Source organism: Enterococcus sp. AZ079, assembly GCF_050547255.1.
GTDB classification, from domain to species: Bacteria; Bacillota; Bacilli; order Lactobacillales; family Enterococcaceae; genus Enterococcus_D; species Enterococcus_D casseliflavus.
The window spans coordinates 643,871-874,556 of record NZ_CP172955.1; the positions used below are offsets into that span (position 1 = coordinate 643,871).

Consider the following 230,686-nt stretch of genomic DNA (forward strand, 5'->3'; position numbering starts at 1 on the left):
TGGGAATTTTGGCGGCTATCACATGGTCATCTCCTTTGGGGCGCCGCAAGTTTGGTTAGAACTTGCTCAAGTGCTGGAAGACCCCGAGTGGACAGAGATGTTAGGGGAGTTTGGCTGGTTTTATAGCTTGAGTCCTGAGAGAAAAGCAGAAGAATCAAACGGGGGACTGACGGAACCTCATTTTGCCTGGCCAATGTTTGCGTCGACGATGATGGCCTTTGCTGGGCGAGTGCGTAACGATCAAGCAATCAGTCAAAGGGCTTGGCAGTTATTGCTTGATAATGACAAATCGGGTGTTCCATTGCCGATCGAAGCGACCATTGAAGCAGCGACAACGTGGAAAAAAATAAAAGAAATGCCGTGGGTATCGACCAATGTGTTGTCACAGTGGGGTCTAAATACGATTTGTTGTTTAGCACTGATCGGAGCGGAGTTAGAGGAGGAGAATGAATGGAAACAACAATAAAAAAAGTGCCGAAAACGAAAGAGCAATGGGGGAGTTTTCTCAACCATTTTAAACAAAATAAATGGCTCTATATTTTGACGATTCCCGGGATCATCTATTTTGCAGTATTTCGTTATGCACCGATGTATGGGTTGATCATTGCTTTCAAAGATTATGTGCCTTTTTTAGGAATCGCAGATAGTCCATGGGTCGGAACACAAAATTTTATGGATTTCTTCAATAATCCTGATTTCTTTCGGATCTTGTGGAACACGTTGATGATTGCCTTTTTAAACATCTTCTTTTCGTTTCCAGCACCCATCTTTTTGGCACTGTTACTGAATGAATTGCGCAACAAGCTGTTTCAGCGGACCATTCAAACCTTCGTCTATGTACCACATTTTCTTTCATGGACGATCGTCGTTAGCCTTTGGCATATCTTATTCAACATCGATCATGGAGCGATCACTCAATTTATCGCTTCGTTGACAGGCGTTGAAATCGACTTTCTCTCAGACCCGCAATGGTTCCGCCCCATGATCGTAATGCAATCGATTTGGAAAGAGATCGGTTGGGGGACCATTATTTATTTAGCTGCCTTATCAGGTGTGGATCAGGAACAATACGAAGCCGCGATCATGGATGGTGCAGGACGTTTTCGTCGTGTGTGGCACATCACTTTGCCTGCGATTCGTTCGACGATCATCATTATGCTGATCATGCGGATCGGGTCGATTTTGTCTACTGGGTTTGATCAGATTTTCTTGATGACCAATCAGTTGAACCGAACAGTAGCAGATGTTTTTGATACGTATGTGTATATGATGGGGATCACCAATGGCGCTTACAGTTACTCAACAGCCGTCGGATTATTTAAATCGATCGTTGGGATCATCCTCGTACTTTGTACCAATAAATTAGCGAAACGCTTTGGCGAAAGCGGCTTATACTAAGGAGGAAAAAGATGGATACTTTACACAATACGAAGGCAGGGAAAATATTTGACATTTTTAATGCGCTATTTTTGGCATTGATTGGGTTATTCATGGTGATTCCTTTTATTTATGTGATCGCCGGTTCATTTGCTACGGAGTTAGAATTGACCACACGTTCGTTTTTCTTATGGCCAAATGAGATCAGTCTCGACTCCTATCGCTTTATTTTTTCAACCAACACCTTTATCCGTAGTTTGCTTGTAACGGTCGGCGTTACCATCGTTGGCACGCTGGTGCAGCTTTTCTGTACCTTCACCTTTGCCTATCCTTTATCACGCAAGCACCTAAAAGGACGGAACACCTTGTTGAATCTCGTGATTTTTGCAATGCTCTTTTCAGGTGGGATGATCCCAACGTTTATCGTGGTGAAAAATTTAGGACTGATCAATTCTTATTGGGCATTGATTTTGCCAATCGCGATCAATCCGTTCAACTTAATGATCATCAAAAACTTTTTCCAAGAAATGCCGATCGAGTTGGAAGAATCCGCCAAGATGGACGGCTGTACGGAACTAGGGATCTTATGGAAAATCATTTTGCCTTTATCAAAACCAGTGATCGCGACCTTCACCCTTTTTTACGCCGTTGGTATCTGGAACGACTTCATGAGTGGATTGCTCTATATCAACGATTCAGCAAAATGGCCGATTCAGTTATTGTTAAGACAGATCACGATGGCCTCCAGTGGTGCCAATGCGTTAGCAAGTATGGACCCAAACTATGTGCCGCCTGAACAAGGAATCAAATTTGCAGTCATCATTGTGGCGACTTTGCCAATTTTGATCTTCTATCCGTTTTTGCAAAAACATTTTGCCAAAGGAATGCTGATTGGATCCGTCAAAGGATGATACACTTCAATAGTTGTGGATAGGTTGTCATGCGTTTTTTCGCATGACAATTTGTTACATAAAATCTATTACAAGGGTGTTTGGGAATGAAGTACTTTAAAACAGGCGGTTTTCATCGAAAACTGCAGCTAGCCAGTCTATGGATCGTCGTGCCGCTATTAGCCGTTGCAATCTTTTTGCATGCCTATTTGATCGGACCATTACAACGATCGTATCAAGAACTAAATAATCGCCAAGTCGAAGGAATCGTTAGTAACATCAACCAACAGTTCTCGCAGCTGGAAGTGACTTTAAGCGTTTGGGGGCAATCGTTTCAAAGGCGCTACCAAGAAGATTTATTGGAAACGACAAATTATCAGACGCTGATCCAGCTGTCGGAAGAATTGTTTTATTTAACAAATAGCTCCAATTATGTCAATCGAATCGGTATTTATTCACTAGGCGAGACGCCTTTTGGGATTGAAAGTGGCGGCACGTATGAATTAACGCTCGAGCAAACCAAAACAGCATTTGAACGCTATCGGATCGATAATGGTAGGCAGTACCAGTGGAAGATCATTGAAGAAGAGGATGAATTGATTTTTGTACAAAACATTGATAGCCAAGGCGAAGATCAGCCTAAAATTTTTTTAGTTGCAACGATCGACGAGCAATCATTATTAAAGTATTTTTATGATACCCAAATTGAAAATGGACTCGCAGCGATTTCCTTTAATCATGAGAGTTTTCGTTTTATTGGCGATCAGAACTTAGCAAATGTTATCCAACCACTGAGTGAAGAGCATCAAGGAACCTGGGTCGAATCGATCAATGGCAATGATTATAGCATGATCGCCGTAAACAGTACGCGGCTCAACCAAATATGGACCTTTTATACCGTTGTTCCCTTAGCATTGATTACCGAGCCAGTCACTCATTTGGCTAGAGTGCTGATCGTCGTAAGTATTCTTTTTATTGCTTGTGTGGCAGTCATGAGTCTCTTTTTAGCCAAAAAACAATACCAACCTTTTGAAAAAACAATGGATCAGCTCTTTGGTAATACCCAATGGAAAAAAGAAAACGATCTGGAGTTTTTGGTGGACCGTTGGCAACAATTAAGTCGTGAAAAAGGATTGTTACAAAATCAGGCGGAACGCTTTCAAGATTCGCTGAAGCGACAAGTGATCCAACATTTGATGGAAGGGTATTATGGCTATTTGTCAGAGGAAGAATCGCAACAATTACTGCAGCAAAAAAACTGGCGCTTAAGTTACCAAGGGTATCGCTTGTTTTATTTCCAACTCAATGATCTATTAAGCAATCAAGCAAATTCCCAAGATGAAACCCACATTTTGTTTGCGTTAGAAAACATTATAGCGGATGTCACAGCTATGTTTTTCCCAGAATCAACCATCGTTTCGTCAAATGAAGGACGGATTTTGGTTTTTGTGGTCAATCAAGAGCAGCAACTGACAGATTACTTCACGATGGTCACCAAGCAAATCAATTTGATCGTCTGCCGTTATGTCACCATCGTTAGTTCGCAACAAGAAACTGAGATTCGCAAGTTGCCTGAAGTTGCCCAACGTCTCAAAAAGCAAATCCATCTGCAACGGTTGATTCCCGAAAATCAAGTGCTTCAAGGAGAGAACATGCGCCCGCTGCCGAAGTATTCTCTTTCGCAAGAAAATTTGATTTTAACAGCGCTGAAAAGTGGCTATCATGAAGAATTGCAACGAAGTGTCCAGCGATTTTTGGAACAGGTCGTGGCAGAAAACAATCAACAGGCTGCGGTGATCTATGTGGTCAATCGACTGTATGATCAAGTCGATTACCTTTTAAATGAAAATGGGGTCTCACGAACGGATTATGTATCGAAAACGGTTGTGTTAGAGCGAATCGAACGACTTTTAGCCATCAATCAGATCCAAGCCTTTTTGTACCATCATTTCTTAAAGCCCGTCTCCATCCTCTGGCAAGAAAATGTCGCTAATTCTTATAGTGAAATGATCCAAAAAGTAGCGGAGTACATCCAATCTGATTTTCGCAATGAACAAATTTCCTTAGAATATGTTGCGGATCGTTTCGAAGTAGACCCAATCTTTTTGAGTAAGGAGTTCAAGCGTGCCAAGCAGGTCAACTTTATTGATTATTTAACCAATGTTCGCATCGTAGAAGCAAAACGGCAGTTGCTAGAAACCGATCATCAAATCAATGAAATCGCAGAAAACCTTGGGTATAATCCCAGTTACTTCAATCGTTTATTTAAAAAGTGCACGGGAATGACCCCAGGACAATATCGAAAAGGTCAGAGCTGATCACTGTTGGTTGCTGCGGAAAAGCTCGTATTTTCGCAGCTTTTGCTCTGATTTTTCCATGTTTTCGTCAGCCAATGTTTTGTATAATAGAAAAGAAAGCGATTTCTGATGCAGCTTAAGTTCAGCAAGAAAACCAGCGGACTTGTCAAAGCTGTTGGAAATCTGATAGTAAATAGATGGAGGAAGAAAAGAAATGAAAATCGTTCTAGGCGGAGATTCAACCGTGGCGGATTATCCCCTTGATCAACAGCCAATGATGGGCTGGGGACAAGCTTTACCAAGCTATCTGTCCCCAGAAGTAGACGTACACAATTTTGCGAAAAACGGCAGTACGACTCGTTCGTTTATCGAAGAAGGGTTGTTTAAGCAGCTCCTGCAAGAAGTCGAACCGAATACAGTCGTCCTACTGCAATTTGGACATAATGACCAAAAAGAGAAAAATCATGTCACGATGGAGGCGTACATTGCTCATTTGACAGACATGATCCGTCAAATCAAAGAAAAAGCAGGAATCCCGATCCTGTGTACACCTGTTGAACGACGTGTAGGGGAAGAGGGACGACTGGCGCATACGTTGTCAGCGTTTTTATCGGTCTTAAGAGAACTTAGTCGAACGGAAGAAGTGGATTTGTTTGATTTAAATCGCTATACCTATCATTATTATGACACATTAGGACTAGAAGCTTCCAAAGCGCTCTTTGTTTGGTTAGCACCGGATGAGCACCCCAATTATCCTGCAGGTCTCGCAGATGATACTCACTTTTCAAAGGTCGGGGCGCATATGATCGCTCGCTATGTAGCGATTCGTTTACAGGCGTTTTTCCATGAGCAACCACTGTTTCCTGATATTTATTACGGCGCCTGCATGTATCCAGAAGTCTGGTCGGAAGAAATCATGCAAAGTGATAGTCAAACGATGAAAACGTTGGGCATGAATTTTGCTAGAATTGGGGAATTCATGTGGCGTGACTTGGAGCCTCAACCTGGAGAATATGATTTTGCGTTGTTGGAACGTGCGCTAGAACAGTACCAAGCAAATGGCATCGATGTTTGCTTATGTATTCCAACGCCAACTCCGCCCCGCTGGTTTACAAAACAGTACCCAGAAGCTTTAATCACTAATCAAGATGGGACGAAGATGCATCATGGCTCAAGACAGCATGTCTGTACCAACAACGAGGACTTTCGCCGCTATGCCTATCGTTTGACGAGAAAAATCGCTGAGATTGCCGAAAAACATGAAAATGTCGTTATGTTGCAATTGGACAATGAGTTTAAATGTCATGTCGATCTATGTTACTGTACGACGTGCCAAACGCGTTGGCATACGTATTTAAAAGACAACTATCAATCCGTGACCAACCTCAACGAGTGTTGGGGCACGAAGGTGTGGAGTGAGTGGTATGACGCATTTGAGGATGTCGTCTTGCCACTAACGACCCCGTTTTTGCATAATTCTTCCCTGATGAATGCCTTTCGCCGCTTTACCACCGATACGTTGAATGAGTTTGCGCATGATCTTTGTCATTTTATCCGAATGGAGACCGCGTTACCCATTACCCATAACTCCGCTTTTGGTTTTAACTTGCAAAATGATGAGCTATTTGCTGATTTAGATATTGCCGGTTTTGATACGTATGCACCGGCAGACAACTACCCAGCGTATACGATGAACTTGGATCGTTGGCGGAATGTCAAACCGCGCAACAAAGAAATGTTATTGTTAGAAACTTGTACTGCCAATGCTGGTCATATTGAAAATTATGCGACTCCTCGTCCTCATGGGTTTGTCACAAGTGAAGCGTTCATTGGCTATGCTGGTCATTTGAAATCCTTCTGCTTTTGGCATTTTCGTGGACATCGCTATGGTGTGGAGCAACCCCATAGTGCCGTGTTAACTGCTTGGGGAGAGCCAGATTGTGGGTATGAAGAGGTAGTTCGGATTGGCGAACTAAGACAACAGATCGCACCACTTTTAGCGGAAACGAAGTATGTATCGGCAAAAATAGCCATTATCTACTCGGATTACTCGAAACGTTTTTACACGATCGATCATGGGGGTGTTTATGATTATCGCAGCCTGTTTACCGAATTTTACGGCAGTCTGATTCGCCAAGGGATTCGTGTAGAAATCATTCAAGAAAATAGTCCGTTAGAAGAGTATGATGTTGTTCTTGCCCCATTTGTTCGTTGGATCAGTCCTACCTTGTTGAAAAAATTTGCCGCCTTTACTGAAGCAGGAGGTAAGCTGATTTTAGGCCCGATGACGGGGGATCGGACCAAAGAGCTGGCGTGGCCAGCGACAAATGGCTTAGATCGTTTAGGAGAATGGCTCGGGTTTGACGAAATCCAGCAATTTACGGTGAAAGGACTGACTTATCAGCTAACCTATGACGGCCTAAAAGAACCTTTGGATCATTTGGTCACAGTTTTTCATTGCCCAGAAGATTGGGAAACGATCGAACGAGGGAATGACCAAACGCTACTAGCTAAGAAACAACTGGCTCAAGGAGAGATCATCTATTTAGGTGCGCTACCTAGCAATTTAACAGACAGTTTGATATGGCAGTCGTTTTGTCACAAAGAACTTTTCCCTTATGAATCAGAGCGCCTGTTGATCAAATGTTCGGAAGGTGTGATGAAGTATCGCCGAGAGTCAGCGACCCATGTCCAACTCTGGATCAGTAACTTAGGGATGACGACAGCTGACTTTACCTTACATCTCCCCGGTTTCGAACGCTTATCAGGTGAAGCGCTGGCGCGGGGTAACCATAGGTTAGAACCTTATGAAAATTTGATTATTGAATGGGAAAAAACAGTAGAAAGCGAGGAGTCAGATGATTCATTTAGCCATCCGAGGGCATGACCTCTCAGGAGAATATACACCCAAGCAGCTAGCACAAGCGGTAGGAGCAAAGAAAATAAGAAACGTTCAGTTTGCCTTGAATGCGTCTTTTCCAGACCTAAGTGCTCCTGAAAAAATGAGTCCAGGTATGGGGACCTTCTTCAAGAATGAATTCCAAGAACAAGGCGTTCAAATCGCTTTGTTAAGTTGTTATAGTAACTTGATTCATCCCGAACCAGAGGAACGAGAGAAAATCTTACAGAAATTTGAGCGCTACTTATTCCATGCCCGTTATTTTGGTGCCAGCATGGTGGCTTCAGAAACAGGCTCAGTCATTGCCGCGCTGGGATATAGCGAAGAGAATTTTTCGGATGAGGTTTTTGAAGACTTGATCCATGTGATCCAGCGACTCGTTCGAGTAGGAGAAAAACATAAAACCATGGTAGGGATCGAAGCAGGAATGAATCATCCGTTGTATTCGAATCAGCGCATCGCCGAGCTGATTGAACGTGTTCCTTCTGATTATCTAGGGATCATTTACGATCCAACGAATTTGATCACCGCAAAAACGGCTGCTGATCAAGTTGCATTGGTAGAAGAAGCGTTTACTCTTTTTGGCGAGAAAATCGTCTGCTTGCACCTAAAGGATTTTCAACTCTCGAGAGAAGAAGTGATCCCTGTCCCGTTAGGTGAAGGACAAATACGGTATCCAGAAATTTTACAGCTTCTGATCAAACACAAGCCATACTGTTACGTGGTGTTAGAAGAAACAAAAGACGCTGGGATCGATCGTGCGGTGGCGTTGATTGAAGGCTTAGATTTAAAAAATTAGCTGGGTGCTTTTGTAAATGATTGTTTAAGAGAACACGGGAGTGATTTTCTTGTTTTCTTCAAAGACGCTGACATTAATGCAAACTTTTATCGAGCATAGAAAAGTTGTTTATGGTGAGATTTCATCTAAACAGCTTTTTTATTTTCATAAAAACAGAAAATATGATGCAAGGTTTGTTATTATAGAATAAAAAGAAAGCATTTTAGAGTGTTGCATTCGGATAATAGATCAAATGGAAAAGGATTTAACAATTACGAGACATGAAAAAGAGAGAAAGGAGGGACCAATGGCAAACATGCAAGATGTGGCAAAACTTGCCAATGTATCCGTGACTACCGTCTCACGAGTGATCAACAATAAAAAATACGTGAATGAAGAAACAAAGCGGGTTGTGCTAGAAGCAATTCAAGCACTTGATTATGTACCAAATGAATTAGCACGATCCTTTTATTACAATTCTTCAAAGATGATCGGCTTGCTGATCTATGATTTGAAAAATGATTTTTATAATCAATTTATTACCCGAATCGAGTCGCAACTGATTGAGAAAGGCTATAGTTTGATGATTGGTACCACACAAGGAAATCCTGAAAGAGAAGCCTATTTTTTGAACTTGTTTCTCGCAAATAATATTGATGGGGTAATTTTATGTACCAACCTTTGTACGCAAGGTCCGTTGTTGCAAAAGGTTCTCAAATTACCTCTAGTGAGTGTGGGTAGAGTCCTTAGCGATGAAGTATCCTCCGTTTCTGCGGATAATACCTCAGGTGGACAGTTGGCAGCACAGATCTTAATCCAAAATCGTTGTCGCGAGATCCTCTTCGTTAATGGACCAAAGACATTACATTCCGTTCAAGAAAAATCAGCTGGTTTTTATCAAGTGATGGACCAATACCCAGAGATCCATGTTCACGAGGTCATACTCGATTTTGTAAATGTCACGCAAACATCCTTTGATCAACTTTTTCGTCAATGGCCTTCTATCGATGGCATTTTTGAGGCAAGCGATTTTTTGGCAGCCTGCGCTTTAAGTTCCCTTCATTCAGTGGATAAAAAGGTTGGTGAAGCGATTCAAGTGATTGGTTATGAAAACACCAATGTTTGTCTTTGTACTAGCCCTTTGCTTTCGTCCATCGCACGACCTTTAGAGGAGATGGTGGATTGGACGACCCAGCTACTTTTTCAAGAGGTACAAGGAGACAAAACCGCACCAAGACACGTCCTCTTGAAAAATTCATTTGTCCCAAGAGAAACGACTCAATGGAAGTGATGGGAAAAGAAGCAACCGTTTGCAGCTTTCTTTTGATTGTCTTGGGATAGCCGCAATTCTATAATGAAATGGACTGGAATAAATCCAGATTGATGAAGTTGCTAAGTGATAGGTGTTGATAGCTAGGAATATTTTTAAAAAAATGGTTCCGCTTACAAAATGTTCTGTAAAATAGCGAACGGCTTGAAGGATAACGCCTCAAGAAGAGCGTACCTAAAATGCGATCACAAGAACAAATTAACCTAAATGTAATATGAAGGAGTGATTAACCATGTGGAAAGCAAACTATCATACCCACACAACTCGATGCAAACATGCACGGGATTCTGATGAAGACTATGTAATCAAAGCCATCCAAGCTGGCTTTAAGGAAATTGGCTTCGCTGATCATTGTCCCTGGCCCTTTGAGGCTGGGTATGTCTCCCTCATGCGGATGGATGTTGCGCAATTGGAAGATTACGTTTCATCGGTGAGAAGCTTACAGGAAAAGTACCAAGGACAAATCGATGTGAAATTAGGATTAGAGTGTGAATATTTTGAAACAATGATCCCTTGGCTAGTTGCAGAGAAAGAAAGGCTGTCGATCGACTATTTGATTTTTGGCAATCACTTTCCTGAAATCGAAAGCAATCACTATTACGACCATACACCCGGGGATTCGGTAAAAGCGATCAAAGATTATCTCCGTGTTTCTTTACAGGGAATTGAATCAGAAATTTTTGCTTATATGGCACACCCAGATGTGTTCATGCGGGGCTATAAAACCTTCGATTCTCATTGTGAAGAAGTTGCCTACCGCCTATGTGAAAAAGCCAAAGAGTATCAGCTGCCGTTGGAGTATAATTTGGCAGGCTATACGAACGGTGGCTATCCGCATCCTGAATTTTGGAAGATCGCCAAGGAAGTCGGCTGCTCTTGTATTATTGGGATCGATGCCCACGAGAGTGCTGCTTTAACGAATACAGAAATTTACGAAAGAGCTCTTTTAGAAATCGATGCCTTGGGGTTAACACGGATCGATCGGCTCTTCTTTGCGTGAAGGAAAGAAAGTTGATCGTTTTGGAAATAAAACATGGACGCCAGTGGGGATCACTAGCGTCCATGTTTATTAGAATTGCCATTCTTGAATTTTTTTCAAGAGTACCGCTTTGTCGGAAGCTTCCGCAAAGGAATGCTGAACGGCAGTTTCGTTTAAGAAGCGCATCTCTGATTCGGACATGTCGCAATGATGAGCCATTTGCAGGTATTCATTGGTCAATGTCGTGTTTGAGACCGTTCGGTTATCGGTGTTCAAACAAAAAGGGACCTTGGCTTTCAGCCATTCTCTTAATGGGTATGCCGAGTATGTGGGAATCGCACGCGTATGAACATTGCTGGTAGGGCAGCCTTCGATACAGCGATTTTGTTCTCGAACAAACGCTTGAGCAGTAGGATCTCCTTTTAAGGCGATGCCGTGGCCAATCCGCTGCGCACCGCTTTCGATGGCTTGATAAATGTTTTGCACACAGCCGCATTCGCCTGCGTGTAAGGTCAGCTGGACACTTTGGTCCTTGAGGAACACTTGATAGCTGGCAGCTAAATCAGGGACGTACCCGTCTTCTTCTGGACCTGCCAGATCAATGCCGACGACTTTTTCATCGGTAAGAGCGATCGCTTCATCAAAAATCGCCGTAATAGCTGGTAGGTCTTCTTGACGCATCCCAATGACCAAAACATTGCCTTTGATTGGGTAGCGTTCTTCTGCTCGTGCGATGCCTTCGATCACGGCTTGGATGGTCTGGCTGCAAGTGAGTCCTTTGTCCATCGATAAGCTGGGAGCAAAGCGGATCTCAATATAAGCGACCCCATCTTGAGCGGCTTGTTCCATCACGTCATAGGCGGCAGCTGCTAACGCTTCTTGTGTTTGCAAATACGGCCGAACGAAATCAAAGCAGCGAAGATAATCCCTCAGGTCATGACAATCTTTGGGGGCTTGCATCTGTGCTTTCACAGCTTCTATGTCTTGCTCGATCGGTAGTTCTTGCTGATTGGCGATGGCGATCAATGTTTCTGGACGAATGGAACCGTCGAGGTGGCAGTGAAGTTCTACTTTGGGAAATGCTTGGATTTGTTGTTGAGTAAGCACAGTGTTCCTCCTGTCTAGGTCGAATTTTTTTAAGTATGAATATAGCATACTTCCAAAGCCCATGCTACCCAAAAAAGGAAATTCTCATAGAAAGCAAAACAGCAGCCGCGAATTACTTGTGCGGCTGCTGGTTTTATTGTGGGAGAGTGGCTCAAATCAATTCCGATAGATCGGTAAAAGGCAATGACAGATCGTGAGCGGCTTCTTTTGAAGTAAATGCGCCCTCATAGGCGATGACCCCTTTGGCAAGTGCCTGATTTTCTCGCAACGCTGCTAAAGGATCGTTCGCTAGCTGCTGGGCATACGGCAAGGTGGCAATGCTCAATGCGATGGTTGCCGTTTGCGGCACAGCACCTGGCATATTCGCGACTGCATAGTGAATAACTTCTTCCCGGATATAGGTTGGCTCGTCGTGGGTAGTGACTTTGTCTTCGGTCTCAAAAATTCCGCCTTGGTCAATGGCAATATCGACGATCACGGATTTTTCAGGCATCTGTTTCACCATGTCGCGGGTCACTAAGCACGGGGCTTTTTGTCCTGGCAATAAGACGGCTCCTACCACCAAGTCTGCGGATTGGATCGTTCGTTCGATATTCAAGCGATTGGAATACAAGGTTTGAACTTGACCAGAAAACTGTCGATCCAGCTCTTGTAAGCGTGGGATCGAAACGTCTAAAATCGTCACTTGTGCGCCTAAACCTACAGCGACTCTCGCGGCATTCTCACCGGCAACGCCACCACCAATGATCGTTACCCGACCTTGACGGACGCCGGGAACACCTGAAAGCAGGATCCCTTTTCCGCCATATATTTTTTCGAGAAATTGTGCGCCGATTTGAACAGACATTCTTCCAGCGATCTCACTCATAGGCGATAGCAGAGGCAGGGTGCCGTTCGCCAGCTGGACGTTTTCATAAGCAACAGCGATCACTTTGCTGTCGATCAATGCTTGAGCAAGCTGTTGATTGGCGGCTACGTGGAAATAGGTGAATAAAACCAGTCCCTCATGCAAAAAGGGGTATTCTTCTGGTAAAGGTTCTTTGACTTTCATAACCAATTCAGAGGCCCAAACCTCTTCAACGGTAGCAATCGTAGCACCGACTTCCTGATACGCTTGATCAGAAAAGGTTGATCCTGCACCAGCGCCTTGTTCAACGAAGACTTCGTGTCCGTCTTGGACTAACTCATAGACTCCCGAGGGCGGCAATGCCACACGATTTTCATTGTTCTTGATTTCTTTTGGGATACCGATTTTCATAGACTTCACACCTTTCTTTCTTCCATTATAATAGAAAGCGGATTCCTAAGGGGAGAAAGAATGGTTTTTTTATTAAAAAAGTAAGATCCAGTTGCTGCCTACGCCACGACAAAGAAAAAAGCCCCGAAAGGGGACTTTTTTCGATCAATCAGCTGAAGGTCCAAAAGCGTAAGCTTTGATCAGCGATTTCATCTAGTGTGTAATAGATAGCGTAATGGGATTTTTCTGGATCATCATTTGGATCTAAGACAAACACTTGATCGTCCATCATTCCACCTAAGACCATAATATGGCCGCCATCTGTAAATTCCCCTGGAGTCACAGAAACGATGACCGGATGATTTTGTTGCAAGTAAGCTTCAACACTGGCTAGATCTGTGCCAAGATCATAGTAGTTGTAGCCGTTTGCATCGGCAAAATCAGAAAAAATCCGCCAGTCCGTTCCTTGGCCGTCAACGTAATAATGATCTCCTGCCCAATTGAGGACTTCCAGTGGCGAAATGGGATAGCCTTCAAGATAGGATTGAACCATCGCAAGAGAAGCAATCGCACAGCCGTTTTCTGCTAAGGTTTGGCTGCCGTCATTGCCATAGGATCTATCGGCCCAATCTTCGTTCGTCTGCAAGAAAATCGGTGTCGTGATGTCCATTTCCCATAAATAAGCATTGATGTCATCACTAAAGATAGCCTGAGAATAAATATATTCGTCGTCATAACTCTCATCATAGGCAACGACGGTATGCACGTGTTCAGACAACTCTCCGTACAACACGTGATGAGAGATTCGATTGAACCCTATCCAAATCAACACCAATCCTGCCAAAACAACCATTGGCCGACGCTTTCGATAAACATCTGTCTGTTTTTGCATTTTTCCCTCCTTGTTTTACGAATCGTACGTATTCATCCTGTTCTTTTAAGTAAAACAAAGGAGGGGGCGCTTGTCATCGGCCTACAGACCGATTCCTCGATCAACTGTCAAATGCTTCTAGTTCTAAGCTAGTATTTTCCCATGCTTCTAGTAGAGCTTCTTGTTCAGTGCGGGCTTGTTCTAACGCTTGATTCAACGCGGTCAATTTGACATGATCATTCAACGCATCTGGTGCGGTCATGTCTTGTTCCAGTTGTTGGATCGTTTCTTCTATTGCGGCAAGTTCTTCTTCGATTTGGGTGACTTTTCGCTGTAAGGTTCTAACGGCTTTTTGCTGTTCCTTGCTTTGGACAAAGTTTTGCTTGCCCGCTGAGAGGGTGGTTTCGGTTGTTTTTGCTTCCAACATCGCTGCGATCTCAGCTTCTTCTTGTTTCTTTTCTAAATAATAATCGTAATCGCCGAGATAGAGCTTGCTGCCGTTTTCAGACAGTTCCACGACCTTGGTGGCGATTCGATTGATAAAGTAGCGGTCATGAGATACGAAGAACAAAGTGCCTTCATAATCGATCAGGGCATTTTCTAAGACTTCTTTGCTGTCGATGTCTAAATGGTTGGTTGGCTCATCCAAAATCAAGAAATTGTCATGGTCCATGGCTAATTTTGCCAAAGCGACACGGGCTTTTTCGCCGCCGCTTAACAGCGTGATCGGCTTTTCAACATCTTCTCCCGAAAATAAGAAGCTGCCTAATATATTGCGAATCTCGACTTCAGGTGTGGTACTGTGGTCATCCCAAAGCTCATGGAGGATCGTTTTGGTTGAGTGCAGATCGGATTGGGTTTGGTCATAGTACCCGATTGAGACATTGGCGCCAAAATGCACCTTTCCTTGAATAAAGGGGATTTTATGAATCAGCGATTTCAATAAGGTTGATTTGCCGATCCCATTCGGTCCCACTAAAGCGATCGCATCTTTGCGCCGAACATCTAAGTCGATGGGCGCCGATAAAACTTCTTCTTCAGAATAACCGATAGCGGCATTTTCTACTTGCATCACAACATTTCCTGAAGGCTTTTCAATAGAAAAAAGGAAGTGGGCGGATTTTTCATCTCCTTGCGGGCGATCCAGCCGGTCCATTTTCTCTAATTGCTTACGGCGGCTTTGCGCGCGTTTGGTGGTAGACGCACGGACAAGGTTGCGGGCAACAAAGTCTTCCAGTTTATTGATTTCTTCTTGCTGTTTTTCAAAGGCTTTCCATTCACTTTGCAACTGCTCCGCTTTCAGGGTCAAATAGCGGCTGTAATTGCCTTTGTAATGGCGCATTTTTTGACGACTCAGTTCGTAGACTTCGTTGACGACTTTGTCTAGGAAGTAACGGTCATGGGAAACGATCAGCAACGCACCGGCATATCCTTGCAGATAGTTTTCCAACCAAGATAACGTTTCGATGTCTAAATGGTTGGTCGGTTCATCGAGGATCAAGATATCAGGTTTTTGCAGCAGCATTTTTGCTAATGCCAAGCGGGTTTTTTGACCACCAGAAAGGGTGTTGATAGCTTGCGTGTAAAAAGAAGGATCAAACTGAAAACCGTGCAAGACGGAGCGAATCTCATTTTCATAGCCATAACCGTTTTTTTCTGCAAATTCATGTTGCAACTGGTCGTATTCTTTCAGGAGATTGCCAGAGTCAGCAGCAGGATCTGCTTCGGAGATGGCGATCTCTAAGGTACGCATGCGCTGCTCCATCTGCCGAACCGTTGCAAAAGCTCCTAGCATTTCTTCCCAAACGGTGGCCTCACTAGCAAGTCCGGTATCTTGAGCTAAGTAGCCCATCGTAGCGGTCTTGTTTTTAGCGATCGTTCCTTTATCAGGACTTTCGAGTCCAGCAATAATTTTCAGTAGCGTTGATTTACCAGCACCGTTGCGCCCAACAAGCGCGATTCGGGAATTGCTGGCAATCTCTAATTGGATATTTTCAAATAAAACCTCGGCTCCGAAAAGACGGGCGATTTGGTTGGCTTGTAATAAAATCATGTATATGTCATTCCTATCTTTAAGAAACTTGTCTGTATCAAGGTTGCAATACTACAAGTCTATCATATTTTAAGGGAAACGGCGATTGGGAAAAAGTTTGATTTTACCATTATAAAATTTATATTTCAAATTATGAGCATTCAAATTGATTTTTGAACAATGTATTTGTTATGATAGCTTCATCACAAGTGAATTTTTCACAATGGGGGAGTATTCTTTGAAAGATCATCAAATTCCAAAGGCAACAGCGAAGCGATTGCCTTTATATTATCGTTACTTGCGTATTTTGCACCAAGCTGGCAAATTAAAAGTTTCTTCGACCGAACTAAGTGAAGCTGTTCAAGTTGATAGTGCGACGATCCGCCGCGACTTTTCCTACTTTGGTGAATTAGGAAAACGCGGCTATGGCTATGATGTTGAAAGCTTGATGCAGTTCTTTGCGAAGACATTGAACGAAGACCACATGACGAATGTAGCTTTAGTCGGTGTCGGAAACTTGGGGAGCGCCTTGTTGAAATACAAATTTCACCAAAGCAACAGCATTCGGATCAGTGCCGCATTTGATGTCAACGAAGATCTAGTTGGTCGAATCGTAGATGGTGTGCCGGTCTATCCAATGGATGACATGAAGGAACAAGTGAAGATCCAGCAGATCGATGTGGCTATTTTGACGGTTCCCGCACAACATTCACAAGATTTAGTGAACGAGCTTGTGAAAGCTGGCATTAAAGGAATCTTGAACTTTACACCTGCACGGATCACTGCACCAAAAGGCGTGCTGATTCAAAACGTTGACTTAACCAATGAATTGCAAACGTTGATTTATTTCTTGCATTCAGGCAACGTCTTGTCCCATGAAGAACCAGTAGAAGAACCATCACTAAGCGAATAATCGCATCACATAAATAGGAACCAACAAAACAGCTGCCAGATCGTAGTATATACAACGATCTGACAGCTGTTTTTTGCTTTTTCACCACTGATCTTACTCGTCTAACTGGTCAAAAAGTGATTCGTAGGAATCTTGCTCTTCAACGCTTGTGAGCGCTTCTTGATATCGCAAGATTTGTTGAGTCAAACGTGTGAAATCGATGATGCGGGCTTCACGATGCACTTCTTTCCCATTCGCGAACAAGAGGACGACAGGAACCGTCAAGACCGAAAATAAAGTGGCTGCTTCTGGCTCTGCCAGCGTGTTGATGGTAAATAGGGGGAGTTGCTGGGATTGTGCCAGTTTTTGGATGCGTGGTTTGTCTGCAACACAAATACTGCAATTCGGTTGAGAGAGATAGAGTAGTGCCAACGGTTGTTGGGCGAGCTGCTCTTGGATCGGTTGATTTTTTTGCATAAGTCATTCCTCCATGGAAAATGTACGCTGTTCTTGAGGAAAAGTCAAAATATCTGCTAGCAGCTGATCGCTTAGGTGAGTAAGAAGGATTCAAAGATAAGGGAAATCTAAAGCAACGATTAAAAAAATAGGCTGCTTTAAAAAAAACGTTGTATAAAAAAAGGAAAAAACGTATAGTAATTCCAGCGTTTCGAATTTATTGATAAAGAAGGTTAAAGTTATGTTTCAGGCATTACCGAATTCTGTCCTGCAAATGAGTGTTATTTTTTTATCTATCGTCATTGAAGCCTTGCCGTTTGTCCTATTGGGCTGCTTGATCTCAGGTGCCTTACAAGTCTTCTTGACACCAGAAAGAGTCACGAGACTCTTACCAAAAAACAAATTGGCATCGATCACAGTTGGTTGTGGTCTGGGGGTCTTTTTTCCTTCCTGCGAATGTGGGATCGTACCGATCGTTAATCAGTTCGTAAAAAAAGAGGTGCCAGTGTATACGGCGTTTGCCTTTATGCTGACTGCACCGATCATCAATCCAATCGTGATTTTTTCTACATTCATTGCCTTTGGAAATTCCGCGAAGTTCGCCTTTTTGCGTGTACTGGGCAGCTTATTGGTCGCAATGGTCGTGGGGATCTGGCTGGCGTATTTTAACAAACAAGAGGTCTTAAAAACACGGCTTGCCAATCAATTAAGTGGCGGGAATGAGCAGGCAGCTCACCCACACCATCAGGGGCATGATCACGCCCACCATCAAACGGAAAAGAGCAGTCATCCGCTCCTTCGGCAGATTCGTCATTTGCTGCAGCATAGTTTGGATGAGTTTTTCGATACTGGGCGTTATTTGATCATTGGTGCGTTGATCGCCTCAGCGATGCAGACCTATCTGCCAACTGGTTTGATGCTGACATTAGGCTCCACGAAGCTGTTAGCGGTCTTCGTCATGCTGCTGTTAGCATTAACGTTATCCCTATGTTCCGAAGCAGATGCCTTTATCGGCTCTTCGTTGTTGAGTTTATTCGGCACTGGACCAGTCGTCGGTTTCCTGGTTTTTGGTCCAATGGTAGATATTAAAAACCTGTTGATGATGAAGCGGTACTTTTCGGGGCGTTTTATCGCTTCTTTAGTTGGATTAGTCGCAATCGTCGTTTCAATTTATGCATGGGTGGTGTAAAGAATGGTTCGTTTTTTGATCTTATCAGGCTATTTTGAATTGATGATGTACTTGCAAGTGACGGGCAAACTCAATCAGTTTATCAACATTCATTATCGCTATCTCGCTATTTTATCCATGATCATTTCTTTATTATTGGCTTTGGTCCAGCTGTATTTTTGGGTCAAACAAGAGCCTGAGCATCATCATGACGATGAGCATCAGCATGGATTGGAGAAAAAACACCAACGAGTGATTGCGTATTTTCTATTAGCCTTACCGATCATCGTGGGTCTCTTTTTCCCCACCGTTAGCTTGGATACGACGATCGTTGAAGCAAAAGGGTTTAATTTCCCCCTAAGTGAAGAATCTGTGGGGGATCCAGAAATGACGACCCAATATCTGAAACCCGATACAAGTCTTTATTTTAACAAAGAAGATTATGACACTCAGATGGATGCAGCGTTGGCACGTTACGCCAAAGATGAGACGATTGCGGTAACGGAAGAAAATTACTTGGAAGTCATGGAGTTGATCTATACGTACCCGAGCGAATTTATTGGCAAGAAAATCACCTATGATGGATTTGTGTACCATGCAGATCAAGATGATGCCAATGAAATCTTTTTGTTTCGTTTTGGCATTATCCATTGTGTGGCTGATTCAGGCGTTTTTGGCTTGCGAGTGGAATTACCGCAACAAAAAACGGCAGAAAATAACCAGTGGCTCCATGTAGAAGGGACGATCCAATCGAAGTACTATCAACCCTTTAAACGAGACTTACCGATGGTGGTAGCAGACCAAGAGAAGACGATTGAAGCACCAGAAAACCAGTATGTCTACCGCGCTTTCTAGCTTTTTTTAAGAAAGTTCATAAAAACATCATAAACCTTTGTTATAATGGAGAAAATCTAAGCATATGTTTGTAGTTTTATCAAACGTTTAGTACAATATAGTAGGAACATATGCTAAAATCTATACAAAAGAGAGGTGTCGTGAAATGGGTTTTACAGATGAAACAGTTCGCTTTGATTTTGATGATAGCCGTAAAAAAGAAGTCAGCGAAACATTAGCTATCGTCTACCGAGCATTAGAGGAAAAAGGATACAATCCGATCAATCAAATCGTCGGTTATCTCCTTTCTGGCGACCCGGCTTACATTCCTCGTTATCGGGATGCCCGGAATTTGATTCGTCGTCACGAACGGGATGAGATCATGGAAGTTCTGATCCGTTATTATTTAGGCAATCACGGGATCAACCTATAATGAGAATCATGGGATTGGATGTTGGTTCGCGGACAGTCGGCGTGGCGGTCAGTGACCCAATGGGCTGGACAGCACAAGGGATCGAGATCATTCGCATCAATGAAGATGAAGGCAATTTCGGTTATGATCGACTTGCTGAATTGGTGAAAGAATATGAAGTCTCACGTTTTGTGGTAGGACTACCTAAAAATATGAATAATACGATCGGACCTAGAGCGGAAGCTTCTATGGCTTACGGCGCAGCGATCGAACAGCAATTCGGTTTGCCGGTCGTTTACCAAGACGAACGTCTGACGACCGTTCAAGCAGAACGAATGCTGGTAGAACAGGCGAATACATCGCGTGCCAAACGAAAAAAAGTGATTGATAAATTAGCAGCAGTCATGATTTTGCAGAATTATTTAGATGGTGCTGGGAAACAGCTGTTTTAATTTACAGAAAAGAGGAAAATAAATGTCAGAACATACACACGATCATAACCACGATCACGATCATGAAGGACATGAACACATTACTTTAATCGATGATCAAGGAAATGAAACCTTATACGAAATTCTATTAACGGTTGACGGTACGGAAGAATTCGGCCGCAACTACGTCTTGCTTTATCCAGCAGGCGTACCAGAAGAAGAAGACGTTGAATTACAAGCGTACGCTTATATTGAAAACGAAGACGGTTCTGAAGGTGAATTAGAACAGATCGAAACAGAAGCAGAATGGGATATGATTGAAGAAGTCTTCAACACATTCATGGCGGAAGAAGAAGAGTAATAAGTTGCAAGTGCTGACCCTTTCCATAAGGGATCAGCACTTTTTTTGATTTAACGACTGTTTATTTTAGAAGCATGTCTGCTTTTTTGAAAGGAATGAGAAAAATGAGTAACGTAACGATATTCGAGCTTGAAAAGATCGCAGAAGAGCAGCTAGTTTTTGCCGTGATCATCAGCAAGTACCAAGAAAAGTTCGTCTATGTCAAACACAAAGAACGAGACACCTTGGAGATTCCTGGAGGCAAGCGAGAACTAGGAGAAAGCATCACAGAGTGTGCTGCCCGTGAATTAAAAGAAGAAACAGGCGCCAAGCACTTTACCCTAGAACCGTTATTTATCTATGGTTTAGAAAAAAACGGGGAGGCCGATTACGGCTTGGTGTTTGAAGCCCAGATCACGGACTTGCAGGATGAATTGACCTCAGAGATCGAAGCAATCTATGTAATGGCAGAGCCGCCTGCCAACTGGACATATCCAACGATTCAGCCGTTGTTATTGGCAGAATATTTCGTACGAACAAAAAAATAATTCAGCCCACTCAAATGGAGGGCTGTCTTGAGTGGGAAAGTAAAAGAAGCCTATTTGACAGGAGTGAGCGAATGAGTTGCGTGATCCTGCAATCAGGGGTAGGATGAAAATGTAAACGTTATCTTATTGGAGAGTAGGGAAAGGCATGGAAAAAATTTATCAAGCAAGTACCGCAGAAGGAGCAATCGATTTTATCAATATGCGCGATTTGGAGATCGCGGCAGAGGAAGTGATTCCTAAAGGTGGGTATGGCTATATCAGCAGTGGTGCGGGGGATATTTTTACCTATCAAGAAAATGAACGCGCCTTCAATCACAAATTGATCATTCCTCATGTCTTAAAGGACATTGAATTACCGGACACAACGTTGTCCTTTGGCGGCGATACGTTGTCAGCGCCAATCATTATGGCGCCTGTTGCCGCCCACGGCTTAGCAAATGTTGCGGCAGAACAAGCGTCAGCCAAAGGTGTTTCACGTTTTGGCACGATCTATACGGCGAGTTCGTATGCCTCTTGTACGTTGGAAGAAATCCGAGCAGCTGGTGGTCAAGAAGCGCCGCAGTGGTTCCAATTTTATATGAGTAAAGACGATGGCATCAATAAAGACATCTTGGCGATGGCAAAACGCAATGGCGCCAAAGCGATCGTTTTGACCGCAGATGCAACTGTTGGGGGCAATCGAGAAACGGATCGCCGCAATGGCTTCACCTTTCCGTTGGCAATGCCGATCGTTCAGGCCTATCAATCAGGGATCGGACAAACGATGGATGCCGTTTACGGCTCCTCAAAACAAAAATTAAGTCCCCAGGATGTCGCTTTTATCGCCAAAGAATCTGACTTGCCAGTTTATGTCAAAGGGGTGCAATCAGAAGAAGATGTGGAACGAGCTTTAGGGGCAGGTGCACAAGGGATTTGGGTCTCAAATCACGGGGGACGCCAATTGGATGGTGGTCCAGCTTCCTTTGATTCCTTACAGATCGTGGCTGAAGCAGTGGCAGGTCGGGCGCCGATCGTCTTTGATAGCGGGGTACGGCGAGGACAGCATGTCTTTAAAGCGATTGCTTGCGGAGCAGATCTAGTGGCGATCGGCCGCCCAGTGATCTATGGGTTGGCTCTAGGTGGTGCTACCGGTGTTCAACAAGTCTTTGATTTCTTCAAAAAAGAATTGGAGATGGTCATGCAGCTTGCGGGGACGCAAACGGTGGCAGATATTAAAAAAGCCGTTTTACGGGACAATCGCTATTTATAAGTAATCCCTCAAAAAGGCGCTAGAATCGCTGATTCTGGTGCTTTTTTTAATGGATTTTTCTGATCATGCCCAGGAGCAGGAGCAACTGCTTTCGCTGAAAAAAGTGTATATGATTTTGAAACAATTGCAAAATCAGCTACACTTAAAAGAGACCAATAAACTAAAGGAGAGAGATTGATGATTCCAAAAATTATTCATTATTGCTGGTTTGGCGGCAATCCATTAGGTGAACAAGAAAAGAAATACATGGATACCTGGAAAAAATATTGTCCGGATTATGAGATCAAACGTTGGGATGAATCAACGATCGACCTTTCAAAATTCGGTCCTTATCTAAAAGAGGCCTATGACCAAGAAGAATGGGCCTTTGTGTCAGATGTGGTTCGTTTGTATGCGTTAGTGACAGAAGGCGGTATTTATATGGATACCGATATCGAGGTGGTCAAACCTTTAGATGAGCTCTTGACACTGGAGGCATTTATGGGCTTTGAGATCGAAACCAAGATTTCTACTGGGATCATTGGAGCGGTGCCGCATCATCCCTTTATGGAAGAATGGTACCACGATTACGATGACCGAAAATTTGTCCGGGCAGAAAAAACGGAAGATGTCGTCACCAATGTGATCCGAGTGACGGAACTGTTGCAAAACCACGGATTAGAATTGAATAATCAACGACAAACCGTTAAGGGTGTAGAAATCTTCCCGCAAATGACGTTTTCACCAAAAAGCTATATCACTGGTGAGGTCGAGGAAGATCCGAGTACGATGGTGATCCATCAGTTTTCTGGCTCTTGGTTATAAAAGAGTAAGTCTATGAAAGGACGGACAGTGGGGAAAGCTGTCTGTCCTTTTTGCTTTTGCAAGGGATGATGGAGATGTGATAGAATAGCTTGAAAAAATGAGGAGGCGTTTTGATGGCTATCAAACGATGTACTTTGGCAGATTTAGAAGAATTGGGAGAAATCAGCGTATCCACCTATTACGATACATTTGCTCCTTTCAATACGGAGGAAAATACTCGTATCTATCTAGAAGAAGCCTACAATCTGCCGAAACTGACCCGAGAGTTAGAAAATCCGCAGTCGGCGTTTTATTTTTTACAAGATAATGATCAAACCGTAGGATATATCAAACTTAACTGGGGTGAGGCGCAAACGGAAGCAATCGCCCCAGAGGGGTTGGAAATTGAACGAATCTATATTAAAAAAGAACATAAGCGCAGAGGCTATGGCAAAACACTGCTGCTGTTTGCCCAAGAGACCGCTAAAGAGCTGCAGAAAAAGTCGATCTGGTTAGGCGTTTGGGAATTTAACGACAATGCGTTGGCTTTTTATCATACGATGGGCTTTGAAAGAGTTGGCAGTCACTCCTTTTTTATGGGGGATGATGAGCAGACGGATTTCTTGATGCTGAAAGAACTTTGAATTCTGCCTTTGTATGAGGAATTAGAAATTACTTTCCATTTTTTTGGCAATCAAGTATAGTTAAAGGGATTGATGAAAAAAGAACGATTGGTGAAAACCATCGCTAAGGAGAGCAATTGTAAATGGAAAAACAGAGAAACGAAAGTATTTTGTCACGTTTTCTTAAAGGCGTGGTGATTGCCTTGGGCTTTATCTTGCCTGGTGTTTCAGGTGGCGTATTGGCAGCCATCTTAGGCATTTATGAGCGGATGCTGCGCTTTATGGCACATCTGACGAAGAATTTTAAAGAGAATCTCCTCTTTTTCCTGCCAGTAGGGATCGGGGGAATCGTAGGGATCGGGCTTTTATCAAAGCCATTAGAGTGGCTGCTGCAAAACTATCAAATCATCGTTTTGTGGGGCTTTGCGGGGGCAATTATTGGGACGTTACCAGCACTTGCTAAAGAATCGACCTTGAAAAGCAAACGGACAACCGGCGACCTGCTTTGGTTCTTCGGCAGTATGGTCATCGGCTTCTTGTTCCTCTATTTTATGGGTGATATCTTAGGAACGATCCCTGCCAATTTCATAGGTTTTGTGATCGCCGGCGGTCTGATCGCGTTAGGTGTTTTGGTTCCTGGCTTGAGTCCTTCAAACCTTTTGCTCGTTTTGGGACTTTATGATCCGATGTTGAAAGGCTTTAAGAGCTTTGACATCATGGGGGTCTTTCTACCGATCGCCATTGGCGGCTTGGCAGTGATGCTGCTGTTTTCGAAATTGATGGAGTGGCTATTGACCCATTATCATTCAAAAGTCTATCACTTCATTTTAGGGATCGTTATTGCCTCAACGATATTGATCGTGATTCCTCCGGTGGCAAACTATAGCGGCTTTACTTGGGTAACGGCTGTCATCGGAATTATTTTGTTTGTCTTGGGGGCTTGGTTAGGTCTTTGGATGAGCAAGCTGGAAGAAAAATATAAGTAAATCAAAACGGCACATCGTTTGGCGATGTGCCGTTTTTGTTAGGTAATGATGGGGACAGCTAAGAAGAAGCGTTGGTCGACAACTGGTAGTAAAAAGATGGGAACGTTTGATAACGATATGATACAGGTTTAAAAACTGTTCTATTTTTGTTGAAAGATTTCCTAGTGTTTGGTATATTGTAGTCTATATAAAGAAGAATTTTTCATGTGTTACAGTTTAGATAATTGTTTGAGGGTTTGAGGAAAAGGAGGGGCAAGCATGCAAGATGCGACCTATTGGGCGGAACAATTGCGGCAAGGAAAAATCAGTTTTGCAGAGCGGGTGGCGATGATCGAAGAAAAAGTCAATCAACAAAATCCGCTTTTGAATGCGCTTGTAACATTTGATCCGCAAGCAGCGATCCAGCATTACGAGCAGCATCTTCAAAAAACGGTTTTTGGGGGACAACCCATGCCGTTAAAAATACTCGGCCAAACCAAAGCAGGGTGGCCAGCAACGTCAGGAGCCAAACTGTTTGCTAAAGCACGAGCCAGCCGCACGGCACATTTTGTCTCTCGTTTAGAAGAGGCAGGCTTTGTGCCGTTAGGGCAAACCAATGCACCAGAATTTGGATTCAAAAATATCACTGATCCAACATTGTATGGGCCTACACGTAATCCGTGGAATCCTGCCTATTCAGCTGGTGGTTCCAGTGGTGGTGCGGCAGCGGCAGTGGCTTCGGGGATGTTTCCGATTGCGGGTGCCAGTGATGGCGGCGGATCGATCCGCATTCCAGCATCCTTTAGCGGATTGATCGGTTTGAAGCCAACCCGTGGCACGATGCCAGTGGGTCCTAGTGAATGGCGCAGCTGGCAAGGCGCTTCTATCAACTTTGCGTTGACGCTTTCCATGCGTGATACGGAACAGTTGTTTTATGCGTTGCGGACGTCACAGCCGACTGCCCCTTATCAGGCACCGCAAGTAGAATGGCATCATCAGCAAGCGAGTCAAAAAACGCGGTTGAAGGTTGCTTTTACTACCGCATCGCCGACCGGTGGCCAAGTGTCTGAAACCGCCATCCAAGCAGTCCGAAGTGCAGCCGCATTTTTAGAAAAGCAGGGGCATGAAGTCGTTGAAGTGGGCTATCCAGTGGCTGGTCAGCAAATGATGACCACCTATTACGCCATGAATGGCGGCGAAACAGCTGCGATGTTTGCTGAGATCAATGCTGCTCGTCAAGTACCGGTCAGACGGGAAGAGATGGAATTGATGACCTGGGCACTTTACCAATATGGCAAAAAACTGCCTGCCGCCGATTACGTTCTTGCCTTGCAGTGGTGGGATCAATTGGCAGAAAAAATGGAAGAAGTCTTTTCAACCTATGATCTCTTTTTGACCCCGACGACGGCTTATCCAGCCCCTTTGATTGAGGAAGCCTTACAAAGCGATAGCATTCGCCAAAGACTGCATGAGATCGAATCGCTTGGAAAAAGTGCTGCGGGTGAGTTGATCGAAGAAATGTTTGCCAAGAGCTATGCTCTGACACCTTACACTCAATTAGCCAATTTAACGGGGCAGCCAGCCATCAGCTTGCCAACTGCTCTTAGCGAGGAAGGGTTGCCGCTAGGGATCCAATTTATGGCGTCTAAAGGCAGAGAAGATCTACTTTTCCAAGTCGGCTATTTATTTGAAACACAGCAACGATTTCTGTTGCCAAAACAAGGAGACTAAGAGGAGGATATTATGAAACAAGTTAGAAAAGGGAAAATCGTTGCAATGGTTGGCTTTTTAGGTTTATTTGCGGGAGTCTTGTTAAGTGCCTGCAGCAAACCAACGGAAGAAGACACCAGTCTAAGCAAGGTGGAAGAAGCCAAAACATTGGTTGTTGCTACTTCGGGAACCTTGTATCCATCGTCTTACTATAACGATGAAAATGAATTAGTGGGCTATGATGTCGATGTGGCAAAAGAAGTCGCCAAGCGATTAGGCGTAGAGATCACATTTAAAGAGTACAATGTCGATGGACAAGTTTCTTCTTTAACACGTGGAGAAACTGATTTTGCTGCCAACGATTTTGGTTTGACGGATGAACGGGCGGAAAAATTCAGTCTCTCAACGCCTATCAAATACTCGTTCGATAGTATGATCGTGCGAAAAAGTGATGACTCTGGGATTGCTTCTTTAGAAGATTTGGATGGCAAAAAAGCTGCTGGTGAACCGAATACCAGCTACATGCGCTTAGCGGAATCCTATGGGGCAGAATTAGTGACTTACGACAACGCAACGAATGATCAGTATTTGACAGATGTTGCGAATGGTCGAACGGATGTGATCTTGAATAATTACTATTTGCAAAAAATGGCAGTCGCTGCTTTGCCAGATATCCCTGTAAAAATTTTGGAAGATGTCTACTTTAATCCGAATGAAACGGGCTTCTTATTCGTGAAAGATCATCAAGCATTACAGGAAAAAGTGGATGCTGTTTTAGCAGAAATGAAAGAAGACGGCCGTTTAAAAGAACTTGCGGAAACGTATTTTCAAACCGATATTTCAGTAAAATCTGATCAAGCGATCCAAACGGTTGAAACAGACTAATGTATATTCCAACCCTTGATTTGCCGTTGATGTGGGAGTCATTGCCCTATTTGCTGTCGGGCTTGTCCTATACGGTCGGCATTGCTGTCGTTTCGTTTCTAGGAGGCAACGTATTAGGGATCACACTCACCTTCTTAGGGATGTTGGAAAATCCATTCATTAGAGGGTTCGTGCGGGGCTACCTCTCATTTCTAAGAGGCGTCCCAGCGTTGGTCTTGTTGTTCCTACTGTATTTTGGCTTGCCTTATCAATTGTCGGCGCTCAGTGCTGCGATCATCTGTTTTACATTGACCAGCAGCGCATTTATCGGGGAAATCTACCGAGGATCAATTGCTGGTGTGGATCGTGGGCAATTTGATGCTGCCTATGCGTTAGGGTTATCCTTTACGAAAACGATGCGTCTGATTATTTTGCCACAAGCCTTTCGTATTTCTGTACCGGCATTGAGTAATGTGGCAATGGATTTGCTGAAAGGAACCTCCTTGGCAGCAATGATCACGATTCCTGATATTTTTCAAAAAGCTAAGATCGTTGGCGGACGAACCTTTGATTACATGTCCATGTATGTGCTAGTTGCCATCATCTATTGGCTGTTGTGCATTTTGATTGAAGCCGGGCAAAAGCGATTAGAACAACATTTTTCAAAACGCTTTGCCGCTAATGAGGCTGTAAGACAATAAAAAAAGAGCCGAGGCTCGATCACTGCAGAAATCACTTTCTTCTTGAATTGATTTCTGCAGTTTTTGTTTTTGAGAAGATAGAAGAAAGGAGATTTTCATAGTAAAACAATGAGCGAAGGCAAGGAAGATAGAGGAATTTCTGTAATGTCAAACTAGTTGTTAGTATGAAAATGGTGCTGCCCAAATTATTTTCCTTCACTTAAACAGCCTATATTTCATTCGTTTGGTTCAAGTGATTCATGGTAAAATAAAGAAAAGCAAATCGAGGAGGGTCCTTATGAAGTATGAATGGCGCAAACTAGAAAAAGAGCTCTATCTTCCCAAAAAACCAACAGTGATCGAGGTGCCAACGTATCAATTTATCAGTTTGAGCGGCAGCGGCAATCCGAATCGTCCTGAATTCAGCGAAGAGATCGCCTCTTTATATACGATTTCTTATTCACTCAGGATGGGATTGAAAAAAGGGGCTTTTGGCAATGAACCCTTTGAATACACGGTCTTTCCTTTAGAAGGCGTATGGACCTCTCTGACAAAGCCAGACGGTGCCGTCAACAAAGAAGAATTGATCTACAAAATCATGATTCGCCAACCAGAACCAGTCACGGAAACACTGTTTCAAGAACAGCTCTTGGCAGTCAAAGAGAAGAAAGACAATCCAAATCTAGAAAAGCTTATCTTTGAGCGCTATGAAGAAGGATTGTGTCTGCAAGCGATGCATACAGGTTCTTTTGACACTGAAGCGGAAACATTTGCGAAAATGAAGGAGCTGTTAAAACAAGAACAGTTAGTGATCCGTCCAACGATGGACACGTTCCAGCATCGAGAAATCTATTTGTCTGATCCGCGAAAAGTCTCACCAGATAAAGCCAAAACCGTCCTGCGATGGGCAGTAGAAGCAGAGGGTGGGATTCAGTGAATAAAAACTATTTAAGCATCGACATCGGCGGCACGAAAATCAAATCGGCTGTCATTGATCGCTCGGGGAATATTCTGACGCGAGGACGGATGGATACGCCGAAAAATCTTACGGAATTTCTGACAGGGATTGAAACGATCGTTGAGGACGTTCATGGAAGCATTCGGGGCATTGCTGTTAGTACCCCAGGAAAAGTCAACCCAGAGACAGGGACGATCTCGTTTGGCGGGGCATTGCCTTTTTTAGATGGAGTCTCCTTAAAACAACTGCTGGCAAAGTACCAAGTGCCGCTGGCTGTGACCAACGATGGCAAGGCAGCCGCATTAGCTGAATGGTGGCTAGGAAACCTTAAAGGGATTCAAAATGGGGCTGCCATAACATTAGGTACTGGTTTGGGTGGTGGTGTGATCGTTGAAGGAAGACTGATCCAAGGTGCACATTTTCAAGCAGGGGAATTAAGTTTTCTACTAAATGCCACTAAGAGAAGCGATGCTCAAGAAAACGCTGAGCAACCAAATAATCAGGGATTGACCCTGCAGCAATTGGCAGGTTTTAGCGGTTCAGCGGTCGCCATGATTCGCCGCAGCGCCCAACTGCTAGGCTTAGCTGATCTTGCGGATGGTGAAGCAGTTTTTGACGCTATCAATCAAAAAGAGCCCCAGGTCTGGGCGCTGTTTACAGCGTATTGCCGAGAAATCGCGTGTGTCATACTCAATGTTCAAGCCGTGATCGACTTAGAGCGCTTCGTGATTGGCGGTGGCATCAGTGCCCAAGCGATCGTGGTGGAAGAAATCGACCGTCAGTATCAACAACTGCTGGCTAGTTTACCGATTTTGCAGCAGACCTTGACGAAGCCGGAAATCCAAGCCTGCAAATTTCAAAATGACGCCAATTTATTAGGGGCGCTCTATCATTTCTTTTTGGAACATGAGATGAAATAAAATAGACAAAAACTGCCGCGAACCAACGATTCGCGGCAGTTTTTTAGGCTTTTTTCTTGGTGTCTTTGTCTTCGTCACCTAGGTAATCTTTGCTAGTGAAGGCACTGTGGAAGTATTTGCCCTCTTGACCGTAATAGCGGTTGTAGCGCTGCTTGAATTTGCGGAACACGTAAACGACAAGAACTTTTAGCAGACAATAAATCGGGATTCCGAAAATCACCCCAACGATCCCCATCAAATCACCCATTACTAATAAAACAACCAGAATCGTAATAGGATGGATTTTCAATCGGTCACCCATCACACGGGGCACGACTAAATCGCCATGAAGCAGCTGTACAGCAAACCAAGCAATCAAAAACTTAACCAACATCCCGGTGGAATCTTGTGCGGCAATGAAAAGCCCCGGGAAAAAGACGATAAAAGGTCCAATATAGGGGATGATACAAAGCAGACCAGCGGCGATCGCCAGAATACTGGCATACTCTAAGCCAATCAATAGGAAAACGACCCAATAGATCGCCCCTAAAATCAAGGATGAAATGATTTGTCCTTTCAAAAAGGCACCGACTTGTAAGTCAGAGATCTTGACGATTTCATTAAAGTCTTTGCGAAAACGAGGTGGTACTAATGAGAGGACCGAAAAATAAAACTTGTTGGGGTTGCGCAATAAAAAAAAGGCAATGATCGGTCCAGTAAACAAAGCAATGAACAAGGTCGAAATGGTTGAAAACAAACTGCTGAGCCCAGCGGCACCAGTTTGCCAATAGTCTCCAATAAAACTCATGATATTACTGGTGATATTTTGTAGTGTGTCTGTAATTTGTACCATCTCATCTTGAAATGGGGTATTTTCTAAAAAGGCGGTCGCGTTTTTCTCAAAGTCACTGACCAAACTTGGTAAGCTATTGATCAGATCGGTGGTTTGCTGCTCCAAAATCGGATAAAGCTGGAAACCAGCAAAGACGATCAACAAAAGAATCAACAGATAGATCCCAGCAATCGAAACACTGCGGGGAATTTTTTTCGATTCCAATTTATCGACCACCGGGTTAAACAGATAGTAAAGGATCAGCCCAAATAAAAAGGGTGGGATAATAGCTGTAAGTATGGCTGAAAAGGGTGTAAATAAAAAAGAAATCTGATTTAGCAAAAAGACAGCAACTGCCGACAAGATAATCAGTCCTAAGACATAATAGCTTGTTTTGCTGCCTAAAAAGTGGATCAATCGGTTATTTTTCATAATAAGCCTCGCTTTCTTAGCTACATTATAACGAAAGACCCCCATTCTGTAAAAAAACAACGTACCTTTCGAAAAAACCACGCTCACATTCTCAATAGCTTTATAATGAAAGAATATCTTTAATAAGGCGTTGACTGGTGACCTCTTTCTTCAAAACAGACCAAAAAACGCTCCCGTGAGCACAATGCAGGAGCGTAAAGGATTATTTGCGTACAGTCGTTAAGGTGCAACGCCCAACGGCAGTTTTTAACCCGCTAGCTAACCAAATAGTGGCTTGCCAAGTTTGGATACGAGCGCCGATGCGATCAGGACTAGCTTCTACGATCAGAGTTCCTTCTTGGGCGGCGGCTAGATGGTTGACTTGCAGGTCAACGCCGGCGGCAAAGGCCTCTTCTTGAGCCAAGGCTTGATTGGCACCGATGCTGCAGGCGGTCTCGATCAAAACACCGTTAATACCACCGTGAACGAGACCAAAAGGCTGTTTGTGCTGCGCTTTGATCGGCATCCGTAAACGAACAAAATCGGCTGTTGCTGCTTCTACTTCGATTTCTAAGGCTTCCAGTAAATTCATTTTTTACTCCTTTTTCTAAGAAAGTTACCATGATTATAGCACGAGTTTTGGTAGAAATAGCCGAAGATCTCAGAAAGTCGGCAACAGGGGGAGAAGTCTTAAGAAATTCCCTTAACCAAAGCAATTTCTAACGAAAAGCGACTAGATATGTGTATAATAGAGCTATGTGAATTGAGGAGGAACAAGTAATGAGAGAATGGAAAACCTTAAAAGAGTACGATGAAATTTTGTTTGAACAACATGGAAAAGTGGCGAAGATCACGATCAACCGCCCAGAAGTCCACAATGCGTTTACACCAAAAACGGTGTTTGAAATGATTGATGCATTTTCGATCAGTCGCGATGAACCAGGCATCGGCGTGATTATTTTGACAGGCGCTGGCGATAAAGCCTTTTGTTCAGGCGGAGACCAAAAAGTCCGTGGTCACGGTGGCTATGTTGGGGAAGATCAGGTTCCTCGCTTAAACGTATTGGATCTGCAACGCTTGATTCGCACGTTACCAAAACCGGTGATCGCCATGGTCAAAGGCTGGTCGATCGGCGGCGGAAATGTTTTACAATTGGTTTGTGATTTAACGATCGCCGCTGATAACGCTAAATTTGGTCAAACAGGACCAAATGTCGGTAGTTTTGATGGTGGCTATGGTTCGGGCTATCTTGCACGGACAATCGGACATAAAAAAGCCAAGGAAGTTTGGTTCATGACAAAACAATATACTGCCGAAGAAGCATTGGCGATGAACTGGATCAATACAGTCGTTCCTCTTGATCGAGTAGAAGATGAAACGATGGAATGGGCCGAAACGATGCTGCAAAAGAGCCCGTTGGCGTTACGCATGATCAAAGCATCAATGAACGCCGATACGGACGGATTAGCTGGCATTCAGCAATTGGCCGGCGATGCGACCTTATTGTATTACACGATGGATGAAGCCAAAGAAGGTCGTGACGCGTTTAAAGAAAAACGTCAACCAGACTTCGACCAATTCCCTAAATTCCCATAATGACTGGGAGTTGGCTGCAAAGGCAAGCACAACTTCATCCAGAACGACCAGCTTTTTATTGGCATGAAAAAAGCTGGTCGTTTGCTGCCTTGCAAAAAGAGGTTTATGCTTACGCTGCTTATTATCAAGCCCAATTCGTTGATCAGCCAAACCGGGTAGCTCTTTTTAGCAATAACTCCCCTGAAATGGTCTTTACGATCCTTGCGTTATGGGAGTTGGGGATCGAAGTCCAGCTGCTGAATACGCGATTGACAGCCGCTGAAATCTCCTTCCAATTGCAAGATGCCCACTGCGACTGGGTGATCACGGCGGATCAGGCTGCGGTTTCGGGTGTTCGCAACTTGACCTTTGGACAAGCGATCAAACAGGCGGAGGCTTTTATCGGTTCTGTTGTTCCTTCGTTTGTTCCTAATGAAGCAATCTATCAAGCAGAGCAAGTGGCTTCAATTATGTATACATCTGGTACGACTGGCAATCCCAAGGGTGTGCCTCAAACCTTTGGGAATCATCTAGCAAGTGCCGAAGCGACGCAAAAAAACTTAGCCATCACTAGCGAGGATTGTTGGCTTTGTGCAGTTCCGCTGTATCATATCAGTGGGTTATCAATTCTCTTACGGTCCTTGCGACTTGGGATGAGTGTTCGTTTATATGAGCGCTTTGATGCTGGAGAAATGGCAAAAGACCTTGAAGCAGGGAAAGGGACGATCGTTTCTTTGGTGGCAAAAATGTTGACAGATTTGCTGCCCTTGGTGCCCAAACAAGGCTTTGATTCGTTGCGTTATGTACTGTTAGGCGGCGGTCCGATTGCTAAAAGTGTATTGGAAAAATGCCAGCAAAAACAGCTTTCTGTGATCCAATCCTATGGGATGACAGAAACCTGTTCACAAGTGGTGGCATTGCCGCCAGAAAAAGCTTCAGAAAAAATCGGCTCCTCAGGGGTTCCCCTGCAAGGTGTCCATTTACGAATTGCGGTTGATGCGAAAATGGCAGATCATCAGACTGCTGAAAGTACCCAGTCGATCGGAGAGATCCAACTGCAAGGACCGGCGATCACGACCCGTTACTTAAACGATCGCAGTCCACAGCAGTGGGACCAAGAGGGCTGGTTTGCCACAGGAGATCTAGGGTATCTTGATCAAGAGGGCTTTTTGTATGTAGTCAGTCGTGCAAGCGAACTGATCATATCTGGTGGAGAAAACATCTATCCCGCAGAAGTGGAGCAAGCCTTGTTGCAGCATCCAGCGGTCAAAGAGGCAGCTGTGGTGGGGGAACCAGACGAGGAGTGGGGACAATCTGTCGCGGCTTATTTAACGTTAAATCAACCGATCCACTTCCAAGCTTTATTGGATACGTTAGAAGGGCAGATCGCCCATTATAAATTTCCGCGCCGCTTTTATCACGTGCGAGAAATGCCGCGCACAGCAAGCGGTAAAGTTTTAAAAAGGCTATTGCTGAGTGAAGAAAGAGTGAACTACATTGAACAGCAAATCAACAAGTAATTATGAGGCAGCGATCGCTGCCGGGAAAACCTATTTGAGTGAGTATCAACCTATAGAAAGGTGTGACTTACTGGCTCTTTATGCAGCGGCACAAGAATATCGAGGGGAACGCTACTTCTGGCGTACCCCTGATGAAACGACCAGTATAGTAGGGTTGGGTTGGTTAGCCACTTTTTCGCAACCCAAACTTGCAGACTTTTCAGAAGTCCGCTCTCTCTTAAAGCAAGCCCACTATCAACCAGAGGCACCTTTTCAGGCGCAGTTAGTTGGCGGCTTTGCTTTTGATGAACAGGCAGAAGTCAGTCAGGATTGGGCTGAGCTAGGTGCTGGTCTCTTTGCGTTGCCAGAAATACTGGTTCGCAAAATTGGCGATCAGTGTGGCGTCGTTTATACAGTAGCCGCTTCTTCCGAGGAACAACGACAACAAAAAGTCGCTGCCTTACAGGAAAAAGTCGCAAGCTGGTTGCATGCCAACCCGGACAAGAGTCTTGTAGCAGAAACGCCTGCTTTTCAGGCACAAGAGGAACTAGATGTGCCCCAATGGCTGCAAGCGGTCGAAGAGACAGTGGCAGCCATTCGCTCAACTGAAACACCGTTGAAAAAAGTGGTTCTGGCAAGACGAATGAAGGTAGAAACGAAGCAGTCGATCATTAGTACTGCGGTGTTGCAACGGTTGGCGCAACAGCAGCCGAATACCTATCTTTTTGCCATCGAACATGGGGGCCATGTTTTTGCTGGTGCGACGCCAGAACGCTTGCTAAAAGCGACTGTCGATCAATTTGAAACGGTAAGTATCGCAGGTTCCGCACCAAGAGGCAAAACCAAAGAAGAAGATGAGGCACTGGCACAAGCCCTCTTAGCGGACGCAAAAAATACCCATGAACATCAAGTAGTTGTCGATCGCTTAGAAACGGCATTGGCCACTTTGTTAGCTGACGGCTTTCAATCAGAAGCCCGTTCCGTGATCAAAAATCGTGACATTCAGCATTTGTTTGTTCCTTTAGCAGGGCAAAGAAAGGCAGGGGTCAACTTTCTGACCGCCGTGCAAAAACTACACCCGACCCCAGCATTGGGGGGAGAACCGAAAGAAGCAGCCGTCTCATGGATTCGTACCCATGAACCAGCCAGCAGAGGGATGTACGGTGGACCGATCGGTTGGTTGGGTATTCAAGAAGATATTGGCGAGTTTGCTGTGGCGATCCGCTCAGGATTCTTTAGCGGCAATCAAGCAACGCTGTATGCGGGCTGTGGGATCGTTGCCGATTCAGATGCGGAATCCGAACGTCAAGAAACACGGTTAAAATTTCAACCGATGAGGAGAGGGATCTTAGGAGATGAATAATCAGACAGTCATGACAGACTATTTATTAGCGGCGATCCAAGGACTAAAAGCAGCGGGTGCGAAGCGAGCAGTCATTAGTCCCGGTTCACGCTCCACGCCATTGGCGCTACTATTGCATCGTGATCCTGAGATCACCTGTACGGTGGCTGTCGATGAACGTTCGGCTGCTTTTTTTGCTTTAGGGATGTCCAAAGTTGATCTCCAGCCAACGATCTTACTGTGTACTTCTGGAACTGCAGCAGCCAATTATTATCCAGCTGTTTGTGAAGCAGAAGCTACCAACTTGCCACTGATCGTCTTAACGGCTGATCGCCCACCAGAACTGCGGGGCGTTGGGGCGCCACAGGCAATGGATCAACAGAATTTGTATGCCTCTCATGTCAAAAAGATGGTAGAGATGACGGTGCCAGAAAACGATCCTGCTTTGTTGCGTTATAGTTTTTGGCAAGCTGCAACTTGCACGATCGAAGCGCAAAAACAGCCGAAAGGCCCTGTCCAAATCAACTTTCCATTACGGGAGCCGCTGTTGCCTGACTTTAGTCGCCAATGCAGTATGCAGCAAGACGTGAGCTATCTGGCACCACAACAAGAGCTGTCAGCAGAGATGATCACCCAGCTAGCCCCTTACTTTGATAAGAAAGGTATCCTGATTGCTGGAGAAAGCCTTACGATCGAAGAAGCGCAGCAGTTGCTGGCTTTTTCGGAGAAATTAGGCTGGCCGATCGTCGGTGATCCATTGACCAATCTGGCGACAGCCGGTACCAAAGTAGGAACATTTATCAGTCAAGCCGATCTTGTTTTCCCGCAATTGACTTCTGCCTTCCAACCAGAAGTGGTCGTGCGTTTTGGTCGCTTACCAGTCACTAAAAATGTCCTATTATGGTTGAACAAAGCAGCGGATACGACGACGTGGCTCTTTGTTGATCCATCAGGGCAGTGGCAAGATCAGCTGCATCGGGCAAACTATTTGATCGAAGCAGCGATCAGCGCCTTCGTGGCGGCCATCACCCAGTTGCCGATCGTCAAACATACGGCGTGGCAACAACAATGGCAAGCACTTCAAGCGCGGGCAGATCAGGTGATTGCTGCAAGTCCCCAGTTGCAACAATGGGATGAGAGCAGCGCTGTGCGCATGCTCCAACAATGTTTGCCTGAAGAAGCGCAAATTCTTTTGGCAAACAGCAATGCGATCCGTTTTTTTGATCGCTACGGCAGCAAAACTACCTCCACTTATCGAGTGTATGGAAACCGAGGCGTCAATGGGATCGACGGCCTTGTCTCGACCGTGGCTGGGATTGCTTCCGCCAGTCAAAAGCCTACCTACTTGTTGATTGGTGATTTAGCGTTGTACCATGATATGAACGGCCTACAACTACTGCGCCAGTATCAATTGCCAGTAACGATCATTTTACTGAATAATAACGGTGGTGGGATCTTTTCCTTTCTGTCACAAAACACCTTAGAACCAAACGACTTTGTCCCGCTCTTTGGTACTCCGTTAGATCTTGAGTTTCAAAAAGTGGCGGCCTTATATGAGGCAGATTGGCACACACCGACCTCTTTGCTAGAGTTTCAAACGATTTTAGCGGAAACAAGTCAACAGCCGCGCTTTCAAATAATCGAAGTGAAGGGTGAGCAAAAAGATCCGGTCAATACTTGGCAAGCACTCCAACAGCAGTTTAGCGAGGCGGGAGCGCAGCAATGAAGGACACGATAAATGGCGTCAGTTATTTTTATCAGTGGCTGCAGCCGTATCGACCATCCTTACCAACCCTTGTGGCATTGCATGGCTTCACGGGTTCTTCGGAAAGCTTTCGACCGGTTTTTGCAGAGGTAGGTTCTTACAATGTATTGGCAATCGATTTGATTGGACATGGACGCTCATCGATTTATGTCCATCCCATGCGTTATGAACTTCCTTTACTGGTGGAGGATCTCGCACACCTTTTAGCGAAGTTAGGGATTGAACGTTATGGCCTGTATGGCTACTCGATGGGGGCGCGAATCGCACTTGTCTGGGCGGTCATGAAACCAACGGCAGTGACCCATCTTTTGCTTGAGAGTGGTTCACCTGGGTTAGCTGATCCAGCGGAACGACTCGCTCGTCAGCGGCACGATCGTCGCTTAGCGTTGCGCTTACTAAGGGAGCCTTTGGTCGATTTTGTCGATTACTGGCAAGAACTGCCGTTGTTTGCTAGTCAAAAGGAGCTACCTTTAGCGCAGCAGGTTGCTGTACGGCAAGGACGCTTGCAGCAAAACAAATTTGGCTTGGCAGTAAGCTTGATTTACGGTGGTACTGGCAAACAGCCAAGCTGTTGGTCGGCACTTCCGCAGCTAGCTTGTGAAATTCTTTATTTAGCGGGGGAAAAAGATGTAAAGTTTCGTAAAATCGCCCACCAAATGAAGCAGCTGCAACCAGAGATGACCATCAAAGTCGTTGCTAATGCTGGACATTGTATCCATTTAGAACAGCCGACACAGGTTCGTCATGAAATCGATCAATGGTTTGTAAAAGGATCGGGGCCACAGTCAGCTGATTGACAAGGAGAGAACGCAATGAAGATTGAAAAAATTGAACGCATCGCCTGTCGCTTGCCCCTCAAACAACCCTTTGTGACAAGTTATGGACAATTAACAGAAAAAGCTTTTGATCTTTATTTGGTGACAACAGAGGATAAAACGATGGGCATCGGTGAATTGGTCGCTTTTGAGCAGCCAGATTACATTGAAGAAACCCTCTTTTCTGCTCGACAAGTGATTGAAACAGCACTGATCCCATTATTGATTGACCAAGAGATCGAGCATCCGCAAGAAGTTTGTCAGCTGTTTCAAACGGTCCAAGGAAACTACATGGCAAAATCGGCTTTGGAAACAGCGATTTGGGATCTATATGGCAAGCAAACGCATCAAAGTGTGAAAGAGCTTTATACCGCAACCCGACCGAGTGTCGCTGTTGGCGTTAGTCTTGGCATACAAGACTCTGTCGAAAAACTAGTGGCTCTTGTTGCCGATTATGTCGCCCAAGGGTATCAACGAATCAAATTAAAAATCAAGCCTGGGCAAGATCTGGTACCCTTGCGAGCGATTCGACAAGCCTTTCCAGAATTGCTTTTGATGGCAGATGCAAACGGAGCCTATCAGAGTGAGCCAGAACGCATTTTGGCACTTGATGACTTTGGCTTGGTGATGATCGAGCAACCCCTTAAGGTACGAGATCTGGTGGGGCACAGTCAGCTGCAGCGTCAGATGAAGACGCCTCTATGTTTGGATGAAGATATTCGAACGGCAGAAGACGTCGATACCGTCGCAGCCCTGGACAGCTGCCGTGCGATCAACCTGAAAATCCCCCGTGTCGGTGGGATCACCGAAGCCTTGCGAATCCTTGATCGATGTCAAACCCATGGACTACTCGTTTGGTTAGGCGGCATGTTTGAGTCTGGTGTGGGGCGAGCCATGAATTTGCAATTTGCGAGTCAAGATATTTTCCATTTTCCTGGGGATCTTTCCGCTTCTGATCGTTACTTTTATGATGATGTCATTACACAGCCTGCAACTTTGCATGAAGGCAAGCTGCTGGTACCTGATGGAAAGGGCTTTGGCATCACGTTAGCAGAAACAAAGCTAAGTCAGTATGGGCAACCTAAAGAATGCATCTACTCAAGAAAACGATCAGCGAAAGAATAACATCATCAAAGAAAAAACAGTAAAAATAAAAGAAATGGCCAGCAGGGAAATCTGCTGGCCATTTCTTTTGCTTTATTCTGCGTTTTTGAATTCTTTTTCAATTTGTAGTCGTTGGACTTTCATGGTTGCTGTTCGTGGGATATCTTCGTAGTCGCGTAAAATTGGCTGATTGAGGTGAGGGAGATCTTCCACCATTTTCCACCAAGCATCCCAATCCATTTGACGATTTGGTGCTAAAGCAATGATTGGTTGCGGTGAGTTTTCTTTGTCGCGAACGATCACGACTTCGGCAAGGAAGTCTAAATGATCCAGCAAAAGGTCTTCCAAGGCAAGATTGCTTTCAATATTTTTGATCAAGTCCACTTGACGGTCTTTTAAGTAAAGATGTCCCTGATCATCCATCTTGCCGTAATCACCACTGTCCCACCAAGCGCCATAGACATTGTCAGCAAAACGCTGATCTTCTTTATAATAGGTCAACGCGCGTCCTTTTGAAAGGAAATGGATGTGCCCATCGGTATTGGCTGGCAGCTCGTTGCCCTCGGCATCGGTGATCCGCGCTCTCGTTAAGTCCTCCAGACCGACACCCATATCACGGGCATCGTTGGTAGTGATGCTTTCTAAGGTATGTGCTTTTAGAATCATTGGCCCGCACTCACTTTGGCCATAGACTTGTAAAAAGAGTGCTTCTTTTGTTGCTGAAGTATTTAAAAAAGTCGCCATTGTTTGATTGTTGATAGCATCAAAGGTTGAGTGATAGTAACGAATATTAGCAAAAGCATCTGGTTGTTCTTTTGCCACAAAGCTCCATTGGACAAAATTGTTTGGATGAGTTTCCAAAGCGATCGGTGGGTATTCTTTTAACATGCCTACGACATGAGCACCGTTGGCATTGGCTAATGGCATCATCGGGAAGCCCATCGCCATCAAGGAGGAGATACCGATATTGAAGCGGGAGTGCACCGGTGAAATATGGAACGCAATTAAATCAGAGTCAGCTTTGGTGCGATCGATCTTGGTGAAGATCGTTTTTTGCCATTTTGTCCGCCAGCCCATGGAGTTTGCTGAATGACAAATCAATTTTGGAATACCCGTCGTTCCAGAAGTATGGGTCATATAGGAAATTTGATCCACCGGTAATTCAGTTTGTTCCACTGGTTCCTCTGTTTGTTGTAGCAAATGGCGAACAGCGATCTGTTTGTCAGTACTGCTATTTTTCACTTGTGCGACGCGGCCTTCGGTTTCTTCATCAAATAAGATGTAAGGATCTTCTAAGCGATCCACAAACACTTCGATGGTTTCAGCAGGAAAATGATAGGAGATCATAGCAGGAACGGCACCAAGGTAAGAAGCAGCCGTTGCTAACAAATACGTATCGAATTTTGAAGATTTATACAGAATGATTTTATCTCCTGCTTGCACGCCAAGTGAGGCAAGTTGATAAGCACGCTTTAAAATCATTTCATGGCTCGAACGGTAGGTACTACGATAGCCAAGCTCAGGAAATGCTGGCAACACTTCATCATGGATGATGGGGGTGTCAGGAAACGTCTCAGCAGCTTCGCGATAATTGGTGTATAGATTCAATGGACGATAGTCTAAAATGGACAAATAGAACACTCCTTTAAAAGTTCGTGAAAAACTTCATTTGATTTCTCCATTTTAGCACAGGAATTCCTCGATACAATAGATATTTTGTGTTTTTTATTTATTTCTAAAAAATCATCCGGGTAAAGACTTTCGAAGAATGAATGACTGTGATGTGTTATCATTCATTCCTCGTAGTAAGCGGAAAAAGTGCATAATCAACGGGTGTATTTTGCTACAAAATCTTCGATTGGGAGGCGAAAGTCTAAATAGCGTGCTTCTAATTCTGCACGATTCCAATTCCACCAAGCGATTTCTTGCAAAGCAGTGATCGTTTCTGGATCAAAGCGGTATTTGATCACTTTTGCTGGAACCCCGCCGACGATCGCATAAGGCGGCACATCTTTGGTTACGACTGCGTTTGAGGCGATCACGGCACCATCACCGACGGTCAAACCAGATTGGATCACGGCACCGTGGCCGATCCAGACATCATTGCCAATGACGGTCGTTTTTGCTTTGCGTTTTTCTAAGAAGGACTCGTCCTTTGGCGCAAATCCATAGCCTTCGCCATTATAGGCAAAAAGATGCTGACTAGGGCGTTCATAGGGATGATTGGTGGGGCCGATGCGGACCATCGCTGCGATACTGATAAAACGTCCTAATTGACTGTTCTGAATGAAGCAATATTGCCCCGTATAGGTATAATTGCCGATGGAAGAATGATCAATGTGATTGGCTTCGCCAATTTCGACATAGTCTCCTAAAGTTGTGTCTTGAAGCTGCGAGTCTTTACCAACGATCGGCTGTTCATCTGGAAAATTTGTGATCGATAGGTGCATAGAAATCATCCTCTCTTGCGTATTGCTATCATTTTACCGCACTTTTTTGTACTATTTGACTAATACGCACTAAAGACAAAAGGAGGTCTGCTTTATGGAGTCGATTTATCAGTTAGATAAGATGACCGAAACGATAGCTAAGCGAGCAATCAAAAAAGGATACTCGTTAAAAAATCAAGCGGCCCCAGAGGCGCTGTTTGTGCGCAGTTCAACGGTTCCTAACGAATTGATCACTCCAGAATTAGCTGTGATCGCTCGCTCAGGAACAGGCACCAATACGATCGATTTGGCACGGTGTACTCAAAATGGCACAGTAGTTTTCAATAGTCCTGGTGTCAATGCCAATGCAGTCAAAGAGTTGGTGCTATCCAATTTATTTCTCAGCGTTCGCCCCTTATTCAAAGCGATCCAGACGGTAGCCGATTTACAAGAAGAACTAGCGTCCGGTCAAATTGAAGCAGAAGAGGTGTTGAAGGTAGCTGAAGAACGGCGAAAAGAAGTGATTGGCGAAGAATTAGCTGGAAAAACCATCGGTATTCTAGGGTTAGGAGAGATCGGTGAACGGGTGGCAAAAGCCTGTCATCAGCTAGGGATGGAGGTTTTGGGCTATGCCCGAACGAAGAAAGCAGCACACGATTACGAGCAAGTCAGTGACCTGCAAATGCTGTTGACCGAATCAGATTTTGTGGTGGTCTTGCTCCCTTTAAGTCAAGAGACCAAAGGCATGCTGAATCGACAAACGATTCAGCAGATGAAAAAAAATGCAGTGTTGATGAATTTTGGTCGCGGGGAAATCGTGGAAGAAGCAGCCGTCTTAGAAGCATTAGCCAAAAATCAGCTCAAACAATACATCACTGATTTTCCTAGTGCGGGCTTGATCGGACAACCGAAAGTGTTGTGTTATCCGCATATCGGCGGCAGTACTACCAATGCCTTGGAAAAGGGGGATCACGTAGTTTTTGATCGCATGCATGCCTATTTACGCGCTGGGACGATTCAAGAATCGGTCAATTTCCCCCATGCAGAGTTGCCTTTTTTGGCACCGTATCGCTTAGCGCTGTTTTATCACGACAAGCCTGGTGCTTTTGCCCCATTATTGCGGATCATTTCTGAAGCAGGCGTGGATATCGATAATTTGACAAGTGAAAGAAAAGCCGGAGTCGCCTATACCTTGATCGATCTTGATGAGACAAATGAAACGCTGCTTCAAGATCTGCAAAAACAGATGCAGCAGGCAGGGGCAATCATTCGTGTGCGCTTGATCAAAAATCCGCGAACCAGTGAATAGTTGCCACCAACAATGTTTCTTGTTATGATGAAAAAAAAGTAAAGGAAGTTCATCATGATGAATAAGTTTCAAGATAAAAAGAAGGTCGCTTTGCCTCGTTATCAGCAGATTGCCGTAGCGATCGCGGAACGAATCGTTGAAAATCGCTACCAAGTTGGGCAAAAGATCCATGCACGCTCAACGTTAGCCAGCAATTTCAATGTCTCTCCTGAAACAGCCCGCAAAGCGATCAATGTATTAGTTGATTTAGAAATCATGGACGTCCGTCATGGCAGCGGCGCCTATATTGCTTCAAAGGAAAAAGCACAGGCCTTTGTGGAACAATACCAAGATGTGCAGTCGATCCAAGAAATTAGACAAGATATTTTAGACAGTGTGGAGCGGCAGCAGCAAGAGCTGGATAATTTTTCTGACTTGTTGAACACGCTAGTGCAGCAAACCAAAAAGGTACACCACATGAGTCCGTTTGTGCCCTTTGAGCTTCAGCTGACGGAACAGGCGCAGCATTTGGAAAAAAGTATCAATGAATTGAATGTTTGGCAGGCCACAGGGGCGACGGTCATCGCGATCCAAACAACCGAAGAATTGTTGTTGTCACCAGGACCTTATGCGAAATTCAGTGCAGGCAATACGATTTATTTTGTCGGGAATGAATTGGCGTTGCAGCGCATGACCAATTTCTTCTATCCAACGGACCATTCAGCGTAATTCTTTTTCCTGATTCCCATGCTTTTTTTGCAAAAGAAAAAGCATGGGGAAATTTTTTTTGACAAAGTGACCACATATTGTTAAGATAGTATGGTCACTTTCGTGAAATTTTTCAGAAAAAGGAGTATTAATCATTTGAGTAAAGTTAAAGTGGAACACTTAACCAAAATCTTCGGTAAGAAAAAGCAGCAAGCTCTTGCCATGGTCAAAGAACAACGCAGCAAAAACGAGATTTTAGAAAAAACGGGTGCCACCGTTGGGGTCTATGATGTGAACTTTGAAGTCAACGAAGGCGAGATTTTCGTCATCATGGGCCTTTCTGGAAGCGGGAAGTCAACATTGATTCGACTATTGAATCGATTGATCGAGCCGTCTGGCGGAGATATTTACATAGATGGCGTGGATGTTGCCAAAATGAGTAAAGAGGAACTACGAGAAGTTCGCCGTCACAAAATCAACATGGTTTTCCAAAGCTTTGGCCTTTTCCCTCATCGGACAATTTTAGAGAACACAGAATACGGACTAGAAGTCCGTGGGGTCTCGAAAGAAGAACGAACAGCGAAAGCGGAAAAAGCGTTAGAAAACTCAGGATTGCTTTCTTTTAAAGACCAATACCCTGACCAGCTGTCTGGAGGGATGCAACAGCGTGTAGGACTTGCCCGTGCGTTAGCCAATGATCCAGAGATCCTCTTGATGGATGAGGCCTTTTCAGCATTAGATCCGCTGATTCGCCGTGAAATGCAAGATGAACTTTTAGAATTGCAAGCCAATGTTCAAAAAACGATTATCTTTATCACCCATGATTTGAACGAGGCCTTGCGGATCGGTGACCGGATCGCTTTAATGAAAGATGGTCAGATCATGCAGATCGGTACAGGAGAAGATATTTTGACGAATCCTGCCAACCAATACGTGCGTGATTTCGTGGAAGATGTCGATCGTTCCAAAGTCTTGACTGCGCAAAACATCATGGTCCCAGCATTGACGACGAACATCGAGATCGATGGACCAAGCGTAGCATTGAACCGGATGCGGAAAGAAGAAGTCAGCATGCTGTTAGCCGTCGACAAACGTCGTCACCTAAAAGGAAGCCTGACAGCCGAGTCTGCTCGTGAGGCACGGAAAAACAATCTGACCTTGAAGGAAGTTATTGATAAAAATGTTAAAAAGATCGATAAAGATATGCTGGTAACGGATATCTTCAATTTGATCTATGATTCGCCTACACCTTTAGCTGTGGTAGAAAACGATCGTTTGATCGGAGTCGTGATCCGCGGAAGTGTGATTGAAGCATTGGCTGAGACTGATTCAGCCGCTCAAGCAGAGGAAGGGGTAGTGACAAATGGATAATTTCTTACAACATACGATTCCGGTGGCTGATTGGGTCGAAAACTTTACTGATTGGCTAACAGGAACTTTCAGTGGATTGTTTTCAGCCTTACAGTCTTTCGGACAATTTATCATGGACGCTATTACAAATGTATTACTGTTTGTACCACCGTTATTAATGATCGTCTTATTGACGGCTGCTGCCTTTTTCGTTTCACGCAAAAAATTCGGCTTGCCAGCCTTTACTTTTGTCGGGTTGCTGTTCATCTATAACCAAGGGTTATGGACAGACTTGATGAACACCGTGACGTTGGTCTTATTGTCGAGTTTGGTTTCGATCATCATTGGGATTCCACTAGGGATCTTAATGGCGAAAAGCGAAAAAGCGCAAAGTATCGTGACGCCGATCTTAGACTTTATGCAAACGATGCCTGGTTTCGTTTATTTGATTCCTGCGGTTGCTTTCTTTGGGATCGGGATGGTTCCAGGGGTCTTCGCCTCAGTGATCTTTGCTCTACCACCAACCGTTCGGATGACGAACTTAGGGATTCGCCAAATTTCTCGTGAATTGGTGGAAGCCTCTGATTCCTTCGGTGGGACTGGCTGGCAAAAACTGATCAAATTAGAATTGCCACTAGCCAAAAGCACTATTTTGGCTGGGGTCAACCAAACCACGATGCTGGCATTATCAATGGTCGTGATCGCGTCAATGATCGGTGCTCCTGGGTTAGGGCGCGGCGTCTTGTCCGCCTTGCAACGAGCACAAGTCGGTAACGGATTTGTCAGTGGGGTATCCTTAGTTATTTTGGCGATTATCATGGATCGCTTTACCCAGAATTTGAATCGTTCGGCACATCAAAAAGCAGCCAGCAAGACAAGTCGCAAACAAAAACGTCTTTTTGGCGGGATTGCTGCAGCGGCAGTCGTTGCTTTGATTGGAGCATCGTTTGCCTTTGGAAATGTTTCTGACAGCAAAGGCACGGTGAACTTGGCGTATGTCGAATGGGATACGGAAGTTGCATCTACCCATGTGGTGGCAGAAGTCTTGTCGCAAATGGGCTACGAAGTCAACACGACGCCTTTGGATAATGCCATCATGTGGGAATCGGTGGCAAAAGGGGAAGTTGACGGGATGGTTGCTGCTTGGCTGCCATCTACGCATCAATCCCAGTATGAACAGTACCAAGACCAAGTTGAAAACTTAGGTCCTAACTTAGAGGGGGCAAAACTGGGGATCGTTGTACCAAGTTATATGGATGTAGATTCCATCGCAGACCTTTCTGACGAAGCTGGAAAAACCATCACTGGTATCGAACCAGGCGCTGGTGTCGTAAATGCAGCGGAAAATACGGTTGCAACGTATGACAACCTTTCCGATTGGAATGTCGCTACCTCTTCTTCAGGAGCGATGACAGTGGCATTAGGCCAAGCCATCAAGAACCAAGATGAGATCGTTATTACTGGCTGGTCTCCACATTGGATGTTTGCGAAATATGATCTGAAATATCTGGATGATCCAGAAGGAACAATGGGTGAAGCAGAAAGCATCAACACTGTTGTACGCCAAGGATTAGCAGATGACATGCCAGAAGTCTACGAAGTACTTGATCGTTTCAACTGGACACAAGAAGACATGGAAGAAGTCATGTTAGCAATCAATGACGGAACGTCAGCCGAAGATGCAGCCAAAGATTGGGTAGCCAATCACCCAGAAGAAGTTGCTGCTTGGACGAACTGATTTCTAAAAAAGAACGACCGCAGATTGAAGCGGTCGTTCTTTTTATTGTTTAAAATACTTAGGTTCATAACGAAAGACGAGGGGATGATTTTTGCAAAAGATCGAGCTTTTGTGCAGGTTAAGCAAAACGATGAAAAATCGGCTGCATCTGTTCAAACGTACAGAGCTTAGTAAATCCTAATGACCGTAAAAGATCTTGTCCCTCTTTGATTTGAAACCCGAGGTGTTCTGGTTTATGACTGTCGCTGCCGATGGTTATCACGCTTCCCCCCAAGTCACGATAAAGCTTGAGGATCTCGATCGATGGCGTATACCCGTTGATTCCGTAACGGTGGGAAGAGGTATTCAGTTCAATGCCTTTGCCATTTTTGATCACGACTTTCAAGATCTCTGCGATTTGTTCTTTCGTTTGTTCAAAAGCGTCCTTCTCTTTATCTAAATAACGACGAATCAAATCCATATGGGCTAAGACGGAATACTCTTTATATGTCGTGACTAGCTGATACATTTCATCATAATAGCGCTCGTAGCATTCCTGTTGGCTGCGTCCTTTTTGAAATTCTCCAGTCCAAAATTCTTGATCGTCTACCTGATGAACGGAAAGTAAAATGAAGTCAAAGGGATGCGAATGATAAAGACGGGTAAATTGTGGGATCGTGTGCATTTGTATCCCAAATTCCAGCCCAGTTTTTAGCTTGATTTGGTCACTGTATGTTTCCTTTAAGCGTGACAGTTCGTTAAAATACAAGTCGTAGTAGACATTTTTTACAACTTTATTGGCCCCGACGAGGTACGTATCCGTCGCTTGCCAGTCTTCTTTGACTCCATAATCCACATGATCGGTAAAGCAGATTTCTGCTAAGCCTAGTTTAATGGCGTCTTTGACTACATCTTCCATCAAATACCAAGAATCATCGCTGTAATCACTATGGACGTGATAGTCTGTAAAAATCATGGCGTCTCCTTTTGTTTCGTTATTTTTGCTGCTTCTGCCAGTCTGCTCGTTTTTGATGATAGAGCTGGGCGGCAGTTTCCCAATGTTCTTTGTCAGCCGGCTGAATCTCACGGATCACACGGGCTGGATTGCCGCCGACGATCGTATTCGGCGACACATCTTTTGTGACGAGGGAACCAGCAGCGACGATGGCATGTTTGCCGATCGTTACACCTGGTAAAATCGTACTATTGCCCCCGATCCAAACGTAATCTTCGACGGTGATCGGGAGACCAAATTCCAAATCTTGACTGCGGACCACAGAATCGATCGGATGACCGGCGGTATAGAAGCTGACCCGTGGTCCCACCATCACATGATCACCAATCAGAATCTTATTGACATCTAAAAAAATGCAATCCATATTGGCATAAAAGTGATCACCAATCTCAACATGGCGACCATAATCAACAAAAAGGGGTGGTTGGACAAAGCAATGCTGCCCAAATTTGCCAAAGAGTGCTTTTTCTTTGGCGATGATTCCTTCTCGGTCATCGACTGGTAAATGGTTGATTTCCTGGGCACGTTTTTTTCCCTCTGCTGAGCCATTCTCAGGGAGAATGCCAGCAGCTTGATACAATTGACCAGCCAACATCGCTTGATAATCAAAGTCTTCTTTCATTGCAAAATCCTTTCTAAGACGGTAAATCGTCGGTGGTTAATTCAATCAAATTGCCTTCGGGGTCTTGGACAACTGCTTCATAATAGCCATCGCCTGTTGTACGAGGACCATTTAAAAGAGGGTAGCCATCTTCAACAAACCGTTGAGCATATCGATCGACGTCAGCTTGATCACCAACTGCAATCGCAAGGTGAGTGTAGCCTAAGCTCTCGCTGACACGAGGGCTTAAAAATTTCTTGGTCGTTAATTCTAACCGACTTCCAGAATCAAAAGTCAAAAAATAGGATTGAAAGCCTGTTTTCGGATTATGGTATTTTGGGTTGCTGACCGCCTGAAAGTAGGTTTCATAAAATGTCCTCATTTTTTCCAAATCATTGACATATAGTGCGATGTGTTCAATTTTCATTATCGACAACTCCTTTAATAAGCAACATAAATCGTTTTTTTTTGAACTTAGTAAACTTTGTTTAATAAGTTGCTTCTATTATACCTTTGTTAACAAAATTAATAAAGGTATATTCCCAGCTTTTTATCTGTTAAAATAGGAGCGTTGAGGGGGAGAAAAATGAAAGCTTATCAGCCAACGACCATTAAATTACATAATCAGGCAGTATTGCTGGATTTGCTAAAACAGCAGCAAGCGCCTATGACCAAGCGCCAACTGGCAGATGCCTCTCAATTAAGCGTGGTAACGATCAACAAGCTGCTTCCTGAATTGATTGAAAAGCAGTTGCTTTTGACGACGGATCAACCGCAACGAACGGGAGGACGTCAAGCTGCGGCTTACCAGTACAATGCGCAACGGACACTGTTGTTGATCATTCAGTTTATCGAAGAAGACCAGCAGATCGTGATTCGTTTTTCAGTCGTCGATCTCATCGGGAACATTTTGCATCATGAGCAGTCAGCAGAGGGCCGATTGCCGCAGTTCTTGCAAGTGATTCGTCAGATAAAACAGGAATACCCGAAAATCAGCTTGGCAGTCGTGGGAATTCCTGGTGTGGAAATTGCTGGAAGACTGAAGATCATGGATGCTCCAGCATTTAAGGACATGGCGCTAGGGGAATTGATTGAAAAGGAGATCGCGGTAAAAACGCTTATTGAGAATGACGTGAATGCAGCGGTATTCCATTTCAAAGAAGAGAAAAAAATCGTGGCTGGCATTTATTTTCCGAAAAATTATCCGCCAGGTGCGGGACTGGTCATCGACCAACAGCTCTTTAAAGGAGCCAACCATTTAAGTGGCGAAATCAAGCATTTGCCGCATCTCTACACGGCTTCTTACCCTTTGGCAACAGAGGCGATCCCAGAACAAGTGACTGCCACTCTTCAAGCGATCGTGGCAGTGACGGACCCGCATCAAGTCATTTTGTTTTTGCCCTCTGAATGGCAGGCGCTCGTGTCGCGCTCCTTTTTGGAAAAGCAGCTGGCAGCAGTGTTTCAATATGGCGTCTTGCCAAAATTACACTTTTCCGATCGGTTTTCAGAAAATTATTTGGCTGGGTTGATCACGATGGGAATCGAAGCAGCGGGCTTAGGGCTTTGATTCCCAGCATTCAACTGGTACTGAGGACAAAAACTGCCGCTGCTTCCTTTATTCAGAAGTAGCGGCAGTTTTTTTGAAAATACGATAACTCACAGCTTGGCGAGTTTCTGTGCTTTTTCGGTATTCGCAAAATGCAGTTTGGCATATTGGCCTAATAGTGCTATGCCACCTTGCTGCAGTAATTTTGCTGCAACTTGGTCAGCAGCTGCGTGGGCGCCAGAAGGCAAACGCATACCGACTTCTTTGGAGGCTGCATCTAATTCATCCAAAAAGACTGTACGGCATAAAATAGAGGCTGCCGCTACTGCTAGATGATATTGTTCCCCTTTCGTCGCAAAATAGAGCTTTTCAGTGACCGCTGCTTGTTCCGACTTTAAATAGGTGCGATAATTTTTTTCGCTCGTGAACTGATCGATCAAAATGGCATCTGGTGTCTCAGGAGCAATTTTTTGCAAAAGCAAACGAATGGCTTGATTATGCAAAGCAACTTTCATTCGGACCGTGTTGTATTTTGGTTGGATCTCGTTGTATTTTCTGGGCGTGACAGTGAGCAATTGGTAAGGAACCAATTCTTTGATTTTCGGCGCCATCTTACGGATCTCTGGATCTGTCAGCATTTTTGAGTCCTTGACACCTAAGACTTTCAGCTGTGGCAATTGCTCTTTTTTGGCATAGACGGCACAGACCACCAAAGGACCGAAATAACTGCCGTTGCCGACCTCGTCACTGCCGACGACGCTTTTTTCGCTAAATCCTGCTGGCAACGCAGTGGTTGAAACAGTCGCTTTTTTCTTATCCGGTACAGCACTAGCCGTATCGCCCCATAAGGAAGCTTCTTTTTCAGCAGTCGCTCCTTGAAACATGACTTTTCCAGACGTATAAGCAGTGATCGTCGTTGGCCCTTTTTTGGCGACAAACACTGTATAAGGAACTTTCTTCGCCAGCAATTCTCGTTGATAAAATTGCTGCATTTTTTGGATAGTTGAAGTTGGTACTTTGATAACGATCGTACTCATTTGATTCCTCCTGATTTTTTGTCTTTTTTTAGGTAGACAAAAGGATACTTTAAGATTTTACCATACTTCTTATTCTTTTTTACTAAGACGATCAGCAAACAAACGATTGGCATGGAAATTCATAAGAAAATCACGTATAATAGTTAAGAGTTTGCGACACATGTTCAATAAGTGATAGAATAGAGCAGAATGTAAGCAATGGGAGGAAATATTCCTATGACGGAGCAAAAGAAACGCTATAAAGCAGTTATCGCGAATCAAAGTTACACGATTATTGGACGCGAAAGCAAAGAACACATGGATATGGTGACAAGATTGGTCAATGACCAACTGCTTGAGATCATGCAATTATCGCCACAAACCGATCAAGAACAAGCGTCGATCTTATTAGCGATCAACGCTGTTTCCGACCAGCTGAAAAAACAAGAACAGCTGTTGGTCCTACAAAAAAAAGTGGACGAGTTGCGGGGACAAGCCATTAAAGCAACGGAGCTTGAGAATCGCATCAAGCGGATCGAAGCGATCGAATCCGAAGCACGGAAAGTTCTCGATGAGACAGGTCGCAGTGATGTGGAGATCCATAATCATGTGGAAGCACAACAGATCTTAAATGAACAAAGGAAACGAAAAATTCAAGAAAAGACAGCCCATGGGTAGTGCGGCGTAGAAAGGATTCCTAAATGATTGGATTATTTGTCTTGGTTTTGTTGTTGGCAGCCTTTTATGGCGGCGCGCGGCGCGGAACCAGTTTACAATTGGTCTCAGTTTTGGGCTATTTGATCTCTTTTTTCTTTGCAGTTGCGAATTACCAAGAAATTGCGAAAAAAATTGAGCTCTATGTTCCTTATATGTCAGTAACGGCGGATTCAAAGTTAAAATACTACGATATGGAACTGGCTTTAGATTTAGACAAAGCCTATTATGCAGCCATCGCTTTTGTGATGGTGCTCTTTGCTGGATGGCTGATCACAAAACTAGTGGTGATTTTTGCAGACAGTTTGCGTTACAAACGCCTACGTTTTTTAGGTGGTTATGACTGGGCAGTTGCGGGTGTTTTGAATGTTATCTTGATGTATATCAATTTGTACATGTTTTTCATGATTCTCTCAATGATCCCGTTTGCCACGATTCAAAATCTGTTTGAAACGAGCGGAACTGCGAATTTCATCGTTGATCGGTCGCCGATTCTCTCAGATTACTTCTATCGATTGTGGATCACAGATGTGATTGGGTAAAAAGCAGGCAGATGGTTGCAGAGCCATTCTGCCTTTTTCTTAGGAACAAAAAGTTAAAACAAAGCAGGTGAGAAAAGAATGAATACTAAGATCCTTGATGTTTTAGGATTTGAACAAGTAAAGAGTCAAATCGGTCAGTATATTGTAACAGCCCAAGGAAAAGAAGCCTTAGCAAAGCTTGCGCCATCAAGTGATATGCAAGTCATTTCCTCTTGGCTAGCAGAAACAGAAGACGCGATCAAGATCCAACGTTTAAGAGGCGGAATCCCTGTACCAAAGATTGAGAATATTCGTCCCCAAATGAAACGGATCGAAATTGGCGCCGATTTAAATGGCATTGAGTTGGCACAAGTTGCCCGTGTCTTATCAACTACGCAGGAATTGAAACGCTTTTTTGCTGATTTGTCTGAAAGCGAGATTGAATTTTCCCGCTTGTATCACTGGGAAGAACAGTTGGTGTCTTTGCCAACCTTGAATCGACGCTTGAAAGAAGCTATCGATGAGGATGGCCGAGTCACAGATGATGCCTCTCCAGCACTACGTGGAATTCGCCAATCGATCCGACGAGCAGAACGGACGATTCGCGAGACATTGGATGGCATCGTCCGAGGTGGCAATGCAAAGTATCTAAGTGATACGATCGTAACCATGCGAAATGAGCGTTATGTGATTCCAGTCAAACAAGAGTACCGAGGTGTTTTCGGCGGGGTAGTCCACGACCAAAGTTCCTCTGGTCAAACCTTGTTTATCGAACCGAAACAAGTAGTGGAACAAAATAACCGTTTGCGCCAGCATCAAATTGCGGAACGGGATGAAATTACACGTATTCTAGCAGAATTGTCAGCAGAGTTAGCCCCATATCAAAGAGAGATTCTCCATAATGCGTATGTGATCGGGATCATGGATTTCATGAATGCCAAGGCTCGTTTTGGAAAAGAGATGAAGGCAATCGTACCAGCGATCAATCAAGACAACCATGTCTTTTTTAAGCAAGCACGTCATCCATTGATCGATCAAGAAAAAGTCGTTCCTAACGATATTACGATTGGAAAAGACTATCAAGCCGTTGTCATTACTGGGCCGAATACCGGTGGGAAAACCATCACCTTAAAAACATTAGGGCTATTGCAGATCATGGGCCAAGCTGGTTTACCAATTCTGGCAGAAGAAGAAAGCCAAATGGGTGTCTTCAATGAGATTTTTGCGGACATTGGGGATGAACAATCCATTGAGCAAAGTCTATCGACCTTTTCTTCTCATATGACAACGATCGTTGAAGTGTTGAAAAAAGTCGACGAGACAAGCTTAGTTCTCTTTGATGAATTAGGCGCAGGAACCGATCCTCAAGAAGGGGCGGCACTAGCGATTGCGATTTTGGACGAACTTGGGGCTAAGTCGGCTTATGTCATGGCGACGACCCATTATCCTGAATTGAAGGTTTATGGCTATAACCGATCCAATACGATCAATGCCTCTATGGAATTTGATGTTGATACCTTAAGTCCGACCTATCGCTTGTTGATCGGGGTTCCAGGACGAAGCAATGCGTTTGAGATTTCGAAAAGACTTGGCTTGCCAGATACGATCATTGATCAAGCCAAAGAGATCATGGATGGAGAAAGCCAAGACCTGAATGAAATGATCGCTGATTTAGAAAATCGAAGAAAAATGACGGAAACCGAGTATCTTGAAGTCCGTCATCATGTAAAAGAAGCGGCCCGCTTGCACCAAGAGCTAGAAGCAGCCTATAGTTATTTCTTTGAAGAACGTGAAAAAGAATTGGCGAAAGCTCGGCAAAAATCCAATCAGATCGTTGAAGAAGCCAAAGAAGAATCTGAAAAAATCATTGCCGATATTCGTAAAATGCAGTTAGCCGGCGGTCAAACGAAGGTCAAAGAACACGAGCTGATCGACGCGCGCACCAAGTTATCAGGACTGCAACAAGAAGAACATCTGCAAAAAAACAAGGTTCTGCAAAAAGCCAAAGCAGCCAAGACGCTGAAAGAAGGAGACGAAGTGCTTGTAACATCTTATGGTCAGCGCGGGGTCTTATTGAAAAAAGCAGGCAAAAATCAATGGCAAGTCCAAATCGGTATTTTGAAAATGAATTTGCCAGAAACAGATCTCCAACCAGCAGCGCCAGTGAAGGAGCCTACACAGCGTATCGTCAATACGATTCGTTCTGCTGACAGCAGTCCAGTGGTCAATCAGTTGGATTTACGCGGTAAGCGGTACGAAGAAGCCCTCAATGAAGTGGATCAGTATTTAGATGCAGCGATTTTGGCAGGCTATCCGCAAGTGACGATCGTCCACGGAAAAGGAACCGGTGCGCTGCGTCAAGGGATTACCGATTATTTGAAAAATCATCGCTCGGTGAAAAGTTTTGAATTTGCGCCAGCAAATCAAGGGGGCAATGGGGCGACCATTGTGAAGTTTAACTAACCTTTAAGAACCCTTACCTTTTGTAAGCAGACGATTTTAAAAAACTTCCGATACGTGGTATACTTTTTTTAGTTTTAAAAATGGAGGGGAAGTACGATGGCAAAAGAAATTACTGATAAAACTTTTTCAGAAGAAACCGATAAAGGCTTAGTCCTTATTGATTTTTGGGCAACTTGGTGTGGTCCATGTCGGATGCAAGCGCCGATCTTGGAACAATTAGCGAACGAATATGAAGAAGACGAATTGAAGATCGTGAAAATGGATGTGGATGAAAATCCTGAAACACCAGCTTCATTCGGGATCATGTCTATTCCAACTTTGTTGTTGAAAAAAGACGGCCAAGTCGTTGATAAAGCAATTGGGGTGCATACAAAAGATCAATTGAAAGCTTTAGTTGCGGAACATATGTAATAGAAGAAACGTTTTTGAAGCAATAGCCGAAAGTGGCTATTGCTTTTTTTATTTTGGGGACAAAGTCTTTGAAGAATGCCTTTGACGTTTCTAACTTCTACTCTTTGTTCCATGCACTGTTGCTGGGGTTCACTCAATTGCTAACGAGAAAAGTGAGAATGAACATTAAGAAAGCAGTCATTCTCCAGCAATGTTAGCAGATCAGAAAAAAAAGATTGACGCTGGTTATATCATTCGATAATATATCATTAAGTGATATAGCTAGTGGGACGGAGGAATCAAATGGATGAGGCATTGACAGATTCAACCTATTTGATTTTATTAGCGCTTTTAAAGCCGAAACATGGGTATCTCATCATGAAACAGATCCATGAGCTAAGCCAAGGGACGTTTGAGATTGGTCCCGCAACGATGTATACGATTTTAAAGAAGCTGACGAAAAAGGGGTGGATCGATTTAGAGGAGAGCGTTGACCGAAAAAAAATCTATCAGATTACACCAGAAGGAAGACAAGTTCTGGAGAGAGATATTCAACGGCGCAAATTATTTTATCAAATCGGAGAACAGGTTTTCGAAGCGTTAGGGGGAGAGCAAGATGGGCATCAATAAGAAATACCTTCTTTCACTTGGTGTAGCCTATTACCCAGAAAAGGAAATGGTTCGTCTGCAAAAACAAGCGTCGTTAGGGTGGCACTTTGTGAAGATGAATCGGTTAGGGTTTTTGAAGTTTATCAAAGGAGACCCAGAAACGACCAAATATGCAGTAGACTTTTTCGAAGGAGAGCCCTCTGAGATCGTTGATTACTTAGCGATGTATCAAGCAGGAGGCTGGACTTATATCAGCAATTATAAAGATCGCTATTTTTATTTTAAAGCGTCTCCTGACACACCAGCGATTTTCAGTGACCAAGAAAGCTATCAAGAACGGATCGATAATGAAACACGGTATTTAATGAAAAAATCGATTCTACTTTCGGTGATCAGTTTAGTGATATTAGCAGCAATTTATTTTCTGATCCGTTATTTCAATATTCGCACAAATCCATTTTGGTCCTTTGGACTAGGATTGATTACGGGGCTGGTGTTTATCCCGATTGGGGTAGGATTGACCACGATCCTGATGAAATTCTTATATAAAAATCGAGCAAGTTATTACAATGAACCAGAGAAACTGGCGAAGCGTCAACGAGTGATCCGCGATACCGTCATCTTGATGTTTGTCGGAGCGCTCATTGGCGCCGTTATCGGCTTTTTCTTTAGTGATATATTTTATTAGATAGGGAAGGTGAGCATGTGTTAGAAGCAAAACAATTAGTAAAAACATTTGGCGATTATACAGCAGTCGATCAATTGTCCTTTACCATCAATGATGGACAGATCATGGGCTTGATTGGTCAAAATGGTGCTGGTAAAACGACGACATTCCGATTGATCTTGGATTTCTTGAAAGCCGATCAAGGGGAAGTATTGTGGGATGGCCATAAAATTAGTGAAAAAGAATACAATATTATCGGCTATCTGCCAGAAGAACGCGGCTTGTTTCCAAAAGTAACGATTGAAGATCAATTGATCTATTTCGCGCGGTTACGAGGCAAGAAGAAAGAAGACATCGTACCAAAAATCGACTATTGGATGGACAAATTTAAAGTCAAGGGCAAGAAAACCGATAAAGTCAAATCGCTATCAAAAGGAAATCAGCAAAAAGTTCAGCTGATCTCAACGTTGATCCATGAACCAAAATTGGTGATTTTAGATGAACCATTTAGTGGGTTAGACCCCGTCAATGCAGAACTGTTGAAAAATGGGATCATTGAACTGAAAAAAAATGGCTCATGTGTCATTTTCTCCAGTCATAATATGGATAATGTGGAAAAAATCTGCGATCACTTGATTATGCTGCGGGATGGTCAAACTGTCTTAAACGGAAAAGTTCATGAAATTCGTGAATCCTTTGGGCGGACGAAAGTCTATTTAGAATCCAACTTGACGAAAGAACAGCTCTTGGCAGTGGCAGGTGTCGAGGAAGTTCTTGCCAGAGAAGATGGCAGCTATGATATTACGATCGCTGATCCTGCAGTAGGAAAAACCTTATTTGATTTAGCAACGGCGGATGGTTATATCCCTATGTTCAATCAACAACCGCCAACGTTAGAAGAAATCTTTAAGCGGAAGGCGGGAAAAATAAATGAGTAAGTTTTGGGTAATCGCATTAGATGTTTATAAAAAAAATATCAAATCAATTTCGTTTTTGATTATGATTCTCGTGCCATTTATTGCAACGGGGGCATTTTATCTCATTGGTTATTTTGCTGATGGTATGAACAGTGTCGACAAAATTGCCGTTTATGCGAATGAACCAGCCATTGCGCAGACCTTTGTGGACCAAAGCGGCGATGATTTTGAATTTGAAATTGTTGACAGCGAAGAACAAGGGCAGCAACAGATGGCAGACAAAGATGCTGATGCTTTGTTACTTATTACTGCTTCTGGGGATACGCTGCAAGGGGAATTATTAAGCGAGTCCTCGATGGGGCAAGCTTTAGAGCTGACGATCCAACAGTTATTGACGGGTTTGCAGTCTTCCTATAGAGCTAGTGAGCTTGGCTTGACTGCTGAGCAAGTGGCAGTCCTTAGTGAAGTCGCACCGCTTGATCGTCAAAAAGTTTCCTTCGGTGAAGATGGCGAAATGACTTATGGGGAAGACAATACCGCGATGCAATCACTAGTAAGTATGATCGCAACAATCATCCTCTTTTTCTTTATCATTACTTACGCACAGATCATTGCACAAGAGATCGCTTCTGAAAAAGGAACACGCATCATGGAAGTCATTTTGTCTAGTACACGGGCGCAAATCCATTACTATGCCAAATTGACTGGTGTAATCATGGTTGCAGCGACCCAGCTAGTTGCTTATGTTGCGATTTTTGGCGGGAGCTATTTCTGGATCAAGGATAACCCAATGGTAAAAGACTTGTTGGCAAACTTTTCGACAGATGGCATTTTTGGTCCCTTCCTGGTGTTTGCGATCGTTTTCGTCTTCTTAGGAATTTTGATCTACTCGGTCTTGTCAGCCCTTTGCGGGTCGTTAGTGAACAAAGCAGAAGATACGGCGAAAGCCATCATTCCAGTAACGTATCTTTCATTAGGCGGGTATATGCTTGGAATCGTGCTAGGCGGTATGGATCCTCATAACGTGGTCTTGCGAGTAACTTCCTATGTACCATTTTTATCTTCCTTCATTATGCCAGTACGGCTTGCTAATGATACAGTGGGTATCGGCGGTGCATTGATTTCAGTAGGGATTCTTGCTGTTACCACAATTGTCCTGATGCTGGTTTCTGCAAAAATGTACAAATCAAATGTCTTGATCTATAACGACAATGGCATTTTAGCAACGTTGAAACAATCACTAGTGTTAATGAAAAACGAGAAATAAGCAAAACGCCCGATCCTTTTCGTGATCGGGCGTTTTTTATTCGCTAAAATCTAGAAAACAAGGGGCAAGACTTTAGAATTCCTGCACAAAAAAGTTGAAGATCGATTGCTCAGAAGGCAGCTTGTGAGCGGCTAGCTCAGGATGCCACTGAATGCCTAAGATCGGTGCGCCATAGGCAGTGGATTCAATGGCTTCAACGACACCATCAGGAGCGGTGGCAATCACGTTGAAATCATCCGCAACTGTTTTGACCGCTTGGTGATGAAAAGAATTGACGTGATAGGTTGTGCCTAAAAGAGCAGCCAAACGACTGTCTGCCTTGATTTTTACCCGATGTGTAGGGAATTGAAAGAACGTCGGCAATTGCACGTGTTTGATCGTTGGGTGATCGATCAAAGAGAGATCTTGGTACAAACTCCCACCAAATGCGACATTGAGTAACTGCATGCCGCGGCAGATTCCAAAGATCGGTTTGTTTTGAGCCACTGCTTCTTTGATCAATGCCAATTCAAAGACATCACGATCAGGATGAATGCCTTGAATCAAGGGATGAGGATCTTCGCCATAGTGAACAGGGGAGACATCGTGACCACCGGCTAATAATAGTTTATCGATTTTGCTGATGTAAGTTGCAGCATCTTCCACGACACCCATTGGTAATAATAGGGGAATGCCTTGGGCTTGTTGGATATGGGTCACAAAATTTTTGGGTGTATATGACAACCAATGTTCTGCTTCTTCAATCATTGGTCGTTCATTAGCAGCGATGCCGATAATGGGTTTCATTTGATCAAACCTTTCTACTAGTAAATGAATCGAAATGAATCGAAAAAGAAAAAAGGACACGGGGTCCTTTTTTCGATCACCTTCGCTTTATTTTTCGCGAATAACTTCGATTTTGTAGCCATCAGGATCTTTCACAAAATAGTAAGAAGGAGAAGTTCCTGGGAGTCCTTTCAGGTCAGTGACATCAAATCCAGCCGCTTGGTGCTTCTCATGAAGCGCTTCTAGATCATCGGTACTGATGGCGATATGGCCATAGCCGTCGCCTAACTCATAGCCAGGATGGTCATAGTTATACGTCAACTCTAGCTCGTAATCATCACCAGGCAAAGTTAAGTAAACCAAAGTAAATTTATGTTCAGGAAAATCACGACGGCGAGATTCTTCAAAACCAAAGGCAGTTTGATAAAAATATAGAGAAGCCGTTAAGTCTTTGACGCGGACACATGTGTGAGCCATTTTCATGGGTAAATCATCCTTTCGATCTTGATAGTTGTATGATAACATATTTTCTCTTTTTGTAACGAATAAAAGACAACCGAGCGTTATTTCCAGCTTGTCCAGACTATTGGCATAGGGTAAAATGGAAAGAAAGTGTTGGTGGAGGGAATCATGCCAGAAAAGGAAATTGTGTTCGGGGAAAAAGAAGCGGGGAAACCATACAAATCAAGATATGGGGCGTATGTCGTTCTTCCAAACGAAAAAAATGAAGTGATCTTGGTGCAAGCACCCAACGGCGCATACTTTTTGCCCGGTGGTGAAATTGAGCCAAATGAGAGCAAAGAAGAAGCGATCCAACGAGAATTGATTGAAGAACTTGGATTTGAAGGGGAGATTGCTGAGTATCTAGGGGAGGCAGTTGAATACTTCTATTCGCGCCATCGCGATACATTTTACCATCACCCGGGCTATTTCTATTTAATGACACAGTGGAAAAAAGTTTGCGAACCGACAGAAGAAACCAATCAATTGTCTTGGCACACGCCAGAAGAAGCGATCCAACGATTGAAACGCGGCAGCCATAAATGGGCAGTTGAACAGTGGTTGGCAAAATAAAAAAGTCAGGTTTCCGATAAAAAGGAAACCTGACTTTTTTGCACTTAGTTATTTGTTAAAACATACTTGTTGATTACTTCTGCTACACCGTCTTCTTCATTTGAAGCGGTTAGGACATCTGCGGCATTTTTCACGTTTTCAGTAGCATTGGCCATCGCCACACCGATACCAGCATATTCCACCATGGTTAAATCATTTTCATTATCGCCGATCGCCATGACTTCTTCTTGTTTGATGCCTAAGTGCTCCGCCAATTTTTTGACAGCAGCTCCTTTATGGGCTTGTTTATTTAGGACTTCCAAGAAGTATGGAGCACTTTTAACCACATTGTAGTTGTCGGTCAAACTGCTCGGCAATTGTGGGATGATCTGATCCAGTATTGCGGGATCATCGATCATCATCATTTTGATGATATTCAAGTCAGCAGTCATTTCTTCTGGTGTCCGATATTTCAATGGCATGTTGACTAAGAAGGCTTCATAAATCGTGTAAGGACTGATATCGCGGTTAGCGGTATACATGGTATCCTCAGTTTCTACATGAAGGTGAACCCCTAATTTTCTCGCAGTCATCTCAACAAAGAGATAGTCATCTTGGGACAAGCCGAATTCAGAGATGATCTCTTGATTTTTGGTTTTTTGAACCAAAGAGCCATTGTAGGTAATCACGAAATCATTGTCCGTAAATAAGTCTAGTTCCTTCAATAAATCTTGGACACCAGTTAAGGGGCGTCCCGTACACAAAACGATGCGCACGCCTTGTGCTTCTGCGTCTTTTAATGCTTTGTAAACTGCTGGAGTGATCTTGCGGTCGTTGTTCAGCAGGGTACCATCGATATCGATGGCGATCAGTTTGATACTCATAAGTTCCTCCTAGTGGCTTGGTTTGATCAAAGCACCATTGCGAATGTGCTTGGCAAACTCTTGATACGTCTCTCCAAATAAATCATAGTGATTTTGGATGTTGGGGTCAATCATTTCTTTTGGAAAATAAAAGCGTTGGTCACCTTGGGTTTGTCCCGCTAAGGCTGCAACAAGTTGACTGGCTTGGGATAATTCTACAAGGGAACCATCTTTTTCCTGTAATTCGATCTGTGTCCGATGCTTACCAGAAGTTGGTCGATAAAAATCATAAGGCAGATCGAAGCTTGAATTGATGGCAGTATAGTAGCGGGGATTGAAGCCGACTTTTTCCACCAGTCCCTGCATTTCTTCAATCATCGGCAACTGTGTCTCATCGTCAAAGCGAGCGGATTTTAGCGGTTTACGATTTAAGAACCGCTTGGCTAAATCGCTGAGGATCGGATCATTCTCTTCCGTCCATTGGGTAAAGTAGGTATTCAACACGCCATCGTCGAGTTTCAAGTATTCATCTAAAGTGAATTCTTGTTTTAAAAATGGGAGAAGCAGTTGCGAATGGCTTTGAAACATTTCCTGATCCACTTGATAAAGTTCTGCAGCACGATCCAGCAAGTGGGCTAAGATCACTTCCATCCCTCGAGAACTCGCATGGAAATAAACTTGCACATACATTTGGTAACGACTGACGATGTAGTCCTCCACAGCGTGCATGCCATTCATAGAAAAAGCAATACCGCCTTCGTACGGACGAATCACTCGTAAAATTCTGGTCAGATCAAACGTGCCGTATTCAGTGCCGGTAAAATAAGCATCGCGCAGCAAGTAGTCCATCCGATCAGCATCGATTTGACTGGAAATCATTTGAACGACTTGGGGATTTGGATAGGTTTTAGTGATGACACTTGCCACTTTCTCAGGAAATCCAGCCTCCACTCGGTTCAATATCTGATGAACTTCCGTTTCAGGAGAAGTGATGATCGCCACTGTGATGGCTTCATGGTCTGTATGGAAAATATGCTCAAAGGTGTGGGAGTATGGACCATGGCCCACATCATGAAGCAATGCTGCACACAAGGTCACTAAACGCTCCTTATCATCCCAGCCGTTCGGTCCAACTTTTTCAATCGAATAATTGCGTTGGAAAATATCGCAAATGCGGCGGCTGATTTCATAAACCCCCAAGGAGTGAGAAAAGCGGCTGTGTTCTGCTCCGTGAAAGGTGAAAGAAGCAGTCCCTAGTTGTTTGATTCGTCGCAAACGCTGCACTTCTTTGGAATTGATCAAGTCTAAAATCACTTGGTGCTGCACATGGACATAGTTATGAACAGGGTCACGAAACACTTTTTCTATCGCTAAGGTTTGATATTTATATGGTAGGCTCATCGCTAAACTCCTTTATTGGGTGATTTCGCTTTTCCATGCCAGCTAAGCGTTGCTGCATTTGTTCGCTAAGGTCATTTTCTGAAAGCCATTGATCCAGTGACTCAAGCGGATATAGGGATTGGTCTGTGATCAAGAAAAGCAGGGCTTTTTGCAAGCGGTCAATCACCTCTTGTGTGGTAAACTTACGGCCGAGAGCCGCTTCTAAAGTGGTCATGCTCGCAGGATTGACGGCTGGATAGCCATCCGTACCAAAGCGCTCTTTTAAACCTGCTTGGTAAAAACGACGAACGAGAGAGCCGCGGGCTGGTTGGTCGCCATTGATACTCAGATACATCATGACAGCCACGCCGTCTTTGATCCGTCGTTGTGCTGTACCAGCAATTTTTTTCCCATCAATACTCAGGTCATAGGTGCCTGGGCAATACGAGTCAGCAATTTCATAAGCCAAAATTGTCCGCTCAGGAAAGGCTGTTTGCAACAATGTCGCCATCATTTCATAGGCTGCATCCGTAGTGGCAGCCAAATGTTTAGGGAAAATGAGGGAGACATTCAAAATACCGGCATCATTGATGACCCCAAGCCCGCCTGAGTTGCGGATGATCGAGGCATAGCCAGCTTCTTTCAAAACCTGCAGACCAGCTGTCAAAAAAGGCAACCTGGTATCTTTCATTCCTAAAATCATCGTATCGGACAACTGCCAAAAATGACAATAAACTTGTTCCTGTTTGCCAGCAGCTTCGGTGGCAACATCGGTGAAGGCAAATGGCTCATAAGGATTGTGGATACGTGGTAAGGTTTGATCCATTATATAGATAGTCAAATCGGTTAAACTCCTTTAAAAGTAACTGTTATCCTTATTATATACGATTCTTGGAAAATTACTTGGAGAAAAGAATGAAAACTTGCTTTTGTTTTCGCTTTTTTATTTTCAATGAAGAAATAGACCAAGGAGAATCAACTGAAATGATTGACAAACGAATGAAAAAAAGCAAGAATGAAACTGAAATCTTCAAAGGAGGCACACGTACATGCAAGAATTATCAAAAGGAATCCCAATCTCGATTCATTTAACAACCAATGTACGACAAGCAGGGGAAACAGAGAACTTTCTGTTTGATCTGCAAGGACAAGCAGTCAAGATCGGTGATACCTTATATATCCGTTACAAAGAGATCCAGCCAGACGGTACCGACGTTCCCGTCACGATGAAAATCATGCCAGACGGATTGATTCAATTGATTCGCTCAGGGGAAATGCGCATGCGCTTGAAATTTTCTTATAAGGAACGTTTAGAGACGAGCTACCAAACCCCGTATGGCTTGATGATGTTCCACACCTTCACCAATCATTTGCACGTTAGCTTGAAAGACCGTCCATATTCGGGAAAGATCGATATCGATTATGACTTGTTCATGGCTGCTGACAAAGTCGGCGAATACAAACTATCTTTAGAATTTACCGCTTGATCAAAGGGAAATTGAAAGAAAAAATTGCAATTTGAGACGTAATTTTGTATGATTAGGAGTAGACTGTGAAAGGACGTGTCCCGTTTGGAAATTAATGTATTTGAAGGTGTAAATAAAAACGAATTGTCGATGATTGAAGTTGCCCATGCGATTTTAGAGCAGCGCGGTGACGTGATGGATTTTTCTGATTTGGTCAACCAAATTCAAAACTATCTTGAAACTTCAGACAGCGAGATTCGTGATTCATTGGCGCAGTTTTATACAGACTTGAATATCGACGGTAGTTTTATTTCTTTAGGCGACAATCGTTGGGGCTTACGTTCATGGTACGCCATTGATTCGATCGATGAAGAAGTCAACCATGGCATCGAAGACGAGGATGAAGATACACCACGTCGTCGCAAACGTAAAAAAGTCAATGCCTTTATCAACGATGATGAAGACGCAATCGATTATAACGATGATGATCCTGAGGATACTGATTTGTCAGATGACGAAGAAGATGATCTCTTTGATGATGATGATGACGAGGATGAAGAAATCTCGGCATACAATTCAGACTTGCAAGAAATCGGCGCCGACAATAGCACCGATGATGAAGAAGAATTACCTGACAGCATTGAGGAAGATCTAACCATTATCGATGACGATGATGAAGATGATTTTGCGGATGAAGAGGAAGAAGAGGAGTAATCCTCTTCTTTTTTTCGCCTTTGGGCTGCAAGCAGCTTTTAATCGCTGAAGGACGATTTCGTCTTCTTACATAGATACAAATAAAAAAAGGAACCGCATCAGCGGTCCCTAAGTGCTTTTGAATTATTGATTTGAATCGAGTATACTTGTAACGAAAAGAAAAAACGCGCCTTGAGGGAATCGAACCCCCGTCTCAAGAACCGGAATCTTACGTGATATCCACTACACTAAAGGCGCGAAGCACAAATATTAGTTTAACCAATTTCAGTGAAAAAAACAAGAGGTAGAATGATGAAATTTCAACAGCAATTTTCACAACAACAAAAACAGACGCAAAAGCTTGCTATGACGCAGAAATTACAGCAATCAATCCAAGTGCTGCAATTTTCTGCAGACGAATTATTGTCCTTCATAGATAACCAAGCATTAGAAAATCCATTGATTGATCTGGGGGAATATGATTCGCCCATCACACCAAGCAAAAGCAATGGCTCATCAGAACAATTGATGGATTATTTAAGCCAGATCCCTGACCAGCATACGTCTTTATTCGAATACCTCATCGATCAAGTGCATTTAAACTACCGAGATACCTTCTTGCGGACGATCGTTTTATTTTTAGTCGAGTACATTGATTTAAACGGCTTTTTGACGATTGATCTGGAAGAAGCTGGAAAACTTGTTGGTGGGACCCCAATCCAAATGCTTGATGCCTTGACCTTGATCCAGCAGCTAGATCCAGCAGGCGTCGGTGCTCGTGATCTAAGAGAGTGTTTGATGCTACAAACGGAAAGAGATGATTATGCGCCGCCAATGGCCTATCTCATTTTAGAAGAATTCTTCACGGAAATGGCAGAGCGCAAGTGGGATAAAATCAGCAAAGCACTGCAGATTCCCTTAACTGAGATCCAAAAGGTCTTTGATTATGTTCAAACATTGACTCCCACACCAGGGGCGGCGTTCGGTTCAACGGATGGGCTTTACATCGTCCCTGACCTGCGAGTGACGGTTGAAAAAGGACAACCAATCGTGAAATCAAACAAGCGCGCCTTACCAGAAGTTCGCTTTCAGCAGCAGTACTTTGACCAATTGAAGCAAAGCGGTGATCCAGAGGTTTTAAGTTATTTAGACAATAAAGCCCAAGAGTTCGAGTGGCTAAAGAAGACCTTGCAACAACGAGGAGATACCATCTATCGTGTCGGCGTGCAGATCGTTGCGCGGCAAAAGGAGTTTTTCACTCAACCAGATCGCCCATTAAAGCCATTGGTTTTAAGAGAAGTTGCCGAAGAGTTAGGCATTCATGAATCAACGGTCAGCCGGGCAGTCAAGGGGAAATACTTGGAAACCTCCTTTGGGGTGTTTGAATTAAAACTATTTTTTGGACAGAAAGTTTCGACACAAGAAAGCGGTGATGACCTGACGACGGCATCGATCAAACAGCTGCTAAAAGCACTGATCGATGAAGAAAACAAAAACAAACCATTGTCAGACCAAAAGTTGACAGATGCTCTCAAAGCCCAGGGTATCGATATTTCCAGACGAACGGTGGCAAAGTATCGTGAAGCCATGAATATCCCTGGTTCTTCCAAGCGGAAACGATTCGAGTAAAGCAAAACGTACTATTAACGAGTAGGAAAGGCAGCAAAGCCTTTCCTTTTTTATCGATCCTTTCCTCTTTTTCAAATTATGACGATTTTATGAAAAGCAAGATTTTGTGACTGAAATAGTTGCGTATCAAGGCGATAAGTGCTACTATTATTGGTGTAGGAAACAGATTTAAATTTTTTTTGCAATCGATGGGTCATTTTAAGTCATTGTAGGACGAAAATTGTCCAACGGGAGGATATAAAATGCTCGATGAATTAAAATTGATTGAGGCAATCACCCCGGATATTCTCGCTGTACTCCAGGAACGTTACCGTATCTTAAGAAATATTTATTGGATGCAGCCCGTTGGCCGCCGGACACTTTCGGAAAGTTTATCAATGACGGAACGCGTGTTGAGGACGGAAACAGATATCCTTAAAAAGCTAAAACTGATCGACTCTTCAAAAAGCGGCATGCAATTGACCGCCTATGGAGAAGAAGTGTACACGAAGATCGGTGCACTGATGGATCAGCTGTTCGGAATGCACCAAATCGAAAAACGATTATCAGAGACCTTTGGCATCGAACGTTGTTTGATTGCGAGCGGCGATGGTGATCGACAACCGAAAGTGATTGCTGAATTTGGCCAGTTGCTGAATGAATCGTTGGATCTCTTATTGCCAGAAGGCAAAAACACCATCGCAGTGATGGGAGGGACGACAATGGCGAAAGTTGCCGAGGAATTGGGCAATTTGGAAACCGCCAAACGTCATAACTTGTTTGTTCCAGCCCGTGGCGGTATCGGAGAATCAGTCAACGTGCAAGCAAACTCAGTCAGCTCAGTAATGGCGATGCAGACAAACGGCGATTATCGCTCCTTGTTTGTACCAGAACAATTAAGCATGAACACCTACGAGTTTCTCTTGAAAGAACCCGCCATCGTTGATGTCTTAAACTTGATAAGTCAAGCGAATTGTGTTATTCATAGTATTGGACGGGCGTTGCATATGGCGGCTCGACGAAAAATGTCAGAACAAGAAATTCTGATGTTAAAACAAAAAAATGCAGTTGCAGAATCCTTTGGGTATTTCTTTAACGAAGCTGGCGAGGTCGTCTACAAAGTTCCTCGCATCGGACTTCAATTAAAAGATTTGCAAAAAGTCCCAATCATTTTTGCGGTCGCTGGCGGACAATCAAAAGCCAAAGCGGTCAATGCATACATGAAAAATGCACCAAAACAAACCTGGCTCATCACCGATGAAGCTTGCGCAAATGAGATTTTAAAAGGGGCAACCCTTTAAAATAAATATTTTTATGATTTTCATAAGGAGGAAATCTTAAATGACAGTTAAAGTAGGTATTAATGGATTTGGACGTATCGGACGCTTAGCATTTCGTCGTATCCAAGAAGTAGAAGGAATCGAAGTTGTGGCTATCAATGACTTAACAGATGCTAAAATGTTAGCTCACTTGTTAAAATATGATACAACACAAGGACGTTTCAACGGTACAGTTGAAGTTCACGAAGGTTCATTCAATGTGAACGGAAACGAAATCAAAGTTTTAGCTAACCGCAACCCTGAAGAATTGCCTTGGGGCGAACTAGGTGTTGAAATCGTGTTAGAATGTACTGGATTCTTCACTTCTAAAGCAGCTGCTGAAAAACATTTAACAGCTGGTGCAAAACGTGTAGTTATCTCAGCTCCTGGTGGAAACGATGTTCCAACAATCGTTTACAACACAAACCATGAAACTTTAACAGGTGAAGAAACAGTTATCTCTGGTGCTTCATGTACAACAAACTGTTTAGCTCCTATGGCGAAAACATTGAACGACAAATTTGGTGTGATTGAAGGATTAATGACTACAATCCACGCTTACACAGGTGACCAAATGACTCTAGACGGACCACACCCTAAAGGTGACTTCCGCCGTGCCCGTGCTGCTGCTGCAAACATCGTGCCTAACTCAACTGGTGCTGCTAAAGCGATCGGCTTAGTAATCCCAGAATTGAACGGCAAATTAGATGGTGCTGCTCAACGTGTTCCTGTTGCAACTGGTTCATTAACTGAATTAGTTACTGTTCTTGACAAAGAAGTAACTGTTGATGAAATCAATGCAGCAATGAAAGAAGCTTCAAACGAATCTTACGGTTACAACACAGACGAAATCGTTTCTTCTGATATCGTTGGTATGACTTACGGTTCATTATTTGATGCAACTCAAACAAAAGTTATGACTGTTGGCGACAAACAATTAGTTAAAACTGTTGCTTGGTACGACAATGAAATGTCATACACTGCACAATTAGTACGTACTTTAGAATACTTCGCTAACCTATAAGAGTTGCGAACGACTTTAATTTAAACCATCGCAAGAGAAAGCGGGGAAGCATCGCGCTTCTCCGCTTTTTTTAACAATTATGCTAGGAGGAATCTGTTCATGGCGAAAATGACAGTTCAAGATATCGATTTAAAAGATAAAAAAGTTCTTGTACGTGTGGACTTCAACGTTCCATTGAAAGATGGAGTGATCGGAGATGATACACGGATCAAAGCAGCATTACCAACAATCAATTACGTGATCGAAAACGGCGGAAAAGCAATTCTTTTCTCACACTTAGGTCGTGTGAAAGAAGAAGCAGATAAAGCTGGAAAATCTTTAGCGCCAGTTGCGAAACGTCTAGGCGAATTGTTAGGCAAAGAAGTAACTTTCGTGGATGAAACCCGTGGCGAAAAATTAGAAGCAGCGATCAACAACATGCAAGATGGCGATGTCGTTGTTTTTGAAAACACTCGTTTCGAAGACATCGATGGCAAAAAAGAAAGCAAAAACGATCCTGAACTAGGTAAATACTGGGCTTCTTTAGGCGATGTTTTTGTAAATGATGCCTTTGGTACCGCACACCGCGCACACGCTTCAAACGTAGGGATCGCTTCAACAGGTATCCCAACAGTTGCTGGTTTCTTAATGGAAAAAGAAATCAAATTCATCGGTGAAGCAGTCGAAGAACCAAAACGTCCAATGATCGCGATTCTTGGTGGAGCAAAAGTATCTGACAAAATCGGCGTAATCGAAAACTTGATTCCTAAAGCAGACAAAATCTTGATCGGCGGCGGAATGACGTATACGTTCTACAAAGCAAAAGGTATGGAAATCGGTAATTCTCTTGTGGAAGCAGACAAAGTAGAATTAGCAAAAGAATTGATCGAAAAAGCTGGCGATAAATTAGTATTACCAGTTGATTCAATCACTGCTGCTGAATTTTCAAATGATGTTCCAACAGAAGAACATACTGGTGATGTTCCTGAAGGACAAATGGGCTTAGATATTGGACCTGAAACCATCGCTTTGTTTGCTGAAACATTAAAAGGCGCAAAAACAGTCGTTTGGAACGGACCTATGGGTGTGTTTGAAATGTCTAACTTCGCAAACGGTACGATCGGTGTTTGTGAAGCAATTGCCAACCTTGAAGATGCAACAACGATCATCGGTGGCGGTGACTCTGCAGCTGCAGCAGAACAATTAGGTTTTGCTGACAAATTTACCCACATCTCAACGGGTGGCGGTGCCAGCCTTGAATTGCTAGAAGGAAAAACACTTCCTGGCCTAGCTGCGATCAACGATAAATAATCAATGACAAGCCGTGCAAAGGATCTCCTTTGCACGCTTGATAACGAAAAGGAGTGCCAGAACATGCGCAAACCAATTATTGCCGGAAACTGGAAAATGAACAAAACTGCGAAAGAAGCAAAAGAATTTGCTGAAGCAGTCAAAACAAAAATTCCTAGCAACGATACAGTTGACTCTGTGATCGGTTCGCCAGCTCTATTCTTAGAAACATTAGTGAATGCTGCTGAAGGAACAGAATTAAAAATTGCTGCTCAAAACAGCTACTGGGAAAATGAAGGTGCCTTTACTGGTGAAACTTCACCAGCAGCTTTAGCAGATCTAGGTGTTGACTATGTCATCATTGGTCATTCAGAACGTCGTGAATACTTCCATGAGACAGATGAAGACATCAACAAAAAAGCCAAAGCAATCTTTTCAAACGGCATGATTCCAATCCTATGCTGTGGTGAATCTTTAGAAACCTATGAAGCTGGCAAAACAGCGGAGTGGATCGAAGGACAAATTACTGCTGGCTTAGACGGTTTAACAGACGGTCAAGTAAGTAATCTTGTGATTGCGTACGAACCAATCTGGGCGATCGGTACTGGTAAATCAGCGGATGCAAACATCGCAGACGAAATTTGTGGCGTTGTCCGCAAAACCGTTGAAAAATTATACGGCAAAGAAGTTTCAGATAGCGTGCGTATCCAATACGGCGGTTCTGTAAAACCTGAAAACATTGCTGAATACATGGCAAAAGAAAATGTTGACGGAGCATTAGTTGGCGGCGCAAGCTTGCAAGCTGATTCATTCCTAGCATTATTAGATGCTGTAAAATAATTTCATTTTCATGAAAATAACATTTGCAGAATCGTGATTTTTTCACTACAATTAAGTTGTTCGCAAGGGGCTTTCCCCTTAAGATAAAACAAACTCAAAGGAGAGACAAAACATGTCAATTATTACTGATGTTTACGCACGCGAAGTCTTAGACTCACGTGGTAACCCAACTATCGAAGTAGAAGTCTACACAGAATCAGGTGCTTTCGGCCGCGGAATGGTTCCTTCAGGAGCTTCAACAGGTGAACACGAAGCAGTTGAATTACGTGATGGCGACAAAGCTCGTTATGGCGGTAAAGGTGTAACGAAAGCAGTTGACAATGTAAATAACATCATTGCAGAAGCTATCATCGGCTACGATGTACGTGACCAAATGGCTATCGATAAAGCAATGATCGCTTTAGACGGAACTCCTAACAAAGGCAAATTAGGCGCAAACGCGATTCTTGGTGTTTCTATCGCTGTTGCTCGTGCAGCTGCTGATTACCTAGAAGTACCTTTATACCACTACTTAGGCGGATTCAATACAAAAGTATTGCCAACTCCTATGATGAACATCGTCAACGGTGGTTCTCACTCTGACGCACCAATCGCTTTCCAAGAATTCATGATCTTGCCTGTAGGCGCACCTACATTCAAAGAAGGCTTACGTTGGGGTACTGAAGTATTCCACGCTTTGAAATCAATCTTGTCTAAACGTGGTTTAGAAACTTCAGTAGGTGACGAAGGTGGTTTCGCTCCTCGTTTTGAAGGAACTGAAGACGGTGTTGAAACAATCTTAGAAGCAATCAAAGCTGCTGGTTTAGAACCAGGTAAAGATGTATACCTAGGATTTGACTGTGCATCATCAGAATTCTACGAAAACGGTGTTTACGACTACTCTAAATTTGAAGGCGAAAACGGCGTAAAACGTACTGCTGCTGAACAAGTTGACTACTTAGAAGAATTAGTTAACAAATACCCAATCATCACTATCGAAGACGGTATGGATGAAAACGACTGGGATGGTTGGAAACTATTAACTGAACGCTTAGGCGACAAAGTTCAATTAGTAGGGGATGACTTGTTCGTTACAAATACTGAAATCCTTGAAAAAGGAATCAAAAACGGTATCGGTAACTCAATCCTGATCAAAGTTAACCAAATCGGTACATTGACGGAAACATTCAATGCTATCGAAATGGCGAAAGAAGCTGGTTACACTGCAGTCGTTTCTCACCGTTCAGGTGAAACAGAAGATTCAACAATCTCTGATATCGCAGTTGCAACAAACGCTGGCCAAATCAAAACTGGTTCTCTTTCACGTACTGACCGTATTGCAAAATACAACCAATTACTACGTATCGAAGACCAACTTGGTGAAGTTGCTGAATACAAAGGCTTGCAAGCTTTCTACAACTTAAAAAATAAATAATTTTAGTTTGATCAAACATTTTCGTTTGACTGTACTGAAATTATGGTAGAGTCCCCCCATGTGTAATTGACATGGGGGGACTTTTTTACGAGTTTTATCGGTATGCTAATTGTATGATAGACTATAGGAAAACTTAGTATTTTAGGAGAGAACGCTGATGAAAAAATTGTACATAAATAATGTAGTATCAAAGGAAGTAGAACATATTGTTTCGGCTGCAGGAATTATTGACCTATTTCCAAAAGAAGTGATCCTCCAGTATAATTGGCTGATTACCGATTATTCAGGTGACATAAGTATTTTGCATTCGATTGAAAAGAAGAAAAATGGAAAGTCGCTTATTTGGCTGAGCGGCCATAATTTATTGGATGCAATCAAAGATACTTATCTTTATGAAGGGGTGCTAACTGGTTTTTTACCCAGCATTTCTTTGGATGATCTTTTGATCTTTGATTCTTATCCTGAGTGGGAAGGCTGGAATCGTGATGTAGATCTTCCGTACATTCAGCATACATTAGGCAGCTTAGAATTAATCATTGATGATGGTAGCTCATATTCTGTCGTTACAGACGATACAGATCTATTGGTATATATAGAAAAGCATTGTAAGGATATAGCTGTGTCTGATTCATGTGATGAAAGACCAGACAGATCGTTTGGCGATCTTTATAGTCAACAGTTGCTACCCACAACTGTTGGCAACTGGTGGTTAACCTTTAACGGGGAGCCGATTTCTTTTAAAGTAATCGATGGTCATAGCAATTTTTCGAGTGACTACGGTGAAAGTCATCCAGATTGGGTCAACGAAATAATCGGTCGCTTTATCTTATTGCCTAATTTAAAAATGATCAAAAGGAAGGGAAAACTTGAGATAAAAACGAATCTTCCTCGACACTCTTTCCGTGATTTTGAAATCGTTAGTGGGCAAAGATACTATGGCGCGCAATATTTGTTAAAAAAATCTGCCAATAACCTTAATTTTGCTGTAACTCAATATTATGACGATGAGTGTTTCCTGAAAAAATCCGGGGGTGTATATCAACTTGACAGATCTGACTCGGGATTCCCAGCTTATTATATTGAGGGGAATCAAAGTCCAGCTGATTTAAGATTTTGTTTGTCATGGGGTGCATTGGCTACTGCAGATTCTTTGTCCTTGGATGTGGCTTGTGACTTTGATCAAGAGGAGATTGTTCAAACTTTTAGTAATTAAAAGTGAATGAAAGCTATATAGAAAAAATCTGTTTCTAGTAGATGAACAAGGAACAGTTTTTTTCTATAGAATGTAAGTTGAAAAGTTAAGAGAACTTATTAATAGAGGGGAAATAACAATAAGATTTTAAAGAATCTGCTAAAATTTTTGTAACCAAAAATGAAAATAATATGATTATTTATGAAAATTTTCATTTTCAGTTTACAATTATTTTTTTTTGACAAGTGAAATTTTAGCGAGTAGCCAATCACTCTTGGTGTTTAAGAGTTTTCAATGAAAGAACTTTTATCACAAACAAAAGATTCTTTCTGGATTTTGAGTATTTATCATGAAAAAAATATTCTATTGTTTTTCAAACAAAAGAAATCCTATTTCATTTTCACAAATTTCCTTGAGAGCAGGACCCATTTTTCGGTTTTTGCTCTCATTTTTCTCACAGAATCAAAATTTGGGTCATTTTGCATTTTCTCTTTTTTCCGATTAGGATAATCACCTGAGTAAAATTTGTTGTTTGGAGGAAGAGAAATGTGTACTTATGTGAAAAAAATAGCTTACCCAATGTTCATGCTGTCCTTACTTATGTTATCCTATTTGGCGCCTTTATTATCAGTCATCACAGCCAATGCAGACACCGAGGAGAATCCTAAAACAATCCTATTTCAAAATGAAAAAGGAACAGCGCAAGTGACCTCATCACCAAATCCTACGACAGGAGAAATCACTTGGACGATCGAGGTAGAAAAGAATCAGCAATCTGCTGCTAATCAACTGGCATTCAGCTTGAGTGAAGGAGAACGAACGGTTCTGCCAGAATCAATCCAAAGCAACGGCACGCCATTTACATATGATCCGCAAAGACAGCAGCTGATGGAAGAAAGTACTAGCAGCTCCTTTAGCCAAATGACGCTAACGTTTCAAACAAAAGCTCTTGAAACATTGACAATCAAATCCGCATTTCTTCAAGCAGAGGAAGAAAATGGACAAGTGAAAGAAGACATTATCAACACAACAGATGTAGCAGTTGTTCTACCTGACAATCAATCCACAGAAGCAACGAGTGCCGAAGCAGTGCTTGCTGACAGTCAGGAACAAACAGAAGCTTCCGAAAAACAGCCTGCAACAAAAAGCAGCGAACCACAACCACAAGCAGAGTCAACTACCGCATCAACAGCAATAGAATCAACGACTGATACACAAGTAAGTGCGCCATCAGCTGTACAACTATCAAGTGGCGGCAGCTTTAAAAATGATGTGCCAGAAGTTGATGACGCACTTCTAGGAGAAGCCCAATATTTTCATATTTTTGCTAACCATGCGACGCTAAATACCCACACGAACGGAAACTTAGCAGTGGGAGAACTAAATGGAAATGTCAATTTTGGAACCAGTATTCAGGATGGTTCGTTGGCAACAGAAATCAATTATATTCAAAAGGTCAATACGATCGCAAATTCTTCTTTTGTGTCAGGAACTGATAGCAGAAAAAACAAAGTTGTCTTTGGCCCATCAGTCACAGTAGATTTAGCAGATCAAAATCAACAACCTGCCGTTTTTGTAAATGGACAGAGAATGGATCACTTGAAAACTTCCGAAGTTTTCCAAGATCAATCTGCAAGTGAACCGTATATAGATTTTAAAAAGGTATTTTCAACGTTACAGGCGACGTCAGAAAGGCTAGGAGCCTATCCGCAAACACCCGGTGTAACCAAAGATTTTACTGATAATAATCAGCGGGTCATTAATACCGCCCGTGCTGAAAATGATACGCAAGAGGTGGTGTTGACCTTAACGGATGAACAAGGAAACCCGCTTGATGACGGTGTCTACGAACTTCAAAATAAAAAGACACATAAAGAGGTTGATGAAGAGGTCACAAATGATGATGGACAAGTAATCGAAACGGATCTTCCAGAAGGGGACTATTCCTTTGTTGAAACAGAAGCGCCAGACGGTTATCTAATCGACAAGAAACCAATTTCCTTTTCGGCAGACACTATTGATGAGGAAGATCAAAAGGTAGTCGTTACTCTTTCAAAAACAGAGTTAGAAAAAGATACACCCATTACCATCAAAGGGCTAACAAAAGGCACGTCTCCTGTACTCATCAATGTGGATACTGAAGGAGCAAGTACCGTTAATATCAAGTCGCAAATCAAACTAGAATATACAGATGGTACGACGCGCAATAGTCATGAAACAGAAGATTTTGATGATGCCGTTATCCTATGGAATTTTATTAATCAGCCAGAAAATCAAATGCTTTCGATTAATAGTCCCTTCCAAGGAACGATTTTGGCTGTTGGTGATACAGTTGATGTCCATCAAAATGTTGACGGTAGTATCATTGCTGATACGGTATTGGTCAATGCGGAAACCCACCGCTGGGATCTTCAAGCCAATGAAACGGTTGTACCGATAATCAAACTAGCTGCAATGAATCACCTGCTGTCTCTTGATACAACGACAATCAGCGGAACCAAAACGTGGGACGATTATGACAACAAATTTAATACCCGTCCGACAAGCATTACGGTTCAATTACTGCAAAACGGTGAAGTGTTCCAAACAAAAATGGTTACCCCAAATAAAGAGGGGGAATGGCATTATGAATTTACCGATCTACCAACAACCGACGAATCTGGTCAGACCTATGACTACGCAATTCAAGAAACACCCGTTGAAGGATACACCACCAAAGTAAATGGCTATGACCTAATCAACACCTACCGTAATACCGAAACGACAGAAGTATCAGGAACAAAGACATGGAATGACTACGACAACAAGTACAATACCCGTCCTGAAAGCATCACTGTCAAACTGATTCAAAATGATAAGGAAATCGACAAGCAAGTCGTAAAAGCAGATAAAGATGGGAACTGGACCTATCGCTTTGACAATCTGCCTAAATACGATGCCGTAGGAGAAGCCTACACTTACACGATCCAAGAAGAAAATGTTCCAGAATACACCACCAAAGTAAATGGCTATGACCTAGTCAACACCTACCGCAATACTGAAACGACAGAAGTATCGGGAAAAAAGACATGGAATGACTATGACAATAAGTTCAATACCCGTCCTGAAAGCATCACTGTCAAACTGATTCAAAATGATAAGGAAATCGACAAGCAAGTCGTAAAATCAGATAACCACGGCAACTGGACCTATCGCTTTGACAATCTGCCTAAGTATGATGCCGAAGGAAAAGCCTACACTTACAAGATCCAAGAAGAAAATGTTCTAGGATACACCACCAAAGTAAACGGCTATGACCTAGTCAACACCTACCGCAATACTGAAACGACAGAAGTATCAGGAACAAAGACATGGAATGACTACGACAACAAGTACAATACCCGTCCTGAAAGCATCACTGTCAAACTGATACAAAATGATAAGGAAATCGACAAGCAAGTCGTAAAAGCAGATAAAGATGGGAACTGGACCTATCGCTTTGACAATCTGCCTAAATACGATGCCGTAGGAGAAGCCTACACTTACACGATCCAAAAAGAAAATGTTCCAGAATACACCACCAAAGTAAATGGCTATGACCTAGTCAACACCTACCGCAATACTGAAACGACAGAAGTATCGGGAAAAAAGACATGGAATGACTATGACAATAAGTTCAATACCCGTCCTGAAAGCATCACTGTCAAACTGATACAAAATGATAAGGAAATCGACAAGCAAGTCGTAAAATCAGATAACCACGGCAACTGGACTTATCGCTTTGATAAGCTGCCAAAATACGACGCCGAAGGAAAAGCATATACTTACAAGATCCAAGAAGAAAATGTTCCAGGATACACCAGTGAAATCAACGGTTATGATCTAGTCAATACGTACCGCAATACGGAAACAACAACAGTTTCAGGTACGAAAACATGGAATGATAACAACAATCAGCTCAATATCCGACCAGAAAGTATTACTGTCGAATTAATGCAAAACGGTAAAGAGATCGACAATCAAATCGTAAAAGCAGATAAAGAAGGCAACTGGACCTATCGCTTTGATAAGCTGCCAAAATACGATGCCGAAGGAAAAGCCTATACCTACACGATCCAAGAAGTAAAAGTTCCAGATTACACCACCAAAATAAATGGCTATAACTTAGTCAACACTTATACAGGGCCAGAGACACCGAAAACCCCGAGTGATCCTAAAAAGCCGCAGGTCCCGTTATCACCTAAAAAGCCAGATACATCTAAACAACCGGAAGATGACAACAAGAATGACGCAAACCATGCGACTACTGAAAAACGATTGCCTAAGACAAACGAGCGCTCTTCTTATGTGTGGAGTATCCTTGGAAGTATTTTACTCGTTACAAGCGTTGGGATACTTTATCGACGAAAACATAGTTAACCAATCAAAACTTTGTCCTGCTTCTCTGCTAGAAGTCAGGGCAAAGTTTTTTTAAAAGTATAGGACTTAATTAAGACATGCGACAAAACTTTGGCTGAAATCCATTGTAAATGGTAAACTAAAATTAAGGGGGGATCCTATGGTTTGGCTATTGCTACTACTGCTTATTTTTGGTTTTTTGGTGTACTATGTATATCGCACGTCTGTTTTGAAAAAGGGCGTACGCTATTTTGTTTCGGCGATCATTATGCGAAACAATGAATGGTATGAAAAAGAAGGCAGAAAGAAACTGGGGATTCCATACAAAGAGCGGATCGCAACAAAGAGTTCGGCTTTTTGGGCACAAGGTTCGGAATGTACGGTAACGACCGCCGATGATCTGATCCTAACAGCGAAAGTCTTTGATCAGTGTGCAAAAACGTGGGTGATCTGCTTGCATGGGTATCGCAGTGATGGGCAAGCAGATTGTCAAGAGGCGGCCGAGAAATTCTGGTCTGCTGGTTACAATGTTTTAGTTCCTGATTTGCGTGGACATGGCCGCAGTGAAGGCAAAGAGATCGGTTTAGGGTGGCTAGATCGGATGGATCTGCTTTTGTGGATCGATAAGATTTTGGAAAAAGACCCACAAACACAAATCTTCCTCTATGGTTTAGGAATGGGGGCTGCGACCTTGCTGCTGGCTAGCGGAGAAGTCATGCCGGTACAAGTGGCTGGGTTGATCTCAGACAGCAGCTATACGTCTGTTTACAGTGCGATCCGATCAAGCTTGCCGCAATTTTCTCGGTTACCGATCAAACGCTTTTTGCGCTTAGCGAATCGCTATAGCAAACAATTAGTCGGTTATCCCTTCTTGCAGATCTCGGTGACCCGACAAGTCGGCAGCAACCATTTACCTGTGCTGTTTTTACAAGGAGAAAAAGATTCGTTTCTTTCGGAAAAAGAGATCAATACCTTAATGGAAGCAACGGCTGGACCGAAACAAAAAGTCCTCTTTGCGAATATGGGACATTTACAGGCAATTAAAGATGCACCAGAATATTGGCCAACCGTTTTGCAATTCATTGAGAATATCAAACAAAATACAGACATCGTCTGATAGAAAGGAAGAAAGCAATGGAAATCAAAGAAGAAAATAAACGTTTTGCTTTGTATGATGGAGAAAAAGAGGTGGGAGAAATCACATGGCAAGAAACGCCAGATGATGTTCTAGAAGTAGACCACACCTTCGTTAATCCTGATTATCGCGGCCAGCAATTGGCGCAAAAATTACTCAAAGCGGTTGTTGAAAAAGCAAGACGGGAAGAGAAAAAAATTATGCCTGTCTGCTCCTTTGCGGTCAAAGAGTTCAAAGAAAAACCAGAATACGATGACGTACTCGTTCGCTGATTTGAACGAAAGTGATTTATGAGAAAAAGGCTGTCAGAAAGGACAGTCTTTTTTTAAACCGTCCTGCAACGGTCAATGACAAAAAGAGAGTAGTAATTTCCAGCGGAAAATGCTAAAATGGAAAGGACGACTTTAGCAAGCAAGGAGGAGCTAACGTGTATAACATCTTATTAACTGCTGTGATCGTTATTTCGATTTTAATGGTCATTACGATCATGATGCAGCCTAGCAAGCAAAATAGTGCAGCTAGTGCCTTTACTGGCGGTGCAGATCAATTGTTTGGTAAGCAAAAAGCCCGTGGATTTGAAGCGGTGATGCAGCGTTCAACGGCCATTTTAGGTTTTGTTTGGATGGTCTTGCTCTTTATTTTGGCTTTTCTTTCATCAAACTAATCACTTTGTTAGCGAACCTCTCGTAAAGAGAGGTTTTTTTCTTTTTAACGGGAAGATTTTGATCGCATTTGTCGAAGTATTCTTGCTAACTATGGTAGAATTGGACGTGAGGTGAAAGGAAACATGAAAACATTTAATCAACCAAAACCGGTTTTTGCTGAACACGGCAAACGAGCGGTCATTTTGTTCCATGCCTATTCAGGCAGTCCTAACGATGTGCGCATGCTTTGTCGTTCGTTAGAACAAAAAGACTACACGGTTTATACACCGATGTTTACTGGACATGGTACACCGAATCCAGATGATATCTTAAATCAAGGAATGACTGTTTGGCAGCAGGATGCTGCGGATGCAGTTGCTTATGTGAAAGAAAAAGGCTATGAGGAAGTTGCCGTTCTTGGACTTTCGATGGGTGGGATTTTAGCGATGGATCGTTTGACGCAAGACCCAACATTGATGGGCGGCGGTCTTTTTTGCTCACCGTTATTTGAAACCAAGAACGAAGTACCAGTCAATTTTGAAAAGTATGCTGAAATGGTCATACCCTACGCTGATTTAGATGAGGCGACCCAAAAAGAAATATTGGCAGAAGTCCCTCGCAAGGTCAGAGAACAACTGCAAGAAATCGAAACAGTCGGACAAACCACAGCCGAGCATTTAGGAAAAATCGAGCGCCCAATCTTCCTGGCGCAAGCAGGAAGGGACCAAATGATCGATCCACAGACGGTTTTCAAAACCGCAGCGGCATTGTCCCATGTTCCCTATACGCTTCAATGGTATCCTCAAAGTGGTCATGTGGTGACAGTTGGACCAGAACGGAAAAAATTAGAGCAGGATGTGTTTGCTTTCTTAGAAACACTTGCTTGGAAAGAGTGAGTTATGACAGAAACGATTAAAACAAAAATTATTCAGTTTCTCGAAGAAAGCCGTAAAAAAAGTTTTTCAATGGAAGAAATTGCTGAAGGTCTAGGACTTCAAAAAAGTACAGACTTTAAGAATCTTGTCCAGACAGTAGCGGCGATGGAACGAGAAGGCAGTGTGATTTTTAACAAAAAAGGCAAAGTGAAATTACCAATGAAACGAGTGTTTGTGGAAGGAACCTTCCGTGCCAACGAGCGGGGCTTCGGCTTTGTCACGTTGGATGAAGAAGAAGACGATATTTATATCCCTAAAGAAGCAACAGGCTATGCCATGGACGGCGATACCGTTGCTGTAGACATCGTGCATGTTGCCGATCCTTTTTCAGATCGCGGCGCAGAGGGAAAGGTCGTAGAAATCAAGCAACGCGCCATCAGTCAGTTGGTCGGCGAGTTTACATTATTTGACGAAAAAGAGATCGAAGAATCGGATCTATATGGCGTTGTTCAACCTAAAGATAAAAAACTAAGCGATTTAAAGGTGTTTATCGGCGCCCAAGGAATTCGTCCAGTAGACGGCAGCATCGTGATCGTTGAGATCAGCCATTATCCAGAAAAAGGCTATTCGAAAAGCTTAGAGGGGTTGATCACAAAAGTTGTGGGGCATAAAAACGATCCTGGAATGGATATTTTATCGATCGTCGTGGCGAATGGGATTCCCACAAAATTTGAGGAAGAAACCTTGGCAGCGGCAGATGCAGTACCCGATACGATCGATCCTGCTGACTTTCCAGAACGACGGGATTTGCGAGATCAACAGATCGTAACGATCGATGGAGCGGATGCCAAAGATTTGGATGATGCGGTGACGGTAAAAGCATTGCCTGACGGCAGCTTCTATATGGGCGTGCATATCGCAGATGTTTCTTATTATGTGACAGAAAACAGTGCGTTGGACAAAGAAGCTTTTGAGCGGGGAACGAGTGTCTATCTAACGGATCGAGTGATCCCGATGATCCCACAACGTTTATCAAACGGGATCTGTTCGTTGAATCCGAATGTCCCAAGGTTGGCCATGAGCTGTGAAATGTGGATCAACCAAGAGGGGATCGTCACGGATTACAATATTTTCCAAAGTATTATTCAAACAAGTGCCCGCATGACTTATCAGGCAGTCAATCAAATTATTGAAGACAATGATCCAGAAACCAGCAAAGAATATGCGAAACTAGTACCGATGTTCCATGATATGGCCGCCTTGCACCACGTGTTAGAAACGATGCGGATCAGACGTGGGGCGGTTTCTTTTGAAGACCGCGAAGCGAAAGTCTTGGTCGATGGAGAAGGACACCCGCAAGAAATCGTTCTGCGAGAACGTGGCGTCGGCGAACGATTGATCGAGTCCTTCATGTTGGCAGCCAATGAAACCGTGGCGCGCCATTTCAATCGGAAGCATTTACCATTTATTTATCGGATCCATGAGGAACCAAAAGAAGAGAAAATGCGTCGCTTCTTTGATTTTGCTTCTGCTTTAGGGATTGTAGTCAAACAAACCAACGGCTCGATCTCACCAAAACAACTGCAAAAAGTGGTTGAAGATGTCGCAGATAAGCCAGAGGCAATGGTTGTCAATACGATGCTGCTCAGAAGTATGCAGCAAGCGAAGTATTCAGAAGAAAACGTCGGCCACTATGGTTTGGCAGCGGAAGATTATACCCACTTCACGTCACCGATCCGTCGGTACCCCGACTTGATCGTGCATCGCTTGATTCGTTCTTACAGTGAAGATGTCTCTGAAGCCAACCAAAACAAATGGGCTGAAATCTTGCCTGACATCGCAATGCACAGCTCCCAAATGGAACGACGAGCAGTCGATGCAGAAAGAGAAGTCGATGCGCTTAAAAAAGCTGAGTATATGGCCGATAAAGTAGGAGAAGAGTTTGACGGTATCATCAGTTCCGTCGTTAAGTTTGGCTTGTTTATTGAATTGCCTAACACGATTGAAGGGCTGATCCATATCAATAATCTGAAGCAAGATTACTTCCATTATTTGGAAAACCATCTGGCACTTGTAGGTGAACGGACAGGCTTGACCTTTAAAATTGGTCAAAAAGTTCGTATCAAAGTCGTGAAAGCTGATCCTGAAACAAGAGAGATCGATTTCGAATTGGTAGCAGCAGAAGAAGTCGAAAAACTGCAAGCACCAAAAGCCAACAAACGAAACAACCATCAAAAAAATGAAGCGAACCGTCGCGGGAAAAAACAACACAACCCTGAGAAAAAACAAGGGAAACGCTTTGAACAAACCGGTAAAGGCAAGTCAAAGAAAGCTGGCAAAGTGAAAAAGAAAAAACCTTTTTACAAAGGAATCAAGAAAAAATAATTGGAGGGATGGCCCGTGCCTAAAGGAGAAGGGAAATTAATCGCCCAAAACAAAAAGGCCCGCCATGATTACACGATCCTCGATACGATCGAAGCGGGGATCGTCTTACAGGGAACAGAGATCAAAGCGATCCGTAACAGTCGGATCAATTTGAAAGACGGCTTTGTACGCATTCGCAATGGTGAGGCATTCTTAGTCAATGTGCATATCAGCCCATACGAGCAAGGAAACATTTTTAATCATGATCCACTACGGACAAGAAAACTGTTACTGCATAAAAAGCAGATTGCTCGTCTGATTGGCGAAACAAAAAATACAGGCATGACGATCGTTCCGTTAAAGGTGTATATCAAGGATGGTTATGCCAAAGTTTTGATTGGTTTAGCGAAAGGAAAACGCGAATATGACAAGCGGGAATCCTTGAAACGCAAAGATCAAGAAAGACAAATTGACCGAGTTCTTAGAAATTTCTAATTTTCTAAGAACTTCTTTTAGAATCCGATAGAGGTTATTGCTTTGAAAATCGCGCTAAATTTGGTAGCATTTAAGGGAAAGCTGTTGATATAACAGGCTTTTTCTTCCACATAGCGACACGGGAATTTTTCATTTAATTTAGGATTTTTGGCATTGTGAGTTTTTTGTCTAATTTTCTTGAAAATGCTTTGAAATTTTCCATTCGTGGTGGTATGATACCGATTGTTATGAGAGGAAACGCATTGTAACACCAGATTTTTTTCTGGAGATGACAGGAAAAGAGGTGAGAAAGATTGGAAGATAAATCGCTTATGTTTCATATCGGTCCTATATGGTTTGATGGAACTGTAGCTATGATGACAATCATTTCTTGTATTATTGTTTTTTTGGTGGTCTTTATTTGTACACGTAATCTGCAAATGAAACCGAAAGGGAAGCAGAACTTCATTGAATGGGTCATTGACTTTGTTCGCGGTATCGTAGCGGACAATCTACCAGGATCTCAAGTGAACAACTTTCATTTGCTCGGTGTAACAATGTTTCTTTTTGTGTTTGTGGCAAATGAGATCGGGTTAGTCACAAAAATCGTGACGACAGATGACATTACCTTATGGAAAAGTCCGACAGCAGACCCGTTTGTTACACTGACACTCGCACTTATGGTTATTTCCTTGACACATTTCTTTGGGATCAAGTCGTTGGGCTTCAAAAATTACTTGATCAATTCGTACTTGAAACCGGTGGGGTTCTTATTACCGCTAAAAATCATCGAAGAATTTACGAATGTCATCACGTTAGGCTTGCGTTTATATGGAAATATATTCGCGGGGGAAGTGTTATTAGGATTGATTGCCAACATGTTTATTAGTCTTGGTTGGTGGTCATTACCGATCGTGATGCCGCTAGAAATGATCTGGATTGGCTTCTCACTCTTTATTGGAGCGATCCAAGCTTATGTATTTGTTACATTGACCATGGTATTTATGAGCCACAAAATCGTGGCAGAACATTAATCGAATCGACATACAATTAGGAGGAAAAAAGAATGAACTTTATTGGAGCAGGATTAGCAATTATCGGAGCAGCAATTGGTGCAGGGTATGGTAACGGACAAGTAATCGCAAAAACGATCGAATCAATGGCACGCCAACCTGAAATGTCAGGTCAACTACGTTCAACAATGTTTATCGGGGTCGCGTTAGTCGAAGCTGTACCGATTCTAGGGGTAGTTATCGCGCTGCTATTAGTCTTCCGATAAGACAAGCACGAAAAGGCAGAAACGAACAATTGCACTCGTTTTTGCTTTTTTCTAATGAAACAATGACTTTCAGAAAGGAAGAATCGTTATGCTAAATCAGTTGGTTATAGCGGAAGTTCAAAATCCAATGCTTGGCAATATTATCGTTGTCAGCGGATCAATTCTTCTTTTGCTATTCTTATTGAAACATTTTGCATGGGATGCCATCAGCAGCATGATGCAAAAACGGGAAGATAAAATCGCCAATGATTTGGATTCAGCGGAACAATCACGCTTGAATGCAGCAAAATTAGAAAAAGAACGCCAAGAAAAATTGGCACGTTCTCATTCTGAAGCTGCGGAGATCATCAAGAGCGCCAAAGATAGCGGGGAATTGAGTCGACAAAATATTTTGAGCGAGACCAAAGAAGAAGTGGCTCGTTTGAAAGAAAAAGCAAACTCAGATATCACCCTTGAAAAAGAAACTGCGTTAAAAGAAGTGAAAGATGATGTTGCAGAACTTTCGCTTCAAATCGCAGAAAAAATCTTAGGACGCGAATTGACTCCCGAAAATCATGAATCCCTAATCAATCAATATATCGAAGGATTGGGTTCAGTTAATGAAACTCGATAAATTCACAGTGGGAAAACGCTATGGAAAAGCCTTGTTCGAATTGGCGATGGAAGAACAGCGCTTGACAGAAGTTTACCAAGAATTAATGACCTTGCGTCAGATTTATCAGGAGATTCCAACATTCGGTCAGATCGTGACGGATAACCGCTTGGATCTCCATGAAAAAAGACAATTAGTCGATCAATTGCTGAAGGGCTTTGAAGGCTTGGTCAGAAATTTCTTAGAGATCGTTTATGAATATGATCGCATGGATGATCTATTGCTGATCATTGATGAATACGAACGTCGTTACGATGAATATCAAGGTCTTGTTCTCGGAACGATCACAACGGCTGTTGCTTTGTCAGCAGAACAAAAAAGCAAAATCGAAAAGCAAATCGCCGATAAGCTTGGGTACAAGCAGGCACAATTGAAAGAAACGGTCGATCCAACGATTTTAGGCGGAGTCATCGTTGAAGCAAATCATCAAGTGATCGACGGTAGTATTAAGAGCCAACTGGATTATCTGCGACAAAAAATCGGCAGATAAACAAGAGATAAGAGGTGAATCGGATGGCCATCAAAGCAGAAGAAATTAGTGCCTTGATCAAAGAGCAAATTAAAAATTATCAGAACGAACTTTCTGTAGAAGAAATCGGTACTGTCACATATGTTGGGGACGGGATCGCCCGCGCCCACGGTTTAGAAAATGCCATGAGTGGAGAATTGCTTGAGTTTTCAAACGGTTCTTATGGGATGGCACAAAACTTAGAATCAAACGACGTCGGGATCATCATCCTAGGTGATTTTGAAACCATTCGTGAAGGAGACAAAGTAAAACGAACCGGTAAAATCATGGAAGTTCCTGTCGGCGATGCATTAATTGGCCGGGTAGTGAATCCATTAGGGCAACCGATCGATGGCTTAGGTCCGATCGAAACAGACAAATCACGCCCAGTTGAAGCAGCCGCACCAGGTGTAATGCAACGGAAATCCGTATCGGAACCAATGCAAACAGGGTTGAAAGCTATTGATGCTTTAGTGCCAATCGGACGTGGCCAACGGGAATTAGTCATCGGTGACCGGAAAACCGGGAAAACAACGATTGCGATCGATGCGATCATCAACCAAAAAGGGCAAGACATGATCTGTATCTATGTCGCTATTGGCCAAAAAGACTCAACGGTTCGTGCACAAGTAGAAACATTACGCCGTTACGGTGCACTTGATTACACGATCGTTGTTTCAGCAGGTGCTTCACAACCAGCACCATTGCTTTACATCGCGCCTTATGCCGGGGCAGCAATGGGGGAAGAATTCATGTATAACGGCAAACATGTTTTGATCGTCTTTGATGACTTATCAAAACAAGCAGTCGCTTACCGTGAACTTTCTCTACTTCTACGCCGTCCGCCAGGTCGTGAAGCATACCCAGGGGATGTCTTCTACTTGCACTCTCGTTTATTGGAACGTGCAGCGAAATTAAGTGATGAACTAGGTGGCGGATCAATGACGGCACTGCCGTTCGTTGAAACGCAAGCGGGGGATATCTCAGCCTATATCCCAACCAACGTGATTTCTATCACAGATGGACAAATTTTCTTAGAAAATGACCTGTTCTATTCAGGTGTGCGTCCTGCCGTAGCGGCTGGATTGTCCGTTTCACGGGTTGGTGGTTCTGCACAGATCAAAGCGATGAAGAAAGTTGCTGGAACCTTGCGTTTGGACTTGGCAAGTTACCGCGAACTAGAAGCCTTCACACAATTTGGGTCTGATCTAGATGCTGCGACACAAGCCAAATTAAACCGCGGTCGTCGCACCGTTGAAATCTTAAAGCAAAAACTACATGAACCATTGGCAGTCGAAAAACAAGTCGTGATTCTTTATGCGTTGACGCATGGATTCATTGATAGTGTACCTGTCAATAAACTATTGGACTTTGAAGCAGAATTATTTGAGTATATCGAAGCAAACGCAGCAACGATTTTTGAAACCATTCGGACAACGAAAGACTTGCCAGAAGAAAGCTTGTTAGATGACACCATTAAAGCATTCAAAGATATTTTCATGGCATCCAACAGTTCTCGGGTGACACCGCAAGATAAAATATCGACAATGCAAAACGCATAAAAGAGGTGAGAGAAAATGGCTGCTTCATTAAATGAAATCAAGCAACGAATTGCCTCAACAAAGAAAACCAGCCAAATCACAAAGGCCATGCAAATGGTTTCAGCTGCAAAATTAACAAAATCTGAAGCTCATTCGAAACAGTTTCAAGTGTATGCCAACAAAGTACGTGAAATCGTTACGCATTTGACTGCGCAGCAGCTTTCCGATCTTGCAGGTTCTGGTCCTAAAGATGGTGTGAACTATAACAGTATGTTGGTTAGTCGCCCGGTCAAACGCACAGGCTATATCGTCATCACTTCTGATGGCGGTCTAGTGGGCGGCTATAATAGTTCCATCTTAAAACAAATGATGGCCATGCTGGATGAAGACCATGCAAAAGAAGAAGAGTATGTCATGATTGCCATTGGTGCAACTGGCGCTGACTTTTTCAAAGCACGGGGCATCAATTTGGCGTACGAGTTAAGAAACCTTTCGGATCAACCAAGCTTTGATGAGGTACGTAAAATCGTAACATTGGCAACCACGATGTACCAAAACGAAGTCTTCGATGAATTATATGTGTGTTATAACCATCACATCAATTCATTGACTAGCCAATTTCGTGTGGAGAAAATGTTGCCGATATCCGATTTAGATCCTGAAGAAGCCGAAAGTTATGAACAAGAATACTTGTTTGAACCTTCCAGAGAAGCGATTTTGAATCAATTACTGCCTCAATACGCTGAAAGCTTGATTTATGGTGCGATTGTTGACGCAAAAACAGCCGAGCATGCTGCCGGAATGACAGCGATGAAAACAGCAACAGATAATGCCAAAAATATTATTGGGGACTTGACGATCTCATACAACCGAGCGCGCCAAGGAGCGATCACCCAAGAAATTACTGAAATTGTGGCGGGGGCATCCGCGTTAGAATAGTTTCAAGAACGAATGGAGGAATACGAATGAGTTCAGGCAAGATTGTTCAAGTCATTGGTCCCGTTGTTGACGTGGAATTCTCTCTAGACCAATCATTACCAGATATCAACAATGCGTTGATTGTTTACAAAAAAGATGAGCAGAAAACAAAAGTTGTGTTAGAAGCTGCCCTAGAACTTGGCGACGGCGTTATCCGTACGATTGCCATGGAATCAACAGATGGCTTACAACGAGGAATGGAAGTAATCGATACAGGCGCCTCCATCTCTGTTCCAGTTGGGACAGAAACATTAGGACGGGTATTTAATGTCCTAGGCGATACCATCGATTTAGAAGCACCATTTCCTGAAGAGGCAGCCCGCAGTGGGATTCACAAAAAAGCACCTGACTTTGATGAATTGTCAACAAGTACGGAGATCCTTGAAACTGGGATCAAAGTCATTGATTTGTTAGCTCCTTATTTAAAAGGGGGGAAAGTTGGACTTTTCGGTGGTGCCGGTGTTGGTAAAACCGTCTTGATCCAAGAATTGATCCACAACATCGCCCAAGAGCATGGTGGGATCTCTGTCTTCACAGGTGTTGGTGAACGGACACGTGAAGGAAATGACCTTTATAATGAAATGAAAGAATCTGGCGTTATCGAAAAAACAGCCATGGTGTTTGGACAAATGAATGAACCACCAGGTGCCCGGATGCGGGTAGCCTTGACTGGTTTGACATTAGCCGAGTACTTCCGTGATGTGGAAGGACAAGACGTGCTTTTGTTTATCGATAATATCTTCCGCTTCACTCAAGCAGGTTCTGAAGTATCTGCCTTACTAGGTCGGATGCCGTCGGCCGTTGGGTATCAGCCAACATTAGCAACTGAGATGGGGCAATTACAAGAACGGATCACATCGACGAAAAAAGGTTCCGTTACGTCTATTCAAGCCATCTATGTCCCTGCCGATGACTATACAGACCCAGCACCTGCGACTGCTTTTGCCCATTTGGATGCAACAACCAACTTGGAACGTAAATTGACCGAACAAGGGATCTATCCTGCCGTTGATCCACTGGCGTCTTCTTCTAGTGCGTTAGCACCTGAAATCGTTGGTGAAAAACATTATGAAGTAGCGACTGAAGTACAGCATGCGTTGCAACGTTATCGGGAATTACAAGACATCATCGCCATCTTAGGGATGGATGAACTGTCTGATGATGAAAAAACCTTAGTTGCCCGCGCACGCCGCATTCAATTCTTCTTGTCACAAAACTTCCACGTAGCGGAACAGTTTACGGGACAACCTGGTTCTTATGTGCCAGTTGAAGAAACCATCAAAGGATTTGCAGAGATTCTTGAAGGAAAATATGATGATCTTCCAGAAGAAGCCTTCCGCAGTGTTGGACGAATTGAAGATGTCATTGAAAAAGCGAAAAAAATTGGCTATTAATTAACCAGCCTTGAAGAAAGAGGGGAACCTCATGGATCAATTTTTAACAGTCAATGTGGTGACACCTGCTGGTTTGGTTTACGATCATCACGCGAAAATCGTGGTTGCACGTACGACAGATGGTGAGATCGGTATTTTGCCACACCATGCCCCAATCATCGTTCCATTGACGATTGATGAAGTCCGGGTCAAACGGATCGATTCAGATACCCATGTCGACTGGGTCGCTGTCAACGGCGGTATATTAGAAGTGCGAGACAATGTTGTCTCGATCGTAGCCGATAGTGCGGAACGTGATCGTGACATCGACGTTTCACGTGCAGAAAGAGCAAAACAGCGTGCAGAACGCCAAATCGAAGAAGCCAAACAAGTCGAGGATATCGATCAGCTTCGGCGCGCAACGGTTGCTTTGCACCGCGCCATCAATCGAATCAACGTGTCAAAACATTCCTAAAAAACAAGGGCATCTTGCCTTTGTTTTTTTGTTTCTCCAAGAAAACGTTTTAAAAACTTTTTAAAGTCTTTTCATGAAGGTTTCAAGAAAGATTATTTTTTATCTTGACATCTTTGTGGTATGATAGGAATGTTCAATTATGAAAAAAGGAGCAGAAAGTATGCAAGTGTATGGAATTGATGCAATCATTCGAATCGTGAGTCATTTAGCGTTCATCTATTTAGCATTTTGGGCATTGCAATCTGTGCGGATCGATGCTTTTTTTAAAGCCTTACGAACGACTCAGATACGAATGGTCATGGTGTTTCTTGCGATTGCATTAGGCTACACCGCCAGTACTTTTTTCCTTGAGTTGATTGCGCTATGTCGTAATTTATTTTTAACAGGTTTTTAAGAATTTCATTAATATATGCAAAAACACCGAATATTATGCTATAATTGGCAAGATTTGTGTGAGTCACTGCATTATTTGGAGGGAACATAAATGGAAGAGATGATCGTTCAAGGTGGTAATCGATTAACTGGAACAGTGAAGATCGAAGGGGCAAAAAATGCTGTTCTACCTATCTTAGCGGCAAGCTTATTAGCGGAAGAAGGAACAACGACATTAACAAATGTACCGATCCTTTCCGATGTATTAACAATGAAAGAAGTGATTCGGCATTTAAATGTCGCAATCGATTTTGAAGAAGAAAACAACACAATGACGATCGATGCGTCACAAGAATTAGCAATCGAAGCACCGTATGAATATGTGAGCCAAATGCGCGCTTCAATCGTAGTCATGGGGCCTTTGTTAGCCCGTAATGGACATGCCAAAGTGGCAATGCCTGGTGGCTGTGCAATCGGCAAACGACCAATTGATTTACATTTGAAGGGATTTCAAGCACTAGGCGCGCAAATCATCCAAAAAGATGGATACATAGAAGCGATCGCCGATGAGTTAAAAGGCAATAGCATTTACTTGGATTTCCCAAGTGTCGGCGCAACGCAAAATATCATGATGGCTGCCGTAAAAGCTAAAGGCATCACCATCATCGAAAACGTCGCTCGTGAGCCAGAAATCGTTGATTTAGCAAACATTTTGAATAAAATGGGTGCCAAGGTCTTTGGTGCAGGAACCGAAACGATGCGTATTGAAGGTGTCGAACACCTGCATGCAGTAGATCATTCGATCGTGCAAGACCGTATCGAAGCAGGAACCTTTATGGTTGCAGCAGCGATGACTCAAGGAGACGTTATTATTAAAGATGCGATCTCAGAGCACAATCGTCCATTGATTTCAAAATTGATCGAAATGGGCGCAGAAGTGACTGAAGTCGCTGAAGGGATTCGTGTCGTTGGACCTGAACAATTGAAGGCAACAGATGTAAAAACAATGCCTCATCCAGGTTTTCCTACGGACATGCAAGCGCAAATGTCTGCTATTCAATTATTAGCGCAAGGAACGAGTGTTGTGAATGAAACGGTATTTGAGAATCGTTTCCAACATTTAGAAGAAATGCGTCGCATGAATGCCCATGTGAAAATTGACGGCAACGTTGCAGTGATCGAAGGCGGTCATGAATTACAAGGCGCGCTGGTCTATGCGACAGATTTACGTGCCGCAGCAGCGTTGATTTTATTAGGTCTGCGTTCAACGGGACGGACGCGTGTCCGCAATCTAAAATATTTGGATCGCGGCTACTACAAATTCCACGAAAAATTGCAACAATTAGGGGCATCTGTTGAACGAGTTTCTGACGCAGTAGAAGAAGTCGTACCAGTTAACGCCTAATAGGAGTAGGAGAGAAAAAAAGTGAAGTTGAACCGTTATATTTTAACTAGCTTGATAAAAATTCTAATCGTCATTTTATTAGCTATTTTATTGTTCCTAGCAGGAACGATGATCGGCTATGGAGTGATCGGTGACGGCAGTCCATTTAAAGTATTCTCTCCAAGTCTTTGGAATCATATCTTTGAGTTTATGAAATAAACGATAACTAGGACTTACGCCACGTGCTGAGTCCTAGTTTTTTCTATCTATCTTTACTGAATCGTACGCTAAAAAGAAAGGCTGGCAAGGAATGAGTAAACTTTTGATCGGCTTTGTTCGTTTCTATCAACGTTTTATTTCCCCATTATTTCCTCCTAGCTGTCGTTATTATCCGACTTGCTCAGGATACATGATCCAAGCCATCCAAGTCCATGGAGCAGCCAAAGGAGGTTTGATGGGGGTAGCTCGTATCTTACGCTGCCATCCCTTTGTAAAAGGCGGAATAGATTACGTACCCCAGACGTTTACTTTAAAACGAAATACGCAAGACAAAGTCAAACCAACGTACCGTTATCGGAAAAGTTAAAAGGAATCAACAGAAATATAAAAAAGGAGCCAAAAAGCCATGATTCGTCCAATCACCCCTAATGAAGCGTATCCTTGGGCGTTGCTGCTGGATGCAGATCCTGAAAAAGCAGTCGTAGAAAGCTATCTATATAATAGCCAAACACTTGTTTATGAAGAAGCTGGAGAAATGATTGGTGTGTTAGTTTATCAAAATCAAGGCAAGAACTGGGAGATTATGAATGTGGCTGTTTCTCCAGAAAAGCAAGGAATGGGCATCGGTCGTCAATTGCTACAAGCTGCCGAAGAAGCGATCCTCAGTCAGCACCTCGGGGCAAAACGGCCGATCGTAGTGATCAAAACTGGTAGTCTGCCCTCTGCAGCCTTGACTTTGTACCAAAAGCAAGGCTATGTTGAAAAAGAGCGGGTGAAGAATTATTTCACCACCCACTATGTCGAACCGATTTTTGAGAATGGGCAGCAGCTGTTCGATCAAGTGATTTTGGAAAAACAACTCTAATGGATGAAGAGACAGTCTAAGTGAATGAGACTGTTTTTTCTTGTCCTCGGAAATCGCTTTCTTCAAGCGCCGACTTGCGGTAAAATAGACAGTATCAGAATAATAAAGGATTGAGGGAAAAAAATGGTGATTTTAGTCTTTGATATGGGTGGTTCAGCAGTAAAATATGGCGTCTGGGCACAAGATTCTTTGGTGAGTAAAGGGAAGTTCACTACTCCAAATACTTGGGAGGAAATGAAAGCACAGCTGCAGCAAGTGAGGGCAAGTGTAGATGAAGAGATTGAAGGCGTTGGAATCAGTGCGCCAGGTGCGGTCAATGCCCAAGAACGGCGGATCGACGGCATTAGTGCGATCCCTTATATCCATGGGTTTGATATTTACTCAGAACTCGAAGCAGCGTTTGGGGTACCCGTAACCATCGAAAATGATGCCAATTGCGCTGGGATGGCTGAATTTTATCAAGGAGCGGGCAAAGAGTATCAGCAAGCAGCCTTCGTTGTGATCGGAACAGGCGTTGGCGGTACCCTGTTTCAAAATGGTGAGCTAGTCCGTGGGGCACATTTATACGGTGGCGAATTTGGGTTGATGATCCTAGATCAAGGCAAAACATTTTCGCAACTAGGGACAGCGGTTCAGATGGCCTGGCGGTATTGTGATCGGATCGGAGTGGATCGAACGACGATTACCGGTGAAGAGGTCTTTCAACGTGCAGAAGATGGCGATGCCATTGCGATCGAGGAAGTCAATAAATTTTACAACTATTTAGCACAAGGACTGTTCAGTATTCAGTTTGCTTTTGATCCTGAAGTGATCATTATCGGCGGTGGTGTCAGTGCCAAAAAAGGCTTGTTAGAAGAAGTTGACCAGCGCTTGAAAAAAATGTTGGCGGATCAAGCATTAAATGATTTCGTCCCACTGATCAAGCTATGTGACTATCGCAATGATGCCAATTTAGTTGGGGCGGCGGCAAATTTTCAAGCATTGTATCCACGAAACAGCTGCTAACATGAGGATGTAATGTTTTCAAACGTCCGTTTGATGAAAAAAGGGCTCTTTGTCAATAAGGACTGATGAGTTGTGCAAAATCAAATCTGGGTCAGAATGAACCAGATTCTGGCTCAGATTTTTTGTTATCTTACATTGATTAATTGATTGATCAAAAAGATTCTAATTCTCATGTTCTCGAATGATTTAAATCCGTAGGATACTCGTTTCATTGTCTTTATGTGGGTATTCTTCGCTTCTATTTTTCCATTGGAATAAGGATAGATCATTGCGTTGGTGATGCCTTCTTCATAGGTCAGAAGGTTTTGAAGCTTTTCCCGAAAGCCGTCATCTAACGTTTCGGGAAGTTCTGCCAATAAGGAGAAAAATAAGTCAGGGTCTTTGTCTCGAAAGGCTTCAACTAATTCATGAAAAAAGCGATACGCCTCCTTTAGGGGCGGAGAAAACTCAAGCAATCGATCAATCATCATTGCTTCAGTAAGAAATGGGTATTTTGGTGCTCGGAAACTTTTCCATGTTTTGTATTCATAATGGTTGATGTTTGCACGATTTTTTAGCAAAAAGCGCCAGTTCTTTTTCAGTTTTTCTGCCTGGCTTTTCTGTCCGGCTTTACGAAGTTCATTCATTTCACGGATACGCAACTCATTGAACGCTTGATTCATGTGTTTGACAATATGAAACCGATCAATCACGACTTTCGCATTTGGCAGAACACGTTTGGTGAGCTGGAAGTAGGCGGCGTTCATGTCTGTCACCAAGAATTCTACTTCTTCTGGATTGGTACAACCTAAGAAATAGCTTGTTAATCGAGGTAATTTACGCGTAGGCAAAACATCTATTAATTTTCCTGTTTCGCCATCTGCACAAATAAAGCTCATTTTATCTTCTATGGAAGCATGCGAACGAAATTCATCAACCATCAATACTCTTGGGAGAATCTTCTTAGATTGCTTTGGTAAATAGCTTTTAAACTCTTTCAATGTACGAATAACGGTGGTCAAAGATACCTGACAGCTTTTCGCAATAAAAGATAAAGATACTTTTTCAGTCAGTAAAGAAGCAATTTTATATCTAACATGATTTGCGATTGAATGTCTGGGTTGGACAAAATAACTTTGAGCAGTCCAATGGGTGCGACAGTTTTTACAGGTATAGCGCTGCTTTTTTAGGCGCATAACCAAAGGCATATGATTGTATTGTTCAAAACGGACAATTGTTTCCTTCTTCCCATTTTTCACTATAATTGCTTTCCCGTTTCCATCTACCACAGTAGAACCACAACTTCTACAAGCACGAGGAGTAGGCGAGAGAACAGCATCGACGACCAACGTCTTTTTCTTCTGAAGGGTCTCGTAAGAGACCTCTGTAATCATCAAATCTTTCTCTATTATTCTCAGCATTTTTTTGATAGAATCATTCATATAGCATATCGTCCTCTCAGTTGTTTATTTTGTGGTGATTTAATCATACTAGAGAACGATATGTTTTTTAATACCTAAAATGAAAATGGGGCTGAAGAATCAATTCTGATTCATCAGTCCCATAAATTATAGAGCCGAAAAAAGTAGCGAATCAAAGCATACCAGCAGCAAGCAAAGGGGAAAAAACTTTGCTTGCTTTTCTTTTTATTCGAAAATTAGAAAAGCGATTCCATTGTTGCTGGATCAATGTTTTAAAAACACCATTTTTTATCGGCGAAAAAAATAAATTCTGAATAGGTGAAATATTCTGATAATTCGTTGACATTTCCTAGATTTTTCAGTATATTGGATAACATATTCAGGGGAAGTAAAGGAGAGGAAAATTATGAAAAAGAAATTTGCATTTTTGTTTGCGAGTTTGTTTTTATTGACAGCTTGTAGTGCAGGACCAACAGGTGGACCAACGGATAGCAGTGGTGCTGCTGAAGGTGGCAATAAACAAGAGGGAGATACCATTAAGATTGGTGCCAACTTAGAGTTGTCTGGAGCAGTTGCTGCTTATGGGACGGCTGAAAAAGAGGGGATCGACTTGGCAGTCGAAGAAATCAATGCTGCCGGCGGCGTTCTTGGAAAACAAATTGAAATCATTTCGAAAGATAACAAATCAGATAACAATGAAGCTGCGACAGTAGCAGCCAACTTAGCAACCAACGATAAAGTCGTTGCCATTATTGGACCAGCAACTTCAGGTGCCACAAAAGCGGCTTTACCGAATGTGACGAGAGCCCAAGTACCGATGGTCACTCCTTCAGGTACCGATGATGCGATTACTTACACCAGTGGAAAAGTCCAAGAATTTGCATTCCGTTCTTGTTTCCAAGATAGCTTCCAAGGAACAATCTTGGCAAAATATGCAGCAGAAAATTTGGATGCTTCAAAAGCCGTAATCTTGGGTGATAACTCAAGTGACTACGCAATTGGTTTGACGGAAGCATTTAAAGAAAGCTACCCAGGCGAAATCGTCTTAGAGGATAACTTTACCGAAGGCGACAAAGATTTCCAAGCAGTTCTTACAAGAATCAAAGATGTCGACTTCGATGTCTTGTTCATTCCAGGCTACTACACAGAAGCTGGTTTGATCATCAAGCAAGCGCGAGAATTAGGAATTGATCAAGCAATCATTGGTGCGGATGGATTCGGTGATGAAAAAATGGTTCAAACAGCTGGTGCAGAAAATGTCAGCAATGTTTACTATACAGGTCACTTCTCTACCAAAGCACCAGCAAACGACAAAGTTGAGCCGTTTGTGGCAGCTTTCAATGAAAAATATGGCAAAGAACCTTCTGCTTTTAATGCATTAGCCTATGATGCTGTTTATATGATCAAACAAGCGATCGAAGATCAAAACTCAGCAGATTCATTGGCGATCGCAGCTGGTTTGTCTGAACTGAAAGACTTTGTCGGTGTGACCGGTGAAATCACGATGGATGAAAATCATAACCCTGAAAAATCAGCAGTTGTTTTAGGATTGACTGACGGGAAAGAAACCTCAGCAGACACTGTGGAACCTTAAAAAACCCGCAGTTGTTTGGCAGTGAAAACTGGGACAGACCTGATGTGTTTGTCTCAGTTTCTTTTCTCTAAAAGAATGACCATAATAAATGATATTGGAAGTGAGTATATGGAAATGATGATCCAACAATTGATCAACGGCTTGTTTCTAGGCAGTATCTATGCCTTGTTAGCGTTGGGTTATACGATGGTGTATGGCATCATCAAGTTGATCAACTTCGCCCACGGAGAAGTTTACATGATCGGTAGTTTTATCGGTTACTTTTTGATCAATCAATGGCAATTAGGGTTTTTCCCCGCGTTGTTCATTTCAATGATCGCCAGTGCAGCTCTTGGGGTAACGATCGAATTTTTAGCGTATCGTCCCTTACGCAATTCCACGCGAATTTCGGCACTGATCACGGCAATCGGGGTTTCTTATTTTTTGCAAAATGTCATGATCTTTTTCTTTTCAGCCAATGTGCGCCCCTTTCCGCAAGCGATTGAACGACAAACTTATTCCATCGGGTTTGTTCAAGTAAGTAATGTCCAGTTATTGATCTTGGCTGTTTCGGTTACCTTAATGATTCTCTTGCAATTGATCGTGAAAAAGACCCGTATGGGAAAAGCGATGCGGGCAGTAAGTGTTGATGCAGATGCAGCGCGTTTGATGGGGATCAATGTCAATCGAACGATTTCCTTTACCTTTGCCTTAGGCTCGGCTTTGGCTGCAGCTGGCGGGATGCTGATCGGTTTGTATTATAATTCCATTGATCCATCAATGGGCGTCGTTCCTGGTCTGAAATCTTTTGTTGCAGCGGTTCTCGGCGGGATCGGGATCATTCCTGGAGCAGCCTTAGGTGGCTTTGTGATCGGTTTGGTGGAAACAGCAGCGACAGCGCTTGGTTTTTCTGATTATAAGGATGCTTTAGTGTATGTCATTTTAATAATTATATTGTTGGTTCGTCCAGCTGGGATCCTCGGCAAAAATATCAAAGAGAAAGTGTAGGTGGCAGAAATGAAAAAGAATTTACGTTACAACTTAATCTGGCTCGCTCTGGCAGCTATTCTTTATTTTGGATTATTTGCAGCCTACAATGGCGGAATGATCAATTTGTTCTCTGATGCCATCATCGTCAATATCGGAATCAATATCATCTTGGCAGTCAGTTTGAATCTGATCATCGGCTTTTCAGGGCAATTCTCCTTAGGACATGCTGGATTTATGGCAATCGGTGCTTATGCTGGCGCGATCCTGTCGGCAAGCAATCCAACCTTTGGTGGCTTTTTAACTGGTTTACTGGTGGGGATGCTGGTTTCTGGTGCAGTCGCATTAGTGGTTGGGATTCCGACCCTCCGTTTAAAAGGCGACTATCTAGCGATCGCTACCCTAGGTGTGGCAGAGATCATTCGGATCTTGTTGGTGAACCTACGAGGCTTGACCAATGGTCCTGCAGGAATTTTCGGATTGCCCCAATTCAGTAATTGGCAGATCGTCTTTCTCTTTGCCGTTTTATCGATTCTTGTCGTGTCAAACTTTATCCATAGCGGATCAGGTCGGGCGACTTTAGCGATTCGGGAAGATGAGATCGCTGCAGAATCAATGGGGGTCAACACAACGAAATACAAGGTAATTGCGTTTGTAATGGGGGCAGTGATGGCAAGCATTGCTGGTACCCTTTATGCCAGCTATCAGCAGTCGGTTTTCCCACGAGATTACGGTTTTATGAAATCGATCGATGTATTGATCATCGTCGTTTTTGGAGGGCTTGGGAGTACCACAGGAGCAGTTGTCTCGGCAGTAGTGCTAGGAATCTTAAATATGTACTTGCAAGGCTTCTCTGATTTGCGCATGATCATTTATGCATTGGCTTTGATCATCATCATGATCTTTAAACCAAGCGGACTTTTAGGGACATGGGAATTCTCCGTAAAAGGACTGCTGGATAAATTTAGAAAAAAGGGGGATGACAACGATGCCTCTATTAGAAGTTAAAAGCTTAACGAAAAACTTTGGCGGTTTAGCTGCTGTTTCTCATGTAGACCTCCATTTAGATACCAATGAGCTGGTCGGATTGATTGGACCAAACGGTGCTGGCAAGACAACGCTCTTTAATCTCCTGACAGGTGTGTATGAACCTAGTGAAGGGGAAGTGCTTTTTGAGACCCAAGGTAAGCCAAAACGTTTAAATGGCGTGAAGCCCTATAAAATTGCGGATTTAGGTCTTTCAAGAACCTTCCAAAACATTCGCTTGTTTAAAAATTTGACTGTGATGGACAACGTCTTGATCGCTATGAACAGTAAGCATAAAGAAGGACTGCTGACTAGCATCCTGCGTTTGCCAAAGTACTACAAAAACGAAGCGTCCATGAAGAAAAAAGCCTTAGAGCTATTACGGATCTTTGATATGGATGGCAAAAGTCAAACGTTAGCGAAAAATTTGCCTTATGGCGAGCAGCGTCGGTTAGAGATCGTACGCGCATTGGCTACAGAACCAAAAATTCTGTTTCTTGACGAGCCGGCTGCGGGGATGAATCCTCAAGAAACAACAGAACTGACAAAGTTGATCTATAAGATCCAAAAAGATTTTCAATTGACGATCCTCTTGATTGAGCATGATATGAGTTTGGTCATGGAAGTGTGCGAACGGATCTATGTGCTGGAATACGGCCAAGTCATCGCCCACGGTGAACCAGAAGAGATCAAAAACAATCCGCGGGTGATCGAAGCTTATCTAGGAGGGGAAATCTGATGCTGGAAATTCAAAATTTAAGTGTACACTACGGCATGATCCAAGCGGTCCATGATGTTTCCTTCCACGTCAATCAAGGGGAGATCGTTTCACTGATTGGTGCCAATGGTGCAGGGAAAACCACGATTTTACGGACGATTTCTGGATTGATCCGCCCCTCAAATGGCTCAGTCACTTTTGAAGGAAAACGAATTGAGAAAGAAGCACCGCAAAAAATCGTCGCAAACGGCTTGTCGCAAGTGCCAGAAGGGCGGCACGTCTTTTCAGGATTGACGGTTCAAGAAAACTTAGAGATGGGCGCCTTCTTGCGTAAAGACAGTGGTGTCAAAGAAGACTATGAACAAGTTTACCGCAAGTTTCCTGTATTGAAAGAACGTCTCTCGCAAGATGCGTCGACATTATCTGGCGGTGAGCAGCAGATGTTGGCAATGGGGCGGGCATTGATGTCAAAACCGCGCTTGCTTTTGCTGGATGAGCCCTCGATGGGCTTGGCACCGATTTTTATCAAAGAAATTTTTTCAATCATTCAAGAAATCAAGCAGCAAGGAACGACTGTGCTGCTGATTGAACAAAATGCAAAAATGGCTTTATCGATTGCCGATCGCGGCTATGTATTAGAAACGGGGAAAATCGTTTTAGAAGGTACTGGAGAAGAATTACTAGCAAGTGATGAAGTAAGAAAAGCGTATCTAGGAGGCTAAACAATGAGTGTAAGTGATTTTATGACGAAGACGGTCGTCACCGTCGATTCGCAGACACCGATCTTTGATGCAGTAGATTTAATGAAGCAGCACGATATCCACCGTCTGCCCGTCGTTGACGATGGTAAATTAGTAGGGTTGATCACAGAAGGAACGATCGCTGAAGCAACTCCCTCAAAAGCGACAAGCTTAAGTGTTTATGAAATGAACTATCTCTTAAATAAAACGACTGTCGCTGATATCATGTTGAAAAAAGTGACCACGATTGAACCAGATGCACTATTAGAGGACGCCATTTCCGTCATGCGTAGTGAAAACGTGGGGGTTTTACCAGTCATGGATGATGATACCCTAGTGGGAATCATTACCAACAATGATATTTTCTATGCCTTTTTGAAAATCACTGGCTACCATGATGGTGGAACCCGAGTGTCCATCGAGATCACGGATGACCATGTAGGCGTGTTAGCAGACGTGACCAAGCTGCTTGCCGATCATCAGATGAGTATTTTGACCATCGTAGTCAATCGGATGGCGCTAAAAACGATTGTTGAGATCCAAGTAGAGTCGCGCCAAGTCGCAGCGATTGAGAAAATCTTAAGCGATGCGGGGTATACCGTAACCAGTGCTGTCTTGACGAACCAGAAATGAGACAAAGCAGCAAAAGTAGTCGATCACAACGATTGACTACTTTTTTTCGTTCCAGATGAGATTTTCTTTTTCTTTTGCTGGTTTTCTGTTAAAATAGGAAGGTGCTGTAAAGAAAGAGGTGCAATCATGTCTAAGAAAAATAAAGATATCGAAGTCCGTATTGAAGAAACAACGAAAGCCATTCATGGCAAAGACTATACCGTCAATGAATTATTTATTGGTAAAAAACGTATCGGTGAGATTTTAACGACTGGACCGAAAGAATTTCAAAGCTTTTTAGGGGATGAAGATCTAGGTTCAAGCAGAAGTTTAGAAGCTGCGATCGAGATGATTATTCGCCAATGGAATTTACATGAATAATTTCTAGAAAAATTTACTTTTTGCTCTTGCAATTTGTTATCTTTTTCGGTATTATAACTATTGTCAGGTTTGAGAAAAACCTTTTGGAGGAGTAGCGAAGTGGCTAAACGCGACGGACTGTAAATCCGTTCCTTAGGGTTCAGTGGTTCGAATCCACTCTCCTCCACCATTATTGGGGTATAGCCAAGCGGTAAGGCAACGGACTTTGACTCCGTCATGCGTTGGTTCGAATCCAGCTACCCCAGTCAGATGAATACGCAGAAAAAACAGCAAGTAGTCTTGCTGTTTTTTTTCGTTATTTAACCATTATTTTTTTTGGTTTGAGGAAGGGCTATAAGTTGAAGATTTTTTTTATTTGCGATACGCTAGTAGTAAAGCATTCGGGAGATGAAAACACATGAAATTTAAACTGAATCTAAAAGAAAAAGTAACGGAAGTTGCCGAGCATGTCTATGACGTTGTCAAAAAGGAAGACTATGCGATTCGTGTGGCTCCAAAAGGAATCAAAGTAACAAAACAGCGTAAGACAAAAGACACGATCAAATGGCGCGCAAAAAATCATTGATTGAAGGGCAATTAGCATGAGAGAAACTGCATATAGGCAGTTTCTTTTTTTATTCCTCAATTTCAATCCCCAAGACAGTTAGGTGACCGTTTGCCACTAGTTTGATGACGAGTTTTGCTAAATGGTCGGCGTGCATCGTTGTTTCTGCCGTTAGCCACCAATGCAGCGTGCCAACAAATATTGAGGTCATATAATCAATAATGAAGTCTAAGGGCACTTCAAGATCGCCTTCTGTAATCTTCAAGGTTGAAAAGATCTCTTGATACCGTTCCGTTAAAATCAGCCCTAGTTTTTTACGAATGATCTCAATGGCAGAGGCATCCATGATCGTCAAATAAAAAGAGCGATTCTTTTGAATGTGTATAAAAAGTTCGGTCATGGCCGCTTCGATTTTACGGATCTTGATTCGATTGCCTTGAACGAAATCTTCAAAGTCAAGGATCGAGGTAAAAGATTCGACGGCCAAGTCAAATATTTTTTCATACAAGTCTTGCTTGTCTTTGTAATGGGCATAGAAGGTCGCGCGGTTGATCATGGCTTCGTCTGCGATATTTTGGACAGTCACTTGCTCGAAGCCTTTTTCTTCAACTAAGCGAATAAAGGCTTCAATAATGTACTTATTGGTTCGTTTAACACGTAAATCCAATTTTTTCATATTGTGAATTTCCTTTCAAAATAAACGACAAAAAACGTCTAATTGTTGTTTATCCCACACCTTCGTTGGAATTGTTTGTTGAATTATCAATTAAAAGAATTAAAATGAACATAAGTATTATAACAAACGGCTTGTTAGATAATCAACAAAGTGTTGTTTAGATGGAGGCAACAAATGAAAAAATATAAGGCGGGCATCGATGTCGGTTCAACAACGGTCAAGATGGTTCTGTTAGATGAACGCAATCAAACGTGTTTTTCAAGGTATGAACGACACTATGCAGACATCCAAAAGGCAGCGGAAAAAATTATTAAAGAAGCGCAAGCAGTAATCCAAGATCAGCCAGTTGCGCTGGCGATTACCGGATCAGGCGGAATGGGGCTGGCGGAAGTTTTGCGGATCCCTTTTGTCCAAGAGGTCATCGCTTGTACCAAAACAGTCGAGACAGTGATCCCAGAAACGGATGTGGCGATCGAATTAGGTGGTGAAGATGCGAAGATCACCTTTTTTGAAGGTGCGTTGGAGCAGCGGATGAATGGCAGTTGTGCCGGTGGGACCGGTGCGTTTATTGATCAGATGGCGGTTTTATTGAAAACGGATGCCAATGGGGTCAATGAGCTAGCCAAGGGATACCAAACCCTTTATCCGATTGCCTCACGCTGCGGGGTCTTTGCCAAAACTGATGTGCAGCCGCTGATCAATGAAGGAGCGGCAAAAGCGGACATTGCTGCGAGTATTTTTCAAGCGGTGGTCAATCAAACGATTGCTGGCTTAGCAGCTGGTCGTAAAATCAAAGGCAAGGTAGCCTTCTTAGGCGGTCCACTGACGTTTATGTCGGAATTGCGTCAACGATTTATCGATACGTTGAACCTGCAAGAAGCAGATATCATTTTTCCCGAGAATCCAGAACTATTTGTGGCGATGGGGGCTGCACTGTATGCAGAAGAAGCGCAGCAGCTTTCTGTACTATGCGACCGCTTAGCCAATGAAGAAGACGGCACACTTGCGCCAACAGATACGCTAGATCCTTTATTCAAAGACGAAGCAGAACTGGCTGTTTTTCGTGCCCGCCATGCCCAAGCGGTTGCTACAGAAAAACCTTTGTCGGAGCATAAAGGTGCTGCTTATTTGGGTATCGATGCTGGATCAACGACAACGAAAGTTGTCTTGATCAATGATGCAGGGGATTTGTTGTTTTCTTTTTATGGCAACAATGAAGGCGAGCCGTTAGCGACAACGATGGCGGTTTTACAAGAGCTTTATCGTCAGATGCCTTCTGACGTTTACATCGCAAAGTCAACGATCACAGGGTACGGTGAGCATCTGATCAAACATGCACTGAAGGTCGATATCGGTGAAGTCGAAACAATGGCCCATTACAAAGCTGCTGAACATTTCCAGCCAGGGGTTGATTTTATCCTGGACATTGGTGGGCAAGACATGAAGGCGATGACAGTCAAAGACGGTGCACTTTCTTCGATTCAGCTAAATGAAGCCTGTTCGTCAGGATGCGGCTCGTTCATTGAGACCTTTGCCAAATCTATGAATCAGGATGTTAAAGAATTTGCGCTGGCAGCGACAAAAGCCCAAGCGCCGGTTGACCTGGGTTCGCGTTGTACCGTCTTTATGAACTCAAAAGTCAAACAGGTCCAAAAAGAAGGAGCCTCTGTTGGCGACATTTCGGCTGGCTTGTCTTACTCGGTCATAAAGAATGCTATCTATAAAGTGATCAAGGTTCGGCGCCCCGAAGATCTTGGCGAGAAAATCGTCTGCCAAGGAGGGACTTTCTATAATGAAGCGGTTCTGCGCGCCTTTGAATTGATCAGCGGCCGTGAAGTCGTACGACCATCGATCGCTGGCTTGATGGGCGCTTATGGGGCGGCGTTGATCGCGTTAGAAGAAGCGGCGATCGACGATGTCAGTACGTTGTTGTCTCCTGCAGAAATGGCCGATTTTCAAGCAGAAAAAGAATTTACAAATTGCGGTCTTTGCGAAAACAATTGTTTATTAACCGTGACCCTCTTTTCGGATGGTCGAAAATTCATTACGGGGAATCGCTGCGAACGTGGTGCGCGGATCAAAATCAAAAAAGAAGACCGCAAAGTCAATCTCGTGGATGAAAAATACCGCCGCTTGTTCAAGTACCGTTCTTTGCGTAAAAAAGATGCCCTCCATGGGGAAATCGGCTTACCAAGAGTGTTGAATCTTTATGAAAATTATCCGCTATGGCATACCTTTTTCACCCAGTTAGGATTTCGAGTAACCTTGTCGCCGCGTTCTAATAAAGAACTATATGAGCAAGGGATCGAAACGATTCCTAGCGATACCGTTTGTTACCCAGCCAAACTAGCCCATGGACACATCCAAGCACTGATCGATCAAAACATACCGTTGATCTTTTATCCAGGAGTCATTTTTGAGCGAGTAGAGAACACTGCCGCTGAAAATCATTTTAACTGTCCAATCGTACAAAGCTATCCAGAAGTGATTCGTAACAACGTCGATGCGATTCGTGAAGGGGCGGTTGACTACCGCTGTCCATTTTTAAATCTGGCAGATGAAGCCTCAATGGTCAAAACCTTAATGGAGACGTTTCAAGATTTTGGTTTTTCTGAAGACGAAATTGCCCAAGCGCTGCGCAGCGGCTTCGAGGAACTAGATCAGTTCAAAGCAGATATTGCGCAACGGGGAGAAGAAACGCTGCGAATGCTGATGACGACCAACCAAAAAGGGATCGTTTTATCTGGAAGACCGTATCATTTGGACCCTGAAATCAACCATGGGATAGCGGAAGTCATTACCCAAGAAGGCTTTCATGTACTGACCGAGGACAGTATTGCTCATTTAGCAAATGTCGGCGATCTGCGGGTCGTGGATCAATGGGTCTATCATTCACGGTTGTATGCGGCTGCACGAGTGGTGGCGAAAAACAAGCAGTTGGAATTGGTTCAATTAAACTCCTTCGGCTGCGGGATCGATGCAGTGACCACCGATCAAGTCGAAGAGATCATGGCGCAATATGGCAAGCTGTATACGGTGTTGAAAATCGATGAGGGTGCAAACCTTGGGGCGATTCGGATTCGGTTGCGTTCCTTGAAAGCAGCAGTCAACGAACGGGATAAACAGCACTTTGTTCCTAAAAAGCAATACGAGGAACCAGCAAAGATTATTTTTACCAAAGAAATGCGAAAGCAGCACACGCTCTTATTGCCGATGTTGAGTCCCATCCACCAAAGCGGATTAGTAGATGTCGCTTTGCAGGCTTCCGGGTATCAAGTGGTCTGTCTGTCCAGTGAAGATCGAGAAGCAGTCAATGTCGGTTTGCGCTTTGTCAATAACGATGCCTGCTACCCGGCCATCATTTCCATTGGACAGCTGGTAGAAGCGTTACAAAGCGGGGAATATGACGTCGAAAACACCAGCGTATTGATGACCCAGACGGGCGGTGGGTGTCGCGCAACGAACTATATTCCCTTGTTACGTAAAGCATTGAACGATGCAGGATTTCCGCAAGTACCGGTGGTATCTATTTCGATGGGCAATACTGGTGTTGAATCAAATCCTGGCTTTCGCTTTACCTTGCCGATGATGAAACGCTTGGCGGTGGCATTTTTATACGGAGATCTCTTTGAACGGGTCGTTTATCGCACCCGTCCATATGAGCAAGAAGCAGGGGCTGTCGATCGGCTCCACCAAGAATGGCTGGAAAAAATTGCCAAAAATGTCCGCAATGGCTCCTTCAGCCTCTTTAATCGCAATATGAAGAAAATCATTCAAGACTTTGATCAAGTGCCGTTAAATGCTATCAAGAAGCCACGTGTCGGTGTCGTGGGAGAGATTTTAGTGAAGTATTCACCGACTGCCAATAATGATGTCGTTCGCCTGTTAGAAGCAGAAGGAGCGGAAGCGGTCGTACCAGATATTGTCGGCTTCATGAATTATTCCCTCTACAATCAGATTTGGCGCTACGAGCATTTGGGGATGGCGAAGAAAAGCAAAATGATCGCTGATTTTGCGATCATGGCGATTGAACGGCTCCAAAAACCAATGGATAAAGCGTTGCGGGCGTCAACGCGCTTTGAGGGCATTCATTCGATCCATCAGCTTGCCGAGCAAGCGAGCGAGATTGTTTCCATCGGCAATCATACGGGAGAAGGCTGGTTCTTGACCGGTGAGATGATTGATCTGTTGGAAAATGATGTCAACAATATCATTTGTCTGCAACCATTTGGCTGCCTGCCTAACCATGTAGTAGGAAAAGGTGTTATGAAAGAATTACGTCATCAATACCCGCAGGCGAACATTGCAGCGATTGATTACGATCCAGGTGTCTCGATCGTCAATCAATTGAATCGTATCCGCTTGCTGATGGCAACTGCCAATAAAGCGCTGGCTGAATAAATTCTCAAGCCAGCGACCGAACCAATTTAAAAGCAAAGAGACTGCTCTTGTTTGGACAATTTGTGATAACTTCTTTTTCTGCCTATAAAATGGGGAAAGAGTTCGCACAAATTGAGAAAAACTGAGCAGTTTTTGCTTTTTTTATTAGCTATTTAGGTATATACCAGTTATAATAGGAGGGGAACGGAGGAATGTGTAGTGGTGGAAAAATTACCTGTTTATATCCAGATTCATGATCAAATCAAAGCCAATATCGAAAACAATACATACAAAATCGGGGATCGTCTGCCTTCAGAACGGGAGTTGTCAAAACAATTCGGCGTGAGTCGCATGACGTTGCGGCAAGCGATCCAAACCTTAGCGGATGAGGGGATTCTTGAGCGCAAAATCGGTTCTGGCACTTATGTGGCTCGCCAAAAAGTACAGGAGAAAATGACGGGCACGACGAGTTTTACCGAAATTATGAATTCTCTTGGTCGTAAGCCTTCCAGCAAAGCGGTCGCTTATTTCTTGACGGCACCTAGCTCCAGTGAGATGGAAAAGCTGCAATTAGAAGGACACGAAACGATTTTACGGATGGAGCGGATTCGGTATGCGGATGATGTGCCGATCTGTTTTGAAGTAGCGAGTATCCCTGAAAAGTTTATTCATGACTTTAGCAAGGAGGAGATCATCTCTTCCCTCTATAAAGTGTTGGAAGAAAAAGGACAGCGGAAAATCGGCGGCGCTTCGCAAACGATCTCAGCTATGGTCGCTTCCGAGCAAATTGCTGATTATTTACAAATCAAACGCGGCGATGCGATTTTACGTATGCGGCAAATCACTTCATTTGAAGATGGGCAACCATTTGAATATGTGCGCACCCAATATGTCGGCAATCGTTTCGAATTTTATATGGAAAAATAAGCTGCCTGAGACGGCTGGAAACAAAAAAGACGCGAAAAAGCCGAAAGGACACTGCGAGCATACGTGCTGTTGCTCCGCATCGGTCAATTCGGTTTTTCAACGATTGGGCGTTCCTGCATTCGCTGCAGCAAGCGGCATAAGGGTCCCCGCTTTGAGGAAAAAAGCAAACCTGACCGGTGCTTGCCCTGCATAGTTACTCGGTTGGCTCCTCGATGAGGCGCTCTACATATTCGGTCTTGCCTTTGTTTAGCTGCACTTGCCCTTGCAGCAAATCAATCAAAGCGGCTTCTTGGTCGGCAAGCGTTGCTTCGGGAATCATTAAGGTAACAACGATTTTCTCGGTATAAGCAATGTCTTTTACGTAGATGTTCTGCAGTTCTAAATAGTTTTGCAGCTTACCTAAAAGGGGATAATCAATGGTCAATGCAAGCTCTTGATGCAAAACGCCTTCGACAATTCCCACCGCCTTGATGCCAGCGGAAGCTGAACTGGAATAAGCGCGGATCAATCCGCCAGCGCCAAGTTTCGTTCCACCGAAGTAGCGGGTAACGACAGCGACCATATTGATCAAGTCATTTTTCTTCAATACTTCTAAAATCGGTACTCCAGCGGTGCCGCTAGGTTCACCATCATCACTGCTGCGTTGGATCTCATGGTTTTCACCCAATACATAGGCGCTGCAATGATGATTCGCCTTCCAATGTTCTTTTTTGAGGGCTTGTATAAACGCTTTGGCTTCATCTTCTGATTGGATTCGTTTTAACGAACAGATGAAACGCGATTTTTTGATTTCTATTTCCGTTTCTCCATCTTGTCGGATCGTTCGATAAGTCACGCGTACGATCGCCTCCTTTATGTTTCTAGTATAGGCAATCGGAAGGAAAGTTACAAATAGAAGAAAGAAAAAGGCACCAACACAGACCTGAAAAAGAGGAGGCAGTTGCTTTGGGTAGACGCAAAAAGTACGATACGATCACGCACTATTTAAAAAACAACGGCGGTTCACAAATTACGTTAACCTTTACACAGTTTGATGAATTTCTTTTCCCAGCATCTGGCTTGCCCAAAAGTGCCCGCAAGAGTACGGATTGGTGGGCAAATGATTACCGACATCCTGAAAACGGGGCCTATGCGTGGCTGAATGCCGGCTATGAGGTAGTCCTCGTCAATTTAAAAAAAGAGTATGTCGTTTTTAACCGTTTAGTAAAATCAAACTGGCTGCTGGATAGAAAGCGTTGACAAATTTCAAACTTGTTCTATACTAGAGATAGGAAATGTTATCTTATTCTTAAAATTCAAGGAGTGTTCGATATGGCGAAAAAAACAATTATGTTAGTTTGTTCTGCAGGAATGAGTACAAGCTTATTAGTAACAAAAATGCAAAAAGCAGCTGAAGCAAAAGGATTAGAAGCAGATATTTTTGCAGTTTCCGCTTCAGAAGCAGATCAACATTTAGAAAGCAAAGACGTAAATGTTTTATTATTAGGACCACAAGTTCGTTTCATGAAAGGCGATTTTGAGAAACGTCTAGCGCCAAAAGGAATTCCTTTAGAAGTAATCAACATGGCAGATTACGGCATGATGAACGGCGAAAAAGTCTTAGATCAAGCTTTGACATTGATCGGCGAATAAGCAAGACCTGCTGTTGAAGCAAACAAGAAACCTGTAATCGGTTCAAGTACTTTTCAAAAAGTAGTTGAACCGATTTTTTTGCGTACTTAAAACTGAGGTGTATGTTATGACCAATCAAAAAGGAAGACAATTTTTTGTTTTAGATGAAACAATGAATGTAGGAAAACCCTTTGATTCTCGACCGGCAATGCTCGAGCAGGGGCAGAGAATCGTTTGTCAGCGATGCGGTTCTTCCCACCGCAAGCCGTCGGTGCAATTACCGATAGGCAGCTATTACTGTCCAACCTGTATTCGCTATGGTCGGATCACATCAAATAGGCGACTGGTGATTCAACCTACGGATAGTCCAGCCATTGATCACCACATCGTCTGGCCAGGAGCATTGACGCAGTTCCAGCAAAAAATTTCCCAGCAATTGGTGTCTAATTGTCGACAAAAGCGATCCTCGCTTGTTTGGTCGGTCACGGGTTCAGGGAAGACCGAAATGATCTTTGAAACGATCCGCTACGTTCGGCAAGAAGGTGGTCGAGTGGCGATCGTCTCACCTCGGATCGATGTTTGTCGTGAATTGTTTCCGCGGATTCAGCAAGCATTTCCACAAGAGGAAAGCTTGCTCCTTTATGGAAAATCAGAAGAGCCTTATCGCTACACAAACATCCTTATTGCCACCACCCATCAGCTACTGCATTTTTATCGGAGCTTTCAACTGATCGTGGTGGATGAGGTAGATGCATTTCCCTACGAGGGCGATGCGCAGCTGCGTTACGGATTATACAATGCCTTAGCCAAAAACGGGTGTCTGATCTATTTAAGTGCGACGCCTTCAGAACGACTGCTGCAAGAAATTCGTGGAAAATTCGCTGTCTTGAGAATGCCGCTGCGGTTTCATCAGCGTCCATTGATCGTTCCAAAACCTGTTCATTATAGTCACTGGGCGCAGGCTTATCGCAGAAAACGTTGGCTGCGACCATTGCTGCAGCAGTTGCAGCGGCTGCTTCAAAAAAACTTTGTCTTGGTGTTTTGTCCAAGCATTGCGCTGATGAAGGAAGTAGAAGCGGCTGTCCGCCGACAAGGCACGTCATGGTCTTTGACTAGCGTTTCGTCGCAAGATCAAAAACGGAGCGAAAAAGTAGCGTCTGCTCGTCGACAGATTTACAAGGTGTTGTTTACAACGATGATTTTAGAGCGTGGGGTGACGTTTGAAAACGTCTCAGTCATCGTATTGGGTGCTAATCATCCAGTCTTTACAAAATCGGCGCTCGTGCAAATTGCTGGTCGTGTCGATCGTAAAGGGGCCTATACGGAAGGGGAGGTCATTTTTTTCTACGACCAAATGACGGAAGCGATCCGAAAAGCACTCAACGAAATCAAGGAAATGAACCAATTGGCAAAAAGCTGGCTGACCGATGGTGTGTAGTTGGTGTAAAAGGACTTTTCCTAGAGAACGAACGATCATTGAGGTGTTGGCTCCTTGGCGTATCCCAGAAAATGAATTGTGCCCGCAATGTGCCCAACAGTTTTCAGTGATCGATTGGCGAACCTGCTGCCCTTCGTGTGGAAAAAAAGAAACTGAGTTTTGCAGCGATTGTCTCTATTGGGAAGAAACGTGTCCCATGATACAATTGCAGCACCGAGCGCTATTTGCTTACGATCAAGGAATGAAGGATTGGCTTCACGAATACAAACTGATGGGAAACTATCAGTTGCGGGGGACGTTTGCGCCTGTGATCAAACAGAAACTCAACAGGTTTGACTATGAGTGTTTGATTCCCATCCCACTATCGGCAGAGCGTTACCAACAGCGAGGGTTTAATCAAGTCACCGCTGTGCTGGAAGCCGCCGGAGTCAGATTTCAAGAGTTACTGGAGAAAGTTGTTGATACCGCACCACAGGCACAACGTTCTCGCAGGCAACGATTAGTAGAGGCGCAACCCTTTGCAGTGAAGCCAGATGTAGCGTGTGAAATCAAAGGGAAAAAATTATTGTTGATCGATGATGTGTATACTACCGGTAGAACGTTATATCATGCAGCTGAAGCACTGCAGTCCTTTGGCCCCCAGTCGATTCGTTCTTTTTCTATTGCTCGTTGAAACGTTATTTTGAAAACGCTTAAAGAAAATTGTTCGATTTACTAGGCAAATGACCAAGAGTTCGATATAATAGAGTTAAGAAGAAGAAAAGAGTGGTCCTTTTCCTTCTTTACTGGTAGACGAAAGGGGTAATTTTTATGTTTAGATATAATGTGCGTGGCGAAAATATCGAGGTAACAGAAGCGATCCGTGATTACGTCGAGAAAAAAGTAGGTAAATTAGAACGTTATTTTAATGATGTGCCAGAAGCAACAGCACACGTTAATTTGAAAGTTTATACAGAAAAAACTGCAAAAGTAGAAGTAACGATTCCTTTACCATTCCTAGTTCTACGTGCGGAAGAAACTTCACCTGATCTATATGCTAGTATCGATTTGGTTGTTGACAAATTGGAACGCCAAATCCGCAAATTCAAAACAAAAATCAATCGCAAATCTCGTGAGACAGCGTTGGTTCCGCCAACAGATGGTGATTTGTTCACAACTGAAGCAAACGATGAAGAAACCAATGGTTCTGATTTAGACATCGTACGTACAAAACGTTTGTCTTTAAAACCAATGGATAGTGAAGAAGCTGTTTTACAAATGAACATGCTTGGACACAACTTCTTTATCTTTGAAGATGCGGAAACGAATGGAACGAGCATTGTGTATCGTCGGAAAGATGGTAAATACGGGTTGATCGAAACGGATTAACACGTGTGGGATCCTTTTGGCGACACCCCAAAAAAAAGTCTTTTTTGACAGAGTAGCTGAGAAGCTGCTCTGTTTTTTTATCTTTTGGAATGAAGCAAGAAATCTTTCTATATAAAAGTTGGCTTTGTTTCTCTTTTGTTTTATTGTGTTATACTATAGATGAAATCATACAGGGAGAGTGAATCATGACTACGTTAGCAGATGTCGCCAAAAAAGCAAATGTTTCCGCAATGACCGTTTCTCGAGTGATCAACCATCCAGATAAAGTGACCGAAGAGCTAAAGCAGCTCGTTCATCAAGCAATGCTAGAACTGGATTATCAACCGAATATTGCTGCCAAATCATTAGTTTCCAAGCGTTCTCATATCATCAAAGTGTATATCTTAGAGGAGATGGACACGACGGAGCCATACTATATGAATTTATTAGTGGGGATCGCTCGTTCCATCGGCAAAGCGCATTATTCGTTGCAGCTGGTTACGACGGATGGGGTGGATCGTGGCCCAGCAGATGGTTGTATCATTACGGGATTTCGCCAAAAGGATATGGACTGGATAAAAAATTTAAAGAAACCCGTCGTTCTATTTGGTGAAAATGAAGCTGGATTCAGCTTTGTTGATAGTGACAACTACCAAGGGATCGTTTCTGCTTGTAAACACGCCCTCGATACTGGCTATCAACACTTGGTCTATATTGGTTTAGAGTTGGAAGAAGCATTTACGAAAAGCCGAGAAAAAGGGTACATAGATACAGTCACAAAAACAGGACAAGCACCAAAAATCCATCGTTTTGAGAACCGTTCTTCCGCAGCCCGCACCTTTATCACAGCACAGAAGGAGCAATTTGCGGAAAATACTTGTTTTATTTGTGCGACGGATCGTTTGGCACTAGGCATCAATCAAGGCTTGCAGTCGATTGGCGCGCAGATACCAAAGGATTTTGGGATTGTCGGCTACGATGGGGTATTCCTGGATCAGGTCAGCTCGCCCAAGTTGACGACTATGAAGCAAGCCATCGTTGAGATGGGCGAAGCTTGTGGTGAATTACTGATTCAAAAAATTGAACAGAACGATACGAGCCTGCGACAACAGCGCTTTTTACCGCAACTCATGGTTCGTGAATCCACAAGGTGAAAAATTAAGCAAATGGTTGCGCAATTTCTTTTCAATTCCTCAATATCTTAATTTAAAGGCTTTTTCAATTTTTGTTATCGCTAACATTTAGAAAATGTTTGCCATTTTAAGAAACCGGTTGCATAATAGAGTTACAAATTGCAGGAGGTAAACAGGATGAAAGTGAATTGGAAAAAGGCAGCTCTAGGATTAGTTTCAGGAAGTGCATTGTTAGCGCTTGCAGCATGTGGCGGCAACGGCGGTAGTACCGATGGTAGTAATGCAGATGCAGGTTCAGGTAGCGATGAAAAAACGATCACGGTCTCTGTAGGCGCAGACTATATTGATTATATCAATGAAGTGAAATCTGACTTTGAATCTGAAAATGATGTCACCATCAACGTTGTGGAAATGGACATGTTCGATCAAATGGATGCGCTTCAACTAGACGGTCCTGCTGGGAAAGGCCCAGATGTTACGATGTCTCCTTATGACCGTGTGGGTCAAGTAGGCTCCCAAGGGCATTTGGCAGAAATGACTTTGCCAGATGATGGACGGTACAGCGATACAGACAAGCAACAAGTGACCATCGATGATAAGATCTATGGCGCACCAGCAATGATCGAAGCGGTTGTCATGTTCTACAACAAAGACTTGATCGATGAAGCACCAGCAACTTTTTCTGATTTAGAAGAACTAGCAAAAGATGATCGTTTTGCAGAAGGCGATGACAATGTTGGTTTCTTAGCTCGTTGGACGGACTTTTATTATACGTATGGTCTATTAGCGGGGCATGGCGGGTATGTCTTTGGTGATGAAGGAACAGATCCATCTGATCTAGGGCTGAACAATGAAGGTTCTGTTGAAGCAATCACGTATGCAACTGATTGGTTCCAAAATGTCTGGCCGCAAGGAATGCTTGATGTATCAGCCAACGAAAACTTGATGTTGGATTACTTCAATCAAGGCAAAACAGCAGCTATCATTTATGGACCATGGGGCGTGAACGGCTTTGAAGAAGCAGGCATCAACTATGGTGTAGCGAAAATCCCAACGCTGAGCAATGGCAATGATTATGAAACATTTGGCGGCGGAAAAGCGTGGGTGGTATCTAACTACTCACAAAACAAAGACGTTTCTCAACAATTTGTCGAGTATTTGACCAACGAAGCCAATCAAGAGAAATTGTATGACATGCGTCATGATATTCCAGCGAACATTATGGCTCAAGAAACAGTCGCTGCTTCTGATGATCCAGTAGCAAAAGCAGTGATTGAGCAATACAGTGTTTCACAACCAATGCCAAATATCCCTGAAATGTCTGAGGTTTGGGTAGGGGCTGAAAACATGCTGTTTGATGCAGGTTCAGGCAATATGACTCCTCAAGAAGCAGCGGATAATGCTGCCAAAACAATCGAAGAAGCGATTGAGCAGAAATACTAATAATTAGCCGATTACGGTCTGTCATTCATGTCGACGATTCTATAGAGGATGTTTGTCAAAAGGATTCCTTGCAACGTAGCACGCAAGAAATTGCTTGACGAGATTGTTTTCTATCGATCGTCGGCCGCTTGGCAGACTTTCGATTTTAAGGAGGATACATATGAGGACGAATTCACAAGCCATGCAGACAGCGCTTCTTTCAATCATCCCTGGTGGGGGACAATTCAAAAATGGTCAGAAATTCAAAGCGGGTCTCTTTTTTGCAGCCTTTCTGATTTTTCTGGTCGAAATGCTTTTGTTTGGTGGACAAGCACTTTATAACTTTGTCACACTCGGATCAGTACCGATGGAAGACAACTCTTTGTTCTTGTTGATTGAAGGAACACTGCAGGTCATCGTTACCGTTATTTTCATTATCTTTTGGGTTTTAAATATCAAAGATGCTTATCAGGTTCGGCAAAGCATTGAAAAAGGCTTCCCGGTAGCTGTTACGAGAAAAGAATTTTTCAAAAAATTATACGAAGATGGGTTCGCGTACTTACTGACGATCCCTGCCTACTTGGTAATGATCGTAGCAATTATTTTTCCAGTAATGGTGACGCTCTTTATGGCATTTACCAACTATGATTTTCGACACATTCCGCCAGCAAACTTAATCGACTGGATCGGTTTTTCGAATTTCACGAATATCTTCACCTTAAGTTCTTACCGCGACACCTTTGTAAAAGTATTCAGTTGGACGGTGATTTGGACCGTTTTAGCAACCACCTTGCAAATTACACTCGGCATACTGACAGCAGTTGTTGCCAACCAAAAATTTGTGAAGTTTCGTCGCGTCTTTGGGGTGATTTTCTTGCTTCCTTGGGCGGTGCCAGCGTTTATCACAATCATGAGTTTTTCAAATATGTTTAATGATACCGCAGGAGCGATCAATACGCAGGTGATCCCGCTATTGAACAATCTGCCTTTTGTGGATATTGGGAACATTGCTTGGAAGACTGATCCGTTTTGGACGAAAACGGCGATTATTTTGATTCAGGGTTGGTTAGGGTTTCCTTACATCTATGTAATGGTTTCGGGGATTTTACAATCCATTTCCGAAGATTTGTATGAAGCAGCAAAAATGGATGGAGCCAATGCGTTGCAGCGTTTTCGGAACATTACGCTGCCGGCAATCTTTTTGGTAGCAGCCCCAACCTTCGTTACGCAATATACAGGGAACTTTAATAACTTCTCGATGATCTATCTATTTAACGAAGGTGGACCAGGGAGTTTAGGCGGAAATGCTGGATCGACAGATATTTTGATTTCATGGATCTACAAACTGACGACCGGCGGCTCACCACAATATTCGATTGCTTCTGCATTGACCTTGATCATTTCCTTTGTGGTGATCTCCATTTCATTACTGGTGTTTAAAAAGACGAATGCATTTAATATGGAGGATTGAGGATGAAAAAGAAGAAGTTTTCTTTCAGCAAATTATTTACCTACTTGTTTATGATCGCGTTATCGATCATTATCATCTATCCCTTGTTGATTACCGCAACCTCAGCCTTCAAGGCAGGGAACATGATCGCTTTTCGCTTAGATTTTGATGCGGATTGGACATTGAACAACTTTCGACGTTTATTCAATGAAACCCCGTATTTGACATGGTATAAAAACACCTTGATCGTGGCCGTTTCGACGATGATCATTCAAGTAATGATCGTAACGTTAGCAGGGTATACTTACAGTCGTTACCGTTTTGCTGGTCGTAAAAGTAGTCTGATGGTGTTCTTGATCGTTCAAATGGTACCGACAATGTCGGCGTTGACCGCTTTTTATGTTATGGGCTTATTAGCAAACGGTCTAGATAGCTTCTGGTTCTTGACACTGATTTATATCGGTGGTGGGATTCCGATGAATACTTGGCTGATGAAGGGGTACTTTGATACGGTACCCATCGACTTGGATGAATCAGCAAAACTTGATGGTGCAGGGCATTTTCGTATCTTTTGGCAAATCGTTTTGCCCCTCGTAAAACCAATGGTTGCCGTCCAAGCATTGTGGGCCTTTATGGGACCATTCGGCGAATTCTTGCTGGCGCGATTCTTGCTTCGCTCACAAGAGCGTTTGACCGTCGCAGTCGGGCTACAAACCTTTATCAATGATGCCCGTAACCAACGGGTCGCACTCTTTGCGGCAGGGGCGATTTTGATCGCCGTACCGATCGCTGCACTGTTTTTCTTCTTACAAAAATACTTTGTTTCAGGTTTGACCTCTGGCGGAACAAAAGGATAGGAATGATAGGATGTCTGAACAACGATTTCCCTTAACGTACTTTGGGGCCATTTTTTCTCCAACAAAAGTCTATGCATGGCGTAAAAAATTAAATCGCTGGCAGCAAGTGTTCGTCTATGTTTTCTTGATGTCCTTGCTGATGATCCCGTTGACCTTAATGATCAGCAAGCAAACGGATCAAGCCTTTGCGGCATTTTTTCCCCATGCAAAAACACTCGTGACGGCAGAAACGGCAGCAAAATACAATGAGTTGCAGCTGGAAGATGGCAAACTTTTAGCGGATGAGTCACAAGTCTTTTCCCAAACAGAAGCGGGGATCATAGGCGTTGCGCTTTCAGAAGCGGCTCTTGAAAAAGCAAAATACGCCATCAATTTTCGGGAAACAGACTGGACCATCAAAGAAGAAATCGATGGACAAACTTATCACTATGAAATGCGTTACACGGCGGAAATGGCACCTGATCAAGTAGATGATGCGGCTTCGTTTCAAAAAGCAATCGAAGACGGCTTCTATCGCAACAACGAGACAGCGATTTTCTTCAGTCAGACGATCACAGTGGCATTTTTATTGGTGGCAATGAATAGTATTCTAGTCATAGGCGCAGCGTTTTTCCTTTGGTTGACGAAAAAATCACGACTATCGACAATCGGCAGCTTCAAAGAAAGTACGAACGTGATTTTAAATGCACTGGGGGCAGGCTCTCTCGTTGCGATGTTGGCAGGATTTATTGGCGCTGATATCGTCTTGATGATCGGGATTCAGTCTTTAGGCATGCTACTGATGCTCTTCTTAGCTTTCTTAAAAACCCGTTTTAAAACGGCATAATTTGCAAACCTTCGCAACAAGACGTTTGGGCGTGTGCTGGACTTTCAGCGCCGATCAATGGCTTGTTGCGTGTTTTTTTTCCCGCGTTTCTTTAAAATCTGTGAAAAAAGGTTAAGAATCCGTTTATCACGCAAGATTGATGCGATAGTTCTATCGAAAAATATTTCATTTATGGTGAACTAGTGCTAAAATAGTTAGGAGAGTTTCCAGCTAGGATAATGCAGAAGTAAAAGGAGAATTATTAAGGTATGGCCAATTTTTTTAGAAAATTAATCGAAAACGACAAAAAAGAATTAAAACGTCTTGACCATATTGCGAATCAAGTTGAATCACATGCGGATGAAATGGCCGCTTTATCTGATGAACAATTACGCGGGAAAACCGATGAATTTCGTCGTCGTTTCCAAGAGGGAGAGACTTTGGATAAATTATTACCTGAAGCCTTTGCAGTAGTACGTGAAGCTGCAAAACGCGTTTTGGGCCTTTATCCTTACCACGTCCAATTAATGGGTGGGATCGTCTTGCATGATGGGAATATCCCAGAGATGCGTACGGGTGAAGGGAAAACCTTGACGGCGACATTACCTGTTTATTTGAATGCTTTGAGCGGTCAAGGTGTCCACGTCGTAACTGTCAATGAATACTTGGCAACTCGTGACTCGACTGAGATGGGGGAGCTGTACAACTTTTTAGGGTTGACGGTCGGCTTGAACATTAACTCAAAATCAGCAGAAGAAAAACGTGCGGCATATGCTTGTGACATCACTTATAGTACAAACAATGAATTAGGGTTTGATTATTTGCGGGACAACATGGTGGTTTACCGTCATCAAATGGTACAGCGTCCATTAAACTATGCCATCGTCGATGAGGTCGATTCGATCTTGATCGATGAAGCGAGAACACCGTTGATCATTTCAGGACAAGCAGAAAAATCAACTGCGCTTTACAATCGGGTCGACAATTTTGTCAAACGCTTGACGGAAGAAGAAGACTACAAAATCGATATCCAATCAAAAACGATCGGTTTGACAGAACGTGGGATCGAAAAAGCGGAAGAGACCTTCGGCTTAGAAAACTTGTATGATATTGAAAACACGGCATTGACCCATCACTTGGATCAAGCACTACGAGCGAATTACATTATGATTCGCGATATCGATTATGTCGTGCAAGATGGGAAAGTAATGATCGTTGACCAATTTACAGGTCGGATCATGGATGGTCGCCGATATTCTGATGGGCTCCATCAAGCGATCGAAGCGAAAGAAAGTGTCGAAATCGAAGATGAAACCAAAACGATGGCGACGATCACATTCCAGAACTACTTCCGGATGTACAAAAAACTGTCTGGGATGACCGGTACAGCAAAAACGGAAGAAGAAGAGTTTCGAGAAATCTATAACATGCAAGTCATTCAGATTCCTACAAACAAACCAATCTTACGGGATGATCGTGCGGACTTGCTTTATCCAACGCTTACGAGCAAATTCCAAGCAGTCGTTCAAGACATCAAAGAGCGTCACCGCAAAGGACAACCCGTGCTTGTAGGGACGGTCGCTGTTGAGACTTCTGAATTACTGTCATCGATGCTTGATCGTGAGAAAGTTCCTCATGAAGTATTGAATGCCAAGAATCACTTTAAAGAAGCAGAAATCATTTTGAATGCGGGACAAAAAGGTGCTGTAACGATCGCGACCAATATGGCTGGTCGGGGAACGGATATCAAGTTAGGTCTTGGTGTTGCAGAACTAGGCGGCTTGGCAGTTATCGGTACTGAGCGTCATGAATCACGACGGATCGATAATCAGTTGCGGGGACGTGCGGGACGTCAAGGAGATCCAGGGATGTCGCAATTTTACTTGTCGTTAGAAGATGATTTAATGAAGCGTTTTGGTTCTGAACGAATCAAAGTGTTCTTGGATCGGATGAAGATCGATGAAGGCGACGCCGTGATCCAAAGCAAGATGCTTTCAAAACAAGTAGAATCTGCCCAACGACGAGTGGAAGGCAATAACTACGATACTCGGAAAAACGTCTTGCAATACGATGACGTGATGCGAGAACAGCGGGAAGTTATTTACGGACAACGTCAAGAAGTGATCATGGAAGAAACGGATCTTTCACCACAATTAATGAATATGGTGAAACGTTCCATCAGCCGAGTCGTCGACAGTCATACGCAATTAGAAGAAAGCAATTGGAACTACGAAGGAATCGTTGATTTTGCGGCGAATGCACTTGTTCATGAAGATACTATCAGTATCGAGGACATCAAGGGCAAATCAGCTCAAGAGATCAAAGACTACCTAAACCAACGGGCAGAAGAAGTCTTTGAACAAAAGAAAGCACAACTTAATAGTCCAGAACAATTACTGGAATTTGAAAAAGTCGTCATCTTACGAGTTGTCGATACGAAGTGGACCGACCACATCGATGCTATGGATCAGCTGCGTCAATCGGTTGGGTTACGGGCTTATGGACAAAACAATCCATTAGTTGAGTACCAAACAGAAGGATTCAATATGTTTGAGAACATGGTTGGAGCGATCGAATATGAAGTAACTCGTCTCTTTATGAAGGCAGAGATTCGTCAAAACGTTCAACGGGAACAAGTTGCTCAAGGGGAAGCACAAGGGGTAGAAGAAGCACCTGCTGCCCAAGCACCAAGTTTCAAAAACGTTGGTCGTAACGATCCTTGTCCATGCGGCAGCGGGAAAAAATTCAAGAATTGCCACGGGAAAAATATGTAACACGTTTTGAAAAAGTTGAGAGTAGGCTGGCAGACGTTTTTGTCCAGTCTACTTTCGTTTGTAAGAAAAAAAGAAAGAAGGAATTTTAATGGAAATCGCAGATATTCGGAATCAATTGACCCAGATGAATGAAAAAATAATCAGTTTTAGGGGGTCTCTTTGACTTAGATCAGTTAGAAGAGGACATTGCGGAAGCGGAACACCAAATGGCAGATCCCACCTTTTGGGATGACTCAGAAAAAGCTCAACAAGTCATTAACGCAAACAATGCCAACAAAGAGACCTACGATCAGTTCAATCAGTTAGCAGAAGAATTGGAAGAGCTGGAAGTGATGTTGGAAATGATTCAAGAAGAAGCAGATCCAGAAATGGAAGCAGAACTTGAAGCACGGATCACGAAGCTAAACGAGAAAATGGCGTCTTATGAATTGTCGATGCTGTTAGATGAACCCTATGATCGAAATAACGCCATCATCGAGCTTCATCCTGGTGCAGGCGGTACCGAATCACAAGACTGGGGCAGCATGCTGTTACGGATGTATACTCGTTTTTGCGAACAACACGGGTATCAAGTAGAGACCCTCGACTATCAAGCTGGTGATGAAGCGGGGATCAAAAGTGTCACTTTACTTGTAAAAGGCCACAACGCCTATGGGTATTTGAAATCGGAAAAAGGCGTTCATCGTTTAGTTCGGATCTCACCTTTTGATTCAGCCAAGAGACGGCACACGTCATTTTGCTCGGTGGATGTGATGCCAGAATTAGATGGGGCGATCGATGTGGAAATCAACTCAGATGATTTGAAAATCGATACGTACCGCGCAAGTGGTGCGGGTGGACAGCACATCAACAAAACCGAATCTGCTGTGCGGATCACCCATATTCCGACAGGAACGGTCGTTGCTAGCCAAGCCCAGCGCTCACAATTGAAAAACCGTGAGCAAGCGATGGGGATGTTGAAAGCCAAGCTGTATCAATTAGAAGTGGAAAAGAAAGAGCAAGAGGCAGCAGCCTTGCGAGGCGAGCAGTTAGAAATTGGTTGGGGCTCGCAAATCCGTTCTTATGTCTTCCATCCCTATTCGATGGTCAAAGATCACCGAACGAATTTCGAAACTGGGAATGTACAGGCAGTCATGGATGGCGATTTGGATGGCTTTATCGACGCGTATTTGAAGCTGAAACTGAATCAAAAATAACCTTGTGTGACTTAAACAGATTGAAACATAATTGTAATCTGTTGCAAGCAAGGTGAAATATATTCATGCTATAATAAGCCAGAATGAAAATTTGAGATGGAGAGATAGCTGTATGATAGAAATGAAAGATATAATGAAAAAGTACTCTAATGGTACGACTGCTATCCGTAACCTTTCGATTTCAATTGATCAAGGAGAGTTTGTTTATGTCGTGGGCCCATCGGGTGCCGGTAAATCAACCTTTATCAAATTGATGTATCGGGAAGAAAAAGCAACCAAAGGCGTTTTGAATGTCGCAGGATATGATTTGGTCGGCATGAAAAACCGCGAGATCCCATTGATGCGTCGGGAAATCGGCGTGGTCTTTCAGGATTATAAACTTTTACCACGGAAAACGGTCTTTGAAAATGTTGCTTATGCAATGCAAGTTATCGGCCGCAAACCTCGTGATATCAAAAAACGGGTGATGGAAGTGTTAGATTTGGTCGGCCTGAAACATAAGGTGCGGGTATTTCCAAGTGAGCTTTCCGGTGGGGAACAACAGCGGGTGTCGATTGCTCGTGCCATCGTAAATACGCCGAAAGTATTGATTGCGGATGAACCAACGGGGAATCTAGATCCTGAAAACTCATGGGAAATCATGAAGCTGCTTGATCGGATCAATGCCCAAGGAACAACGGTCGTTATGGCGACCCATAATAGTACGATCGTAAATACGATTCGTCATCGCGTGATCGCGATTGAAAATGGCCGCATTATTCGCGACCAAGCGGAAGGAGAATATGGTTACGATGATTAGAACATTTTTCCGTCATCTCCTGGAGAGTATCAAAAGTTTAAAGCGTAACGGCTGGATGACTATTGCGTCATTGAGTGCGGTTACGATCACACTGACATTAGTCGGTATTTTTCTAGGTGTAATCTTAAATGCAACAAAACTAGCCGAAGACATTCGCGAGAATGTGGACGTTTCGGTTTTCGTTGATATTGGTACGGAACAAGAAGACATGGATGCTTTGGAACAGTCCTTAAATGATCTGCCGAACGTTTCAGAAGTGAAATTTTCTAGCCGAGACGAAGAATTGCAGAAGATCCAAGATGCAATGGGGGATTCATGGAACTTGTTCGAAGGCGACAGCAATCCGCTGTATAACGTGTTTGTCGTCAGTGCAACAGATCCAGAGTATACGACAGAGATCGCTGAGCAAGCTGGCGAATTGCCAAATGTTTTCAAAGCCGATTACGGCGGAGATTCTTCTGACCGAATCTTTGAATTGTCTGCTGCTGTGCGGACTTGGGGCTTAGCTGCTGCTGTCTTATTGATTTTTGTGGCAATGTTCCTGATCTCTAATACGATTCGGATCACGATTTTGTCTCGTCAAAGAGAAATTCAGATCATGCGTCTGGTGGGGGCGAAAAACGGATACATTCGTTGGCCATTCTTCCTTGAAGGCGGCTGGATCGGACTCTTAGGTTCGATCGTTCCGATTGCATTAATGTACTTCGGCTACCACCAAGTTTATGCAATGGTCAATCCATCCTTACTGCGTTCAAATTACAGTTTAATTGCACCAAATATGTTTCTATTACAAGTTTGCGGTGTAATGGCGCTGATTGGGATCGTGATCGGTTCACTTGGTTCCGTCTTATCAATGCGCCGTTTCTTAAAATTCTAAACCGATGTTTTTTTAGTCGATCGTCAAGATCGGCTTTTTTTGTTTCATCACAGTGTTTCTTTACTTTAGGTACTATTTTTTGATATGCTTTAGTAGCGGGAAATCGGGGAAGAGGTGGAGAAATGGTTGTAATGGATAATTTGGTAACCATTTTATTTATAGTCAATATTTTGTTATCAATCATTATCATTTTCAGAGAAAGGCGGCAGACTGCTCAAACGTGGGCCTGGCTTTTGGTCTTGATGTTCATTCCAATCGTTGGCTTTGTGCTTTACTTTTTCTTTGGTAGAGGGATCTCTAAAGAAAAGATCTTTGATATGCGCTCACAGGCAAAGGTGGGGCTGAATGTTGAATTAGAAGAACAAAAACAAGCCCTCGCTCGTCAGCTGTTTCCGCATCCGCCGACCGCGCAGGTAGAAGTGCAGAAGCTGGTCTACCTGTTGACAGTCTTTGGGCAATCCCTGTATACGACAGCGAATAGTATGACGCTTTATACTGACGGACGGCAGAAATTTGATGCCTTGATCGCGGATATCGAACAGGCAAAAAATCACATTCATATGGAATATTACATTTATCGCAGTGATACATTGGGAAATGAAGTCAAAGAGGCACTGGTGCGCGCGGCGAAGCGGGGCGTAAAAGTAAGAGTCTTATTAGATGCTTGGGGCAGCACCCAAGTATCATTGAAGTTTTTTGATGAGTTGCGTCTACATGGCGGTCAAATTGCCTTCTTCTTTCCTTTATTCGTTCCTTATGTCAATCCGCGAATCAATTATCGAAATCATCGGAAAATCGTGGTGATCGATGGAGAAATTGGCTATACAGGCGGTTTTAATGTGGGAGATGAATATCTAGGGCAAGTGGAAAAATTCGGTTATTGGCGAGACAATCACTTGCGAATTGCCGGTTCCGCTGTCTATTCGCTGCAAAATCGGTTTTTGATGGATTGGAATTCACAACATGCGTTGGAGATCAAATATGATCCTTCCTTGTTTCCTGAAATCAAACAAGTCGGGACAATTGCAGCCCAAGTCATCACGAGTGGTCCTGATACGGAACATGAAGAAATCAAAATGACCTATCTGAAAATGATCAACTTAGCCAAAAAGGAAATCTTGATCCAAACACCTTATTATATTCCGGATGAAGCCATTCACAATGCCTTGAAGTTGGCACTGCTTTCTGGGGTGAAAGTTCATATACAAATCCCTAACAAACCGGATCATCCCTTGGTATATTGGGCGACCTATTCCTTTGCGGCTGAGCTGCTGCATTTTGGGGCAGTCATCGAAACTTATGAGAAAGGGTTTATGCATGCAAAAACGATGATCATTGACAGTGGGCTCGTTTCGATTGGTTCAGCAAATATCGATGTTCGTTCGTTTCGTTTAGACTTTGAGGTCAATACGATCATCTATGATGCACAACTCGCAACGCAAACGAAGGAAGCGTTTCTGGCGGATTCGATCGATTCCAAGCACTTAACGATCGAAGCGTATCAGCAAAGAAAGCTGACGATCAAAATCAAAGAAGGCTTGGCACGCCTTGTGTCACCCTTGCTGTAAAAAAAGTGCCCTTTTCCAAAAGATGGAAGCCATCATTTTGGAAAAGGGCACTTTTTTAATAGGATTAACCCATAATACTTGTGTATGCTGCTAAGAAAATCGAGCCAACAGTGAGAATAAGCATGGTCCAGATCACGACTTGCGTGATTTTTGCAAAGGTACTTTTTGGTTTTTTCTCGTTCATTCTAATCCACCTTTTAGAGTTATTCTAGTGACAGTTTACCCTCAAATACACAAGAACTCAAGTTGAACCAAGGAGAAATTAAGAAATTTTCAATTTCAGGACAAAAAAAATCATTAGAATGGCAAGATAGACTTGTTGAAGATACGCCCTTCTGTTTTAATAGGTAAAGAAATGCATTCTTCAAGACTTTCAAAAGTCAGTTGGTGAACAAAGAGGCTCCTTAAAAAATTTCATGACTGTCTTATTCCAGCTCAGATTTTTAAAAGAACTGAAACACGGATGTAAAGAAAATAAAGTATAGTGACACTAGTTGTTAGAAAGGATTTTGCTGTATGTCTGGATTTAATCCAATCGTTTTGTTTTGGTATATCTTCCCTGTGCTCGTCTATTTCGCCTGTCGGTTTATTGTTTCCGCGTTGTCCTTGAATGATCGTTACCACGTGAAGGCACCGGATTTAGCAGTACCGTTTTTGATGGTCGGGATTCATCAATTATCAAAGTATACTTTTGATCAAGCGATCACATTGTATTATTTGATCTCCATTTTTTTATTAGGGATTCTGCTGGCAGTTTTTCAGGCATATTACTATGAGGAGATCCAATATGGTCGCTATTTAAAGATGTATTGGCGTAGTATTTTTCTATTTACGATCATTTTTCATGTCGTTTTGATCATTCTAAATATTGTTAGTTACTTATAGTGTTTTGACTCTTGATAAACGCCCATTTTTTCACTTAAAGTTTTTTTAAAAACTTTAAGTAGTCGGTTTTCCTCTTTTTCCTCATTTGGTAAAGAAAAGTCAAACAACTTCCCTTTCAAATTTCATATAATTTGTGGTAGAAAGTGGGGGATTGTGGTAGACTGTGAATATCAGGTGGAGATCGGGGGTTATTTATCGATGTTTATGGGTGAATTTCAACATTCGATAGATGCAAAAGGCCGACTAATCGTCCCTTCAAAACTACGAGAAAAACTCGGAGAAAAATTTGTTGTGACACGTGGATTAGATGGCTGTTTATTTGGCTACCCCTTATCTGAATGGGAAAAACTTGAAGAAAAACTAAACGAAATGCCTTTAGCGAAAAAGGACGCTCGGACATTTGTCCGCTTCTTTTATTCTGCTGCAACAGAGTGCGAAATCGATAAACAAGGACGAATCAATATCCCTGTTACATTGAGAAATCATGCAGACCTTACCAAAAGCTGTGTGATCATCGGCGTTTCAAACCGAATCGAGATTTGGGATGAAACGCGTTGGCAAGCATTCTCTGAAGAAGCAGAAGAAAACTTTGATGAAATTGCTGAAACAATGATTGATTTTGGCTTATAGGCTTGATAGGAAGAGGAAAAAACACATGGCAGATTTTCAACACTACACCGTTATGCTACAGGAGACCGTTGATGGGTTAAAGATTCGTCCAGAAGGCGTCTATGTCGATTGTACATTAGGTGGAGCCGGTCATAGTGAATATTTATTGTCGCAACTGTCTGAAGAGGGACATCTCTTTGCTTTTGATCAAGACCAAACTGCTATCGATCATGCGAAAGAACGTTTAGCACCATATGTTGCTAAAGGAATGGTTACGTTCATTAAAAGTAATTTCCGCTATTTAAAGGAAGCATTGCATCAACACGGTGTGAGCCGAGTCGATGGGATTTTGTACGATTTAGGTGTTTCCTCACCCCAATTAGATGAAGCCGAACGCGGCTTTAGCTACCACCAAGATGCACCGCTGGATATGCGGATGGATCAAACTGCAACATTGACTGCCTATGAAGTAGTCAATCAATTCGACTACCACCAATTAGTCAAAATCTTCTTCCGTTATGGAGAAGAAAAATTCTCGAAACAAATCGCTCGTGAAATCGAGCGGGTGCGACAAGATCATCCAATCGAAACAACGGGTGAGTTGGTCGATATCATCAAAACAGCCATTCCGGCGCCAGCAAGAAGAAAAGGCGGACACCCTGCAAAACGGGTTTTCCAAGCCATTCGCATTGCAGTCAATGATGAGCTAGGTGTGATTGAAGAATCACTTGAACAAGCGATTCATCTTTTAGCAGTCAACGGACGTGTGAGTGTCATCACGTTTCACTCTTTAGAAGATCGCATCGTGAAATCGATGTTCAAGGAATACAGCACACCGAAGGATATGCCGCCAGGTTTGCCGATGATACCAGAAGAATTCCAACCAACACTTAAACTTATAACAAGAAAACCACTTCTTCCAACTGAGGAAGAAGTAGCTGAAAATAATCGTTCTCGCAGTGCGAAACTGCGAATCGCGGAAAAAATCAAGGAAAGCGAAGGGTAACAACTATGGCAGAACTAAAAGTTCATGACTATGAATTCAGAGAACCACTTGAATCACAACCTATGGAACACTCTGAACCGACAACTGAAAAACTGCCTACTGATCCCCAGCGTCCTGAGGTCATCCGCGTACCAGCATCTCCGGCTCGTCGGTTAAAAAGCATTTCTACTCTGGAAAAACTGATCGCTGCCTTTGTGATCATCTCTGTATTGACGTTGGCGATCTTGACCATCAATATTCGAACCAATATCAGTCAAGTCGAACACGATATTTCTTTGATCCAATCGGATATCAATGAAAAAACAACACAAGCAGAACAGTTGGAACAAGAGAAAAATGAACTTTCTAAAACCGAGCGCATCCAAAAGATTGCTGAGGATAATGGATTGTCGATCGATGACGGCAATTTAAGGAAAGTGGACTAAATGAAGTTAACAGATAAATTCAAGCAATACTTAAAAAAGAACAATCAAACTACAACGAACAATCGCAAAAAAGTAGGTATTATTCTCTTTGCTACGAGTATTGGATTGTTCTTTTTGTTTGTCACGCGTTTGAGCTACATCGTCATTGTCGGAGATGTCGCTGGGACTTCCTTAGCTGAAAAAACGAAAAATCTTTATGAAGGCAGTGAAGTCATCAAAGCGAAACGTGGAACGATCTATGACCGCAATGGGATTCCAATTGCTGAAGATGTGACTTCCTATTCAATTTACGCTGTTTTGAACCAAAATTACAAAGATGGCAAAAAGAATCTTTTTGCAGAAAAAGCAAACTTCAATAAATTGGGCAAAATCTTGTCGGATGTATTGTCCATCGACCAAGAAACAGCAGTCAATACATTAGAAGAAGGGCTTGAGCAACAATTATGGCGTGTTTCTTTTGGAAGCAAAGGGAACAATATTACATTAGAACAAAAGAATGCGATTGAAGATGCAATGGAAAAAGAAGGGATTGCTGGCTTTCATTTTGACAGTCATCCAGCTCGTCTTTATCCGAATGGTGTCTTTTCTTCTCACTTTATCGGGTATGCTGTTGCCAATGATGACGATACTGGTCTAGTTGGGAAAACGGGACTAGAAGCTGCGTACAATGACGTGCTTTCTGGGACCGATGGCGAGATCGTTTATCAAAAAGATAACAATCAAAATCCGTTGCCAGGAACCGTAGCCGAAACTGTTGCAGCGGTGGATGGAAAAGACGTCTATACGACCATCGATAGTCGAATCCAAAGCTACTTGGAAACGCTGATGGACAGTGTCTTTAAAGAAAACAAACCAGAAAACTTAACAGCGAACTTGATGGATGCAAAAACGGGTGAGATCGTGGCGATGGCGCAGCGGCCAACCTATAATCCAGAAAATTTGGATTCCATCAATGATTGGCAAAACCTATTAGTTGAGGACAACTACGAGCCAGGATCAACCATGAAGATCTTGACGACGGCAGCAGCGATCGATCAAGGGATCTTTAATGAAAACGAAACTTTTACCCCAAGCCCTGATGGAATGAAACTTTATGATGCAACCATCAACGACTGGGACTTCGGTCAAAAAGGAACACTGACGATGCGCCAAGCACTTTCATGGTCGAGTAATATTGGAATGGTGACCTTGGAACAGCGAATGGCAGATCGTTGGCAACAATACTTAAAAGAATTTGGTTTTGGTCGCAGTACCTATTCAGGATTGCCTAACGAAAATACTGGGATCACACCAGAGGATAACCCTGTCAGCCAAGCGATGACGTCATTTGGTCAAGCGATTGGTGTGACGAATTTCCAAATGATGCAGGCCTTTACGTCGGTGGCAAATAACGGAACGATGTTAAAACCACAATTTATTAGTAAAATCGTTGATGGCAATACAGGAGAAGAAACGGTCACACAACCAGAAGAAGTTGGCCATCCCATCACAGCAGAAGCGGCAACAAAAGTACGGGAATATATGCGTGATGTTGTCGAAAGTGAAAATTACGGAAGTGCTTATGGTGTCTATGAACTACCGGGCTACAATATTTCCGCGAAAACGGGGACAGCCCAAGTAGCCGATCCAACGACCGGTAAGTATTTGTCTGGTGGTACCAATTATCTGTATTCTGTTGTTTTGATGTTTCCTTCAGAAGAACCTGAATATATTTTGTATTTGACGATTAAATTGCCAGAGAAGCACGAAAGCACCGTGTTGGGTGAAATTGCCAATCCATTGATGAAACGAGTCATGGATCTGAAAAATTCTGCATTAGAAGATAGTACAACCTCTGGTAGTGAAACGACTGTAGGGGATTATCGTAATCTTGATACAGAATCAGCGGCAACTGATGTTCAAAAAGCTGGGTTGACCCCTGTTGTCATCGGTGATGGCGAGAAGGTCATCGCACAGTCCGTTGACAGCGGCACTTCGATCATGCCTGGCGGACGGGTACTGCTGATTACGGATAGCGACAAGTATTACATGCCTGATACGACCTCCTGGTCCAAAGCAGATTTGATCAAATTTGGCAGTCTGTTGAATGTGGACGTCAGTTTTGAAGGGGACGGCTATTGTACCAAACAGAGCGTGGAGCCTTATACTGAGTTATCGGGACAATCGATCAAGTTTACACTAAGCGAAAACGAATAGAATAATAGGAGAGAACGATATGGAATGGACAGAGATGATATTACCTTTGGCAAGCGGCTTTGCGATCGTAACAGCCGCAATGCCTTTGTTTATCGGCTATTTTCAAATGAAGAAATACGGACAGGAAATACGTGGTGACGGCCCTAAATGGCATAACGTAAAGGCTGGTACACCAACGATGGGTGGGTTTGTATTTTTGATTTCTGCAATGATCACTGCAATTTGGGTAGGGGCATGGCAAAATCAACTGACTGCTTCATTGTTCATTCTTTTGTTCATTACCTTGGTTTATGGTGCATTAGGATTTCTTGACGATTTCATCAAGATTTTCCGCAAAAGAAATATGGGCTTAAACTCGCTGCAAAAATTGATTGGACAAATTTTAGGCGGACTCGTCTTTTACTTTGTTTTTCGAGCGGAAGGCAATGCAGACGTGTTAAATTTCTTTGGGATCGATGTGCCACTGTCGATCTTTTACGGAGTGTTCGTCATCTTTTGGCTGGTCGGTTTTTCAAATGCAGTCAACTTGACCGACGGTATCGATGGTCTGGTCGCAGGACTGGGCACGATTTCTTTTTCAACTTACGCACTGATTGCTTGGCGGCAAGATCAAATTGATGTATTGATCGTTTGTCTAGCAATCATTGGCGGATTGATCGGCTTCTTTCCGTACAATCGCAAACCGGCTAAAATTTTTATGGGGGATGTCGGCTCGCTGGCTTTAGGCGGTCTGCTGGCAGCAATTTCGATTCTTTTACACCAAGAATGGACCCTCTTGCTTGTCGGACTGGTCTATGTTTGTGAAACAGCAAGCGTGATGCTGCAAGTTGCCTCATTCAAATTAACGGGCAAACGAATCTTCAAGATGTCACCCATCCACCATCATTTTGAAATGAGCGGATGGTCTGAGTGGAAGATCGACACTGTTTTTTGGTGTATTGCGTTAGGTTGCTCGTTGCTCACAATAGCCCTTGTATGGTAGGAGATGAAGAAAATGAAAAAAATTAAAACATATCAAAATAAAAAAGTTCTTGTGCTAGGATTAGCGCGTAGTGGATTCAGTGCGGCCAAATTGTTACATGATTTGGGCGCACTTGTGACCGTTAATGACGGCAAGCCATTTGCTGAAAATCCCGAAGCACAAGATCTTTTGGCGTTAGGGGTCAAAGTGATCACTGGCAGCCACCCAATCGAATTATTGGATGAAGGCTTTTCGTTAGTTGTGAAAAATCCCGGAATCCCTTATTCACAGCCCCTTGTTCAAAAAGCTTTAGAGAAAAAAATTCCTGTAATCACGGAAGTGGAGCTAGCGTATCAAATCTCTGAGGCTCCGATTATCGGCATTACTGGTACGAACGGAAAAACCACCACAACGACCATGATCGCCAATGTCTTAAACGCCGGGATGCAAAAAGGGCAGGCACTGCTTTCTGGGAACATTGGGTTTCCTGCAAGTTCCGTTGCTCAAACGGCCAAAGCGGAAGACCGATTAGTCATGGAATTGTCTAGCTTCCAATTGATGGGGATCGATACTTTGCGACCAAAAATCGCCGTGATCACCAATATTTATGAAGCCCATATCGATTACCATGGCAGTCGTCCAGAGTATGTCCTAGCAAAGTGGCGGTTGCAACAGCGAATGACTGCAGATGATTATTTGGTGATCAACTGGAACCAGCCAGAACTAGAAGCACTGTCGGCAAAATCAAACGCGCAAATCATTCCTTTTTCCACCAAGGAAAAAGTAGCAGGCGCGTACATGCTTGACGGTATCCTCTATTATAAAGAAGAAGTGATCATGGCAGCTGATGAACTTGGCGTGCCAGGAGATCATAATATTGAAAATGCATTAGCAGCGATTGCTGTCGGTAAACTTTGCGATATGCCAAACGAAGCCATTAAGCAAGCGTTACAAACCTTTACAGGCGTGCCCCATCGGACTCAGTATGTCACCACCATCAATCAGGTGAAATTTTTCAATGACTCTAAAGCAACAAACATTCTAGCCACAGAAATGGCATTAGGCGGCTTTGACAATGAGAAACTGATTTTATTGGCAGGTGGTTTGGATCGGGGGAACAGCTTTGATGACTTAGTTCCCGCACTAAAAGGGCTAAAAGCCATCGTGTTGTTTGGTGAAACAAAGGAAAAATTAGCCGCTGCTGCTCAAGCAGCAGGGGTAAAAACAATTGAAATGACAGACCATGTTGAAACAGCCGTCCCATTAGCCTTTTCTTTAAGTGCTGCTGGAGATACGATTTTATTGTCACCTGCGAATGCAAGTTGGGATCAATACCCTAATTTTGAAGTTCGCGGCGACAAATTTATGGCGGCAGTAGCAGAACTTAAATAGAAATGAGTGACGGATATGAAAATACTTGTGACTGGCGGCGGTACTGGCGGACATATTTATCCAGCGTTGTCTTTTGTCGATTATGTAAAAGAGATTGACCCGACAGCCGAATTTTTATACATTGGTGCAACAAGGGGCTTGGAAAATAAAATCGTCCCTCCAACAGGTATTCCTTTTAAAACATTAGAAATCCAAGGCTTTAAGCGTAAGTTGTCCTTCGATAATGTAAAAACGATCCAACTTTTCATGAAAAGTTATTACGCAGCCAAAAAAATCATCAAGGAGTTTCAACCGGATGTGGTGATCGGCACCGGCGGCTACGTTTCTGGCGCGGTGGTCTTTGCTGCAGCGAAGTTGAAAATTCCTACAATTATTCATGAACAAAATAGTGTTCCCGGGATCACGAATAAATTTCTAACCAAATATGTGGATAAAATCGCCATTGCATTTCACGATGCGTCCCAGTACTTTCCAGCGAAAAAAACAGTGCTGGTGGGGAATCCCAGAGGTCAAGAAGTACGCAACAGTCAAAAGTCAGCGATCTTGTCTTCCTACGATTTAAATCCGGCGAAAAAGACGGTCTTGGTTTTTGGTGGGAGTCAAGGAGCACTGAAAATCAATCAAGCGATCATTGCTGCGCTGCCGCTGTTTGCTCAAAAAGAGTATCAGCTTCTCTATGCGTCAGGTGAACGGTATTACAAAGAGATCGAAGAAAAAATCGGCATGTCAAAAGATGCCTTTCCTAATATCAGTATTCGCCCTTACATTGATCAGATGGCGGAAGTGATGGCAAATAGTGATTTGTTGATTGGACGAGCAGGAGCCACATCGATCGCAGAATTCACTGCATTAGGGATTCCAGCGATTTTGATTCCTAGTCCTTATGTGACCAATGACCACCAAACGAAGAACGCCCAAAGTTTAGCCAATGCAGGAGCAGTCAAAATGATTGCCGATCATGAACTAAACAGTCAAAACCTCGTGGAAGCAGTAGACAGTATCATGCAAGATGAAGCCCTTCGTAGTAAGATGGCAAAAGCCTCAAAAGAACAAGGGATCAGCGATGCCTCAGAACGATTATTTCGACTTGTGCAAGAGGTAATCAAATAGTACAATGTGTGGGATAGAAAGGAGCGATTATCATTAGTAAAGACAAAACACCTCATGATGATCAAACCCCCTCGTCAACGGAAGAGTTGACCCCTTGGCAAAAAGAAAATCTAAAGTATTTGCAAGAAAAAGGCAATCAGCCAGCTTGGTCTTCTCCTGAAGAAACAGAAGATACGTCCAAAGACCATGAAGACGAGCAAGAAGAAGCGTTTTTTGAAGCAGATGAAGCAATGGAAGAGTCCGTTGATGAGAAGGAAGCATTGCCAGAGCCAGAAAATAAGGCCCGCTCCTTTGCTGATCGGCTGCCTAACCTAAAGGCGTACCGCAACCAAGTGTTGATTCGCCGTTTAGCCTTGATTATTGGATTGTTGATGATTCCTTTATTGATTGTTTTGTATTTCGTTTCGCCCCTTAGTCGTTTGGCGAATGTGGTCGTCAAAGGCAATCATGAAGTATCCGCAGAAGCAATTCTCGAAAATTCGGACCTAACCGTCAATGAAGAGATGTGGCCGCAATTTTTCGAACGTAATCAAAGCGTGTCTGCCATCAAAAAAGAATTGCCACGTATAAAAAATGCCTCAATTTCTCTATCTGGTATCAATCGCTTCGATATCACTGTCACTGAATTTCAAGAAGTTGCTTTACTAGCCCAAGATGGTGGCTATGCGCCGGTTTTAGAAAATGGCGTTGTGTTAGATGAAATCAGTGAGCAGCCAGTGGAAGGATTGCCGGTTTTAGAAAATTTTTCGGCTGAAGATAAAATCAAAGCAACACTTAGTGCCTATCAAGAATTAAGTTCAGAAATTCGCGATGGCGTTTCTCAAATCAAATATACCCCCCGTGACAGCAATGATGAGCTGCTGACTCTCTTTATGAATGATGGCAATCAAGTGATCGTCAACATTTCGAATATGGTGAGTCAAATGCAGTATTATCCGCAAATTGCCAAAGATTTGACCGAGGACAGTATTGTGGATATGGAAGTTGGAATCTTTACTTACCCAATTTCAAATACACAAGAAGACGATGCAGACGAAAATCAAACAGCTGATAGTGATTCTTAGGAAAAATTCAAGAGTTTTTTTCATTAACTTGTTTCTAAAAAGCGCCATTATATGGTAGAATTGGTAACAGTGAACAAATTATTCGAATGAACTCTAAAAACGGACTGTGATGGTTCGCTATATATCCAATTTAAGTAGGAGGGAACCCCATCCATGGCAAAAACGGGAATGTATGTTGGCCTTGATATCGGTACGACATCTGTAAAAGTTGTAGTAGCCGAATACGTTGACAGCCAAATGAATATCATTGGTGTAGGTAATGCAAAATCAGAAGGAATCAACCGTGGGATCATTGTAGATATCGATAAAACGGTACAAGCCATTCAAAGAGCAGTAAGACAAGCAGAAGAAAAAGCAGGAATTCAAATTCGCAGTGTAAGTGTTGGTGTACCAGCCAATCTTCTTGAAGTGGAAAATTGTCAAGGAATGATCGCTGTCAATAGTGAATCAAAAGAGATCACCGACGAAGACGTGCGTAATGTTGCCTCCGCAGCACTCGTTCGTTCTACCCCTCCTGAAAGACAGATCATTGCTATTTTACCGCAGGAATTTACCGTTGATGGTTTTGAAGGAATCAAAGATCCTCGTGGCATGATCGGGGTTCGCCTAGAAATGTTTGGTGTTGTGTATACAGGACCAAAAACCATCATTCACAACATTCGCAAATGTGTTGAAAAATCTGGTTTGATTGTTAATGAAGTAGTCATTACGCCATTAGCACTAACAGAATCGATTTTATCAGACGGTGAAAAAGATTTTGGTACGATCGTCATTGACATTGGTGGCGGCCAAACAACCACAGCAGCGATGCACGACAAGCAATTGAAATTCACCCATGTGAACCAAGAGGGCGGCGAATTTGTCACAAAAGACATTTCGACGGTTTTAAATACCTCTTTCAACAATGCAGAAGCATTGAAGATCAATTATGGGGATGCGTATCCTGAACGCACTTCAGCCAGTGAAGAATTTCCGGTTGATGTGATCGGGAAATCAGAACCAGTGAAAATCGATGAACGCTATTTATCAGAAATCATTGAAGCCCGTATGGAACAAATCTTCACCAAATCAAAAGAAGTCCTAGACGAAATCGATGGGCTTGATTTACCGGGTGGCGTGATCTTGACTGGTGGCGCTGCAAGTCTTCCTGGTGTCGTAGATCTTGCTCAAGAAGTATTCGAAACAAACGTCAAGCTTTACGTTCCTAATCATATGGGACTTAGAAATCCTGTTTTCACGAATGTGATCAGTATCGTTGACTATTCGGCAAACTTAAGCGAAGTGTACCAGCTTGCCAAAAGTGCGATCACTGGTGAAAAAACAGTGGCGCAACAGCCCGTTGCTATTCAACAACAAGAAGTGCATTACGAACAATATGAAGCGCCAGAAGAAACTTATGAAGAAGCAGAAGAAGAGAAAAAAGGTGAGTCGATCACAAACCGAGTAAAAGATTTCTTCTCAAATATCTTTGAATAATCTAAAACGATTCTCAGGAGGAAGATAAATTATGGAATTTTCAATTGATAATAACATCAATGACGGCGCTGTGATCAAAGTCATCGGAGTCGGTGGCGGTGGCGGCAACGCAGTCAATCGTATGATCGAAGAAAATGTCAAGGGCGTAGAATTTATTGCAGCCAACACTGACGTTCAAGCGTTAAAAAACTCAAAAGCAGAAACAGTCATTCAATTAGGCCCTAAATATACCCGCGGACTTGGTGCTGGCTCTCAACCAGAAGTTGGTCAAAAAGCAGCGGAAGAAAGTGAAGATTCTATTCGCGAATCATTAGAAGGCGCAGACATGATTTTCATTACCGCTGGTATGGGTGGCGGAACCGGAACAGGTGCTGCACCGATCGTAGCGAAAATCGCTAAAGAAATCGGCGCGTTGACAGTCGGTGTCGTTACTCGTCCGTTTACATTTGAAGGACCAAAACGTGGCCGTTTTGCGGCTGAAGGCATCGCTAAATTAAAAGAGAATGTCGATACCTTATTGATCATCTCAAACAACCGTTTATTAGAAGTTGTTGACAAGAAAACGCCAATGCTTGAAGCATTCCGTGAAGCCGACAATGTCTTGCGTCAAGGGGTTCAAGGGATCTCAGACTTGATCACTGCACCTGGCTATGTCAACTTAGACTTCGCTGATGTGAAAACAGTAATGGAAAATCAAGGCACAGCCTTGATGGGAATCGGTGTTGCTAGCGGGGAAGAACGTGTGATCGAAGCAACGAAAAAAGCGATCTCTTCACCATTACTAGAAACGTCGATCGATGGCGCAGAACAAGTGCTATTGAACATCACTGGCGGATTGGATATGACTTTATTTGAAGCACAAGATGCTTCTGATATCGTCGCTCATGCGGCAACAGGCGACGTAAACATTATCTTAGGTACATCAATCAATGAAGACTTAGGCGATGAGATCCGTGTGACAGTCATTGCAACCGGCATTGACCCTTCAAAAAAAGAACGGGGTTCTCGCTCTAGCAGACAAAGCCAAGGTCAAATTCATTCTATCCCTCAAAAACCAACATTAGATATGGATCAAGCACGCCCAGCGCAAGCAGAAGAAAGCAATGGCTTTGGTGATTGGGATATCCGCAAAGAACAAAATGTACGACCTAAAGTAGAAGAAAACACATTTGAAAATGTAGAAAAGAAAGAATTCGATACCTTCAGCCGTGATGAAGTACGTTCGAATGATGACGACGAATTAAGCACACCACCATTTTTCCGTCGTAAACGCTAGGGGGCAGAGCACATGATTTCTGAGAACTTGCACAAGATTCAGCAAGAGATACAGGATTCCTGTGCTCTTGTTTCTAGAAATGCCAATGATGTCTGTTTGACAGCTGTGACAAAATCCGTCGATACAGAAACAACAAGAGTCCTTTTAGAAAATGGTGTGCGGGATTGTGCAGAAAATCGAGTAGAAAAACTACTTGAAAAGAAGGCAGCACTAAAGGATTATCCAGATGTCCGTTGGCATTTTATTGGCAATTTGCAACGCAGAAAGGTAAAATCAATTATAAATGAGATTGATTTTTTCCATGCGTTAGATTCAATCAAACTGGCACAAGAAATTCAAAAACGAGCAGAGCATCCGATCAACTGCTTTGTGGAAGTGAATGTTTCGCAGGAAGCAACGAAACAAGGGATTTTTGTTGAAGAGGTAATGGCTTTTATTGAAGCACTTGCTTCGTTCGACAAAATTCGTGTTGTTGGATTGATGACGATGGCCCCGCTCACTGCTTCCAAAGACGAGCAGCATCAGATTTTTAAAGAATTAAAAAGGATTCAACAACAGATCGCTGACCTGCATCTTACACATGCCCCTTGCTTAGAAACGAGTATGGGAATGAGTAATGATTTTCCCATTGCGATTCAAGAAGGTGCAACATTTATTCGTGTAGGAACAGCATTATTTCAATAAAAAAGGAGGTTGACCGATGTCGCTCAAAGAGAAACTGACCAATTTTTTTGGATTGACTGACGAAGAAGATTACTACGAAGAAACATTTGCCACGGAAGAACCGGCACGCACAGCGTCTAAACAAGCTGTGAACCAAGGAGGAGCTTTTACAGCCCCCAGAGCAACCACGAATACGTATGCATCTGGCCAAGCGGCAACACGTACAACAAGTCAACCACAAAATCAAGCCTATCAATACAGACAGCAACCACAAGCAGCTGTCTATCAACAAGCCTCAGCTGCGGCTGAACGGGTAAGACCGGTGACGAAGACGGAAGAAAAAGTCGTTCCGATGGCACAACAAAGAAGCAATACGAGAGTCAAAGAAACAAAAGCAAAAGAAACACCCGCACAAGCAGCTGGTAAAATAACGATCGTAGAGCCACGCGTCTATTCCGAAGCGATGGGGATTGCCAAGCAGGTCATCAATGGGGATGCTGTACTTGTTAATTTTCATTTAATTGAAGAGTACCAAGCTCGTCGAATAGTTGATTTTTTAACAGGAACAGTGTACGCTGAAGATGGTGATATCAAGCGTGTTGGCGATGAAATTTTTCTTTGCACGCCTAAGGGTATGGAAATTGAAGGCACTGCCCAAACATTAGCAGATACCAATTTTTTTGATATCTAAAGTGAGGAGGAACGCCAATTTTATTTTTGAGATTCGTTAAATTACTAAGTGATGCTGTTTATCTGTATACCATTTTATTAGTGATCTATGCACTTTTGTCTTGGTTTCCAGGAGGGTATCAATCCGCTTTTGGCCGTTTCTTAGCAAAAGTGTGTGAACCGTATTTGAGTTTATTTGATCGATTGAAATTAAGTTTTGCTGGTATTGATTTTACGATTGCGTTTGCAATTATCGTCTTACAGCTAGCATCACAAGCATTGATATTGATCTTACAATCAATTTTATTTTAACGTAAGGGGTGGTTATCGGTGAACGCAAATGTCTATCAACATTTTCGAAACGATGAACGCCCTTTTATTGATTCCGCTCAAGGATGGATCGAACAAGTGCAAATGCAGTATGCGCCTTACTTAACTGATTTTTTAGATCCGAGACAAGCGTATATTTTAGAAAGCTTGATTCGTCAATCAACGGATTTAAGCTTCCGCTTTTTTGGTGGTTACGAAGCTGCTGAAAGACGACGTTGTTTGATTTATCCCGATTATTATGAGCCCACCACCGATGAGTTTGACATGACTTTGTTTACGATTCAATACCCGAAAAAATTTACGGTGTTGAGTCATGGAAAAGTTCTAGGCACGTTAATGGGGACTGGAGTCAAGAGGGAATACTTTGGAGACATTCTTTCCGATGGTGAAATATGGCAAGTATTCGTTGCTACTGAAGTCAGTCATTTTATCCAACTCCAAGTGGATAAAATCGGAAACGTCTCGGTGCGCTTGGAAGAAACAAAATACACCGAGTTGATCGTTCCTAAAGATGGCTGGACCGAGGAAAGAGAAACGGTTAGTTCATTGCGTCTTGATACAGTGATCTCTGCCGTATACAACATCTCACGTCAGCGTTCGAAACAGTTGATCGAATCAGGAAAAGTAAAAGTAAACTGGACAGAAGCACTACGACCAGATTTTGTTCTGGATTTACTGGATATCGTTTCAGTAAGAGGATTTGGTCGGATTCAAATACAGGGGTTAGAAGGAACCACGAAAAAAGAAAAAGTTAGATTGTTATTAGGTGTATTACGTAAATAAATCAAAGAGGTGTATAGAATATGGCATTAACTCCATTAGACATTCAAAATAAAAACTTTTCAGTAAAAATGAGAGGATACAACCAAGACGAAGTCGATGACTTTTTGGATATGATCGTCCGCGATTATGAAGAAGCGGTTCAACGCAATCGCGAGTTAGAGAAATCATTGAAACACGCCGAAGAAAAACTAGAGTATTTCAATGAACTGAAAGACGCCTTGAACCAATCCATCATCGTGGCTCAAGATACCGCGGATAAAGTAAAAACAAGCGCAAGCAAAGAATCAGAAGTGATTGTTACGTCTGCCCAAAACCGTGCGGATGAAATGGTTGCTACTGCAGAAAAACATGCCCATGCCTTGATGACCTCAGCGGAAGAAAAAGCCAAAGAGATTTTGACGGATGCAACAGACAATGCCCGTCAATTGGCAACAGAAACAAATGACTTGAAGAAGAAAACCAGAGTCTTCCACAACAACTTATTGGTTATGTTACAAACCCAATTAGAACAAGTGAAGAGCCCCGAGTGGGAAGAGATTTTGGCGCCATTTTCAAGCTACGTACAAGATTCCCATCAAGTAATCAGAGAAGTTTTATCAAAAGAACTTGACAGTGAAAATGGTTCTGGAGTAAACTCAGAAGCAGTGGACACATTTGATGTGGACGTTGTTGAATCAGATGAAAAAATCGTTGATGTAAGCGAAAGCCCTGAAGTGAAAACATTAGATGATGCGAGAAACTTATTAGACGAATTGAACAAAACAGATAACAACTAAGACACAGAACAGAAAAATTTCTTATATTTTTCAAGCGAGTTTGGGAGAGTGGAAGCCAAATAAAACCCTGTAAGAAATCAGATCATCTGTGAGTTGCGTTCTTTAAAGAGCCGATTATCCAAAGACTCAAGTAGAGAACGACGCCTGATCCCGTTACCGATCATCAAAGAATTGTCTAACGACAATAAAAATTTGGGTGGTACCACGAACACGTTCGTCCCTTGCCAGGGACGGACGTGTTTTTTGCTGTTCATCATCTGCTCTGGTCCGCAATGCGGAACAGAGCAGATGATGAACAGTACTAGGCGACCGTAGGGAGCGTAGTAACCAAACGAGGAATCACTAGGATTGATTTTTAAAATCAGTGAGACCTAAACACAAGGAAGTCATGGCAACCAATCCATTTTGATACGTTCAATAGAAGCAATTGATTGGTCGAGTCAATGGATTTAGAAATTATACGGAAACGTAGTGAGACGAAAAGGAGCGAAACAAGAATGAAAATGAAAGAAACACTGCATCTTGGAAAAACCGCTTTTCCAATGCGAGGCAACTTGCCGAACCGCGAAGTGGATTGGCAAAAAGAATGGGAAGAAAATCGATTGTATCAACGCCGTCAAGAATTAAATGAAGGCAAGCCAACCTTTGTCTTACACGATGGTCCTCCTTATGCAAATGGGAACATCCATATCGGACACTCATTGAACAAAATCAGTAAAGACATTATCGTACGTTCCAAATCAATGTCAGGTTTCCGTTCCCCTTATGTACCTGGTTGGGATACCCATGGTTTGCCGATCGAGCAAGTGTTGACAAATAAAGGAATCAAGCGCAAAGAAATGAGCTTGGCAGAATACCGCAAAAAATGTGAAGAATATGCTTTGACCCAAGTGGATACACAAAGAGCTGACTTCAAACGTTTAGGGGTTTCTGGTGACTGGGAGCACCCATACATCACACTGACGCCCGATTATGAAGCTGAAGAAATTCGCGTTTTCGGAAAAATGGCAGAAAAAGGCTATATCTACAAAGGATTAAAACCAATCTACTGGTCACCATCTAGTGAATCATCACTAGCAGAAGCCGAGATCGAATACAAAGATGTGAAATCACCATCCATCTATGTTGCTTTCCCAGTCGCAGATGGCAAAGATTTGCTTGATTCAGATACATCTTTTGTTATCTGGACGACGACGCCATGGACCTTGCCAGCGAATCTAGGAATCTCTGTGAATCCAACCTTTGCCTATGTTCAAATCTTGGCTGATGGTCGTAAATTTGTCGTGGCAAAAGATTTATTAGAAACCGTGACGAATGAGATTGGTTGGGAATCTGTCGAAGTATTGCAAGAATTGGCAGGCGATCAATTAGAAAAAATGACGGCGCAACATCCTTTCTATGACCGTACGTCTCTGTTGATGTTAGGGGATCATGTGACATTGGATGCCGGTACTGGTTTGGTCCACACTGCACCAGGACACGGGGAAGATGACTACATCGTCAGCAAAAAATATGGGCTAGATGTCTTATCGCCAGTCGATAGCCGTGGGGTCTTCACAGAAGAAGCACCAGGATTTGAAGGGGTCTTTTATGACAAAGCCAATCCAATGATCACTGCGCTTTTAGAAGAAAAAGGGGCGCTATTAAAACTAAACTTCTTTACTCACAGCTATCCACATGATTGGCGGACGAAAAAACCAGTCATCTATCGGGCAACGCCACAATGGTTTGCTTCAATTGATAAGTTCCGTCAAAACATTTTGGATGAGATCGAAAAAGTAGATTGGATCATTCCATGGGGCAAAACCCGTTTATACAATATGATTCGCGATCGCGGCGACTGGGTGATCTCTCGTCAACGTGCGTGGGGTGTACCATTGCCAATCTTTTATGCAGAAAACGGCGAAGCCATCATCACGCCTGAAACGATCGAGCATGTGGCAAACTTGTTTGCTGAACATGGTTCAACGATTTGGTTTGAAAAAGAAGCCGAAGAATTGCTGCCGGCTGGCTTTACGCATCCAGGCTCACCAAACGGTAAATTCTCGAAAGAAACTGACATCATGGATGTTTGGTTTGATTCAGGTTCTTCTCACGAAGCCGTGTTACGTCAACGTCCAGAATTGACGTTCCCAGCTGACATGTATTTGGAAGGTTCTGATCAATATCGCGGGTGGTTCAACTCAAGTATCACAACTAGTGTGGCGATCAATGAAGTCGCACCATACAAAGCCGTCTTGTCTCAAGGCTTCACCTTAGATGGCGAAGGCCGTAAGATGAGTAAATCTCTTGGAAATACCATTGCACCAGAAAAAGTGATCAACCAAATGGGTGCGGATATTTTGCGCCTTTGGGTCAGCAGTGTTGACTACGAAGCGGATGTTCGAGTGTCTATGGATATCTTGAATCAAGTATCAGAAGTCTATCGGAAAATTCGCAATACCATGCGTTTCTTATTGGCTAACACGAATGATTTTGATCCAGCAAAAGACAGCGTACCATTTGAAAACTTGCGTTCTGTTGATAAATACATGATGGTTCGTTTGAATCAAACGATCAAAACGATCCGAGAAGATGGTTATGAAAAATACAACTTCTTGCATATTTACCGAACAGTCATCAACTTCTTGACAGTCGATATGTCATCCTTCTATTTGGATTTTGCGAAAGATGTCGTTTATATCGAAGCTGAAAATGATTTCCAACGTCGCGCTATGCAAACCGTCTTTTATCAAACAGCGGTTGCGTTGACGAAATTACTAACGCCGATCATTCCGCATACGGCAGAAGAAATCTGGTCACATTTGAAAGAAGAAGAGGAATATGTCCAATTAGCGGAGTTCCCTGGCTATGATACATTTGCTAACCAAGAAGAGCTGCTTGATTTATGGCGTGCTTTCCTTGATTTCCGTGACAATGTCTTAAAAGCATTGGAAGAAGCGCGTAATGCAAAACTGATCGGGAAATCGTTTGAAGCAAAAGTGACTATCTATCCAACCGAACCGGTTGCGGCATTACTAAAAGCCATTGATTCAGATATCGCTCAGTTGCTGATCATTTCACCGGACTTCTTAACGATCAAAGAAGCAGGTGAAGCGGCACCAGAAGCGGCCTATCAATTCGAAGACGTGGCGATCTTAGTGGAAAAAGCCGAAGGTGAAGTCTGCGAACGTTGTCGTCAAGTCCGTGTGGATGTCGGTGTAGAAGAGCAGCTACCAACACTTTGCGGCCATTGCGCAGCCATTGTCAAAGAAAACTATCCTGAAGCGGTTGCAGAAGGCTTTGAAAAATAAAAAAACGGAAAAAGATGATCCCATTGTGGGTCATCTTTTTTTTGAAATCAATCAAGCTTGTTCCTTGAAAATGGGACATAAGCAGCTGTTTGTGACATCCAAATGAGAAAATCCGCGTTAATTGATAACGATTCTCATTTGTTTGCAATAATTTTACGATAGTTTATTGTATAATAAAAAAACCTTATTAGACGAAGACTCCTGCCTGTGATTTACAAGTAACTACTTGTTCAATGGATGTAAGTAACCCTTGAAGGAAGAAAGCAACGAGATCGGATCAAGTAAAAAAAACTTGCCAGATAGAAAATCAGGTTGTAAACTGTTAAAAATCGGAATATTCAGAAAATTGAAAGAAAGTGTGATTCCATGAGTGATTTAGAGATGATGAAAACAACGAACCAAACGATGTACGATGCCGCTTTTGAAAAAGATGCTTGTGGGATGGGGTTCATTGCTCAGAAAAATGGTCATTATTCCCGAGAGCTCGTCCAAAATGCCTTAACGATGTTAGAACGGATGAATCATCGAGGGGGAACTGGCGCTGAACCTGACACGGGGGACGGAGCAGGAATCTTGATGGCGATGCCAGATCCTTTTTTTCAGCAGCGGGCAAAAGAGGCAGGAATCCCATTACCTGAAAAAGACGCCTATGCTGTTGGGATGTTTTTTTTACCGAAAGAAAAGCTCCGAGCAGCACAGGTCCAAGAAGAAGTAACTAAAGACATTCAACAAATGGGTTTTACGGTTTTATGGCAGCGCGACGTTCCATATGATTATTATCAGTGTGGGCCAGGGGCGCAAAAAGTCATGCCATCTTTCGTGCAAGTCTTTATTGAAAAGCCTGTCGATGTAGCAGCTGGCCGTCCCTTTGAAGATCAGCTTTATCGGCTACGGCGTAAACTGGAAAAAACATATCATACCGATGAGCTGTCTATTTGCAGCTTGTCCAGTAAGACAGTTGTTTATAAAGGGATGCTGCATGCCTATCAAGTTGGCTTGTTTTTCAAAGATCTTCAAAGCCCAGAAATGACTTCGAGTATTGCTTTGACCCATTCTCGTTTTTCAACGAATACCTTTCCAAGCTGGAGTCGGGCGCAACCTTTTCGTTTCTTAGCCCATAATGGCGAAATCAACACGTTACGCGGGGCGGAAAATTGGATGCATGGACATCAGATCGAAGTCTACGATGACGAAAACTCCGATTCTGCGAAGCTGGAAAATTGTATGGAATACTTGTATCGTCAAGGTCGAGACATTCCCCAAGCACTGTTGATGATGGTGCCAGAAGCGTGGTCTAAAGAAGCTGGCTTGACGCCAGAACTGACGGCTTTTAATGAATACAATGCAAGCTTTATGGCTCCTTGGGATGGACCAGCAGCTTTATGCTTTACCGATGGGGAGATGGTGGGAGCTGCCCTTGATCGTAATGGATTGCGACCATCTCGCTACTCAATCACGAAAGCTGGTTTTGTTGTCGTGGCCTCTGAGTCAGGCGTGGTGGATCTGCCAGCGTCGGAAGTGATTGAAAAAGGGGTGCTTGGACCAGCAAATATGTTTTTGGTGGATACCCAAAAAGGGATGATCTTACGAAATCAAGAAATCAAAGCGCATTATGCGAATGCCCATCCTTACCAGGAGTGGCTAGCGGAACACCTATTGACACCAGAGCTGCTTCCTGGGACTGAGAAGCAGGAAGAAACAGCAGATGATGCGATTCAGACCCTTTGGAAACGAAATGGCTACACGGATGAGATCATACGCACGTTGATTTTACCAATGGCTCAAACGGGAGAAGAACCAGTGATCTCCATGGGGTTTGATTCACCCTTAGCTATTTTGAGCGAACGTCCCCAATCCTTGTTTACGTACTTCAAGCAACAATTCGCCCAAGTGACCAATCCACCCATTGATGCGATTCGCGAAAAATTAGTAATCGGTACCGAGCTGTTTTTAGGTCGAGATGGGGATGTTTCAAAGGACATCCGAATCAACTGTAATAAGCTGAAGATTGCTAGTCCTGTGTTAAAAACGAGTGAATATGAAAAGATCAAACAGTTAAATCAAAATGGTCAAAAAGCGGTTTTACAGTCGATTCTTTATGATTATGTACCAGAAAACGGGGTAGCTTTGCAACAAGCGTTAGAAGCGCTTTTTAAAGAAACGGAGCAAAAAATCGATGCTGGGGCAACAATCGTCATTTTAAGTGATCGGGAAGTCATCCAAGCGCAAGAAGGAAAAGTGGCGATTCCGATTCTCTTGGCGGTATCAGGCCTGCACAATTATTTGGTGCGAAAAGGCAAACGTTCCTTGGCATCGATCGTTGCGGATACAGCGGAAGTCTGTGAGGTCCATCATTATGCCATGTTAGTCGGCTACGGAGCAAGTGGGGTCCATCCTTATGGGGCTTACCAGACATTGGCGCATTTTGAGCTTTCAGAGAAGATCGAAAGTTACCGCAAGGCATGTGAAAAGGGCATTGTCAAAATCATGTCACGAATGGGAATCTCAACGATCGCCGGTTACCACGGGGCACAATTGTTTGAAGCGGTTGGCATCTCTGAGAAAGTCATCGCTGAATATTTTACCGGCACGGTTACCCGTATCGGTGGACTCTCATTAGCGCAAATCGAGCAAGAATATCTGACGCGTTATGAGGCAGCATATGGTGAAAAACGAATGGATTATCTTGATTCTGGCGGTAGTTTCCAGTACAAAGCCGATGGGGAGCATCATTTGTTTAATCCAAAAACGATCTATGGGTTCCAAAAAGCCGTTCGCACAGGCAGTTATGAGCTTTATAAAGAATATGCGGCGGAAATGAATCAAGAGGCATTGGACAATCCAACGACGTTACGGTCTATGTGGACCTTTGCGAACACAAGACGCAGTATTCCGTTAGCTGAGGTGGAGCCTGTCGAAACGATCGTCAAACGATTTAAAGTCGGGGCGATGTCCTACGGCTCACTAAGTGAAGAAGCGCATCGCTGTATTGCTGAAGGAATGAATGCGATCGGGGCAAAATCCAACAGTGGAGAAGGTGGCGAAAACCGAAATCGTTTCAAACCAGTAGAGGGCATTAATTATAATAGTCGCATCAAACAAGTAGCTTCAGGCCGTTTTGGTGTCAACGCCGAATATTTAATGAGTGCAGATGAACTTCAGATCAAAATGGCGCAAGGGGCGAAACCTGGAGAAGGCGGCCAATTACCAGGCAATAAAGTCTTCCCGTGGGTCGCCGAGATTCGAGGGTCTACGCCTGGTGTTCGATTGATTTCACCGCCACCACATCACGACATTTATTCGATTGAAGATCTAGCCCAGCTGATCTATGACTTAAAAGCCATCAATCCGTATGCACGGATCAATGTCAAATTGGTTTCTAGTACGGGCGTGGGTACGATCGCTACCGGTGTCGTCAAAGCTGGCGCAGACGTAGTCGTGATCTCAGGCTATGACGGTGGGACTGGTGCTTCTCCGAGAAATTCGATCCGTGATGCCGGCTTGCCTTGGGAGATGGGGCTTGCAGAAGCCCATCAAACGTTAGCTATGAATCATTTGCGGCAGCGAATGACCTTAGAGACAGATGGAAAATTGATGACGGGTCGGGACATCGCCATTGCTGCTCTTTTAGGAGCAGAAGAATATAGCTTTGCCTCTTTAGCGCTAGTTGCGGTTGGTTGTGTCATGATGCGGGTATGCAGTATCAATACATGTCCTGTTGGCATTGCTACACAGAACCCAGCGTTGCGAAAATTTTTTGCTGGAAAACCTGAGCACATCATCAACACGATGTACTTTTTAGCAGAAGATCTACGGGAAACGATGGCTGAGTTAGGCTTTCGTACCATCGATGAGATGGTAGGACATGCGGAATTGTTGACACCACGCTTCGTTGCTAAAGGCAAAGCAAAGTCATTAGACTTTTCGAAAATGATTGGGACGACGATCCCAATCGAACGCAAAGTGACCGATCCATTCCTTGAGAAACGTCAATGGCCAGAATTAGATGCTTTTGCACAAGCTGCTATCGACAACAATCAAGAAATCGTGACGAATCATACGATCAATAATGTTCAACGCTCAGTCGGCGCGCGTTTAGGAGGCTGGATCGCGGAACGTTTTGGCAATTATGAAGTTACCCCAGGTCTGTTGCAATTTACGTATCGAGGTATTGCTGGACAAAGCTTTGGGGCTTTTGCCACCCAGGGCATCCAGTTGAAACTGATCGGTGAGGCCAACGATTATGTAGCCAAAGGGTTAAGCGGTGCCCGCTTGATCATTGTGCCACCTGAAGATGCCGCTTATGACGCAGAGCATTCACCAATTGTTGGTAATGTAGCGTGCTTCGGGGCAAATCGAGGCGAAGGCTATTTCCGAGGCATTGCTGGCGAACGCTTTTGTGTTCGTAACAGTGGAGCCAATGTCGTTGTCGAAGGTGTTGGCGATCATGGCTGTGAGTACATGACTGGCGGTGTCGTGGTGATATTAGGAAAAACCGGCCGCAACTTCGGTGCTGGAATGTCCGGTGGCGTGGCGTATGTTTACGACCCCGATCAAACCTTTGCCGATAAATGCAATCGGGAAATGGTTGATTTATATCGGATTGGCGAAAGCGGCGATGACCACCAACTAAAAGAGATGATCCAGCAGCATTTCGCCTATACAGATTCATTGAAGGCGGCTGAGATCCTAGAAGATTGGGGAAATCAGCAGCACCATTTCATCAAAGTCTATCCGACAGAATACCATCAGATGATCCAAGCGACGGAGACCTTGGCGGACCAAGGGTTTGTCGGAGATGAACTTGTGACGAAAGCCTTCGAAGCTGTCGTCGGTCCACAATTGACCATCCCAGGAAAGGAGCGTGACTAATATGGCAGATCCATTTGGTTTTTTAAAGTACCCAAGAGTAGAAAATCCTACCCGACCAGTGGCAGAACGAATCGAAGACTGGCAAGAATTACAGACGCCATTGCCTGAAAATGAGCGTCAAGAGCAAGCAGCACGCTGTATGAACTGCGGGATTCCTTTTTGTCATACCGGTTCTTTTTACGGGGGGCAACGAGCGGTTTCAGGTTGTCCCAATGACAACCTGATTCCTGAATGGAATGACTTGGTTTATCAAGGGCGTTTCCAAGCCGCTTTTGAGCGTCTTGCCAAAACCAACCCATTACCTGAAATGACTGGTCGTGTTTGTCCAGCTCCTTGTGAAAAAGGCTGTACCGAAGCACTGAATGGCTCAGGTGTCACGATCCACGACAATGAACGCTTTATTATCGATACTGCTTTTGAAAATGATTGGGTCAAAGCCTCGGGATTGCCTCAAGAAGCGACTGGGTTCAAAGTTGCCATCGTCGGCAGCGGACCAGCTGGTTTATCAGCTGCATGGCGCTTGAATCAACTAGGGCATCAAGTGACGGTCTATGAACGCAGTGATCGCTTTGGCGGTTTACTGATGTACGGTATTCCAAATATGAAATTAGATAAAGACGTCGTTCAGCGACGGATTGACTTGATGGCAGAGCTAGGCGTGACCTTTGTCGCTAATACGGAGATCGGTCGTGACTTGTCAGCAGAAGAATTGGCCGCTCAGTATGATCGGGTCATCTTGGCAACAGGAGCTAGTGTTCCTCGTGACTTGAAGATTCCAGGTCGTGAATTGACTGGGGTGCAATTTGCAGTCGATTATCTGACGGAAGCAACCAAAGATGTGTTAAAGCATGGCAAAGCGGCAACAAGTAAAAAACTTGCTGGCAAGCATGTTATCGTGATTGGTGGCGGCGACACTGGAAATGACTGTATTGGTTCAGCGATTCGGCAAGGAGCCGCTTCTGTGCGTCAATTGGAGATCACGCCCCAACTGCCATTGACACGGACCGACAGCAATCCTTGGCCAGAATACCCAATGACAGCCCGCACAGGATATGGGCAAGAAGAAGCGGCTGAAGTGCTACAAACACAAGTGACGTATCATGGGGTGTCTACAACGGCCTTTATCGGCGCCGAACGCGGCCAGTTGATCGCCATCGAAACAGTCTCAGTGGATCAACAGTTTCAGCCGATCCCTGGCACAGAGCAAGTGATCAAAGCGGATTTGGTCTTGTTAGCAATGGGCTTTGTTGGTGCAGAGACCCAACTCTTCGATGCCTTTGGTGTGCGAGAAGTGTACGATGATTACACGACGAACAATGAACGAGTGTTAGTCGCAGGAGATGCCAAACGAGGACCGAGTTTAGTTATCTGGGCGATTCGTGAAGGACGCTTAGCGGCAGAAAAAGTCGATCAAGCGTTACGATCATTGGTGTATCAATAAGCAATCAATAAAAAACAACCTGAGCAGCTATTCCTCCTTCAGAATTAGAAGGGGAGCAGCGAAATGCTCAGGTTGTTTGCCTGTTAAGCGATTGGTTCAGATGGATGGGGCTTAGACAGCTGTTCATTTTTTTCCATTGCTGCCTTTGGTAGGCGAATCGAAAAGACGATGGTTTCATCACGGCTTTCCGCCCAGATCTTTCCACCTAATGCTTCAACGATTTCTTTGGCGATCGGCAAACCAAGACCCGTCCCACCCGTCGCTGTTGCTCGGGAAGCATCCATGCGGTAGAAAGGCTCAAAAATCAAGCCGATCTTTTCAGCTGGGATCGTTTTTCCTTGATTGGTCAAACGAATCAGGATATCATCAGACTCGCTGATGGCTAATCGCAAAGGGGAGTTAGGATAGCTATAATTGATGGCATTGCGGATCAAGTTATCAAAAACGCGTTCCATTTTCTCCGTATCAACGGTCGCAAAGACTTTTTTCTGTAGCTGAAGTTGCCAATGGAGGTTTTTTTCTTCTAACAGCGGCAAAAATTCAAACGTCAACTGTTCCAGCATCAAGCTCAGATCCGTGGTTTCAGTTTGTAAGGCGATCGTTGTAAGATTAAAGCGGGTGATTTCGAAAAATTCGCTGATCAATAGTTCCAGCCGTTGGGCTTTTTGCAAGGCGATCTTCGTATAGCGTGCGCGTAGTTCGGTAGAAAGCTGCGGTTCCTCTTCTAAAAGCGTCAAATAGCCGATCACACTGGTCAAAGGCGTTCGTAAATCATGTGCGAGATAGACGATCAAATCATTTTTTCGTTGTTCCGCTTCTTTGGCGGCTCGTTGATCCTGTAAGTTTTTCTCCCGCAACTGGTTCATTTCTTCTTGCACATCAATCATATTGCTGGAAAGAACGATTCGCTTCGTGGGTTCGGCAATCAGTTGGTTTGTGGCTTGGATCGTTTCATTCAAATAACTGATAGCTTTGCTCATATAATAAATCGTTGTGCTCACCCAAATCAGTAAGGCCCCGATGGCTAAGCAAAGAAGCCAATAGTCAGCAAAAAGTCGTAAAATTTGATAAATGGGTTCATAGCCATACCAGACCCTCATTCCAGCAACGAAGCGTACTGCGAAAGGAATGATGATCAAGATCGCCATCAAGATGCCCGTGGTGATAAAGTATTGGGTCAAGAGCTTGCGGATCAATGGATTTCTATTTTTCAATGATATAGCCGACCCCCCATACGGTTTTGATTAATTTCGGTTTGCGGGGTTGTTCGTTCAGTTTTTCCCGCAAACGGGCGATATGTGCCATCACTGTGTTATTGTTGTCTAAATACTTTTCTTTCCAAACTGCTTCAAAAAGGGTTTCCGAGGCAACGACCGATCCTTGGTGTTCAAATAAGTAAAGCAAGATTTTAAATTCGATGGGGGTCAAGAAAACCTCTTTGCCATAAAGAAAACATTGGTGGCTGTTGATTTTCAACAGTAAGCCTTCCTTTTCGTATTCTTCAATCTTTTGGGGATTCGCTGACTGGTTGTAACGCTGGTATCGCCGCAGCTGCGTTTTGACCCGAGCAACGACTTCTAAAGGATTGAAGGGCTTGGTCACATAATCATCTGCCCCAAGGCTTAGACCGGTGATTTTATCCAAGTCTTCCCCTTTTGCCGTGAGCATCAATACTGGGAAAAAGTGGGTCTTACGAATTTGCTGCAGCAGCTGAAAGCCGTCGATATCCGGCAGCATCACATCTAAAACCGCCACATCGACCGTTTCTTTTTCAAGATAAGCCAAAGCGCTCGTTCCATCATAAAAAGGTTCTACTTGGAAGCCTTCATTCCTTAGAAACGTCGTGACTAACTCCGCGATTTCTTTTTCATCATCAACAACAATTATTTTTTCTGCCATCCTTGATTCACTCCAACTATCTACGATCATTTTTCATTTACACTACCATTTACTCTACACCCATCATACCGTAATCGGTAAGCGAATGCATTCGTTTTCTACTTTGAACTAGAGGTGATGCGGGAACCTAGGCGGCTGATCAATTCATTGGTAATGGTTTGTGCTTGATCAGCGGTAGTCGTCCAATCGCTGATTACTTCGAGCGAACTTTCGACCGCCAGTTCTGGATAGTCCGTTAAATCGATCAAGAGCATATCCATACAAACCAACCCAATCTGCGGGAGTAAAGCACCTTGATAAGAAAGCTGGAACCCTTGGTTTGATAGGGCACGTGGAACCCCGTCGCAGTAGCCGATGCTAACGATCCCGATCGTGGCTGGTCGATCAAAAACAGAGCCTAATCCATAGCCGATCGCTTCACCAGCGGCAACTGGTTTTTTGTCTACCAGTAAGGCTTTGAGTGTCAAAATCGGCTGTACGTTTATCTTCTGCTTCGTTGGTTCGTTCGGGACGCTCAATGAACCAGTTAGAAGAATACCTGGACGTACATAATCATAGTGTTTCTCTGGGTAATTCAATATTCCGTAGCTGCTTTGCAGATGTGTCAGTCCATAGGCGATATTTCTAGCTGATAAGCCAGCCAACAGATCATCAAAACAAGTGATTTGGGCTTGTGTCCGCAAGATACTTGCCGTATCCAGCTGATCTGAAGAGCCTAGATGGGAAAAAATGCCCGTGATCTTGAGAGATGGCAAGGCGTAAAGTCCAGTAACTGTCTCAAGATCAGGTGCAACGCCTAAGCGGTGCATACCAGTATCTACCGCTAAATGGCATTCGATCGGAATTCTTGTTTGGGCTAAAGCATGCCCATGGGCCTCACTAACAATGGTTTGAATCAAGGAATAATGTTTCAGCTCTTTGGCACGTTGGGCAGAAGTGTACCCTAAAATCAGTAAGCGACTTTTGATGCCAGCTCGCCGTAATTCAATGGCTTCTTCAAGGGTAGCAACGGCAAAGAAATCAACGCCGGCTCTTTCTAGGGTACTGGCGACCGTCTTCGCATCACAACCATAAGCATCCGCTTTAACCACCGCCATCACTTTTGTTGTTGCTGGGATCAATCGCTTGATTTCCTGCAGGTTGTGCAACAAAGCGGGGGCGGAAAATTCTTTGGCTGCTCGCTGCAATTTGGGCGGCGTTTTTTTCGAAAACGGGAACAGCTTTTGCAAAGCAAAGAGACCTTGCACCACCCCAATGGTCAGTCCTAAGACCACGAAGAAATTGATCAGATTGTTTTGCAGCAAGGGCAGCTTTTGACTAAGAAAATGGGTCACTGCAATGGTATAAGGATGGAGCAAATAGAGCCAAAGGGACAGTCGACCCGCTTGTTTCCAGATTATGGGTGCTTGCCATTGCTGGATGATCGGAAATAAAAACAACAGGACGAAGGGCAAAAAAACATACATGCTGTCATGTTTCGGCGTGGTAAAGTGATGCAAAAGGTAACTTTCCAAAAGCAAGCAAATCAGACTGATCAGCAGATAACTATAGCGATGGGGAGAAACTGGTTTCTTGGAAAATCTTCTGGCTAGTACCCCTAAGATCAAAAACAAAGGAGCAAAAAAAATGCCGTTGCGAGTTCCATCCAATAGTTGAAAAATCAGTGAATAGACTGGCGTAATGGGTGTTTGTGCAGCCAGGCCAGACCAACTGTCCCCACCTAAACCAACCACATACAAACCGACAGCAATGAAAAACACCTGCTTGAAAGAAAGCCGTGTCAAGAGGCCCATCACTAGTAGACTGCCGGTAATGATCGCAGGAAAATACCAAAGATGGTAAAGAATGCCAGTGACCAACAATGTTTGGATAAAGGTGCCCAGCGGCATGTTCAACCCAAGCATGCCGCTGTACCAAGCAAGCGGCAAAAAGAGCAGTGTGGCTATGAGGTAGACTTGCAGCTGCTTTTTAATAAACTGCCAGACACGCTGTCTGGCAGGATAGCTGTTTTGGGTGGCTAAGTCGCTGAACACGTAATATCCGCTGATCATAAAAAAGAAGGGGACGGCAATTCTGAAGAGCGTCAACGTGATCAGGATATCACCGTCAGGCCATAAGCGGTGAAGAGGCAGACAGTGGATCGCCACCACCATCATCGCCAAAATCACCCGGAATTGCTCGATTCCTTGATTCTTCTTCATGCGAACTGCCTCGCAGTTTGTTCAAGGTATTGATGGTATTCTTCCAAGGTCCACTGTTGACTGGCGATGATTTGACTATGAGGCAGACCAACATAACGAAAATGCTACGGTTCATAGCCAATCCCTGTAATTTCCTGTTTGTCTGCGGGATAGCGTAAAATAAACCCATAGTTCATCATTTCCTGGGTAAATAAATCAGCGGCTGCGCTGTCACGAAATCGTGGGCAGATCAAATCATCCTGGCTGCCCTTTAAACCAACATCGATCGCTAAGCCTAACTGATGTTCACTGCAACCGGGCAACGCCACAAATTGTTTCGTATAGGCTAGCCCATTTTCTTTCAAGGAATATTCCCATAAATACCGTTGCTGCTTTTCGGTTCGGTAGCCATCTAACAAGCAGATCTCGTCTTCAAGCTTTAAGGATTTGACGAGCCGTTTCCATTGTTTGGCTGCTTCTGGCTGCAAGTAAATCTCGTCTTCGCTGAAGGCAGCAAGGACTAAATGAGGCGGCTCTTGGTTTTTTTCTAACGGAAATTCTTTGCTAACTAACTGTAGATAGGGATTCATTTGACTTCCTCCTTTGCTAAGACAAGCAGTTTTTGTAGTAGTTCTTGATAGGATAAGCCGACCGCTGCCATCATGGCAGGATAACGGGAGTGACTCGTAAAGCCCGGCATAGTATTGATTTCATTCAAGTATAGTTCTCCTTGATCCGTGACAAAAAAGTCGATGCGAGCAAGACCTTTAAGACCAAGACTACGATAGAGCAGCTGAGCTTGTTCTTTGACCTTGGTTTCAATCGTTTCAGGCAATGGCGCAGGGACGGTGATTTTGGCGCTGATCAGCTGGTACTTTTCTTCAAAATCGAAAAAGCCGTCTACTAATGAAATGGCGTCACAAGCACCGACAGTCAAAGAGTCGTTGCCCAAAATACCGCAACCGATCTCAACACCGGCAATATTTTTTTGTAGGAGCACTGCGGAACAATAAGTAAAGGCTTTTTTTAAGGCAGAAGCGATTTCTTCAACGCAGGTGACTTTAGTGATCCCTTTTGAAGAGCCCGCTTCATTAGGCTTAAAGAAAACTGGGAAGCCATGGGTCTGGATAAAAGCTTCGATTTGTTCTTGCTGGTTGGCTTGATTTGTCAAGAGAATCGTAGGAGCACTTTGTACGCCAATGGCTGCTGCAGCTTGATGCAGCAGCCATTTGTTCATACATAAGGCAGAACCTGCCACCCCGCAACCTACATAAGGTAGTTTCATCAATTCAAACAATCCTTGGATACTGCCATCTTCCCCGTATTTGCCATGCATAATGGGAAATAAAATATCAGGTACTAACGTTTGCTGCTCTTCACTTAGCCAAAAGCCGTTTCCTTCGAATAGCGGCTGGATTTTCTGTTTATGTTTCGTATCCAACAACCACGTGTCTTGTCGGATGTTTTCCAGTTCTCCTGTATACAAGTACCAATCCATAGCATCTGGGGCGATCCCGATCAAAGAGAGGTCGTAGTCATAGGGAGATGATTGGAGTGCTTCGATTGCGCTAGTTGCTGAGGCTAAAGAAACGGTGTATTCCGGTGAATTGCCTCCAAAAATAATGGCGATTTTTTTCATGTTTTTCTTCCTTCCGCTTTTCGATTCTTACTACATTCAGTCTATCAAGGAAAGAAAAAAGAAATTTGCGGGCTTACTGGTATCTTTCTTTTCTTTTTGTGATGAAATTCTGACGAATTTATGACAAAAGGAAAGCGACAGCTGCCGCTCCTTTTACACCAGAAAGAAACTTGCCTTTGAAGTAGAAAAAGCTGCCATAAAATGGAATGGAAAAAATAGTGAAAAAAGAGCACTCTGAAAGAAAGGGGGAGGCAATAGCAGGAACGTTGACACAAAAAAAGCATGCCGAAGCATGCTTTTTCTTTTTGATGATGGCTTTTCGATTATTATACGATTTGCTTATTGTGCGTAATGCGCACGAGGACCACCAATATATTTGGGCCGTGATCCCAGAGCTGTGACATGGGCAGCGCCGAGGGACTTGATAGAGGGACGGATCGGGATTTGAACATGTTTGACATGCATGCCGATTGCTGTGTCGCCAATATCGATGCCAGCTTTTGCTACTATGTGCTCCACTTCAATAGGTTCATCGAACAGCTGGAAAGCGGCAACTGAGCAAGCACCGCCTGCATGCAACTGGGGCACTACTGCGACTTCTTCTAATTGATATAGTCGAGCCGTTTCACGCTCAACAGCTAAAGCCCGATTGAGATGTTCACAGCCTTGAACGGCTAAATGAATATTTTTGGGACGCAAGATCGCTCGTAGTGTTTCAACGATAACCATGCCTACTTCTTGACTGGAATTTTTGCCAATCAAGCCGCCCACGACTTCACTTGTTGAACAACCAAGGACAAAAAGATCATTTTCACCAACGTTCGCTGTCGTAATGACTTCTTCAACGATCGTAGTTAAATCCGTTTTTAATTGATTGATATCTGTCATAAGAATCACCTTTCATTTAAAGAAAACTTTTTCGTGCGGCGCAAAGCATGCGTCAGGGGTAAAGCAACGATGCTGCCAAAGACCGTTTGGATCAAATTACTTGGGATCGAGGCGATCCCAGCGCCTAAACCGAATAGCAAAACCGTTGCTGCTGCATAGCCGGCGATCATGATTAAGCTACCGACAATGACGGCTGCTAGTGGCCGATGGCTCATTCTACCTACGATCCAGCCTTGCACACCATGGATCACGATGGAAAAGAAGGCCCATTCAGGGTAACCTGATAGAAAATCAATGATGCCGCCGCTCATTCCACCGACGAAGGCACCGGCGCTAGGTCCGAACAACAGGGCCGAGATATAGATCCCTGCTTCACATAAGGTCACAAAGCCCTTCGTTTGCGGAACAGGAATGATAAAGGTCAAAGAAAGTGCACACGTGAGTGCCGTCAGCATAGCGATCGTCGTTAGGTTTCTTACTTTCATAGGTGTTCCTCCTTTTTAAAATAGGCGAGCTGATTGACGTTGCCAGAGGTACCTAAAGGCAGACCGTCTTCAATCCCTGCCCAAACAAATGCTTTTGCGGTTTGGATAGCTGCTTCCAACGAAGTGCCTTTAGCAAGCATTGCGGCAATCGCTGATGAGAGGGTACAGCCAGCACCGTTGGTTGTGGTTCGCGTACTTTTTTCTGCCTCAAAAACGGTAAATTGTCCTTCTTGATACAAAACATCATAGGCTGTTTCCCCAGTTAGTCGACTGCCACCTTTGATCAGAACATTTGGGGCACCCAGCGCATGGATTTTTTTTGCCGCCGTTTTCATCTCTGCTAAAGAGGTAATGCTTTGTCCAGATAAGTGTTGTGCTTCGAGTAGATTAGGTGTCACTAATGCTGTGTAAGGAAACAATGAGATCAATCCTGCTTGATAGGAGTGGTTAAAGGCAGTATCTCCTTCTTTGAAGGCGAGAACGGGATCGAGCACGATCGGTCCGGTAAATGTTTGTAAAAAATCTCGCAGCAATTCAATGATGGCGGTTTGATGAAGCAGCCCGATTTTGATTGCATCTAGGGATACGACCGAACGCAGTGAATCCAGTTGTGCTTGGATCACAGGCTCAGGGAGATCATGGAACATAAGATCATCCTTGATGGCGACCACACATGTTAATAGGGCATGGCCAAACACCCCGAATTCCTCAAATGTTTTCAAATCAGCCGTCATGCCGCCACCTGCCAAACTGTCGAGACCGGCGATCGATAAGACTTGTTTCATGTCTGCTGCTCCTTTCATTTCTCATTTCTTTCTATTATAAACAGTCGGTAAAAAAGAAAAACGGCCAATTGGATGTTTTTTCCTCATCCAATTGACCATTTGCTTATTTCTCATTTAGTAAATCTCGCTCACGATACCATTCATCGGGACGCCAGATCCATTCAAAGCCATCGGCAGCTAAGAGATCATAGGCTGCTTGGGGGCCCATCGTTCCTGCGGCATAATTTGGAAAATCAGGTGTTTCTTGGTCCCAAGCGTGACGGATCACATCAACGATGCGCCAAGATTGGGCAACTTCATCCCAGTGGGTAAAGTTAGTGCCATCACCGTTCAAGGCATCTAGAATTAGTTTTTCGTAAGCTTCAGGGGTGTTTTCGACGATTTCAGTACTATTTCGGTAATCGAGCTTCACTGGCAATGTCTCAAACCCTTGGCCAATTTCTTTTCCGTTCAAGGAAAGAGAGAAGCCTTCCGTCGGTTGAATGTAAATCGTCAGCACATTCGGTGCCAAACTCTCGATTTGCTTTTGTTCATTCAGGTCTTGCTTAAAGACATTGACTGGGACTTGTTTAAAGACAATGTTGATGCGAGTGCCTTTTTCCGTCAACCGTTTCCCAGTGCGTACATAAAATGGTACGCCGGACCAGCGGAAGTTATCGATCAAAAATTTCCCAGCAACGAAGGTTTCCGTTGCCGATTCTTCATCCACATTGGCTTCTTCACGGTAGCCAACAAATTTCTTGTCTTCTAATTGTCCCTTATCGTATTGACCACGAACGAAGTGTTGTTTCACTTCTTCTTCGGAGTAGATACGGATCGCATTTAAGGCTTTGATTTTTTCTGTCCGTAATTCTTTTTCAGAAAAAGCCACTGGCGCTTCCATGGCTAATAAGGAAAGAATCTGCAGAATATGATTTTGGACCATATCCTTCAAGGCACCGCTCTTATCATAATAGCCGCCGCGTTCTTCTACGCCTAAGTTTTCTGCGATATTGATCTGAACATTGTCAATGTAACGATTGTTCCACATTGACTCAAAAATGTTATTGGCAAAACGAATCGCAGAAATATTTTGGATCATTTCTTTTCCTAAATAGTGATCGATTCGGTAGATTTCTTGTTCCGTAAAGACTTGATTGATCTCTTCATTCAATTCTTTTGCTGAATTATAGTCGCTTCCAAACGGTTTCTCGATGATCACCCGATGGTAGCCCTCAGTATCCAGCATTCCTTGGGATTTCAAGTGAGAAACGATCGTCCCAAAGAAATTAGGGGACATTGCTAAGTAAAAAATCTGATTGCCTTCTAAATGGTATTTCTGATCTAAGGTTTCCGCCAAATCCTTTAATGAATCATAATGGCTCGTATCTGTTACATCATGTGATTGGTAGTAGAAATGAGAAGCGAATGTCTCTGCTTGTTCTTGTGAGTCACTCAATTCTTTGATTGTACCTATCACCACTTCACGATAGTGTTCATCCGACCAAGGACGGCGTGCAGTACCAATGACTGCAAAATCTTCTTTCAAATCGCCTTTTTTGTACAACCGAAACAAAGAAGGATATAGTTTGCGTTGGGCAAGGTCGCCCGTACCGCCAAAAATCGTAAAAAGGACCTTTTTTTCCATCATCTTCACTCCTTACAGTTTATCGACAAAAATCGTGCTGGCGGCTTTGTAGCTGACAGCAATTTCTTTTGTGTCATTTTTGATCGTAATCGGACCCTCGTATGCTGCCGCATCGATGATCTCGTATTCTTCATGAATATTCAATTTGATCGAAACGAGATAATCCAGCAGTTCTCGTTCGTCAAGGACACGGGCGATACGAATCTTGGTTCCTACCGGATAAGAACTCATGGTGTTTTTTTCGCCTTCGTGAATGAGTTCTCCTTGTTCAGGAATCATTCCCCCATGTGGGCAATACCGAGGATGATCAAGGTAGGCTTCTAAGCGGCTCGCCAACGTTTCTGAGGTGACATGTTCTAAAACTTCTGCGTCATCATGAACTTCATTCCATGAATAATGCAGGTGCTCCACAAGAAAGACTTCCCATAAACGATGCTTACGAATGAGGGCACTTGCAGAAGCTAAACCAGTTTCAGTCAACTGTACCCCTTGATAAGGTGAATGTTCCACTAAGCCTTCTTTTAATAATTTTGAAATCATTTCACTTACTGAAGCTGCTGAGACGTCCAGACCTGACACGATTTGTTTGTTATTGATCTTCTTTTGGTCACCACCAAGCTCTAAGATGAGCTTTAAATAATCTTCACGATTTGGTGTCATCGGATCCATCCTCTCTTATCAAAGACTATCAAAGTAGATTTTATCAAAAAAGCCAGCTGATTACTATGAAAAAAGCCGCCGGTTCTCAATATTCTATGTAAAAAGAAGACCGAGGGGAGCTACTCCACCTCAGCCTTTTTTTATTAAGCCCAATCACCATTGCGGAAGACAGGAACTGTGGTGCCATCTTCTTTGATGCCATCGATGGACATTTGGTCAGAGCCGACCATGAAGTCTACGTGGGTTTGGCTGCGGTTTAAACCAGCCGCTGCCAGTTCTTCTTCACTCATCTCAGTGCCGCCTTGTAAGCTGAAGGCATAAGCAGAGCCTAAAGCCAAGTGGTTTGAGGCATTTTCATCAAACAACGTATTGAAGAAGATGATGCCAGATTGTGAGATAGGGGAAGGGTCAGGGACTAAAGCGACTTCACCTAAAGATTTCGCTCCTTCATCGATCGCTAGCAATTTGCCTAACACTTCTTCGCCTTGTTCTGCAGAAAAGTCCACGACTTTACCGTCTTTGAAGGTGAATTTCATGCCAGAAATAATCGTACCTGCGTAGCTCAATGGTTTCGTACTTGAAATATAGCCATCGATGCGACGATTATCTGGGGCAGTAAAGACTTCTTCTGTCGGCATGTTCGCCATGAATTTTTCATTGCGGGTGTTGTAGCTGCCAGCACCTTCCCACAAGTGATTTTTTGGTAGGCCGATGATCAAATCGGTACCCGGTGCTGTATAGTGTAATGCGCTGAATTGTTCTTTGTTCAATTCTTCTGCCTTGACTTGCAGTGTTTCATCATGTTTTTTCCAAGCAGCAACAGGATCTTCTTCGTAGATACGCGTCGTTTTGAAAATTTGATCCCATAGCTTGTCTTGTGCTTCTTCTGGGGAAGCATCAGGGAACACTTTTTGTGCCCAATCTTGACCTGCAGCAGCAACAACGGTCCAGCTGACTTTGTTGGCTTGTGTTGCTTGACGCAGTTTCATCATCGCCTTACCAGAAGCTGCTTGGAAAGCGGCGACCCGATCTGAGTCAACGCCCGCTAACGCATCGGGATTGGCAGAAACGACACTGATGCGGCTCGCACCTTTTTCGACCCAATCTTCTGTCTGATCAATTTTGTGTTGAGGGATCGTAGACAAACGATCCTCAGCTGCATGCGCAAGAAATTCTTTTTGAACCACATCGTCGGTCCATTGAACGATTACTTCATCAGCGCCTAGCTCATACGCTTTTTTTGTCAATAGTCGAGCTAACGGTGCTTGGTCCACGGCGATTTGGATGACGATGGTGTGCCCTTTTTGGACATTTACACCAACTTCTGTGATCAGTTGGGCATATTTTTCAAGGTTCTGATTAAAGTTTGGTAAAACCATTAAAATTCCTCCATTTATTCTAAAATTATAACTGTCTTCATGATAGCACTAAGTATTTTTGAAAACAAACGAAAAAGAGAGCAAAAAAACAGAGGTCTTCAAATTGAAAAACTGGAAACACTAGGGGCAATAATTTTAAAAGTTTTTTTGCAAACTTAAAAAAACATGATACAATAAGTAAAAGGTATTTCTGAAAGCGATGTATAGCAGAATTAAGGAGATTAAAAAATTATGGCAAGAAAGAAAACTATTACTAGAGACCAGATTTTAAAAGCTGCCTATGAAGTTGTCGCAACCGAAGGATTTACACGTTTTACCGCACGCAATATCGCAGCGAAGATGAAATGTTCAACGCAACCGATCTACTTAGAATTTAAAAATATGGATGACTTAAAAAATGCATTGATCAATCAGATTTACGACTACTTAGCGACAGAAGTTTTTCCAGTTGAAAGACGGGGAGATGTCATCGTTGACTTAACGTTAAATTATATTGGCTTTGCAAATAAAGAAAAACGATTATACCGAGCGCTATACTTAGAAGAGCATGGTGGTGGGGATTCCATGCAGCAGTTTTCATTTGACCTTTTTGTGAAATCAGTGAAAAAAGAACCAAAGTATCAAGATCTATCGGACGTGAAATTACAGTCCTTGCATACTGGTGTCTGGATCGTCGCTACTGGCTTAGCGGCATTGATGTCTTCGGGGATCATTCATCCCACAGAAGATCAGATTGCTAAGCTGATGACGGAAACCACCGATAATATTTTAGCAAGAGAAACACCCATCGATATCAGTTATCATTAAGCAAACAAGAAAACCTCCGACAGAATCAAGTGATTTTGTCAGAGGTTTTCTTGTTTTATTCTGCAAATGCTTCCGCTAGCTTTTTGGCAAAGGCTTCTAAGTTTTGAATATCGTCTTCTTCCGCAGCCAAGTCGACCTTGACGCTATCTGCCCCTTTTGTTGCACCTGTCTTACTAAAGACGGCTTCAAAGTCATCGACGGACTTACAAAAGTCATCATAAAACGTATCGCCAGAGCCGCAGACCCCAAAGATTTTGCCACTTAAATCAAGTTCTTGCAAATCTTCGTAAAAATCGACGATCTCATCAGGCAATTCACCGTCACCGTATGTATAGGTTGCGACGATACAGATATCGGCGTCTTCAAACTCATCGGCATCCACTTGGGTACACTCATTCATTTCAACTTCCATGTCAAGATTTTCAAGGGCTTCAGAAACGATATCTGCAATTTCTTCCGTATTCCCCGTCATACTCGCATAGACGATTTTTGCTAAAGCCATGGGCTTTTTCCTCCAATCTCATTCCTATTCTCAAGGAAAACTCTCTTACAGATTATAGCAAATGCACGAAAGATTGAAAACAAAACTTGAAAAACTCTTTACAATGTCTGTGAATTTTGTAAAATAAGGGATTTCTATGGTAAAATAAGAGGAATTTAATTAAGGGAGACGAGAACATGATTACATTAAAATCTGCCAGAGAAATAGACCGCATGGCCGAATCCGGCGCGCTGTTAGCAGATGTCCACAAACAATTACGCAGCTTCATCAAACCTGGTATCACCAGTTGGGATATCGAAGTGTTTGTCAGAGATTATATTGAAAGCCATGGCGGAATTGCCGCCCAAATTGGTTTTGAAGATTACAAATATGCCACTTGCTGCAGTATCAACGATGAGATTTGTCACGGGTTCCCCCGAAAAAAACCATTGAAAGATGGCGATCTGATCAAAGTTGATATGTGTATTGATTTAAAAGGCGCCATTTCTGATTCTTGCTGGAGTTATGTGGTAGGAAACTCGACGCCTGAGATCGATCGTTTAATGGAAGTAACCAAAAAAGCGTTGTATCTAGGAATCGAACAAGCCCAAGTTGGCAACCGAATCGGTGACATCGGTCATGCCATTCAAACCTATGCGGAAAAAGAAGGCTACGGTGTCGTGCGCGATTTCGTTGGACACGGCATTGGTCCAACGATCCATGAAAGTCCGATGATTCCTCACTACGGAGAAGCCGGCAAAGGGTTACGTTTAAAAGAAGGAATGGTTATTACCATCGAACCTATGATCAATACAGGGACGTGGAAAATGAAAATGGATCCTAACGGCTGGACCGCCTATACTCTAGATGGTGGCTTAAGTTGCCAATACGAACATAGTTTGGCGATCACCAAAGAAGGGCCACGCATTTTGACTTCTCAAGGAGAAGAAGGAACCTACTAAATTTTGGCGGTAGGAGACTTCTGATTGTTACGTATGACAAAGAAAAAAAGGCAGATGATTCGCTGGCGGAGGAAGAAACATGAAAATCGTTGATAAAGTAAAAAGCAATCAAAAGCTGATGCGTTTCATTGAAACAACGCAAAATAGAATAACGGATTCAGAGATGGGGACCACATCGGTCGTCGTCGCCTACTATTTATTGCTTTCACTTTTCCCGTTAATGATTGCGCTGGGAAATCTGTTGCCTTATTTATCGATTGATCCGAACACGGTTTTATCTTATGTACAAGAATTGATCCCTAGTCAAATCTATGACTTTATCGGACCAGCGATCGAAAACCTCCTCACCACAAGCTCTGGCGGGTTGTTATCGATTTCCGCCTTGGCTGCGTTGTGGTCTGCGAGTCAAAGTATCAATGCCTTGCAAATTGCGATGAACAAAGCCTTCGGTGTGGACCAACGTTCCAATTTTATCGTGGTGCGCGCAGTATCATTTGTGATCATCCTGCTCTTTATGATTGCGATCGTTGGTGTTACGATGGTATTTGGGCTTGGAAAAATCATTCTTGATTTTTTGCAGCCGATTTTTAAGTTTCAAGACAATCTGATCGATACGTTCCAAACAGTCAAATGGCCAGTCACGATCGTTGCTTTGCTATTTATCATGATGCTGATCTATTGGTTAGTGCCGAATGCAAAGGTCAAGTTGCGTTCGACTTTGCCAGGGGCGATCTTTGCAACGATTGGCTGGATGTTGCTGTCACAAGTGTTTGGCTTATACGCCCGTTACTTTGCTGCGAAAATCATTGGCTATCAAATTATTGGAAGTTTTATTGTTTTAATGATCTGGTTGAATCTTGCTGCGACGATTATTATCTTGGGTGGAATCATCAACGCAGTGGTAGAAGAGTATGTGTCGGGACAAGAGATCAAAGAACGAACAGATCCTGTTCAGCGGATTTCTTCGAAAATCGAAGATACATTTACCAATAAAGAGAAATAACGGAAAGCGAGAATAAACGATGGATTTTGCATTCAAATTTGTAATGCGCTTATTTATAACAATGATCGTGTCTTTATTATTGACACCAGTCATCAAATTGATATCTTGCAAGATTGGCGCAGTTGATCGCCCAGGAGAGCGTCGGATCAATACGAAGACCATGCCTTCAGCTGGGGGATTAAGTATTTTTTTAGCCTTTTCCTTTGCGCTGCTTTGGGAATTTCGAACAATGATTCCTTTCGACTTCGTTTGGCCGATTCTTTTAGGTGCAACAATAGTGGTGATTACAGGATTGTTGGATGATATATTTGAACTGTCGCCAATGCAAAAATTAATAGGTCTGACATTCGCAGCGCTGGAAATTTATTTCGTTGCTGGAATAAAAATCAGCACAGTCACGATTCCTTATTTTGGCTTTATTGATCTGGGATGGTTTGCCTTGCCTATGACTTTGATTTGGATACTGGCAATTACCAATGCGGTGAACTTAATCGATGGTCTCGATGGGTTGGCGAGCGGCGTCTCTATTATCAGTTTGACGACGATAGGGATTATCAGCTATTTCTTTCTGCCGAATTTTGTGGAAGTACCAATGGTCATTTTTACTTTGATCGCAGCAATCATCGGTTTCTTTCCATATAATTTTTATCCAGCAACCATTTTTCTAGGAGATACTGGAGCATTGTTTTTAGGATTTATGATCTCTGTGCTCTCACTACAAGGATTGAAAAACGCAACTTTTATTTCTGTTCTGACGCCCATGTTTATTCTCGGTGTACCGATCACGGATACCGTTTATGCGATGATCCGAAGAAAGTTTAATAAACAGAAGATTTCCTCTGCCGATAAAATGCACTTGCATCATCGATTGTTGTCGTTAGGGTTTTCTCATCGCGGCACAGTGCTAACGATCTATGCCTTAGCATTAGTCTTTTCTTTTATTGCTTTACTAATGAATTACGCGAGCAATACAGCGATTGTTTTATTAATCATTAGCACAGGATTTGGAATTGAGCTGTTTATTGAGCTGATTGGATTAGTCGGTGAAAATCGTCAACCACTCATGTGTGCGTTAAAGTTTCTGGGAAATCGGCGATTCAGACAAAGTGTACTAACTGAACGTGCTGAAAGAAGAAATGCTGATCAAGAAAAAGAAAACAAAGATTTGGCTGCTAATGTTTCTCAGACTAAAGAAAAGCGGCGAAAGAGAAAACATTACCAAGCAAAACACAAAAAATAAACGATGACAGTTGCGGCAAAAGAACCCAACGGATGAAATGGATATTGATAGAAACCAAACGGTAAAAAATCAGGCCGGGAATCCTGATTTTTGCCGAGCAGCTGCGTATCAATGATTCTTAAAAATCAGTGGGGTGCTCTTGCCGCTTTTTTGAAGTGGCAGAAGCAAAGCCGTTTCCTGTCGAATTCTTCCGTCTTGAATTGACGGATCTAGCCCTAAACGTCTATACTTAAAAAGAGCAGCAGACTAATCAAAGAAAGAAGGATATGAACGAATGCCAAATGTGAAACAACTGACGTCAGAAAGAATGGGAACAATTTATGAGCTTTCCAATGATAGCGGTACCATCGTAAGGCTAAGTCCTGAAGGCGCACGCTTATTGGATTGGGTCGTTCCAGTAGAAGAAGGTCGCGACATTGTGGTCGGTTATGACACGATCGAAGGACATCGCCAAGCACGTTATTATGGCGCAACGATCGGCCCTGTGGCGGGAAGGATCGCAGGTACTCGCTTTGAGATCGACGGACAAGAATACCAAACGGAAGACAATGATGGCGGCAATACGCTTCATGGCGGTTCAAAGGGGCTGGATACTGATACATGGATCACTGAAACCTTTGAAGAAGCAGACAAAGCTGGGGTGATTTTTACTACCACACGGCAAGATGGCGATGGCGGGTTTCCTGGGAATGTTCGTTATCAAGTCACCTATACGTTGACGAATGACAATGAACTATTGCTTGCTTATGATGCCAACACTGACAAAGCGACTTTATTTAACCCAACGAACCACGGTTATTTCAATTTGACAGGTGATACCCAACAGCCGATCGATGACCACTTGGTTCAAATCAATGCCGAACATGTGGCTGAAACGAATGACGATGTGACGACGACCGGTGAAAAAACGCCTGTCGCAGGCACAAAGTTTGATTTTAGACAAGAACGCCCGATGGGAACGACGATGTTGGATGATCCGTTCTTATTAGACCATACGCAAGAGTGGGATCTAAAAGTAACCAGTCCCGATCAAAAAGTGCAGCTGACTGTAACTACTGACCGTCCTGCCGTTGTTATTTACACAACGGGTGAGGGAGAAGCTGGTGCATCAATGAAGACTGGTCCTTTTGCCAATCATGGCGGGATGGCGATCGAAACACAAGGTGTTCCTGGTTCTGAGAAATTTACCCACTTTGGTGAGATCGTGTTGCGTCCAGAAGAACCCTTCCACTCTGTGACGACGTATCAGGTCCACTTTTAAGCATAGGAACCAAATCATTTTTAATGAAATAGAAAAAAGCATTGTCAAAACGCAGAAAGTTTGGCGATGCTTTTTTTTGACAAAATACGATTACAGATGTAAACTTAAAAATGTGAATCACTTATGAAAGGAAGTGGACAAATGCAACCTGTGGTCGAACCAATCAAAATCAGCGATTCTGAATGGGAAGTCATGCGTGTGATCTGGACATTAGGACAATCCGACGCGAAAGAGATCACCGCTTTATTGAGCGAAAATAAAAATTGGAAAGCAGCAACGGTCAAGACGCTTTTAGGACGACTCGTCAAAAAAGGCGTATTGAAAACAGAAAGCCAAGGGAAAAAATTTGTTTATTCGCCGCTTGTTTCCGAAGAAGCAACCGTTCGCAGCGCAGCTGAGAATCTTTTTTCTCATATTTGTGCCAAAAAAGTTGGGCAGACATTAGCAGAAATGATCCAAGAAGCAGCATTGACGGCAGAAGATTTGGCGATGCTCCAAGCAGCAGTCGACCAAAAAGTGCCAGTAGCAGCGATCTCATGTAATTGTATTCCTGGTCAGTGCCAATGCAAAACCCATGCAACAAAATAAGTAGCCAACGAACTGTTAAAAGAAATGAGGAATCGTAATGAAAAAAAACATGCAAATCAGCGGAATGAATTGTGCCCATTGTGCCGCAAAAGTTGAAAAAGCGCTTAGTGAAGTACCGGGTGTGAAAAAAGCCAAAGTGGACTTGAAAAAAGCTCGCGGAACAGTCAAGTTTGACGAGTCGCAAGTGACAGAAACAGCCTTAGTCAATGCGGTCACCGAAGCGGGTTATCAAGGGGTATTTGAGTAAGCAATGGAATTGCTAAAGTGAAAATGAAAAATCAAAACAAATGAAAAGTGTCCAGCCGCTTGAAGCTTTTGTATGAAGGAGCAAGACTGTACGCACATTCAGTGAAATAGGAAGGGGAATACTAGGATGAATCAGAAAAAAACGTCTTCCGCAAGTAATAGTCAGACGTCAAGCCATCATAGGCATGAACCTGCTTTGAATGAGCGGGATAATGGTACACAGGGACAAGAGCAACATACGCAATCACAGCTGGCAGAAGTCCCTGAGCCTAGCCATGAGATGAATGGGATGGATCATCACAGGGCGACATCAAAACAGCAGGAGCATGAAAGCTCCGATAGTAACCATGGTCCTATGGATCATGAAGTGTCCAGCATGAACTATAGCCATAAGGACCATGAGATATCTGGCATGGATCACGGCCACAAGGACCATGAGATGTCTGGCATGGATCACGGCCACAAGGACCATGAGATGTCTGGCATGAACCATAGTCACATGAATCATGAGATGTCTGGCATGAATCATAGTCACATGAATCATGAGATGTCTGGTATGGATCATGGAATGGGTGGCATGGATCATAGTATGCATATGGGAAATTTTAAGCAAAAGTTTTGGCTTTCCTTGGTTTTGGCGATTCCAATCGTCATTTTATCACCAATGATGGGCATCGAATTGCCCTTTCAGTTCACGTTTCCCGGATCAGATTGGGTCGTATTGATTTTAGGAACGATCCTGTTTTTCTATGGAGGGCAGCCGTTTTTAAGTGGTGCGAAAATGGAATTGAAACAAAAAAGCCCAGCCATGATGACGTTGATTGCTATGGGGATCACGGTTTCTTATTTTTATAGTCTATATGCGTTTATCGCCAATCATTTTCTTGCTGTTCCTCATGTAATGGACTTCTTCTGGGAACTAGCGACTCTGATCGTGATCATGTTGTTGGGGCATTGGATCGAGATGAATGCCGTTTCTAATGCTGGCAATGCATTACAGAAATTAGCAGAACTATTGCCAAAAGAAGTGATTCGGAAAAATGCGGATGGATCAGAAGAACAGATTCCATTAGAAGAAGTGACCAACAAAACACAGTTGATCGTTCGCTCAGGAGATAAGATTCCTACAGACGGAACGATCCTTGAAGGAGAAACAACGATCGATGAGTCGGCAGTGACTGGTGAATCCAGACGGGTACCTAAAACCATCGGCAGTACTGTCATTGGAGGATCTGTCAACGGCAACGGTACCATCACGATGGAAGTCACAGGAACTGGGGAAGACAGCTACTTAGCGAAAGTCATGGAAATGGTGCGAAAAGCCCAAGCTGATAAATCCCGCTTAGAAGCACTTTCGGACAAAGTGGCAAAATGGTTGTTTTATATTGCGTTAGTTGCTGGTGTCTTGGCATTTGCTGTATGGCTGTTTGTTGCTGATCTACCGACTGCTCTTGATCGAATGGTCACGGTATTCGTCATTGCCTGTCCCCATGCGTTAGGGCTAGCGATTCCCCTCGTAGTTGCTCGTTCGACATCGATCGCTGCCAAAAATGGCTTGCTCTTAAAAAATCGCAACGCACTGGAGAATGCGCATCATGTTGATTATCTGATCCTCGATAAGACCGGTACGTTAACAGAAGGAACGTTTACCGTAACTGGCATCGAGGCGACAGGCAGTCTTTCTGCATCAGAAGTACTAGCTTACCTAGCAGGTCTTGAGAAAACCGCCAATCATCCGATCGCAGAAGGCATTTTAGCCGAAGCTGAAAAGGAAAACATCACAGCCAAAAAGGCGACTGATGTTCAAACAAGGACAGGGATTGGTCTGGAAGGCGTGATCGATGGACAAAAGTGGTTGATCGTCAATCAAAAAGGATTGGAGCAATTAGCCATTCAGTATCAAGGGAACTCCTTGAAAAATTATCAAGAACAGGGCAATACCATCAGCTATTTGGTTCATGACGGCAAAGTGGAAGGTATCGTCGCATTAGGGGATAAGGTGAAACCAGAAGCGAGTCAATTTATTCAAAAAGTGAAAGACTTAGGCATCACGCCAGTTATGGCTACTGGAGACAACCAAGAAGCGGCGCAAGCCGTAGCCGATTACCTAGGAATCGAAGCCTTCCATGCGGCAATGTTGCCAGACGATAAAGAACGTCTAGTCAGTGACTATGTCAAAGAGGGCAAGCGCGTCGTAATGGTAGGCGATGGGATCAATGACGCCCCAAGTCTTGCAAGAGCGACGATCGGGATTGCGATCGGAGCGGGTACCGATGTAGCGATCGATTCAGCCGATGTCGTTTTGACGAATAGCGAACCTCAAGACATCTTGCACTTCTTGACGTTGGCGAAAAAAACAAGACGTAAGATGATTCAAAATCTCTGGTGGGGCGCAGGATACAATATTTTTGCCATTCCTTTGGCAGCTGGCGTGCTCGCACCGATCGGGATCATTTTGAACCCAGCAGTCGGAGCTGTCTTGATGTCTATGAGCACGATCATCGTTGCCATCAATGCAATGACCTTATCAATCGAAAAAAGCGGCGATTAGCCGCTTTTTTGTTTCTTTTCCTAGGAGCAGTGAAATACCTCTATAATCTGCTTCTGGATTTATGCTATAATGTGTTCGTTGAGACAAGGAGGACGTTGATTATGGAACTGAAGAAATTGGATGTTCCCACTACTTCAATTACTGAAGTAAAAAAATCTCCGATGGATGTATTTAATCAAGCGCGAGAAGCAGGAACAGCAGTATATGTATTCAATCGTGAAAAAGTGGCGGGGGTCATGTTGACACAAGAGCAGTATGAAACGTTATTGCAGGAATTAGATTATTTGCGTCAGCGACCGATGATGGAAGAAGAACCCGAACAGCCGCCAGTGGCAGGGCTAGAGGAATTCTTACAAATCATGCGGCAAGCGCTGATCACCGGTGCGAGCATCTCGGCAAAAAATTTAGATGAGCGAATGGTGGCGCTAGGGTTCATCACTCGTAAAACTGGTTTTGGCGGTGTCGTTGACATGGTGAACGAATTGAAAGAAACAGGCAAGATCGTTTACCAGCTACGTAAAAAACAAGATGGTAAATCAGTGACCGCTGAAGTCATTGGAGAACAAGACAATCAAACGCAATTATTTGATAAATTGATCATCAAAAAAATCTTTCTAAAAGAAAAATAAACGCTGGAACTTGTCCCAGCGTTTCAGACGGTAGACAAAGTACGGATGATTTCGTACTTTGTCTTTTTTTGTTGTAAAAAAGTGGAGATTATTAACTTTTTTTTAACTGTGAAAGATACTGCTCATCCAACCAACAAAAGTTCCAGCCAGTTACAGACTAGGTTTTAAGTCAGCCAGTAAGTTTTCCCGTCTTTCGTCCGTTGCATAAATCCGTATTCGATCAAATAACGTCGGACAGTGACATAATCGGTGATCGCTTGTTTTAATACATCGTTGACAGCAGCTTCTGAATAATTTTTCTTCGGATCAAATTTTTGTGCCAGTACACTCAAGACAACAATCTTGCGCTTTTCTTTGCTGGGAAACTGTTTGATAAACCCCGTTTCATCAAAATAAGTGGCAATGATCTTTTCTCTTTCACTAGCCGTAATGGCATAGCGATCATCAAGCATCGTCGCCCCTTTATGAGGCGGCAGCAACGGGGTATCTTGCAACAAGGACATGATACTTAAAAAAACAGTCGCTTGTCGCTGTTTTTCTTTTAGTTTAAAGCGATGATTCCTGACAGTCGAAGAAGAGATACCTAAGCGCTGGGCAATCACAGTATCGCTAACATCTTGGGCAAACAGTTGTAAAATCTCCTGTTGGCTCTCTGATAAGCCTGTTTGTTCTTTGGGTAAAGCCAACAATGCGGACAAAACGGTTCCGTGATGGTCAGTAATATGCTGCATCATTCGTTTTTTTGCTGTAAAAAAGGCGCCATCAACGGGATAGATTTCTTCTTTGTCGAAGGTCTCCTGACAAAATACGCAACAATATTCCGTTGGTGTTGCGACATATCCTTGCTGATAATCAGAAATGGTAAACTCTTGATAAGGTTTCATTTTGGGTTCTCCTTTTATTGTTTAGATATATACTAACATAAATTTATTTCGTTTGTAAATGAGCAAACGAATTTATCGTTATTAGATTAATTTCATCCGTTGCTTAAAATTGTCGCCTTTTTGTGTTAGGATTAACAACAATAGCGAATGAATTTGCTTAATTCAAAGGAGTGATACTATGGCAGACGTAAGCCAACGCTTCAATCACGAAGTGTACAATATAGCTGTTTCATTGATTCGTAAATTTGATGAACGGGTTTCTTCAATTCCTGATATTTTAAAGTTAACGTTAGGCGAGCCGGATTTCAACACACCGGAGCACGTGAAAAAATCGGGTGTCCAAGCAATCGAACAAAATTTCAGCCACTATTCTGGAATGGCAGGCTTAGCAGATGTTCGGCAAGCAGCCAGCCTCTTTTTGAAAAATAAATATCAGCTTGATTACGACTTTCAATCAGAAGTATTAGTGACGATCGGTGCAACGGAAGCAATCTCAGCTTCTTTATTAGCCACGCTGGAACCTGGTGATAAAGTGATTTTACCAGCACCAATTTATCCAGGCTATGAACCAGTCATCCATTTAGCTCATGCCAAACCGATTTATCTTGATACGACGGATAATGACTTTGTTTTAGCGCCAGAAGTTTTAGAAGCAGCCTTAAAAGAACATGGGGAGCAAGTCAAGGCAGTCATTTTAAATTATCCTAGCAATCCAACAGGGGTTGTTTATACCCGAGAACAAGTCAAAGCATTGGCAGAAGTTTTAGAAAAATACCCCGTTTTTGTTATTAGCGATGAAATTTATAGTGAGTTGACTTATGATGAAACCCATGTGTCCATTGCTGAATACTTGCGGGATCAAACGATCGTGATCAACGGCTTGTCGAAATCACACGCGATGACTGGTTGGCGCGTCGGCTTCATTTTTGCACCAGCAGCGTTGACTGCTCAGATCATTAAGGTCCACCAATACTTAGTGACCGCGGCCTCAACGATTTCTCAAAAAGCCGCAGTGCGGGCATTGATCGAAGGCATCAATGATGCAGAAGTCATGAAAGCCGATTACCGTGAACGCCGAGATTACTTGTTTGAAAAGATGACTGCCCTTGGTTTTGAAATGGCGAAGCCATCTGGTGCATTCTACATTTTTGCCAAAATACCAGCAGGTTTCAACCAAGATTCCATGGCTTTTTGTGTCGACTTAGCCGAAAAGAATCAATTAGCAATCATTCCAGGGATCGCCTTTGGTCCCGAAGCAGAAGGCTATGTTCGTTTAAGCTATGCGGCAAGTATGGAGAACTTGGTGGAAGCGATGGATCGCTTGACACGCTATATGCAAAGCAAATGATTCTACAGACATTTCTTTAGTTCATAAGTGTTAGATAAAGTAAGCCCCCTCTGATGGATGCTGTAGTGACCCCAAAAAGTTAGACTTTTATGGAGTGGAGAAATCCACTCCTTTTTTGTACGATAAGATTAACTGTTAGACAGCTGTTTTTACAGCTTCTCGAAACTGAACCGGACTTCGCCAATTTAATTTCTTTTTGATGCGTTTATGGTTGTAATAATAGATATATTGGTCAATTTTTGTTTTCAATTCATCTAAACTCCGATAGACTTCTCCATGAAAAATCTCTTGCTTTAATAAACCAAAGAAGTTTTCCATAGGTGAGTTATCTAAACAATTCCCTTTACGAGACATACTCTTGAAGATTTTATGCTGCTTCAATTTATTCTTATAAGCATTCATTTGATAGGCCCATCCTTGATCTGAATGGAAGGTTCTACGAAATGGACAATCATTTGTCATCTGGATTGCTTCTTCTAATCCTTCCATTATGGCTAGTGCGTTTGGTTTTTCAGAAATCCGATAAGATAGAATTTCACTATTGTAGAAATCCATGAAAGGATCTAAATACAGCTTTTTCTGACGAACGACACCTGTGGTGTCTACTTCATAATACTTAAACTCTGTGGTATCAGTTGTAATTTTTTGGTGACAGATATTTTTATAAAACCGACGATGAATACGATTTTTGGCGACAGTGCCAACCTTCCCACGATAAGAATTGTACCGTCGAGATTTTCGAGTGTAAGACTTTACTTCGATACCTAGTTTTTTTATCAGACGTTGAATCTTCTTTTTATTGACATGAATCCCTTGATTCTCTAATTCTTTTTTTAGTCGCAGACAGCCATAGTCTTTATGCTCTTTGCGAATTTCAAGCATTTTTTCTTCAATTTCTTGGTCTGGGTTTGGTCTGTCAAACCGTTTCTGCCAATACATATAGGTTGCTTTAGGAAATTTCAATGTTTCAAGAAGCTCAACTAGTTTGAATGATCCTCGGAGGCTGGCGATGATTCGTGCGATTGATTCTTGCGTCTTTGCTGGGCTTCCTGTTTTCGCAGCTTCCTCAACTCTTTTAAAAAGGCATTCTCAATTTGAAGGGATCGGACTTGCTTTTCTAATGCCTTGATACGCTCGCGTTCTTCAGTTGTTGTATTTTCTTTTTTGTTTTCTTTTTTTCTAGTCAAAGTAAGTGGTCGCCCTTTCTCTTTTGAGAGCCCCTCAATACCTGCTTCTCTGAAATTACGCATCCAATTGGCAATAAGCGCAGGGTTGTTCATTTCTAAAGTGCTAGCAACTTCTCGATAGGACATCTCACTTGTTTGATATAACTCTAGCGCATTTAACTTAAATTGAACAGAATATTTCTGATTTTGATGCTTTCTCAATAGACCTTCCTCTCCGTATTCACGATAGGCATTCACCCAATTACTTACTTGAGACTTGCTTGAAATACCGTATTTGTTGGCAAGATACCGATATCCGCCCACGCCACTAAGATATTCTTTAACGATTTTTAGTTTTAATTCAAAAGGATATTTTGCCATACAAATAACGACCCCCAAAAGTTAGATTTTTTTGGTCTAACTTTTGGGGGTCGCTTCATGCAGCGGGGGCTTTTTTAGGCAATCGACGAACTTTACAAAATATTTACATCGCTTTATCGATTCTTTACATGAAATCCATCAAGGGTTTACACCGCCTTGCTAAACTAAGCATATAACGAAAGGAGATTTACTAAATGAAAAAATTGGGACTTTTATTTTTTGCAACTGGATTATTATTAGCTGGCTGTGGGAGCGGTGGCGCAAGCACTGAGAGCAGTCAAGCATCAGGCGGATCTTCATCAGGTGCCGCATCAAATGAAAATGTAGAAATTTTAGCTGTGGGCTCAACGGCATTGCAACCCTTGGTTGAAGCAGCAGGTGAAAGCTTCTCAGCAGACAATCCCAATTATACAATTACGGTTCAAGGTGGCGGCAGCGGAACTGGCTTAAGTCAAGTAGAAGCAGGCGCGGTGACGATCGGCAATTCCGATGTGTTTGCGGATGAAAAAGATGGTGTGGATGCTAGCAAATTAGTTGACCATAAAGTAGCCGTAGTTGGTATGGCACCAGTGGTAAATAAAGACGCAGGCGTTACGGATCTTAGCCAACAAGAATTGATCGATATCTTTACAGGCAAAGTGAAGAATTGGTCTGAACTAGGCGGAGCAGATCAAGAAATCTCTGTAATCAACCGCGCATCAGGCAGCGGTACGAGAGCGACCTTTGAAAAATGGGGCTTAGATGGTGCAGAGACGATCCAAACACAAGAGCAAGATTCTTCTGGAACAGTCCGTAAAATCGTTGCTGAAACACCAGGAGCAATCAGCTACCTTGCTTTATCCTATTTGGACGATTCGATCCAAGCGCTATCTCTTGATGGGGTAGAAGCGACTCCTGAAAATATTGCAGATAACAAATGGCCAATCTGGTCTTACGAGCATATGTACACGAACGGCGAGCCAGATGCAAACGTCAAAGCCTTTCTTGATTACATCATGACAGACGATGTCCAACAAGGAATCGTTATCGAATTAGGTTACTTGCCAATCACTGATATGAAAGTAGAACGCAGTGTAGACGGCGAAGTAACGAATGTTGAATAGTGAAATGACCGAAGAAGGAGAATGCTCCTTCTTTTTTTGTGTTTAAAGCATCAAGAAGATGCTATTGACTGATGCTTCATTTGGTAATGAAAAACAACTACAAAAACAGCCGATAACAATTATTCACCTGTTATCGGCTGTTTTTTATCAATAATCATCTTTTTCATGAAGCGGCAAAGTCACCGTAAAGGTAGAACCAATTTTGGGGAAACTGTCAACCTTGATGCTGCCACCTAATAATTTGGTATAGTCTTTAACGATAGCCAGCCCAAGTCCAGTGCCGCCAGAATTGCGGGCGCGGGCTTTGTCCACCCGATAAAACCGCTCAAAAATCCGTTCCTGATCTTCTTCATCGATGCCGATGCCTTGATCCTGCACTTGAAATAACAGCTGGTCGTCTTGCTCTGAATAGGATAATGTGATGACACCACCAGGTTTTGAATAGGTGACAGCATTTTCTACCAGATTTTTTACGATGGGCTGCAGCAGCTCTTTTTTGGTAGATAAAATGAAGGGTTCGGGTCCTTCAAATTGAAAGGTCAATTGCTTCTTAGCAGCTGCGGGACCATAGGTTTGAACGACTTGTTGCAGCAGCTCAGAAAAGTTGATCGGTTGGTCGACATACTGGAAAGAATCACTGTCTTGAGACAGTTGGATGATATCTTGTATTAGATTTTTCAAGCGATAAGCATCTTTTTGAATGATCTCTAAAAAGGTCTGCAATGTTTCTGGGTCTTCTTTGGCGCCGTCCAGCAGTGTTTCGGTAAACCCAATCAAGGAAGTTACCGGCGTTTTTAATTCATGGGAAACATTGCCGACAAAATCTTTTTGCATTTTTTCTAATTGTCGGATGCGCGTCAAGTCATAAGAAATACCAATCAACTGGTTTTCTTGGAAGCTTCGCAAGGTAACATCCAAGACTTTTGAGCGTTCCCCGCTAAGGGTGGTTTCCGCATGGAAAATAGGGGTCTCGTCGTTAAATTGATAGATCAATTGGATCAGTTGTGTGTCATGAATCACTTCAGTGAAGGGCTGCGGCAAGGTTGGCGCAGTTTCCATCCCCAACTGTTCTTGCATCGTCGGATTCAACAGCAGCAGTTGATTTTCTTCATTAATGATAAAGACACCGATCATCAGTTCACTGAGCAAGCCGTACAGCTGTTGTTCAGATGCCGCATAGGCACGATAGGTCTGGCTCATTTGTTCGCTCAGCTGATTGATCAGTTGATACAACTCGTCATGTTCAGGGGTTTCTTGCATAATGATTGCTTGTTGATCGGGCGAGGTGATCATTTTTTTTACGACGGGCAGAATCGTTTGGATTGGACGATTCCGCTGACGCAGCGTGTGAAAAATCAGCAGGCTGATCAAGAAACAAAAGACAAGATAGACAATCAAGATCGATTGCTTGATTCCTTGGTTTTTCGCAAAAAAAGCAGCAGTCGGTTCTGCGATCCGCAAGATTTGAGTTAAGTTTCCATCTTCTTTGACAGGAATCGCCACGTAAAGCAATTCTTCATGCAAGGTGTCGCTTTCCCGCAACGATTGACCAACGGCGCTTCCGCGCAAAACGGCTTGAACTTCTGGACGATCGGAGCGGTTTTCATGGAGGGTATGATCATAAGTATCGAAAATGATTTGGCCTTGATCATCTAACAAAGTGATGCGGCTATTGCTATCTTGAACATAGGCATAGGCAAATTGTTCGAGCGCTGCGGTTTGGTTATCTGAGAGATTCAAAAACACAGCGGCTTTCTCTTGCAGAAAATCCACTTGCTGGGCGATGACTTGCTGACGGTAAAAACTGCTTAGAACTTGCCAACACAGGAAAAAAATCAGCAATAGACCGATTGACCATAAACCATAGCCATAGCGTTTTTTCATTGGGGCGGCTCCTGAAATTTATACCCAAATCCTCGAACGGTCACCAAGTATTCTGGACGCTTTGGATCAGCTTCCAATTTTTCTCTTAAATGACTGATGTGAACATCCACGATGCGACTTTGTCCATCAAAGTCAAAATTCCAAATACGATTGAGTAAGGTATCGCGATCGATCACGCGGCCTTTACGTTTCATAAAGTAAACCAGCAGCTCGAACTCTTTCGGGGTCAGGAAGATTTTCTCCCCATCCACACTGACCTGGAAATTGGTCAGATCGGCTTGAATTCCGCCGATTTGCAAGATTTCTGCAGGTTGATCTTCTTCTCGTGCTTGTTGACGAGGTTCTAAGCGACGGAAGATGGCCTTCATTCGAGCCAATACTTCTCGAGGGCTGAAGGGTTTCGTCAAGTAGTCGTCAGCCCCGATCTCTAAGCCCAAGATCCGGTCGATCGGATCATCTTTTGCGGTCAAGACGAGGATCGGTGTCTCGATTTTTTCTTGACGTAATTTCTTTGTGATTTCGATACCGTCCAAATTCGGCAGCATGACATCCAAGATGATAAAGTCAAAAGGTTTTGACAACGCCAAGTCGAAGGCTTTTTGACCATCTGAGGCGGAAACGACTTGGTAGCCCTCTTTTTCTAAATTAAAGGTTAAAAGTGTGACGATTGAAGGTTCATCATCGACAACGAGTATTTTTTTCATGATAGACTCCTTTCGTTTCTTTTTTTCAAGAAACGATTAAATTTCAACGAACAAGTCCTATTTTAGCATGAATAGACAATTGGTACTATTGCAACCACTAAATAAATGCTATAATAAAGGACGATTTCATAGGAAAGCTGAGGGTGCTAAATGATTGGAATCAGTGCGTGTCTAGGCGGTGCCCTTTGCCGCTACGATGGAAAACATCAAGCAGTACCACAATTGATCGAACTTGTTCGTGCGGGTCAAGCCATGATGGTCTGTCCAGAAGTTCTTGGCGGCTTGCCGATTCCACGTGAACCGGCCGAAATCGTCGGTGGCGATGGGGTGGATGTTTGGGCGCAACGAGCGAAGGTCGTCACCATTTCAGGAGAAGACGTGACGGAACAATTTACTAAAGGCGCGAAAATTGCTTATCAAAAATTGCAAGAGCAAGGCATCACCCAACTGATCCTAAAAGAGAAAAGTCCCTCTTGTGGCAGTCAGACGATTTATGATGGCAATTTTTCTGGAATCAAAAAAACAGGGGTCGGTGTCGCTTGTGCCTATTTTCGACAAAAAGGCATGACTGTTTTGTCCGATGTCGAATGGCTTGCAAAACAGGAGGAAGCAAATGGAAATTGAAAAGACCAATCGCATGAATGCGTTGTTTGAGTTTTATTCCACGTTATTGACGGAAAAACAGATGAATTACATGGAATTGTATTACGCAGATGATTTTTCTCTAGGAGAAATCGCTGAAGAGTATCAAGTTAGCCGTCAAGCAGTCTATGACAACATCAAACGCACCGAACGTATTTTAGAAGACTATGAAAAAAAACTACATATGTTTTCGGATTATATCATGCGGGAAGACTTGCTGGATCAGCTAAGCGAGTATACGAAAACCCACTATCCAAAAGACGAAACCTTACAGGGGTTTATTCAACAGCTCCAAGAAATTGAAGAATAAAGGAATGAAAAAAAATGGCATTTGAAAGTTTAACTGAACGCCTCCAGCAGGCAATGAGCAAACTGCGCAGAAAAGGAAAAGTATCTGAAGCAGATGTAAAAGAAATGATGCGTGAGATTCGTCTAGCTTTATTAGAAGCCGACGTCAATCTGCAAGTTGTAAAAGAGTTTACCAAAAATGTCCGTGAACGGGCAGTGGGGGTAGAAGTATTAGAAAGCCTATCTCCAGCGCAACAAATCGTTAAGATCGTTGATGAAGAATTAACCAAAACATTAGGATCAGAAACAGTTGGGATCGAAAAATCACCGAAGATCCCAACGATCATCATGATGGCTGGTTTGCAAGGGGCAGGGAAAACCACCTTTGCTGGGAAATTAGCCAACCATTTGATCAAAACCGAAAACGCACGTCCATTAATGATCGCTGGTGACGTGTACCGACCAGCTGCGATCGACCAGTTGAAAGTATTAGGGCAACAATTGGATGTACCTGTTTTTGATATGGGAACTGATGTCAGTCCAGTTGAAATCGTCCGCCAAGGATTGGCTTTGGCTCGGGAAAAGAAAAATGACTACGTTTTGATCGATACGGCGGGTCGTTTGCATATCGACGAAAACTTGATGGAAGAGCTAAAACAAATCAAGGACTTGGCACAGCCAAATGAAATTTTACTGGTAGTGGATGCGATGACAGGACAAGATGCTGTCAACGTGGCGGAAAGCTTCAATCAACAACTGGGGATCACAGGGGTAGTCATCACCAAGCTAGATGGCGATACTCGTGGCGGGGCGGCATTGTCGATTCGTCAAGTTACGGGCGCTCCAATCAAGTTCACTGGTACCGGTGAAAAATTGACCGACCTTGAAGTATTCCATCCAGATCGGATGTCTAGTCGGATTCTCGGTATGGGTGATATGCTGACTTTGATCGAAAAAGCACAGCAAGATTACGACGAGAAAAAAGCAGAAGAACTTGCTCAAAAAATGAAGGAAAACTCCTTCGACTTCAATGACTTTGTTGAACAGATCGATCAAGTCATGGGCATGGGCCCAATTGAAGATCTTTTGAAAATGATTCCGGGAATGAGCCAAATGCCTGGCATCGAGAACGTCAAAGTTGATCCAAAACAAATTGCCCGTCAAAAAGCCATGGTTTATTCTATGACACCAGCTGAACGGGAAAATCCTGATTTGTTGAATCCAAGCCGTCGCCGCCGTATTGCTGCTGGTTCTGGAAACAGCGTCGTCGAAGTCAACCGTATGATCAAACAATTCAAAGAATCTCGCAAAATGATGCAGCAAATGAGTAAAGGGAATATGAACATTCCTGGCATGGATCAAATGTTTGGCGGTGGGGTCAAAGGGAAACTTGGAAAAATGGCCATGAACCGCATGGTCAAGAAACAAAAGAAGAAAAAGAAAAAACGCAAATAATCGTTTCACACTGATAGGAACTGAGAACTGAACCTTATCTTCGTGTAATTAAAAACATGATCTGAAAAGGCACCAAATCGAGAAGCTGTACCTGCTGATTCTAGCAGTTGCAGCTCCTCAGATTGCCTTCTTCAGGTCATGGTTTTTTTATGCTCACAGCTTCCTCTTTAAATGAACTTCTTCAAAGAACATCAAATTGAACATCTAAAGAACATCCCTTTTTATAGAGAAAGCCAGCTTTCTACCGAATATCTCAAATCGTCCAAGAGTCAAAAATAGCGATCAACTATCGTTGCGGACAACTCTAAGAATAGGATAGAAGCAGAACATTCGTGCTTTCTGTTAAATGGTGCTACTATTAATTTATAGCAAGTATGAAAGGAGTTTTTTACGATGACAAACAAAGATCGCATTGAAGGAAAAGTAACCGAAACAAAAGGGAAACTTACAGGAGATGACTCCGAAGAATTAAAAGGCAAAACCCAAAATAAATATGGGAAAGCCAAAGATAAGGTTGAAGATTTTGCGGATGATGTTTCTCGTAAAGTAAATGACTTCTTTGACAAAAAAGACGACGACAAACCTAGACATTAAACTTAAAAGCATCCCTGCAACAAGAAAATGTTGCAGGGATGCTTTTTTATATTCCACTGATTTGTTTGTTTTTTCGTTTGTACCACCAATTCATCAGCGCTTTAGGATAGACAAGCAGCAAACTGATGAATAAGCAGGCAACCAGTAATAAACCGAGCCGAAGGGCGATGTTCCAAAGACTGACATCATACCCCTCATAGAGATTACGGTAAAAAATTTCTAGTGGGTAATAAGAAATCATGGATAAATAGAACCAAGTTCCCAAAGAAAGCAGCCAATAAACTGGTGCGCGCAATTTAGGGATCGTTATATAATCACCGTCATTTTCTAAAGAGATTTTCGAGAACACTTTTTCGGCAGCAAGAATCAGTAAGCCGCTCAAGCCGAGGTAAAGGAGCAGCAGCCACCAAGGGTAGACATATCCTTGCGGCCAATCGATCCAGGTTTGAAAAGGAATCAGAAAATCCCCATGACCAAGAAACACAAAACTAAAAAACTCGCGGGTACATTGGAAAAAGCTATACCCCATTGATCCTAGCGAAATAGTGAAGAAGACCGAGAGCACGCCAGTAAACAGATTCCCCAGCAAAACGCCTAACAAGAGACCTGCAGCAAATACTAGCAGATTCGTTGACAAGGTACTAAGGGCAGAAAGCAGCACGTCTTGAAGCGGCACAGCGAGATAGCGAGCTGGGATCATCGTGTATTCGATCAGGATATGACCTAACAGCCCCAACACTAAACAAGCGGTCAAGGGTAAGCCGATAAAAAGCAGTTTCTTGTGAAAGACGTGCTTTCTGCTAAAGGGTAAGGCAAATAAAAAGCGATTGAAATTGGTGCGGCCATCGACAAAAAAGGATAAGAAGCCCCAAATAAACAGGAAGACAATCACAAATTGATTCATGGTGGTCATATAAGGGCGATTGTAATAAATCTCATCAGGGGACTCATTGCTGATCGTCAATACCGCATCGCGGTATTCTGTTGCCGAATCAAAGTAAACCGGGGTTTCACCCTTGTAGTTTTTGACATAGTACTCTCGATTTTCGTTGAAATCTTTGATAAATTCTTCAGATGTCAAATAGCGTTCTTGCTGATGCCAGGCTTTTTGTGATTGCCAGCCATCACCAAGATACATTAAGAGTAAGACAAAACAAAAGCCGATCAGCAGCTTGCCGTAGCGTTCTTTAAATATATTGCTTAACATCGTTTTCCACCTCTATCCTTCCACTAATGCCTCTTGTCGTAAATTTGCTTCAAACAGATCTTCCAAGGTCAAGGGCAATTCTTCGAAAACCAAAGGGTCAAGCTGCTGGATCTCAGCCGCCAGCTCTTTTGTGTAATTGTCAAACAAAGCGGTCAAGACTCGACCTTGTTTTTGAATCAGCTTGGAGCGCTGCTTGATAAGGGGAGGAATCTGCTTGCTGCGAAAGACGAGTTGAAGTTTGCGAGATTGTTCGCGAATCGTTTCCAAACGGTAGTCTCCTTCAATCGTTTTCCCTTTGATCAACAAGGCACGATCAATAATATGCTCTAATTCATTTAGATTATGGGAAGCGATCAATGCGGTACGATTCGACTCGCTGAGGCTTTCCAGCAATAGTCCGATCACTTTTTTACGGACGATCACATCAAGCCCATCAAAAGGTTCGTCTAACAGTAAGAACGTCGCATTTGAAGCGATCGCTAGAATCATCTTATAAAGACCTTGCATTCCTTTTGACATTCGCCGGTAAGAAAGCGTTAGCGGCAGACCATGGCTTTGCATCAATTCTAAATAAAGATTTTGATCAAAATTTGGATAAGCAAGCCGATAAAATTGATTGATTTTTTTTAACGAGTAGGCAGCCAGAAAGTTTTCTTTTTCATCGATATAAAAAAGCTGTTCTTTTAATTCCGGGTGCTGATCCAGGCGTTGGTTATCGATCGAAATCTCGCCATCATCTAGTAAATAATGTCCAGCGACCGTCCGAAACAACGTGGTTTTCCCAGAACCATTGCGGCCGATCAATCCTACGAGTTCTCCTTTTTCCAAAGAGAAGTTCACGTTTTCTAAGATAATTGTTTGTTCCATTTTCTTGGTCACATGTTCGATCTTCACTGTGGATCGCCTCCTAACTCTTGTTCAAAGCCATTCATCCAATCGCTCAGCTCACGCATGCTGATCTGTAAATGGCGTGCTTCGATCACCAATTCTTTCAAACGTTCTTTCACTTGTAAGATCCGAATCTCATCGCGTGGCAGATCCTCAGTAACTTTCACAAAGGTGCCTTTTCCTTTGATGGTGACAAGCACTTGCTCATTTTCCAATACTTTGTAGGCTTTGCTGACGGTATTTGGATTCATCAACAGGTGCTTGGCCATTTCACGAACCGAAGGTACTTGGTCTCCAGCGGTTAGAACACCGTTCAGAATATCTTCTTTGATACTTAAAACCAATTGCTCATAGTAAGGTTTGCTGCTGGCTTTGTTAATGCGAACCACAAAATCAGCTCCTTTCATTTATGTGTACTAGTATACGTAGTACAATAGTGGAAGTAAAGTCTTTTATGATAAAATAAACAAAAAGGAGCTGATGAGGACAATGGAACGATGTGAGTGGGCCAACAGTACACCAGCAATGCAGGAGTATCATGATACAATCTGGGGGAAACCTGAGTATGAGGATCAGCAGTTGTTTCGAAAATTGGTGTTAGATATGAATCAAGCAGGGTTGAGCTGGCAAACGATTTTAAATAAAATGGCGAATTTTGATGCGGCGTATGATCAGTTTGAAATCACCAAAGTAGCGAACTATACGGAAGAAAAAGTGGAAGAACTGATGATGAATCCAGGCATCATCCGCAATCGGCGAAAGATTGAAGCGGCGATCAGCAATGCCCAAGAAGTTTTAAAAATCCAGCAAGAATATGGTAGTTTCTCCACATTCTTGTGGCGATATGTCGATCATCAGCCGATCATTAATGAATTTGAGCAGCAATCCGATGTACCGACCCATTCGGAAATCTCTGATCAGCTAGCGAAAGATTTGAAAAAGCGAGGGTTTAAATTTGTCGGAACGACCATTATTTACGCCTTTATGGAAGCTGTCGGCATGGTCAACGACCATTTAGTCACTTGTGTTTGTCGAACATCAGCAGCAAACAAAGAATAAAGGAGCGAGCATAATGGGAAAAGTGATATTCTATGGTGCGATCAGCCTCGATGGCTATTTAGCAGGTCTGAAGGATCAACTGGACTGGCTGTTTCAAACCGATACCGGTGTCGCCACGACCTATGAAGCATTTTTTGCGACTATCGACACGACCGTGATGGGAAGAAAAACCTATCAAGAAGCGAAAAAACTGATGGATGAGGGACCGTTGTATCCTGAAACGACAAATTATGTTTTTTCCCATACCCGAAAAGAACCGCTGCCGGATGCAATCCTAGTGGCATCGGATCCAGTTGCATTTGTTTCAGCATTGAAACAAGAGAAAAACGTATGGGTAGTGGGTGGGGGTTCCCTATTAAAACCATTGCTGGAAGCTGATTTGATCGATGAATGGTTTATTCAAATCGCGCCGGTGTTTTTAGGAGAAGGCAAGCGACTGTTTGAACCGGGGGAATATTCGAGACGCTTGACGTTTGTTGAAACAAAACAGATGGGGGAACTGACAGAGCTTCATTTTGTCCGAAAGTCTGTGTCAGGCAGCGAGTAAAAAGCGCAAACGATTATTCTTTACAGTGAAAAAAGACCAAGAAGCTCAGTGACGAGTTTCTTGGTCTTTTTGTATGGATTCTTCATTAGTTGAATCGTTGAAAGAATTCAATATATTTTGCAAGGATCGTTTCGAAGAAGCTTACTGTATCTGGGTTGATCTCATTGTTTTCATCGATCAAGTTTGTGATACCGCCAATGTAGGCTTCTGGTTGTTGTAGAGTAGGCATATCCAAAAAGACTAATGATTGACGCAAGTGATGGTTCGCACCAAATCCAGCGATCGCTCCTGGAGAAACGCTGACGACTAATGCTGGTTTGCCACCCCAACTGCTCGCACCGTAAGGACGAGAACCAACGTCTAAAGCATTTTTCAAGGCTGCTGGAACAGAGCGGTTGTATTCTGGTGTAAAGAAGAAGACACCATCAACGGCGCTTAATGCTTCCCGAAATGCTGTCCATTCAGCAGGAACTTTTCCTTCAACTTCCAAATCTTCATTGTAAAAAGGCAAGTTGCCGATTTCGATGAAAGATGCTTCAAAACCTTCTGGTAATAATGATGCGAATTTTTTCGCTACGAGTTTATTGTAAGAACCTTCCCGCAAGCTGCCGACGATAAAACCAATTTTTTTTGTCATGTAAAATTCCTCCTTGTTGTTTTCTACTCATTTAGCTTACCAAAAGTAAGTGAATGGTGCAAATAAAACGATTTGTTCTTAAAAAGGTTTCTCTAGTATTCATGATACGCGTCCAGATTCATTCTGGCAAAAGATAACCATGCCGAAAAAACAGGAAAGAAAAACTTTTTTCAGCTGTAAAGAAAAAACTCTTTACACCATCAGAAAAACCTGTTAAACTAGCTCTTGTGATTAAATCAATGGAGGTGTAAATAATGGCAGTAAAAATTCGTTTAAAACGCATGGGTTCTAAAAAGAAACCTTTTTACCGTATCGTCGTAGCAGATTCACGTTCTCCTCGTGACGGACGTTTCATCGAAACAGTTGGTACTTACAATCCTTTACTAGACCCAGCTGAAGTAACAATCAAAGAAGATCTAGTTCTTGATTGGTTATCTAAAGGTGCGCAACCTTCAGATACAGTTCGTAACATCCTTTCTAAAGAAGGCGTTATGAAAAAACACCACGAAGCAAAATTCACTAAGAAATAAGGTGACTTTGGATGAAAGATTTGCAAGAATTAGTCTTAACGATCGTTTCACCACTTGTTACCAAACCTGAGGATATCAAGCTTGAGCTGGTAGAGTCAGATGATTTCTTGGAATATAATCTTACTGTGGCACCAGAAGATATTGGTCGTATCATCGGTAAACAGGGGCGGGTTGCCAAAGCAATTCGAACGATCGTTTACAGTGTACGGACAAATGGACCAAAGAAAGTTCGTTTGAATATCATTGATGGTAAATAAGCAAGAATGAAAAGCATTTCTCTTTGAGGAATGCTTTTTTTGTAAAATTCATGCTTAAGATGGAGGACAAAAAAAGGTGGTTTTGAGATAATCAAAAATGAGGAGGTGCTTGTATGTCTCAACTAATCGCATGGATCGTTGTTCTTTTGATTCTCGTCTTTATTTATAAAATCGGTTCTTTTCTTTGGCGAACGCTAGGGATCTTGCTACTACTTTTTTTGATTTGGGTCTATCGTGAGGAGATCATGACGCAATTGAACCAATGGACACAAAACTTTCGTTGGGGCGACCTATCGACGATCGCCAATCAAGTTTGGCAATGGATCAAGGATGGCTTTCAATCACTGCAAAATTGGGTGACAAATCTTTAAAAAATCAACAAAAAAATGACAGACAATCTGACTTGTTTGTCATTTTTTTTATTGAGGGGTATCCTTTGTATAAGGAGGGGAACATCATGAAAAAAGAACTAGGATTATTTGTTACGCTGCTAACGATTGGAACCTTGGCTGGCTGTAATAATCAAAAAGACCAAGAAACCAGTCAAGCCAGTACAGCTGAAACAACAGCAACGACTATGGTGGAAAGTACCCAAACACAAAAAAGTAGTCAATCAGAAACCAGTCAATCAACTGCATCGACTAGTCAGGCGGTTTCTGAGGATTCTTCAAATACGAGTAGCACCACAGACATCTATAGCCAAATACAAGCGGTATTCCCTGATCTTGTCTTGCCAAAGGACGTTCCGCTTGCTTCGGGTAAAGTGTTGAATGCTGCCACAGCTGGCAGTCAATCCGATGCCTCGATTCTTTATTATGGACTTGATCAGCAATTGTCTCTCAATGACAAGGCTTTGAACGAAGAAACACCGCTTGCTGCTTTTCAATCAAAAGAGTATCAATCAGCGGATGAAGCTGCTGCAGCGGTCAATGTAACAGCGGATGATGGCGGACAAGCCGTTGATCTCGGATATGGCATTACTGGGCATATGCAAGGAGCTGCTGGCTCCAGTTATTTAAGTTGGCAAGAAGGAAATTGGTCATTGACTGTTCGAGCAGTCAACCAAGAGGAACAAGATCCTGTGCCGGTTGCTAAAGAAGTGGTAGCGTATCTAGAAGAAGCCATGCTTCCAGCACCTGAGGTCGGTCAAATCACTATCGATATGGGAAAAAATGACCATACAGCAACTACCGTGGTCTGGCAACAAGAAACGATCCTTCGAACGGTACAACATCAAGATGCACGTTCAGCATTGGAAATGGCCGTTTCAATGAATCAATAAGTTTCAGATTAGGACATTGCCCCTTTGATCAAGCGTCGAAGGGGTGTTTTTCGCGCGATGATTTTGAGGAAAACAGAGGGCGCTAGGAAACGGCTAGAATTCGCTACTTTGCTATGCTAAAATAGAACAGAAGTTAGAAGAAATGGGGAACGAACGTGACAGAATATTTAAACGTAGGGAAAATCGTCAATACACATGGGATCCGTGGAGAAGTACGAGTGATATCACAAACGGATTTTCCAGAAGAACGCTACCGTAAAGGGGCTGAATTGACACTTTTTCGTGAAAATAAAGAGCCATTACCATTGATTGTTTCAGGTCATCGCAAACATAAAAATTTTGATTTGTTAACGTTTGAGGGCTATCCCAACATCAACGACGTTGAACCGTTTCGTAACGGCATTTTAAAAGTTACCAAGGATGATTTGGTGGATCTAGCAGAAAATGAGTTTTACTACCATGAAATTATTGGTCTGGAAGTCGTCGAAGAGGATGGCACAGTCATTGGTAATGTCAAAGAGATCCTTTCACCAGGCGCCAATGATGTTTGGGTGGTACAGCGAAAAGGAAAGAAGGATGCCTTGATTCCTTATATCGAATCTGTTGTTCATACCATCGATCTTGAAAATGGTCAGGTCATCGTTGAGATCCCAGAAGGGTTGTTAGACGATGAGAATTGATGTGCTGACACTATTTCCACGAATGTTTGAAGGGCCTCTTGGAGAATCGATCATCGGTAAAGCACGGGAAAAGGAACTGTTAGAAATCAACGTCTCTAATTTCCGTGACTATTCCGACAACAAGCATCAAACAGTGGATGACTATCCTTATGGTGGCGGAGCAGGAATGTTATTAAAAGTCCAACCTGTCTATGACAATATCAAAGCGATCGAAGAAGCGACACCAGAAACGAAAAAGCGTGTGATCCTATTAGACCCAGCGGGAAAACCCTTTGATCAAAAGATGGCGGAAGAATTCTCTACTGAAGAGCACCTTGTTTTTATTTGCGGTCACTATGAAGGCTATGATGAACGAATCCGTTCATTGGTCACTGATGAAGTGTCACTGGGCGATTACGTCTTGACTGGCGGCGAATTGGGGGCAATGGTCATGATCGATGCGACGGTCAGGCTATTACCAGAAGTTTTGGGCAATCAAACCTCCGCACAAACTGATTCTCATTCCACTGGTTTATTAGAGCATCCGCAATATACACGCCCGGCAGAGTTCAAAGGCATGAAAGTGCCGGAAGTTTTGATGAATGGCAATCATAAATTGATCGAGCAGTGGCAATTAAAAGAATCATTGCGCCGAACGTATCAGCGACGTCCAGATATGCTGGAAACTTATCCGCTGACCGCTGAAATGCAGAAGCTTTTAAAAGAAATTGAAGACGAAGCGAAGACTGGCAAGTAAAATAGTGCCAGTTTTTTTGATATTCTGTGCCATGACAAGAAAATTCTCTTTACAGCCTATGGTCGACTGTGGTAAGATATTTCAGTGAGTGTAAACTCAACTATTACGATGTTCCGCTGGAGCTTTCATGCTTTAAGAATGTTTGGGAATAAGGAGAATGATAAACATGAATCCATTGATTCAAGAACTAACTCAAGAACAATTACGTACTGACATCCCAGCTTTCCGTCCTGGGGACACTGTTCGCGTTCACGCGAAAGTTGTCGAAGGAACTCGCGAACGTATCCAGTTATTTGAAGGTGTTGTCATCAAACGCCGCGGTGCTGGTATCAGCGAAACTTATACAGTTCGTAAAGTATCAAACGGTGTAGGTGTTGAACGTACCTTCCCATTGCACACACCACGTGTTGCACAAATCGAAGTTGTTCGTTACGGTAAAGTACGTCGTGCAAAATTGTACTACTTGCGTGCATTACACGGAAAAGCAGCTCGTATCAAAGAAATTCGTCGTTAATCATTTATTATCAGATGAAGCAAAAGCCCTTGATTTCAAGGGCTTTTTTCTTTTGTCTGAGATGGAAAAAACTTTCTATTCGTTGTGATAAAATGAAGAAACGACTATACAAATAGGAGGGGTTTTATTGAATGAAAGAAATAACAATCTTGGACGAGAAGAAATAATCATCGAAAAGGAGTTCGTCAGACGGCCAAAGGTTCCATGGTCGAAGGACGTCCAACGCTTTTTACGTTTTTTGCAAGATCAGCAGATAAATTATGTGCCGAAACCATTAGGGTTTGATCAGGAAGAACATGAGTTAGTTTCTTTTGTTCCAGGGGAGGTATATGATCAGCCATTGCCGGATGAACTTTATACTGATGAGGTTCTTTGTTTGGTAGCTGAACGATTAAGAGATTTTCATGATCGAAGTGTTGGTTTTCTGGAAAGGCTAACTGGTGAGGAACAGTGGATGCTGGAATACTCTGGTCCGACAGAGGTGATGTGCCACAATGATTTTGCTCCGTATAATATGACGATCGTGGATGGGGAGCCTTTTGGGCTTTTTGATTTTGACACAGTAAGGCCAGGAAGCAGGTTATGGGATGTTTCTTATGCTGCGTACCGCTGGGTACCCTTGTATTTTGATGGGAACAGTCGTCTGAGTGAAACACAATGCCATCGATTGAAACTTTTTGTGGATACTTATCGGCTGTCCAATAATGACAGAGTACAGATTGTCGATTGTTTGATCGACCGCCTTTGTGCACTAGTTGCTTTTATGAGTAGAAAAGGAGAAGAAGGGAATGGAAATTTTCAGAAAAACATTGACGAGGGACATCTTGCTAAATACCAATATGACATTCAGCGCCTGAAAGAAAATAAATCGCAAGTCATCGAAGGGATAAAAATAGAAGAATAGAAGAACAGTGAGTACAAATCATCCTACAGTCTTCTATCAGATCGTCTTGGTGTTTTTTATTGAAACGATTGTTATTTATATAGATGAATTATCTCTATCTTTTTAATTTTTAATTTTATGTAATCTGGAAATAAAGAAAAAATTTTGAATGATTTCATTATTGTTTTCTAATAAATGATTACAGAAAAAAAGCAATAAATTCCCCTTTTTTTGATGATTTCTATGGTAATCTTCTCGATAGAGAACTTTCTTTTATCTAGCTATTGCTGACCTCTATGCGTTAGTTAATTACTTCACAAATAAAAGAAAGTTCTTTATTTAATCGAATTGAAAGAGGTGTCTTTGTGAAAGCAGCTGTAGTATCTAAAGATAAGGTTGTAAAAATCGAGGAAAAAGAATTAAGAGCGCTTCGTCCGAATGAAGCATTATTGAAAATGGAGTGTTGCGGTGTCTGCCATACTGACTTGCATGTAAAAGATGGCGACTTTGGAGATGCATCTGGGATCGTACTCGGACACGAGGGAATCGGTAAAGTGGTTGCAATCGGTGATGATGTTACTTCTCTAGCGATCGGTGACCGTGCAAGTGTCGCTTGGTTGTATGAAAGCTGTGGATCATGCGAATACTGTGTGAACGGGAATGAATCATTATGCCGTTCGGTTAGAAATGCCGGCTATTCTGTAGATGGTGGTATGGCTGAAGAATGTATCGTTGTAGCTGACTATGCAGTGAAAGTTCCAGAGGACTTAGGTTCTGCTGAAGCCAGCAGCATTACTTGTGCAGGTGTAACCACATATAAAGCGGTAAAAGTTTCTGACATTAAACCAGGTCAATGGATCGCCATCTATGGTTCAGGGGGACTAGGAAACCTAGCCTTACAATATGCTAAAAATGTCTTTAATGCAAAAGTGATTGGAATCGACATCAACGACAAACAGTTGGACTTCGCAAAAGATCATGGCGCTGATCTTGTAATCAATCCTGCGAAAGAAGATGCGGCAAAAATCATTCAAGAAGCAACCGGAGGCGCACATGCAGCCGTAGTAACAGCTGTTTCAAAAGCAGCCTTCAATTCTGCTGTTGATGCTGTTCGTGCGGGCGGTACGATTGTAGCGGTCGGTCTCCCACCAGAAAGCATGGACTTGAACATACCTCGACTTGTATTGGATGGGATTAAGATTGTCGGTTCCCTTGTTGGAACACGAACTGATTTAGCAGAAGCTTTCCAATTTGCAGCGGAAGGAAAAGTTGTTCCTAAAGTTGTCATGCGTCAGTTAGAAGAGATTAACGATATTTTTGATGAAATGCTTTCTGGAAAAATCAAAGGACGGATGGTCATTGATTTTCAAGAAAAATAAACGAAAATAGAGAAATCAACTATGAATTTTTAGCGAAGGAGAAAATTTCGTGTGTAATTTATTGATCATTGACAGCGAAGAGCGAAGAGCAGTTAGCGAGATGATTCGTTTGATTGATCGTCATTTCCCAAATGTCATCTTGCTTCCAATGGTTGATTCGAAAAAAGCACTTCAGCGTACCTGTCTTGAGCAGATGGTTGACATTGCAGTGATCAATGCGGATGGCGAAGAAGACTGTTTTGAATTATACAAAGAATTGCTTTCTTTTTACCCGAATGCAAAAGCAATTTTGTATTCTGTAGTAGAAAGCTTTGCTATCGCTCAAAAAGCGTTGCGTTACGACTTGATCGATTATTTGGTCGAACCGATCACCAATGATTTTGTTTATGCATTGGACCGAGGGATTCAATCCATCAATCAGATTTCCTTGCTGCACGTCGAGAAAAACAATGAAGCTTCTCCTTCGCTTTCTTTAAGACATAAGATATTGCGCTATATTCATGAAAATTATAGAGAACATATTACGTTAGACACTTTAGCAGATCATCTGCATTTAAGTCGGTATCACACCAGCCGTTTGATCAAGAATACATTAGGAATGACCTTTTCATTATACTTGATGATTTATCGTATTGAAGTTGCCAAAAAAGAACTCTCAACAAGTGATCGATCAATCAGTGAAATTTCTGTTAGAGTAGGATTCAATGATCCAAATTATTTTAGTAAGAAATTTAAAAAAGCAACTTCTTATACGCCCAAAGAGTATCGAAAAATTTATCGTGGGAAAGTAACCGTGATCGACTCAAGACTTGAGCTTTGAGTATTAAATAAAGTAGTTTGGGCTGATTGTATTAGCGAAAACATGATTCTTTGCTAATGCTTATCAAGTTACTTTTTCATAGATGAGAAAAGCTAAAAGGCCTATGCGTGCAAGGTCTTTTTTACTTGAAAAAAATTTTGGATCAGGTTTTTCAGACTAGCAGCAGAGGACAAAGACTGATGTTTTTGTGAATGAACCGATAGGTGCTATAATGAGAACGGATTCAGCAGTGCAGCTTACCAAAGAAAGGAAGCAAGAAAATGGCGAACAAAATGGTGTTTATTAACTTGCCTGTCACTGATATCAAACGTGCAACATCCTTTTATGAAGCGCTGGGGTTTGTAAAAAATGAAGAGTTCTCAAACGAGACCAGCAGTGGAATGGTTTGGAGTGAATCGATTTGGTTAATGCTATTAGAACATGCGTTTTACCAACAATTTCTAAATGGTAGAAGTATTGCAGATACAAAGAAGACGAGTGGCGCATTGATCGCGTTTAGTTTTGACACACCAGAAGAAGCAAAGAATTTTGCGAAAATTGCTGAAGAAAATGGTGGACAGTCGTTCCAAGTTGATATGGGGATTCCAGAGGACATGATGGTCGGCTATGAAATCGTTGATCCTGACGGCAATCAGATTGAGTCTGCTTGGATGAAAGGCTATTAGTAAAGTGCTCGTTTAAATAAAAGGAAAAAAATGGTTCAGTATGCAGTTCCCTCAAGAAGTTAGGCTTTTGTGCTAACTTTTTGAGGGCTGCTTTTTCTTGACGGGATCCTCGAGTTTTGTAAGATTGGTCAGTACCCTTTGTCTAAATTTGAAAAAAGAGGTATGATACAAGAAAAAGGAGTGGAGACGAAGTGAAATATTCAACGAAATACAGCGACGCCATTCACATCCTCGCTTACATCCACCTCTTTAAAGGAACTGATCTATCAAGTGATCGGATCGCCCAGAGTGTTGAAACGAATCCTGCTTATGTTCGCCGGATTATGAGTGATCTGCGTATTTCAGGATTGATCGAAAGCCAAAGAGGAAAACCAAACCCTAAACTAACGAAGGAACCATATGAGATTTCTTTGTTGGACATCTATGCGAGTGTTGAAAAAGATCAGCATCTTTTACATGCGGACAAAAAGACCAATCCCAATTGCTTGATTGGGGGGAATATCCAAACGGTATTAGAGGAAACTTACGATGTGCTGCAAAAGAAAATTGAGCAGGAAATGAGCGCTATCTCGCTGCAATCCATCATTGACGGCATTCAAGTAGAAGCCAATCATTAAAAGAGTCACATGGAAGGCTGTAAAAAAGAACTTTCACCTGCTAGGCAAATTCTTGACAGGGAAGAAAGTTTCTTTTATACTCTAGTTGTAACTTGATTAGTAACAACTTATTTTGAAAAAAACAAAAGTAGGAAGGATGATCATTATGAAAATCGGTATTATTGGCGCAACAGGGAATGCAGGTTCAGCAATTTATCAAGAAACAGTACAGAGAGGACACGAAGTGACTGCTATCGTGAGAAATGAAGCGAAGGCCAAAGAACAACTTGGTGAAACGGTCAAAACACTTACAAAGGATGCTTTTTCTCTCACAGAAGAAGAGCTCAGTGACTTTGATGTGCTTGTTGACGCGTTTGCGACAAGTCCTGACAAAGCTTACTTGCATGTGGATATGGCAGCAAAATTAGTGCACCTGTTTCGAGAAAAAAACACTCGTTTGTTCTTCATCTTAGGAGCCGGCAGTTTATTCAATGAAGCGGGGGAACGTAATCTCTCTGAGTTGAAAAAAGCACCAGGAAGCGAAAGTTGGATTGCGATTCCAGAAAATCAGCTAGACGAATATCTCTTTTTAGAAACAGTCAAAAATGTCCCTTGGGTGGGGATTTCTCCTGGGAATGTCTTTCAAGAAGGACCAGCTAAACCAGCGATTTTAGGGAAAGATCACTTACTATTCAACGAACAAAAGGAATCGGTGACATCTAGCGGTACGTTAGCTAAGGCAATTATCGATGAGATCGAAACAGTACAACATGAAAACACTCGCTTTACTGTGATTGATGCCTAGTAAGTTTTCAAAGACGACTGAGAAGGAAATGCTATGAGTAGCGTTGACTATTGGTACGAGTGGATGGATAGGCTATTTTAGGCAACAGTTCTTTTTTCACATTATTGTTTCCCATACTCAGTAATTTAGACAAGACAAATCCTCTGTCTTTGCTTATAATCAAGGACAGAGGTGAGAAAATGAATAAAAAAATCGAAGCGTATGAATTGATGCTTCTGCAATTAAAAGGATTATTAGAAGCAGAGAGTAATTGGATCGCTAATCTAGCAAACTCTTCTGCTTTATTAAATGAAACATTGGAAGATACGGTGTTTGCCGGCTACTATTTGTTTGAAGAAGGCGAACTGATCTTAGGCCCGTTCCAAGGAAGAGTATCTTGCACCAGAATCACTATGGGCAAAGGGGTTTGTGGAGAGTCAGCGGCAAAACAAACGACATTGATCGTCCCGAATGTCAAAGAACATGAGAACTATATCTCTTGTGACTCGGCAGCTATGTCTGAAATCGTTGTTCCCATGATAGCTGATGATCAATTGATTGGTGTGTTGGATATCGATAGTGGCAAAACGAACAGCTATGATGAGATCGATCAGAAATATCTGGAAGAATTTGCGGCGATCCTAGTAGCGAGTCGTAAGTAAATCGTTATTTCTTAATAATTAGTAAAAAACAATATAATGTTTAAAAAGTAAGTGTTCATTGAATAATGGGCACTTTTTTCATTTTTGTTTTAAATGGACATGCATATCGCTTTATTTTATTAGAATTAGATGATAAGATGATAATACAATTAGAGAAATGAGTAGTAAGGAGCGCATTATGGAAGCAGAAACAATTGTATTAGGTAAAGCATATGAATGTAAACCAGTTGGCTTAGAAAGCCGCGTTATCGGAGAAGTGGCCAGAAAAATGGAACGTTGTGCCGTTTTGCATGTGATCCGTTATGAAGAGACCGATCATGACGAGCTTGAAGAACGTTGTGGACGAGTTGTGGCAAAATACAACGAGATCTATCAACCAGCATTGGTTGAATGCTTTTCTAGCTAAGGGTTAATCCCAATCAAACGAAGCCATGCACGTAAACCAATTCCCTTAACAAAGGGGCTGTTTCTTGGAAGCAGCCTCTTTTTTTGATTCTTGGACACCGCTGCGTAGAAAAATGCATGCTATAATGGGCGAGAAACTAGCAGAAAGCAGGGAGCGAAATGGAATTAGAAAAAACGGTCATTGATGACAAACAGATGCTTTTTGAATTGCCGAAGGAAGCAGGGCAACTGCAAATTGTTAAAGGAAAACTTATTGAAACAAAAGACAATACCGTCCTCTTAGCCATAAAAGAAGGCCAATTACTATCAGTAGCAGATGAGAAATCATTTGATGACAAGCAAGAATATGATCGCTTAATGATCCTTACACCACCTTGGGAGATCATGGCGCCATACTTAGCAGCCTATTACCAAGAGAAATATCATTTGTCCAATGCTTCCAACGCACCTATCGTGATTCCACAGGAACTGCAACAAGGGGTCGCTGTTTGTGCGGAATCATTTGATTGCTTGATCGATTTTCTGGGGTATGTATCCACCAGTAAAAAGGAAACGAAAGCGGTGAAAAAAGGGGGCAAGCCTCGTCATAATTGGTCAAAAGAATTACAAGATGAACCCTTTATGGTGGATTATCAAGGAAGTACAGCAACGGTCTATTGGCAGAAACGCAACGAGGTTCGAATTGAAAAAGGCGCTACCTTGCGTCAAGAGGTCCCTTTGAACAAAGACGGCTCGGTGGGCTTTTCAGCTCGATTAGCAGAAAAGATACGGCAAGAGAATCAATCAGCGATCAAAGAGGGACGAACGATTGAAGACGTCGTATTAAAAAGTGTCAATGAGGTCGGCATGTTTCTTTACTATGGGGGGACCAATGGCTGGCTTCAATTAAAAGATCAGCAAGGAAGAACCCTGAACGAGCGAACGGTGGAATAGAAAAGAGAGATACTGAACAAGAAAGCGATCCACCAAAGCGAACGGAATCAGCTTTGGTGGATCGCTCGTATCGTTTAACTAGGAGTAGGCTCTTCATCGATCAAGACAAATTCTTGACCTGTTTTGGACAAAACAAGGCTCGGTTTTGCAGTTCCTTCCTTTTCTGCTCGATACGCCTCTCGGTGCTTTTGCAGATGTTCAGGGCGTTTTAACCAAGCTTGAAATGCTTTTTTCTCAGTCCATTTTGACACCAACTGGAAAACGAGGCTGTCTTTTGATTCTGAAAACCAAGCTTCAGCAGAGTGACACCCAGCGAATGTTTTCATTGAGGCGGTATCTTTTTTCATTTTAGCAAGAAAGATGTCTTTGCCTTCTGGAATGACTTCAAATGCGACGGTACGGATATACATGAAATTCCTCCTTTGACTGTGAGTGATTTCATTTAGTATAGCGCTAATTGAGAATCATTGTCAATTAGCGTGGGGATTTTTACTTTTTTATCGATTTTCACTTTTTGATTAAATCTTTCAAAAGCCTTGAACAAATGAAAAAAGTACGTATAATTAATATACGTACTGAAGAGTCCGAAGAGTATTGGAGAAAATGGATACTTGGGGAAGTCTTTCTTTTCTCACGTGCAATACTCTTCGTTTGTTTAGTGTACCACTCCCATTTTAAAATAGATACGTTTTTTTTACTTTCTGAGGAGATTTCTTTTACTCCTTGAGTTGAAAGGCAAAAAAGTGGGAAGGTTCTGAGAAAGCGCTATGAAGACGAAATTTATGTCTTCTTTTTTTGTGTGAAAGGAAAGGAAAATTAAGAAAGTTTTTTTATCCATTTTACCTGCGAAATGATGTATAAGAAAGTATCAAAAGTTCTGATTACTAGAAGATCAGGACTTTTTTGTATGCTTTCTTGGCATGACTCCTTTCAACGATATTCAGCATAAAGTCGCTCTTTTCTACTTTTTACATTCAGAAGAGCGTTTCTGACACAACCGTGTAACCTCTTACATTTTTTTGGTCGTGTTAAATTGACAGGCTGCATAAACATGCGGTAAACTCGGTACAACAAACAGAATTTTTTGAATTATCTGAATGTTAGAAGGGGATGAGTAGAAATGGGGAAACGTAGCAAATATGCAGTATCGCTTGTGTTACTAGGCAGCTTATTTTTAGCAGCTTGTCAAAATGGCAATCAAGATAACGAGACGGATTCATCAGCAGCTTCTTCTGCAGAGCAAGTGATCAATGTGCAATTTTCGGCAGAGATGGGCAGTGCAGATATTTCTTTAGCAACCGACTCTTACAGCTTTATCACGTTAAACAACGCCTATGAAGGTCTTTATCGCTTAGATGAAAACAATGTTCCTGTGATCGCTGGTGCAAGTGAAGACGCTGAAGTTAGTGAAGATGGGCTTTCTTACACCATTTCACTGCGAGAAGAGGCAAAATGGTCCAATGGCGATCCAGTTACTGCAGCTGATTATGTTTTTAGCTGGCAGCGAACCGTTGATCCAGCCACTGCTTCCAATTATGCTTATATGCTGGCACCCGTTAAAAACGCTGCCGCTATTTCAGATGGGACGCTAGATAAAAGCGAGTTAGGGATCGAAGCAGTCAATGATTATCAATTGAAAATCACGTTAGAAAAACCGACGCCTTACTTTTTATCTTTACTGGCTTTTCCAACCTTCTTCCCGCAGAACGAGCGTGTCGTGGAAGAGTTTGGTGATCAATATGCCTTAACCAGTGAAAACGCGGCGTACAATGGACCATTCCTATTGACCAATTATGCTGGACCAGGCACCGACATCCAATGGACATTGGCGAAAAATCCCGATTATTGGGATGCCGATTCGGTCAAACTTGAAACAATTAACTTTGATGTCGTGAAAGACTCATCGACCGCTTATAACTTGTACGAAAGCGGACAAGCCGATGACATTATTTTAAGCGGTGAATTGGCGATGCAGAATGTGAATCATCCTGATTACATTGTTCAGCCTAGTGCAACCACTCAGTATTTAGAAATGAATCAAGCACCAGAAGATTCGCCTTTTCGAAATGCGAATCTGCGCCAAGCAATTTCGTATAGTATGAATCGACAACAAATCGTTGACAATATTTTAGGCAACGGCTCCTTACCAGCTGTCGGCTTTGTTCCTTCTGACCTAGCGTTCAATCCAGAGACAAAGGCTGATTTTGTCGAGGATGCGGCAACCAGGTTAGCCTTTGACGAAGAAAAAGCCCAAGAATATTGGGAAAAGGCAAAAGCTGAACTGGGTATCGATACATTGTCTTTTGAACTATTGACATCAGATACCGACCAATCGAAAAAAATGGCGGAATACATTCAAGGCACCTTGCAGCAAACACTGGATGGGCTGACTGTCGAAGTCACAAACGTTCCATTTTCTGTGCGCTTGGATCGTTCAAATAGCGGCGATTTTGAGATGGTCATGAACAACTGGATCGGGGATTATGCAGATCCAATCAACTTTTTGGAATTGTTCAAAAAAGACAGTTCCTATAATCGTGGAAAGTGGCTAAATGATGACTACAATCAATTGATCGAACAAGCCTCCAATGAAAATGCTAACAATCCAGAAGCTCGTTGGGAAAATATGGTAGCAGCAGAAAAAATCTTAAACGACGACTTAGGCGTTATTCCACTCTTCCAAAGTGCTGAAGCACATCTACGGTCGCCAAAAATCAAAGGCCTCATCGTTCATAGTGTTGGCGCGGCCTATGATTATAAAAATGTCTTTGTCGAAGAATAAGGAGAAAAAAGCTCCTTTTGTCTATTCATTGTCTGACTTCGCCAAAGAGGGCAGCAGACGAGAAAAACGTTACTAGAATGTTTAGCAACTTGATAACAAGGAATAAAGCAGTTCTTTTTCTAGCAGCGAACAATGACGTATTCATTTTAGCTAGATAAGAACTGTTTTTCTTTTTGGGAGGAACACCAATGAAAATCACAGCAGTTGAAACCAAACGAATTCCGATCCAGCTGAATGCACCGTTTAAAACGGCCCTCAGAGAGGTGCACGCCGTCGAAGTGATTCGAGTGCTGCTTTTTTTTGATAATGGGATCGTTGGCATCGGAGAAGCAGCACCTACCGAAGTGATCACCGGTGATACAAAAGAAAGTATTTTAAAAGATATCGAAACGGTCTTTGCCCCGTTCCTGTTAGGCAAAAAGGTAGATGCCCAATTGCTAGTAATGGATGAGCTTCATGCGTTGATCCAGCATCATACGAGCCCAAAAGCGGCGATTGATATCGCGATGCATGATGCACTGGCAAAAGCGGCAAACTTGCCTCTTTATCGCTATTTAGGTGGTTCTGCCAATACACTGACAACCGACTATACGATCAGTGTTGGCTCACAGGAGCAGATGCTGCATGATGCCCAAGCGAAAGTCCAGGCGGGATTTCGCTCCTTGAAAATCAAACTAGGGGCAGGAACGATCGAAGAGGAAGTTGCGAAAATTCGCCGCATCAATGAACGCTTGGCAGGAAAGATCCCCTTTCGAATCGATGCGAATCAAGGCTGGACCAAAGAAGAAGCGGTGCAGATTTTAGACCAATGGCAAGACATTCCGATCGAGTTTGTTGAACAGCCAGTAAAAGCCCATGATTTTGCTGGACTCAGCTATGTGACTGCTCGTACGACGATTCCAATCATGGCCGATGAAAGTCTTTTTTCCTATGAGGATGCCAAGCGTTTGATTGCTGAAAACTGCTGCAATTATTTGAACATTAAATTGATGAAAAGCGGCGGGATCAAAGAGGGACAAAAAATTTATCACTTGGCAAAAGAGCATCAAGTGCCGGTGATGGTCGGTTCGATGATTGAAGGGTATGGGGGAATGGCGGCAGCCGCCCATTTTGCTTTGGGGATGTCTGATGTCCAATTTTATGATCTGGATGTTCCTTTTATGTGGGAGACCCAAACGACTTCCCCTGAAACACAAGGGATTCTTCAGCGTCCAGGAAGCTTGAGCGTCACCGAACGCATCGGGCTAGGAATCAACGAATAAACAGTTATGAGAGGAGCAAAGATGAAACAAATTGTTCAGGCTGGCTCTTCCTTCTTATGGAAGGAACCCAAAGAAAACAAAGTACTAGCAAAAATCAAAGCATTTCCTTTAGAAGCGCTGCACACTTTTTTGACTGATGAAGATACGATGCGGCTTTACCAGGAAAGCTTAGTGGACTCCGAAGTATTATATGGGACGATAGTAGAAGTCATCGCCCAAACGGATGGTTGGTCACATGTGATCGTCTTGGATCAAATAAGCAATAAACACCCACTCGGGTATCCCGGTTATCTGCCGAACGAGGTATTGAAGCCATTGCCACCAGATTATGCAACAGCTAAAAGAAGGATTGGTGTGATTGCAAAAGAAGCCGTGCTTGTTTTTGACTCGACCACACGACTCGTTTCTTTTGGAACAGTTTTACCACTTGTTGGGGAAACCGCAGATTCCTATCAAGTGGCTACGCCTAATGGACTAGCAACGATTGCTAAAGCTTTTGCACACGACCTATCGGATACATGGGCAAAGCTCCCAGAAAAAATGGTTGCTTTAGCCGAACAATTTATAAACCAGCCCTATGTCTGGGCAGGCATTAGCGGCAGTGGCTTTGATTGTTCTGGATTCATGTATTCGCTGCATCGACTTCATGGTATTTTGATCCCCCGTGATACGATCGAGCAAGCACAACAAGCAAACACCGTACCTTACAGTCAGGCACAACCAGGGGACCTGCTGCTGTTTGCTTATGAAGAAGGAAAAGGCGAAGTCCATCATGTTGGGCTGTACTTGGGAGATGATGAAATGATTCATTCAAGAACACCCGGATCGCGGGTCATGAAAACCAAAATCACTGGCTCTAATTATGAACCAGAGCTCGCAGTTGTGGCGCGTTATTGGCAAAACCAGCCAAATGAATCACAGGAATGCTCATGAACATTCTTTTCATGAACGTAAGGAAAGGGGCATTTGATGGGAAAAGATGACTTGCGTGTAGCAATTAAGCCTATTCTAAAAAACTATCAGACAACCTTGGAAATGGGTTTATGGATCGGTACGCCAACGGAATGTCTCATTGACTATCAGAGTCAAAAGTCGTTTTCGGCAGCGAGTATCAGTAAGCTTGTTTTGTATGCCTATTATCTTGAACAGATTATCGAAGAAAAAATCGATCCGCAACAGCTGATCGGTGTGAACGCCGTTGATCTGACAGGGGGTGCTGGGGTGATCCGTCTTTTTCCTCAGAAGAAAGGTTGGACCATCAGTGAGCTTCTCACGGCGATGATCGCCGTATCTGATAATACTGCGACCAATGTACTATTGGACTTAGTAGGGTTGCCCACGCTTCAGGCCTGGATTCAGGAGCCAGAGATTCAATTTGAACGGTATATGATGCGACCGATCAAAGACAAAGAGAACCGCTTGACCCCCTCGGCGGCTGCCAAACTACTACTAAGGTGTGTTAAACGAGAAGAAGCTGCACTAGGATTTTCACCTTTAAATCAGCAGCAATTTCAAGAAGGATTAGCGGGAAATTTTGCGGAAACTGCGCAGCCTGCTTGCCGCATTTTTAATAAGACAGGCCGTCTTGACCGCATCGAACACGATGTAGCGTATTTACAAGCCAATGAAACGACGGTCATCATTGCGGCGTTTTCCTATGATAAAACCGGTAGTGGTCAAGGGATCAGTTGGCTAAGAGAAATTGGTCAAACAGTTTATCAGCAATATTTTTAAGTAAAATGCGCTGCGTATCGATCCTCACTCAGAGGCACTCGATCCGCAGCGTATTAATTATTTACAACAATAAAATCCCCCATATCATAGCGGTGCCGTGATTGGGAAAATTCAAAAGGCGTCCCATCGCCGAGGTAAACCGTTTGCTCAACTTCTAAAATGGGATCGGTGGCAGCACAAGCTAAGTATTGCTGGTCATAGGTGTCTGCACGATCCGCTTTGATACGACGGACAGATGTTCCAATCGAGGAGTGGAGTTGGTTCGTGATGTAGCTATAGACGGAAGAGGATAAGACTTCTTCGGTAATGCCAGGAATGACATGAAGCGGCATGATGGTATATTCTAAAACCACGGGTATATCGTCAAATAGACGCAGACGAACGATATCATAAATTTGCTGGTCACTGCGAATTTTTAGTTTTTCTTGTTCTTTCTCATCGGGAAAAAGAATGGCAAAAGAAATGATCTTGCTGGTGATTTTTCCTGTCTCTCCAAGGCGCTTGGTCAGCCCACGATTGATCTTGGCGTTGTAATCGAAGGTTGAATAGGAATCACTGATAAACGTACCCGTGCCTTTTTTACCGTAAATAATGCCTTCCATTTGTAAAATATTCAATGCTTTTTGAATCGTCACGCGGCTCGTTTGATAATCCGCAGCCAGTTCGGATTGCTTCGGCAATTTTTTCTCTTCTTCGTAAAACCCGTGATTGATTTTGCTCCGTAAATCGGCAGCGATGTCATGGTAGTTCGCCATTTGCTTCACCTCAAAATAATAATAAGTGATAAAACGAAGTATGTAAACTTGGAGCTTTACATACCCTGTTTTGAAGGCTTTTCCTGCGTTTACATTCTTCAGGAAATGAATTACATTTGTAATGTAATCGTTTTCTAACAATTGAAGAATAGGGGTATAGGAGGGAGTTTTATGCAAGGATTTATGGATCGACTCGCTGACGTTTTAGGAAAGTTTGCCAATAGGATCAACAATTTACGCTACATCATGGTCATTAAAAATGCTTTTGCTGCTTTGATTCCAGTAATCATTACAGGGGCGTTTGGTACATTATTTTCAGCAATGGTTTTTGATGCTGAAAATGGATTGGCACAAATCGAGGCACTGCGCTTTTTAGAAAGTTTAAAACCGATCTCATCTGCGGTCAGTTATGTGACGTTGAGTTTCTTAACGATCTATGCAGTGTTTCTGATTGGGATTGAGCTAGCAAAATTAAATAAGATTTCTGGGGTCTTTCCAGGAATCATCGCAGTGATGTCTTATCTTTCTGTTAATCCAATGATCTTTGAATTTTTGCACGAAGATGCGACGGTGGTTGCCGAAAACGTGCTGGCTAAGCAATATACTGACACGAAAGGCCTATTTTTAGGCATGTTCGTTGCGATCGTTTCCATCGAGCTTTATGCGTGGTTAGGAAGACAAAAACGGCTGCAGATCACGATGCCTGATAGTGTTCCAGGGAATGTTTCGGCAAGTTTTTCGGCATTGTTTCCAACGATTTTCACCGTGACCATCATCGCCACCGCTGGTTTTGCTATCAAAGCACTCACAGGGATGTATGCCTACGATATCATCTACAATGTCGTCCAACGACCACTGGAAGGAATCGTCCAAGGCTTACCAGGCATCTTGTTGTTGATGTTTATCGCACAAGTCTTTTGGGTCATCGGGATTCATGGGAACCAGATGGTCAAACCCATTCGAGAACCATTGTTGCTGGCAGCGATCGCCGTCAACACGGAAGCTTTTGAAGCTGGAAAAGAAGTACCCAATATCATTACGATGCCGTTTTGGGATATGTATATGAGTATGGGTGGCTCTGGCGTGACGATTGGTTTGCTGATTGCGATTTTGATCGTCGGTAAACGAGAGGACATGCGCCAAATCACTAAATTGTCATTAGCACCTGGGATTTTCAATATCAATGAGCCAGTGATCTTCGGCATGCCAATTATGCTGAATCCCATTTTGGCGATTCCCTTTATCCTGACACCGTTAGTAACAGGAACGATTGGGTACGTGGCGACAAGTCTAGGCTTTGCCGCTAAAGCGGTGGTAATGGTCCCATGGCCGATGCCACCGATCGTCAATGCTTATCTAGCTACTGCTGGGGATATCGGGGCTGTGATCACGCAAGTTATCTGTATTGTCGTGGCGATTTTGATCTATCTACCTTTTGTTTTGGTAATGAATTGTACGACCAATGAAGTTGCATAAAGGAGTTTTGAAAAATGGTAAAAATACCTGAAACATTTATTTTAGGGGCTGCTTCGTCTGCTTGGCAGACAGAAGGCTGGCAAGGAAAGAAAGAAGGGCAAGATTCGTATCTCGACCGCTGGTACAAAGAAGAACGCTTTGTCTGGCATAATGGCTACGGGCCGGCTGTTGCAACGAATTTTATGGAAAAGTTTTCAGAGGATGTTGAACTGATGCAGGAGGTTCATTTGACCCATTACCGAACATCGATCAACTGGGCGCGCTTCTTTACCGACCATGAACAGCTGATCGTTGATGAGGATTATGCTGCTCATATCGATCAGCTTATCGACCAATTGCTTGCGGCTGGGGTCGAACCGATGCTTTGTTTGGAACATTATGAACTGCCAGCTAGTTTGATGGATGCCTATGATGGCTGGAGCTCGCGTAAAGTGGTCGATCTATATACTCGTTATGCCGAAATCGCCTTCGAGCGTTACGGTGATCGAGTCAAACAGTGGTTCACCTTCAATGAGCCGATCGTTATTCAGACTCGTTGCTATCTCGATGCGATACGTTGGCCCCATGAGCAAAACACAAAAAAATGGATGCTTTGGAACTATCACAAAGTATTGGCATCCGCCCAAGCGGTGGCTGTCTATCATGAAAAAGGCTACGAGGGGCGCATCGGTTGTGTACTGAATCCAGAAATGGTTTACGCACGCTCTTCCTCACCGGAGGATCAAAACGCACAAAAAATGTACGATCTTTTTTTCAACCGAATCTTTTTTGATCCAATGGTCAAGGGGCATTATCCAAATGAACTTATCACACTTTGCCAAACCTATGACATCTACTTTGATCCGACAGAAGAAGATTTGGAAACGATCCGCACCCATACGGTGGATTTCTTAGGGGTCAATCAGTACTACCCGAAACGCGTGCGGGCACCACGATATCAATGGCATTCGGATACACCATTTCATCCAGAAATGTTTTATGAGACCTTTGATTTGCCAGGAAAACAAATGAATAACTCCCGTGGCTGGGAAATCTATCCGAAGGTCATGTACGATATGGCTAATTATCTTAAAGAAAATTATGGCAATATTCCATGGCTGATCACTGAAAATGGTATGGGGCGGGAAAATGAAGAACAGTATTTGGATGCCACAGGTCAAGTCCAAGATGATTATCGGATTCAGTTTATTACCGAACATCTTTACTGGCTGCTAAAAGCCGTCGAGGAAGGCGCCAACTGCGAAGGCTATATGCTTTGGGCATTTACCGATTGTGTTTCACCTATGAATGCGTTCAAAAACCGCTATGGTCTCGTACGAATCGAGCTAAATGAAGAACGGACTCGGTCATTAAAAAAATCAGCCGCTTGGTATCGTTCCCTGATTGATGAACGGTGGCTTCCATTTGAAGAAAAACCATTGATTCTGTAATAAAAACCCACGCTGATTTCCTCATCCTAAAGGAAATCAGCGTGGGTTTTCAGTTAAAAGGGTTGTTTATGAGGAGCAAGTTTCTCCCAGTCAAAGGTGACGCCAATCCCTGGTTCTTCTGGGGCAATCGCACAGCCATCGGATGGATCGATCACTAACGGTCTCGTGGTGTATTGATCGATTGGGAAACTGTGTATTTCGAGATACCCAGCATTAGGCATCGCTGCCAGTAGACTAACGTGCAATTCTTGCATGCCATGTGTAGAAACAGATAAGTTACTTGTTTGTGTTAAGGCAGCAATTTTCAACCAGCCGGTGATCCCACCGCAATTGGAAGCGTCGGGTTGCGGAAAATCGACATTGCCATATTTGATCATATGAGCAAATTCGATAGGGGTGCGCAAGTTTTCTCCGCCTGCAACCGCAATTTGTCCTTCTTTAGCGATACGAGCGTAGCCTTCGTAATCTTCGGGGATCGTTGGTTCTTCAAGGAACAAAATGTCATAAGGCGCCATCAGTTTGGCGGCTTTGATCGCTTTTTCAACAGACCAGCTCATGTTGGCATCCACCATAAAGACAACATCGGGACCAATCAATTCTCTGACCGCTTTTATTCGAGCAATATCTTCGGCAAGTGTTTTTTGTCCCAATTTGATTTTGACCGCTTTTAATCCCATGTCTAAATATTTTTGATTATTGGCTAAGAGTTTTTCAAGAGGAAAGTTTAGATCAATCGCACCACCATAGCATTTGACTTTGTTGCTTGCGCCGCCTAAAAGTTTGTAGAGGGGTTCTTGTGCTTTTTTCGCACGTAAGTCCCACAAGGCGATATCACAAGCCGCAATGGCGAAACTTGCTAAACCGCCTCTGGCAACATAGTGGATTCCCCAGTTCATCTGATCCCACAAGGCTTCCACACATGCTGGATCTTTCCCTGAAAGGATCGCTTTTAGTTCTTTATCGATCAGTTTGGCGATCGATTCGCCACCGAAGCCACCAGTATACGTATAGCCGACCCCTTCGCGTCCATCATCAGTAACGATCTTGACGATAGGCACTTCAAAGTGGGTGTGTAAGCCGTGCTTCGCATCTTCCATGATTTCTGGAAGAGGTATCCGATAATACGCTGTTTGTACATCTGTAATTTTTGCCATTAAAAATCCTCCTCAAATTAATGTTCACGTGTGCATTTTAATGTTAACGTTTGCATAACCATGGTAGCATGGGAAGGCGAGATTGACAAGGCTGAATTTCCTCAAATTCAAAACTTTAAAAGAAGGAGGATCGCTATCGAAGGGATCGCATCTCATCAACTGATGCTTCATGGAACCATTTAGAATATAAACAGATATAGGGAATATTAGCTAGAAACGAAGTGAAACCCCTATAAATTGTCACAAAATAGCATTTTGTTTATTTTTAAAGCATAGTTATTGAATAAAAATCATTTTTGTATTATGATTATCTTAACAACGAGCAATGAAGAGTACTGGGGCAAATGAAAGCTTGGGGAAGTCTTTTATTTGGGATACCCAGTACTCTTATCTTTGTTAAACGACAAGTGAAATACAAAAGAACGACTGAACTTCTTTGGTTCAGTCGTTCTTTTGTATTTCATAAAGCGAGCGAGAGTAACTTATCGTAAGGAAGAACAAGTTTTTCTCAATTGACAAAGGAATAATCATTGGCGGTTAAAACAGTACGAGCTTGTTCTACCTGATGTTCCTTGATTAAAATATAATCAGTATTGAAGGTAGAAACAGCAAAAATACTGATTGACTCCTCGGCTAGAAGGGAAGAGATTTTTGCAATAATGCCAATTAAGCTAAAATCCAGCACACCAATTATTTTCATCGCTTTCCATCCATCTTCTCTGTTTAGTGTTTCAGCTGGAACCTTTGCCGTTGGTAACACCAAAGAAAGTTCTTCTGACGTATGGGCAAAAAATAGAGGAACGATCTTCAGTATCGAAGGATCAATACGCTCTACTTGGATGACAGAAAAAGAGGGTGCCAATAAGGTCAGTTTCATTTAATCACGTCCTTCGTTTGATGCAATCATCATATCAAAGGATAAGAAAGAAGGGAAGGCGATTATCATTTGATCACGTACGATTCTAAGCGTTGTGTCCTTTCTGCGAGACGTAACAGACGGGTAGATTCTATACAGAAGAAAATAAGCGGTTAAAACTGATGGGTATACCTCTGTTTCTGGAGAAGAAGAAATATCAATTGGATCCGCAATCTATGCTGAATCAGATTTGAAATCAATCGAGTTAATAGAAGATAAATAGCACTCAATCATAAATCAATGGTTGAGTACTATTATTGTACATAAAATTATGGTGGACAGAGGAATGGAATATAAATCACTAATTGTTTGATTGGAAGAAAAATTGATACTGAGGATCATAAAGAGAAGAAGGAACATGCTAAATTTTACGAAGACCTTACAAGATTCAAGGAGAAGGTAAAGAACGCTCTGTAATATTTTGATAAACTTTAGTCAAGGAGGTGTGATAAATGGATAAATTTTTCAACTTTATTGAAAAAGGACTTTCCGAAGAAATTAATTTTTTTATGTTTTCCATAGATTTGGAACATTATTTAGTCGATCACTACGAGGAAATGTATACCGAAAACAAAGAAGCTACATTGTACCTGAATGATTTACTTCCTGATGAGGCTGAGAAAATGGAACCTGGAATGAATCCAGATAGTTTTTGTGAACGAGTAAAGGAAATTGTAGAGAAATCGAAAACACTTTAATTAGCACTTTTTTTGCTGAGGCAGAGTCAGATCAAGCCAGCAACGAACTATCATAGATTGTTGATGATCAAGCAGATTATGAAACTTACATCAAGCTTTGATGATAAGAAACATCTTCAAAAAATTTCATGCGATGAGGCAGGGAAAATAACTATTGTAGAAGCAAAGAAAGCCGTTGATAACGCAAAACAGGAGTGAAAAAAAGTGTGTCTAAAGATACTAAGGAGTAAAAAGCCTTAAATCAAACATAGAGTAAAAAAATCAGCCCAAGAAAAACTCGCAAAAAAGAGATTCGTATACAATTTGGTGAAAAGGTACGCCATTGAAGAGCATTGATTGCTTAAAAAAAGCATCTGACTTCACTTGAACAATTAATGTAGGTTCAATCGGTATAAGAAATACAATCTAAGAAAAGCGAGGAATAGCACATCGGTTTAAAGCTGATAATTAACCACCATTTGACTACCAAACAAGAAAACTACGAAAAACATTGTGGAACTGAAAATACAAAAAAAGTGTTCAAAACCTCTTTAAATCAAGGCTTTGAACACTTAGGAAAAACTACAAAAATCTAATCGATTTTTCTTTATGGAGATGGCGGGAGTCGAACCCGCGTCCAAACATATTGCTACCTAAAAATCTACGCTCATAGTCAACTCATTTGAAGGTTCGCTTTACAGCTTGCCGAGTGACAGGCAGTCTGTATCGCTAGTCTGATGCTCTCTTTTTTATCTTACAGACGGAAAGATAAAACGTATCCCACTTAGAATAGGACCCTTACTCGAGCACATGGGCGATGCCGAGAGGATCTACGCTAACTGTTTTTAGGCAGCTAAAGCGTAAGAGTTTTCGTTTTTAGCAGTTATATTTAACTGTAACGTTTTAACGTAGACGTAACCTACGAAGCGCAATTCAGGCTCAACTATGCCTGTCGAATCCGTAACATCCCCTTGATAAAAGGGGTATCGCTACCATTCATTAGTATACCATAGTTTTACCTGTATGCAAAGAATCAGATTAAGTCAAAGTGTTTCAGGGCGTGCACGATCCCGCCTTCGGTATTTTTCAGGGTCACGAAGTCTGCCAACTCTTTCAACTCTTGAATTCCATTTCCCATTGCAATTTTGTGGTCGCAGGCTTCTAAAAGAGCGAAGTCGTTGCTGCCGTCACCAAAGCCGAAGGTAGGTACATCTTCTAGACCCAACAATTCTACCAAGGTTTTTACGCCCGTCCCTTTAGAGGTGCCAGATTTTACGACATCGATGGAAAAGGGGGTATTACGATAAAAAGTTAATTCTGGAAAACGCTCATGATAATAAGCATCGTTGCCGACACCTAAAACCAACAACATATTGGTCCGATCTGTTTCATAATGCAGAGGATCGATTTCTGGTAAAGGGCTGCGGACATAGTTGTACGCACCAATCATTTCCGCGGTATGTCCAGTCGCCCAATAGCCTTTCTCATTGTAATAGCACAGTTCATCGCCATTGTCTTTGACTGCTTGGAACATCCGTGCGCAAAGTTCAGGTTCAAGGGTATCGGAAAAAACTTCTTTGCCGTCAATACGGATAAAGGCGCCGTTCATGACGATGTTCGAGGTGATCCCAGCTGCTTCACGAATGGCGGTAACTTCAGGTTCGGTTCTTCCTGTTGCAATGATCGGCAGTACTTGGTTTTTTCGCAACATCGCCATCGCTTCAGCGATTTCGGATGTGATTTGCGAGTGTTCATCTAAAAGCGTACCGTCAAGATCAAAAAAAGTTAATGCTTTATAGGTCATGTATCTTACTCCTAAGGTTTATAGTCATAGTCCACTCACAATCTTATCAAAGATTGAAAAAAAGGCAAACCTTTATGAATAATCGGTGAAGTTGTTGGTAGAAGAAAGAAATTCGAGTATACTATAGGAAGAATGGAGTGAAACGATGATTTTTTTAGTAATTGGCATCATTTTTTTCTTGATTGGTCTCACTTTTTTTCTTTTTCCATCAAAAAAAATGAACCTTATTTATGGCTACCGTTCCTATTTAGCAAAACAAAATGAACGCAACTGGCGGCATGCTCAGAAACTATGCGCCCGTTATTTTCTGCTTTTTGGCGGAATCATGGCGGTCATTGGGTTTGTCTTGAAATGGCAAGAATGGACCAATTTTTTCCTAGTTGAAATGATCGCGATCCCTTGGTTCATCGTGCCGATCTTTGGCCTGATCGAAGAGAATCTGCAACGATTTGATAAAGAACATAGAGGTGAAGAAAATGAATATATTAATGATTGAAGACAACGAATCTGTTTCTGAAATGATGCAAATGTTTTTCTTGAATGAAGGATGGGAAGCGGCTTTTAAGTACGACGGCAAAGAAGGACTGGAAGCCTTTGCTGCTGAACCAGACAAATGGGACATGATCACCCTTGACTTGAACCTTCCTTCCATGGATGGCATGATGGTGGCGCGCGAAATTCGCAAAATCTCCAGTACAGTACCTATTATTATGTTGACGGCCCGTGATTCAGAAAGCGATCAAGTCATCGGGTTGGAGATGGGGGCAGATGACTATGTGACGAAACCTTTTAGTCCACTGACCTTGATCGCGCGGATCAAAGCCTTACACCGCCGCAGTGAGTTGGTTGAAAAAACAACGCCTGAAGCTTCCGATGCAACTTTTGATGTTGTGACCGATCATTTCAAAATGAACACAAAAACACGGGAAGCCTATTTAAATGGCAAACCCATCGATGGGTTGACGCCGAAGGAATTTGATTTGCTTTATACGTTAGCGAAAAAACCGCGGCAAGTCTTTTCACGAGAGCAATTGTTAGAACTAGTTTGGGATTACCAATATTTTGGTGATGAACGGACGGTTGATGCGCACATCAAAAAACTAAGACAAAAAATAGAAAAAGTGGGACCTCAGATCATTCAAACCGTCTGGGGTGTGGGGTATAAATTTGACGATGCAGGTGCTGCTTAATGCGCTACTTGTATCAACAGCTGATTGCGTTTTTTGTTGTGATCTTCGTGATTTTGATGACGATTGGTATTGCGTTTACACAAATGACGCGCCAAACATTACAAGAACGAAATTATGAGCAGTTAATGGGGTATGCTTCGTCGGTCGCGACGATTTCGCAAATCAGCGATTCAGAATATTTGCAGCAAAATATGACGCGAGATGGCTATCTGCAATATTCTCTGCATTTGGCTGAAAATATTTTGAGCAACCAAGACATTTCTTTTGCTTTCTTTAAAAGCCCCGATGACATCATTTATCCATTAGATACGACTCGTGCGGTAGATTTTCCAATTTCTGAAAAAGACTGGCAATCCTTAGAAAACGGGGCGCGTCTGCAACTGACGTCGCCTACGAATCTATATGGGGGAAAAGAACTGACTTCCTATGTTTTGATTCCTTTTTCTGTCAACCGAACGGATTTTTACGGGGTGATGGTGGTTTCGCAATCGGCAAGCAGCATCTTGAATCTTGTCAGTGCTTTTAACCAAAACTTGTTTAAAGTATGTTTGATCTCGATCGTCGTTTCCTTATTGATCAGTTACCTATTTGCTACGTTCCAAGTAAGGCGGATCAATCGCATGAAACGAGCAACCAAGGAGATCACCAATGGCAATTTTGATATCTTCTTGCCAGTGCATAATCGGGATGAATTTGATGAGTTAGCCGAAGATTTTAATTTAATGACGAAATCCTTAAAAGAGTCGCAAGAGGAAATTGAACGACAAGAAGAACGTCGTCGACAATTTATGGCAGACGCTTCGCATGAGATGCGTACGCCTTTGACGACCATCAATGGCTTATTGGAAGGGTTGGAGTACAACGCGATTCCTGAAAATCAAAAGGACAATGCGATCCGTTTGATGAAAAATGAAACCAATCGCTTGATTCGATTAGTCAACGAAAACCTTGACTACGAAAAAATCCGAACCAATCAAATCTCGATGGTCATCAAAAAATTCGATGCAACGCAAACCATTAAAAATCTGCTGACGCAACTTGAGAGCAAGGCAGAAATCGCCAAAGATGTGTTGATTTTAGAAACAACAGAGCCAATTGACGTCTATGCCGACTACGATCGTTTCGTCCAAATCATAGTCAATATTTTACAAAATGCGATCCAGTTTACGGAAGATGGAGAAATTCGGGTTCGAATCGAAAAAGGCTACTTGGAAACGATCATCGAAATCAGTGATACGGGAATCGGCATGTCTGAAGAACAAGTCAAGAATATTTGGGATCGTTATTACAAAGTCGATCCTTCCCGTAAAAACCGTCAATTTGGTGAATCAGGTTTGGGCCTATCGATCGTTGAACAGCTCGTACGCCTGCACAAAGGAAAGATCAGTGTAGAAAGTGAACTTGGCAAAGGCACGACGTTTAAAATCTCTTTTCCTGATATCGACTTAAATGAAGAATAGCAATCGACCGGCAGCAATTCGCTTAGCCGGTCGATTTTTTTGCGGTTCATTGGCAGCAGTCCAAACAAAAAGACCTGCTTTTGCAAGCAAGCCTTCTTGTTCGGGGGCTATGTAAACTACAGATAAGTAGTATAAGGGGTATGGGCAAAGCATTCGTCTTCATGAATCAAATAGATGGCAACAGCAAATTGTTCGGCGATTTCTTGACACAAGGGCAGCAGGGTTTGAACCTCGTTCGTTGTTAATGTGCTCAAGACATTTTCGATTAAAAGGGTTTCTCTTTCTGAAAGTAAAGCTAAGAGCAGTTGAATTTTGAGCTCCTCAAAGGGCGTTAACTCTGTTCGATTTTTTTTCAAAGCCGATAAGGGAAGCTGTACATAAGGCAGCACATCCTCTAAATCGCCCCCCTTTTTATTTGCAAGAGATACATTGTCCATGACCGATAAAAAGGGGACGGAGGGCCACTGTGCGCGAATCAAGATTGCTTTTTTTTGTGAAAGCAGCAAACTTAATTCAGATGTTTTTGTTTCATTGTCTTTCGCAACATAAAAGAAACCAATTGATTTCGTTAGCTGAGTTGGTTTTTCCATTGTTTTTTCCTCCAATACAGACTATGTCCGCTAGCAATCAGACCAGTAAAGCTGGTAACCGCGGCAATCAATACGATAAGTGTGTGGCGCGTACTTTCAAATAAAATAGCCAGCCAGGTGGTGCTGTTCAAGTCAACATTTTGGACAAGAATTTGACTGTTTTGTGGGATCGTAATGGCGAATTCTTGACCGGGAAGACTTTGAACAGCCTCCCAAAAGTGATCCGAAGCACGCTCACGATCAAGAGCGATGATATGCCCGCTAAGCAATTCTCGCTGGAAATAAGGCTGGAAGAGCAGCAACAACACAAAGGCGATCACGGCAGCTGCTAAAAGCGGCAAGAGCATTTCAAGCAACTGCATCGCCACCCATTGTCTGGTGGTGGCACCACTTGCTAACCAGGCAGTGTATTCTGAGCGTTTCGATAATTGGTAATAAACTTGAAAGCCGATAAAGACCAGTGTAAAGGCGCTAAAAATCAAATAGAACAGTTGATGATAGATCGTCGTGACTGGTTGGATCTCTTCCGCTACTTTCGTTTGCAAATCTTCTGTTGTTAAGAGATCTCTGGTTTGAGCGATTACTTGATCCATTGAGTAGATCAAAGCGAAGGTCACGATCAAGCCAATCACGGCAAAGAAGGATACAAGCGTATAAAGCACCATGGCTTTTTTATGATAAAATATGCTGGCAATCGCAAAATGTATAGTTTTCATCTAGTTCACCTCATCCTATTTCATAGTATAAAAGGGGAGTTTGAATAAAGTATGAAGTTCTTGTAGTAAAATATCGAAGCTAAAAAAGCAATAGAAAAAATCGGGTTTTTACGAACAAAACAGCCGAAAAAAATCCAGCAAAGCATCCGCCTTGCTGGATCGATCTTGTAGTACTTATAGGTTATTCTCCGCTATCTTGTTCCGTCATCTGCTGGTATTCTTGGAAGGTTTTTGTTTGGTACAGATCGACGGTCGATTGATTGCCGTTTTGAGAAAAGGCGCTGGTTGAATCACTGCCTAGATTCTTTTCGATATCCATCATTTGCTGAAGGGCGTCTTTGTAATTATAGGTCGAAGGATCGACTTCTTCTAAACCGCTCTTCGCATAGAAACGTAAGAGATCACCATTGTTGATCTGATCAGAAACCGACAGCTGTTTGTCAACTTTGGCTTTCCACTCATCGACTTTCGCTTGCAGTTCATCGGATGGATCGTTGATCGGCATGCCGGTACGATTGTCATACAATGTACTGCTATAGTAAGTGTAGTCTGGTGTCACAAAGTCGCCATCGCGGAAGGCAACCAGTTGTTCATTTTGATCAGAGAATAAATCTTGTCCCAATTGAATATAGTTCGATGTATCTACACCGAGTAAGTGCAAGAGGGTTGGCAATGCATCAACTTGGCCACCATACGTATGATTGATGCCGCCGTTTGATTGTCCTGGAATATGGATCATATAAGGGACACGTTGCAATGAAGCATTGTCAAAGTTTGTCCAAGTCGAACTTGTTTTTCCAAGCAATTCTGCTAAGTTGCGGTTCCGAGAATTGGAAATTCCGTAATGGTCACCATATAAAACGATGACTGAGTTTTCGTACAAGCCGCTTTCTTTCAAGTAATTAAAGAACTCTTCTACGGCTTTATCTAAATAATTCGCGGTTGCGAAATACCCATTGATCGTTTGATCCGAAGTGTTCGCTAGCGGGAAGCCGCCTTCTTCATTGGTAAATTCAGAATATGGGTAGTGGTTAGAAACTGCAATGAATTTTGAATAGAACGGTTGTTGCAGACGTTCTAAGTATTGTACCGATTGTTCAAAGAACGGTTTGTCATGTAAACCGTATTGGAATGAATTTTCATCATTGACATCATAATACGATGCGTCGAAGAAATAATCATAGCCAAACCGTTTGTAGGTTTCATTTCGGTTCCAGAAGGTACCCGTATTTCCGTGGAAAACCGCACTGGTATAGCCTTGGGTTTGACCTAAAATATCTGGCGCTGCCTCAAAGGTATTTTTCCCACCCAGTTGAGTGAATAATGCCCCCTGATTCAATCCGAACAAGGAATTTTCGAATAACGTTTCCGCATCACTGGTCTTCCCAGCTTTTACTTGATGGAAGAAGTTATCGAAACTAAAGGTACTATCGCTATGATACAAACTATTGATAAATGGCATGACTTCATGTTCAACACCATTTTCATCTTTTAATTTATAATCGATCAAGAATTGCTGAACACTTTCTAAGTGAATATAAATGACGTTCTTGCCTTTTGCGATACCGAACAGATCATCATTCGGTTCCGCGTAATGTTCTCTGACATAGCTTTCTACTTCGTTCATGTCGTTGGGACTTGCTTCGGCACGTACTTGCGAAGCTTGATAGGTTTGCACGCCATCATAAACCGTAAAGGCGTTGATCCCAAGGTATTTCACTAAATAGTCACGAGAAAACGTTCGAGTAAGCAGTTCAGGACGATCCGCTTCTGCTAAGAAAAGATTGGCAGAAAAGACCATGACAGCTAAGGTTGAGATCGCAAAAGCCATCCGTGCCCGCACAGGACGAGTGTCCATTTTGATTTTTTTCATTGAAAAGGCTGCAATCAGCACGATAAAGTCAATGAAGTACAACACATCGTAGGGACGGAACAAGCGAATTGCGCTTTCTCCTAGACCACTTGCTACTTTTCCTACACCGAGCATCGTGTTGATGGTGATAAAGTCAGTGAATTCTCGATAGTACGAAACATTAGAGAACAACAGCAGAGTCATCAAGAAATAGATCACAAGCATCGTGATATAAGCTGCTTTGGTTCTTCTTACGTACAATGCGATCGACAGCAGCAACAAAGTCGTTGCGATCGGATTGATGAATAAGATGAAGTACTGAATGCTGCTTTCAATACCTAGGTGGAAGTCCACCATATAGGCAAAGATATTTTTTAGCCAAAATAATAGGGCTAATAGGAAAAAAAAGCCCATTCTTGTATTCACAAAGGTGGATACTTTATTTTTTTTCAAAGGAATCGTCCTCTCTTTTTCCAGTATAACCGGTAAATTACGATTTTACATCACAGTACATTTTACTAGGCTGTGAAAGACGTGTCAAATGAATTCCTTGTCATGACGCGGAATTAAGTATTTCTTTACTTTCAAGGATACAGACAATACAGTCGCTTTTTGCTATACTAAAAAGGAGAATGAATGGAGCAGATGAACATGAAAATAAAACTAACGAAGCAAGGATCAGCGAAGCTTCGCAAAAAGAATCCGTTGATCCAACGAGAAGATCTTCAACAAGCAATCGAGACGAAGGAGTGGGTCACCTTTATTGATCAGGCCAACCATTTCTTAGGTGTCGGCTATCTTGGGGAACAAAATAAAGGGATCGGATGGGTCGTATCCTTTGAAGAAACAGTGATCGACCAAGCATTCTTTGCGCAACGCTTTGCGAAAGCAAAAGGCAAACGCATTGCTTACTATCAAGATGACCTGACAGATGCCTTTCGTCTGTTTAATGGCGAGGGGGATCAATTGGGGGGACTTACCGTAGATTTGTATGGCGAGTATGTCGTTTTTTCTTGGTACAATGCCACCCTTTATCAACATAAAAAAGCGATCGTGGCGGCTTTTCGTCAAATATTTCCCGAGATCAAAGGGGCTTATGAAAAAATCCGCTTTACGTCTGAACTGCCTGAATCAGCATGGGTCTATGGAAAAACGGCACCTGAACCCTTACTGGTGAAGGAAAATGGCGTCACGTATGCGACGTATTTGAACGAAGGACTAATGACGGGCATCTTTTTGGATCAAAAAGAAGTTCGTGGGCAACTTGTTGATGGCTTGGCAGCTGGCAAGACGGTTTTAAATATGTTCAGTTATACGGGGGCGTTTTCTGTCGCTGCTGCTGTCGGTGGCGCTGCTCAAACAACGAGCGTCGATTTGGCAAAACGCAGTCTAGAAAAGACCCGCGAACAATTTGCAGTCAACGGCATTGATCCAGATACCCAGCGTATCCATGTCATGGATGTTTTCAATTACTTCAATTATGCCAGCAAAAAAGACTTGCGCTTTGATGTGATCGTTTTAGATCCGCCGAGTTTTGCCCGCAACAAGAAAAAGGTCTTCTCGGTTGCGAAAAATTATGGCGACTTAGTCACTGATAGTTTGGCGATTTTAGCGCCTGATGGCTTGTTGATCGCCTCAACGAATGCGGCCAATCTTTCACCGAGGAAGTTTCAAGAAATGATCGAAGCATCCTTAGAGAAAGCACACGTTGCTTATGAATGTATTCAAAGTTATCGTCTACCAGCTGATTTTGCGGTAGATAAGCATTTTTCCGAAGGGAACTATCTGAAAGTATTCTTTTATCAAATGAAAAAGGAGTGAAGTAGATGAGCCGATCAAAACCAGTAACGTTAGACGGGAAAACACCGTTGATTTGTGTGCCATTGATTGGGAAAACCAATGAAGAGATCTTGAAACAAGCCATTGCTGCTGAGGAATCAGAGGCACAGATCGTCGAATGGCGTGTTGATCATTACAAACATGTCGAAGACCAGCAAGCGGTCTTAGATGCGTTATCACATATTCGCACGACATTAAAGCACAAAGAGCTGCTCTTCACTTTTCGAACCTTGGAAGAAGGAGGCGAGCGAGCGTTCACATTGACCCAGTACAAAGAATTGTGTTTAGCTGCTGCTGATTCAGGCTTGATCGATTGGATCGATGTCGAATTAGAGAAAGCTGAATTTTTAGGTCGAGCCTTTATTCAAGAAATCAAAAAGGCACAGGTAAAGCTGATATTGAGCAATCATGATTTTGAGAAAACGCCAGAAGATGCTGTGTTGATTTTAAAGATCGGCGTAATGAATCAATTTGGTGCCGATGTTGGCAAGTTAGCGATGATGCCCAAGCAAGTCCAAGATGTTTTACGTTTGATGGGGATCATTACTAAAGCGCGTGGCTTCAACCAACTGCCGTTGGCGATCATGTCGATGGGGGAGCTGGGGAAAATCAGCCGGGTTAGTGGGGCATTGACTGGTTCGGTCTTTACTTTTGCTTCGTTGCAAGGTGCTTCAGCACCTGGACAAATACCGATCGAACGAATGACCAACTACTTACAAGAATTTTCACTCAATGAGTAAGACCAGCCAAGGCCTTCTCTTAAAAGAAACCAAAACAAAAGAGGGATAAAATGGCGAAGAAGAAACAAAAAACCAATGCGATCCGTCAAGTAGAACAACAGAAAATCGCTTATAACGAATACACCTATGAGTGGTCGGAAGACCATCTCGATGCGCAATCCGTCGCTGTGCAACTAGCACGCCCGCAAGCCATCTACAAAACGCTGGTGGCAGTGGGCAACAAAACAGGTCCGCTGGTGGCTGTGATTCCTGGAAACAGAGAAGTGGATCTGAAAAAGTTAGCCAAAGTCAGTGGAAACAAAAAAGTAGAGATGCTGCATCTGAGAGATTTAGAAGAAACGACTGGCTATATTCGCGGCGGCTGTTCGCCGATCGGGATGAAAAAGCTCTTTCCTACTTATATTGATCATAAGGCAGAGACACTGGAAGAAATCGTGGTTTCTGCAGGAAAGCGCGGGTTGCAGATGGGGCTTGCCCCACAAGCGTTGCAACAATTGACTAGGGCGGTCTTTGCCGATTTGTTGGCACCTGAACACGAATAAAAAATCCCCGTGAACCATCTTGAAATGCCGTTCACGGGGATTATTTTGTACTATTTTATTCCATTACTTCAATATCGAAAACCTCAATATTTTCTAAACCACCATAAAAGTCAAACCATGGAGTGGCATATTGTTTTAGAATGGCGTTTAATTCTTCAACATTTTCTTTCCCTTGGGTGTCCAGCCATTCCAGTAATGCTTTGGCGCCTTGCTTCCCATAGATTTCCACACTATCGCGCCAAGTTGCTCGTCCACCTAAGATTCCTGAGAATTTAGCACCATGTTGACCAGCAAAGGTCAATTCATCGCGAAAGACATTCGCTGGGACACCCGCACTCAAATAGATAAATGGTCGCGTCGCAGCGTCACTAGCTTCTTTGAAGTAATTGGCGGCTTCTTCTTGCGTATAGACGGCCTCTAAGCCTTCTTTTTGGAAACCTTCAACTAAGTCGAACTGAACCGGTACTTCGACTTTCAAAATATCGATATGGTAGTGATCTTTCGTCAGTTCCTGAATGGTTCGGATGACCTTGCTCGGTTTGATCTTGGCAAAAGCAGGTGATTTGTCATCTGTGATCTCATCGTCGTAAACGATTGGCTCTACAAATAACGGAATATCGGCCGCTTGTGCCTCCGTACCTAAACGTTCTAAAAACGCATGTTTGGTATCTAAAATCTCTTGCGGTTCATCTGGATTATAATAAACCAAGACTTTCGCAGCATCTGCCCCTTTTTTCACTAAGCGCTGCAGCGATTCATTGGGTAGAATTTCTGGCAAACGACCCTGCGTATTGACATCATACCCTGTTTTTTCATAGGAAAGGATCAAGCCAGCGTTGGGATTCTTTGCTTCGATCCCTAAGAAGCCATATTCCTCGTCTAACAAAATACTGCTGACATATTTGGTCAATTCTTGGGAAACCAACTGCTTGAATTCATAAATGTGTTCCATCGTAAAGTCATCCGGTCCAGTTGCCGCCTTCATCATTTTTTTCATGGAACCACGTTGGTCGATCGCTAGTGCGGCAATCACACCATCCTCATTTGAAAGTTTTTGCATTCGTTCAAATTTACCTCTTGAAATTCGTTTCATTAAAAAAACCTCCCTCGATCTTGCTATCTTTAGTCTACGCCTACTTTGAGAAAAACCCAACTAATAAGCAAAAAGAGAGGAGACCCAGGTGTTGGTAGCAACGGCAAGGATATTGCTGCCAACACCTGGGTCATCGATCAATAACTGAAATAACTAGCTGTTTCTGCTGCGTTTTTCCCTGAAACATGTCCAGTACAAAACGCTGCTGTAATGTTGAAACCACCTGTATACCCATTGATATCCAATAATTCACCAGCAAAATACAAGCCGTTGATTTTCTTGCTCTCCATGGTTTTTGGATTGATTTCTTTCAGATGGACCCCGCCACCAGTCACGAAAGACTTTTCTAACGGGAACGTGCGAACGATAGTGACTGAAAAGCCTTTGATCAAGGAATCGAGCGCAGCCAACTGTTCTGGTGAGGCTTTTTCAGCAACCAGCTCATGCAGGTCTAGCTGCTGCAAAAAGAAGGTCATCAAGCGCTCAGGCAAAAAGCCAGCTAAAGCATTCGGCAATTGTTTCTTCGAAGCCGCAGACTGAATCAATTCCTGGGTCAAGGCTTCATGGGATTTTGCTGGCAGACAATCCAGAACAACCGTCACGGGTTGTTGCTTTTTCAATTCTTGGTTCACAAAAGAGGAACAGCGTAAAGCAGCTGGACCAGATAACCCAAAGTGGGTAAACAAAAGATCCATGGTATGGGCGACGATGGGCTTTCCTTTTTGATCCAAGACACTCAACGTGATGTCTTGCAAGGAAATGCCTTGCAACGTCCGCTCTTGAATAAAGGAGTCTTCTGAAACAAGCGGCGATTCGGTTGGATAAAGTGGCGTAATGGTATGGCCGACTTTTTTTGCCATCTTATAGCCGTCCCCCGTTGCGCCCGTGGAAGGATAGGTGCGGCCACCTGTCGTCAAAATCACACTAGGGGCAGAGAACTCATCGGTTTCGGTTCGCACGCCGCGAATTTGACTGCCGTCATGGATCAGCTTTGTGACGACTGTGTTCGTCAATAGGGTGACGTGATGATCGTTGATTGCTTGAAGCAACGCTTCGACGATGGTTTTTGATTTGTTCGTCACAGGGAACATCCGTCCGTGGTCTTCTTCTTTTAAGACGACACCTAAGTCTGCGAAAAACGCCATTACATCATAATTATTGAATTGAGAAAACGTGCTATACAAAAACTTGCCGTTTCCTGGAATATGAGCAACTAAATCATCTACCGGCCGATTATTGGTTACATTGCAGCGTCCGCCGCCAGTCATCAATAATTTCTTGCCGATTTTTTTGTTTTTTTCGATTAATAACACCCGCGCACCTTGTTTGGCAGCAGTGATCGCAGCCATCATGCCGCTCGTACCTGCACCAACAACAATGACATCATAGGTTTTTTCCATTCTTTTCACCTCTTTGGGATTGTAACACATCGGCTATGAGTGCTGAAAGGATTGGTCGATTTTTTTCGAATAATAAAAAATTCTGACAATTCTAAAAAAAAGCGTGCAATTTCAGAAAATTTCTTTAAAATAGAAAATATCTTAAAGGAGGTAATGCACTATGACCAAAGCTTCAGCTTACGTGAAAGAAATTCAAGCGAAGATTCATGAGAAAGACCAACACCAACCGGAATTTCTTCAAGCAATTGATGAATTTTTGCCTACGATCGTTCCCTTTTTAGAGGAGCATCCAGAATATATTGAATCAAATATCCTTGCACTCTTAACTGAACCAGAACGTTTTATCCAATTCAGAGTCCCGTGGCAAGATGATCAAGGCAACTGGCAAGTAAACCGTGGCTATCGGATTCAATTCAACTCGGCAATGGGGCCTTACAAAGGCGGCTTGCGTTTTCACCCAAGTGTAAACTTGAGTATCTTGAAGTTTTTGGCGTTTGAGCAAATCTTCAAAAACAGCTTGACAGGTCTGCCGATCGGCGGCGGCAAAGGCGGAAGTGATTTTGATCCAAAAGGCAAATCCGATGCCGAAGTGATGCGTTTTTGCCAAAGCTTTATGACGGAGCTGTCAAAACATATCGGACCTGACTTAGATGTTCCTGCTGGCGACATTGGTGTCGGAGGCCGAGAAATCGGCTATTTGTTTGGTGCCTACAAACGATTGAAACAATACGATGCTGGTATTTTAACTGGTAAGCCATTAGACTTCTGGGGCAGTAAAAACCGCACAGAAGCAACGGGTTATGGCGCCGTGTATTTCGTTAAGCATTTATTGACAGACCTAGGTGAAACCTTTGCAGGCAAAAAAGCGATCGTTTCTGGAAGCGGCAATGTTGCGATCTATGCAATTGAGAAATTGCAAGAATTAGGTGCGATCCCTGTCACGTGTTCTGATTCCTCTGGTTTTATCTATGACAAAGACGGCATTGATCTGGCCTTGTTAAAAGAGATCAAAGAAGTGAAGCGTGAACGGTTGACGGCTTACGCCAAGGAACGTCCATCAGCCGAATATCATGAAGGGGCATCTGTCTGGGATTTTGATACACCAGCGGAATTAGCCTTTCCTTGCGCGACCCAAAACGAGATTGATCTCTCACAAGCCAAACGTGCAAAAGCCAATGGTGTCCGGGTCGTTTCTGAAGGCGCGAATATGCCTAGCTCATTAGAAGCAGCAGAATATTTTATTGAAGAAGGAATTTTCTACTGCCCAGGAAAAGCAGCCAATGCTGGCGGCGTAGCCGTTTCTGCGTTAGAAATGAGTCAAAACTCCCAACGACTGCAATGGGAAAAAGCTGAAGTCGATGCCAAATTGGACGATATCATGAAGTCGATCTATGAAGCATGCCGTGATACTGCTGAAACCTTCGATCAAAAAAATAATTTTATGTTAGGTGCGAACGTCGCAGGCTTTGAAAAAGTTGCTAAAGCAATGTTTGCTCAAGGACTTGTCTAAAATCACCCAACAGGCTACCTATCAGGAATTACTTGAAAAAAGTTGAAAAAAAACGTAAAGTAGGTAGTGTATGAAAAACTATTTTTTCAAGGAGGACAAATCATGTCACACATCAAGTTTGACTATTCGAAAGTAGCACCATTCGTGAACGAATACGAATTGAGCTACATGCAAAGTCAAGTTACAGCAGCAGACAAACAATTACGCGAAGGAACAGGTGCTGGTAGCGACTTTTTAGGTTGGATCGACCTTCCTAAAAACTATGACAAAGATGAATTTGCGCGTATCAAAAAAGCGGCTGAAAAAATTCAATCTGATTCTGAAGTATTAGTCGTGATCGGGATCGGCGGATCTTATTTAGGAGCGAAAGCAGCGATTGATTTCTTAAATCACTCTTTCTTTAACTTGCTACCAAATGAAGAACGCAAAGCACCACAAATCTTTTTTGCAGGTAATTCGATTTCTTCAACATACTTAGCAGATTTGATCGAAATCATCGGTGACCGTGACTTCTCTGTGAATGTGATCTCAAAATCAGGAACAACTACTGAGCCAGCGATCGCTTTTCGTGTTTTCAAAGAACGTTTGATTGAAAAATACGGCAAAGAAGAAGCCAACAAACGGATCTACGCAACAACGGATAAAGCGAAAGGTGCAGTAAAAGTTGAAGCAGATGCTGAAAACTGGGAAACCTTTGTGATTCCAGATGACGTCGGCGGCCGTTTCTCTGTATTGACTGCTGTTGGTTTATTACCAATAGCTGCCAGCGGAGCGGATATCGATGCCTTGATGCAAGGGGCTGCAGATGCTAGCGATGCTTACGCAAGTGACGACCTTGAAAAAAATGAAGCGTATCAATATGCAGCAATGCGTAACATCCTTTATCGTAAAGGCAAAGTAACCGAATTGCTGATCAACTACGAACCAGGCATGCAATACTTCTCAGAATGGTGGAAACAATTATTCGGCGAGTCTGAAGGAAAAGACCAAAAAGGGATCTATCCTTCAAGTGCAAACTTCTCAACAGATTTGCATTCTCTTGGGCAATACATCCAAGAAGGCCGTCGCAATATCTTTGAAACAGTTGTTAAAGTTGAAAAACCACGCAAATCAATTGCGATCCCTACACAAGAAGCAGATCTTGATGGTCTTGGCTACTTAGAAGGAAAAGAAGTTGATTTTGTTAATACGAAAGCCTTTGAAGGAACATTACTTGCACATACAGATGGGGATGTACCAAATCTGTTAGTAAAAATTCCTACAATGGATGCATACACGTTAGGTTACACCATGTACTTCTTTGAGATCGCTGTGGGTATCTCTGGCTACTTAAATGGCGTGAACCCATTTGACCAACCAGGGGTTGAAGCGTACAAGAAAAACATGTTCGCCTTACTTGGCAAACCAGGTTTTGAAGATCTTGCAAAAGAATTGAACGAACGTCTATAATTCGATAAAGAAACGCCTTGAGCCAGTCTGATTGGCTCAAGGCGTTGTTTTATTTTCGTATTTGTTGTGTTACTAGTTCGTTGGGCCAATAAATCAGCGGTCTTCTTTTAATCCCCAAAGCAACGCAGCAGACAATAGTCCAAAGATACAGGTTTGAATAATTGGCATTTGGCTCATCTCCTTTTGATTTCCTTTAGTATAAAATGCTTTTTAAGAAGTGGCACGAACAAACCAGTGTGTTTCAACGAACGAAACTGTCATTTCTTGGTGACAAATGCGTGATGAATTGAAATAAAACGTTTTCAATTTGATGCTTTTTTGTTATTATATCTTTAAGAAAGAAAACGGTTGAGGTGAGGATATGGAGAATATTACGATCGGTGAAAAATATGTCTGCCAACCTGTCGGGGCCAGCAAGCCTCTGATTGGTGTGGTGGAAAAACTATACGTAAATACGGCGTTGATCGTCGTTTCAAGTTATGAAGAAGAAGATCAAGTACAAGTAGAAGCTTGTAATCGTCGGATGATCGTCAGTTTCAATAAAATTTGTACGCAAACGAACGTTGCCTAACCAACTAGCAAAAAATGCTGCTCAACGGAACACCGTGAGCAGCATTTTTCTTCGTGTGAGATCAGCCAACGCCGATCACAAAATTCAATAGTTTGTCTGAATAAGTCATATCTTCTTCCGTCACACTCAACTCTTCATTTAAGATCTCCATCTGGTCAGTAATGATCCCGTCCACCCCGTAAAAACGCATCCGGCTGATAGTATCCGCATCATTCGGGGTCCAAACGAACACTTCCTTGCCATCGGTTCGGGCAGAAGCGATGAAGTTGCGGTTGATCGTACTGTATTCCATCGTCAGAAAATCAGCACTGGTCAGTGGTGGCCCCACGACATTGAAGGGCATGATGTAACCTGAAATCAATTGAGGCGCCTGAGCCTTTAATTCCTCAACAACTGTATAGGAGAGACTTTGCATAATATGACCATTTGCAAGGAGGTCCTCTTGATATCTTGCTAAAAAGGCATTTACAAGTTCCGCGGTATCTTTTCGCTGCGTTTTGATCTCCACCAGCAGTTTTTGGTCCAATTGGTTGGCAAGTGCCAAGTACTCATCAAAGGTTGGAATACGCGCTGTCTGATTGTTTTCCGAAACTGTCAGTGATTCGGCGTAACTCAAAGGCAATTGCTCTGGTTTGCCATGACCACCTGTCAACGGACGGTAAGAAAAATCATGATAAACAATAAAATGACCATCACTGGTTTGCTGGACGTCCATTTCAACATAATCCGGTTGGTACTTCTCGCTAGTAAAGCGTAGTGCTTCAAGAGAATTTTGGACCCCTTGTCCGTCGCTGACCCCTCGATGGGAGATCGTTACCGGATGGATCGAAGCAGCTGAAGTCAGATAGTTCATATTATATAGACTAACACCGACACCGAAAAGCACCGTTACCAAGGTAAACAACGAACTTTTTAGACCTAAGAAGTGACGCTGGTTCAATGGTTCTTGGTGGAACCATGAAGGAATCTCTGGTAAAAAGCCTTCATCATCCATGAAATCAACGATGATGTAAAAAATGGCTACCGTCGATAAAATGACATTCAGTAACAAGATAAACTGCAAGAAAGTCATAATAAAAACAGCACTATACAACGCATAGTTCGGTGTAATAACTTCAATCACCGCCTGAATGGTAATCAGCAAAGTGAAGCCCAGTGTCGAAATCAACAAGATGCTGCCACCGATAAAGACAAATTGTCCAACGATGGCAAAAAAACGGCGTTTTGTTACTTGGAGGCTTTCTTTGATCGCTTTTCGAAAGGGCAGATCACGTAATATCATTTCTGGCAAGGCAAAGATCACGCGAATCCCCAAGTAAATCAACAAAACATAAACCAACAGCACTGCCCCGATGATCAAGACACGGTTGGCAAAAATGAAATCCATGATAAATGCGGGAATTTTGATTTTTGCGAGTAAATCAGAATTAAAACTCAACCCACCGATCGGTAAAATCAGTAAGAAGTAAAACAGGAAAAATAAAAAGGTCATCGGCCGTAATTTACGCAACTGCAAAACAGTCATCCGTAACAATTGCCGCAAGCTGATCGGCTGTTTCTTTTTAATAAAATAGACACTTAGCAGCAAAAAAGTAAACTCAAAAAAGACGGCTAATAAAATCAAAAGTAAAATCAGTGTTAATGAGAGCAGCACGACTGGGTGGTCGGTAAAGATACTGCCAATATTATCAAAAGAAAGGTAAGGCAAGCCCCCACGTTTTAAGACGAACTTGGTGGAAGCCGATAAGATTGGGATCACTAAGAACAACAAAGCACCGTGCATCAGTAACACATCACGGAAGTAGGCATTGCTGTCTTTCAAAAAATCCCAAGTGTTGACTAAGCTGTTTTTTAAATAATTCATTGTCGTCATCCTAACAAAAGTAAGTATTTTGGTTCCTATTTATTCTAAAAAGGCGGAAAAAAAGAGTCGAACAGTTTCAGAAGCACATTCGCCACAGGTATAGATCCCTGTATGAAAAGCAGCTCCTTCATGTTCGGCTCAATGAATTGATCGTTTTTCTTACCTATTTTTCTTATCCGCCTAACAAACCAGTTAAGAATGTTCCACCATAAATCAAAGCCATGCTGTACAAGAAAATTGAAGCAGGTTTTGCCAACAAAATAATCAGCGTAAATTTCTTCACTGTCATGTTGGTCAAGCCAGCCATTAGACAAAGGGCATCATCTGGGGCGACTGGTAGAAAGATTGCAAGGGCGAAAAGTTTTTCAAATCGGCTTTGGTTATCTAACCAGCCAATATATTTATCGTAAGTTTTGTCACTGATCATACTTAAAATGAATGGTTTACCGTATCGTCGGCCTAGCAGGAAAATAATGACAGAACCAATACTGATTCCTACATAGTTATAAACGAATCCTAGATAAGGACCGAAAATCAACACACCTGCAGCGCTGGAGACACCACCGGGAATGATCGGGATCACTACTTGCAAGATCTGCAAAAGGATAAAGACGATTGGTCCTAAGATAACGGAATTTCCAACTAGACCTCGCAGTGCATTAATGTCTTTGAAAACACCTAGATTGATAAAATAGATCGTTAATGCGATAGATAAACCTAAGCCAATAATAGAAATCGTATTAATGATACGACGAGAAGTTGCTATGCTCACAGGACTTCATCTCCTTTATGTTTCATAATCCCACTATACGGGGTGAGACCAGAAAAATCCAGTAAAACAAATGACAAACGTCAAACAGTTTTGTAAGGTATGCCTTTATTATAAAAGAAGTCCGAAAAGAAAACATTGTACTAAAGTCTGAAATAAGAAAAATTTATAGTTTCTGCGCACCAATAGTTTCAGGAGATTTTTTTATCTGAGGGATGTTTTTTCGTTCGCTTCATTTGCCAACGATTAACGATCTTTTCAACCACACTCGTCATCATGAAGCCTCCAGCGATCGCCCCAGCGGTGATGACAACGATCATCAGATTTTCAAAGCCGACAAAGTTGTCGCCCAAAGCGAATTCTCGAACGGCTTTGTAGGCAGGACCACCCGGTACGAGAGGAACGAGGCTAGGAATGTTAAAAATGATCATGGGCATTTTTTTTCTGCGGGAAAAAAAGATGCTGACGCAACCGACGGCAAATGCGGCTAAGAAGTTGGCGCTGCCTAGACCGTAGCCAATCGTTTTCAATGACCAATAGATCATCCAGCCAACCGTTCCAGCGATGCCTGTTGCAACTAAGGCTCTTTTAGGAATATTGGTCAAGATACCAAAGGTCACGGTGCTTAAAAAGCTAAAGGAAAGGTGAATAAAAATCGTCATGAGATCCCTCCAAATAAGGTGAAGACCGTGGCGATGCCAACACCGATCGCGGCAGCTGTGAAAATAGCTTCAGTTCCCCGAGCAGTCCCACTGATGAGATGGCCTGCCAAAATATCCCGAAAGGAATTGGTGATCGCTACACCAGGAACTAAGGGCATGACGGCACCGATAATCAAATTATCGACGTTTTGTGCGACATGAAGAGAGACCGCTAGAAGAGACAAAGTACCGATCAGTAAAGAGGCGCAAAACATATCCAAAAAGCGGATATCGATGACTTTTTTGACCCAATAGGCGCATAAAAATCCCAGACAGCCAATGACAAACGTTGCTAGAAAATCAAACCAAGCACCGCCGAAAATAATCATTAAAGTACTGCTGACCACGCCCGCACTAAACACCTGCAGCCAATAAGGAAAACTTGGTGTCGTTGGATTGACCTTTTTTAATGCCTCGTGCAGTTCCACTAACGAGATTTTTTTTTCAGCATAGGCACGGGACAATCCGTTGACGGCAACAATTTTTTCGAGATTGATGACTCGATCATGAACATTTTCTACTTGTGCATAGTGGCTACTGCGTAAGCCCATAAAAAGTCCAGTTGCTGTTACATAACTAATGCTGCCTTGCTCCCCGGCATTTGCTGCAATTCGATTCATTGTATCTTCCACTCGATAGACTTCCGAGCCGTTTTCCATCATGATTTTTCCTGCCAACAAACAGGTCTCCAATAATAGCTCTTTTGATTCAGCCATTTCCAAACTCCTTTTTCAATCGAATTTGCGCACTACATTCTTAGTGTACAATTTCAGCGAGTTTTCAACAAGGAAGAAAAGTAGATTTGAAAAATAACTAGCAGCCAATGCGTAGGATTTTTTGTGATAAATGAAAGGAGAAGCACTTCTTTTAATTAGTAAACATTCGTTTTTAATGAACAAAGTGAATAGAAATAAGATAACGGATGGAGTGTTTTATTTTAAAAAAATGAATATCTCGGTTACAATTAAATAAATATAAAAAGGGGGATTTATTGATGCGAAGGAAGGTCTATACAAGAGAACACATTTTGAAGGCCGCTTATGAACTGATCAATAGAGAAGGTTTTGGCAATTTTACGGCCCGGAATATCGCTAAGCACATGGGAATTTCTACTCAACCGATTTATCTTGAGTTCGAAAATAT

223 protein-coding genes, 3 tRNA genes, 1 other RNA gene and 3 pseudogenes (2 of these 230 cut by a window edge) are annotated in these 230,686 nt (G+C 42.9%); 171 read left to right on the plus strand and 59 right to left on the minus strand.

Annotated features, from left to right (window positions below):
- The 8 genes from IGJ15_RS03080 to IGJ15_RS03115 form a co-directional block, all read left to right on the plus strand.
- Positions 1-466: the end of a hypothetical protein gene (locus tag IGJ15_RS03080; protein WP_060791380.1), read on the plus strand. It extends 2,048 nt beyond the left edge of the window; 466 of the gene's 2,514 nt are visible here — the last part of the coding sequence; its start codon lies off the left edge, out of view; it ends in the stop codon at positions 464-466.
- On the plus strand, positions 451-1,398 hold the full coding sequence (locus IGJ15_RS03085; protein WP_005234199.1) for an ABC transporter permease: 948 nt from the start codon (positions 451-453) through the stop codon (positions 1,396-1,398). The genes IGJ15_RS03080 and IGJ15_RS03085 overlap by 16 nt, the downstream gene beginning before the upstream one ends.
- A gap of 11 nt (positions 1,399-1,409) precedes the next feature.
- Positions 1,410-2,288, plus strand: a complete 879-nt coding sequence (locus IGJ15_RS03090; RefSeq protein WP_005234200.1) for a carbohydrate ABC transporter permease — start codon at positions 1,410-1,412, stop codon at positions 2,286-2,288.
- 86 nt (positions 2,289-2,374) lie between these two features.
- Complete coding sequence (locus tag IGJ15_RS03095; RefSeq protein WP_231434784.1) at positions 2,375-4,585, plus strand: helix-turn-helix transcriptional regulator; 2,211 nt, start codon at positions 2,375-2,377, stop codon at positions 4,583-4,585.
- A gap of 193 nt (positions 4,586-4,778) precedes the next feature.
- Positions 4,779-7,451, plus strand: a complete 2,673-nt coding sequence (locus IGJ15_RS03100) for a beta-galactosidase (RefSeq protein ID WP_430599279.1) — start codon at positions 4,779-4,781, stop codon at positions 7,449-7,451.
- Positions 7,423-8,262: a sugar phosphate isomerase/epimerase family protein gene (locus tag IGJ15_RS03105; RefSeq protein WP_008380772.1), complete on the plus strand. Its 840-nt coding sequence runs from the start codon at positions 7,423-7,425 to the stop codon at positions 8,260-8,262. The genes IGJ15_RS03100 and IGJ15_RS03105 overlap by 29 nt, the downstream gene beginning before the upstream one ends.
- 286 nt (positions 8,263-8,548) lie before the next feature.
- Positions 8,549-9,532 carry a LacI family DNA-binding transcriptional regulator gene (locus IGJ15_RS03110; RefSeq protein WP_071859228.1) on the plus strand — a complete coding sequence of 328 codons (984 nt, stop codon included), beginning with the start codon at positions 8,549-8,551 and terminating at the stop codon, positions 9,530-9,532.
- Between the two features lie 271 nt (positions 9,533-9,803).
- Positions 9,804-10,571, plus strand: coding sequence for a histidinol-phosphatase (locus tag IGJ15_RS03115; protein ID WP_060791376.1), 768 nt, complete (start codon positions 9,804-9,806; stop codon positions 10,569-10,571).
- A 69-nt stretch (positions 10,572-10,640) separates the two neighbouring features.
- On the opposite strand, the gene add is transcribed toward IGJ15_RS03115, so the two are convergent.
- From add to IGJ15_RS03135, 4 genes are all read right to left on the minus strand, one after another.
- Positions 10,641-11,657, minus strand: coding sequence for an adenosine deaminase (gene add / locus IGJ15_RS03120; RefSeq protein WP_231434783.1), 1,017 nt, complete (start codon positions 11,655-11,657; stop codon positions 10,641-10,643).
- Positions 11,658-11,808: 151 nt separating this feature from the next.
- Entirely contained in the window at positions 11,809-12,915 is a 1,107-nt protein-coding gene (ald, locus tag IGJ15_RS03125) for an alanine dehydrogenase (protein WP_086295671.1), read from the minus strand.
- Positions 12,916-13,063: 148 nt separating this feature from the next.
- Positions 13,064-13,786, minus strand: coding sequence for a C39 family peptidase (locus tag IGJ15_RS03130; protein WP_086295670.1), 723 nt, complete (start codon positions 13,784-13,786; stop codon positions 13,064-13,066).
- 100 nt (positions 13,787-13,886) lie between these two features.
- On the minus strand, positions 13,887-15,818 hold the full coding sequence (locus tag IGJ15_RS03135; RefSeq protein WP_086295669.1) for an ABC-F family ATP-binding cassette domain-containing protein: 1,932 nt from the start codon (positions 15,816-15,818) through the stop codon (positions 13,887-13,889).
- A gap of 217 nt (positions 15,819-16,035) precedes the next feature.
- Here IGJ15_RS03135 and IGJ15_RS03140 point away from each other — a divergent pair, with 217 nt between their 5' ends.
- Complete coding sequence (locus IGJ15_RS03140) at positions 16,036-16,710, plus strand: redox-sensing transcriptional repressor Rex (RefSeq protein ID WP_005228549.1); 675 nt, start codon at positions 16,036-16,038, stop codon at positions 16,708-16,710.
- A 93-nt stretch (positions 16,711-16,803) separates the two neighbouring features.
- Here IGJ15_RS03140 and IGJ15_RS03145 read toward each other — a convergent pair whose 3' ends face one another.
- The gene (locus tag IGJ15_RS03145) at positions 16,804-17,166 is read right to left on the minus strand and encodes a thioredoxin family protein (RefSeq protein WP_231434782.1); all 363 of its coding nucleotides are present in this window, start codon (positions 17,164-17,166) and stop codon (positions 16,804-16,806) included.
- A 220-nt stretch (positions 17,167-17,386) separates the two neighbouring features.
- Between IGJ15_RS03145 and IGJ15_RS03150 the strand changes: the two genes are divergently transcribed.
- From IGJ15_RS03150 to IGJ15_RS03220, 15 genes are all read left to right on the plus strand, one after another.
- Positions 17,387-18,334, plus strand: a complete 948-nt coding sequence (locus tag IGJ15_RS03150; protein WP_086295667.1) for a permease — start codon at positions 17,387-17,389, stop codon at positions 18,332-18,334.
- A 3-nt stretch (positions 18,335-18,337) separates the two neighbouring features.
- Positions 18,338-19,168 carry a TIGR03943 family putative permease subunit gene (locus tag IGJ15_RS03155; protein ID WP_231434781.1) on the plus strand — a complete coding sequence of 277 codons (831 nt, stop codon included), beginning with the start codon at positions 18,338-18,340 and terminating at the stop codon, positions 19,166-19,168.
- Positions 19,169-19,313: 145 nt separating this feature from the next.
- Positions 19,314-19,580, plus strand: coding sequence for an IreB family regulatory phosphoprotein (locus IGJ15_RS03160; protein WP_005228556.1), 267 nt, complete (start codon positions 19,314-19,316; stop codon positions 19,578-19,580).
- Positions 19,580-20,011, plus strand: coding sequence for a Holliday junction resolvase RuvX (gene ruvX / locus IGJ15_RS03165; RefSeq protein WP_005234242.1), 432 nt, complete (start codon positions 19,580-19,582; stop codon positions 20,009-20,011). The genes IGJ15_RS03160 and ruvX overlap by 1 nt, the downstream gene beginning before the upstream one ends.
- A 22-nt stretch (positions 20,012-20,033) precedes the next feature.
- Positions 20,034-20,351 (plus strand): DUF1292 domain-containing protein, encoded by a 318-nt coding sequence (locus IGJ15_RS03170; protein ID WP_005228559.1) that lies wholly within the window; start codon positions 20,034-20,036, stop codon positions 20,349-20,351.
- Between the two features lie 104 nt (positions 20,352-20,455).
- Positions 20,456-20,878 carry an NUDIX hydrolase gene (locus IGJ15_RS03175; RefSeq protein ID WP_060791370.1) on the plus strand — a complete coding sequence of 141 codons (423 nt, stop codon included), beginning with the start codon at positions 20,456-20,458 and terminating at the stop codon, positions 20,876-20,878.
- A gap of 145 nt (positions 20,879-21,023) precedes the next feature.
- Positions 21,024-22,127 carry an alpha-hydroxy-acid oxidizing protein gene (locus IGJ15_RS03180; protein WP_010749842.1) on the plus strand — a complete coding sequence of 368 codons (1,104 nt, stop codon included), beginning with the start codon at positions 21,024-21,026 and terminating at the stop codon, positions 22,125-22,127.
- Positions 22,128-22,304: 177 nt separating this feature from the next.
- On the plus strand, positions 22,305-22,931 hold the full coding sequence (locus IGJ15_RS03185; protein ID WP_010749841.1) for a glycosyltransferase family 32 protein: 627 nt from the start codon (positions 22,305-22,307) through the stop codon (positions 22,929-22,931).
- 113 nt (positions 22,932-23,044) lie between these two features.
- Positions 23,045-23,554, plus strand: coding sequence for a GNAT family N-acetyltransferase (locus IGJ15_RS03190; protein ID WP_010749840.1), 510 nt, complete (start codon positions 23,045-23,047; stop codon positions 23,552-23,554).
- 122 nt (positions 23,555-23,676) lie between these two features.
- Positions 23,677-24,519, plus strand: a complete 843-nt coding sequence (locus IGJ15_RS03195) for a DUF368 domain-containing protein (protein ID WP_015510213.1) — start codon at positions 23,677-23,679, stop codon at positions 24,517-24,519.
- A 258-nt stretch (positions 24,520-24,777) separates the two neighbouring features.
- On the plus strand, positions 24,778-26,229 hold the full coding sequence (locus tag IGJ15_RS03200) for an amidase (protein WP_231434780.1): 1,452 nt from the start codon (positions 24,778-24,780) through the stop codon (positions 26,227-26,229).
- 12 nt (positions 26,230-26,241) lie between these two features.
- Positions 26,242-27,093 carry a transporter substrate-binding domain-containing protein gene (locus tag IGJ15_RS03205; protein ID WP_430599282.1) on the plus strand — a complete coding sequence of 284 codons (852 nt, stop codon included), beginning with the start codon at positions 26,242-26,244 and terminating at the stop codon, positions 27,091-27,093.
- Complete coding sequence (locus IGJ15_RS03210) at positions 27,093-27,773, plus strand: amino acid ABC transporter permease (protein ID WP_060792812.1); 681 nt, start codon at positions 27,093-27,095, stop codon at positions 27,771-27,773. Before IGJ15_RS03205 ends, IGJ15_RS03210 begins: the two co-directional genes overlap by 1 nt.
- 277 nt (positions 27,774-28,050) lie before the next feature.
- Positions 28,051-28,689 carry a GyrI-like domain-containing protein gene (locus tag IGJ15_RS03215; protein WP_430599283.1) on the plus strand — a complete coding sequence of 213 codons (639 nt, stop codon included), beginning with the start codon at positions 28,051-28,053 and terminating at the stop codon, positions 28,687-28,689.
- Complete coding sequence (locus tag IGJ15_RS03220; protein ID WP_231434779.1) at positions 28,686-29,630, plus strand: ROK family protein; 945 nt, start codon at positions 28,686-28,688, stop codon at positions 29,628-29,630. Before IGJ15_RS03215 ends, IGJ15_RS03220 begins: the two co-directional genes overlap by 4 nt.
- A 43-nt stretch (positions 29,631-29,673) precedes the next feature.
- On the opposite strand, the gene IGJ15_RS03225 is transcribed toward IGJ15_RS03220, so the two are convergent.
- Both IGJ15_RS03225 and IGJ15_RS03230 read right to left on the minus strand, forming a co-directional pair.
- On the minus strand, positions 29,674-30,873 hold the full coding sequence (locus tag IGJ15_RS03225) for an AI-2E family transporter (RefSeq protein WP_231434778.1): 1,200 nt from the start codon (positions 30,871-30,873) through the stop codon (positions 29,674-29,676).
- A gap of 202 nt (positions 30,874-31,075) precedes the next feature.
- Entirely contained in the window at positions 31,076-31,444 is a 369-nt protein-coding gene (locus IGJ15_RS03230) for a PaaI family thioesterase (protein WP_005228593.1), read from the minus strand.
- A 188-nt stretch (positions 31,445-31,632) separates the two neighbouring features.
- On the opposite strand from IGJ15_RS03230, the gene menB reads away from it, so the two are divergent.
- Genes menB through menC form a run of 6 tightly spaced genes read left to right on the plus strand, consistent with a single transcriptional unit; the run spans position 31,633 to position 38,973 of the window.
- The gene (menB, locus tag IGJ15_RS03235) at positions 31,633-32,448 is read left to right on the plus strand and encodes a 1,4-dihydroxy-2-naphthoyl-CoA synthase (RefSeq protein ID WP_005228595.1); all 816 of its coding nucleotides are present in this window, start codon (positions 31,633-31,635) and stop codon (positions 32,446-32,448) included.
- Complete coding sequence (gene menE, locus IGJ15_RS03240) at positions 32,448-33,947, plus strand: o-succinylbenzoate--CoA ligase (RefSeq protein WP_231434777.1); 1,500 nt, start codon at positions 32,448-32,450, stop codon at positions 33,945-33,947. Before menB ends, menE begins: the two co-directional genes overlap by 1 nt.
- Positions 33,925-35,289 (plus strand): isochorismate synthase, encoded by a 1,365-nt coding sequence (locus tag IGJ15_RS03245; RefSeq protein ID WP_231434776.1) that lies wholly within the window; start codon positions 33,925-33,927, stop codon positions 35,287-35,289. The genes menE and IGJ15_RS03245 overlap by 23 nt, the downstream gene beginning before the upstream one ends.
- Positions 35,282-36,994, plus strand: coding sequence for a 2-succinyl-5-enolpyruvyl-6-hydroxy-3-cyclohexene-1-carboxylic-acid synthase (menD, locus tag IGJ15_RS03250; RefSeq protein WP_218213204.1), 1,713 nt, complete (start codon positions 35,282-35,284; stop codon positions 36,992-36,994). Before IGJ15_RS03245 ends, menD begins: the two co-directional genes overlap by 8 nt.
- Positions 36,991-37,830, plus strand: coding sequence for a 2-succinyl-6-hydroxy-2,4-cyclohexadiene-1-carboxylate synthase (gene menH / locus IGJ15_RS03255; RefSeq protein WP_231434775.1), 840 nt, complete (start codon positions 36,991-36,993; stop codon positions 37,828-37,830). Before menD ends, menH begins: the two co-directional genes overlap by 4 nt.
- Positions 37,831-37,845: 15 nt before the next feature.
- On the plus strand, positions 37,846-38,973 hold the full coding sequence (gene menC, locus IGJ15_RS03260; RefSeq protein WP_231434774.1) for an o-succinylbenzoate synthase: 1,128 nt from the start codon (positions 37,846-37,848) through the stop codon (positions 38,971-38,973).
- A gap of 72 nt (positions 38,974-39,045) precedes the next feature.
- Here menC and IGJ15_RS03265 read toward each other — a convergent pair whose 3' ends face one another.
- Entirely contained in the window at positions 39,046-40,584 is a 1,539-nt protein-coding gene (locus tag IGJ15_RS03265; protein ID WP_231434773.1) for an AMP-binding protein, read from the minus strand.
- A 194-nt stretch (positions 40,585-40,778) separates the two neighbouring features.
- Positions 40,779-41,402 carry a DapH/DapD/GlmU-related protein gene (locus tag IGJ15_RS03270; RefSeq protein ID WP_231434772.1) on the minus strand — a complete coding sequence of 208 codons (624 nt, stop codon included), beginning with the start codon at positions 41,400-41,402 and terminating at the stop codon, positions 40,779-40,781.
- 94 nt (positions 41,403-41,496) lie between these two features.
- Between IGJ15_RS03270 and IGJ15_RS03275 the strand changes: the two genes are divergently transcribed.
- The 4 genes from IGJ15_RS03275 to IGJ15_RS03290 all read left to right on the plus strand — a co-directional run bounded on the left by IGJ15_RS03275 (position 41,497) and on the right by IGJ15_RS03290 (position 46,465).
- Complete coding sequence (locus tag IGJ15_RS03275; protein ID WP_231434771.1) at positions 41,497-42,690, plus strand: NAD(P)-dependent oxidoreductase; 1,194 nt, start codon at positions 41,497-41,499, stop codon at positions 42,688-42,690.
- A 54-nt stretch (positions 42,691-42,744) separates the two neighbouring features.
- Complete coding sequence (locus IGJ15_RS03280) at positions 42,745-43,398, plus strand: GntR family transcriptional regulator (RefSeq protein WP_231434770.1); 654 nt, start codon at positions 42,745-42,747, stop codon at positions 43,396-43,398.
- 135 nt (positions 43,399-43,533) lie between these two features.
- Positions 43,534-44,748 carry a quaternary amine ABC transporter ATP-binding protein gene (locus IGJ15_RS03285; RefSeq protein WP_005228609.1) on the plus strand — a complete coding sequence of 405 codons (1,215 nt, stop codon included), beginning with the start codon at positions 43,534-43,536 and terminating at the stop codon, positions 44,746-44,748.
- Entirely contained in the window at positions 44,741-46,465 is a 1,725-nt protein-coding gene (locus IGJ15_RS03290; protein ID WP_005228611.1) for an ABC transporter permease/substrate binding protein, read from the plus strand. The genes IGJ15_RS03285 and IGJ15_RS03290 overlap by 8 nt, the downstream gene beginning before the upstream one ends.
- Positions 46,466-46,583: 118 nt before the next feature.
- On the opposite strand, the gene IGJ15_RS03295 is transcribed toward IGJ15_RS03290, so the two are convergent.
- Genes IGJ15_RS03295 through IGJ15_RS03305 form a run of 3 tightly spaced genes read right to left on the minus strand, consistent with a single transcriptional unit; the run spans position 46,584 to position 48,487 of the window.
- On the minus strand, positions 46,584-47,420 hold the full coding sequence (locus tag IGJ15_RS03295; RefSeq protein ID WP_231434769.1) for a histidinol-phosphatase HisJ family protein: 837 nt from the start codon (positions 47,418-47,420) through the stop codon (positions 46,584-46,586).
- A gap of 19 nt (positions 47,421-47,439) precedes the next feature.
- The gene (locus IGJ15_RS03300) at positions 47,440-48,081 is read right to left on the minus strand and encodes a sugar O-acetyltransferase (protein ID WP_231434768.1); all 642 of its coding nucleotides are present in this window, start codon (positions 48,079-48,081) and stop codon (positions 47,440-47,442) included.
- A gap of 13 nt (positions 48,082-48,094) precedes the next feature.
- Positions 48,095-48,487 (minus strand): VOC family protein, encoded by a 393-nt coding sequence (locus IGJ15_RS03305; RefSeq protein WP_016619764.1) that lies wholly within the window; start codon positions 48,485-48,487, stop codon positions 48,095-48,097.
- A 159-nt stretch (positions 48,488-48,646) separates the two neighbouring features.
- Between IGJ15_RS03305 and IGJ15_RS03310 the strand changes: the two genes are divergently transcribed.
- Positions 48,647-49,627 (plus strand): ROK family protein, encoded by a 981-nt coding sequence (locus IGJ15_RS03310; RefSeq protein ID WP_060792827.1) that lies wholly within the window; start codon positions 48,647-48,649, stop codon positions 49,625-49,627.
- Between the two features lie 89 nt (positions 49,628-49,716).
- Here IGJ15_RS03310 and rnhC read toward each other — a convergent pair whose 3' ends face one another.
- On the minus strand, positions 49,717-50,643 hold the full coding sequence (gene rnhC, locus IGJ15_RS03315) for a ribonuclease HIII (RefSeq protein WP_167826954.1): 927 nt from the start codon (positions 50,641-50,643) through the stop codon (positions 49,717-49,719).
- Positions 50,644-50,859: 216 nt separating this feature from the next.
- On the opposite strand from rnhC, the gene zapA reads away from it, so the two are divergent.
- The 8 genes from zapA to IGJ15_RS03355 all read left to right on the plus strand — a co-directional run bounded on the left by zapA (position 50,860) and on the right by IGJ15_RS03355 (position 58,170).
- On the plus strand, positions 50,860-51,300 hold the full coding sequence (gene zapA, locus IGJ15_RS03320; protein WP_005228634.1) for a cell division protein ZapA: 441 nt from the start codon (positions 50,860-50,862) through the stop codon (positions 51,298-51,300).
- Between the two features lie 23 nt (positions 51,301-51,323).
- Entirely contained in the window at positions 51,324-51,878 is a 555-nt protein-coding gene (locus IGJ15_RS03325; protein ID WP_005228642.1) for a CvpA family protein, read from the plus strand.
- A gap of 78 nt (positions 51,879-51,956) precedes the next feature.
- Positions 51,957-54,320: an endonuclease MutS2 gene (locus IGJ15_RS03330; protein WP_430599285.1), complete on the plus strand. Its 2,364-nt coding sequence runs from the start codon at positions 51,957-51,959 to the stop codon at positions 54,318-54,320.
- Positions 54,321-54,416: 96 nt separating this feature from the next.
- Complete coding sequence (gene trxA / locus IGJ15_RS03335) at positions 54,417-54,731, plus strand: thioredoxin (protein ID WP_005228645.1); 315 nt, start codon at positions 54,417-54,419, stop codon at positions 54,729-54,731.
- 282 nt (positions 54,732-55,013) lie between these two features.
- Positions 55,014-55,340, plus strand: a complete 327-nt coding sequence (locus IGJ15_RS03340) for a PadR family transcriptional regulator (RefSeq protein ID WP_010749815.1) — start codon at positions 55,014-55,016, stop codon at positions 55,338-55,340.
- Positions 55,327-56,007 (plus strand): DUF2812 domain-containing protein, encoded by a 681-nt coding sequence (locus IGJ15_RS03345; RefSeq protein ID WP_231434767.1) that lies wholly within the window; start codon positions 55,327-55,329, stop codon positions 56,005-56,007. Before IGJ15_RS03340 ends, IGJ15_RS03345 begins: the two co-directional genes overlap by 14 nt.
- A gap of 17 nt (positions 56,008-56,024) precedes the next feature.
- Positions 56,025-56,924, plus strand: a complete 900-nt coding sequence (locus IGJ15_RS03350) for an ABC transporter ATP-binding protein (RefSeq protein WP_005228654.1) — start codon at positions 56,025-56,027, stop codon at positions 56,922-56,924.
- Entirely contained in the window at positions 56,917-58,170 is a 1,254-nt protein-coding gene (locus IGJ15_RS03355; RefSeq protein WP_005228656.1) for an ABC transporter permease, read from the plus strand. Before IGJ15_RS03350 ends, IGJ15_RS03355 begins: the two co-directional genes overlap by 8 nt.
- Positions 58,171-58,242: 72 nt before the next feature.
- On the opposite strand, the gene IGJ15_RS03360 is transcribed toward IGJ15_RS03355, so the two are convergent.
- Both IGJ15_RS03360 and gloA read right to left on the minus strand, forming a co-directional pair.
- Positions 58,243-58,956 carry a gamma-glutamyl-gamma-aminobutyrate hydrolase family protein gene (locus tag IGJ15_RS03360; protein WP_015510190.1) on the minus strand — a complete coding sequence of 238 codons (714 nt, stop codon included), beginning with the start codon at positions 58,954-58,956 and terminating at the stop codon, positions 58,243-58,245.
- A gap of 87 nt (positions 58,957-59,043) precedes the next feature.
- A complete protein-coding gene (gene gloA / locus IGJ15_RS03365) occupies positions 59,044-59,418 on the minus strand; it encodes a lactoylglutathione lyase (RefSeq protein WP_201688537.1) in 375 nt (124 codons plus the stop codon).
- A 147-nt stretch (positions 59,419-59,565) separates the two neighbouring features.
- On the opposite strand from gloA, the gene IGJ15_RS03370 reads away from it, so the two are divergent.
- Positions 59,566-60,009, plus strand: coding sequence for an NUDIX hydrolase (locus tag IGJ15_RS03370; protein WP_005228661.1), 444 nt, complete (start codon positions 59,566-59,568; stop codon positions 60,007-60,009).
- Between the two features lie 44 nt (positions 60,010-60,053).
- Here the strand turns inward: IGJ15_RS03370 and yidA are convergent, their stop codons facing one another.
- From yidA to IGJ15_RS03385, 3 genes are read right to left on the minus strand one after another with little or no spacing between them, the layout of a single operon-like run.
- The gene (gene yidA, locus IGJ15_RS03375; RefSeq protein ID WP_005228663.1) at positions 60,054-60,872 is read right to left on the minus strand and encodes a sugar-phosphatase; all 819 of its coding nucleotides are present in this window, start codon (positions 60,870-60,872) and stop codon (positions 60,054-60,056) included.
- A gap of 9 nt (positions 60,873-60,881) precedes the next feature.
- Positions 60,882-62,252 carry an HD domain-containing protein gene (locus tag IGJ15_RS03380; RefSeq protein WP_010749809.1) on the minus strand — a complete coding sequence of 457 codons (1,371 nt, stop codon included), beginning with the start codon at positions 62,250-62,252 and terminating at the stop codon, positions 60,882-60,884.
- Complete coding sequence (locus IGJ15_RS03385) at positions 62,236-63,057, minus strand: lipoate--protein ligase family protein (RefSeq protein WP_074535534.1); 822 nt, start codon at positions 63,055-63,057, stop codon at positions 62,236-62,238. Before IGJ15_RS03385 ends, IGJ15_RS03380 begins: the two co-directional genes overlap by 17 nt.
- Positions 63,058-63,280: 223 nt before the next feature.
- On the opposite strand from IGJ15_RS03385, the gene IGJ15_RS03390 reads away from it, so the two are divergent.
- Together IGJ15_RS03390 and rpoE are read left to right on the plus strand one after the other, a co-directional pair.
- Positions 63,281-63,718, plus strand: a complete 438-nt coding sequence (locus IGJ15_RS03390; protein WP_005228669.1) for a DUF1934 domain-containing protein — start codon at positions 63,281-63,283, stop codon at positions 63,716-63,718.
- A gap of 84 nt (positions 63,719-63,802) precedes the next feature.
- Positions 63,803-64,411 carry a DNA-directed RNA polymerase subunit delta gene (gene rpoE, locus IGJ15_RS03395; RefSeq protein ID WP_005234347.1) on the plus strand — a complete coding sequence of 203 codons (609 nt, stop codon included), beginning with the start codon at positions 63,803-63,805 and terminating at the stop codon, positions 64,409-64,411.
- A gap of 165 nt (positions 64,412-64,576) precedes the next feature.
- Here the strand turns inward: rpoE and IGJ15_RS03400 are convergent.
- Positions 64,577-64,648 (minus strand) — tRNA-Arg (locus tag IGJ15_RS03400).
- 51 nt (positions 64,649-64,699) lie between these two features.
- On the opposite strand from IGJ15_RS03400, the gene rpoN reads away from it, so the two are divergent.
- From rpoN to IGJ15_RS03540, 28 genes are all read left to right on the plus strand, one after another.
- Positions 64,700-66,019 carry an RNA polymerase factor sigma-54 gene (gene rpoN, locus IGJ15_RS03405; RefSeq protein ID WP_231434766.1) on the plus strand — a complete coding sequence of 440 codons (1,320 nt, stop codon included), beginning with the start codon at positions 64,700-64,702 and terminating at the stop codon, positions 66,017-66,019.
- Positions 66,020-66,261: 242 nt separating this feature from the next.
- Entirely contained in the window at positions 66,262-67,299 is a 1,038-nt protein-coding gene (locus tag IGJ15_RS03410; RefSeq protein ID WP_005228675.1) for a sugar-binding transcriptional regulator, read from the plus strand.
- Positions 67,300-67,339: 40 nt separating this feature from the next.
- On the plus strand, positions 67,340-68,341 hold the full coding sequence (gene gap, locus IGJ15_RS03415) for a type I glyceraldehyde-3-phosphate dehydrogenase (protein WP_008380858.1): 1,002 nt from the start codon (positions 67,340-67,342) through the stop codon (positions 68,339-68,341).
- A gap of 99 nt (positions 68,342-68,440) precedes the next feature.
- Complete coding sequence (locus IGJ15_RS03420; RefSeq protein ID WP_005234355.1) at positions 68,441-69,631, plus strand: phosphoglycerate kinase; 1,191 nt, start codon at positions 68,441-68,443, stop codon at positions 69,629-69,631.
- A gap of 63 nt (positions 69,632-69,694) precedes the next feature.
- The gene (gene tpiA, locus IGJ15_RS03425) at positions 69,695-70,450 is read left to right on the plus strand and encodes a triose-phosphate isomerase (RefSeq protein WP_010749804.1); all 756 of its coding nucleotides are present in this window, start codon (positions 69,695-69,697) and stop codon (positions 70,448-70,450) included.
- Between the two features lie 112 nt (positions 70,451-70,562).
- Positions 70,563-71,864, plus strand: a complete 1,302-nt coding sequence (eno, locus tag IGJ15_RS03430; RefSeq protein ID WP_005228686.1) for a surface-displayed alpha-enolase — start codon at positions 70,563-70,565, stop codon at positions 71,862-71,864.
- 157 nt (positions 71,865-72,021) lie between these two features.
- Positions 72,022-73,077, plus strand: coding sequence for a hypothetical protein (locus IGJ15_RS03435; protein ID WP_231434765.1), 1,056 nt, complete (start codon positions 72,022-72,024; stop codon positions 73,075-73,077).
- A 525-nt stretch (positions 73,078-73,602) separates the two neighbouring features.
- Complete coding sequence (locus IGJ15_RS03440) at positions 73,603-77,454, plus strand: Cna B-type domain-containing protein (protein ID WP_412045841.1); 3,852 nt, start codon at positions 73,603-73,605, stop codon at positions 77,452-77,454.
- A 139-nt stretch (positions 77,455-77,593) separates the two neighbouring features.
- Entirely contained in the window at positions 77,594-78,550 is a 957-nt protein-coding gene (locus IGJ15_RS03445) for an alpha/beta hydrolase (protein ID WP_231434763.1), read from the plus strand.
- A 17-nt stretch (positions 78,551-78,567) separates the two neighbouring features.
- Positions 78,568-78,840, plus strand: coding sequence for a GNAT family N-acetyltransferase (locus tag IGJ15_RS03450; protein ID WP_015510184.1), 273 nt, complete (start codon positions 78,568-78,570; stop codon positions 78,838-78,840).
- 155 nt (positions 78,841-78,995) lie between these two features.
- Entirely contained in the window at positions 78,996-79,232 is a 237-nt protein-coding gene (secG, locus tag IGJ15_RS03455) for a preprotein translocase subunit SecG (protein WP_005228700.1), read from the plus strand.
- Between the two features lie 123 nt (positions 79,233-79,355).
- A complete protein-coding gene (locus tag IGJ15_RS03460) occupies positions 79,356-80,108 on the plus strand; it encodes an alpha/beta hydrolase (protein ID WP_231434762.1) in 753 nt (250 codons plus the stop codon).
- A 3-nt stretch (positions 80,109-80,111) separates the two neighbouring features.
- Complete coding sequence (gene rnr, locus IGJ15_RS03465; RefSeq protein WP_430599287.1) at positions 80,112-82,472, plus strand: ribonuclease R; 2,361 nt, start codon at positions 80,112-80,114, stop codon at positions 82,470-82,472.
- A 15-nt stretch (positions 82,473-82,487) separates the two neighbouring features.
- Positions 82,488-82,946, plus strand: a complete 459-nt coding sequence (gene smpB / locus IGJ15_RS03470; protein ID WP_008380870.1) for an SsrA-binding protein SmpB — start codon at positions 82,488-82,490, stop codon at positions 82,944-82,946.
- A gap of 293 nt (positions 82,947-83,239) precedes the next feature.
- Positions 83,240-83,959, plus strand: a complete 720-nt coding sequence (gene atpB, locus IGJ15_RS03475; RefSeq protein ID WP_008380872.1) for a F0F1 ATP synthase subunit A — start codon at positions 83,240-83,242, stop codon at positions 83,957-83,959.
- A gap of 32 nt (positions 83,960-83,991) precedes the next feature.
- Positions 83,992-84,204: an ATP synthase F0 subunit C gene (atpE, locus tag IGJ15_RS03480; protein WP_005228705.1), complete on the plus strand. Its 213-nt coding sequence runs from the start codon at positions 83,992-83,994 to the stop codon at positions 84,202-84,204.
- An 88-nt stretch (positions 84,205-84,292) separates the two neighbouring features.
- Positions 84,293-84,817 carry a F0F1 ATP synthase subunit B gene (gene atpF, locus IGJ15_RS03485; RefSeq protein ID WP_005228706.1) on the plus strand — a complete coding sequence of 175 codons (525 nt, stop codon included), beginning with the start codon at positions 84,293-84,295 and terminating at the stop codon, positions 84,815-84,817.
- Positions 84,804-85,346, plus strand: coding sequence for a F0F1 ATP synthase subunit delta (locus IGJ15_RS03490; protein WP_010749797.1), 543 nt, complete (start codon positions 84,804-84,806; stop codon positions 85,344-85,346). Before atpF ends, IGJ15_RS03490 begins: the two co-directional genes overlap by 14 nt.
- 23 nt (positions 85,347-85,369) lie before the next feature.
- Positions 85,370-86,926, plus strand: a complete 1,557-nt coding sequence (atpA, locus tag IGJ15_RS03495) for a F0F1 ATP synthase subunit alpha (protein ID WP_005228708.1) — start codon at positions 85,370-85,372, stop codon at positions 86,924-86,926.
- Between the two features lie 15 nt (positions 86,927-86,941).
- Positions 86,942-87,844, plus strand: coding sequence for a F0F1 ATP synthase subunit gamma (locus tag IGJ15_RS03500; protein WP_010749796.1), 903 nt, complete (start codon positions 86,942-86,944; stop codon positions 87,842-87,844).
- Between the two features lie 26 nt (positions 87,845-87,870).
- Entirely contained in the window at positions 87,871-89,277 is a 1,407-nt protein-coding gene (gene atpD / locus IGJ15_RS03505; RefSeq protein WP_231434760.1) for a F0F1 ATP synthase subunit beta, read from the plus strand.
- Between the two features lie 31 nt (positions 89,278-89,308).
- Positions 89,309-89,731, plus strand: coding sequence for a F0F1 ATP synthase subunit epsilon (locus IGJ15_RS03510; protein ID WP_005228716.1), 423 nt, complete (start codon positions 89,309-89,311; stop codon positions 89,729-89,731).
- A gap of 160 nt (positions 89,732-89,891) precedes the next feature.
- A complete protein-coding gene (locus IGJ15_RS03515) occupies positions 89,892-90,125 on the plus strand; it encodes a DUF1146 family protein (RefSeq protein WP_008380880.1) in 234 nt (77 codons plus the stop codon).
- Positions 90,126-90,215: 90 nt separating this feature from the next.
- A complete protein-coding gene (gene murA, locus IGJ15_RS03520) occupies positions 90,216-91,508 on the plus strand; it encodes a UDP-N-acetylglucosamine 1-carboxyvinyltransferase (protein ID WP_005228721.1) in 1,293 nt (430 codons plus the stop codon).
- A gap of 21 nt (positions 91,509-91,529) precedes the next feature.
- A complete protein-coding gene (locus IGJ15_RS03525; RefSeq protein WP_005228723.1) occupies positions 91,530-91,706 on the plus strand; it encodes a DNA-directed RNA polymerase subunit beta in 177 nt (58 codons plus the stop codon).
- A 91-nt stretch (positions 91,707-91,797) separates the two neighbouring features.
- A complete protein-coding gene (yidD, locus tag IGJ15_RS03530) occupies positions 91,798-92,073 on the plus strand; it encodes a membrane protein insertion efficiency factor YidD (protein WP_008380886.1) in 276 nt (91 codons plus the stop codon).
- 39 nt (positions 92,074-92,112) lie between these two features.
- Positions 92,113-92,571, plus strand: a complete 459-nt coding sequence (locus tag IGJ15_RS03535) for a GNAT family N-acetyltransferase (RefSeq protein WP_061053131.1) — start codon at positions 92,113-92,115, stop codon at positions 92,569-92,571.
- A gap of 123 nt (positions 92,572-92,694) precedes the next feature.
- Positions 92,695-93,576, plus strand: a complete 882-nt coding sequence (locus IGJ15_RS03540) for an ROK family protein (protein WP_231434759.1) — start codon at positions 92,695-92,697, stop codon at positions 93,574-93,576.
- 125 nt (positions 93,577-93,701) lie between these two features.
- Here the strand turns inward: IGJ15_RS03540 and IGJ15_RS03545 are convergent, their stop codons facing one another.
- Positions 93,702-94,997, minus strand: coding sequence for an ISL3-like element ISEfa11 family transposase (locus tag IGJ15_RS03545; protein WP_016249833.1), 1,296 nt, complete (start codon positions 94,995-94,997; stop codon positions 93,702-93,704).
- Positions 94,998-95,382: 385 nt separating this feature from the next.
- Between IGJ15_RS03545 and IGJ15_RS03550 the strand changes: the two genes are divergently transcribed.
- The 10 genes from IGJ15_RS03550 to IGJ15_RS03595 all read left to right on the plus strand — a co-directional run bounded on the left by IGJ15_RS03550 (position 95,383) and on the right by IGJ15_RS03595 (position 101,578).
- Positions 95,383-96,570, plus strand: a complete 1,188-nt coding sequence (locus IGJ15_RS03550; protein WP_010749790.1) for an ABC transporter substrate-binding protein — start codon at positions 95,383-95,385, stop codon at positions 96,568-96,570.
- 108 nt (positions 96,571-96,678) lie between these two features.
- Positions 96,679-97,557, plus strand: a complete 879-nt coding sequence (locus tag IGJ15_RS03555; RefSeq protein WP_005228742.1) for a branched-chain amino acid ABC transporter permease — start codon at positions 96,679-96,681, stop codon at positions 97,555-97,557.
- A 9-nt stretch (positions 97,558-97,566) separates the two neighbouring features.
- Entirely contained in the window at positions 97,567-98,544 is a 978-nt protein-coding gene (locus IGJ15_RS03560) for a branched-chain amino acid ABC transporter permease (RefSeq protein WP_231434758.1), read from the plus strand.
- Positions 98,525-99,301 carry an ABC transporter ATP-binding protein gene (locus IGJ15_RS03565; protein WP_015510179.1) on the plus strand — a complete coding sequence of 259 codons (777 nt, stop codon included), beginning with the start codon at positions 98,525-98,527 and terminating at the stop codon, positions 99,299-99,301. The genes IGJ15_RS03560 and IGJ15_RS03565 overlap by 20 nt, the downstream gene beginning before the upstream one ends.
- Positions 99,301-100,002, plus strand: a complete 702-nt coding sequence (locus IGJ15_RS03570; RefSeq protein WP_015510178.1) for an ABC transporter ATP-binding protein — start codon at positions 99,301-99,303, stop codon at positions 100,000-100,002. The genes IGJ15_RS03565 and IGJ15_RS03570 overlap by 1 nt, the downstream gene beginning before the upstream one ends.
- Before the next feature lie 3 nt (positions 100,003-100,005).
- Positions 100,006-100,653 (plus strand): CBS and ACT domain-containing protein, encoded by a 648-nt coding sequence (locus tag IGJ15_RS03575; protein ID WP_231434757.1) that lies wholly within the window; start codon positions 100,006-100,008, stop codon positions 100,651-100,653.
- A 126-nt stretch (positions 100,654-100,779) separates the two neighbouring features.
- Entirely contained in the window at positions 100,780-101,013 is a 234-nt protein-coding gene (locus tag IGJ15_RS03580; protein ID WP_005228752.1) for a DUF2969 domain-containing protein, read from the plus strand.
- 85 nt (positions 101,014-101,098) lie between these two features.
- Positions 101,099-101,182 (plus strand) — tRNA-Tyr (locus tag IGJ15_RS03585).
- 4 nt (positions 101,183-101,186) lie between these two features.
- Positions 101,187-101,258 (plus strand) — tRNA-Gln (locus IGJ15_RS03590).
- 152 nt (positions 101,259-101,410) lie between these two features.
- The gene (locus tag IGJ15_RS03595) at positions 101,411-101,578 is read left to right on the plus strand and encodes a hypothetical protein (protein ID WP_005228760.1); all 168 of its coding nucleotides are present in this window, start codon (positions 101,411-101,413) and stop codon (positions 101,576-101,578) included.
- A 49-nt stretch (positions 101,579-101,627) separates the two neighbouring features.
- Here the strand turns inward: IGJ15_RS03595 and IGJ15_RS03600 are convergent, their stop codons facing one another.
- Entirely contained in the window at positions 101,628-102,233 is a 606-nt protein-coding gene (locus IGJ15_RS03600) for a TetR/AcrR family transcriptional regulator (protein ID WP_086337982.1), read from the minus strand.
- A gap of 174 nt (positions 102,234-102,407) precedes the next feature.
- On the opposite strand from IGJ15_RS03600, the gene IGJ15_RS03605 reads away from it, so the two are divergent.
- A complete protein-coding gene (locus IGJ15_RS03605) occupies positions 102,408-106,634 on the plus strand; it encodes a 2-hydroxyacyl-CoA dehydratase (RefSeq protein WP_231434756.1) in 4,227 nt (1,408 codons plus the stop codon).
- A gap of 198 nt (positions 106,635-106,832) precedes the next feature.
- Positions 106,833-107,540, plus strand: coding sequence for a GntR family transcriptional regulator (locus IGJ15_RS03610; RefSeq protein WP_005228765.1), 708 nt, complete (start codon positions 106,833-106,835; stop codon positions 107,538-107,540).
- Between the two features lie 193 nt (positions 107,541-107,733).
- On the opposite strand, the gene IGJ15_RS03615 is transcribed toward IGJ15_RS03610, so the two are convergent.
- Positions 107,734-108,375 carry a YigZ family protein gene (locus IGJ15_RS03615; protein ID WP_086337984.1) on the minus strand — a complete coding sequence of 214 codons (642 nt, stop codon included), beginning with the start codon at positions 108,373-108,375 and terminating at the stop codon, positions 107,734-107,736.
- Positions 108,376-108,485: 110 nt separating this feature from the next.
- Between IGJ15_RS03615 and IGJ15_RS03620 the strand changes: the two genes are divergently transcribed.
- From IGJ15_RS03620 to cls, 16 genes and pseudogenes are all read left to right on the plus strand, one after another.
- Positions 108,486-108,779 (plus strand): DUF7662 domain-containing protein, encoded by a 294-nt coding sequence (locus IGJ15_RS03620; RefSeq protein ID WP_231434755.1) that lies wholly within the window; start codon positions 108,486-108,488, stop codon positions 108,777-108,779.
- Between the two features lie 72 nt (positions 108,780-108,851).
- Positions 108,852-109,172 (plus strand): PTS sugar transporter subunit IIB, encoded by a 321-nt coding sequence (locus tag IGJ15_RS03625; protein ID WP_005228768.1) that lies wholly within the window; start codon positions 108,852-108,854, stop codon positions 109,170-109,172.
- 106 nt (positions 109,173-109,278) lie between these two features.
- Positions 109,279-110,589, plus strand: a complete 1,311-nt coding sequence (locus IGJ15_RS03630) for a DEAD/DEAH box helicase (protein ID WP_231434754.1) — start codon at positions 109,279-109,281, stop codon at positions 110,587-110,589.
- Between the two features lie 196 nt (positions 110,590-110,785).
- On the plus strand, positions 110,786-111,262 hold the full coding sequence (locus IGJ15_RS03635) for a ComF family protein (RefSeq protein ID WP_016608760.1): 477 nt from the start codon (positions 110,786-110,788) through the stop codon (positions 111,260-111,262).
- 137 nt (positions 111,263-111,399) lie between these two features.
- The gene (hpf, locus tag IGJ15_RS03640; RefSeq protein ID WP_005231866.1) at positions 111,400-111,957 is read left to right on the plus strand and encodes a ribosome hibernation-promoting factor, HPF/YfiA family; all 558 of its coding nucleotides are present in this window, start codon (positions 111,400-111,402) and stop codon (positions 111,955-111,957) included.
- Positions 111,958-112,142: 185 nt separating this feature from the next.
- Entirely contained in the window at positions 112,143-113,090 is a 948-nt protein-coding gene (locus IGJ15_RS03645; RefSeq protein WP_231434753.1) for a LacI family DNA-binding transcriptional regulator, read from the plus strand.
- A gap of 156 nt (positions 113,091-113,246) precedes the next feature.
- Entirely contained in the window at positions 113,247-114,512 is a 1,266-nt protein-coding gene (locus tag IGJ15_RS03650) for an extracellular solute-binding protein (protein WP_086337986.1), read from the plus strand.
- A gap of 160 nt (positions 114,513-114,672) precedes the next feature.
- Positions 114,673-115,962: a carbohydrate ABC transporter permease gene (locus IGJ15_RS03655; protein WP_010749778.1), complete on the plus strand. Its 1,290-nt coding sequence runs from the start codon at positions 114,673-114,675 to the stop codon at positions 115,960-115,962.
- Positions 115,963-115,964: 2 nt separating this feature from the next.
- Positions 115,965-116,798, plus strand: coding sequence for a sugar ABC transporter permease (locus IGJ15_RS03660; RefSeq protein WP_016608756.1), 834 nt, complete (start codon positions 115,965-115,967; stop codon positions 116,796-116,798).
- Positions 116,799-116,808: 10 nt separating this feature from the next.
- Positions 116,809-117,624, plus strand: a complete 816-nt coding sequence (locus IGJ15_RS03665; protein WP_010749776.1) for a DUF1189 family protein — start codon at positions 116,809-116,811, stop codon at positions 117,622-117,624.
- Positions 117,625-117,872: 248 nt separating this feature from the next.
- Positions 117,873-120,257, plus strand: a pseudogene (gene secA / locus IGJ15_RS03670) (preprotein translocase subunit SecA); the annotation flags it as partial.
- Positions 120,258-120,302: 45 nt separating this feature from the next.
- Positions 120,303-120,377 (plus strand): annotated as a pseudogene (locus IGJ15_RS03675) (SEC-C metal-binding domain-containing protein); the annotation flags it as partial.
- A gap of 88 nt (positions 120,378-120,465) precedes the next feature.
- A protein-coding gene (prfB, locus tag IGJ15_RS03680; protein WP_100214389.1) for a peptide chain release factor 2 occupies positions 120,466-121,573 on the plus strand; the annotation gives its coding sequence in 2 pieces (ribosomal slippage) (positions 120,466-120,537 and positions 120,539-121,573; 1,107 coding nt in all).
- 112 nt (positions 121,574-121,685) lie between these two features.
- Positions 121,686-122,372, plus strand: a complete 687-nt coding sequence (gene ftsE, locus IGJ15_RS03685; RefSeq protein WP_005228783.1) for a cell division ATP-binding protein FtsE — start codon at positions 121,686-121,688, stop codon at positions 122,370-122,372.
- Positions 122,365-123,249, plus strand: coding sequence for a permease-like cell division protein FtsX (gene ftsX, locus IGJ15_RS03690; RefSeq protein WP_010749773.1), 885 nt, complete (start codon positions 122,365-122,367; stop codon positions 123,247-123,249). Before ftsE ends, ftsX begins: the two co-directional genes overlap by 8 nt.
- 122 nt (positions 123,250-123,371) lie before the next feature.
- Positions 123,372-124,817: a cardiolipin synthase gene (gene cls / locus IGJ15_RS03695; protein ID WP_231434752.1), complete on the plus strand. Its 1,446-nt coding sequence runs from the start codon at positions 123,372-123,374 to the stop codon at positions 124,815-124,817.
- A gap of 64 nt (positions 124,818-124,881) precedes the next feature.
- On the opposite strand, the gene IGJ15_RS03700 is transcribed toward cls, so the two are convergent.
- A complete protein-coding gene (locus IGJ15_RS03700) occupies positions 124,882-125,001 on the minus strand; it encodes a DUF4044 domain-containing protein (protein ID WP_005237290.1) in 120 nt (39 codons plus the stop codon).
- A gap of 332 nt (positions 125,002-125,333) precedes the next feature.
- Here IGJ15_RS03700 and IGJ15_RS03705 point away from each other — a divergent pair, with 332 nt between their 5' ends.
- The 19 genes from IGJ15_RS03705 (at position 125,334) to IGJ15_RS03795 (ending at position 150,044) form a co-directional block, all read left to right on the plus strand.
- Positions 125,334-125,702: a DUF3397 domain-containing protein gene (locus IGJ15_RS03705; RefSeq protein ID WP_005228786.1), complete on the plus strand. Its 369-nt coding sequence runs from the start codon at positions 125,334-125,336 to the stop codon at positions 125,700-125,702.
- 198 nt (positions 125,703-125,900) lie between these two features.
- The gene (gene mraZ / locus IGJ15_RS03710; RefSeq protein ID WP_005228792.1) at positions 125,901-126,332 is read left to right on the plus strand and encodes a division/cell wall cluster transcriptional repressor MraZ; all 432 of its coding nucleotides are present in this window, start codon (positions 125,901-125,903) and stop codon (positions 126,330-126,332) included.
- A gap of 25 nt (positions 126,333-126,357) precedes the next feature.
- Positions 126,358-127,317 carry a 16S rRNA (cytosine(1402)-N(4))-methyltransferase RsmH gene (gene rsmH, locus IGJ15_RS03715; protein WP_010749771.1) on the plus strand — a complete coding sequence of 320 codons (960 nt, stop codon included), beginning with the start codon at positions 126,358-126,360 and terminating at the stop codon, positions 127,315-127,317.
- Positions 127,318-127,322: 5 nt separating this feature from the next.
- The gene (ftsL, locus tag IGJ15_RS03720) at positions 127,323-127,742 is read left to right on the plus strand and encodes a cell division protein FtsL (RefSeq protein WP_005228796.1); all 420 of its coding nucleotides are present in this window, start codon (positions 127,323-127,325) and stop codon (positions 127,740-127,742) included.
- Positions 127,743-129,938, plus strand: a complete 2,196-nt coding sequence (locus IGJ15_RS03725; RefSeq protein ID WP_087627818.1) for a penicillin-binding transpeptidase domain-containing protein — start codon at positions 127,743-127,745, stop codon at positions 129,936-129,938.
- 19 nt (positions 129,939-129,957) lie between these two features.
- The gene (gene mraY / locus IGJ15_RS03730; RefSeq protein WP_010749769.1) at positions 129,958-130,920 is read left to right on the plus strand and encodes a phospho-N-acetylmuramoyl-pentapeptide-transferase; all 963 of its coding nucleotides are present in this window, start codon (positions 129,958-129,960) and stop codon (positions 130,918-130,920) included.
- Between the two features lie 12 nt (positions 130,921-130,932).
- Positions 130,933-132,291 carry a UDP-N-acetylmuramoyl-L-alanine--D-glutamate ligase gene (murD, locus tag IGJ15_RS03735; RefSeq protein ID WP_231434751.1) on the plus strand — a complete coding sequence of 453 codons (1,359 nt, stop codon included), beginning with the start codon at positions 130,933-130,935 and terminating at the stop codon, positions 132,289-132,291.
- 15 nt (positions 132,292-132,306) lie between these two features.
- On the plus strand, positions 132,307-133,401 hold the full coding sequence (murG, locus tag IGJ15_RS03740; RefSeq protein ID WP_144808923.1) for an undecaprenyldiphospho-muramoylpentapeptide beta-N-acetylglucosaminyltransferase: 1,095 nt from the start codon (positions 132,307-132,309) through the stop codon (positions 133,399-133,401).
- Positions 133,402-133,487: 86 nt separating this feature from the next.
- Positions 133,488-134,465, plus strand: coding sequence for a cell division protein FtsQ/DivIB (locus IGJ15_RS03745; RefSeq protein WP_231434750.1), 978 nt, complete (start codon positions 133,488-133,490; stop codon positions 134,463-134,465).
- A 153-nt stretch (positions 134,466-134,618) separates the two neighbouring features.
- Entirely contained in the window at positions 134,619-135,941 is a 1,323-nt protein-coding gene (gene ftsA, locus IGJ15_RS03750) for a cell division protein FtsA (protein WP_005228814.1), read from the plus strand.
- A 31-nt stretch (positions 135,942-135,972) separates the two neighbouring features.
- Positions 135,973-137,217: a cell division protein FtsZ gene (gene ftsZ / locus IGJ15_RS03755; RefSeq protein ID WP_005228816.1), complete on the plus strand. Its 1,245-nt coding sequence runs from the start codon at positions 135,973-135,975 to the stop codon at positions 137,215-137,217.
- Between the two features lie 12 nt (positions 137,218-137,229).
- A complete protein-coding gene (locus tag IGJ15_RS03760; RefSeq protein ID WP_074536072.1) occupies positions 137,230-137,901 on the plus strand; it encodes a YggS family pyridoxal phosphate-dependent enzyme in 672 nt (223 codons plus the stop codon).
- Positions 137,902-137,917: 16 nt separating this feature from the next.
- The gene (locus tag IGJ15_RS03765; RefSeq protein WP_010749764.1) at positions 137,918-138,571 is read left to right on the plus strand and encodes a cell division protein SepF; all 654 of its coding nucleotides are present in this window, start codon (positions 137,918-137,920) and stop codon (positions 138,569-138,571) included.
- Between the two features lie 26 nt (positions 138,572-138,597).
- On the plus strand, positions 138,598-138,861 hold the full coding sequence (locus tag IGJ15_RS03770) for a YggT family protein (RefSeq protein WP_005228822.1): 264 nt from the start codon (positions 138,598-138,600) through the stop codon (positions 138,859-138,861).
- An 18-nt stretch (positions 138,862-138,879) separates the two neighbouring features.
- On the plus strand, positions 138,880-139,662 hold the full coding sequence (locus tag IGJ15_RS03775) for an RNA-binding protein (protein ID WP_005228823.1): 783 nt from the start codon (positions 138,880-138,882) through the stop codon (positions 139,660-139,662).
- Between the two features lie 20 nt (positions 139,663-139,682).
- A complete protein-coding gene (locus IGJ15_RS03780) occupies positions 139,683-140,438 on the plus strand; it encodes a DivIVA domain-containing protein (protein ID WP_005228824.1) in 756 nt (251 codons plus the stop codon).
- A gap of 497 nt (positions 140,439-140,935) precedes the next feature.
- On the plus strand, positions 140,936-143,731 hold the full coding sequence (gene ileS / locus IGJ15_RS03785) for an isoleucine--tRNA ligase (RefSeq protein ID WP_430599291.1): 2,796 nt from the start codon (positions 140,936-140,938) through the stop codon (positions 143,729-143,731).
- Between the two features lie 366 nt (positions 143,732-144,097).
- The gene (gene gltB, locus IGJ15_RS03790; RefSeq protein WP_231434748.1) at positions 144,098-148,603 is read left to right on the plus strand and encodes a glutamate synthase large subunit; all 4,506 of its coding nucleotides are present in this window, start codon (positions 144,098-144,100) and stop codon (positions 148,601-148,603) included.
- Position 148,604: 1 nt separating this feature from the next.
- On the plus strand, positions 148,605-150,044 hold the full coding sequence (locus IGJ15_RS03795) for a glutamate synthase subunit beta (protein WP_005228830.1): 1,440 nt from the start codon (positions 148,605-148,607) through the stop codon (positions 150,042-150,044).
- 83 nt (positions 150,045-150,127) lie between these two features.
- Here the strand turns inward: IGJ15_RS03795 and vanS are convergent, their stop codons facing one another.
- The 11 genes and pseudogenes from vanS to IGJ15_RS03850 form a co-directional block, all read right to left on the minus strand.
- Entirely contained in the window at positions 150,128-151,258 is a 1,131-nt protein-coding gene (gene vanS / locus IGJ15_RS03800) for a vancomycin resistance histidine kinase VanS (RefSeq protein ID WP_311902450.1), read from the minus strand.
- On the minus strand, positions 151,248-151,943 hold the full coding sequence (gene vanR-C, locus IGJ15_RS03805; protein ID WP_005228837.1) for a vancomycin resistance response regulator transcription factor VanR-C: 696 nt from the start codon (positions 151,941-151,943) through the stop codon (positions 151,248-151,250). Before vanR-C ends, vanS begins: the two co-directional genes overlap by 11 nt.
- Before the next feature lie 98 nt (positions 151,944-152,041).
- Entirely contained in the window at positions 152,042-154,144 is a 2,103-nt protein-coding gene (vanT, locus tag IGJ15_RS03810; RefSeq protein WP_231434747.1) for a membrane-bound serine racemase VanT, read from the minus strand.
- Positions 154,141-154,713, minus strand: a pseudogene (gene vanXY / locus IGJ15_RS03815) (D,D-carboxypeptidase/D,D-dipeptidase VanXY). Before vanXY ends, vanT begins: the two are co-directional and overlap by 4 nt.
- On the minus strand, positions 154,710-155,762 hold the full coding sequence (gene vanC / locus IGJ15_RS03820) for a D-alanine--D-serine ligase VanC (RefSeq protein WP_074933485.1): 1,053 nt from the start codon (positions 155,760-155,762) through the stop codon (positions 154,710-154,712). Before vanC ends, vanXY begins: the two are co-directional and overlap by 4 nt.
- 339 nt (positions 155,763-156,101) lie before the next feature.
- Complete coding sequence (locus tag IGJ15_RS03825) at positions 156,102-156,650, minus strand: TIGR01440 family protein (protein WP_015510154.1); 549 nt, start codon at positions 156,648-156,650, stop codon at positions 156,102-156,104.
- Between the two features lie 5 nt (positions 156,651-156,655).
- Complete coding sequence (locus tag IGJ15_RS03830; RefSeq protein WP_015510153.1) at positions 156,656-157,135, minus strand: ECF transporter S component; 480 nt, start codon at positions 157,133-157,135, stop codon at positions 156,656-156,658.
- Positions 157,132-157,920: a bifunctional hydroxymethylpyrimidine kinase/phosphomethylpyrimidine kinase gene (locus IGJ15_RS03835; RefSeq protein ID WP_005237263.1), complete on the minus strand. Its 789-nt coding sequence runs from the start codon at positions 157,918-157,920 to the stop codon at positions 157,132-157,134. Before IGJ15_RS03835 ends, IGJ15_RS03830 begins: the two co-directional genes overlap by 4 nt.
- A 103-nt stretch (positions 157,921-158,023) precedes the next feature.
- Positions 158,024-159,550 carry a glucose-6-phosphate dehydrogenase gene (gene zwf, locus IGJ15_RS03840; RefSeq protein WP_231434746.1) on the minus strand — a complete coding sequence of 509 codons (1,527 nt, stop codon included), beginning with the start codon at positions 159,548-159,550 and terminating at the stop codon, positions 158,024-158,026.
- 9 nt (positions 159,551-159,559) lie between these two features.
- Positions 159,560-160,207, minus strand: a complete 648-nt coding sequence (locus tag IGJ15_RS03845) for a metal-dependent transcriptional regulator (RefSeq protein ID WP_015510150.1) — start codon at positions 160,205-160,207, stop codon at positions 159,560-159,562.
- A 143-nt stretch (positions 160,208-160,350) separates the two neighbouring features.
- Positions 160,351-161,586, minus strand: coding sequence for an aminopeptidase (locus IGJ15_RS03850; protein ID WP_015510149.1), 1,236 nt, complete (start codon positions 161,584-161,586; stop codon positions 160,351-160,353).
- 231 nt (positions 161,587-161,817) lie between these two features.
- On the opposite strand from IGJ15_RS03850, the gene IGJ15_RS03855 reads away from it, so the two are divergent.
- Positions 161,818-162,393, plus strand: coding sequence for a TetR/AcrR family transcriptional regulator (locus IGJ15_RS03855; protein WP_005228861.1), 576 nt, complete (start codon positions 161,818-161,820; stop codon positions 162,391-162,393).
- Between the two features lie 55 nt (positions 162,394-162,448).
- On the opposite strand, the gene IGJ15_RS03860 is transcribed toward IGJ15_RS03855, so the two are convergent.
- Positions 162,449-162,895: a flavodoxin gene (locus IGJ15_RS03860; RefSeq protein WP_015510148.1), complete on the minus strand. Its 447-nt coding sequence runs from the start codon at positions 162,893-162,895 to the stop codon at positions 162,449-162,451.
- Positions 162,896-163,071: 176 nt separating this feature from the next.
- Here IGJ15_RS03860 and map point away from each other — a divergent pair, with 176 nt between their 5' ends.
- From map to IGJ15_RS03900, 8 genes are all read left to right on the plus strand, one after another.
- The gene (gene map / locus IGJ15_RS03865) at positions 163,072-163,836 is read left to right on the plus strand and encodes a type I methionyl aminopeptidase (RefSeq protein ID WP_005228863.1); all 765 of its coding nucleotides are present in this window, start codon (positions 163,072-163,074) and stop codon (positions 163,834-163,836) included.
- 79 nt (positions 163,837-163,915) lie between these two features.
- Positions 163,916-164,839 carry a YihY/virulence factor BrkB family protein gene (locus tag IGJ15_RS03870; RefSeq protein WP_005228865.1) on the plus strand — a complete coding sequence of 308 codons (924 nt, stop codon included), beginning with the start codon at positions 163,916-163,918 and terminating at the stop codon, positions 164,837-164,839.
- 19 nt (positions 164,840-164,858) lie between these two features.
- Positions 164,859-166,079 (plus strand): glycosyltransferase family 4 protein, encoded by a 1,221-nt coding sequence (locus IGJ15_RS03875; RefSeq protein WP_010749745.1) that lies wholly within the window; start codon positions 164,859-164,861, stop codon positions 166,077-166,079.
- A gap of 274 nt (positions 166,080-166,353) precedes the next feature.
- On the plus strand, positions 166,354-167,340 hold the full coding sequence (locus IGJ15_RS03880; protein ID WP_015510146.1) for an aldose epimerase family protein: 987 nt from the start codon (positions 166,354-166,356) through the stop codon (positions 167,338-167,340).
- 141 nt (positions 167,341-167,481) lie between these two features.
- Positions 167,482-167,928, plus strand: a complete 447-nt coding sequence (locus IGJ15_RS03885) for a CopY/TcrY family copper transport repressor (protein WP_060792542.1) — start codon at positions 167,482-167,484, stop codon at positions 167,926-167,928.
- A 37-nt stretch (positions 167,929-167,965) separates the two neighbouring features.
- Complete coding sequence (gene copZ, locus IGJ15_RS03890) at positions 167,966-168,175, plus strand: copper chaperone CopZ (protein ID WP_005228873.1); 210 nt, start codon at positions 167,966-167,968, stop codon at positions 168,173-168,175.
- A gap of 126 nt (positions 168,176-168,301) precedes the next feature.
- Complete coding sequence (locus IGJ15_RS03895) at positions 168,302-170,725, plus strand: heavy metal translocating P-type ATPase (protein ID WP_311902448.1); 2,424 nt, start codon at positions 168,302-168,304, stop codon at positions 170,723-170,725.
- 101 nt (positions 170,726-170,826) lie between these two features.
- Positions 170,827-171,354 (plus strand): hypothetical protein, encoded by a 528-nt coding sequence (locus tag IGJ15_RS03900; protein ID WP_010749742.1) that lies wholly within the window; start codon positions 170,827-170,829, stop codon positions 171,352-171,354.
- A 164-nt stretch (positions 171,355-171,518) separates the two neighbouring features.
- Here IGJ15_RS03900 and IGJ15_RS03905 read toward each other — a convergent pair whose 3' ends face one another.
- Positions 171,519-172,238, minus strand: a complete 720-nt coding sequence (locus IGJ15_RS03905; protein ID WP_074536053.1) for a DUF2087 domain-containing protein — start codon at positions 172,236-172,238, stop codon at positions 171,519-171,521.
- A gap of 178 nt (positions 172,239-172,416) precedes the next feature.
- Here IGJ15_RS03905 and IGJ15_RS03910 point away from each other — a divergent pair, with 178 nt between their 5' ends.
- Entirely contained in the window at positions 172,417-173,586 is a 1,170-nt protein-coding gene (locus IGJ15_RS03910) for a pyridoxal phosphate-dependent aminotransferase (protein ID WP_074536051.1), read from the plus strand.
- A 135-nt stretch (positions 173,587-173,721) separates the two neighbouring features.
- Here the strand turns inward: IGJ15_RS03910 and IGJ15_RS03915 are convergent, their stop codons facing one another.
- Entirely contained in the window at positions 173,722-174,609 is an 888-nt protein-coding gene (locus IGJ15_RS03915; protein ID WP_430599456.1) for an IS3 family transposase, read from the minus strand.
- The gene (locus tag IGJ15_RS03920) at positions 174,567-175,133 is read right to left on the minus strand and encodes a helix-turn-helix domain-containing protein (protein ID WP_016249831.1); all 567 of its coding nucleotides are present in this window, start codon (positions 175,131-175,133) and stop codon (positions 174,567-174,569) included. The genes IGJ15_RS03915 and IGJ15_RS03920 overlap by 43 nt, the downstream gene beginning before the upstream one ends.
- 194 nt (positions 175,134-175,327) lie before the next feature.
- Between IGJ15_RS03920 and IGJ15_RS03925 the strand changes: the two genes are divergently transcribed.
- A complete protein-coding gene (locus IGJ15_RS03925; protein WP_060792538.1) occupies positions 175,328-176,236 on the plus strand; it encodes a phosphate ABC transporter substrate-binding protein PstS family protein in 909 nt (302 codons plus the stop codon).
- Positions 176,237-176,383: 147 nt separating this feature from the next.
- Here IGJ15_RS03925 and pnpS read toward each other — a convergent pair whose 3' ends face one another.
- Together pnpS and IGJ15_RS03935 are read right to left on the minus strand one after the other, a co-directional pair.
- Entirely contained in the window at positions 176,384-178,120 is a 1,737-nt protein-coding gene (gene pnpS / locus IGJ15_RS03930) for a two-component system histidine kinase PnpS (protein ID WP_231434850.1), read from the minus strand.
- The gene (locus IGJ15_RS03935) at positions 178,117-178,824 is read right to left on the minus strand and encodes a response regulator transcription factor (RefSeq protein ID WP_231434849.1); all 708 of its coding nucleotides are present in this window, start codon (positions 178,822-178,824) and stop codon (positions 178,117-178,119) included. Before IGJ15_RS03935 ends, pnpS begins: the two co-directional genes overlap by 4 nt.
- 150 nt (positions 178,825-178,974) lie before the next feature.
- On the opposite strand from IGJ15_RS03935, the gene IGJ15_RS03940 reads away from it, so the two are divergent.
- From IGJ15_RS03940 to IGJ15_RS03955, 4 genes are all read left to right on the plus strand, one after another.
- Positions 178,975-179,448, plus strand: coding sequence for a DUF523 domain-containing protein (locus tag IGJ15_RS03940; RefSeq protein ID WP_010749736.1), 474 nt, complete (start codon positions 178,975-178,977; stop codon positions 179,446-179,448).
- Positions 179,438-179,776, plus strand: coding sequence for a putative DNA-binding protein (locus IGJ15_RS03945; RefSeq protein ID WP_005228897.1), 339 nt, complete (start codon positions 179,438-179,440; stop codon positions 179,774-179,776). Before IGJ15_RS03940 ends, IGJ15_RS03945 begins: the two co-directional genes overlap by 11 nt.
- A gap of 14 nt (positions 179,777-179,790) precedes the next feature.
- On the plus strand, positions 179,791-181,209 hold the full coding sequence (gene ffh, locus IGJ15_RS03950; RefSeq protein WP_005228902.1) for a signal recognition particle protein: 1,419 nt from the start codon (positions 179,791-179,793) through the stop codon (positions 181,207-181,209).
- Between the two features lie 393 nt (positions 181,210-181,602).
- Positions 181,603-181,803: a CsbD family protein gene (locus IGJ15_RS03955; protein WP_005228904.1), complete on the plus strand. Its 201-nt coding sequence runs from the start codon at positions 181,603-181,605 to the stop codon at positions 181,801-181,803.
- 46 nt (positions 181,804-181,849) lie between these two features.
- Here the strand turns inward: IGJ15_RS03955 and IGJ15_RS03960 are convergent, their stop codons facing one another.
- Genes IGJ15_RS03960 through IGJ15_RS03970 form a run of 3 tightly spaced genes read right to left on the minus strand, consistent with a single transcriptional unit; the run spans position 181,850 to position 184,287 of the window.
- Positions 181,850-183,010 (minus strand): ABC transporter permease, encoded by a 1,161-nt coding sequence (locus IGJ15_RS03960; protein ID WP_231434848.1) that lies wholly within the window; start codon positions 183,008-183,010, stop codon positions 181,850-181,852.
- Positions 183,011-183,022: 12 nt separating this feature from the next.
- Positions 183,023-183,904 (minus strand): ABC transporter ATP-binding protein, encoded by an 882-nt coding sequence (locus tag IGJ15_RS03965; RefSeq protein ID WP_015510136.1) that lies wholly within the window; start codon positions 183,902-183,904, stop codon positions 183,023-183,025.
- Positions 183,901-184,287 (minus strand): GntR family transcriptional regulator, encoded by a 387-nt coding sequence (locus IGJ15_RS03970; RefSeq protein WP_005228910.1) that lies wholly within the window; start codon positions 184,285-184,287, stop codon positions 183,901-183,903. Before IGJ15_RS03970 ends, IGJ15_RS03965 begins: the two co-directional genes overlap by 4 nt.
- Positions 184,288-184,387: 100 nt before the next feature.
- Between IGJ15_RS03970 and IGJ15_RS03975 the strand changes: the two genes are divergently transcribed.
- Positions 184,388-184,957 (plus strand): DNA-3-methyladenine glycosylase I, encoded by a 570-nt coding sequence (locus tag IGJ15_RS03975; protein ID WP_231434847.1) that lies wholly within the window; start codon positions 184,388-184,390, stop codon positions 184,955-184,957.
- A gap of 13 nt (positions 184,958-184,970) precedes the next feature.
- Positions 184,971-185,504 carry a dihydrofolate reductase family protein gene (locus tag IGJ15_RS03980; protein WP_231434846.1) on the plus strand — a complete coding sequence of 178 codons (534 nt, stop codon included), beginning with the start codon at positions 184,971-184,973 and terminating at the stop codon, positions 185,502-185,504.
- 85 nt (positions 185,505-185,589) lie between these two features.
- Here IGJ15_RS03980 and IGJ15_RS03985 read toward each other — a convergent pair whose 3' ends face one another.
- A complete protein-coding gene (locus IGJ15_RS03985) occupies positions 185,590-186,141 on the minus strand; it encodes an NADPH-dependent FMN reductase (RefSeq protein WP_005228916.1) in 552 nt (183 codons plus the stop codon).
- Positions 186,142-186,395: 254 nt separating this feature from the next.
- Here IGJ15_RS03985 and rpsP point away from each other — a divergent pair, with 254 nt between their 5' ends.
- The 16 genes from rpsP to IGJ15_RS04065 all read left to right on the plus strand — a co-directional run bounded on the left by rpsP (position 186,396) and on the right by IGJ15_RS04065 (position 197,267).
- Positions 186,396-186,671, plus strand: coding sequence for a 30S ribosomal protein S16 (rpsP, locus tag IGJ15_RS03990; RefSeq protein WP_005228917.1), 276 nt, complete (start codon positions 186,396-186,398; stop codon positions 186,669-186,671).
- Between the two features lie 11 nt (positions 186,672-186,682).
- Positions 186,683-186,928: a KH domain-containing protein gene (locus tag IGJ15_RS03995; protein ID WP_005228918.1), complete on the plus strand. Its 246-nt coding sequence runs from the start codon at positions 186,683-186,685 to the stop codon at positions 186,926-186,928.
- 113 nt (positions 186,929-187,041) lie between these two features.
- Positions 187,042-187,299, plus strand: a complete 258-nt coding sequence (locus IGJ15_RS04000; RefSeq protein ID WP_005228919.1) for a hypothetical protein — start codon at positions 187,042-187,044, stop codon at positions 187,297-187,299.
- An 86-nt stretch (positions 187,300-187,385) separates the two neighbouring features.
- Complete coding sequence (locus IGJ15_RS04005; protein WP_142968781.1) at positions 187,386-188,210, plus strand: hypothetical protein; 825 nt, start codon at positions 187,386-187,388, stop codon at positions 188,208-188,210.
- A 155-nt stretch (positions 188,211-188,365) separates the two neighbouring features.
- On the plus strand, positions 188,366-188,890 hold the full coding sequence (gene rimM / locus IGJ15_RS04010; RefSeq protein WP_231434845.1) for a ribosome maturation factor RimM: 525 nt from the start codon (positions 188,366-188,368) through the stop codon (positions 188,888-188,890).
- Complete coding sequence (gene trmD / locus IGJ15_RS04015; protein WP_231434844.1) at positions 188,880-189,626, plus strand: tRNA (guanosine(37)-N1)-methyltransferase TrmD; 747 nt, start codon at positions 188,880-188,882, stop codon at positions 189,624-189,626. The genes rimM and trmD overlap by 11 nt, the downstream gene beginning before the upstream one ends.
- Positions 189,627-189,792: 166 nt before the next feature.
- A complete protein-coding gene (gene rplS, locus IGJ15_RS04020; RefSeq protein WP_002357176.1) occupies positions 189,793-190,140 on the plus strand; it encodes a 50S ribosomal protein L19 in 348 nt (115 codons plus the stop codon).
- 127 nt (positions 190,141-190,267) lie between these two features.
- Complete coding sequence (locus IGJ15_RS04025; protein WP_142968782.1) at positions 190,268-191,044, plus strand: aminoglycoside phosphotransferase family protein; 777 nt, start codon at positions 190,268-190,270, stop codon at positions 191,042-191,044.
- Positions 191,045-191,388: 344 nt separating this feature from the next.
- Positions 191,389-192,402, plus strand: coding sequence for an alcohol dehydrogenase AdhP (gene adhP, locus IGJ15_RS04030; RefSeq protein ID WP_231435093.1), 1,014 nt, complete (start codon positions 191,389-191,391; stop codon positions 192,400-192,402).
- 100 nt (positions 192,403-192,502) lie between these two features.
- Positions 192,503-193,222, plus strand: coding sequence for a response regulator transcription factor (locus IGJ15_RS04035; RefSeq protein WP_174273013.1), 720 nt, complete (start codon positions 192,503-192,505; stop codon positions 193,220-193,222).
- Between the two features lie 260 nt (positions 193,223-193,482).
- A complete protein-coding gene (locus IGJ15_RS04040) occupies positions 193,483-193,887 on the plus strand; it encodes a VOC family protein (protein WP_005229066.1) in 405 nt (134 codons plus the stop codon).
- Between the two features lie 191 nt (positions 193,888-194,078).
- On the plus strand, positions 194,079-194,504 hold the full coding sequence (locus IGJ15_RS04045) for an Rrf2 family transcriptional regulator (RefSeq protein ID WP_231435092.1): 426 nt from the start codon (positions 194,079-194,081) through the stop codon (positions 194,502-194,504).
- A 136-nt stretch (positions 194,505-194,640) separates the two neighbouring features.
- Entirely contained in the window at positions 194,641-195,288 is a 648-nt protein-coding gene (locus IGJ15_RS04050; RefSeq protein WP_231435091.1) for an NAD(P)H-binding protein, read from the plus strand.
- 179 nt (positions 195,289-195,467) lie between these two features.
- Positions 195,468-195,929: a GAF domain-containing protein gene (locus IGJ15_RS04055; protein WP_015510123.1), complete on the plus strand. Its 462-nt coding sequence runs from the start codon at positions 195,468-195,470 to the stop codon at positions 195,927-195,929.
- 178 nt (positions 195,930-196,107) lie between these two features.
- The gene (locus IGJ15_RS04060) at positions 196,108-196,335 is read left to right on the plus strand and encodes a hypothetical protein (RefSeq protein ID WP_231435090.1); all 228 of its coding nucleotides are present in this window, start codon (positions 196,108-196,110) and stop codon (positions 196,333-196,335) included.
- A 158-nt stretch (positions 196,336-196,493) separates the two neighbouring features.
- Positions 196,494-197,267 (plus strand): hypothetical protein, encoded by a 774-nt coding sequence (locus IGJ15_RS04065; protein WP_231435089.1) that lies wholly within the window; start codon positions 196,494-196,496, stop codon positions 197,265-197,267.
- A 74-nt stretch (positions 197,268-197,341) separates the two neighbouring features.
- Here the strand turns inward: IGJ15_RS04065 and IGJ15_RS04070 are convergent, their stop codons facing one another.
- Entirely contained in the window at positions 197,342-197,677 is a 336-nt protein-coding gene (locus IGJ15_RS04070) for an antibiotic biosynthesis monooxygenase family protein (protein WP_074536028.1), read from the minus strand.
- Between the two features lie 710 nt (positions 197,678-198,387).
- On the opposite strand from IGJ15_RS04070, the gene IGJ15_RS04075 reads away from it, so the two are divergent.
- The 4 genes from IGJ15_RS04075 (at position 198,388) to IGJ15_RS04090 (ending at position 203,045) form a co-directional block, all read left to right on the plus strand.
- Positions 198,388-200,049 carry a peptide ABC transporter substrate-binding protein gene (locus IGJ15_RS04075; protein WP_231435088.1) on the plus strand — a complete coding sequence of 554 codons (1,662 nt, stop codon included), beginning with the start codon at positions 198,388-198,390 and terminating at the stop codon, positions 200,047-200,049.
- Between the two features lie 188 nt (positions 200,050-200,237).
- Positions 200,238-201,311, plus strand: a complete 1,074-nt coding sequence (locus IGJ15_RS04080; protein WP_231435087.1) for a dipeptide epimerase — start codon at positions 200,238-200,240, stop codon at positions 201,309-201,311.
- Positions 201,312-201,332: 21 nt separating this feature from the next.
- Positions 201,333-202,244: a C40 family peptidase gene (locus tag IGJ15_RS04085; protein ID WP_231435086.1), complete on the plus strand. Its 912-nt coding sequence runs from the start codon at positions 201,333-201,335 to the stop codon at positions 202,242-202,244.
- Between the two features lie 36 nt (positions 202,245-202,280).
- On the plus strand, positions 202,281-203,045 hold the full coding sequence (locus tag IGJ15_RS04090; RefSeq protein WP_231435085.1) for a serine hydrolase: 765 nt from the start codon (positions 202,281-202,283) through the stop codon (positions 203,043-203,045).
- Positions 203,046-203,098: 53 nt separating this feature from the next.
- Here the strand turns inward: IGJ15_RS04090 and IGJ15_RS04095 are convergent, their stop codons facing one another.
- Positions 203,099-203,800 carry a GntR family transcriptional regulator gene (locus tag IGJ15_RS04095; protein WP_074536019.1) on the minus strand — a complete coding sequence of 234 codons (702 nt, stop codon included), beginning with the start codon at positions 203,798-203,800 and terminating at the stop codon, positions 203,099-203,101.
- A 171-nt stretch (positions 203,801-203,971) separates the two neighbouring features.
- On the opposite strand from IGJ15_RS04095, the gene IGJ15_RS04100 reads away from it, so the two are divergent.
- Both IGJ15_RS04100 and IGJ15_RS04105 read left to right on the plus strand, forming a co-directional pair.
- Entirely contained in the window at positions 203,972-205,276 is a 1,305-nt protein-coding gene (locus IGJ15_RS04100) for a PTS sugar transporter subunit IIC (RefSeq protein WP_430599297.1), read from the plus strand.
- 14 nt (positions 205,277-205,290) lie between these two features.
- Entirely contained in the window at positions 205,291-206,706 is a 1,416-nt protein-coding gene (locus tag IGJ15_RS04105) for a glycoside hydrolase family 1 protein (RefSeq protein ID WP_231435084.1), read from the plus strand.
- 53 nt (positions 206,707-206,759) lie between these two features.
- On the opposite strand, the gene IGJ15_RS04110 is transcribed toward IGJ15_RS04105, so the two are convergent.
- Together IGJ15_RS04110 and IGJ15_RS04115 are read right to left on the minus strand one after the other, a co-directional pair.
- The gene (locus tag IGJ15_RS04110) at positions 206,760-207,860 is read right to left on the minus strand and encodes a mandelate racemase/muconate lactonizing enzyme family protein (protein ID WP_430599298.1); all 1,101 of its coding nucleotides are present in this window, start codon (positions 207,858-207,860) and stop codon (positions 206,760-206,762) included.
- Positions 207,861-208,368: 508 nt separating this feature from the next.
- Entirely contained in the window at positions 208,369-208,737 is a 369-nt protein-coding gene (locus IGJ15_RS04115; RefSeq protein WP_010749708.1) for an ACT domain-containing protein, read from the minus strand.
- A 491-nt stretch (positions 208,738-209,228) separates the two neighbouring features.
- On the opposite strand from IGJ15_RS04115, the gene IGJ15_RS04120 reads away from it, so the two are divergent.
- A complete protein-coding gene (locus IGJ15_RS04120; RefSeq protein ID WP_010749707.1) occupies positions 209,229-209,474 on the plus strand; it encodes a hypothetical protein in 246 nt (81 codons plus the stop codon).
- 586 nt (positions 209,475-210,060) lie between these two features.
- Here the strand turns inward: IGJ15_RS04120 and ssrA are convergent.
- Together ssrA and IGJ15_RS04130 are read right to left on the minus strand one after the other, a co-directional pair.
- Positions 210,061-210,424, minus strand: a transfer-messenger RNA (tmRNA) gene (gene ssrA / locus IGJ15_RS04125).
- A 62-nt stretch (positions 210,425-210,486) separates the two neighbouring features.
- Positions 210,487-211,257, minus strand: a complete 771-nt coding sequence (locus IGJ15_RS04130; protein WP_081116485.1) for a Cof-type HAD-IIB family hydrolase — start codon at positions 211,255-211,257, stop codon at positions 210,487-210,489.
- Between the two features lie 145 nt (positions 211,258-211,402).
- Here IGJ15_RS04130 and IGJ15_RS04135 point away from each other — a divergent pair, with 145 nt between their 5' ends.
- The 3 genes from IGJ15_RS04135 to IGJ15_RS04145 are packed head-to-tail and all read left to right on the plus strand — an operon-like array spanning position 211,403 to position 213,907.
- Complete coding sequence (locus IGJ15_RS04135) at positions 211,403-211,753, plus strand: SdpI family protein (protein WP_015510109.1); 351 nt, start codon at positions 211,403-211,405, stop codon at positions 211,751-211,753.
- A complete protein-coding gene (locus IGJ15_RS04140; RefSeq protein WP_010749704.1) occupies positions 211,734-212,447 on the plus strand; it encodes a response regulator transcription factor in 714 nt (237 codons plus the stop codon). The genes IGJ15_RS04135 and IGJ15_RS04140 overlap by 20 nt, the downstream gene beginning before the upstream one ends.
- The gene (locus IGJ15_RS04145; RefSeq protein ID WP_231435082.1) at positions 212,447-213,907 is read left to right on the plus strand and encodes a sensor histidine kinase; all 1,461 of its coding nucleotides are present in this window, start codon (positions 212,447-212,449) and stop codon (positions 213,905-213,907) included. Before IGJ15_RS04140 ends, IGJ15_RS04145 begins: the two co-directional genes overlap by 1 nt.
- A 116-nt stretch (positions 213,908-214,023) precedes the next feature.
- Here IGJ15_RS04145 and IGJ15_RS04150 read toward each other — a convergent pair whose 3' ends face one another.
- From IGJ15_RS04150 to IGJ15_RS04160, 3 genes are all read right to left on the minus strand, one after another.
- The gene (locus IGJ15_RS04150) at positions 214,024-214,497 is read right to left on the minus strand and encodes a hypothetical protein (RefSeq protein WP_231435081.1); all 474 of its coding nucleotides are present in this window, start codon (positions 214,495-214,497) and stop codon (positions 214,024-214,026) included.
- Positions 214,476-215,213: a hypothetical protein gene (locus IGJ15_RS04155; protein ID WP_128489347.1), complete on the minus strand. Its 738-nt coding sequence runs from the start codon at positions 215,211-215,213 to the stop codon at positions 214,476-214,478. Before IGJ15_RS04155 ends, IGJ15_RS04150 begins: the two co-directional genes overlap by 22 nt.
- A gap of 181 nt (positions 215,214-215,394) precedes the next feature.
- Positions 215,395-217,479, minus strand: coding sequence for an LTA synthase family protein (locus tag IGJ15_RS04160; protein WP_050979041.1), 2,085 nt, complete (start codon positions 217,477-217,479; stop codon positions 215,395-215,397).
- Between the two features lie 237 nt (positions 217,480-217,716).
- On the opposite strand from IGJ15_RS04160, the gene IGJ15_RS04165 reads away from it, so the two are divergent.
- From IGJ15_RS04165 to ybaK, 3 genes are read left to right on the plus strand one after another with little or no spacing between them, the layout of a single operon-like run.
- Complete coding sequence (locus tag IGJ15_RS04165; RefSeq protein ID WP_010749701.1) at positions 217,717-218,886, plus strand: class I SAM-dependent rRNA methyltransferase; 1,170 nt, start codon at positions 217,717-217,719, stop codon at positions 218,884-218,886.
- A gap of 5 nt (positions 218,887-218,891) precedes the next feature.
- Positions 218,892-219,644 (plus strand): type I 3-dehydroquinate dehydratase, encoded by a 753-nt coding sequence (aroD, locus tag IGJ15_RS04170; RefSeq protein WP_005229128.1) that lies wholly within the window; start codon positions 218,892-218,894, stop codon positions 219,642-219,644.
- Between the two features lie 50 nt (positions 219,645-219,694).
- Complete coding sequence (gene ybaK, locus IGJ15_RS04175; RefSeq protein ID WP_010749699.1) at positions 219,695-220,186, plus strand: Cys-tRNA(Pro) deacylase; 492 nt, start codon at positions 219,695-219,697, stop codon at positions 220,184-220,186.
- A gap of 55 nt (positions 220,187-220,241) precedes the next feature.
- Here ybaK and IGJ15_RS04180 read toward each other — a convergent pair whose 3' ends face one another.
- The gene (locus IGJ15_RS04180; RefSeq protein WP_231435080.1) at positions 220,242-221,279 is read right to left on the minus strand and encodes a tagatose 1,6-diphosphate aldolase; all 1,038 of its coding nucleotides are present in this window, start codon (positions 221,277-221,279) and stop codon (positions 220,242-220,244) included.
- 137 nt (positions 221,280-221,416) lie between these two features.
- Complete coding sequence (locus tag IGJ15_RS04185; RefSeq protein WP_231435079.1) at positions 221,417-222,679, minus strand: NAD(P)/FAD-dependent oxidoreductase; 1,263 nt, start codon at positions 222,677-222,679, stop codon at positions 221,417-221,419.
- Between the two features lie 160 nt (positions 222,680-222,839).
- On the opposite strand from IGJ15_RS04185, the gene gdhA reads away from it, so the two are divergent.
- The 3 genes from gdhA (at position 222,840) to IGJ15_RS04200 (ending at position 226,209) form a co-directional block, all read left to right on the plus strand.
- On the plus strand, positions 222,840-224,189 hold the full coding sequence (gene gdhA, locus IGJ15_RS04190; RefSeq protein ID WP_010749697.1) for an NADP-specific glutamate dehydrogenase: 1,350 nt from the start codon (positions 222,840-222,842) through the stop codon (positions 224,187-224,189).
- A 102-nt stretch (positions 224,190-224,291) separates the two neighbouring features.
- Entirely contained in the window at positions 224,292-225,638 is a 1,347-nt protein-coding gene (locus tag IGJ15_RS04195) for a glucose-6-phosphate isomerase (RefSeq protein WP_005229134.1), read from the plus strand.
- Positions 225,639-225,999: 361 nt separating this feature from the next.
- The gene (locus IGJ15_RS04200) at positions 226,000-226,209 is read left to right on the plus strand and encodes a hypothetical protein (protein ID WP_231435078.1); all 210 of its coding nucleotides are present in this window, start codon (positions 226,000-226,002) and stop codon (positions 226,207-226,209) included.
- A 61-nt stretch (positions 226,210-226,270) separates the two neighbouring features.
- Here IGJ15_RS04200 and IGJ15_RS04205 read toward each other — a convergent pair whose 3' ends face one another.
- The 4 genes from IGJ15_RS04205 to IGJ15_RS04220 form a co-directional block, all read right to left on the minus strand.
- A complete protein-coding gene (locus IGJ15_RS04205; protein WP_231435077.1) occupies positions 226,271-228,073 on the minus strand; it encodes a glycerophosphoryl diester phosphodiesterase membrane domain-containing protein in 1,803 nt (600 codons plus the stop codon).
- Positions 228,074-228,245: 172 nt separating this feature from the next.
- Complete coding sequence (locus tag IGJ15_RS04210; RefSeq protein WP_005229140.1) at positions 228,246-228,845, minus strand: TVP38/TMEM64 family protein; 600 nt, start codon at positions 228,843-228,845, stop codon at positions 228,246-228,248.
- 188 nt (positions 228,846-229,033) lie between these two features.
- Positions 229,034-229,504 carry a threonine/serine exporter family protein gene (locus IGJ15_RS04215; RefSeq protein WP_016608602.1) on the minus strand — a complete coding sequence of 157 codons (471 nt, stop codon included), beginning with the start codon at positions 229,502-229,504 and terminating at the stop codon, positions 229,034-229,036.
- Positions 229,501-230,259 carry a threonine/serine exporter family protein gene (locus IGJ15_RS04220; protein WP_010749694.1) on the minus strand — a complete coding sequence of 253 codons (759 nt, stop codon included), beginning with the start codon at positions 230,257-230,259 and terminating at the stop codon, positions 229,501-229,503. The genes IGJ15_RS04215 and IGJ15_RS04220 overlap by 4 nt, the downstream gene beginning before the upstream one ends.
- 278 nt (positions 230,260-230,537) lie before the next feature.
- Here IGJ15_RS04220 and IGJ15_RS04225 point away from each other — a divergent pair, with 278 nt between their 5' ends.
- Positions 230,538-230,686, plus strand: the 5' portion of a protein-coding gene (locus IGJ15_RS04225; protein ID WP_010749693.1) for a TetR/AcrR family transcriptional regulator. It continues 418 nt past the right edge of the window; only the first 149 of its 567 coding nucleotides appear in the window; it begins with the start codon at positions 230,538-230,540; its stop codon lies off the right edge, out of view.

Bases quoted from the DNA above. Each gene is read 5' to 3' on its own strand.
- IGJ15_RS03085 (WP_005234199.1), top strand. From the start codon at position 451: ATGGAAACAACAATAAAAAAAGTGCCGAAAACGAAAGAGCAATGGGGG.
- IGJ15_RS03090 (WP_005234200.1), top strand. From the start codon at position 1,410: ATGGATACTTTACACAATACGAAGGCAGGGAAAATATTTGACATTTTT.
- IGJ15_RS03095 (WP_231434784.1), top strand. From the start codon at position 2,375: ATGAAGTACTTTAAAACAGGCGGTTTTCATCGAAAACTGCAGCTAGCC.
- IGJ15_RS03100 (WP_430599279.1), top strand. From the start codon at position 4,779: ATGAAAATCGTTCTAGGCGGAGATTCAACCGTGGCGGATTATCCCCTT.
- IGJ15_RS03105 (WP_008380772.1), top strand. From the start codon at position 7,423: ATGATTCATTTAGCCATCCGAGGGCATGACCTCTCAGGAGAATATACA.
- IGJ15_RS03110 (WP_071859228.1), top strand. From the start codon at position 8,549: ATGGCAAACATGCAAGATGTGGCAAAACTTGCCAATGTATCCGTGACT.
- IGJ15_RS03115 (WP_060791376.1), top strand. From the start codon at position 9,804: ATGTGGAAAGCAAACTATCATACCCACACAACTCGATGCAAACATGCA.
- ald (WP_086295671.1), bottom strand. From the start codon at position 12,915: ATGAAAATCGGTATCCCAAAAGAAATCAAGAACAATGAAAATCGTGTG.
- IGJ15_RS03130 (WP_086295670.1), bottom strand. From the start codon at position 13,786: ATGCAAAAACAGACAGATGTTTATCGAAAGCGTCGGCCAATGGTTGTT.
- IGJ15_RS03135 (WP_086295669.1), bottom strand. From the start codon at position 15,818: ATGATTTTATTACAAGCCAACCAAATCGCCCGTCTTTTCGGAGCCGAG.
- IGJ15_RS03145 (WP_231434782.1), bottom strand. From the start codon at position 17,166: ATGCAAAAAAATCAACCGATCCAAGAGCAGCTCGCCCAACAACCGTTG.
- IGJ15_RS03150 (WP_086295667.1), top strand. From the start codon at position 17,387: ATGTTTCAGGCATTACCGAATTCTGTCCTGCAAATGAGTGTTATTTTT.
- IGJ15_RS03155 (WP_231434781.1), top strand. From the start codon at position 18,338: ATGGTTCGTTTTTTGATCTTATCAGGCTATTTTGAATTGATGATGTAC.
- IGJ15_RS03160 (WP_005228556.1), top strand. From the start codon at position 19,314: ATGGGTTTTACAGATGAAACAGTTCGCTTTGATTTTGATGATAGCCGT.
- ruvX (WP_005234242.1), top strand. From the start codon at position 19,580: ATGAGAATCATGGGATTGGATGTTGGTTCGCGGACAGTCGGCGTGGCG.
- IGJ15_RS03170 (WP_005228559.1), top strand. From the start codon at position 20,034: ATGTCAGAACATACACACGATCATAACCACGATCACGATCATGAAGGA.
- IGJ15_RS03175 (WP_060791370.1), top strand. From the start codon at position 20,456: ATGAGTAACGTAACGATATTCGAGCTTGAAAAGATCGCAGAAGAGCAG.
- IGJ15_RS03180 (WP_010749842.1), top strand. From the start codon at position 21,024: ATGGAAAAAATTTATCAAGCAAGTACCGCAGAAGGAGCAATCGATTTT.
- IGJ15_RS03185 (WP_010749841.1), top strand. From the start codon at position 22,305: ATGATTCCAAAAATTATTCATTATTGCTGGTTTGGCGGCAATCCATTA.
- IGJ15_RS03190 (WP_010749840.1), top strand. From the start codon at position 23,045: ATGGCTATCAAACGATGTACTTTGGCAGATTTAGAAGAATTGGGAGAA.
- IGJ15_RS03195 (WP_015510213.1), top strand. From the start codon at position 23,677: ATGGAAAAACAGAGAAACGAAAGTATTTTGTCACGTTTTCTTAAAGGC.
- IGJ15_RS03200 (WP_231434780.1), top strand. From the start codon at position 24,778: ATGCAAGATGCGACCTATTGGGCGGAACAATTGCGGCAAGGAAAAATC.
- IGJ15_RS03205 (WP_430599282.1), top strand. From the start codon at position 26,242: ATGAAACAAGTTAGAAAAGGGAAAATCGTTGCAATGGTTGGCTTTTTA.
- IGJ15_RS03210 (WP_060792812.1), top strand. From the start codon at position 27,093: ATGTATATTCCAACCCTTGATTTGCCGTTGATGTGGGAGTCATTGCCC.
- IGJ15_RS03215 (WP_430599283.1), top strand. From the start codon at position 28,051: ATGAAGTATGAATGGCGCAAACTAGAAAAAGAGCTCTATCTTCCCAAA.
- IGJ15_RS03225 (WP_231434778.1), bottom strand. From the start codon at position 30,873: ATGAAAAATAACCGATTGATCCACTTTTTAGGCAGCAAAACAAGCTAT.
- IGJ15_RS03230 (WP_005228593.1), bottom strand. From the start codon at position 31,444: ATGAATTTACTGGAAGCCTTAGAAATCGAAGTAGAAGCAGCAACAGCC.
- menB (WP_005228595.1), top strand. From the start codon at position 31,633: ATGAGAGAATGGAAAACCTTAAAAGAGTACGATGAAATTTTGTTTGAA.
- menE (WP_231434777.1), top strand. From the start codon at position 32,448: ATGACTGGGAGTTGGCTGCAAAGGCAAGCACAACTTCATCCAGAACGA.
- menD (WP_218213204.1), top strand. From the start codon at position 35,282: ATGAATAATCAGACAGTCATGACAGACTATTTATTAGCGGCGATCCAA.
- menH (WP_231434775.1), top strand. From the start codon at position 36,991: ATGAAGGACACGATAAATGGCGTCAGTTATTTTTATCAGTGGCTGCAG.
- menC (WP_231434774.1), top strand. From the start codon at position 37,846: ATGAAGATTGAAAAAATTGAACGCATCGCCTGTCGCTTGCCCCTCAAA.
- IGJ15_RS03270 (WP_231434772.1), bottom strand. From the start codon at position 41,402: ATGCACCTATCGATCACAAATTTTCCAGATGAACAGCCGATCGTTGGT.
- IGJ15_RS03275 (WP_231434771.1), top strand. From the start codon at position 41,497: ATGGAGTCGATTTATCAGTTAGATAAGATGACCGAAACGATAGCTAAG.
- IGJ15_RS03280 (WP_231434770.1), top strand. From the start codon at position 42,745: ATGATGAATAAGTTTCAAGATAAAAAGAAGGTCGCTTTGCCTCGTTAT.
- IGJ15_RS03290 (WP_005228611.1), top strand. From the start codon at position 44,741: ATGGATAATTTCTTACAACATACGATTCCGGTGGCTGATTGGGTCGAA.
- IGJ15_RS03295 (WP_231434769.1), bottom strand. From the start codon at position 47,420: ATGATTTTTACAGACTATCACGTCCATAGTGATTACAGCGATGATTCT.
- IGJ15_RS03300 (WP_231434768.1), bottom strand. From the start codon at position 48,081: ATGAAAGAAGACTTTGATTATCAAGCGATGTTGGCTGGTCAATTGTAT.
- IGJ15_RS03305 (WP_016619764.1), bottom strand. From the start codon at position 48,487: ATGAAAATTGAACACATCGCACTATATGTCAATGATTTGGAAAAAATG.
- IGJ15_RS03310 (WP_060792827.1), top strand. From the start codon at position 48,647: ATGAAAGCTTATCAGCCAACGACCATTAAATTACATAATCAGGCAGTA.
- rnhC (WP_167826954.1), bottom strand. From the start codon at position 50,643: ATGAGTACGATCGTTATCAAAGTACCAACTTCAACTATCCAAAAAATG.
- zapA (WP_005228634.1), top strand. From the start codon at position 50,860: ATGACGGAGCAAAAGAAACGCTATAAAGCAGTTATCGCGAATCAAAGT.
- IGJ15_RS03325 (WP_005228642.1), top strand. From the start codon at position 51,324: ATGATTGGATTATTTGTCTTGGTTTTGTTGTTGGCAGCCTTTTATGGC.
- IGJ15_RS03330 (WP_430599285.1), top strand. From the start codon at position 51,957: ATGAATACTAAGATCCTTGATGTTTTAGGATTTGAACAAGTAAAGAGT.
- trxA (WP_005228645.1), top strand. From the start codon at position 54,417: ATGGCAAAAGAAATTACTGATAAAACTTTTTCAGAAGAAACCGATAAA.
- IGJ15_RS03340 (WP_010749815.1), top strand. From the start codon at position 55,014: ATGGATGAGGCATTGACAGATTCAACCTATTTGATTTTATTAGCGCTT.
- IGJ15_RS03345 (WP_231434767.1), top strand. From the start codon at position 55,327: ATGGGCATCAATAAGAAATACCTTCTTTCACTTGGTGTAGCCTATTAC.
- IGJ15_RS03355 (WP_005228656.1), top strand. From the start codon at position 56,917: ATGAGTAAGTTTTGGGTAATCGCATTAGATGTTTATAAAAAAAATATC.
- IGJ15_RS03360 (WP_015510190.1), bottom strand. From the start codon at position 58,956: ATGAAACCCATTATCGGCATCGCTGCTAATGAACGACCAATGATTGAA.
- gloA (WP_201688537.1), bottom strand. From the start codon at position 59,418: ATGAAAATGGCTCACACATGTGTCCGCGTCAAAGACTTAACGGCTTCT.
- IGJ15_RS03370 (WP_005228661.1), top strand. From the start codon at position 59,566: ATGCCAGAAAAGGAAATTGTGTTCGGGGAAAAAGAAGCGGGGAAACCA.
- yidA (WP_005228663.1), bottom strand. From the start codon at position 60,872: ATGAGTATCAAACTGATCGCCATCGATATCGATGGTACCCTGCTGAAC.
- IGJ15_RS03380 (WP_010749809.1), bottom strand. From the start codon at position 62,252: ATGAGCCTACCATATAAATATCAAACCTTAGCGATAGAAAAAGTGTTT.
- IGJ15_RS03385 (WP_074535534.1), bottom strand. From the start codon at position 63,057: ATGGATCAAACCTTACCACGTATCCACAATCCTTATGAGCCATTTGCC.
- IGJ15_RS03390 (WP_005228669.1), top strand. From the start codon at position 63,281: ATGCAAGAATTATCAAAAGGAATCCCAATCTCGATTCATTTAACAACC.
- rpoN (WP_231434766.1), top strand. From the start codon at position 64,700: ATGATGAAATTTCAACAGCAATTTTCACAACAACAAAAACAGACGCAA.
- IGJ15_RS03410 (WP_005228675.1), top strand. From the start codon at position 66,262: ATGCTCGATGAATTAAAATTGATTGAGGCAATCACCCCGGATATTCTC.
- gap (WP_008380858.1), top strand. From the start codon at position 67,340: ATGACAGTTAAAGTAGGTATTAATGGATTTGGACGTATCGGACGCTTA.
- IGJ15_RS03420 (WP_005234355.1), top strand. From the start codon at position 68,441: ATGGCGAAAATGACAGTTCAAGATATCGATTTAAAAGATAAAAAAGTT.
- tpiA (WP_010749804.1), top strand. From the start codon at position 69,695: ATGCGCAAACCAATTATTGCCGGAAACTGGAAAATGAACAAAACTGCG.
- eno (WP_005228686.1), top strand. From the start codon at position 70,563: ATGTCAATTATTACTGATGTTTACGCACGCGAAGTCTTAGACTCACGT.
- IGJ15_RS03435 (WP_231434765.1), top strand. From the start codon at position 72,022: ATGAAAAAATTGTACATAAATAATGTAGTATCAAAGGAAGTAGAACAT.
- IGJ15_RS03440 (WP_412045841.1), top strand. From the start codon at position 73,603: ATGTGTACTTATGTGAAAAAAATAGCTTACCCAATGTTCATGCTGTCC.
- IGJ15_RS03445 (WP_231434763.1), top strand. From the start codon at position 77,594: ATGGTTTGGCTATTGCTACTACTGCTTATTTTTGGTTTTTTGGTGTAC.
- IGJ15_RS03450 (WP_015510184.1), top strand. From the start codon at position 78,568: ATGGAAATCAAAGAAGAAAATAAACGTTTTGCTTTGTATGATGGAGAA.
- IGJ15_RS03460 (WP_231434762.1), top strand. From the start codon at position 79,356: ATGAAAACATTTAATCAACCAAAACCGGTTTTTGCTGAACACGGCAAA.
- rnr (WP_430599287.1), top strand. From the start codon at position 80,112: ATGACAGAAACGATTAAAACAAAAATTATTCAGTTTCTCGAAGAAAGC.
- atpE (WP_005228705.1), top strand. From the start codon at position 83,992: ATGAACTTTATTGGAGCAGGATTAGCAATTATCGGAGCAGCAATTGGT.
- atpF (WP_005228706.1), top strand. From the start codon at position 84,293: ATGCTAAATCAGTTGGTTATAGCGGAAGTTCAAAATCCAATGCTTGGC.
- IGJ15_RS03490 (WP_010749797.1), top strand. From the start codon at position 84,804: ATGAAACTCGATAAATTCACAGTGGGAAAACGCTATGGAAAAGCCTTG.
- atpA (WP_005228708.1), top strand. From the start codon at position 85,370: ATGGCCATCAAAGCAGAAGAAATTAGTGCCTTGATCAAAGAGCAAATT.
- IGJ15_RS03500 (WP_010749796.1), top strand. From the start codon at position 86,942: ATGGCTGCTTCATTAAATGAAATCAAGCAACGAATTGCCTCAACAAAG.
- atpD (WP_231434760.1), top strand. From the start codon at position 87,871: ATGAGTTCAGGCAAGATTGTTCAAGTCATTGGTCCCGTTGTTGACGTG.
- IGJ15_RS03510 (WP_005228716.1), top strand. From the start codon at position 89,309: ATGGATCAATTTTTAACAGTCAATGTGGTGACACCTGCTGGTTTGGTT.
- IGJ15_RS03515 (WP_008380880.1), top strand. From the start codon at position 89,892: ATGCAAGTGTATGGAATTGATGCAATCATTCGAATCGTGAGTCATTTA.
- murA (WP_005228721.1), top strand. From the start codon at position 90,216: ATGGAAGAGATGATCGTTCAAGGTGGTAATCGATTAACTGGAACAGTG.
- yidD (WP_008380886.1), top strand. From the start codon at position 91,798: ATGAGTAAACTTTTGATCGGCTTTGTTCGTTTCTATCAACGTTTTATT.
- IGJ15_RS03535 (WP_061053131.1), top strand. From the start codon at position 92,113: ATGATTCGTCCAATCACCCCTAATGAAGCGTATCCTTGGGCGTTGCTG.
- IGJ15_RS03540 (WP_231434759.1), top strand. From the start codon at position 92,695: ATGGTGATTTTAGTCTTTGATATGGGTGGTTCAGCAGTAAAATATGGC.
- IGJ15_RS03545 (WP_016249833.1), bottom strand. From the start codon at position 94,997: ATGAATGATTCTATCAAAAAAATGCTGAGAATAATAGAGAAAGATTTG.
- IGJ15_RS03550 (WP_010749790.1), top strand. From the start codon at position 95,383: ATGAAAAAGAAATTTGCATTTTTGTTTGCGAGTTTGTTTTTATTGACA.
- IGJ15_RS03555 (WP_005228742.1), top strand. From the start codon at position 96,679: ATGGAAATGATGATCCAACAATTGATCAACGGCTTGTTTCTAGGCAGT.
- IGJ15_RS03560 (WP_231434758.1), top strand. From the start codon at position 97,567: ATGAAAAAGAATTTACGTTACAACTTAATCTGGCTCGCTCTGGCAGCT.
- IGJ15_RS03565 (WP_015510179.1), top strand. From the start codon at position 98,525: ATGCCTCTATTAGAAGTTAAAAGCTTAACGAAAAACTTTGGCGGTTTA.
- IGJ15_RS03570 (WP_015510178.1), top strand. From the start codon at position 99,301: ATGCTGGAAATTCAAAATTTAAGTGTACACTACGGCATGATCCAAGCG.
- IGJ15_RS03575 (WP_231434757.1), top strand. From the start codon at position 100,006: ATGAGTGTAAGTGATTTTATGACGAAGACGGTCGTCACCGTCGATTCG.
- IGJ15_RS03580 (WP_005228752.1), top strand. From the start codon at position 100,780: ATGTCTAAGAAAAATAAAGATATCGAAGTCCGTATTGAAGAAACAACG.
- IGJ15_RS03595 (WP_005228760.1), top strand. From the start codon at position 101,411: ATGAAATTTAAACTGAATCTAAAAGAAAAAGTAACGGAAGTTGCCGAG.
- IGJ15_RS03600 (WP_086337982.1), bottom strand. From the start codon at position 102,233: ATGAAAAAATTGGATTTACGTGTTAAACGAACCAATAAGTACATTATT.
- IGJ15_RS03605 (WP_231434756.1), top strand. From the start codon at position 102,408: ATGAAAAAATATAAGGCGGGCATCGATGTCGGTTCAACAACGGTCAAG.
- IGJ15_RS03625 (WP_005228768.1), top strand. From the start codon at position 108,852: ATGGCGAAAAAAACAATTATGTTAGTTTGTTCTGCAGGAATGAGTACA.
- IGJ15_RS03630 (WP_231434754.1), top strand. From the start codon at position 109,279: ATGACCAATCAAAAAGGAAGACAATTTTTTGTTTTAGATGAAACAATG.
- IGJ15_RS03635 (WP_016608760.1), top strand. From the start codon at position 110,786: ATGATACAATTGCAGCACCGAGCGCTATTTGCTTACGATCAAGGAATG.
- hpf (WP_005231866.1), top strand. From the start codon at position 111,400: ATGTTTAGATATAATGTGCGTGGCGAAAATATCGAGGTAACAGAAGCG.
- IGJ15_RS03645 (WP_231434753.1), top strand. From the start codon at position 112,143: ATGACTACGTTAGCAGATGTCGCCAAAAAAGCAAATGTTTCCGCAATG.
- IGJ15_RS03650 (WP_086337986.1), top strand. From the start codon at position 113,247: ATGAAAGTGAATTGGAAAAAGGCAGCTCTAGGATTAGTTTCAGGAAGT.
- IGJ15_RS03655 (WP_010749778.1), top strand. From the start codon at position 114,673: ATGAGGACGAATTCACAAGCCATGCAGACAGCGCTTCTTTCAATCATC.
- IGJ15_RS03660 (WP_016608756.1), top strand. From the start codon at position 115,965: ATGAAAAAGAAGAAGTTTTCTTTCAGCAAATTATTTACCTACTTGTTT.
- IGJ15_RS03665 (WP_010749776.1), top strand. From the start codon at position 116,809: ATGTCTGAACAACGATTTCCCTTAACGTACTTTGGGGCCATTTTTTCT.
- ftsE (WP_005228783.1), top strand. From the start codon at position 121,686: ATGATAGAAATGAAAGATATAATGAAAAAGTACTCTAATGGTACGACT.
- ftsX (WP_010749773.1), top strand. From the start codon at position 122,365: ATGATTAGAACATTTTTCCGTCATCTCCTGGAGAGTATCAAAAGTTTA.
- cls (WP_231434752.1), top strand. From the start codon at position 123,372: ATGGTTGTAATGGATAATTTGGTAACCATTTTATTTATAGTCAATATT.
- IGJ15_RS03700 (WP_005237290.1), bottom strand. From the start codon at position 125,001: ATGAACGAGAAAAAACCAAAAAGTACCTTTGCAAAAATCACGCAAGTC.
- IGJ15_RS03705 (WP_005228786.1), top strand. From the start codon at position 125,334: ATGTCTGGATTTAATCCAATCGTTTTGTTTTGGTATATCTTCCCTGTG.
- mraZ (WP_005228792.1), top strand. From the start codon at position 125,901: ATGTTTATGGGTGAATTTCAACATTCGATAGATGCAAAAGGCCGACTA.
- rsmH (WP_010749771.1), top strand. From the start codon at position 126,358: ATGGCAGATTTTCAACACTACACCGTTATGCTACAGGAGACCGTTGAT.
- ftsL (WP_005228796.1), top strand. From the start codon at position 127,323: ATGGCAGAACTAAAAGTTCATGACTATGAATTCAGAGAACCACTTGAA.
- IGJ15_RS03725 (WP_087627818.1), top strand. From the start codon at position 127,743: ATGAAGTTAACAGATAAATTCAAGCAATACTTAAAAAAGAACAATCAA.
- mraY (WP_010749769.1), top strand. From the start codon at position 129,958: ATGGAATGGACAGAGATGATATTACCTTTGGCAAGCGGCTTTGCGATC.
- murD (WP_231434751.1), top strand. From the start codon at position 130,933: ATGAAAAAAATTAAAACATATCAAAATAAAAAAGTTCTTGTGCTAGGA.
- murG (WP_144808923.1), top strand. From the start codon at position 132,307: ATGAAAATACTTGTGACTGGCGGCGGTACTGGCGGACATATTTATCCA.
- ftsA (WP_005228814.1), top strand. From the start codon at position 134,619: ATGGCAAAAACGGGAATGTATGTTGGCCTTGATATCGGTACGACATCT.
- ftsZ (WP_005228816.1), top strand. From the start codon at position 135,973: ATGGAATTTTCAATTGATAATAACATCAATGACGGCGCTGTGATCAAA.
- IGJ15_RS03760 (WP_074536072.1), top strand. From the start codon at position 137,230: ATGATTTCTGAGAACTTGCACAAGATTCAGCAAGAGATACAGGATTCC.
- IGJ15_RS03765 (WP_010749764.1), top strand. From the start codon at position 137,918: ATGTCGCTCAAAGAGAAACTGACCAATTTTTTTGGATTGACTGACGAA.
- IGJ15_RS03780 (WP_005228824.1), top strand. From the start codon at position 139,683: ATGGCATTAACTCCATTAGACATTCAAAATAAAAACTTTTCAGTAAAA.
- ileS (WP_430599291.1), top strand. From the start codon at position 140,936: ATGAAAATGAAAGAAACACTGCATCTTGGAAAAACCGCTTTTCCAATG.
- gltB (WP_231434748.1), top strand. From the start codon at position 144,098: ATGAGTGATTTAGAGATGATGAAAACAACGAACCAAACGATGTACGAT.
- IGJ15_RS03795 (WP_005228830.1), top strand. From the start codon at position 148,605: ATGGCAGATCCATTTGGTTTTTTAAAGTACCCAAGAGTAGAAAATCCT.
- vanR-C (WP_005228837.1), bottom strand. From the start codon at position 151,943: ATGGCAGAAAAAATAATTGTTGTTGATGATGAAAAAGAAATCGCGGAG.
- vanT (WP_231434747.1), bottom strand. From the start codon at position 154,144: ATGAAGAAGAATCAAGGAATCGAGCAATTCCGGGTGATTTTGGCGATG.
- vanC (WP_074933485.1), bottom strand. From the start codon at position 155,762: ATGAAAAAAATCGCCATTATTTTTGGAGGCAATTCACCGGAATACACC.
- IGJ15_RS03825 (WP_015510154.1), bottom strand. From the start codon at position 156,650: ATGACAGATATCAATCAATTAAAAACGGATTTAACTACGATCGTTGAA.
- IGJ15_RS03830 (WP_015510153.1), bottom strand. From the start codon at position 157,135: ATGAAAGTAAGAAACCTAACGACGATCGCTATGCTGACGGCACTCACG.
- IGJ15_RS03835 (WP_005237263.1), bottom strand. From the start codon at position 157,920: ATGAAACAAGTCTTATCGATCGCCGGTCTCGACAGTTTGGCAGGTGGC.
- zwf (WP_231434746.1), bottom strand. From the start codon at position 159,550: ATGATGGAAAAAAAGGTCCTTTTTACGATTTTTGGCGGTACGGGCGAC.
- IGJ15_RS03845 (WP_015510150.1), bottom strand. From the start codon at position 160,207: ATGACACCAAATCGTGAAGATTATTTAAAGCTCATCTTAGAGCTTGGT.
- IGJ15_RS03850 (WP_015510149.1), bottom strand. From the start codon at position 161,586: ATGGTTTTACCAAACTTTAATCAGAACCTTGAAAAATATGCCCAACTG.
- IGJ15_RS03855 (WP_005228861.1), top strand. From the start codon at position 161,818: ATGGCAAGAAAGAAAACTATTACTAGAGACCAGATTTTAAAAGCTGCC.
- IGJ15_RS03860 (WP_015510148.1), bottom strand. From the start codon at position 162,895: ATGGCTTTAGCAAAAATCGTCTATGCGAGTATGACGGGGAATACGGAA.
- map (WP_005228863.1), top strand. From the start codon at position 163,072: ATGATTACATTAAAATCTGCCAGAGAAATAGACCGCATGGCCGAATCC.
- IGJ15_RS03870 (WP_005228865.1), top strand. From the start codon at position 163,916: ATGAAAATCGTTGATAAAGTAAAAAGCAATCAAAAGCTGATGCGTTTC.
- IGJ15_RS03875 (WP_010749745.1), top strand. From the start codon at position 164,859: ATGGATTTTGCATTCAAATTTGTAATGCGCTTATTTATAACAATGATC.
- IGJ15_RS03880 (WP_015510146.1), top strand. From the start codon at position 166,354: ATGCCAAATGTGAAACAACTGACGTCAGAAAGAATGGGAACAATTTAT.
- IGJ15_RS03885 (WP_060792542.1), top strand. From the start codon at position 167,482: ATGCAACCTGTGGTCGAACCAATCAAAATCAGCGATTCTGAATGGGAA.
- copZ (WP_005228873.1), top strand. From the start codon at position 167,966: ATGAAAAAAAACATGCAAATCAGCGGAATGAATTGTGCCCATTGTGCC.
- IGJ15_RS03895 (WP_311902448.1), top strand. From the start codon at position 168,302: ATGAATCAGAAAAAAACGTCTTCCGCAAGTAATAGTCAGACGTCAAGC.
- IGJ15_RS03900 (WP_010749742.1), top strand. From the start codon at position 170,827: ATGGAACTGAAGAAATTGGATGTTCCCACTACTTCAATTACTGAAGTA.
- IGJ15_RS03905 (WP_074536053.1), bottom strand. From the start codon at position 172,238: ATGAAACCTTATCAAGAGTTTACCATTTCTGATTATCAGCAAGGATAT.
- IGJ15_RS03910 (WP_074536051.1), top strand. From the start codon at position 172,417: ATGGCAGACGTAAGCCAACGCTTCAATCACGAAGTGTACAATATAGCT.
- IGJ15_RS03920 (WP_016249831.1), bottom strand. From the start codon at position 175,133: ATGGCAAAATATCCTTTTGAATTAAAACTAAAAATCGTTAAAGAATAT.
- IGJ15_RS03925 (WP_060792538.1), top strand. From the start codon at position 175,328: ATGAAAAAATTGGGACTTTTATTTTTTGCAACTGGATTATTATTAGCT.
- pnpS (WP_231434850.1), bottom strand. From the start codon at position 178,120: ATGAAAAAACGCTATGGCTATGGTTTATGGTCAATCGGTCTATTGCTG.
- IGJ15_RS03935 (WP_231434849.1), bottom strand. From the start codon at position 178,824: ATGAAAAAAATACTCGTTGTCGATGATGAACCTTCAATCGTCACACTT.
- IGJ15_RS03940 (WP_010749736.1), top strand. From the start codon at position 178,975: ATGATTGGAATCAGTGCGTGTCTAGGCGGTGCCCTTTGCCGCTACGAT.
- IGJ15_RS03945 (WP_005228897.1), top strand. From the start codon at position 179,438: ATGGAAATTGAAAAGACCAATCGCATGAATGCGTTGTTTGAGTTTTAT.
- ffh (WP_005228902.1), top strand. From the start codon at position 179,791: ATGGCATTTGAAAGTTTAACTGAACGCCTCCAGCAGGCAATGAGCAAA.
- IGJ15_RS03955 (WP_005228904.1), top strand. From the start codon at position 181,603: ATGACAAACAAAGATCGCATTGAAGGAAAAGTAACCGAAACAAAAGGG.
- IGJ15_RS03960 (WP_231434848.1), bottom strand. From the start codon at position 183,010: ATGTTAAGCAATATATTTAAAGAACGCTACGGCAAGCTGCTGATCGGC.
- IGJ15_RS03975 (WP_231434847.1), top strand. From the start codon at position 184,388: ATGGAACGATGTGAGTGGGCCAACAGTACACCAGCAATGCAGGAGTAT.
- IGJ15_RS03980 (WP_231434846.1), top strand. From the start codon at position 184,971: ATGGGAAAAGTGATATTCTATGGTGCGATCAGCCTCGATGGCTATTTA.
- IGJ15_RS03985 (WP_005228916.1), bottom strand. From the start codon at position 186,141: ATGACAAAAAAAATTGGTTTTATCGTCGGCAGCTTGCGGGAAGGTTCT.
- rpsP (WP_005228917.1), top strand. From the start codon at position 186,396: ATGGCAGTAAAAATTCGTTTAAAACGCATGGGTTCTAAAAAGAAACCT.
- IGJ15_RS03995 (WP_005228918.1), top strand. From the start codon at position 186,683: ATGAAAGATTTGCAAGAATTAGTCTTAACGATCGTTTCACCACTTGTT.
- IGJ15_RS04000 (WP_005228919.1), top strand. From the start codon at position 187,042: ATGTCTCAACTAATCGCATGGATCGTTGTTCTTTTGATTCTCGTCTTT.
- IGJ15_RS04005 (WP_142968781.1), top strand. From the start codon at position 187,386: ATGAAAAAAGAACTAGGATTATTTGTTACGCTGCTAACGATTGGAACC.
- trmD (WP_231434844.1), top strand. From the start codon at position 188,880: ATGAGAATTGATGTGCTGACACTATTTCCACGAATGTTTGAAGGGCCT.
- rplS (WP_002357176.1), top strand. From the start codon at position 189,793: ATGAATCCATTGATTCAAGAACTAACTCAAGAACAATTACGTACTGAC.
- IGJ15_RS04035 (WP_174273013.1), top strand. From the start codon at position 192,503: ATGATTCGTTTGATTGATCGTCATTTCCCAAATGTCATCTTGCTTCCA.
- IGJ15_RS04040 (WP_005229066.1), top strand. From the start codon at position 193,483: ATGGCGAACAAAATGGTGTTTATTAACTTGCCTGTCACTGATATCAAA.
- IGJ15_RS04050 (WP_231435091.1), top strand. From the start codon at position 194,641: ATGATCATTATGAAAATCGGTATTATTGGCGCAACAGGGAATGCAGGT.
- IGJ15_RS04055 (WP_015510123.1), top strand. From the start codon at position 195,468: ATGAATAAAAAAATCGAAGCGTATGAATTGATGCTTCTGCAATTAAAA.
- IGJ15_RS04060 (WP_231435090.1), top strand. From the start codon at position 196,108: ATGGAAGCAGAAACAATTGTATTAGGTAAAGCATATGAATGTAAACCA.
- IGJ15_RS04065 (WP_231435089.1), top strand. From the start codon at position 196,494: ATGGAATTAGAAAAAACGGTCATTGATGACAAACAGATGCTTTTTGAA.
- IGJ15_RS04070 (WP_074536028.1), bottom strand. From the start codon at position 197,677: ATGTATATCCGTACCGTCGCATTTGAAGTCATTCCAGAAGGCAAAGAC.
- IGJ15_RS04075 (WP_231435088.1), top strand. From the start codon at position 198,388: ATGGGGAAACGTAGCAAATATGCAGTATCGCTTGTGTTACTAGGCAGC.
- IGJ15_RS04080 (WP_231435087.1), top strand. From the start codon at position 200,238: ATGAAAATCACAGCAGTTGAAACCAAACGAATTCCGATCCAGCTGAAT.
- IGJ15_RS04085 (WP_231435086.1), top strand. From the start codon at position 201,333: ATGAAACAAATTGTTCAGGCTGGCTCTTCCTTCTTATGGAAGGAACCC.
- IGJ15_RS04090 (WP_231435085.1), top strand. From the start codon at position 202,281: ATGGGAAAAGATGACTTGCGTGTAGCAATTAAGCCTATTCTAAAAAAC.
- IGJ15_RS04095 (WP_074536019.1), bottom strand. From the start codon at position 203,800: ATGGCGAACTACCATGACATCGCTGCCGATTTACGGAGCAAAATCAAT.
- IGJ15_RS04100 (WP_430599297.1), top strand. From the start codon at position 203,972: ATGCAAGGATTTATGGATCGACTCGCTGACGTTTTAGGAAAGTTTGCC.
- IGJ15_RS04105 (WP_231435084.1), top strand. From the start codon at position 205,291: ATGGTAAAAATACCTGAAACATTTATTTTAGGGGCTGCTTCGTCTGCT.
- IGJ15_RS04110 (WP_430599298.1), bottom strand. From the start codon at position 207,860: ATGGCAAAAATTACAGATGTACAAACAGCGTATTATCGGATACCTCTT.
- IGJ15_RS04115 (WP_010749708.1), bottom strand. From the start codon at position 208,737: ATGAAACTGACCTTATTGGCACCCTCTTTTTCTGTCATCCAAGTAGAG.
- IGJ15_RS04120 (WP_010749707.1), top strand. From the start codon at position 209,229: ATGGATAAATTTTTCAACTTTATTGAAAAAGGACTTTCCGAAGAAATT.
- IGJ15_RS04130 (WP_081116485.1), bottom strand. From the start codon at position 211,257: ATGACCTATAAAGCATTAACTTTTTTTGATCTTGACGGTACGCTTTTA.
- IGJ15_RS04135 (WP_015510109.1), top strand. From the start codon at position 211,403: ATGATTTTTTTAGTAATTGGCATCATTTTTTTCTTGATTGGTCTCACT.
- IGJ15_RS04140 (WP_010749704.1), top strand. From the start codon at position 211,734: ATGAATATATTAATGATTGAAGACAACGAATCTGTTTCTGAAATGATG.
- IGJ15_RS04145 (WP_231435082.1), top strand. From the start codon at position 212,447: ATGCGCTACTTGTATCAACAGCTGATTGCGTTTTTTGTTGTGATCTTC.
- IGJ15_RS04150 (WP_231435081.1), bottom strand. From the start codon at position 214,497: ATGGAAAAACCAACTCAGCTAACGAAATCAATTGGTTTCTTTTATGTT.
- IGJ15_RS04155 (WP_128489347.1), bottom strand. From the start codon at position 215,213: ATGAAAACTATACATTTTGCGATTGCCAGCATATTTTATCATAAAAAA.
- IGJ15_RS04160 (WP_050979041.1), bottom strand. From the start codon at position 217,479: ATGGGCTTTTTTTTCCTATTAGCCCTATTATTTTGGCTAAAAAATATC.
- IGJ15_RS04165 (WP_010749701.1), top strand. From the start codon at position 217,717: ATGAAAATAAAACTAACGAAGCAAGGATCAGCGAAGCTTCGCAAAAAG.
- aroD (WP_005229128.1), top strand. From the start codon at position 218,892: ATGAGCCGATCAAAACCAGTAACGTTAGACGGGAAAACACCGTTGATT.
- ybaK (WP_010749699.1), top strand. From the start codon at position 219,695: ATGGCGAAGAAGAAACAAAAAACCAATGCGATCCGTCAAGTAGAACAA.
- IGJ15_RS04180 (WP_231435080.1), bottom strand. From the start codon at position 221,279: ATGAAACGAATTTCAAGAGGTAAATTTGAACGAATGCAAAAACTTTCA.
- IGJ15_RS04185 (WP_231435079.1), bottom strand. From the start codon at position 222,679: ATGGAAAAAACCTATGATGTCATTGTTGTTGGTGCAGGTACGAGCGGC.
- gdhA (WP_010749697.1), top strand. From the start codon at position 222,840: ATGACCAAAGCTTCAGCTTACGTGAAAGAAATTCAAGCGAAGATTCAT.
- IGJ15_RS04195 (WP_005229134.1), top strand. From the start codon at position 224,292: ATGTCACACATCAAGTTTGACTATTCGAAAGTAGCACCATTCGTGAAC.
- IGJ15_RS04200 (WP_231435078.1), top strand. From the start codon at position 226,000: ATGGAGAATATTACGATCGGTGAAAAATATGTCTGCCAACCTGTCGGG.
- IGJ15_RS04205 (WP_231435077.1), bottom strand. From the start codon at position 228,073: ATGAATTATTTAAAAAACAGCTTAGTCAACACTTGGGATTTTTTGAAA.
- IGJ15_RS04215 (WP_016608602.1), bottom strand. From the start codon at position 229,504: ATGACGATTTTTATTCACCTTTCCTTTAGCTTTTTAAGCACCGTGACC.
- IGJ15_RS04220 (WP_010749694.1), bottom strand. From the start codon at position 230,259: ATGGCTGAATCAAAAGAGCTATTATTGGAGACCTGTTTGTTGGCAGGA.